A 230,686-nucleotide genomic window follows, 5' to 3' on the forward strand; every position below is an offset into this window, starting at 1 on the left:
ATCTGTATGTTGATGTCAACGGGAGGCAATATTTAGTTTATATCAAATATATGAATGTTTATTTAGAAATTTCATATATTTTTTTAAAAATAATAGATTTTTATTGAAAATTGTGATTTTTATACCAGATAAAATAAATTATTTAATAAAATTATCTTGGATCAAAAAAATATGTCAGTATTTAATTTTGCCTCAATATATCGTGATGATAACCTTTTGCCGATAAAAGGAGTTAGATTATCTACTGCTTCTCTGGGAATACAGTATTCGGGGAGAGATGATGTATTCTTGATCATATTTGATAGGCCAGCATCTGTTGCAGGTGTTTTCACTCGTTCTAAATGTCCATCTGCGCCCGTAGATTTTTGTAAAGATAATTTATCACATGGAATTGCAAGGGCATTGGTCGTTAATTCTGGTAATGCTAATGCTTTTACGGGCAAAAAGGGACGCGATTCTGTTCATTATATTGTTAAATCCATAGCTGATCTTATATGCTGCAGAGAGGATGAAGTTTACGTTGCTTCTACTGGCATAATCGGCTCTTTTTTGGATATTTCTAAGTTCGATGGTGTATTTGATGATATGATTAAAAATGCTGTTGATAATTATTGGCTTGCTTCTGCTAAAGCAATGATGACAACAGATAGTTATGCTAAAACAGCTACTCGCACTGTTGATATTGATGGGATTAAGATTACTATCAATGGTATTGCAAAAGGTGCAGGGATGATTGCTCCTGATATGGCAACTACGCTTGCTTTTGTTGTTACAGATATTGATATTGCTCCTCCGATATTACAGTCTATCTTATCTGAAGGAGTTGAGCCTAGTTTTAATTCTATCACTGTTGATAGTGACACATCAACATCTGATACTCTTCTATTGTTTTCTACAGGTACCGCTGTCAATAATATGAAGCCGATTGTTTGTATGGATGACAAACGTTTATCTGTTTTTCGTCCTGTTCTTTTTGATCTTTTAAAGGATTTAGCGTTGCAGGTTGTTTGTGATGGAGAGGGGGCTTCTAAAATTCTTCAGGTTACTGTTAAAGGTGCTGAAAATTCTGTTTCTGCTAAAAGAGTAGCTCTATCAATTGCAAATTCTCCTTTGATTAAAACTGCTATTACTAGTGAAGGCTGTGGATGGTGGGGGCGCATAGTTATGGCTGTTGGTAAATCTGGTGAGATGGTTGATCGTGATAAGTTGTCATTATGGTTTAAAGATATATGTATTGCTGCTAATGGTGAGCCAGAAAAATGTTTTCCTAAAGAAGATGTTTTATCTATAATGAAACAAGATTGTATCCCAATAACTGTTGATCTTGGGATTGGCAGTGGTTTTCATACTGTTTGGACATGTAATTTTAGTGGAGAATATGTTAATTTTAATAGTAATTTTATTAGCTAATTTTATGATATTATGTCGTTTTATAGTTGTTTTATAAGCAAATTTTATTTTTATATTTTCTGTATTACTGTTGCTTTATTGAATAGTCCTATAACAGTTTATGTATTTTATTAAGCGTCATATAATTTTTTCTAAATACCTGAATTAATGGTTTTTATTGACCATCCGATGGATTCATTGTTATTTTATATAGGAAATCGATATTTTAAATGTATAGCTATAGTAACAATATTTTGCTGGTGGTTGCATGTGCGATTTTTAATTATGACGGAAAAGTTTTAATATCTAATCGTCCTAGCAATAAGTCTCATGCTGGATTTTGGGAGTTTCCTGGTGGAAAGATTGACAATGGAGAATCTCCTGAAGAGGCTTTGGTTCGTGAATTATTAGAAGAATTATCTATAGTTGTTGAGACTTCTGCCTTGCTTCCTATTACGTTTGCAAGTCATTCATATGAAAATTTTCACCTCTTGATGCCTTTATTTGCTTGTCATAATTTTGAGGGAAGTCCACGCGGATGTGAGGGGCAGCAAGTAAGATGGGTAGGAATTGATGAATTGGCAGATTATTCTATGTTACCAGCAGATTTGCCTCTTATAGATTACTTACATAAACATTATCCAGCCTATGTTTATATAAATTAATATTTAAAATATGTTTATATAAATTAATATTTAAAATGAATTTATTTTTATTTGTTAGTGAGTATTTAACCTTGATGTAATATCCATTTGTCTAAATTCGGCCTTAATTCTGAATTGGGAGGTGATATATGATGTTTATGGATAATGCAAGTTCTGTTTCGTTAAAAGAAAAAGACAATTTGTCAAAAACCAAATGGAGAGATGGAAGCATTCATCTCTTATTTATCGTGGTTATGGTTTATTTTTCTGTTTCTTTTTCGAGCCGCGTTGCTGATTATGTAGATAATTATTATTTTCATGTTAACTATAATGAATATGTTAATTAGTTCCTGTTGATTAGGTTTAACTAATTTATTAGTGGTGTTGCGTGATTATCTTATTTTGTTTTTTATATGCAAAATGATACGACTATCATGTGGGTTTATATTTATTAAAAGATTGTAATCTTGTTATACATGTGAACCTGTTAAATTTGTTTTTGCGATAGTTTTAATGTTTTAATCTGCAAAAATAGTAGATATTAATATGTATTATTTTATTTGATGTAGTTTTTACGTCTTGTAAATTGAAAAAATTATTTCTTATCTATTGATTGTTTTTTAGTAAAGTAATTCAATTTTTCTTATATAAATCAAGATAGTCTTTATTGATATTAATTCTGCAAAATGATTTGCAACAACTAAATGACATCTTATAACATAAGTATATTGTTATTTTATCTAAAAAATACCTATAATAGTATTGCTTTGAAAATATCTATTAATAGTATTGCTTTGAAAATATCTATGAATTGTAGATATAATTATTTGTCATGATATAGGCACTGATTTTCTTGTTTCATAAAATTCATGTGATTTATATTTCTGAAATTCTAAAGTGGAAAATTTTTTTTTAAACTATAAAATTATATTTTTTATATAAATTTATTTCATATGGACGAATCTAATAGGATTTGCTATTTAATTTTATCATTAAATATATAATTGTATTGATATACGAAAAACAATTTTTTTATTCTGCAATTACATTATTTTATTGCATGTGTTTATTGTTTAAATCTTTGTTTTACAGTTACAATTTCCCTTAATTATTACTGTTATATATTGATATTAAGTTCATTTATATCAAATTAATATAATTATTTATAAAATGGTATGGATATTTTATTTTAAATTTATTAAACTACTTTAGGTTTTAACTTCTTTGATAGGTTTTGTTGTGATATATTGTGAAAAAGTATTTAATTTTTTGTCGAGATTATGGACGGTGTTTTGTGATGTCAGAATGTCAGAAGCGAAGAAATTTATTCCTATGACTATTATGATGTTTCTTTTGCTCTTTAATTTTAGCACATTGAGGCCATTAAAGGATAGTCTGATAATTCCGAATATGGGGGCAGAAGTAATTAGTTTTGTTAAATTATGGTGTGTTTTGCCTTCTGCGGTTCTCTTTACAGTTTTATATATTAGATTGTCTAATATTTTGGATGCAGAAAAACTTTTTTATACAGTAACTTTATTATTTATATCCTTTTTTACAGCTTTTGCATTTATCATTTATCCAAATCGTGATTATATACATCTTTCTCCTCAAACAGTTGCTGATTTAGCAGCGTCCTTCACTTGTTTTAAATGGCTTATTTATCTCGCTGGTAAGTGGTCATTCGCTTTATTTTATGTCTTCGCAGAGTTGTGGGGAGCTGTGATGATTAATCTGATGTTTTGGCAGTTTGCAAATAGAATTACTAAGATTGAAGAGGCATCTCGATTTTATTCTACTTTTGGGTTGGTAGGTAATGTAGGTTTGGTATTTGCCGGTAATTTAATAATGAGCTTTTCAAAGCTTGAACATGACAGTTTAGTTGTTTATTCTATGCTTTCTCTTATTATTTCTAGTCTTTTAATGATGGGAATATATAGATGGATGCATCTTTATGTTTTAGTAGATCCAAAATATTATGCTCCTAAGGAAGGTAGTCTTAAAAAGAAATTGAAGCTATCTATAGGTGAGAGTGTTAAGATGGCACTTAACTCTAAATATTTAGGTTATATAGTTTTGATTGTTATCTGTTATGGAACTGCTATTAATTTGGTTGAAGGTCCTTGGAAAGCTAAAGTTCGCGAATTATATCCAACTCAAAATGAATATGCTCATTTTATGGGACAATTCGTTCAATGGACCGGTATTGTGACTATATTCTTTATGATACTTGGTAGTAATATTCTTAAAACATTCAAATGGTTCACTTCTGCTATTATAACTCCTATAATGATTTTGGTTACAGGTGGCGGTTTTTTTATGTTTGTTATATTTGAAAAGTCAATGTTGCCTTTGACTGAAAAATTTATAAAGATGTCTCCAATAGTATTAGCTGTGTTTTTAGGGGTATTACAAAATATTTTGAGTAAAGCTACCAAATATACCATGTTTGATGCTACTAAGGAAATGGCATTTATACCATTGGATGATGAGTTCAGAACCAAAGGTAAGGCGGTTGTAGACGTTGTAGGAGGAAGGCTTGCTAAGTCTGGTGGTGCTGTAATTCAGTCTTGTATATTTATGTTATTTCCTTTGGCAACATTCACAAGTATTCTCCCTATATTATTTGTAATTTTCCTATCTCTTATGTTAGTTTGGATGTTTGCTGTTTCTAAATTAAATAAGGAATATATTGATATTTCTAATAAAAATTAGAATAAAGATCTATTTTTTTGTAAAACCCTTCATGCTCATGTAGCTTGTAGGGTTTTCTTTATTAAGATATAACTATTTGTAGTCGGTGGATTTTTTTTGCGACGTTAAGCGTTGCTTTTTTGATATATGAAATAATACTATTGATATATCAAATAATACTATATTCTCTATTTGTTTTTTAATACTGCTATTATTTGTAGAGTTAGCTAAGTGATATTAGTTAATGTAAACTTTTTATATTTGAAATTACTGTTTTATTTAAATTGATTTAAGAGAAGTTCATAGCTTTTATTTTCAGTTCTAATATCAATTTAAATGATATAGTTTTATGATGTTTTTATCCAATAATTATATTATTTTTGTTTTTTTTCTGGTTTCCATCCTAAGGCATAAATAATGGAAAAACTAGCTGCTACTTGTCCTGTTTTATCAGAGTTTTCTTCTGCATAAATTTCTGCAGCTCGTATAAATAATGATTTGTTGTTAGGTTTTTTGCTTCTATGAATAAGAGGATTTGCCATTCCCATTTTGCGTAAGTCATGCATCAAATGAAACATTGATTTATAATATACGGTGTATTTATCTTGGTCTATTATAGGTGAGATAAATCCAGACCTTTGCATCAAATCTCCTACATTTTTTATATCCATAAATGGAATGACACGAGGGCTTGCTCCTCCTGTTAATTCTGTTTCTGCTATTAGCAATGCTTTCCTTAATTCGCGAAGTGTTCCTATTCCAGGGATTGCAGCCAAAAATAATCCTCCAGGCTCTAATTTTTTGTTGATTTTTAATAACATATCAAAGACATCATTTATGATATGCAAATGTAGAGGTGATATAATCAAGTCTATTGGTTTAGATATTGAGGGAATTTCTTCAAATGATGAAACTAGTATTTCATCATTATTATTTGCTAATTCTGTGGAAATTTCAGTTCGGATTAATTGAGCAATTTTTTTTTCTTTCATGCAAGAACGACCAACTATTCCAGTAGCTCCGTGTAATTCTATTGCATTTTTAAATTTTTTGTTGATAATTTTCATCCTAAAAGACATTTCCTTTGCTACTATATCTAATAGAAAGTACGCAGATGAATCTTTTTGTCTTGATGCTCTAAGGCGATTTGCACTAATTAATAGCATATCAAACAATGGTTTCATTTTTTATCTTTCATGATGTTGCCTATATTTGAAATATTATAACTTTCTATCTTTAGTAAAATTTTTATTCGTAAAAATAAGCAGGCGATTTATGTATCGCAGTTTTACATTGTTTTTATGTAGATTTTCTTTAATACTTGAATGTATTTCATTCGCCAAATAATATTTATGTTATTTTTATGTGAAAAACATTACATGAAGTTTTTAATTATTGGCTATTTTTATTAGTTTTTAGTATAATTATTCATCATTACTTTTCAGAATAGCAACGAATGCATTTTGAGGTATTTCTACTTTTCCAAATTGGCGCATGCGTTTTTTCCCTGCTTTTTGTTTTTCTAGAAGTTTGCGTTTACGTGTTATATCGCCTCCATAGCACTTTGCTGTTACATCTTTTCGACGTGCTTTCACTGTTTCTCTCGCAATAATACGACTTCCTATAGCTGCCTGAATTGCTATCTGAAACATTTGTTGTGGAATAAGATCTTTTAATTTTTCGCAAATTTTTCTTCCACGTTTTTCTGCTGCGGAACGATGAACTAATATAGATAATGCATCTACTGCCTCATTATTGACTAATATAGAAAGTTTTACCAGATCGCCGTTTCTATAGTCGATTAAATTATAATCAAATGATGCATATCCTTTAGTGACTGATTTAAGGCGATCGTAAAAATCGAAAACCACTTCATTGAGTGGTAATTCGTATATCAGCATTGCCCTTTTACCAATGTAACTAATCTCTATTTGCATTCCTCTTCTCTCTTGGCATAATTTGAGAATTGATCCTAGATATTCATCAGGTGTTATAATTGTTACTTTAATCCATGGCTCTCTAAAATCGGCAATTTTTGTAAGATCAGGCATTTCTGATGGATTGGCGATTTTTAATATGCTGCCATCGTTCATATGTAAGTTATATACAACAGAAGGTGCGGTTCCTATTAGATCTATTCCAAATTCTCTTTCAAGTCTTTCTTGGACTATCTCTAGATGAAGAAGGCCTAGAAATCCGCATCTAAATCCAAATCCAAGTGCAGTTGAGTTTTCTATTTCAAATGAAAAAGAGGCGTCATTAAGTCTTAATTTATTTATTGCCGTGCGTAAGTTTTCAAATTGAGAAGCGTCTACCGGGAATAATCCGCAGAAAACCACTGGTTGCACTGGTTTAAATCCAGGCAATGATGATGCTGTAGGTGAATTATCGTCGGTTATGGTGTCGCCAACGCGGGTATTTGAAACATCCTTTATAGATGCCATGATGACACCAATTTCTCCTGGATATAAAGTATCTATATCCACCATCTTGGGTGTAAGTATTCCAACCCTATCAACCCGATATTTTGCATTTGTACCCATCATAAGAATTGACTGGCCTTTAGTGATAGTTCCATTTATTATTCTGACTAAAACCATAACCCCAAGATAGCTATTATACCAACTATCAATCAGCAGAGCTTTAAGATTAGCATTTTCTCCTTCTGGGCTTACAGGATTAGGAAGTTTTTGAACTATGCTTTCCAAAAGCATAGGTACTCCTTCTCCTGTTTTTGCTGATACAAGCAAAGCATCGTCTGCGCTTATTCCTATTGTATCTTCGATTTGTTTTTTAATGCGATTTGGATCTGCTGATGGTAGATCTGCCTTGTTAAGGGCTATGATAATCTCATGATTATTGTCAATAGCTTGATAGACATTGGCAAGTGTTTGAGCTTCTACTCCTTGGCTTGCATCAACAACAAGAATAGATCCTTCACAAGATGATAATGATCGAGAAACTTCATAAGCAAAATCCACGTGTCCTGGTGTATCAATAAGGTTTAAAAGATAATTTTGGCCATCTTGGGCTTTATAATTTAATCTTACAGTTTGTGCCTTAATTGTTATACCTCGTTCACGCTCTATATCCATGTTATCAAGTACTTGTGAATGCATTTCGCGTTCAGTTAGCCCATTGCAATGCTGAATAAGACGATCGGCAAGCGTTGATTTACCATGGTCAATATGTGCTATGATGGAAAAATTACGTATTCTCAATATAGGTGCTGTAATGTTACTCATTCTATGATTATAGCAATAGATAATAATTATCGCAAAATAAAAAGATGTTTATATTATATTAATTTATCGAATGACATATCCTGTTTACATATATCAATATTATTTATTACAAGATCCATTTTTTATATTAAATTATATTGACTTGACTTGACTTAGTATTTGTAATTGATAGATTGACTTGCGGTTGTTTTTTATAAGGAGAATTTGACGATTAGTAAGATTTTTGGATCAGTTAGGCTAGGTGAGGGCAAAAAGGATAACAGCAATGTTATTCGTGAGATATTAAGCACCACACCTAAACTTATAAGAGTCGTTGATATAGGAGGTCAGAATCCAGAAGATATGAATACGTCTGATGCTTTACAAATAGCATTTGATAGACATCTTGATCTTGTTATTATTAATCCTGAGGTTACTCCTCCTATTTGCAAAATGATTGATTTGAAAAAGAGGAGTTATGCTCTACGCAAGAATGCATTAGAAGCTCGTAAAAAACAGAAAAGTGTTGATGTAAAAGAAGTAAAATTGCGTCCTGTAATTGATGAGCATGATTATCAAATCAAGGTAAAAGCTATAATTGGTTTTTTAAAGCAAGGATGCAAAGTGAAGATATCTCTCAAGTTTCGTGGGCGTGAGATTGCTCATCAAGATATTGGGTATGATCTTTTTAATAGGATAAAGGAGCAGGTAGTTGATTTTTCTAAGGTTGATTATGAGCCAAAGCTTGAAGGTAAGCAAATGACAATGATCTTATCTTCTAAGTGATAATTTTTTTTCTAGTTGTTATATCTTGAATATTTATTCACAGAATGTATATTGTCCATGTATTGGAATTGATGCGATATCTTTTTCTGATCATGTTGTTATCCCAGTTGATATTATTTTTTATTGATCATTCCTGCTAAATATGGAATGTTTTTTTATGCTTGAGGTGATGGGGTGAAAAATGCCTAAAATGAAAACGAATTCTTCTGCTAAGAAGCGTTTTAAAATTACTGCTGGGGGGAAAGTCTTGGCACAAGCTGCTGGTAAGCGTCATGGAATGATAAAGAGATCAAACAAGTTTATTAGAAATGCGCGTGGTACTATGGTTTTGGCTAGTCCTGATGCGAATAAGGTTGTGGCAAATTATCTTCCTAACGGAATGTGATGTTCGTGGATATAGTAGGTTTTCTTTCTTGAGGAGATACGGTAGTGACTCGTGTTAAAAGAGGTGTGGTTTCTAGCGCCAAGCACAAAAAGGTTTTAAAGTTAGCGAAAGGTTTTTATGGTCGTCGTAAAAATACCATACGTACTGCTAAGGCTGCTGTAGATCGTTCTAGACAGTATTCTTATCGTGATCGTAGAGTTAGAAAGAGAGATTTTAGATCACTATGGATTCAGCGTATTAATGCTGCAGTTCGCATGCGTGGTTTAACTTATTCTAGATTTATTGAGGGTTTGCGTAAGGCGAGTGTCTTTCTTGATCGTAAGGTTATTTCTGATATAGCTATAGAAAAGCCAGATTTTTTTGATAAAATTGTAGAAATTGCTAAGGGTAATTTGGCTTATCTGAATGATATTCAGTGTTTTAACAAGTAAATTATTACTTGTTTTTTTGATGATATATAGTGTTTTATGCAAAGATATTCTGTGTTTTGCATTCTGTTGTTGTCTTAAATAGTTTTATATCGTATCGCGGTTATTATGGTTATATGGTTATATGGTTATTAGGTGTATTTTAGATGATTAATGGTAATGTTTTTGATGATAAATTAAAAGCATTGAACTGTTCTATAATAGATTCTATTGATTCTGCTTCCAGTACTGATCAGATCGATTCAATACGGGTTTCTGCTCTCGGGAAAAAGGGTAGTATCACTAGCCTTTTAAAAGAATTAAAATACTTAGATCCAGATCTTAAATGTTCTAGAGGGGCTATTCTAAATAGAATTAAGGATGAGTTATCCAAGAGGATTTCTTCTCGTAGAGAATCGTTAAAGAGTAGTTCTATTTGTTTTAAAATATCATCTGATATCGTAGATGTTACTTTGCCTGTTCATTCTTCTCCATGTAATAGAGGGCGTATTCATCCTATTACTCATGTTATTGATGAAGTTACTTGTATTTTTACAGATATGGGATTTATTGTAGAAGAAGGGCCTGATATTGAAACCGATTATTATAATTTCGGAGCATTAAATTTCCCAGATGGTCATCCTGCTCGTCAGATGCATGACACTTTCTTTGTTTCTGCAGTTGAAGGTGAAAAGAATAAGCTTTTACGTACACATACATCTCCGGTGCAGATTAGAATTATGGAATCTCAGGATTTACCTATAAAAGCTATTATGCCTGGCAAGACCTACCGTCGTGACTCAGATTCAAGTCATTCTCCAATGTTTCATCAAATTGAAGGATTAGTTGTTAGTAAGTCTGCTACAGTTGCAAATCTTCGTTGGCTTTTAGATTTTTTTTGTAAATCGTTTTTTGAAGTTGACAGTCTTAAAATGCGATTTCGTCCCTCATTTTTCCCTTTTACTGAGCCTTCTTTTGAAGTTGATATTAGGTGCAGTCGCTCTAATAATGTTATAAGGTTTGACGAAGGTACAGAGTGGATGGAAGTTTTAGGGTGTGGTATGGTTGATCCTAGAGTACTGCGTGGTGTTGGCATTGATCCAAATGTGTATCAAGGATTTGCATGGGGTGTAGGGCTTGATCGTTTAGCTATGTTGAAATACGGCATCCCTGATATACGTGATTTTTTTGCCGCTGATGTTTCTTGGATTAATCATTATGGTTTTTCTCCATTAGAAACTCCTCCTTTATTTGTCTCATTTTAATAAGGATAAATTTCATTGAAGTTTACTTTGTCTTGGTTAAAAGAGCATCTTATTCTAGATTCTAGTCTTCAAGAAATATGTGATAGATTAACTTCTATTGGTCTTGAGGTTGAAAAAGTTGATGATAGAAGTTCTATGTCATTTTTTAAGATAGCTAAGGTAATCTCCGTAGATTGTCATCCTAATTCAAGTAGTCTTAAGATATTAAAGATTGATGCTGGTAGAGAAGAGCTTTTACAAGTTGTTTGTGGAGCTCCTAATGTCAGGCCTGGCTTATTAGGTGTTTGGGCTCCTCCTGGAAGTTTTATTCCTGCTACTAATATGAAAATTGGTAAGAGTAAAATTAGAGGTGTTGAAAGCTATGGTATGATGTGTTCAGAACAAGAGTTAGTTTTGTCTGATAATCATGATGGCATTATGGAATTAGATTATGATGCTCCTATAGGAGGTACTTTTATCGATTATTTTGGATTATCTGATCCAATTATTGAAATTTCTTTGACCCCAAATAGATCAGATTGCGCTGGCGTGCGTGGTATTGCAAGGGATTTATATGCATCTGGTTTGGGTACATTAAAAGAAATTGATTATCCTGCCTTCGATGTTTGTGGATCAATTCCATTAGATATTATGATTAATTTAGATGATTCTAGTTTATGTAATGGATTTTCAATGTGTTACGTTAAGGGAGTGCGTAATGGTACTTCACCTGTTTGGATGCGTCGCAGATTGGAAGCTGTTGGTTTACGATCTATTAGTATTATTGTAGATATTACAAACTATATTGCCTTAGATTTAGGATATCCTTTGCATGTTTTTGATGCTTCTAAAATATCAGGAAATATTGTAATCCGTAATGCGCGAGATGGTGAAAAAATTATCGCTTTAAATGATAAAGAGTATAATCTATCAAGAAATAATGTTGTAGTTGCATCCGATAATGTTGTCGAATCTATTGCGGGGATTATTGGAGGTAAAAGCTCTTGTTGTGATGATAATACGGTAGATATTTTGATTGAATCAGCTTTGTGGGATCCTCTTAATATATCTAGATCTGGTCAGAATTTAGGAATAATAACCGATGCTCGGTATCGTTTTGAGCGCGGAGTAGATTTGCAGGGGATGATACCTGCTCTCAAATATGCCGTATCGTTAATTATATCTTTATGTGGAGGAACTCCTTCCGAAATTCATGTTGTAAGGAATGAAAAATATAAACATCGTATAATTGATTTTGATAATGCGGAGGTAAAAAGATCAACAGGTGTTGATGTTCCTATTGATTATAGCTTGGATATTTTGCGAAAACTTGGTTTTGATGTAGATGATTTAAATGGAAGATTAATTGTTTATACTCCTTCTTGGCGCAATGATGTTGAAGAGCAGGCTGATTTAGTAGAAGAGATTCTGAGAATTTATGGAGTTGATAAGATTGAACCTGATCCACTTTTTTTAAGTAAAGGAAACTATAAATGTGGTTTATCAGTTCAACAAAAGAGAACTCGTTTGTCAAAACGAGTTCTTGCTACTCGTGCTATGATGGAGGTAATAACTTGGTCTTTCATTTCAAAAGAACAATCAGTTTTTTTTGGAGGTGGTCAGCCTGAATTAGAGATTTTAAATCCAATTTCTTCAGATATGTCTGATATGAGAACATCTCTTTTACCTGGATTATTAGCAGCTGCTAAGCGTAATGTTGACCGTGCAATTTTCGATCTATCCATATTTGAAGTCTCTCATGTTTATGATAATGATATGCCTTCATCTCAAAAGTGTATGGCAGCAGGAATTAGAAAGGGCTCTTCTAGAATGAATGGAGCTGGAAGATTTTGGTCAGATAGTTCTGAAAAATGCAAATATGTAGATTTATTTGATGCTAAGGCTGATGCATTATCTGTTATAGAAACTTTTGTTCCTATTGATAAAATTATAATTGAAGCTGATGCTCCTTCTTGGTATCATCCAGGTCGTTCTGGGGTAATTAAGATGGGTAAAGATATTATCTTGGGTTGTTTTGGAGAATTTCATCCTAAGATTTTAGATTTTTTTGGATTATCAGGAGCTATATGCGGTTTTGAAATTTGTATTGATTCAATACCTGTTTATAAAAATAAACGTAGTCCTACTAAAAAAGTTATGCGTGTTTCATCATTGCATCCAATTAAACGTGATTTTTCTTTTGTGGTAGACAAGTCAGTTCCTGCCGGTAAAATTGTTGATCTAGTTAGAAAAGTAGACCGAGATCTTATAGTTGATGTGGTAGTTTTTGATGTTTTTGAAGGTTCATCAGTAGGGGATAATAAAAAATCTATTGCTATTGAAGTTTTGATTCAGCCTTTGAAAAGTACTCTTTGTGATTATGATTTGCAAAAATTGACAGATAGTATTGTAAAAGTAGTTGTGAAAAACACAGATGCTGTGTTGCGTTCTTAGTAGATTATCACTTATTTTAATTGAAATTATGTGTTCTAATCTTCTATTATATTTTGTTTAGTCAATTGTTTAACGATAATATAGTTGTATTTTTCTGTTAATTCTGTAATTTTTATGCTATTATTTATCAAAAATTTATTGAATTTTATGAAGAACATTATCACTAATTATTTTTTTATTGTCGATTGTTTTATTTAAATATGATCTTTAGTAAAATATTTTATATTTATAATTATCAGTCTTTTCCTTATATTTATATATCATAACTTTTTTATATAAGGCTTTTTTTTTAGTTATTAAGTTTACTTTAAATATACGATATTGTTGTTGGTTCTTCTTAAGAAGATCAGATTTTTATCTTTGAACTTAAATATTTCTTAATTTAAATTAGTCATTTAATCCTAATGCAATTTATATTAAATAAAAATTTTTCGTAACAATATTTTTTGATGTTTATCATTATCGTGCTTTTTATAGTAAAATTTTAGTTAATAATATGAAAAATATTTATTAACTGTATTGTAATTTATGATTTCATTGTTTATAACCTATGGTTAATTTGGATGGAATTATGTAACCTGATTTCCATGTTTGCATTTTTCAATTGACGATTTCATTAATTGAAGCCGTTTGTTGTTTTTCTAGTAGAAAAGAATAGGGATTAACTATGAGATTAAAAAGTTTTTATCTAGGATCTGTTGCTGTATTTGCGATGTATTCTTATGCTGGTGCTGCTTATGTAGCTAATAAAAAGAATGTTGCTTATTCTGGTTTAAAGCTTGAATGGTTTGTTGCATCTAAATTAGTTGCTGATTATACAAATAAAGATAGTAAAATTTCGCAATTTGCTTCATCTACGTCTGAACTTACTTTAAGTTCTACTCGTCGTACTAGATTAGGTGTTGTTAATGGATCTGCAACTATTGTTGCTGCTACGAAACCTTCTAATTCAGTATCATTAGGTGATGTTTATATGAGTTTAGGTGGTTTTAAGTTAGGTTATTATGATCCTTGGAAGATTGAAGGTCTTTCTTATAAAGGAATTTCTTTAAAAAATAAAGAGCCTAGGTTACATTCTATTTCTTATGAAAATACTCATAAGCTGTTTAAGTATGGTCTTTCTGTTGATTATTTTGATTTGGGATCTAATGATGTGAAATCATTGGGAGTAGGTTATTTAGCTTCAGTTGTTTTAGGTAAGGCTAAAGCTGCAGTTAGTGGTGGATATGATAATAAGACTGATGCATTTGCTGTGCGGGGTGTTTTAACCTCTAATATTGGTCGTGGTACATTAGATTTAGCTGGTCTGTTTGCAAGTGGTGCTAATTCTTACTATGATGCCTCTAAATATTCTGTTGCTGCTTCGTATAAATTTAATTTAAATGATAAGTTTAGCATTGCTCCAGGAGTTCAGTATTTATTTGATACGAAAAAGACAGATGGTAGTTTCGCAGGCGATTGCATTGTAGCAGGTGCTGATGTTGGTTATAAAGTATCAGATGCTTTATCGGCAAATGTTTCTGCAACTATGAGAGGTCTTAATAAAGATGAATCTAAGATGGAATTATCTTTTTCTTTAAAACACTCTCTGTAGAAAAAACAGGTCATTTTATTCTCTAAATTAAAGGTAGTCACTTTGTGGCTGCTTTTAATTTTTGCTTAACTGGTTTGATAAATTATACCTACGAGCTAGTTTGATAAATTATGTCTATACGTGCTATTTAATTGGATTATTCTTTATATTATGATTACTTTTATAAAGATATCCCAATCATCCATAATAATATTATAATCAGCGTTATGTATTTTTTTTAATTGGCTGGGGAACTTGGATTCGAACCAAGATTAACGGTGTCAGAGACCGTCGTTCTGCCATTGAACTATTCCCCAATACAGTTAGATATATTAATCACAAAACTTCACACTATCAATATAATATAGTAATATGTTGCGTATATGAATTTAATATAATTATCAATAATGATAAAGCAATGCTTTAGAATATATATTGTTATTTGATATTTTTTAATATGGCATATTATGCTTTTATAAATTATATATCAAATAATTTATAATTGTATAGTTGGCAATTTAGATATTTTATTTTTATATTATTTTCTTGATGCAATTAATTTTATTAATTGTAATACATCTTTACGGTCTATTACTTTATTTTATAAAAAATTTGCTCTATCTTTTGATAATTATTTTTACGATTAGACAAAGTTATAATAATTATTAGTTAAATATATCTTTTATAGATAGAAGGTAAGAATAAACTATGGATAAGTTATTAAGCGGCTATTCTAGGCGAGATTTAACTAATAAAGTAAAGAAGTCTTCTCTGCATAAGTCATCTCGTGATTGGTTATACAGGCATATCAATGATCATTATGTGCAACAATCAAAATTAGATGGATGGCGTGCTCGTTCTGCATATAAATTGCTTCAAATTAATGAAAAACACGGAATACTTATTCCTAATAGACGTATTGTTGATCTTGGATCAGCTCCAGGAAGTTGGTCACAAGTGGCAGCACATGTAATTGGTGCAAAATCTGATGATATCCGTATTGCTGCTATAGATATATTAGATATGAAACCAATTGAAGGTGTTGATTTTTTCAAATTTGATTTTTTAGATTTAGAATCTTGGGATTTTATATGTAAGGCAATAGGTGGAAAGCCAGATCTTGTTCTTTCTGATATGGCTTATCCGACTACTGGTCACCGTAAAACTGACCATTTGCGTACTATGAGCTTATGCAAAGCTGCTTCATTTTTTGCTTTGGAAATGTTAAATGAGAATGGTGATTTCCTTGTAAAAACATTTCAGGGAGGAACAATTAGTGATATATTGTCTATTCTTAAAAAACATTTTCAAAAAGTAATTCATATTAAACCGATGGCATCGCGCTCAGAATCAGTGGAAATGTTTTTATTAGCAAAAGGATTTCGAAAGTAAACATAAATTAGAGTTTGCTAAAAACTTATTATGAACTTAACAAGTATTTTATTAATTAATTATCTATCGATAGCAAATTATAATAATTTTTATCGTAAAGAAGATTTCCCAAAGATAGTTATTGTCAAATCAGTATTGCAATAGTATGGGATGGATGAAACGATATTTTTTAAAAATTAAATGTTCTTTGTAGGAGTATATAGAAAAAATAAATGATTTAAAAAAGATTTTCTTTGTAAATTACAGTGGTAAATATGCAATTATACTCTCAATTATCTGATAGCAGTTATTATAAAGATTGATTGAATTACATGTAGAATTGGATAATGTTATTATCAATTTAAGTTCTTTTAATTATAAGGCAGAAATAACAAAAAAAATTTTCTAACATAAATCGAACAAATAAATCTGTCTTATATAGCCTACAAATCTATTTTCTATATCATATAAGAATAATATAATAATAATACTATATTTTGATGGTAGGCATGGCAAGAATTGAACTTGCGACCCCTACGATGTCAACGTAGTGTTCTACCACTGAACTACATGCCCATTTACAAAGTGATTTAGTTATTGTTTATGTATATAACATAATATCGTCAACTTATTTTTATATTTTTTCTATTAAATATTACAATGTTAGCAATCTGTTTACTTCATTTACTAGATCTTTTAAATGAAAAGGCTTGGAAAGAACTTTTGCGTTTTTTGGCGCACTAGAGCCAGGGTTTAATGCTACAGCGGCAAAACCAGTAATGAACATTACTTTTAAGTCAGGATCTATTTCAGTTGCTTTACGTGCTAGCTCGATACCATCCATTTCTGGCATTACAATATCTGTCAACAACAAAGAGAAAGGCTCTTCGCATATTTTTTTGTACGCTATCGCTCCATTACTACAAGGTGTAACTTCATAACCGGCTTTTCCTAATGCCTTAATTAAAAAATTTCGCATGTCATTATCATCTTCTGCTAGGATAATTTTTTGATTCATTTTGGAGAACTGCTATGTATAAAAAAATAGTTGCGATCTTATGTTGATGTGTATTGTGATTTTATGTGATGATAAAATCATTGGCTATTTATAATAATTGTCATTCTTGATTATAACCCTTTCTTTAAATATTTAATACATATCTATTCTATATTTTATACCTAAATTTATTACATCATTACCTTCATATTGTTGCACTATTATAAATATATTTTTTATTTAATTACAAATTATTTTGTTTAAAATAACACAGAAAATAAACATTTAAATGTTACCTTAATATTATCAATAAATACTATTTACCATGTTGGAATGATGAATGAACTATCTTTAGGGAAAAGATCTTTAATATATTGCTTAACTTCTTCGTTACGATATGATTCTACTAAAGTTTTTACCCAAGGTTTATCTTTATTCTTAGATTGCACTACAATCAGATTTGCATAAGGATTATTGATATTATCCTCTGAAAAAATAGCGTTTTCAGGCTTGATTTTTGCTAATATAGCATAGTTTGTGTTAATTACTGCTGCATTAACATCATTAAGTGTGCGAGAAACTTGTGCTGCATCAATCTCAATGAATTGCGCATTTTTAGGATTTTCTGCTATATCAGAAATACTTTTAATATCTTGTTTCTTTTTTAATTTTATAAGTTTGCATTTTTCTAGAAGCAAAAGCGCTCTTTCGAAATTTGTTGGATCGTTTGGGAGAGAAATAATTGCATTTTTAGGTATATCTGCAATTTTTTGTACTTTATTAGAATATATTTTCATAGGAGTTATTATTGTAGTTGCTACTGATTCAATTTTATATCCTTTGGCGTTAATCTGATTATTAAGATATTTTTCGTGTTGAAAAGCATTAGCATCTATATCTCCGTTATCAAGGGCTATATTTGGTGTCATGAAATCAGAGAATTCTATAATTTCTATGTTAACACCGCTTCTAGCTGCTATTTCTTTAACTTTTTTCATGATATCAGCATTTTCACCTGGATTTACTCCAATTTTTATGGAGTTTTTTTGAGTTCCTGCTGAATAATTATTGTTTATCTTTATTACAATTACAGTAGATATAATTATAAATATCATAGTATATATAATACGCATATATTTCCTCATTCTATTTTAATGATGTCTATTGATTTGCTTTTCTACTGACTTACCAATTATTTGTATAATTTGTACAAGAGCTATTATCGTTAATATTACGAAGAATGTGACTTCTGGCATAAATCTTTGGTATCCATATCTAATGGCAAGATCTCCTAATCCACCACCACCAATAGTTCCTGCCAGGAATGAGTAATTTATTAATCCTATAAAAGATGTAGTAACGTTTCTTACTATGCTAGTTTTTGACTCAGCAATCAAAATTTTAAATACAATTTGTAATGGTGAAGCGCCCATGGCAATCCCCATCTCAATAAGATCATTGCTTACTTCGCGGATAGATCCTTCTATCAGTCTTGCTATAAAAGATATAACAACAATAGATAATGGAATAATCGCTGCTTTAGTACCAATAGATGTTCCTATAATATACCTTGTTATAGGTATCATAGCTATAACAAGAATTATGAACGGTATAGAGCGTAAAATATTTATTATAAAACCAATCAATGCGCTTATTATTGGGGCAGGGAAGAGCCCATTTTTATCACTTGTTGCTAGGAATAATCCAACAATAATTCCTAATATAGATCCAATAATCCCAGAAATACTGGTCATATAAATTGTTTCGAAAAGCCCTTGAATAATATGATTCAACAAATCAATCGACATAACCTAAAACCTCTGCAGATAGTTGATTTTTGCTGAAAAAATTATTTACATTAACGTTATAGATATGAGGATATGAAATTATCAAAATACCTACTGATGTTCCAGCTACTTGATCAATTCCTCCTCCTATAATGTTAATATTTATATCTAACTCTTTAACAAGTCTTGATAGAATGGATTCTTTTGATTTGTCCCCTAAAAAAGAAACTCGTGTTATTGTATAGCTGTTGTTATTAGGAATTTTATAAATACGTTGATTTAATTCTTCTGGCATCTTGCAAGTTGATAATGTTGAAAGAATAGATTTGGTAACATTGTGTGATGCTTTTTGAAAAATACCTATAGTTTGTCCGCTCTCAATAATCTTTCCATTGTGCATAACTATCATATTTGATGCTATATGTTTGATAACTTCCATTTCATGAGTAATTAGCAAGATGCTAATACCCAAATTCATATTAATTTTCTTGAGAATATTCAAGCAAGATATGGTTGTTTCAGGATCAAGTGCAGATGTTGCTTCATCAGCAAGTAATATATCAGGATTTGTAGCGAGAGCTCTAGCAATCCCGACAAGCTGTTTTTGTCCACCTGAAAGCCTTGAAGGATAAAAATCTTTTTTATCAATAAGATCCATAAGCTCTATGATTGGCATGACTACAGAAGCAATAGTTTGTCTATCTTGTCCAATAATTTCAAGTGGTAAAGCAATATTGTCATATACTGTACGTGAGGATAGAAGATTAAAATTCTGGAATATCATTCCTATTCGACGACGCATCAAGCGTAAATCATTAATATTCAAGGATCCAATATCAACTCCATCTACTTCTATTTTTCCAGAAGTAGGCGTTTCTAGTTTATTGATCATGCGCATTAACGTGGACTTTCCTGCTCCAGAATGTCCTATAATTCCTGTTATTTCCCCCTTAGAAATGGCAAAACTAACATTATTCAGTATATTCTTTGTATTGTTGATTGAAGTTACTTTTTTGTTTACTCCTGAAAATTTTACTACGGGATTAGGAATACTTTCGCCAATCAAGCTATGAATTATGGAGTCGCACATAATTGTTTACCCCCTCTTTATATAAATAACGACATAGCAAAAAATACTAGAAATATCGAATTAAATGTGTTGTAAGGGAAAAATATTTATTGATCTATACTGAGTGATATAATTAAATGATTGTTATAAATAACAATGTGGATAACTTAGCCAAACAGCTACCGATTATATTACTATTATCTAAAAAGTAAATAGTATATTAAATGTTGTATATTTATTAAAAAACATTGAGTTGTGTTATCTATTTATGTTACACTCAACCATGTTGAATTTAATATATTTTTATGCAACACATGCATTTTTTGGGAGGATATGATAAATGATTGGTTTAAAATTACCTCAAGTGATTTTTCATACTAGGGTTCAAGAATTAGGATCAGATGGATCTAAATCCTTTAAATGGGTGGATGTAACTACTACAGATTATTTCTCTGGTAAAAGGGTAGTTATTTTCGCACTCCCAGGCGCTTTTACTCCTACTTGTTCAACATATCAGCTTCCTGGATTTGAAAAAATGTATGATCAGTTTCGTTGTGAAGGAATAGATGAAATATATTGTCTTTCTGTAAATGATGCATTTGTTATGAATTCTTGGGGTAAAAGTTTAGGAATATCTAATGTTAAATTATTGCCTGATGGTTCAGGTGAATTTACACGTAAAATGGGTATGCTAGTTTATAAAGATAATATCGGATTTGGATTGCGTTCTTGGCGTTATGCAGCCATTGTGAATGATATGATAGTTCAACATTGGTTTGAAGAAAAAGGTTTTTCTGATAATTGCACTACTGATCCTTATGAAATTTCTTCTCCAGAAAATGTTTTGAAAAGTTTGCAAGCAGATAATAAATAATTAATAGTTATGTAACGTAATGGTGTATCTTTTTATCTAATTTGTTCTTTAAGAATCTTGTTTTGATATTAGGATACACACTGATTGTTTTCAATATGTAAAGATTATTTTACTTGTATTCTTTGTTTTATCTAAGTTCCTATTTTAGGGCAGGATGCAGTTATAATTTTATTGATAATTAGTATATATATGTGGCATTAAATTTTATCAAAATCTGGTATAATATATCGCATATGGGGATTAAATACTTTGTTTTTTAATTCTTCATATTTTATGATTTGATTGATTTATGAATTTAAGATATAATATAGTATAATATAATATATTGCTATTTCAATAGTTGCTAATACCTTTATAATTAAAGTAAAAAGATTTTTAGTAATAATTAGCAAAGATTTGCATTGTTTAAAGATAATAACTGATAGTTTCATCCCTCATTATTTTAGTTTTTAACGGATCTTACAATAGTATTTGAAAGCATTAAGTATGACAATATCAAGAGTGTTGTTAGGTTGATTTATATTGTTGGCTCTATTATAACTATTTCTTTATATCGTTATTTCATAATATAATGTATTTGCTAAATTTATTCTTTGAAAAATATCAAATATAAATAGCTAGAATGCATAATAATATTGATTTATTTATTCGTAATAGGTCTAAATTGCTGAAATATATCTAGAATCTTTACTATTTACACTACAATGATATTAATTTTTATATCTTGCTTGTTATGTGGTTATTATATATTGCAAGCTTGTGATATGCTTTTTGTATCTTCTGAAGTTTTTTTATTACAGCTGCTATCTCTTTTATCTTTTCTGCATTCTCTGAAAAATTTTATCTCATTTTCTATTTTAATTTATCATCATGCAATAAATCACAGCTTAAAAAGTATTGAAAACGATCATAAGTTAGTTAATGCAATCTTTTTCGTATTTTTAATATTAATTTTAGAAGATATTTATATGAAAATTGCGGAAAGGGTTATGACAGCATTACCCTTTCCGCTAAATTATTATTAAGTTAACAAAGACTATATATTAATTTCGTCTAATTTAAATTTTATATTTGTTGAATAATTATCTTGATAGTTATTATTAATATTGATTATTCTCATTATTTCCTTATGTGTTGTTTGCAGCTTTTGATTTTTCCTCTTCTGCATCTTTTGCTATTTTTTCTGTTTCTGCAACTTTATCTTTTGCTGCGGTTGCATTTTCTTCAGCTTTTGATTTTGTAGATTCTGCATCTTTTGCTATTTTTTCTGTTTCTGCAACTTTATCTTTTGCTGCGGCTGCATTTTCTTCAGCTTTTGATTTTGCCTTAACTGCATCTTCTGCATTACTTGCAGATGCTTTAGCTGTTTCTGTTGCTTTTGTTAGTTCTTCGTCAGCTTTTGATTTTGCATCTTTTGCATTACTTGCAGCTGCTTTAGCTGTTTCTGCTGCTTTTGATAATGCTTCTGCATTTTTTGATTTTTCATCAACTTTATTAGCTGCTACTTCTTGTGTATCTTTTGCGCCTTTTTCAGTTTCTGTATCTTTTGCGCCTTTTTCAGTTTCTGACTGTCCTTTTGTACCTGCGCCTTCACCTGATTTGTTAGAATTTTCTTGACCTTTTATTTCATCTGCTGAATTTACATCTGCTTTTCCGGTATTGAATTTGATTCCTAAAAAATCACAGCCTGATAGAAGTGTTGAAGATGATAACAAGGCAGTTAATACAATTTTTTTTGTGTTTTTTAAATTCATTTTAAACTCCTGCATATAAATTTTAGTCAAATAGATGGTTCCAGCTTAATATAATCTCATTGGTTGTGTCAATAGTTTAATCTGGAATAGATTATAATTTTAATAATTATGTGTTGTTTTTAGCTTTTAAGTTTGCCTCTCTCTTCTGTATCTTTTGCTGTTTCTGAAACTTTCGATTACGCTACAACGTATAAACCGTATTCAGATTTTTCTAGCAAGTCAACTGCAACTTTTGCGTCTTTTTGTTTTTTAGTGGTTTCATCTTCTGCTTTTTTTGCTGCTTCTGATCCTGGATGCTTTGATGATTCCCTATCATATTTATAACCTGCAAGCGCTGAATCTGACTCAGCTTGTGAAACTTTTTCTTTTGTTTTTGATACTTCTTCTTCAGCTCTTGATTTTTCATCAGCTGCAGCTTTTTCATTATTTTCAGCTTCTAAAACTTCTTTGTTTGTTTTTGATACTTCTTCTTCAGCTATTGATTTTTCATTAATTGCAGCTTTTTCATTATTTGCATCTTCTGATTTTGCCTCTTTTACATCTTTTAATTCTCTATCTGATGCTCCTTTATCTTTTCCTTCAGTTTTTGACTGTTTATCTGTATTTGAGCCTGCACCTGATTTATCAGGTCCATTATTTCTTTTGGATCTTTTTGGCCTGCACTTGATTGATCATTTCTATTGTCATTTGTTGATTTTTCTTCGACTTTTGCTGCTTTTTCAGTTTCTCCCTGTGCTTTTGTACCTGCGCCTTCACCTGATTTGTTAGAATTTTCTTGACCTTTTATTTCATCTGCTGAATTTACATCTGCTTTTCCAGTAGGGAAACTGATTCCTAGAAAATTACAGCCTGATAGAAGTGTTGAAGATGATAACAAGGCAGTTAATATAATTTTTTTTGTATTTTTTAAATTCACTTTAGGTTCCGTATATAAATTTTATTCAAATAAATTGTCCCCCAGCGCAACACAATCTCATTGGTTGTGTCAATAATTTAATCTGGAGTAGATTATAATTTTAATAATATTGGCTTTTAGGAAGGTATAATTCTTCTCTATTACCTTTTAAAAAGTCGTGCTATCATTATTAAAAAATACTGTCAAACAAATGATTTATATAAATTATTTATATATTTAATGGTGCCCAGAAGAGGATTCGAACCTCCACGCCTTGCGGCACAGATACCTGAAACCTGCGCGTATACCATTCCGCCATCTGGGCTAGTTATTTAACTTAAGGACTTGATTCTAAGTAATCTAGATTTATTGTCAAATTGTTTGACAATTTTTTTGTTTTATTTTATAAGATAATGCTATATTTAGTAAAATTATAAAATAATTGCTATCTTGATATAAAAATTTCCTAAATAACTAGTATTAATCAGTTTTTGACTAATATTTTTAGATAAATTACAATATATTTTAATATAACTTATTTATTTATATTTTTTATGAGATGGATTCGGTCATTACTAGTAATGATTATTCCTATCTAAAATGCTATTTTTATGTCTTATATTGATAAAATATTGTATTTATTAAAAACTGGTATATCAATTTTATTATAATTTATTCATTTTTAAATTATAATTTACTCTTAAGATAATCTTATTTATTTGATTAGACGAGGAAAATTATCAATTGTTTTTTTATTTATATATAAATGATAATACAAAATATAAAATTTATTTTTGAAAGATTAATTAATTATATATATCCAAAAATATGTCCTGTTTGCAAAATTACTATAGATCGTGATTTTTGTTTATGTGCTTGTTGTTGGTCAGAAGTATATTTTATATCTACTAATATGTATAATTCAGCAAATACAAAAGATATTAGTATTAATAAAAATTCTTTATTTGCACACGATATGCAATTAGAACAAATAAGTTCTGTTGCTTTATATTGCGGGATATCTTGTATTTTAGTTCGCCTTTTAAAATATCATGATAGGATAGACTTGTCTGTTATGATGGCCAAGTGGATGTTTCGTGTTGGAAGAGTGTTGATTGAGGAATCTGATTTGATTATTGCTATTCCACTTCATTACTTTCGCTTGATGAGTCGTAAATATAATCAATCAGCTGAACTTGCACGATTAATTGCCAAATATGGGAATAAACCATTCATTTCAGGAGCCTTGATCCGTTCTCATTATACTAAGCAACAAGTAGAATTATCTTTTTCTGCGCGCAAGAAAAATATTTATAACGCATTTACTGTTACAGATGATTTTACACAATACTTGTCTGGATCAAAGGTTCTCCTTATAGATGAATGTATACACAACCGGTGCAACAGCACGAGCAGCTGCTATTGCTATCAAAAAATCAGGTGCAAAAAGTGTAAGCATCCTAACTTTTGCTAGGTCAGCACTTAATAGATAAGAATATTTATCTATTGAACATTCAAAAATCTTAAAAGACATATATTATTCATATACATCTTTTATCTTTAATCCATCAATGTTGGCTGCTATATACGCTACTGTTTTTTTGTATACCATAGAAGCATTCCAGCGGTTAAGGATTTTAAAGTTTGGTTCTTGTGGTTGATATCCATACATAGCATTCCATCCACTTTTCTTTAAAAAATTTGCAGCTGATTCAATAGCGTCTAGATTAGAGTTTACAACATCAGCTTTACCGTCTCCATCCGCATCTACTGCAAATCTTTCTACATTGGTTGGCAGAAACTGAAATTGACCTATTTCACCATGAGGAGCTCCAATGGAATCAATGCTTATAGTCCCATTATTTACCAAAGAAACAGCAGTAAAAAACTGTTCAGTGAATAGCTTGGAACGTCGACAATCATACGATAAGGTTGCGAGTGCTGAAAGTGTATTAATTGTTCCTTTTTTTGTTCCAAACTTGCTTTCTAATCCCCATAGAGCCATCAATACGCCAGGAGAAACACCATAATTCTTTTCTACTTTTTTAAGAAAATCAGAATATTTTCTTTTCATAGATTTGCCATTTTCAATAACACTAGCAGCAGATACTTTTTTGAGAAATTCGTCAAAAGATAATTTGAATATAGTTTGTTTGCGATCAAGTTCGATTGTTTTGAAACTGTATTCAAGATTCGAAAATATATCATTTACAATCTTTATATTAATGCCTTTTTTTATAGCTTCATTACGTGCTTCTGATATCCACTCCTTAAAATTATCAGGGTTATCACTGCATATAGACACGGTAGATACAGGTGAAACCTTTCTATTAATTCCTTTTTTTTCTGAGATCCACTCCTTAAAACTATCAAGGTTATCACTGCATATGGTCATGGTAGATACAAAATAAAGCGCTATTAAAAGAACTATCTTCTGAATTATAAATCTTTTTGAAAACACAGTATTAATACTCTCTGTTGTAATGATATGAAGGTTATATTAAATTTTGTTTTCCACTAGAATTTCTGCAATCTGTACAGCATTTAACGCGGCTCCTTTTCTTAAATTATTGGAAACAATCCATAAATTAATGCCATTTTTTATCGTGTCATCCTCTCTAATTCGTGACACAAAGACATGGTCTTTTTCATTGCATTCAGAAGGAGTCATATATCCTCCATCTTTAGGTTCATCTATGACTATACAGCCTGATGATTTGCTTAAGATAGATCGAGCTTTTTCTGCCGTAATGCAATTATTGAATTCTATATTAACAGATTCCGAATGCCCAATTAAAACTGGCACTCTAGCAGCCGTACAATTAATTTTTATATTTGGATCCAATATCTTATTTGTTTCGACAGCAACTTTCCATTCTTCTTTTGTGTAACTATCGTTCATGAAAACATCTATATGCGGTATTATATTAAATGCTATATTTTTGGTGAATATTTCTGGTGTATTTGTTTGTGATTTAAGGAAAGATTTTGTTTGCTCAATGAGTTCATCCATACCCTTTTTTCCTGCTCCAGAGACTGATTGATATGTCGATAAAACAACTCGTTTTATGTTAGCATAGTCGTGTAGAGGCTTTAGGGCTACAACTAGTTGAATAGTAGAACAATTAGGATTTGCTATAATATTCTTTTGATATGCTAAAGAAATTGCTTCTGGATTGACTTCTGGGACTATTAAAGGAACTTCATCATCATATCGCCAAGCTGAAGAGTTGTCTATAACTATACAACCAGTTTCGGCTATTTTAGGTGATATATTCTTGGATATTTCGCTTCCAGCTGACATAAGACAAATATCAGTTCCAGAAAAATCATATGAATCAAGATCTATAACTTCGAGGCTTTGATTTCTAAATGGAATTTTCTTTCCAACTGACTTCTTAGAGGCTAAAGCTGTAATTTCACGTATTTGTAAACAACGTTCAGAGAGGATTTTAATCATCTCCCTGCCGACATTTCCTGTTGCTCCAACAATTGCGATTTTAAAAGCCATAATTACTTCTTCTTGCGTAATTGAGATGTTATTATAAGTATTATGCGCAGTACAAACGAATTAAACAGTTCATCTTTATTCTAAATTTAATATTTTTTTAATATTAGTCAATAGCTTCTTAGATTTGATATTAATTCAATTTAATTTAACTTAATTTGTGTTTTGGACTTAAGATGCTTTCTGAGATGAGTATAAAAAGGCAATTATTCATTACTAAAATTACCTCTATATAATTCAAAATATCATTTTTTTTATTTTTTTTATTTCCAGTTTTTTATTAATAATCTGTAAAGCTTCATCAAGGCTAATTTCTTCTGGGTTTATGTTTTTAGGAATACTTGCGTTAATTTTTTGCCACTTGATATAAAAACCATAACGTCCATCATGAAGAGTAATTTTCTCTCCATTTGGATGAATTCCTATAGTACGTTTAGTATCTTTAGATTTATTTCTTGATTGTTTATTATCTTTTTCTTTTTCATTTATTTTAGAAACTGCTTGATCTATATTTATTTCAAGAACTTCTTCAATTGATTCCAACTTGGTATAACGATCATTATGATTTAGATAACACCCATATTTACCAATTCCGGCTACTATTCTTTGACCGGTTTCTGTATGGGTTCCTATTTCTCTAGGTAATGATAGTAAAGAAATTGTTTTTTGAAGATCTATCTCTTCATTTTGCCAATTTTTTGGTATTGCACAGCGTTTAGCATTTTTCCCATCTCCCCTTTGTACATATAATCCAAAACGTCCAGATCTCAGAGTTATAGGTTCATTAGTTAATGGATCTGTTCCAAGTAATGATTGTTCTGGAATTTCTATTGTATCTTTTTGGTTTGATGTTAATTGTCTAGTATAGTTGCAATCTGGATAGTTTCTGCATCCAACAAAAGCTCCATATTTGCTAAGTTTTATTGATAATTGATGCTTTTTACAGGCAGGGCAGTCGCGACTTTCTTCGTTGTTTTCCATCTTAGGGAATATGACTGATGATAATGTGTTATTGAGAACATCCAATACGCTAGAAATTCTTAGTTCTTTTGTATTGTCAATTTTTTGAATAAAATCTTTCCAAAATTCGCTTAGAACCTCTTCCCAATTAAGTTTTCCAGCTGATATTTCGTCAAGTTTTTCTTCAAGTTCTGCTGTAAAATCATATTCTACATATTTTATAAAGAAATTTTCCAAAAATGCTATAACTATTCTACCAGTATTTTGAGGTAAAAGTTTTCTTTTTTCATATGTAACATATTGTCTTTTAGATAGTGTTTCTAAAATTGACGCGTAAGTAGAAGGTCTGCCAATTCCTAGATCTTCCATTTTTTTAATCAAAGAGGATTCAGAGTAGCGAGGAGGGGGATCAGTAAAATGTTGATATGCCTCGGCCTTTTTTGCTAATAGTTTCTCGTTTTTTTTAATATAAGGGAGTAATTTATCATCATCATTGGCTTTATCTTGATCATTTTGAAGGTCCCAAACTTTTAGAAAACCATCAAAACGTAAGTAAGATCCAGTTGATCTCATATTTGCACTTTTATTTTCATAAATTGCTTCAATATTAACAGTTGTTCTCTCGAATTCAGCAGATGACATTTGACTGGCGACGCTGCGCTTCCATATGAGATCATAAAGCTTAAATTGATTTTCAGTAAGAAATTTTTTAATTTGTGAGGGTAAAAACCTAAAATTATTAGGTCTTATTGCTTCATGTGCTTCTTGGGCGTTTTTAGCTTTGGCGGAGTATACCCTAGATTTCTCTGGAAGATAACTACTTCCGAAATTTTCAACTATAGAAAGGCGCACTTCTTCAAGAGCTTCAGATGACATATGCACACCATCTGTTCTCATATATGTGATTAATCCCACATCTTCTCCGTTTATGCTGATTCCTTCATATAATTTTTGTGCTATTTTCATAGTATCTGTAGCAGAGAAACCTAAGTTGGACGACGCAGCTTGTTGAAGAGTTGATGTGGTAAATGCTGGCCAAGGATTACGTTTAACGGATTTAGTTTCTAATGTTTTGACAACGTAATTTGCTTTTTCTAAGAAAAAGACGATCTCATCTGCTTCTTTTTTATTCTTGATAGATTTTTTCTCAATACGTTTCCCATTAAATTCTATGAGACGTGCTATAAAACTTTTTCCTTCTTCTGTTTCTAATAATACAGATAACAACCAATATTCTTCAGATACAAAGCTTTCAATTTGAGATTCACGATTACAGATTAAGCGAAGCGCTACTGATTGTACCCTGCCTGCTGATCGTGCGCCTGGAAGTTTACGCCATAAAATTGGAGAAAGATTAAATCCTACCAGATAATCTAATGCACGTCGTGCTAGGTAGGCATTTACTAGATCTGAATTGATATCGCGAGGATTATTCATAGCATTAAGCACTACTTGTTTTGTTATCGCATTAAAAGATACTCGTTGAATATTTATAATCCCTAGTAAATTCCTTTTTTTAATAATATCTAGGACGTGCCAGGATATGGCTTCTCCTTCTCTATCAGGATCTGTAGCTAGAATTAGTGTTTTGGCGGATTTAACAGCTTCTATAATATTTTCTAAGTGTTTTTTAGAAGATTTATCAATTTCCCAGATCATTGCAAAATTTTTTTCAGGTATAACTGATCCTTGCTTAGCTGGTAAATCACGTATGTGACCGAAAGAAGATAATACTTTGTAGTTCGGCCCGAGATATTTACTTATTGTCTTTGCTTTTGCAGGTGACTCTACTACTATTACATCCATTATCTAAATCTCTAAATGTCAACACACTCACAATAGTCTTTCTCTGAAAGTATTACTTCCTAACAATATTGCAATAATTTAATTTATTACATATAGATATATTTTTTTATTTGAATAATTTAGCATATAATATGCGATAGATTTTAAAATTATATTTTTATTATTTAGTTATGAGGATAATAATATCTATTATTCCTAAAATAAGTTTTTTCTAGATAGATTATGATGATAAAATCGTTTTTTTTCTTAATTTGAAGTATTATTTTAATATGTAACTAGCAGGTTATTCCTCCTTTAATGACACCATTCCACCTGGATGATGGCAAATACGTCCAGCTAAATCTAGTTCTAAAATCGCAAGATAAACTATTGGAGCTTCTATCCCCGTATGTTGAATAATATCATTTATATAGATTGGCACGCTATTTAAAGATTGTGATATTCTTATTCGGTCATTTTGATCACCCTCTGGATTATTTGTGATATTTATTCCTTCCATTTGATTTGAATAGCGTGGTGATGAGAAAAAGTTTTTTTCTATTTGTGGAGATAATATTTGGATTACATCAGAAGAAGATGTTATAAGAGTCGCTCCTTCTTTAATGAGTTGATTTGTTCCTTCACAACGGGGATCTAGTGGAGATCCGGGGACTGCGAATACTAATCTTCCGTATTCTCCCGCGAGCCTTGCTGTAATTAGAGAGCCTGATTTCTTAGCAGCTTCAACTACTATTAATCCTAATCCTATACCGGCAATAAGTCTATTACGTCGTGGAAAATTATGCGATCTAGGTTCTAATCCAAAAGGCATTTCACTAATTGCTACACCTTCATTATCACAAATTTCTTCTAATAAACTTAAGTTTTCAGGAGGGTATATGCAATCTAATCCTCCCGCCATTGCAGCTATTGTTCCTGTTTTAATAGTAGCACGGTGAGCAGCAGTATCTATGCCAAGAGCTAAGCCAGAAATGATTGTATATCCTTCTATTCCAATTTCATGTGCGATTTTTTCGGTAAATTTTATTCCACTTATTGATGCATAACGAGCACCTACTATTCCTATAGAAGGTTTTTCGCTAGTTATTTGTGTATTCCCTTTGACGGCTAATATGGGAGGAGGATTATCTATATAACGTAGAGCTGGAGGATAACTTGGTTCACTAATAAAAACAAAACTTGCTCCAAATGATTCTGCTGTTTGTAATTCTTTTTCTGCTTCTTCTCTTGAATAAATGTGAGTTTTTTTGCTTTTCCCGCCTCTCCGGGAAAGCTCAGGAAGCATCTCAATGGCTTGTTCTGCTGATCCAAAATAATTGATCATATCTCTAAAAGTTGCGGGTCCTACATTATCGCTTCTAATCAGACGTAACCAAGAAATTTTTTGTTCATACGTTAATAGAACTCCTCTTTTTTTATGATTGCTTTTCATTAGAATTACTTTTTTTTAAAATAATTTTTGTTTCTACTCCAGCAATCAAACGTTTTATATTATCTATATGTTTCCAATATGATATTACTGTCATTATAGTAAATATTAATGTAATACTTATTTCTTGTGATGTTATCCAGAGTACTATTGGTATTGTAGATGTTGCAGCAAGAGATGATAATGATGAGTAGTGGGCTATTAAAATAAATATAATCCATATTATTGCAAAAAATAAAGCTATTTTGGGATTGAAAGCAATCAGAAATCCAACGTATGTAGATATTCCTTTACCTCCTTTAAATTTCAGCCAAATAGGGAATATATGCCCTAAAAATGCTGAAAATCCTGCTATATTGCCTGCATCACTGTTAAACAGTTTTGAAGCAATTATAACAGCAATAGTTGCCTTTATTGCGTCAAAGATAAGAGTAATTAAAGCAAGTTTTCGATTGCCTGTTCTTAAAACATTGGTAGCGCCTATATTGCCAGAGCCAATGTTACGTATATCTATGGAACCATTTATGCTTGTAAGTAATAACCCAAAAGGTATAGAACCAATAGAGTAACCTATGATAATTGAAGCTATATTTATAACCAGTTCATATGATAAAAGTGCTGATAATTCCATAGACTAACTTTCTAGTGAGTAAACAAGATTTCCTGATACATATGTTGCGACTACTCTTCCTGAAAAAGATTCATTTTCAAAAGCCATGTTACTATAGCACGATATATCATTATCTAATTTTGCAATCCACTGATGATTTAAATCTATTAAAGTTATGTCTGCTTTCTCCCCGGGTTTTAATGTTCCTCCAGGAATATTAAATATTTGTGCGGGATTTGTCGACATAGATTTTATTAGTTTGTTAAGTGATATTTGCTTTTCATGAAATAGACGTAATGCTGCTGACAACATTGTCTTCAATCCTATTGAGCCGAAACTAGCTTCAGAAAAAGGTAATTTTTTTGTATCATCTTGTCGAGGAGTATGATCTGATACGATTATATCTATATTTCCTTTCGCTAGTGCATCAATCATATCAATACGATCTTTTTCAGATCTCAATGGAGGCAATACTTTTCGAAAAGTATTATACATTTCAGCATCATTTTCATTCAATATAATATTGTTGATTGAAATACCACAAGTTGCGTTGACGTTGTTTTCTCTGGCCTGATTTAATATAGAAACTGATTTAGGGATAGAAACAGCAGATGCATGATATCGTCCTCCGACATGTTGTGCTATAAGTAAATCACGTGCGAGAGGAATGGTTTCAGATATATCAGGAATGCAAGGCAGCCCTAGCCAACTAGCTATCATTCCATCATTCATAGTGCCATTCGATCCAATAAAGTAATCATGTATATCAAGAGCGACTATAGAGTTAAGCATATGGGCATACTTCATAGAATTATAAAGAAGTTGTGTGTCGTATATGCTCAATGGCCCATGCGTAAAATGATTAGCTCCTTGTTCTTTAAGAAGGTGAAGTTCGTTGATTTTCTTCCCCTCCATTTTACAGGTTAAGCTTGCTGTTGGATATATATTGATCAATGAATTTTGTTTTATATCTTTGAAGGCAAATTTCATGAAAGTATATTCATCTAAAAATGAATATATAAAAGGCATCATAATCAAAGATGTTATGCCTCCAGCTGCCGCTTCTTTAGAGGCTGCAGCTATGTTTTCAGAATATTTTTCTGGAGGTCCGCTAATGTTTACACGTGCATCAATGATTCCAGGAATTGCAATAAGATGTTTGCAATCACGTACCTTTGCTGATTCTGGATGTCCTTGATTGATAGCATTAGAGCCGGATGCGATGATTATGCCATTTTCAACAATTATTGTGCCAATTTCATTAAGGTCTCGGCTTGGATCAATGATATGTACGTTATTTAGAACAAATGATGTCATGATTTTTTCTTTTTAAGGTTATTATGATTTTTAATAAGAGCTTTTATAACTGCCATACGAACTGGTACACCCATTTCTACTTGATTTTTAATAATACTTTGCGAACTGTCTGCGACTTCAGAAGAAATCTCAAAATTGCGATTGATAGGTCCAGGATGCATAACAATTGCATCTTTTTTTGCATATTTAATGGTCTTTTCATTGATTGAATACATATGTGTGTATTCTCTAATTGAAGGGATTAATTTTTCAGACATTCTTTCATGTTGAATACGTAATACCATAATAACATCTACATCTCTTAAACCTTCTTTTAAATCGTGGAAAACCTCGACGCCCATATTAGATATTCCAGTTGGAATTAATGTCGTGGGAGCAATTACTCTTACTCGTGCTCCCATTGTATTAAGCAGCATAATATTGGATCTTGCTACGCGTGAATGTAGGATATCTCCACAAATAGCAATGCGAATATTAGATATTGTTCCTTTAAAATTACGTATAGCAAGAGCATCAATCAGTGCTTGAGTAGGATGTTCATGAGTACCATCTCCAGCATTGATGATTGCAGGGCCATCTATTTTATCGATCAGTGAATGAATAGCACCTGAACATGGATGACGTATGATGATAATATTGGAACGCATAGCATTTAATGTTGTAATTGTATCAATTAAACTTTCTCCTTTTTTCATAGAAGAATTGCTTGTTGTGATGTTTATAACATTAATTCCGAGTTTTTTCCCCGCTATTTCAAAAGATGTGCGAGTACGAGTGGATGGTTCAAAAAAAATGTTTATTTGTGTTAAATCACTCAGTTTTTCTCTTGTTTCTTTACCTTTTAAATACTCGTTTGCACGATCTAACAAATAATTTATATCTTGTGCTACTAGGTCTTTAATACTAACAAGATGGCGAAGGTGGAAGAAATACATAACATTCTCTCCAAAAAGATGTTATTCTGTTTAAGAAAATTGAAATAAATGGGCGTAAATAAAAAATATAAATGCTTGTTGTAAAAAAAACTTCAGTGTACTTTAATCTAAGAAAATAGTTGATGTTTGTAAAGATTTTACGTTGATAATAAATTAAACTAGATGATAGTATATGACATGTTATCGTGTTATTTTATAATAATTTTACTAGAGATTAGACATGAATCAGGTAGATCCACGATTAGATTCCCTTGCTGCATTGAATCAGCCGCCTCTTTTTATAGGAATTAATGCATATAGCAGTGATTCATTGGTTGTTGATATTACTGCAAAATTTCCGCGTGTCGTGCGTAAAGAGCTTGAGTTATTAGGAGGGCATATTTTTTCCTGTAATGCACAAGAATTGGCACGAATGGCTAATAGTAATTTGCCTCATCTACATTCTTATGGGCCAGGCGGAGAGCGTCGTGATATAGTTGAATTTCATCCGGCCTGGCATTCTCTTATCCGGCTTTCAATAAAAGATGGTTTGCATTGCTCTGTTTGGGATCGAAGTGTTGATCCGGAAATACGTAAACAGGCTCATAAAATTAGAGCGGCTCGTTTGTATTTGATGGCTCAATTGGAAGCAGGGCATCTTACTGTCCCTTGTATTACTAGTGCATCAGTAGTTGCTCTTATGGCTTCTCCAAAAATACAAAAAGATTGGGTGCGAAAGATATTGTCTCGTGAATATGATCCGACCAATAAATCTATTATGCATAAATCATTTGCTACAATTGGACTTGGATTGACCGAAAAAAAAGGAGGAACTGATGCCGATTCTATTACTTCTTCAGGTCAAAAAATAAGTGATGGTATTTACTGTTTGTCAGGTCATAAGTGGTTTATATCTGCTCCAATGAGCGATGCTTTTATAATGCTTGCTCGAGTTGAAAAAAATGTTTCATGTTTTTTGGTTCCTAGGTTGCTTGAAGATAATTCTTCAAATGGCCTTTTTTATCAGAGACTAAAGAATAAGGTCGGGAATCGATCAAATGCAACTGTCGAAATAGAATTTTCTAATACTTTTGGATTTTTATTGGGTGATCTTTCTTCTGGGACAAGTCCTGTAGATGACATGAAAATATTATTGTACTTGGATTATGCTATCATTTCATCTGCAGAGATGCGGGCATCTCTTGCAGAGACGGTTCATTACTTACGCAGGCGTTCTGTATTTGGCAGGAATTTAATTGATCAGCCGTTAATGAGTAGGGTTATAGCAGATATGTCTTTGGATGTTGCTGCTGCTACAGCTCTTTCCTTTCGATTGGCAAATGTATTTGACGATGCTAAATATAACTCTATAGACGCTTCTTATGCTAGGATTATGGCTCCTGTTACGAAATACTGGTGTTGTAAAATTGCACCTAATATTATTGCTGAAGCGATTGAATGTATTGGTGGATCTGGTTATGTAGAAGATCGTCCTATCGCTCGTCAATACATGGAAGCTCCAGTTAATTCTATTTTGGCAGGTTCTAGTAACTCTGCTGTATTGGATTTGCTCAATCTTTTAGAAAAAAGCAATAATTTATTTGAACAAGTATTTGCTTATTTAGAAAATGATCTTGGTTCATATGGTAAAAGGGCTGTAGATCTTCTTAAGGAGACTGTTGGTTTGTGCCAAGAAGATATGGGATTATCACGACTTTTAATCGAGAGAATGGCATTAGTTGCTGCTGCTGCTGCACTATATCGATTAGGTGCGGTTAATATAGCTGATGCTTTTTTAGAGACTAGGGTTTTTGGCAATTATCGTTCAACATATGGCTCATTGCCCAGTCGGTTTAATGCTTCTAACATAGTAGATTCTCTATATCCAGATATGGGATGATCTATTCATTCCATTTGTCATTCCATTTGGTTTTTTCCTCATTTTTATGTGAAAATATTTGATATCCAATTAACAAAAATGGAATCTTTAGCAATAATATTATTATTATAAATTGATTTATCATAGATTTTTTAATCTATGATTATTCGATTACAGATTAAATGTTATTTTTTATTTCACATAATTTTGATAAAATAGGTTGTGTTAAGGATGGGACAAGCTTGTTCGCTATTTTAGATAGTAATGCACTTACTGAAATATAGATTATTATATGTAAAGTGCTTGGTTTATTATTTCTGGTAAGACCGAAATTTTATTAATTTATCATTTTTCTTTTTTAAGGATTTACTTAAATATGACTAGTATTTTAACGAATATTCCTGCTATGTCTGCTAGCCAAAAGTTACGGGATATTAATCATAATCTTGATGTCGTGCAAGGTCGTGTTTCTTCTGGATTGAGAGTTGCTGATGCTGCTGATAACGCAGCTTATTGGTCTATTGCCAAAGGGATGAAATCAGATAGTGCTGCTTTGTCTGCTATTTCTGATGCTATAGGTCTTGGTGCTTCAAAAGTAGATATTGCTAAAGCTGGAATGGAGAAAACTGTTGAAGTTTTATCTAATATGAAAAGTAAGTTAGTTGCGTCTATTGAACATGGAACAGATGCACATTCTGTTCAAGAAGAAATCACTCAATTACAAGATCAGTTAAAAGGTATTGCAAGTGGAGCTTCTTTTAACGGCGAAAATTGGTTACAAGCTAATCTTGGCTCATCCACTGCTGTAGTTAATAAAAGTGTTGTGAGTTCTTTTGTTCGTGAGGATAATGGAGATATTTATGTAACTAATATTGAATATAAGCTTGATTCTGATTCTGTGTTATTTGATAAATCGAATAATTCTGATCGTTATGGTATACTTGACAAAAAAGCTGAAGTTAAAAATGTAGCTCAATCAGTTAAAAATGTATCATTTAATATTCTTGATAAAGATGGTAATATCAAAAAGATTGATAAGCAACTTGCAACTGCAAGCGGTGCTTGGTTGAAAGGTGCTAAGGCTACTTTTGATCAAAATAAGGGTGTTGCGGTTGTAGATCCAGATTCTACTTCTACTGCTGTTTCAGGATCAGGCTCAACATCATCAGCCAAAAAAAGTGATGTAGATAAAGTATATCTACTTGTCGGAGAAGATACATGGGTTCTAGCTACCAAAAATAAGGATCATATTAAACTTGATAATGGCAATCTCCTTGTAGCTATGACTAAATATAAAGGAGATGACTACTATGTTGATATTAGTGAAACATCAGTAAAAGATAAAACAACTTATAATGTTTCTTTGAATTATTCTGTAACTGATTTTGATATCACTTCTTTCTCTAATACAGATATGTATAATCAGACCACTTCTATCCAGAAAATGCTTGATTTTGTTGATAAGCAATTAAAAAATGTAACTGCTGCAGCTGGTAAGATTGGATCAATTAGCTCCCGCATACATTTGCAAGAAGATTTTGTACAATTCATGCGTGATTCTATTGAAAAAGGGATAGGACGTTTGGTAGATGCTGATATGGCTTCTGAATCAAGTAAGCTTTCTGCACTACAGACTCAACAGCAATTAGCAATTCAATCTTTATCTATTGCTAATAGCACTTCACAGAGGATTCTCTCTTTATTTAGATAACGTTATTTTTATTAATTGACAATTTGGTTTTTTGAAGAGCCGCTTATTAATAACATGCGGTTCTTCAGATATCTTTTGTATTTTCATTCCTACTATAATTTTATCAAATAATAGATATTTACTCTACAATGTTCCCTTTTAACAAAGCACTGTTTTATAGTTTTGTTGTTTGGAGTTTGCGTGATGAATACGATATTATCTCGTCTTGAAGATTTTAGTAAAGATAATTCATCATCTGATGATGTTTTTAATTCTTATCAAATTAATTCTATAAGAACTGATACCGTTGATTCTACCCTAAATACTCAATTAGAACTTGAAAATGCTTATCAAAAAGGATACGAGGCAGCTGTCAATGAACAAAAAATATATTGGGAACGTAAAATTGAAGATTTGAATATGGCTAATTGTGATGAGATTGCCAAACAGAAAGAACTGTTCGAAGTACGTATAAGCGAATATGTATCTTTATCTTTCAAAGATTCTATCAAGCTTATTTTGGATCCATTGGAAAATTATTTAGTTTGTATTTTAAGCACTATTTTGGAGAAAGGTATTGCACGTAAGGTTGCAGTTGATTTAGTAGAATTTGTTGATGATATGTTTAAGAGAGGAGAATGTGGTGTAATTACCATTCATTGTCCTAAAAATTTGCATTCAATTATTCAGCAATCTTTAGAAGAATATTCTTCTATGATTCTTTATAAAGATTCTGAATCAGTCGAATTATCTGCTCAAATTTCTGGAAATGTGATTACAACGAGACTTGAATCTTTGTTTAATGATGTAAAAAAGATTTTAGATTGAAGAAAGTTATTCTAAATGAATCATCATGAGGGTGATAAGAATCATGTTACAAAATATATTATTATTAGAAAAAAAAAATCTTCAGATTATCCAAAGAACTTTCATACTTGGAAAATTGCATATGCTGATTTTATGACGGCACTTATGTCTTTTTTTTTGTTAATGTGGATTACACATTCTATAGACGATAAAACTAAGATATCAATAGAAAGCTATTTCAATCCATTTAAAACAGCAACCTTATCTACTTATCCTCAAGGATTACATGACAACATAAAAGTTTTCAATCATCCTCCCGATGATCAATTTAATAGAATTATAAGAGAGGATTTGCCCTTTCATAATCATTCTGATTATTCTATTAAAAATCATATAAGTAAAAAAAATTCTATAACTAAAAGTTATAAAAAAACCAATAAGTTGGAGATTAGTTCAGATCAAATTATCAATGATGCTCATCAGGATAATAAACTCCATCATACTTATAATAAGTATGATTTATTAGCTGGTTTTAATTATAGCGGAGAAATAAGAGATGAAATAGCTGAAATAACAGAAGGGGCTTTGCAATTACCAAAAAACAAAGAAGCATTACTTCGTTATAAAATAAAAAAACGTGCACAAGATTTAGAAAAACAAATCAAATTGAAGCTTAAGGGATTAACTACAGGTGATCTTTTAGCGCGAATAGCATTTCAATACACGAAACAAGGTGTGATTATTACGATCGCTGATCAAGTAAATTATCCTATGTTTGAGAAAGGTTCATCTATACCTCTTAGTTCAACAATTATTCTTATTAAAAAAATTGGTGAAATCATTTCTCAAGGAAATGAAAAAATTTCCATTCAAGGACATACAGACGCTTATAAATATAGTAACTCTATAAAAGATAATTGGAAGTTGTCATTTGATCGTGCATATACTGCCTATAAGATTTTAAGAGAGGTTGGCATTAGTGAAAATCGTATATTAAAAATTTCTGGTTTTGCTGATCATCATCTTAAAATATTATCTGATCCTATGAATGAATCTAATCGGCGTATAGAGATTTTACTGCAAGAGGAATAAGGATAATATTATATGAAATTTAAATTTTTTATTTTCACATTTATAATGTTCATAGAGATATTTCCGAGTTTTTCAATGGATATGGATTTAAAAAGTTATTTAATTCCATATTATTTAACAAGATCTTTGCAACTATCATTAGATCAGGCTGTCAAGGGAGATTATTCTTCTGACAAGCCAATTTCTGAATTGTTAGAAAAAGTTGGCAAGCAATTACAATCAACGAATATGGATGCTTTTATAGATTCACGTAATGTGGATGCAATTCTAATTTATACTATTATTTCAGGTAATATTTCTACTTTAGAATCCTTGATTGCGAATGATAGCAAGGGTTATTTTAATAATCCTGTTGTGCACGCTTTGAGACAATACCATTTAGGCAATTTTGAATCTGCTGTCAAAGAATTAGAGATTATAAAGGATAAATATAATACAAAAGACATTAATCCATATATTTATATCGTCATGGCTAATGCAAAAATGCAATACTCTTCCAAAGAAGCAATACATTATTTTGATCAAGTACGCCTTTTATCTCCTGGTACAATGCTTGAAGAAATTGCGTTGCGTAGTTCATTGCAAATAACATTAAATCAAGGGATGAACGATAAATCCTTTATGTATATTAATGATTATAGTCGTAAATTTAGTCATTCTATTTATAAAGATCAGTTTATAAAATTATTATTTCTTTTTTTTGAATCTGATCACGTTAAATTACAAGACTATGATATATTTTTTGCAGTTTCATTTTTTGATTTAAATGATCAGCGTAATATTTATTTACAAATCACTAGAAGTTCTGTGATTTCTGGAAATATTAAATTAGGATCATTAACAATTGAAAAATTAAAGAGCATGTACAATATTCTTAACTGTAATGATATCGCTACAGTATGGCTTTATACAGATCTTATTAATATTCCTTTTGTAGATATTATTCCCTTACAATATAGTTTATATAATATTCCTGAAGATCTTTTAATTCCACAGGATATTGTTTTAAAGCATGCATCTGAAGTTATTATTTCAGATATTAATTTGTCAATGCTAGGTGATGATGTTGTTGATTTAGTTGATAAAAAATTAGTTTTAGAAACAGAGCAAATTTTAAATAGTGATTTGGATATAGAACCTTTTATTAGTAAAATTCGTCAAAAAATTAAAGAAGTAGATTCTATTATTGATGAGAAAGAGTAAATAATGAGAGATATTACTATCTCGTATCAAGATCATCTTGATATTGAAACAGAACCTTTAAAGAAGAGAGAATATAAGTTAACTTATATTAACTATAAAAAGAAAAATGATATTACGCATAATTTAAGTAAAAATGATAATAATAGCGAGGTAAACTCTAAATTTTTATCTCCATTTGAAAAAATTTTTTTAAAAACACCTAAATCAAATAATAATATTCTATATAATTCTTCTTCAGAAGAATTATATAGAAATGGAATTGCACTAGTTATGGCTATGTCGCAAAAAATGTTTTCTGATCCAAATAATAGTTCTTTATTAATCGAAAAACATCTAGACCCTACAATATGTAAAATTCATATTATTGACGATAATAAAGACTTTCCAGATAATTTGCCTGTTATTCAAGATAATATAATTCATAAAGGAAAAGCTGATAGGCCATTGAAAGAGACGATTTCTCTTTTGCAATTGAAATCAGATGTTGATTTAAAGTCATATGATAAAAAAGATGATTTAGAATTATTATCGAATGGCATTACTAATGAAGTAGTAGAATTTAGCACCCAAGATCAGCCAGCATCTGATATTGTATCAAATGACAATAAAATGCAAACTACGGGATTATTTGGGAATATTAGTAAATCTTATGTTGACGATAGTGTGTATATTTTGGGGTCAGCAACAGATCATAACAATCATCATCAACTATCTGATAATTCTATCAGTGAACATATACAATATATGCAAAAAGGTATGATTAACATACTCAAAATCCAAATGAAGCCGGATAGTCATGATAACGTTATTGCCACACTACGTTTATCAGATAACAAGCTATTTGTTAAGCTTCAAGTAGAATCCAGCTATATTTATAAAAAAATAGAGAATGAACGCAAAGGTATTTTAGATGCATTAAATTATTCAGGTTATACAATAGATAGTTTAGATGTAGATTTTGTACAGAAAGAAACCGTTAATATTTATCAAGATTCAGCAGATTTAGATAGTAGGCAGAATTCTTTTTCACAATCAGGGAACTTTGAAAGGGGAAAAACATACTGTTCTAAGAGAGAAACCGTCGGTGGAAAGCTTTCATTAATAGAAAAGAAAAGTAATAATATTTACCAAGAGGGAGAGGATATAGGGAGCTATTCTTGCTGTATTTATGTCTAAATTTAAATGATACTGGCACATATTATCTGATACGTATTTTTATCTTCTATCATATATTAATATAAATATAATGTGATTACATATACATTCACATTATTGCTAACTGTGTTATTTAAATTGCTTTTATAATTAGTTATTTATTTAAAAAAATGAAAATAGATTTTTAAAAGTATTTTTTAATGAATACAATTTTTTTTAAACAGCTACATAATACGGCATTAGTTGTTTATCATTACTTTTTAATTAAATACACTAATTAGCTATATTATTTAATGGATTTTTTATATCTTAAAATATTTATGGTTATGATATTATAAATTTCTTGATTTCATATTAATTCTCATAAAACTTATTAAGTCATTCAAATAGTTTTTTCATGCGTTTTTTATTTAAATTTAGATTTTTATCGTTCTGATAGATAATTAATAAATGTAATTTTATTTTTCGTAATATTATATTTATCATTACGATGATAAGAATTTTCCATAGTTAAAATATCTCTTTTTGATTGAATATAACATATCATATTTATGGTAATCATTTTTAAAAATAACCTTTTATCTTATAGCAAATATTGCAATTCATAGAATACATTTCGAATAATTTTAATTATAATTTATTAATATTTGTATTAATTATGTAATATATAAAGTAATTATATTATTTTATTATTATTTGATTTTTTTATAAGCAAATTAAAATAGTATTTTACAGTAAAGTTAATATTTAAAATAAATTCAATTATTAAATTATCTCGGTTACTTTCTGCAATTGAACATAATTTCTTTGATTCGTACCGATTAACCTTAAAAAACATGGTGTGATTCGGGAGAAAAAAAATGCTCGTTTTGATTGATGATCGTATCTTAGTAAGAGATGGTTATATTGCTCTTTTTGATGATGAAGGAGTTTCTTTAGAGGGATTCCATTCCTGTGAATTTGAAGGATGGTTTCAATCTTTAGCTCATGAAGATGTTTCTGCAATTGAAGCTTTTCTTATAGGTGAAGGAGAAAAGGTAATGGAAACTCCTAAGATTATTAGAGCTCAATCACATGTTCCATTAATTGCAATTAATGATTATCCATCTCTGCAAACGACGTTAGAGTTTTTTGATTGTGGAGTAGATGATGTTGTTCATAAGCCAATTCATCATCGTGAAATATTGGCAAGGGTAGCAGCTATTCATAGGCGATTAAAAAATAATAACAAACGTTCTGAGATTAGTCCAATCCGTGTATTTTCAGATGGACGTGATCCAGAGGTGCAAGGAGAGGTTTTTCCTTTGCCTAGGCGTGAGCGTCGAATTTTAGAATATCTTATTGCTAATAGAGGTAAAAGAGTTGCTAAAACACAGATCTTCAGCGCTATTTATGGTTTGTTCGACGATGATGTTGAAGAAAATGTTGTGGAAAGTCATATCAGTAAGTTGCGTAAGAAATTGCGCAATAAATTAGGATTTGATCCTGTCGATTCTAAGCGTTTTTTAGGATATTCCATCGATTGGAATTAAATAAATAATATGTTTTTTGTTTATTAACTTTTTTTTAATGATAATCAGTTCCGCACAAGGCGTGTATAATAATTTTCTATCAATTAAAAGCATGTGGAGTAAATAGTTAAATGGGCATTTTAGGTACTATGAAGACTGCTATGTCTGGTATGGATGCGCAATCTAATCGCGTGTCTGCTGTTAGTGATAACATAGCAAATGTTAACACGATAGGATATAAGCGTACAGCTATTTCATTTTCATCTCTTGTGTTTCCGCAAGCAGGAGGAGTGCATGTTTCTGGTGGTGTAGAAGCTATTGAAAAAGACATGATATCTGAACAAGGATCTCTAATTCATACGGGATCTAACACCGACATGGCTATTCAGGGAAATGGTTTTTTTGTTGTAAAGGATATGCTTAATAATCCATATCTTACGCGATCTGGTGATTTTCATGTTAATAATGATGGTTACTTACAGAATACGGCAGGTTACGTTTTGCAAGGTTATCCGATAGATAAATCAGCTTCTGCTTTGGTTCTGAATGGCTTTCAAGGATTGGAAAAGGTTAACGTCCAAAATTTTGAATTACACCCTACGCCAACTACTGAGGGATTTATTTCAGCTAATCTTGATAGAGATGCTAAATTGATAAGTTCATCAGCGAATACTCCAAAAAGCAATAAAGAAGCTGAGTACACAAATAAGAATTCTTTTGTCGCTTATGATAATCTTGGATCTCAAGTTATATATGACTTATATTATACAAAAACTGGACCTGAATTATGGGAAGTTTCCGTATTTCGACAAGATCAGTCTACTGATAATGGTTTCCCTTATAAAGGAAATAAATCATTATTATCAACAGTTAATTTGTCTTTTGATCCTATTACAGGACGCTTAAAAAGCTCTTCTCCTAAGGAGATATCTTTTGATGATAATACTTCAGGTGTTAATCATCCTATAAAAATTGATATATCAAAAATGACACAGATGGCAGGTGGATTTATTCCACAAAAAACTGAGATGAATGGTCATTCTACGGGAAAAATAAAAGATTTTTCCGTATCAAAAGATGGTATTGTAGATGTTATTTATGAAGGTAATGTTAGAGTTCCGGTTTGTCGTTTAGCTATTGCGACTGTACCAAGTGTAGATAAATTAAGGCCATGTGATGGTAATGCATATCTACCAACCAGAGATTCAGGTAATGTTAGTATAGGCTTCCCAGGTGATAATAATCGTGGTGAGATTTTTTCTGGCGCTCTTGAAACTTCTAATATTGATTTGGCCAATGAACTTACAGAGCTTATAGAATCTCAACGAAATTATGCTGCAAATTCTAAGGTTTTTCAAACTAGCTCTGATTTTATGGATATCCTAATTGGCCTGAAAAGATAATTTTTTTACGTGGAAGGATTAGTAAATGTCTCTTTCAACTGCATTTAATATGGCTCATAATATTTTCATCAATGCTGGTGAACAACTTTCAGTTCTTGTAAAAAATATAGAAAATTCAGGTAACAAAAATTATTCACGTAGAGAAGTTGGGACAGCAAGTATTTCTCATGGAATGACTGTTGTTACTAGACAGCGTGTACAAGATCAGCATATGTTTCAAAAAATTTTGGACACTAGTTCTTCTTTTTTAGGACAAAAGAGGCTTTTAGAGGGCTTTGAGTCTTTAAAAGAAATTATGGGATACGAAAATGACTATGATAATTCTCCTTCGCATTATGTTTCAAAATTAAAAAATTCTCTTCAACAATATTCTAATGATAGCTCCAATGATGCTTTGGGAACACAAGTTATTGAAAATGCTTTGGGCGTTGCAAATAATCTTAATAGATTTGCTAGTGATATTCAGAAAATTCGTGCAAATTTAGATAAGGAGATAGATTTAGAAATATATAATTTGAGAGGATACTTATCAGAATTGACATTTGTAAACAATGCTATAAAGTCAAGTCCTTCATCTAAAGATACTACAAATGAATTATTTGATAAGCGTGATTTATTATTACAAAAAATTTCTGAAATAATTAGTATTTCAACGGTTAAACGAAACAATGATGATATAGTAATATATTCTTCAGGTAGTGTTGCTTTATTTGAAACTGTGCCTAGAGATATAACTTTTCAACGTACAGAAACATATAGTGCTAATATTGAAGGCAAATCTGTTTTTATTGATGGTGTTGTTGTCCCGTATAATATTAATTCTATTCCCAAGGGGAAAATAGAGGCCCTTTTACAGATCCGTGATGGTTTTTCTCCAATTTTACAAAATCAACTTGATGAGATGGCTAGGGGACTTATTAGTATATTTTCTGAAAAAGATATATCTGGTAGTTTGAAGGATGTCCCTGGCTTATTTGTCTCTGCTGGATCAATATCTTCTAGTGATAAGTTGCAAAAGGGATTATCTGATTTAATTAGAGTTAATCCGAAATATCAAGATAATCCACATTTTTTGCGTGATGGAGGATCTATTTCTAAAGATTATAAATGGAATCATAAGGGTTTTTCTGGATATTCAGATCTTATTGCACATTATAATTCATCACTAAATAAAAATTTTTCATTTGATCCTATTTCTCAAATAGGTGCCAATACTAGTTTAATTGAATATGCTCGTAATTCTATAGGATGGTTGGAAGAAAGGCGATCTAATAGTCATGATGTTTATATGAGAAGTGAAGTATCCTTTAATCATATATCTAATTCTTATTCAAATTTAACGGGTGTTAATCTGCAAGAAGAGTTAAATTTTCTTATGCAAGTAGAGCAATCTTATAATATTTCTAACAAGCTTATGAATTCGATTAATGAGATGATGAGAGCACTATTAGAAGGAGTTAAGTGAATATGAGAGCAAATGGTGTTTCAACATCTTCCATAATATATTGTATGAATTTTTATAATAAAAAATTAGAAAGTAATCTTACTCAATTAAGAAAAGAAACAGTCACTGGTCAATATTCAGATTTTGGTGTTAATTTTGGATCAAAAGTATCTGATATTTTAGGATTAAGCCAAGAAAATCAACATATTAAGAACATGCGTGATAGCAATAATTTGGCCAAGGTGCGTTTGTCTGTATCTCAGGAAAGTCTTAAACTTATTGATAAAACATATCAAAATATTCGCGAAAGTATAATCATTTCTAATGAAGCTGGCGAAAAATTTGATATTAATTTTTCTGAAAAAAGCAAAGAATATTTAAAATACATGACAGATTTAGTCAACACAACTTTAAATGGATCTTATTTGTTTGCTGGAAATAATACTTCTGAGAAGCCTTTGCAGGATTATTTTGCAAAGGATTCTCCTGCTAAAAAATCTTTTGATAAAATCTTAGATGATTTTCTCACTAACAATTCTAAAGATAAGAAGCTAAATATTGCTGATATGAATTCTAATCAAATGGCTGAATTCATCGATAAATTAGAACAATTTTTTTTGGATAACGATTATTGGGATAAAAATTGGTCAAATGCTTCTTATCAAAATATCAAGCAAAATATTAATGGTTCTGATGTAATCGATGTTTCTGTTAATGCCAATATAGATGGAATTAGAAGATTGGCGCTTTGTTCTGTTATTGGCATAGAACTTATCGGTAAAGATATTAGTCCTGAATCTAGGGAGGTTATCAGTACAAAAATGTTTAATCATATATCTAAAGGATTAGAAGATATTAATAAGCATCATTCTTTGCTAGGTATATCTGAAAAAAGTATAGATGAAGTCAATCTGTTTCTTGAAAAAAAAGAAACGATAATTGAAACTTATGTTACAAAAACAATTGGCATAGATAAATATAAAACAATTATGACATTAGAGGATATCATTAATAAGATAGATATATCTTATGCGATTACTGCTAAAATAAATAAACTTAGTTTTTTAAAAGTACTTTGATATTGATTATATTTAGTATGGGAATGTATTTATAGATGCGTCAATATTATAATGAAATTGTACAGGGATCATCAGAAGAAGCTAGAAAACGTGAATTATGGATTATAAATGAATCTATTTCTTTGCTATCAAATGCTAAAGAATGTGAAAAAAATAGCATCGAAATAGTTAAAGCATTATTTTATACTACTCGTGTATGGACTATTTTTGTTCAAGATTTAATTTCTGAAAATAATCAGTTGCCCAATGATTTAAAACTAAATTTAATTTCAATTGGTTTATGGATTTTGGAAGAGTGTGCGCTGATTAGACGTAATAAATCAGATAATTATCAAGGGATAATTGATATTAGCGCTCAGATTAGGGATGGGCTAAAGTGAATTAATTCATCGTCATATTAATCGTTTGTATATTTAAATAAGATGTAAACTATATCTAATAGTGTTGTTTTTTTAGATTGATTTTTAATATATTTTTAGGAGATTTTATTATGGAAATAAATGCTGGAATGAATTCTATAAATAATAAATCATTAAAATCAGAACCTGGTTCCGTTCTTAAGCATGATGCATTCCTAAAGCTCTTAATATCTCAAATGAAGTATCAAGATCCAACAGAACCTATGAAAGCGAGTGAACAAGTTGCACAATTAGCTGTTTTTTCTCAGATGGAACAATCTGTTAAGATGAATTCTACTCTGCAGGAGTTACTAAGTAGTAATAATCTTGCTCAAGCTAGTAGTTATATTGGAAAAAATATAGTTAGTCCTGATGGAGATTTAAGCGGTGAAATTGCAACTGTTAAAGTATCACCAAAAGGTTTAACAGCTATTACTATTGATAATACAGAGATTCCAATCAATACAGGTATTAGTTTATCCAGTCAAAAAAAATGATTGAATAAGATGGCTCTAATATTTTTAGAATGATATCAGAATGAATGAAGCAGATATTTTGGAGATTGCTAGAGCAGCAATGAAGACTATTTTAATGGTAAGTGCTCCTGCATTATTATCTGCAATGTTTTTTGGTATTTTGGTATCATTTTTACAAGCTATTACCCAGATACAAGAAGTGACTCTTACTTTTGTGCCTAAAATTGTAGCTGTTTTTATTGCTCTGATTATTTCTGCACCGTTTATAGGTTCTCAAATGTCCATTTTCTTTAATTTAATTTTGTCGCGGATTCAATTTAGCTTTTGAAAAAAGACAATCTTCACACAATTATTATCTGTTAAATCTTATCTGTTAAAAATTAATATAAATGCAAGGATATTGTATTTGTAGGATTATGAAGAGATTAGGATATGCTACAATCTTTGAGAGCGACATCTGTTTTTAATGGTAGAAATCATGCACATGATGTTGTTTTAGCTTTATGTATAATTTTTGTTATATGTATTATTTTCTTACCTATACCTACACTACTTCTTGATATAGGTTTAGCTTCATCTATAGCTCTATCAATATTAATTTTGATGGTTGCATTATGGATTGAGAAACCTATGGAATTTTCTTCATTTCCAACTGTCCTTCTTATCTCTACAATTATTCGTTTGTCATTAAATGTTGCTACTACTCGCGCAATTCTTTCGTTTGGTAATGAAGGATATGGTGCTGCAGGAGGTATTATTGCTGGTTTTTCATCTTTAGTAATGGCAGGAGATTTTGTAATAGGCTTGGTTGTATTTATGATTTTAATTACAATTAATTTTATAGTTATTACTAAAGGAGCAACGCGAATTGCTGAAGTTGGAGCTCGTTTTACTTTAGATGCTATTCCTGGGAAACAGATGGCAATTGATGCAGATCTTGCTTCTGGTCTGATAGGTGAAGATGAAGCAAAAATTCGTCGTAAAGAGCTTGAAAAAGAGAGTTCTTTTTTTGGAGCAATGGACGGTGCATCAAAATTTGTACGTGGAGATGCAGTAGCAAGTATTATCATCACAGCTATTAATATTATGGGCGGTATTATTATAGGATGTTTTCGACATGATATGTCGGTTAGTCATGCTGCTGATGTTTTTGTTAGATTATCAGTAGGAGATGGGCTTGTAACACAAGTGCCAGCTCTTCTTATATCTTTGGCAGCAGGTCTCCTTGTATCTAGAACTACTTCTAGTGGTTCAACCAATACTGCTATTGTTGGCCAATTATCAAGTTATCCACGGGCATTACTTATTTCTGCATTTTTCATGAGTATTTTGTCTTTTATTCCTAGTTTGCCATCATTTCCTTTTTTGATGTTAGGTAGTTTATTTGCTTTTGGAGGATGGTATGTTCCATATCAAATCTTTAGGGAAAATATTGAAATAGCATCGAAGGAGAAAGAAATACTTGAACAAAGCCAAGATACAGAGCAGTTAGATTTCAATATTTCGGGTATTGAATTGGTTCTTGGTAGTTTGGTATCGAATTATTTGCTTACTTCTAAAAATGAGATTTTTATTCGCGTATCTAGGATACGCAAAAAATTTGCTCAACAATATGGCTTCATATTTCCAGAGATAAAAATTACAACTGATATTTCCCTTCCGGAAAAAGGATATCATATTAGAATTTATGATACAACGGTTGCTACAAGTGAACTTCGTATTGGAGAAGTTTTGGTTATAGTTGGATCGTCTGAGAATAAACCAAGTTTTCCAGGGGATGAAGTTATAGAACCTGCTTTTGGAATGCGATCTATTTCTATAATGGAAAATTTCACAGATGATTTAAAGCGTGAAGGATTTCAGCCTATTGATAATTTATCTGTTATATTAACACATTTGAGTGAGGTAATTCGAAATAACTTATCTCAACTTCTTTCTTATAAAGATGTAAAAATGCTTATTGGTAGGCTTGATAACGAATATAAAAAGCTTGCAGATGAAATATGCTCATCTCATATATCTTATTCAGGAATACAAGCAGTTTTGAAATTGTTGTTGGCAGAACGTGTTTCTATTCGCAATTTGCATCTAATTATAGAATCTATAGCTGAGGTAGCTCCATATTTTAATAAAACAGTTCATATAGTGGAGCAGGTACGTATTAGAATAGCACAACAGATTTGTGGAGATTTATCAGACGAAGGTATATTGAACGTTATTAAGTTGGGCAATCGTTGGGATATGGTATTTTATCAAGCAATACAAAGAGATTCTAAAGGTGATGTAATAGAATTCAATATTGAACCTCGTGCAGTTGAAGAGTTTGCAGATGAGGCTAGTAATGTGATTATTAAATATGCTGATCAAGGGATTCCATTAGTTATAGTTACTCTTCCAGAAATTCGTTCTTATATACGTATGATACTTGAAAGAAATTTTCCATCTCTTGCTGTTCTTTCTCATATGGAGATATCAAAGGGATTGAAAATAAATATTTTGGGCTCGATCTCATGACAATAACTCCAGAAATTATTGCCATGTCTATATTTTTGATTTTTTGCCGTATTGGTGGATGTATTACGATTTTGCCCGGTTTTTCAACATCTTATGTTCCTATAAGGATTCGTTTATGGATAGCGATATCTTTTTCCATAGTTTTATTTCCGTTTCTTTGGGACATGATTTATCCTAAAGTTTTTGCAGAAAAATCAGATTATTTGAAGTTGATAATGATGGAGTCGCTTCTTGGATTTTTGTATGGCTTTATCGTTCATATGTATACACTTGGTCTGCAATTTTTAGGTAATACTATATCAACGGCTATTGGTTTAAACTTACAGATGAGCATGGGGATCTCTGAAACTACTCCAGAAACTTCATTTGGCTCATTTATTGGAGTTATGGGTTTGTTAGTATTATGGGTAACTGACTTCCATCATCATATTTTTTATGAAATGGTTAAATCATATGAAATAACTCCTATTGGGAATTATCAGTATATACGCTTTGATAATATTTTGTTTTATATAACTAATTTATTGCAAAAAATATTTATTATTATGACCAGATTATCTGGTCCTTTCCTGTTTTTTTGTGTGGTTTTTAATTTTTCAATTGGATTACTTAATAAGTTAGTTCCTCAGATTCCTGTTTATTTTGTTTCTGCTCCTTATATGATTGGATTGGGATGTTTAATTTTTTATTCCTTAGTTGAAATGATTATTTATCAGATTTCGCACTCTTTTAAGCTAGTATTTTAAAAAATATATTGTGTTTTATTTAAATTATGTCGTGATGATACTGAACTATTTTATTTGTAAAGTATAACTTATAAAAATATAGAGGATTTAATTATGAGGTTTTGTAACTCAAAAAGGTTATATAATCTTATTTATATGCAAAAATGTCTCCGAAGAATTGCAGAAATAAATCTTGCAGATACAGTTTATAAACGTAATGAAATAAATATTTTAAGAAAAGAGTTGATGGATTCAATTCTTTCTATATCATTGCAAAATCCTCATTTAGCTTGTTATTATTCAAAATTTTATCAATTTTTGAGTCAAAATGAAAAAAAAATGGAAGATTTGCAGGTTGTTCAAGAAAATAAGCTCTTGTTTGAGGAAACAAAGTTTAATCGATTGACGGAGATTAAAGATGATATTGTTATTTTGGAAGAACGTGAACTTGATGATGAAAACAATCAAGATAACATAAATCAACGAATCCTTTTAAATTCAGTTTCCCACAAGTTTATATCTTCATAATCATATTATTTTAGTTATTACTTATTAGTAAAGTTTGGTTTTATCATGGAAATACCATTTGTTAATATAAATATTGATCGATTGAAAAATATCGATAATGATTTTTCTCATATATCGCGAGATAAATTGTCTTATGGTTCTTTTCAATCAGTGCTTAATGATAATCATACTAATGAATCCTCTAAAGATTTAACTCCTGTTGCAGGAGCAATGCAAAAATTACAAGGTATTATGTTTCAGTATTTTATTAAATCTATTTTACCAGAAGAAACCGTTAAGTCATTGGGAGGTGGATTTGATGGAGATTTTTGGAAAGAAATTTTGGCGGGAAACATCAGTGACACGATAATAAAACAGCATAAAATACATTTTAATTTACATGCTGATAAAATTAACCAAAATACCAATTTTCCTTAATATTAACAAAAAATAGGGTTAATAATGCAACTAATTAGGAAAGTAGCATAGTGCCTGTACTTGAAGATTATCGCATTAAAACTGTTTTAACAAGAGCCATTGAGATTATAGATGATGAAAATAAGAATTTAAGAGGAAATATAGAATTTGATATTAGTGCATCAAACGATAACAAAGGCCGTTGTTTGCATGAATTATATGTATTGCTACATTCGCTTGGAGAAATATCATCTGATCATTCGGAACAGATACGTATATTGCGCAAGAAATTAGAACTTAATGCGTATCTTTTGGAATCGTATTTGGCGGCAGCTCGAGTGGTGGCTGATTTATTTAAGAAGAAGATACAGGATATAGATGCCGATGGTACTTATTCTGCTGGATAATGTCTGGATGTTTTTTAATATATGTTGAAAATTTTTTTGTATGGATCATGGTTATTGGTTGTAACTCTATTATCGTTTTATATACTATTTATACTTCCTGCATACAATAATACGAATACTAATGTAGAAAACTATACGCAAATTACCAAAGATAATTCTAATTACGTTATTAGAGGGGATTTGATCACTATTCCTGTAATTTCTAACGGAATTATATCTTATTTTTTCTTAAAATTATCTTTTGTTGTAGATATATCGAATAAACCTGAATACTATAATCATTTTACAGATATATCTACTGACTATATTTATACATTATTAGCTGGTTCTCAAATGGGTGATTTGACCAAAATTAAATCATTTGGTCTTGATAATTTGCGTCAAAAAATTAAAGATGATCTCAATTTGAAATTAGGAACTAAATTCTTGTTAGAGGTTCTAGTCAATCAATTTAATTATATTTCTCTAGATGGTAAGCAGATGAGTTGTGTTAGTGAGGTATATCAAGTTCCTGACTTAAGATTGGGTGTTGATCCTGATTATGTTAATAAAATAGATAATCGTAATTAGTATTTGCTGTTTAATTTGTCCAATGGAAATAAATATTCTCTTTTATACTTGAATTTCGTGCATGTTGTGGATCAATTAAAAATTGAAGAAAGTGGCTTTATAGTTTGGTAGTTTGCTGAATTTACGTGTTGTTTTTATATTAAAATATCTTGTATAAACTGATTATATTTTTTAGCTTCTCTATAACATGATGGCATGAAAGGTAATCTCTAATGGGATCTTTGATAGATGGAAAAGTTATATCTTCTGAAATTACTAAAAAAGTTGCAGATTATGTAGAGTTTTTGAAAGAAAATACGGGGATTAAAGTAGGATTAGCTGTAATTATTGTTGGTAATGATCCTGCAAGCTGTTCTTATGTAACCGCTAAGACAAATATGGCCAAGAAATGTGGTTTCCATTCAATACAATATAATTTTCCTATAAATATTTCGCAAGTTGATTTAGAAAGATCAATTGTAGAATTGAATCAAGACAATTCAATTCATGGAATATTGGTACAGCTTCCATTGCCTTCCACCTTATGTTCTAATTCTGTTATTCAATCTATTCTTCCAGAAAAAGATGTAGATGGTCTTCATATATTAAATGCTGGAAAGATATTAGTAGGTGATTTTGCTACAGGTATTATCCCATGTACTCCAGCAGGATCTATGTTTTTAATTCATAGGTTAAAGGGATATGATTTATCTGGTCAACACGCTGTAGTAATAGGTCGCTCTAATTTATTTGGTAAGCCAGTAGCTCAGTTGTTGCTTGCAAAAAATGCAACGGTTACTATAGCACATTCAAAGACTAATAACTTGTCGGAAATTTGTAGATCTGCTGATATTTTAATAGTAGCTGTTGGTAAACCTTATATGGTTAAATCTGATTGGGTAAAAGAGGGAGCTCTTATTATAGATGTTGGCATTAATAGGATAAATTCTTCTGAACTTGGGAAAAGTATATTAGTGGGAGATGTAGATCCCGAATGTCGAGAGATTGCAGGGGCTATAACTCCTGTTCCTGGCGGGGTTGGACCAATGACAATAGCTATGTTGATGTTTAATACAGTTATTTCTGCTTATCGATCTGCTGGCATGGAGCCACCAAATTTTGATATCTAATCTATAATATATATTTACTGTATTATACTAATAATAATCATACTATTTCATCCGTTATTGTCTATCTTAAGCAGCGGGGGTCCAATATATTTCTACATGAGACTTTGAATTCAATAATATGGCTCTAATTGGCATTGCTGCTATGTTATCTCCTGAAAGGGCTTTTTCTAAAGTATTCTTTTTTTGCATTCCTTCAATATGCAAAGATAAAAATTTAGCATCACATAAAGCAGAAAGAGAAAAAGTTACTCTTTGTTCATTGTTAGATTTATTTTTTATAGCTATTACAGATCTTGGAGTATTAGAATCAATAGCTATACTAAGTGTATCTCCTTTGGGAAAAAAAGATGCTGTATGTCCATCTGTTCCCATTCCCAAAACTACAGCATCAAATGGAAAACCAATAGATCTAATAATATTGTTATTTGCTATTTTAATAGATTCTTTTAAAGTTTTATCCGGATAGTAAATATCAATAAATGATGATTTTTTAGCTTTATTTTTGAGAAAATATTTTGAAATAAGTGTTTTATTTGAACGAGGATCTCCAAAAGGGACTGATCTTTCATCAACTAAATTAACTAATATTTTAGACCAATCAATATCTATAACTGAAAGCTCTTCTAAAAATATTTTGGGTGTTAATCCACCGGATAATGCAAGATTTGCTGATCCTTTTTTATCTATTCCTATAGATAGTTGATTTGCTACATTTTTTGCTAATTCTTTTGCTAATGATTGCTTGTTTTCAAATGTATGCAATTTATATTTCAACATTAAAAATCTCCCAAAGTGTCTTCATACCACTTTCGTCCATCTTTTTTTATTAATTCTTTAGATCTTTTGGGACCCCATGTACCTGCAATATAATTTTCAACTTTTTGTCCAGTATTCTCCCAATTTTTCAATATGGAATCAGTCCACTTCCATGCTTCATCAACTTCATTATATCCCATAAAAAGTGTTTGATTATTAATTATAATGTCCATAATAAGACGTTCATATCCATCAGAATAGATTATGCAATCTTTATTATAACATATATCAAGAGCAGTTTTTTTGATTTTTAGTTTATTTGTCGCATGATCTTTTGTTATTAGCAGTTTTTTAATGCTTCCATTAGGTTGAAGACGAATTATCAATTTATTATCATCTATATTAGATAAGTTATTGTCGTAAATTGAATTAATAGCAGGTTTAAAAGAAATAATAATTTCGGATACGTATTTGATGAGACGTTTGCCTGTCCGTAGATAAAATGGAACATTAGACCAACGCTTGTTTGCAATTTTTGCTTTTATAGCAACGAAAGTTTCCGTATCAGATATATCTTGAGATATTTCTTCAAGATATCCTTTAACATTCAAGCCATTTATAATACCAGCTACGTACTGTCCTCTTACAGTTGATAATTGGATATTTTCCTTTGTAATAAGTTCTAGTGATTTTAGAATTTTTATTTTTTCATTACGAATAGATTCTACATCTGTACAAGAAATAGGAGGTTCCATGGCAATAATGCACATAATCTGCAAAATATGATTCTGGATCATATCTCTTAGTGCACCAGTTGCATCATAATAATCCTTGCGATTTTCTATGCCAATATTTTCTGCTGTTGTAATTTGAATATGATCTATATAATTAGAATTCCAAATTGGTTCATAAACCATATTGGCAAATCTAAGACTAATCAATCCTTGCACTGTTTCTTTCCCAAGATAGTGGTCAATGCGAAAAATTTGGTTTTCTTTGAATATGTTGCCAATAGTTTTATTAATTTTTTTTGCGGAAATTTGACTATTACCGATAGGCTTTTCTATTACGATTCGAGTACGAGATGTTATAATCTGATATTCATTTATTTTATGAGCAATTATTCCATAAAATATAGATGATACTGCTAAATAGAAAATTCTAGTGCTTTTGTTATTTGATTCTATTATTTTTTTAAGATCTGTCCATCCATGGTTATTTTCGATATCTAATGAGATGTAAAAAATAAAAGATAGAAATTTTTTTGCTTTTAATGGGTTATATTGGTCATTTTTTAGATATTTTTTAAGTTCTTGATGAATGAATTCACGGTATAAATCAGTCGTCATCTTTACTTTGGAAACCCCAATAATACGACTTTTTTTTTGAAAATTTTCTTTTTCCATACAATTATATAGAGCTGGTAGAAGTTTTCGTTTTACAAGATCTCCTGTTCCACCAAATATAATGCAATCAAAGTTTTCAGTGTTATTAATTTGATCTTGCATTCTAAATATGGCCTGTATGTATTGGTATTAAAAAATTTATTTTTTATATAATGTGATTGCCTTTTATATATTAAAATTTTTGATTATATAATTATCATATATAGTGTATGTGTAAATAAATATATATATATAGATAATATATCTTTTTTTGACAAAATTTCAGACGTTTAATAGTAGAAATTCTCTTTCCCAAGGGCTTATAACTTGCATAAATGTTTCGAATTCATTTCTTTTTAAAGTAGTATATATATCAATGAATTTTGATCCAAATATTTCTTTAAACTGAGGAGTTTTTTCTAGAAGAGTGACTGCTTCTAATAATCCACGTGCTAATTTGATTGATCTTTGACTTGTAGAATTTAAAGTAGGCTTTGTTGGTTCTATTTTTTCCAAAATTCCTAATAATCCACATGCTAATGATGCTGCAATAGCTAAATATGGATTTGTATCTGATGAAGGAAGTCTATTTTCTACTCTTCTTGTTTCATAATCAGAGAAAGGTATACGGAATGCTGTTGTTCTATTATCATATCCCCAATCATTATTTACAGGGCATCCCATATCAAGAACTAGTCTACGATAAGAGTTGCCGTATGGAGCAAGCATTACTAATGCATTAGGTATGTATTTTTGTAGTCCTCCTATAAAATATCTAAATGAATCAGTTTCACTTCCATCTTCAGAATTAGAAAAAATATTTTTGTTATTTTTAATATTCAACACAGATTGATGAATATGCATAGCTGATCCAGGATAATTTTGCATTGGTTTTGCCATAAAAGTAGCATATATACCATGTTTAAAAGCCGCTTCACGTATGGTTCTTTTGAATAAGAAAACTTGGTCTGCGAGTGTCAGAGGATCGCCATGTCGTAAATTTATTTCGAACTGAGCAGGACCTTCTTCATGTATTAGAGTATCTATTTCTAATCCTTGTTTTTCAGAAAAATCCCAGATATCGTCAATTATTTCGTCAAATTCATTTATTCCCATAATAGAATAGCTTTGTCCACCAAGTATTGATCTTCCAGAACGTCCTTTGGGTGGTTTTAATGGATAATCAGGGTCATCATTTTTAGCTATAAGATAAAATTCCATCTCTGGTGCAATTATTGGCTTTAAGCCATGTTGAAAATATAAATCTAAAACCCTTTTAAGAACATTACGTGGTGTATAGATGACTTCTTCCCCTTCATAGTTGACTACATCACATACCACTTGTGCTGTTGGATCTGTTTCCCAAGGAACAACGCTTAGGGTTGAAAGATCAGGAGATAACCTCAAATCGCCATCTCCTTGTTCGTGACGTAAACTAGAAGGGGATTTTATAGATTCGCCAGATATAGTATGGCGATAAATTGCTGAAGGAACAGCCAAATTTATGTTAGAAATAAATTTTGATGATGGCATCATCTTTCCACGAGGGATACCAGCTAAGTCAGATGTAATACATTCTATATCTTCAATGCCACGGATTTTGAGCCATTTTTCTGCTTGAAGCCAATTATCCACACCTCTTACAGTATGATATGTGTTCTTATCTTTCATATCAACACTCACTCTATTTTTTGCAACATAATAAATAAATCTCACTTATGGACTGCATAAATAATTTGCTAATAAAGAGCTATTTCTATTAAAATAATATTATTTTAATGTTAACATTAAAAATTATAAATCAAATCATTAATTTATTTATCAGTTGATTAAATCGTATTTATTTTGATTATTATTTTTTTACTATTAAATTACTAAAATAATTCTATACATAATTAGTATGGGAAATATTTATGAACTAAATTTTTTAAAATTATAGGTTTACAGATAATCATTAAATATTATTAATCCCATTCTAAACTTCCACCATGTTGATATTCTGTGACTCGTGTTTCAAAAAAATTCTTCTCTTTTTTTAGATCCATTATTTCACTCATCCATGGGAAAGGATTATCTGTTTTTTCAAAAATAGGATTTAATCCAATTTGGATACAACGACGATTGGCAATAAAACACATATATTTTTCACATAAATCAGCATTAATACCAAGAAATGCTTGAGGCATGGTATCTCTTCCATATGATATCTCAAGTTTTGTTGCTTCTTCTAGCATTTTTCGCACTTCTTCCTGAAATTGACTTGTCCATAAATGTGGATTTTCAATTTTTATTTGATTAATTACGTCAATTCCAAAATTAAGATGTATCGATTCATCGCGCATTATATATTGATATTGTTCTGCTATTCCGACCATTTTATTATTTCTGCCCAAAGACAATATTTGCGCAAATCCGGTGTAGAACCACATTCCTTCGAAAATAACATAGAATGCTATGAGATCACGCAAAAAAGCTTGATCACTTTCTTTTGTCCCAGTAGAAAATGATGCAGATCCAAGATTATTAGTATATTTTAGAGCCCAGCTTGCTTTGTCTGTAATAGATGGGACCTCTCTGTACATGTTAAATAACTCACCTTCATCGAGACCTAGGCTTTCTACAATATACTGAAATGTATGTGAGTGAACAGCTTCTTCAAAAGCTTGTCTTAGAAGATATTGTCTGCATTCTGGATTAGAGAGATGTCGGTATATTGCAAGAACAATATTATTAGCAATAAGACTTTCAGATGATGCGAAAAATCCCAGATTACGTTTAATCATGTGACGCTCGCAGTCAGTCAATCCGTTTTCTGATTTCCACAGAGCAATATCTGCTTGCATTGATACTTCTGTTGGCATCCAATGATTGTTACAAGCCCATAAGTATTTTTCCCAAGCCCATTTATATTTTAAAGGCAATAGTTGATTTACATCAGAGCGTGCATTTATCATCTGCTTTTCATCTACTCTAACTCGTGCACTACCTATTTTAATAGGGCCAAGACCAGCATTGTTCATTGGATGATCTTGATGGTACGAATTACTTATATCGCTGTTGTATAACGGATTTTTGATATTCATTTTTAATGACCCTTTATCTATTGACAAACTTCACATGCAGATTCGTTATCTCCACAAGTAAAAGCAGTATTTTTAGGTATATCTGAAGAAGGATTATTTTCCATAACAGGTACAGCATTTAGTTTACCATCAACTTCTTTTAATGTTGATTTTTCAACATGGGTAGCTGATCTAGAACGTAGATAATAAGTCGTCTTCAATCCTTTAATCCAACATTGACGATAAATAAAATCAATCTTTTTACCACTCGGTTCTGCTATATATAAATTTAATGATTGAGACTGATCGATCCATTTTTGTCTTCTTGAAGCTGCTTCAATAAGCCATATTGGATCAATTTCAAAGGCAGTAGCGTGGAGTTTCTTCAAGTCTTCTGGGATAAGCTCTATATTACCGATACTGCCATCATAATATTTTAAGTCAGAAATCATAGCTTCATCCCAAAGATCTATCTTTTTCAGATCATTTACTAGAATAGAATTTACTACTGTAAAATCTCCAGACATGTTGGATTTTACAAAAAGATTCTGATATGACGGTTCTATAGACTGTGATACGCCGCATATATTTGCAATAGTTGCAGTCGGTGCAATTGCCATACAATTTGAATTTCGCATTCCAACTTTCATTATTCTTTTACGAAGAGATTCCCAATCTAAGTTATAAGATCTATCCATTTCTAATTCATAACGGCATTCTTCTAATATCTTAATGGAATCAATAGGTAAGATACCCTTAGACCATAAAGATCCTTCAAAACTAGGATATTTATTACGCTCCTCTGCCAGATTAGCGGAAGCAGATATGGCCTGGTAAGAAATGAATTCCATGCTTTGATCTGCAAAAATTACAGCTTCTTCACTTGCATAAGGGATACGCATTTCTTGCAATATACTTTGGAAACCCATTAATCCAAGACCAATAGGTCGGTGTTTATAATTAGCATTCTTGGTTTTATCAATAGTATACCAGTTTAGGTCTATAACATTATCAAGCATTCGCACTGCTGTACTGATTGTTTGTTTTAGCTTATCATAGTTAAGTTTTCCTTTAGCATCTAGATGAGCGACTAGATTCAATGATCCAAGATTGCATACAGCTACTTCATCTTTTGATGTATTCAATGTAATTTCTGTACAGAGATTTGAAGAATGTACTACACCAACATGCTGTTGAGGAGATCTGATATTACAAGGATCTTTAAATGTTATCCAAGGATGTCCCGTTTCATATAGCATTGTAATCATTTTACGCCATAAGGTGACGGCAGGAATCTTGCGGAATATTTTTATTTCACCTTGTTCTGCTTTTTTTTCGTAATCTACATAGGCTTTTTCAAAAGGCAATCCATATAAACTATGTAGATTATTAACTTCATCTGGAGAAAATAATGTCCAATTTTCATTATTTTCTACTCTTTTCATAAATAGATCTGGAACCCAGTTAGCGGTATTCATGTCATGAGTACGCCTACGGTCATCTCCGGTATTTTTTCTTAGATCTAGAAATTCTTCGATATCAATATGCCAAGTTTCTAAATATGCACATACTGCACCTTTACGTTTTCCTCCTTGATTAACTGCGACAGCTGTGTCATTTGCAACCTTTAGAAATGGTACTAATCCTTGACTTTTGCCATTAGTACCGTGGATATGCGCTCCGAGAGCACGTACTTGTGTCCAATCGTTGCCAATGCCGCCAGAATATTTAGCAAGGAGAGCATTTTCCTTTATCGATTCAAAAATTCCATCTAAATCATCAGGAACTGTTGTAAGAAAACAGGAAGAAAGTTGTGGCCTATTTGTCCCCGCATTAAAAAGTGTTGGGGTAGAGCACATAAAATAAAAGGAAGAAAGAAGATCGTAGAATTCTATTGCTCTTTTTTCTTTTTCAGCTTCATTTAATGAAAGTCCCATAGCAACACGCATAAAAAACGCCTGAGGCATTTCAAAACGACATCCTTCTGTATGAAGAAAATATCGGTCATAAAGTGTTTGCAATCCAAGATAATCAAAAAAAAGATCTCTTTCAGGGCAAATAGCGTTTGCCAACTTAACCAGATTAAATTGTTCCATGGAAGGATGTAGTAGATCAGAATTAATTCCCTTTTTTATATAATCAACGAAATAATCTTTATATATAAGTTTCATTTCATGATGGGTGGCTTTTTTAGCTATTCCGCAAACAGCTGTTAAAGCCTCACGGCGCAACTTATCTAAAAGCAATCGCGCACTTACCTTGGCGTAGTTTGGCTCTTTTTCAATAAGGACACGTGATGCCATAATAGACGCAAGTTCTATTTCGCTTTCACTAATTCCTTCATATAAATCTTTGTAAATTGCATTTAGCACTTCTTTTGAAGAAACGTCATTTAATCCTTCACAAGCTTCTGTGACTATAGATTCTAATCTGCTAGAATCAAACACTGAAATCGTTCCGTCGTCCATCTTTATTTTTAGATTCAGTGAAAGCGACGCATCACTATTTTCATGCATTCCTGTTCTAATATCAGACCGTTTTTTACGATATAAAACATATGCTCTTGCAATTTTTAGATGATCACTACGCATTAGTGATAATTCTACTTGATCCTGAATCGCTTCAATATGAACAATAGAATTTGAGCTATAGTGGCGTAATAGCCTTGCTACAGTTTGTTTTGTTAGATCCCTTATAATACTTTTAACGCGACTTGAAACAGCTGCCCCTTTTCCTTCCACAGCCACAAATGCTTTCATGATTGCTAAACCGATTTTTAAAGGATCAAATGGTGTTACGGTTCCATTGCGACGAATAACCCGAAATGATGAAATTTCTGGAGGGAAAGAATCATCCAAAAACAGAGAAAAAATCTCGTTTTTAGATTTATCATCGTCATTTGAGATCATGCTTATTCCTCCATCTTTTATTATATTTTTATTTATTAAAATCCAAAAATAATAGGTTTAGGTTACTCCATGTCCTTTCTGGAATCAGAAAGTTTTTGAAAGAAACCTACCTTTTTACTTATTGGTACTTGCGTTAAATTAATAGAAGGGTGCAATTCTCTTGCTTCTTCAATGCTTATTTTTTTAATCTCAGACACTCGATCATCCTTTCCAAATGAAATTTTTAGAATCATTCGTTCAACAACTTTTTCTTTTAAAAAGTTGAGAGGTAGGAGTCGTTCTTTTTTCTGTGATACGTAGTAGAATGTTTGAGGCTCATCTTTTTGTTCAATAGAAACAAAAGATGGTCTTCCTAAAGTTTTGAAAACATGTGTACGAGATGATCCTATTGATATAAGCATGACACGTTTTTCGTCTATTAAAAGGCCGCTAGCCCTTCTGTTTCCAGATATATAATAACAACTAGACAAAAAATTTGCGCATAATATGGCGTATAGAATAATAACAATAACAGAAGTTGATTTTAGTGATCTTAAAAAAGAAACCCAGAAATTAAAAAAATTATCTTTCACTGCTATCTTTAACCTGATTCTACTATTAATCATTCAATTGAATTTATGAATTCATATGCTGATAATTTGATTTATTGAATTATAATCTATAGGCGGATTATGTAGTTTCGTCAACAAAAATACTTATATATCAAGCATTCTATTGTTAAATCCGCTAGTCCTGTTGATATATCCCAGATATAGAAGCAACTAGATATAAAATTTAGGAACAGTATAGTGTATAAAATAATAATAAAAACAACATAAGTTGATTTGAGGGGGCTCAAAAAAGGAACAAAGAAATTAAAAATTATCTTTCACTATTGTCTTTAACCTGATACTTTATTTTTTTATTAACTAATAAGTTGAATTTATGAATTTATCTGATGATAACTTGATGTATTAAATTCTAATTTATAGGCGGATTATGTAGGTCTAATTCTTTCTATCTAATTGCTAATTTATGTTGCTAATAAGGAAATACTATGGGGAAATCTTTAGATATAACCGAAAAATTTTCACGAATTATTAATGTTAAATCGGTTTTTTCTTCTCCAATGAAGATTAAAATAGAAGCTAATAGATTTGATTGTGAGAATTTGGCAAAACAGTGGGAAGTATCTGCAGTAGAGAGTTTGTATGCCGATATTAAGCTTTCTAAGTGGAAAAGAATTGGAGTTCGTGTTGAAGGAACTGTATATGCTAAGATTATACAGGTTTGCGTAATTACATTAGAGCCTTTAACTTCTTATATAGAAGAGTCTTTGGGATGTGTTCTTGTTCCAAATTCTTCAAAATTATTGCTTTCAAATTATAATTGTTCTGGTAAAAATGAGTTTGAGATTAAAGGGGTAGATATTATTGGTTTTGCAGAAGATGGAACAATTGATATTGGTTTTCTTGTTTCTGATTTTGCGGCTTTAGCTATTAATCCATATCCTAAAAAAGAGGGTTCTGTATTTTCGGATATATATAATTGTTATGATAAGTAAAATTAGGATTATTTATTTCAATATCTACCAAATAGATAAAAAATGTTAAAAAATGTTAGCAATAAGTGTCTTACATGATTTAAGATGTTTAAGTGTTTATATTAAATCTGATTAAAAAATCTGATTAAAATAAGGGATATATTTGTAATGCAACGAGATAATACAATTGCTCTTGATCTTATGGGTGGTGATTTAGGTACGCAGGAGCTTGTGTTGGGAGCGTCTAGATTTATTGAGAATAATCCTAATGTAAATTTTATGTTATATGGAGACGAAAAGGTTTGTTTGCCAATATTAAATTCTCATAGAAACTTACAAGAAAAGAGTATTTTTAATCACTGTGATATATCAATTGCCATGGATGAAAGACCAGCAGATGCTTTGCGTAGAGGTCGTAATGTATCTAGTATGTGGCGTGCTATAGAAGCGGTCAAAAAAAATAAAGCAGCATCTATTGTTACAGCTGGTAATACTGGTGCTTTAATTGCTATGTCAAGGTTATGTTTGAGTAAGATCAGTGGTATTGATCGTCCATCTCTTGCTGCATTTTGGCCAACTATTCGAGGTAAATGTGTTATATTAGATGTTGGTGCTAGTATTGGAGCTGTTACTGTGGATCATATGATCCAACTTTCAATTTTAGGGGGAATGTTTGCTCGATCTGTGTTGGGCATAAAAAGGCCTTCTATAGGATTGCTCAATGTTGGAATAGAAGAAATAAAGGGTCATGATGTATTGAAAGAAACATCAAGATTGTTGCGAGATGATAAGTTTGATTCTTTTGAATACAAAGGTTTTATTGAAGCTAATGATATATCTAATGGATTAGTTGATGTTGTTGTGACAGATGGGTTTTCTGGGAATATTGCGATTAAAGCTGCAGAAGGTGCAGCTAAACGTGTAGTAGAAGTTTTTAAGGAGGCTTTGAATAGGAATTTGTGGTCACGAATTGGTTGTTTTTTTATTAATGGTGCTTTGCGAGATGTTAAAGAAGGATTTGATCCACGTAATTTTAATGGGGGAGTTCTTCTAGGGGTTGATGGTCTTGTAGTAAAAGGTCATGGAAGTAGTGATGCTAAGTCTATTTTTAATGTTTTAGATATTGCCATTAACATGTCTAAAAATGATTTTATAAGTATGGTAAAAGTTGATATACAGAAATTTAAGGATAATTCACCTGATATAAGTGACAAAGATATTATCTCTGATAATGGTAATAGATGAAAATGATTCGTTCTATAATAAAAGGATTTGGATCATGTCTTCCAAAGAGGGCATTTTTAAATTCAGAATTAGAAATGCTTACTGATACTTATGACGATTGGATTAAGCGTCGTGTAGGAATAAATCAGCGTTATATTGCGGGTAAAGACGAGACAACTGCTTCTCTCGGAGAGATTGCGGCTCGTGATGCTTTGTCTCATGCAAAGATGGATGTAGCTGATATTGATTTAGTTATTGTGGCTACAACTACTCCTAATCAGACTTTTCCTTCTACAGCTGTTAATATTCAAAATCGTTTGGGAATGAATAATGGTTTTGCATTTGATATTCAGGCTGTTTGCTCTGGTTTTGTTTATGCAATGGTTACGGCGGATTCTTATATACGTTCGGGAGTTGTTCAGCGTGTTATGGTTATAGGGAGTGATACTTTTTCGCGCATAGTTGATTGGTCTGATCGGTCCACTTGTATTTTGTTTGGTGATGGTGCAGGGGCTGTAATACTAGAATCTATGAAGGTTGAAAATGATTATGATGTTGGAATTTTGTCAACGTGTTTACGATCTGATGGTTCACATGGTGATAAGCTGTATGTTGATGGTGGACCTTCTACTTCTGGAACCGTTGGTCATGTGCGTATGAAGGGGAAAGAGGTTTTTAAATATGCGATAGAATCTGCTGTTTCATTGATTGATGATGTTTTTTCATTATCTAATCTAACAATTAAAGATATTGATTGGTTCGTACCTCATCAGGCTAATAGTCGAATTATACATAGCATAGCAGAAAAGGTTAATATCCCTATTAGTAAGGTTATTATTACAGTGGATATGCATGGAAATACTTCTGCTGCTTCTATTCCCCTTGCTCTAGATGTTGCGGTTAAAGATGGGCGTATTAAAAAAGGTGATTGTATTTTATTGCAAGCTATGGGTGGCGGATTTACTTCAGGTGCTGTATTGATACGTTGGTAAATTGATTGTATTAATATTAATGTGTGTGTTATTTGTTTATGTTTTTAAAATTTGTATTTGTGCGAAATATATGGAAATTTTGTTATGAATAAAGCTTTGACCAGAGCGGATTTGGTGAAATCTATCTCAAAAAAATTTGATATTACAATGAAAGATTCTTCTAGTTTTGTTAATATGGTATTTGATGAGATTTGCGATTCTGCTATTCGTGGAGAAAAAGTAAAAATTTCTTCTTTTGCTACTTTTAATGTAAGGGATAAAAAAGCACGTATAGGCAGAGATCCAAAGAGCGGTCAATCATTTGAAATAACTCCTCGTAGAGTTATAACTTTTAAGGCTTCTAATGTTTTAAAAAAAAAAATTATGGATGCATTTGATAAAGATAAACTAAGAGAGTAATGCGTGTTTTGTTAATTATCAAATAAGTAATTAATTAGTTTTTATTTATATTGTTATATGAATTTGTAAATGTTTAATAAGTATTATTTCATCTTTATAATAAGTATTATTTCATCTTTAATTGAAAAATAATATTTTATATGGTCAATTCTTTAGCATTGTCTACTTTATTAGAAAATTTGTGATAGTTTTACATTGGTATTTTCATGATTTGATTTTTCAAAAATAAAAATACATTTTTTTGATATTATTGTTACATATTTTATCGAAAATAATCAATAAAGTTTTCCTAATTAATAGGATGTATAATATTATTTATCTTTCTTAGTAGATATTTTTTATTGTGAAATATTAACTTTTATTGAGTAACTCTACTGATTGTTGTAACAATCATCGTTCGTTTTTTTATAAATTTATATATCAAGAAAACATACTAGTTGTATTTGTATCTGGAAATATATTTTTCCTTTGATTAATTATCGATAATATATTCTTTTAAATAGGGGATATAATAACGTTTCAACTATCTTGATAAAATTATTATTATAAAAAATATTATTGATTATTAAAAAGACAAAAATATACTTCCAGTTGCATACAGATTTTATATTGTATCGCAATTTTAAAGAATATTTTGCAAAACATCCATACAGCAATCCTATCTTTTTAAGGCTGTTATATAATGTTGCAAATGAATACTATCTTTTATTTATAAATAATATTTTTTGGATTATGTGCTCGCTTTTTGAGATGATAAAGCTTCTTGATAGCGTTCAAGAACATAATCCCAGTTAATAAGATTAGAAACAAAACACTCTAGATAATTTCCGCGCTTATTACGGAAATCAAGATAGTAAGCATGCTCCCAAATATCAACGCAGAGTATTGGTATTGCTCCATTTATAAGTGGATTCTCAGCATTTTGGGTTTTTGATATTTCTAACTTATCATTCTTAACTGACAACCATCCCCAGCCAGAACCGAATTGTTTAGAAGCGGCTTCGATAAAATCTGACTTAAATTTTTCATAGCTTCCGAAGTTATCATTAATTACATTACTAAGGGCTTGAGGTAATTTTTCACCTCCGCCATTTTTTTTCATACATAGCCAGAGAAGATTATGATTATAATACTGAGCTGCATTGTTAAAAAGAGATACATTAGATCCATACGACTTTAGTATTATTTCTTCAATTGATAAATCTGACATGTCTGCATCAGATGCGAGCTTTGATGTATTTTCAGCATAAGACTTATGGTGTACGTCATGATGATATTCAAGAGTCTCTCTCGACATATATGGGGATAGATCATCATAACCATATGGTAGATTTGGTAATTTGAAATTCATTTATTATTCTCCAGTTTAATCTCATCCAATTTTAAGAACATTGAGTATACGGACGAACCAAGTTTTAAGCTGTTTTCTTCCTAATTAAATCGATCGTTTTGATAATTTGGTTTATTTTAAATTTGATGATATCATCAATCTATACCATAAATTATAGTATAGGATTAATAGATGCAGGATTATAAATCAAGGTCAAATTCAGAAGAATGGTTGTTGAAACTATCCATTATCTTCACTATATTAATTGCCTCAACTGATTTAATAGTTGGCCTTTTTTCAGGTTCTTTTACCATTGTTTTTGATGGTTTTTACTCATATCTAGATGCGATTATTACATTTCTTTCTTTGTTTGTATCAAAGCTAATATCTAAAGATGCTTTAGAGTCAAATATCAATGGAAGAAGATATTTTCAATTCGGTTTTTGGCATTTAGAGCCTATGGTTTTAGCTTTTAATGCCTTGATGCTTACTTTTGGTATATTATATGCATTGATTAAATCTATTTTTACCATCATGTCAGAAGGTCATGATGTTATTTTTGTTCAAGCTGTAATTTATTCTATGATTGCATCGGTTTTATGTTTCGCGATGGGTATTTATGAAAACAGATGTAATTATGTAATAAAATCTGATTTTATAGCATTGGATGCAAAGTTTTGGATTGCTTCAGGTGTTAATTTAGCAGCTGTTTTCTTTGTTTTTTTATTCGGCATGTTGTTGAAGGATAGTGATTACAATTGGATTACTCCTTATATTGATACTTTTGTATTAATCTCTACTTGTTTATTTATTTTGCCTTCAACGATACGTACAATTAAGCGATCATTATTTGAGGTATTTCAAGTTGCGCCGCTAGATCTTGATCTAGAGGTTAGAAATGCCCTATATCCGATAGTTGATCGGCATGGATTTCTTGATGCTTATACATACGTTACCAAGACAGGTCGTTCTCGTATTATAGAGATACATATTATCGTTCCTTTGAATTATCCTATTAAAGGCGTAGAGTCTCTTGATGCTATAAGAGAGGAAATAGGTGACGTTGTTGGCGGCATTAAAGAGGAGAGATGGCTTACTATTTCATTTACAACGCAAAAGAAATGGGCATTTTAGCATTCAAATGTATTTAATATTAAATATATATTTTATTGTAAATGTTATTGGTTTTGTTCTTTATGAATGTTATTTAGTAAAATAAATCACAGTCAATTGTTGATTTTAAAACTTATTTTATTATATAACTTAATTAAGTTCAATTGCCGTTTTTCCTATGTATCATTTCGTTCTTAATCTCTTTTAGTATTTGTAGATTTAGTAAGCATATATACGTTGACTGTTGCCGTTCCTTGTTCATTTTTATCTACTTTTGCTGGATTTTGCACTAAAATATCGTATTTTAATACATGCTCTGTCTCAAAAGAAAAATCGTGTGTTATTTTTGTTCTATTATAAGTATATGAAAGATATCGAGAAATGTTTATGTCAATTTTTTAAGATTTCTCCAATTCTTCTGAATCTTCATGAAAGTAGAATATCATCTCTTGAATATTTCACATTTCATCTCGGTATTGTTATCTTAATATATTTTTTAGACTAAAGTTGGATAAATAAGATTGGGAAGAAGCATCTAAATCTAAAGAATGTATAAGATGTGCTCATTCATGAGGGGAAAATTTAAAAGTAATAGTAATCGAAATAAGTTAAAGCAGAGCTACTGAAGCTATGAAAATATTCGGCTTGGTCTTACCTTTTTAAAGGATGAGATAAATTATATAAAAATACAGTAAAATCAATATCTTATAATTATACTGGCTCCCCGGGCCGGATTCGAACCGGCGACCTGTCGATTAACAGTCGAATGCTCTACCGCTGAGCTACCAGGGAAAATATCAATAATAACATACAATATAAAATCAACTAATACGAAAGATGAATGTATTTTAGAAAAACAATAACTGCCCTCTAGAATTGCAATAAACATATCATAGTGTCAATAGTTATAATATCATATTTATATGCTTTTGTGTGGATTACATTGTTATTTTTAAGCCTATAATTATTTAATGGTTATAGATGTCATAGAACAAATACTAAAGATCATAATCCATCTTTGTATTAATTATCTTTAAAATAAATTATTTAAACAATTACTTTTTGGCAATTTATTGTTTTAACTTTAGCAGTTTTATATTATGGGCTTCTTATTAATGCCTTTATATATGTGTATCTATATTTGTCTCTTTTTGATACAATAATACAAATGTCAGATAATGATAAAGGTTATACAATTTGTCTGGATGCATTATCCGTAATGATATAGAATAAATCGTAAGAATAAATTAAAAGCATAGATATAAAACATAAAATTTTTTAATACTTCAATATTATATATTGATGAATTCTGTAATTTAATTTTGCTTCTGGGCTTCAAGGATGGTGTGATAAGGCATACTTGTCTTAGATATGCTTGATAGTTAAAGATAACTAAATTGCCCTATGGCATAGAAGTAAATGTTGATAATGAACCTTCATATACATATATATCCCATACAATTAACATATATAGATAGCCTATACAATTAACAATTATGATCAAGGTTTTGGTATAAAAATAAAGTTCCTAGAATATTATGAAAAAATTAAAAAGTGAAAAACTATTTAATTTATGTTATTGACGGTAAATTGGAAATTGGATGTTGATTAATGCATATAACAGTTTTGCCCATATGTTGTTATGGATCTTAATAATATCTTATCCATTGACAATTGAATAAATCTCAAGAGGTTAGATGGATGTAATTATCTATAAACTAAAGTATCATAACTTTAGTTTACAGAACAAACTACGTTGCCTTTAAAACTTATATTAGGATCTCTTGAGCCTAGAATAAAAGATATTTATCTTCTGAAAAATAATTTTAATTAATTTAGTGATTTGATTTGAAGCAAAGCGACACCAATAAGCCTCCTGTAATTAAAAAAGATAAAAATATTGCTTAAATGTTTTTGTGTGAAAAATAATTTTTGTAGGTTCGATTAAAGAAAATGATAAAATTGACCTATTTATTAAAATTGAGAATGATATCGGATTTAGTGTTAATTGCCAAACCATTGCATAAATATCAATAAATGAGATGCAAGAATTCACTTGTGTATTTGCAGTAATTTTAGATAATAGACTTTATAACGTTAATAAAGAAATACCATGAATATAGTATATAATCTTGGATATATCATTTTGAAAATATTATGGGCATATGATCGCAAGCCCAGAAGTATATAATGCCTTTATCAAACCATTTTCGGAAGATGAATCAAAAATTTGGCTTATTATTAGTAAATATCTTTAGGATAAATTCGCCTCTTTAGCAGATATAATTTATTGGTTACAAGAGTTTATAAACTAGTGCCTAAGAAAAATATATGTCTTATCATAGAAGTTATCATCTCTTTAAATCTTTGTAATTGAAAGTCAAAAATACATATCTAAATAGCAACATAGTGTTAGAAAATATGTCTTAAAAATTCAATCTGTTTTTGGTAAATAATTGATTTTATATCAAAGTATCTAACCTTTTTCTTTTATTTTGGCCTTTCAAGTGATTAACATTTTCGAGAACAACAATTTTTTATTTTTTTATAGTATAAAATGCATTTAATGTCTAAAAATAAAGATCTTCTCTTATCAGTATCATAAAAGTCGTTCTTTAGTCCCATTTTAGCACAATGCACTGCCATCCTGCCAATAAAATTTATTTATCTGGAATATCTTGTTCATTAATTTTGATTATATCTATAAAAATAGGATTATCGGAAAAATTTTCCTGATAGGTAATTTAAAATTATTAATTTCATAAAAAAACACGAATTGTAGTTTCTTATTACCATTATTAAATGTTTGTTCTAGATATAATATAATCACTCCATACCATAAAATGAATCAATTTTTTTTAGCATTATTTGTCCAGTAATTAAATATCCCTGGAATAACTACGGAAAAATATTATTCAAAACTAATTAGATTTAGTTATGAATAATCATATACTTATAATTGGTTTAGTTGGGGTATTTTGAATGGTCTATTTTAGAATTGGGATGTAATTAAAGGATTAGTGATAATTAGAGTACTAAAAGCTATATAATATCAAGATATAATATATATTAGATACTAAAATATTCTCAAGCCAAAACAAGTCGTGAGAATATTTTAAAATACGGTATTAGCAATTGCTTATAAATTTAGATATATTAAGAAATATTATCGCCTATTTTTAGAAGAAGAACTTTCTCCACGTTCGCTTAATTTTTGTCTTAATCTTTCATTTTCTAGCTCTAATTCTCTTATAGCTCTCTGCCGTATTTGTATTGCTTCTATCATTCTTCTGTTCTCTTCAGCTATTCTAATTCTTCGCTCTTCATTTCTTCTTGCATTAATTATCTCTTGCCTCATCTCTTCTTCTGCTCGTGATATTTCTGAATTTTGTCTATTTGTATTACCCATATCAGCTAATGAATATGGAACAACCGCTATCAAATTTAAAATAATATATGATATAATTCTACGCATCTTTTGCTACCTAAATTTATATTGTTTCGCTAAATTTGTATTATCATTAAATATTACATACATCTAATAACTGTATCAATACTATTTTTCTCTTATTTTAATCAATATTTTAAATCTTAATTTGTTAAAATTAATTATGTATATGTCTAAAGTTCCACAACTTTTAATATCTATCATTAAACGATTTGAAGGTTTTATTTTAATTTAATATCGTTGTTCTGATGAGTTTTTGGGCTATAGTTTATTTTGAAATGATCATGTGGATACTCAATGGTGCGCTATATACACTTATTATGATATTTTTATCGGGAGTTTTTATAATTTAGAAAGTTTTAAAGGTGGTTTGAATTTAGGACTATTTTTTATGAAAAAATTAGTTACTGATGGACAATAATAGGAGGCGAATGATATAGACTTTTTCTAGTAAATAAAGTTCTTATTAGACTTGTTTTTTCTAAAATGCCAAATATATGAACAACTTCAATATAAAATAAATTTTATTGCTGCATCTCTCACAAGGGTAAATTATGAAAAGGGATTTATCACCTTTGCTCCTTCCAATAAATTGAAGATAAATATTTAGGTCTTGCGTGTTCTTTGATTAGGTGATCTTTAGCGCGTGATAGTTTTTATTCAGATGACTCAACTGTTTTTTCTGCACAATATTCTATATCTTCAGAGTTAAGAGGATTGCTATTTTCATCTTTTGGAATCTCTTTAGAAACTTTAATTAATAGATATTTTAGGACTTCTTTAGATTAAAAGATTTGTTGATTTGCTTCAAATGTTTTTATTTCTGCATATGCTAGCATTATTTATTCTAACGTATCATCTTCCAATTGTTAGTATTCTCTGATCTTCTAATGATTTTGATTTTGTTTCAGTATCTATAACTTTTAGTTGTTGTTGATTATTATCTTTTTTAAAAATATTTTCCCAGCTCATCTAGAAAGTTTTTCTCAAAATCTTCTTTTTATTTCCAAAATATTTTTTAAAGTCCTCTATCAGTAATTCCTTAGCCTTATTTTCTTTTCCATCATATAAATAAAGCGATTTTTACATCTTTAGATTTTTAAAAATATTTTTTCAACTTATCTAGAATAGCTTTATCAAACTAATCTTCATTTTTTCCAGAGGCTTTTTAAGACCTATATCAGTCATGCCTCAGATTTATGTGCTTTTTCATCATCTAAATACTAGTTTTTACATCTTCCGAGATATCACATCTGAATAAAAACTCTGTAGATACAATAGGGCGATTAATGATATTTTCTTAAATATTTGCAATATCAGTTATTTGCACTTTATTATAGAATATTTAACTAAAAAATATCACCTATCTTCTAAAAATAGACTATTAATTGTGGAAACAATTCAATATATTTTAGTATATTTTTAATAATATTGATTGTTTAGAAAACTATGGCTTAATCTTACCTTTCAAAAGGTAGGAGTAAAATTATGAAAAGATTGTAAGATCAATGAGTTGTAATTTATCTGGAGGCCTCGCCCGGAATCGAACCGGGTTAGAAGGATTTGCAGTCCTCTGCGTAACCAGTCTGCCACGAGGCCAATAATACTAGCAAGTATATTCATAATTTATATGTTAATTTGCAAAAAATATGTTTTTACAAATAACTTATATAAAGACCTGAAAAGACAGTAACAGCAAATATTTTTTCTAGCAAGAAAAAATTTGTTAATTATATTATAGTCAATATTATCAAGTTGTGATTTCAATTATCAAATAATTACAACTAAATATCTCAAATATTAAATTAAAATCAGATTATCATAAAAACACAAATTTGTAATAATTGGCATCTTTGAACTGATCATTTATACTAATTTTAATTGATTTTTATAAATTTTAATCATCTTTTTATTGTTTTTATGTATAAAAATTGTGCTATTATGATTTTTTGTTAAGATATTGTTAATATTTAGGTTTATTTTTGAAATTAATTTTTATATAAAGGATGTAGCTTCGTGTGTGATTAATACCTTATAAGGTGGTATTAAAATGTTTTTGTTCTTTGCGTATGGATATAGTATTTAAACGAAATTATTTATAAATTTCTAATTGATGAGGTTTCCTTTAATTGCTGATGTTTTATATGTTTTTTCGTCATGTAGTTTCATGCTCTTTGATATTCGGGATAAAAGTTTGAGCTAAGAGTGCATATTAGATTTTAAAGAAAAGGGGGAAAAATGGCCCATTCAAATGCTGTATACGAACCTTCTATGGAAGAAATAGTTGCTTCCATTCGTCGTATAATTGAGAATAATGATCAAGATATAGATGTTTCTGATAGTGTTAATACTAAATCTCAAGAGTTAAGAGAAAATGCTGATGAAAGAGATTATATCTCTAAAGATAGCAAAAATTCATCGAATTTATTTTCTGAAAAAGGTTATCTCCTTGGTGATTCTAATACAGATAATACTAAAGAAGTACTTTCTTTATCTGATGTTGCCGCTCGTGTTCGTTCTGAGGTGCAAAATAATAATTTTTATGGTAGACAGCCTGCTTCTGCTGATGCTTCGAAGATAGATATGAAGCCTTTCTCTGATGATTTAGTTGAGCATAATAAGGTTAATGATACATCATTAGGTGATTTTATTCCCTCTGATTCTGATTTATTAGCTACTCGTGCAGATGGTTCTTTGGCTGATAATATTGGATTATCTAATAATCGTAACGATAAAGAAGAAAACATGCTGATTTCTCCTGATACAGATAATCGTGTGTCTTATTCTTTTGATCAATTAGTTAAGGCTCTGAGGGAATCAGATAGTCATTCTCTTGATCAAATCTCTGCTGATTTATTACGCCCGATGTTGCGTGAGTGGTTAGATGATAATTTGCCAAGTATGGTTGAAAAGCTTATAAGAGAGGAAATAGCAAGAATAGCTCGAGGTTCTACTCGTCGTTGATATTTAATTATTGTTATTTTATGTAGACTTTTTATATGATGGATAAAACTTACGACTTCTCATCTGTCGAGAAAAAGAGTTCTGCAAAGTGGGATTCTATTGAAGCTTTTCGTATGGGTGCTAATGCGAGCCTTAATGCGGAAAGTTTTTGTATAGTTATGCCTCCTCCTAATGTAACTGGTTCGTTGCATATGGGGCATGCTTTTAATAGTACTTTGCAAGATATCATGATTAGATTCGAGCGTATGAGAGGCAAAAATGTTCTTTGGCAATCTGGAACAGATCATGCAGGTATCGCGACGCAAGTTGTTGTGGAGCGTGATTTATTAAATAATTATTCTATTACAAAAAAAGAATTAGGTCGCGAAGATTTTATTAAAAAAATTTGGAATTGGAAGTCAAAATCAGGCGGTTCTATCATAAGTCAGTTGAAGAGGCTAGGTGCATCTTGTGACTGGTCACGTGAGCGCTTCACTATGGATAAGGGCATGTCTGATGCTGTTATGCACGCTTTTGTTAGCCTTTATAAACAAGGTTTGATTTATAAAGATAAAAGAATTGTTAATTGGGATCCACACCTTGAAACATCAGTTTCTGATCTTGAGGTAATTCAGAATGAGGTTGAAGGCAATCTCTGGTATATACGTTATCAATTAGCAGATGGTATATCTTATCGTCATCCTACTGAGTTTAATGATGAATCAAAGCCAATAAATTGGGAGATACGTGACTATATTATAATTGCGACTACGCGTCCAGAAACTATGTTTGGTGATACTGGGATAGCTGTTCATCCAGATGATTGCCGTTATCAAGAACTCATAGGAAAGCATGCTGTTCTTCCTATAATAGGTCGTAAGCTTAAAATCGTATCAGATAATTATCCTGATCCTAGTTTTGGTGCAGGGGCGGTGAAATTAACTCCAGCTCATGATTTTAATGATTTTGAAATTGCAAAGCGTGCTGGATTAGATTTTATTGATGTTTTAAATTCTCAGTCGAAGCTTTCCCTTTTAAATAATGAAAATTTCTTACGAGATATTTTCATTTCAGATGAGATAAAGAATGTTTTATGTGAATTTGAATCTTTAAATTGTAGTATTGCTCGCGAAAAAATTGTTGCTTTGCTTGAACATCATGGCTTTATTAATAAAATTGTTTCTTATAAACATGTAGTCCCTTATTGTGAACGTAGTGGTGTTCCTGTTGAGCCTAGGATAACAGATCAGTGGTATCTCAATGTTAAAGTTTTAGCAGAGCCAGCGATAAGTTCAGTAGAAAATTCACTTACTTCTTTTATTCCTAAATCTTGGGATAAAAGTTACTATGAATGGATGAAAAACATTCAGCCTTGGTGTATTTCAAGGCAGATTTGGTGGGGCCATCAGATTCCTGCTTGGTATGGCCCTGATGGAAAGTTTTTTGTTGAGAATAACGAATGTGCTGCCCTAGATTCTGCAATTAAACACTATATTGCAGAGGGTGGGGAAATGGCTGCCCATGTTCGTAATTTGACCAAAAATGGTAATATATCTGCTCTTTTAAAACGTGATGATGATGTGCTTGATACTTGGTTTTCTTCTGCTCTTTGGCCTTTTGCATCTTTAGGTTGGCCAGAAAAAACAGTTGAATTAAAAACTTATTATCCAACTAATATTTTAGTAACTGGTTTTGATATTTTGTTTTTCTGGGTTGCCCGCATGATGATGATGGGTATGAATTTTATGAAGGATTCTGATAATAAAGGAATTGAGCCTTTCAATTATGTTTATATGCATGCATTAGTCAGAGATAAACATGGCCAGAAAATGTCTAAATCGAAAGGTAATATTATTGATCCAATTGATTTGATAGATCAGTATGGTGCTGATGCTTTAAGATTTTATTTTGCTGTTATGGCTGTTCAAGGTCGTGATATTAAGTTGGATTTATCGCGTGTGGTTGGTTATCGTAATTTTATAACTAAATTTTGGAATGCAGTTAGATTTTCTCAGATAAATAATGCAAAGCATAGCGATGATTTTAACCCGCAAAATGTGAGTTTTGTAATTAATAAATGGATTATTTCTCGGCTTTCTATCGTTATCAAAGAAGTTACTTCAGGAATAGAAGATCGTCGTTTCAACGATGTATCTGCTGTTTTATATCGTTTTGTATGGAATGAACTATGTGATTGGTATGTAGAATTTATTAAGCCTATCATCAATCAAAGGAATGATAAGTTAACCTTAGAAACTTTATCTTGTTTTTCTTATGTATTGCACAATGTTTGCAAGTTATTGCATCCTATTATACCTTTTGTGACAGAAGAGATATACTCTAATATTATTGTTGACGGGATGAATGATAAGGCTGTTCTATGCCATGCTAAATGGCCTTCTATGGTATTTGATGATACTGAATCTGTAGAAGAAGTAGATTTTATTATTCGTTTGATTTCCGAAATAAGATCTGTGCGTAAATCGATGAATGTTCCATTAAAAGCAGTTATACCACTAGTTTTTATTGATACAACACCTGTTATTAAGGAAAGATTGTTATCTCATCAAGCTGTTATTAATAGCTTATCTTCTGGCAATATTGTATTTGCAGAATCTTTTCCTTCTAGTTCTGTGCAAATTGTTCTTGATGAAGTGGTATTCTTTTTACATATAGGTGATTTTATTGACTTTCATCTTGAAAGATCTCGTATTGAAAAATCTATTGAAAAAGTTAGTAATGAGTTATTATCTATAAAGGCTAGATTAGCAAATAGTAATTTTTTGGAAAAAGCTCATCCTAGTATATTGCAATTAGAAAGAGAAAAACTTGATAAAGCTGAAAAGAAAAAAACATCACTTGATATTTCTCTTGCACGAATAAAAGTCTTTTAGACATTATCTGACATAATATTAATTAACTATTTATTGCGTCGGGTATGTATGGTTTTTTATTGAATTTATATTATTTATATATCTAATATTATACGTGATAATTACATTATTAATGACAATAAATTTCCATTATCATGGTTTCAGTAATTGATGATTTAAATAGATTTTTTTATGCATTTTTCTTTTTTAGTACATTGTTTAAAAATTTTCCAGTGGATGATAAATTATTTAGAGCAATTTCTTCTGGTGTCCCATATGCTATTATTTTACCTCCTTCATCTCCTCCTTCTGGTCCAAAATCTAAAATCCAATCTGCTGTTTTTATAACTTCTAAATTATGTTCAATGACAACAATTGTGTTTCCTTTCTCAACCAGTTTATGCAAAATTTCTAATAGTTTAGCAATATCATGGTAGTGTAGGCCAGTCGTAGGTTCATCTAAAATATAAAGGGTATTACCTGTGGCTTGTTTTGAAAGTTCTTTGGCGAGTTTAACTCTTTGTGATTCTCCTCCCGATAAAGTGTTTGCAGATTGTCCAATTTTAATATACCCGAGTCCGACTTCTTTAAGAAGTTTTAATTTATTATATATTGATGGGATATTAGAAAAAAAAACCAAGCTTTCTTCAACGGTCATATCGAGTACATCCGCTATTGATTTGTCTTTAAAGTGTATATTTAAAGTTTCAGATGTATATCTTTTTCCATTACATGTATCACAAGTGATATATATATCTGGCAGAAAATGCATTTCAATCTTGATTATTCCATTCCCTTCACAATTTTCGCATCTTCCTCCTTTTACATTGAAAGAAAAGCAGCCAGGTTTATATCCAAGGACTTTTGATGCTGGTAGGCTGCTGAAGTGATCTCGGATTGGTGTAAATGCCCCAACATAAGTTGCTGGATTTGATCGAGGAGTATGGCCAATAGGTGACTGATTTATATTAACAACCTTATCGATATATTCTAAACCATTGATACTATCATATATTCCTGATACATTTCTTGATCCCATGACTATTTTTGAGGCTGCTTTATATAAAGTATATATAAGAAAAGTAGATTTTCCTCCTCCTGATACTCCAGTTACTGCAGTAAATAATCCAAGAGGTATAGATGCTGTAATATTTTTTAAGTTATTGCTTCGTGCATTAATAACCTTAATTATACGATCTTGATTATAATCACGTCTTTTTTCAGGGATTGATATATTTTTTTTACCAGATAGATAATTGCCTGTAAGAGAATTAGGATTTTCCATAATTTGTTTAGGTGAGCCTTCTGCTATTACTTTTCCGCCATTAGCGCCTGCTTCAGGACCTATATCTACAATATGGTCTGCGGATAGCATGGTTTCTTCATCATGTTCGACAACAATAACTGTGTTATCTAAATCACGAAGATGTTTAAGTATGTTGATGAGCTTGGTATTATCACGCTGGTGTAATCCTATAGAAGGCTCATCTAATATATAAATCACTCCTGTTAATCCAGATCCTATTTGAGATGCAAGGCGTATACGTTGGTTTTCTCCGTTTGAAAGCATACTTGTGTTGCGTGATAGGGTTAAATAATTAAGTCCTATTTCTGTAAGGAAATGTATCCTTTTTTTTATTTCCTTAAGAATGGGTTCTGCAATCTTATTTTGCTTTTTGTTGATTGTTCCCTGAATTTCATCAAGCCAAATTTTTGTTCTTTTTATGGACATATCGGCGATTTCGCCGATATGTTTCCCTGCAATTTTTATAGATAGAGATTCTTGTTTTAGCCGATATCCATCGCATTTTGCGCAAACAGATGATGACATATATCGCTGGATCATTTCTTGAATGCTTGATGAATCTGTTTCATACCAACGCTGATTTAATGTAGGGATAATTCCTTTAAAAGAAAAATTTATGAATTTATTATTATTATTTATATTATGTTTATTTCTGTTTATTCCATAGAGTATTATGTTTTGATTATCTTTGGATATATCGCACCAGCGATCATTAATAGAAAATCCTAGCTCTTCACTTAGATAATTAATAATTTTGATATAATATTGCGATAGGGGATTAGGCCAAGGTGCAATTGCTCCACTATTTATTGTTAACATAGGATCTGGTATTACGAGCTTTTCATCTATTTTTTGGCTAAAACCTAAACCATCACAACTATTGCATGCTCCTGATGGATTGTTAAAAGAAAAAAGCCGTGGTTCTATTTCTGCTATGCTAAATCCCGATACAGGACATGCAAATCTTTCAGAAAAAATTATGTATTGATTGTCTAATTTATGAGAATTTCTTTTTAAATCTTGTTCTGAATTACTCGAAGGTTTAATAATTTCAGCGGCAGCTAGGCCATTGGTCAATTGCAAACAAGTTTTAAGGCTATTAATTACTCTAGATCTAATATTTTCACTAATAACGATGCGGTCTACAACTACCTCTATATTGTGTTTATATTTTTTATCAATATCTGGTATTTCTGATATTTGATATAATTTCCCATCGATTTTTATTCTTTGAAAACCTTGTTTTGATATTTCTGTCAGCTCTTTTTTGTATTCTCCTTTCTTATTTTGCACTATAGGAGCAAGAAGATACATTCGAGTTCCTTTTTCGAATGATATAATACGATCAGCCATTTGTTCGACAGTTTGGCTTTCTATGGGAAGGCCTGTCTCGGGAGAATGTGGAATTCCTATTCTGGCAAACAACAATCGCAGATGATCGTGAATTTCGGTCATTGTGCCGACTGTAGACCTAGGATTATGAGATGTGTTTTTTTGTTCAATAGATATGGTAGGAGATAATCCATCGATTCGATCTACAGCTGGCTTTTTTATGTTGCCTAAAAACTGTCTTGCATACGTAGAAAGGCTTTCTATATAACGCCTTTGTCCTTCGGCGTGGATTGTATCAAAAGATAGAGAAGTTTTCCCTGATCCAGAAACTCCTGTAATAACGATTAACTTACCTCGTGGTAGCTTTAAGCTGATGTTTTGAAGATTATGTTCACGTGCTCCGTGAATAGAAATGTTCTTTATTTCTCTCATATTTAATTGATCACTTTTGTTTAAAAAACGAGATATGAACCATTATATTATATCATATATATAATTTATATTTTAATATACAAAATGGAATAGGGAAGTAGATTTATTCTAATAAAGTGAAGTATAATAATATTTAAAAATTATATTGTATATCTATCAAGTTCGTGTAACTTTACTTATTGATTTGTTTTTATTTATTATAAATTGCGTTGATGGGGTGTTTAGAAGTGTCTTCTAGTGTTAATAAAGTTATTTTAGTAGGAAATCTTGGATCTGATCCTGAAGTTCGTCATACACAGGATGGACGTAAAATTGTCAATATTCGCATTGCTACTTCTGATACTTGGAAAGATCGTAATACAAGTGAGCGTCGTGAAAAAACAGAATGGCATTCTATAGTAGTATTTGCTGAAGAACTTTGTAAGATAATTGAACAATATCTGCGTAAAGGTTCTAAGATTTACTTGGAAGGTTCTCTTCAAACTAGAAAATGGCAAGACCAATCTGGTAATAACAGATATACAACTGAGGTTATTATGAGAAGCATGGTTATGCTCGGTGGGCGTAAAGATTATCCTAATGAAGATAAGCAAAGTAGTGAAAATTTAAATGATAATGTTTTTGAAAGCCGTTATTCACAAAACAAAGATAGCAGTACATTGTCTGAAGATCTTGACGATGATATACCATTTTAGTATTCCTATGAAAGTTAGTTTCAAATTAATGGTGGATTAGTTTTTATTTAATTTTTCCATATTTTACAGTTGTTTTGGTATATTTAATACGATAATTGCCAGGAATTAGATTAATTTAAGTTTAAATAAGGATAGTTTAATCCGTTGACAGATCATGTTATATTAAATGATGAAGAGGATGAAGAAGGCATAGCTTCAATTTCAATAGTAAGTGAAATGCAGAATTCTTACCTCTCTTATGCATTAAATGTTATTGCTGGTCGTGCATTGCCTGATGTGCGTGATGGCTTGAAGACAGTTCATAGACGCATACTATATGGTATGATGCAGATGGGAGTGGATTATAATAAGAAATATGTGAAGTGTGCGCGTATTTCAGGTGAGGTCATGGGTAAGTTTCACCCTCATGGCAATGCTGCTATTTATGATGCTTTGGCTCGTATGGCGCAAGATTGGTCGTTGCGTTTATTGTTGATTGATGGTCAGGGTAATTTTGGATCAATAGATGGTGATCCCCCGGCTGCAGAGAGATATACTGAGTGTCGTCTGCAAAAATCTTCTCATTTTTTATTAGATGACCTTGATAAGAATACAGTTGATTTTCGTCCTAATTATGATGGCTCATTTCAAGAGCCTGTTGTTCTTTCTGCTAAATTTCCTAATTTGCTTGTAAATGGTGCTGGTGGTATTGCCGTTGGTATGGCTACTAATATTCCTTCTCATAATTTAGGAGAAGTTGTAGATGGTTGTATAGCTGTTATCGACAATCCAGATATTGATTTAAATGATTTGATGAATATAGTTACTGGCCCTGATTTCCCTACAGGAGCAATGATTTTAGGTAGATCTGGGATTAGGAGCGCTTATGCAACTGGACGCGGATCTATTGTAATAAGAGGTGTCACTCACGTAGAAAAAATATCATCAGATCGTGAGCAAATTATCGTTACAGAGATTCCATATCAAGTTAATAAAGCAGCAATGCTTGAAAAAACAGCAGAATTAGTTAGAGAAAAACGTATAGTTGATATATCTGATCTTCGTGATGAATCAGATCGTCAAGGTTATAGGGTTGTTATTGAATTAAAACGTGGTGCATCTGCTGATGTAGTATTGAATCAGTTGTATAGATATACTCCTTTACAGAGCTTGTTCAGTGTCAATATGGTAGCTTTGAATGGAAGCAAGCCTGAACGTTTTACTTTAATAGGAATAATTAAGTCTTTTATTGCTTTTCGCGAGGAAGTTGTGATAAGACGTACTAAGTATCTGTTAGGCAGAGCTCGTGATAGAGCTCATGTATTGGTTGGTCTTGCTGTTGCTGTAGCTAATTTGGATGAGATGGTTCGTATCATTCGTTTTGCGCCAAATCCAGAATCTGCTTGTCGTGAGTTAATGCAAAGAAGTTGGCGAGCAGTTGAAATAAAAGATTTAATGGATTTGATCGATGATTATAGTTATAGCATCGGTGATGACGGTAAAATGCGTCTATCAGAAGTTCAGACACGGTCTATTTTAGAGCTTCGTCTAGCGCGATTAACTGGATTAGGTCGTGATGATATTCATGATGAATTAGATAAGCTTGGTGAAGAAATCAAAAATTGCTTAGGTATTTTGTCTTCTCGGTTGCGCGTTTTAAATATTATCAAAGAAGAGCTTTTGCATATTAAAAATGATATTGGGACACCTCGTCGTACTGAAATTGTGGAAGGTTTATTGAATATGGAAGATGAAGACTGCATTGTTAGTGAAGATATGGTTGTCACTGTTTCGCATTTGGGATACGTAAAACGTGTTCCTCTATCTGTATATCGCGCTCAGCGTCGCGGTGGAAAAGGTCGTTCTGGTATGGCAACTCGTGATGAAGATTTTGTGAATCGTTTGTTTATTTTAAATACACATACGCCGGTTCTATTCTTTTCATCTTTAGGATTTGTCTATAAAGAAAAAGTTTGGAGATTACCTGCAGGCTCTCCACAATCTCGTGGTAAGGCCTTAATTAATATCCTTTCTTTAAAACAAGGAGAGCGTATTACAACTATTATGCCTTTGCCAGATGATGAATCTAGTTATGATGATTTATATGTGGTATTTGCTACTAAGCTTGGAAATGTACGCCGTAATAAGTTATCAGATTTTATTCAGGTGAATAGAAGTGGCAAGATTGCTATGAAATTAGAAGGAGATGATGAGATCCTTTCTGTTGAAACCTGTAAAGATGATAATGATATATTACTCAATACTAAATTGGGACAGTGTATTAGGTTCCCGGTTTCTGATATACGTGTGTTTTCAGGGCGTAATTCGGTTGGTGTGAAAGGTATATCGCTTGCTGCTGGTGATCAAGTTATCTCTATGGCTATTGTCTTACATTCTAAAGCTAATTATGAAGAACGTATTCTTTATATTAAATATATGATCGCTAAGCGTCGTCTTATTGCAGATGATGTTAATGAAGAAGATTGTGTTGATAGTGATGAGGCTATTAGTGGCAAAATATCTGAAGAACGTTGTGCAGAATTGCAATCACGTGAGCAATTTATCCTGACTGTATCGGAAAAAGGTTTTGGAAAGAGGACATCTTCATATGATTTCCGTGTATCTGCCCGTGGTGGTAAGGGTATTCGTTCTACTGATATTACGAAAACAAGTGAAATAGGTAATCTTGTAGCGGCATTTCCAATTGAGGAAAATGATCATATTATACTGGTATCTAATAAAGGAACTTTGATTAGAGTGCCGGTTAATGATATTAGGATTGCTAGTCGTGCAACAAAAGGAGTCGTTATCTTTTCTACTGCCAAAGATGAAAGAGTGGTTTCAGTTGAGCGTGTTAGTGATCGTGAGATTGATCAAGTGCAGTCGGAATGTGAGCATGAACAAATGTCGTCAGATGAATAGGATATATTTCCCTTTTTCCATTTAAAGATTATTTGAATTTTTTAGTTCTTACCTAATTAGTAAAGTACTTTTTATGGAAAAAGGATTCGTATATTTTTATCGCTATTGTGTAGAGTTTTTATTTAAATGTTCATTTAATTTTTGTTATTTTGATTTTATTATCTAAAATGAATTAGCATCTGTTTTTAAATAAAAATTTAACTAAAAGGATGATGACCTCCATGACAAAAAAAGCTGTTTATACAGGATCATTCAATCCTATTACTAATGGTCATATGGATATAATAAGACAGTCTCTTTCTTTTGTTGATGAGCTTGTTATTGCTATGGGCTATCACTCTTATAAGGATATTAATTTTATTTCAATTCAAGATCGCTCTGAATTGATTATGCAATCTATTAATGATTTGCTTCCAGAGCATTTGACTAAGATTTCTGTATTTCCTTTTAAAGGATTAGCTGTTGATTGTGTAAGAAATATTTCTGCTAAAGTTATAATACGTGGTTTGAGAAATGTGACAGATTTTGATTATGAAATGGGTATGGCATTTATTAATCGTAGTCTTTTGCCGGAAGTACCAACTATTACACTTTTTGCTAATGAATCTTCTCACTATATTAGTTCTACGCTTGTTCGTCATTTGTTTTTAATAGGTGAAGATATCACGCCTTTTGTCCCATATCCCGTGGCTTGTTTTTTAAAAGATAACTATAAGAAAATAAAAGAAGGTTCGGTATAAAAATTTTTCTGTCTTTTGTATAGGATTTTTGATTTTTTTTATGGATAAGATTTTCCTTATAAGTGTTGATTTTTGTTTTTAGTAATACATTTGCCATTTTTATCTTATTAAAAACCAATAAATTGACCTTATTAAAACCCAATAAAAAAGAGGATCTGGCACAGATGACTATACAATTATGATGGTTAAAGAGTTTGATTTTTATCTTCCTCCGTCTAAAATTGCTCTTAGACCAGTCTCACCAAGAGATAAAGCGCGTCTTTTGGTAGCTAATTCTGATATATCTTTGCGTATTTCCGATCATTTAGTACGTGATTTACCGATGTTTTTGAAGCCTAATGATGCTATTGTTTTCAACGATACCAAAGTTATTACAGCTCAATTGAGAGGAATACGGTTGCGTCATAAAAATGATACTGAGGTTCGTATATCTTGTAATTTACATATGCGTGTCTCTGATAATAGTTGGCGTGCTTATATCCGTCCGGCTAAGATGGTTAGGAAAGGTGATAAAATATATTTTTTTTCAAAAGATGGCCAATCTAAATTAGATGCAATTATTGATGAAAAGTGGGATCAAGGTGAAATTTTATTGGTTTTTTCTGTATCAGGTCTAGAATTAGATAGAAATATTTCTGTTGTAGGTAGTATTCCGTTGCCTCCTTATATTGCAAGGAAACGTTCTATAGATGAGCGTGATTATATTGATTATCAAACTACATATGCTAAGATTATGGGATCAGTTGCAGCTCCTACGGCTGGTCTTCACTTTACATCTGATTTATTATCTGAAATTATTTCTATTGGTATTGAAACGCACTTTATCACCCTTCATGTTGGTGCTGCTACTTTTATGCCAGTAAAAGTAGAAAATACCGATGATCATTTAATGCATAGTGAAATAGGATTTTTAGATACGAAAACAGCACAAGCTTTAAATGCTGTTAAATCAAGGGGAGGTCGTATTATTGCCGTTGGAACTACTTCATTACGTTTGCTAGAAACCGCGACGACTGATGATGGAGTTATAATTCCATGGTCTGGATCTACTAATATCTTTATAACTCCAGGATATCGTTTTCGTGCTGTAGATATATTAATTAGTAATTTTCATTTGCCTAAATCTACTTTGTTAATGTTGGTATCAGCATTTTGTGGAATAGAGGAAACAAAAGATATTTATCAACATGCTATAGCTAATGATTATCGTTTTTATTCATACGGTGATGCAAGTTTGCTTTTTAAGAACAAATCTATGGCGTGATATTTATCGTTATTTCTTAATGGGAAATAAGATTGTTATGCTAGAATATATTTTATATTTCGGCTTTTTACCTTAAGTTTTTTTATTGCTATTCAGCAAATTACTTTTATCTTTAGTATAATTTTGTTGCACCATGGAGTGATATTATTGTGCATTGTAAAAATATTGATTTGTATAAAAAATTTGGTTTCAAGATAAAATCTATAAGCGATAATGCTCGGTTGGGAGAGATTACGACTCTTAGAGGAGTTATTAGAACTCCAGCATTTATGCCGGTTGGTACTTATGGAGCGGTTAAGGCTATGTATTTTGATCAAGTATGTGATTTAGGTGCAGACGTAATTTTAGGCAATGCATATCATTTAATGCTGCGGCCAGGTGCAGAGCGTATTGCTCGTTTAGGTGGTTTACATAATTTTATAGGTTGGTCCAAGCCTATATTGACAGATTCAGGTGGTTTTCAGGTTATGTCTCTTTCAAAATTATGTTCTGTAAAAGAAGAATGTATTAGTTTTAGAAGTCATATTGATGGTAGTTTACATCATCTATCTCCAGAAAGATCAATTGAAGTTCAGAATCTTCTTGGATCTGATATACAGATGCAGCTTGATGAATGTTTGGCATTACCAACTAGCTATAAAGAAATAAAGCGTGCGATGGAATTATCATTGATATGGGCAGAAAGATCTCTTGTTGCATTTGGAGATCAGCCAGGAAAAGCTATGTTTGGTATTGTTCAGGGTGGTGATAATATTGAACTTAGGACTTTTTCTGCTGAAAGACTGAAAGAATTAGATCTTAAAGGTTATGCAATTGGTGGTTTAGCAGTTGGAGAGCCACAAGAGGTTATGTTACATGTTTTATCTAATACCTTGCCCATTTTGCCTGTTGAAAAGCCGCGTTATTTAATGGGAGTGGGAACTCCAGATGATATTTTACAGTCTGTTAGCAAAGGTGTGGACATGTTTGATTGTGTTATGCCTACTCGTGCAGGAAGACATGGATTATCTTTTACTCGTTTTGGCAGAATAAATTTGCGAAATGCAAGGCATGCTGATGATATGCGGCCTTTAGATGATGAATCTAATTGTCCGGCATTACGTGATTATTCTCGTGCATATCTTCATCATCTTTTACGTGTTAATGAATCTTTGGCTGGAATGATTCTTTCCTGGGCTAATCTTGCTTATTATCAATATTTAATGGAGCAGATAAGAAATGCTATTGCTGAAGATTGTTTTGCAGACTTTATGATGAATACAAAAGAGGAGTGGAAAAAAGGCGATATTGCTCCCCTTACGTGAGAGATAAATTAGACATTTATTCTTCTTAGATATATTTATAAATATATAAAAAATAATATTTTTACTTTTATATACTTATCTTATTTAATAAGTAATGGAAAATATTAAAAAATCATTTGTATTAGTGTATTTGGATTAATTTTTTATAAGAATGTATAGTGCTAAATATATTGAATGTAATCTTATTTTTTATATTCTCTTAATTGTGTAGGGCCAAATATTGTTTCGAATGATTCTCTAATTAGAGAATCAATATGTTTGTTTGAATAGCAGCGCCCAAGTTTTTTTAGGCTTGTAACTCCAAATTGATTAATTCCACATGGAATAATTCCTTCATAATGGCTTAGATCTGGATCAATATTCATAGAGAAGCCATGAAATGTTACCCATTTGCGTATTTTTATGCCTATAGAAGCAATTTTTTCTTCAATATATTTTTCTTTTACTGTTTGATTTGGATGAGAAATCCAAATGCCTACGCGATCATCTCGTCTTTCTCCATTTATTCCTAATTTTTTTAAAGTTTGAATGATAACTTCTTCAAGAGAGGCGACAAAGCAACGTACATCTTGATTACGTTTTTTGAGATTGAGCATCACATAAACAATTCGTTGCCCTGGACCATGATAAGTATATCCTCCGCCGCGTCTTATATGATAAACGGGAAAACGTTTAGGAGAGAGTAGATCAGAAGAGTTGGAGCTGGCTCCAGCTGTATAAATTGGGGGATATTCAAGTAGCCATACTAGCTCTTCTTTATCGCCAGTGGAGATGAGTTGAGCTTCATGTTCCATTATTTGATGAGATTCTTCATAAGAAACAAGGTGATTTGTAACCCACCAACGAATAGGTGGAAGATCTTCCTTAGGGAACATCTTTATTTTTATATCGTTTCTTGACAAGCTCATTGTATAGAAAAAACCAATTTTGGTGCGGTCGAGAAGACTCGAACTTCCACAGGTTGCCCTACAGCGACCTCAACGCTGCGCGTATACCATTCCGCCACGACCGCTTTTATAACCCCATAATCTACTAACAGAAGCTAGTTATATAATAAACAAGTTAATATCATTTACAAGATAGTAACCTTATTATGCGGACATAAAGATTATTTTGACATCATAAAGTGAGCACATAATATTAAAATAAAGTGAGTACATAATATTGAAATAATGCATAATGTATTTATAGATAAAATAATATAAATATTACGCCAATAAAAACACTAAATATTACTGATTGAATTATTCTATTGCTCAAAATAGGAGTAATAGCCGTTGCTATTTTATATTATAATCAATTTATTGTATTTATAGTGTGAATACGTTAGATCAATATAATCATCTATCGTATAATAAATGGCATTATATAATTAATTCATTCATTTTAATTATTTAAAATATTTCTTCTTAAATAATTATAGTGAGAATAATTGCGCTATTTATATAGATTTTTCAAATAGTTCAACACTTCATTCGCATGACCTTTGACTTTTACATTATTCCATATTTTAGAAACAATCCCATTTTTATCAATTAATACAGTTGTCCTTTCCACACCCATATATTTTTTTCCAAACATGCTTTTTTCTTTCCAAACACCATATGCGTTTAAAGATATTTTGGATTCATCTGAAAGCAGTTTAATGGAAAGATCATGTTTTTTACAGAATTTATCATGACTTGTAATTGTATCTGGAGATATACCAATTACTACAGCAGATTCTTTTTTAAATTCATTATTTAATTTGCTAAAATCTATAGCCTCAGTGGTGCATCCAATCGTATCATCTTTAGGATAGAAATATAGCACTATTGTTGATCCTCTTAGTTCAGATAGTGTTATTTCTTTTCCACAAGTGCTTGGAAGAGTGAAATCAGGAGCATTATTGCCTAAGGATAAGTTTGTCATTGATCTTTCCCTTTGATTTAAATTTCATATATATTGCCATCATATTTATTTTTGCTAATGTATAAGTATAAGATATATCATAATTAAATTTTAGATTATATCCTATTTTACAAATATAACTATAAATATTGATATAAAATTGAGCACATAAACATAAAAATCTACATACATAGTATTTATAGCATGTGAATAAATAAATTAAAATAAGCATTTTTATATTAATAATAAAACCAAAGATATTCTGATTAATTAATAAAATTTCAAATTTTTAACAAAAAAATCCTTGCATGATATTAATATAAAATACATGTAATTTCATTTTTTGATATTTATAGATGATTGTTATATTAAAATATCAAATAAAAAAGATTTTAATTCAAAATATTTTTAGCTATCTAATTCCATTGTTTAATTGGAGTTTTGTTTATTTAGGGAGGATATTATTATGGGTTGTTTTAAATTGAGCGTTCATAATTAATTTTGTTATATAATTTTTATTTGCTGATATTTTTTATGGATTCATGTCATATATTTGAGTTATATTGATATTAATTCCTGATGTTTTATCAATATCATTTTCCATTTACACTACCATTTATTTTTTTTTCATCTTTGCTAGATTCATCTTTTATATTATTTATATTATCCTGTTTATTTCCTGTGTATAAAACATCACTTTTGATGAACGTTTCTTCTTCTCCAGTCAAATTATCAGTCGTTATAACAATAGGCTTATCTTTAATAATACTTTTCTCAATAGTATTAATTACTTTATGTCTGTTTTTATTTTTTTAGAATTTGAAATGGATTTTTCTTCTTTAATTATTATAATGGAATTGCTCTTTTTTACATTAGAATCAATCACTATCAATGAAGAAGCTTTTGCTGTATTCACGTTTGCTAGAACGCAAAGTACTACAGATAGATATAAATAACGCATATAAATTTCACATATATAAAAATATTTTTAATTTAAAAATTTAATTTACTAAATTTTACTTTACTAAATTTTACTTTACTAATTTTTACTTTACTAATTATTTTTTAAATTTTTATTAATAGCACTCAAGCCTATATCAGTGCGCCAGAAACCATTTTCCCACTTGATATCATTTATCATTTTATAGGCATTTTCTCTTGCTTCTTGAATAGTTTTACCTAGTGTGGTTGCTCCCAGTACTCTTCCTCCGTTGGCTACTAAACAATTATCAATTATTTTTGTTCCTGCATGAAATAATTTACTGTTTGCTTTTTCTTTTGGGATCGCTTCTATCTTTGATCCTTTAACATAATTATCGGGATATCCATTGGCTGCGACAACAACTGTCAGGGCATATTCTTTTAACCAATCTATTTCGGTATCTTCTAATTTTCCTTTTATACATGAAATAAAAATTTGCAATATATCACTTTTTAATCTCATCATCATTACTTGGCATTCAGGATCGCCGAAACGAACATTGTATTCAATTAGATATGGGCCTTTATCAGTGATCATAAGACCAGCAAATAGCACTCCCTTGAAAGGTGTACCTTCCTTTTTCATTCCATCAATTGTTGGATCTATAATTGATTTTATAATTTGAGAATATAATTCCTTTGATATTCCTGATGCAGGAGAATAAGCTCCCATTCCGCCAGTATTTTTCCCTTTATCACCATCTCCAACTCTTTTATGATCTCTAGCTGTTGCAAAAGGTATCGCAGTGTTACCATCACAGATTGCAAAAAAACTAATTTCAAATCCTTCTAGATATTCTTCTATTACTATTGTTGAATTGATTTGATTAAAGCATCTATCAATTGCAGCTAAGGCTTCATCTAAATTTGTTGCAACAACCACTCCTTTGCCGGCAAAAAGTCCATCAGCTTTTATAACAATAGGCATCTTTTGTTTTTTTACATAATCATTTGCCATTTTTTTATCTGAAAAATGACGATATTTTGCAGTAGGGATATCATATTTTTCACAGAAATTTTTGGTGAATGCTTTGGAAGCTTCAAGTTGAGCTGCTGCTTTTGAAGGTCCAAAAACATCAAATCCAGCAGCATTTAACTCGTCAGATATTCCATTTACTAATGGTAGTTCTGGACCTACAACTATTAGATCAATTCTTTTTTCCTGGCAAAACTTAACAATTGCAGCATTATCTTGTAAATCAATTGAAGCACATTGAGCGTGTTCTGCAATACCTGGATTGCCTGGTATAGACCATATCTCTGATAATAAAGGAGACTTAGATATCTTCCAAGCAAGAGCATGTTCTCTTCCACCAGAACCAATTAATAGAACTTTCAATATTTTATAAACCTCTTCCAAAAAAATAAATATTACTAACTGACATTTGTTAAGAACTCAAATATATTTTTAAACAATTTTTATCTTATAAATAACTATAACTTTATTGTAAATAATCATTCCGTAATATGCATTTAAAATCAATGTTCTTACATTAAAATCTACAATTAATGATTATTAATTTATCAGTTTTAATATTATTATTGTTGTTACAAGATTTAATTTTTTATTTATTGACATAAAATCGATACTAGTTATATAGTTTGTCAGGTAATGTGATAACATTTTTTAATTTCACCTAATGTATTCTTTTCGTGATAATCTTCGTCGTTTTATTATAAGTCATCCTGTTTATCCGTATGTTCAGTTAGCTCGTTGGGATCGACCAGTGGGCTGGCATTTATTGGCATGGCCATGTATTTGGTCTCTATTGCTTGCTGCTCATTCTCTTAAAGAGATAGAAATTTTTTCTTGGTTTGAGCTTATTAAGTATGTATTCCTTTGTATTATTGGTGCGATTGCTATGCGAGGAGCAGGATGTACTTGGAATGATATTGTAGATCAAGATATTGATTCAAAAGTTTTCCGAACAAAATCAAGGCCTTTGCCATCAGGAAAATGTAGTCGTTTTCAGGCATTTATTTTCTTATTATTACAGCTTTTAATTGGATTTTTTATATTAATTCAATTTAATTATTTTACAATTTTTTTAGGATGTATCTTATTATCTATCGTTGTATTATATCCTTTTAGCAAACGTTTTATGAAATGTCCTCAAATCGTCTTAAGCCTTTGTTTCTCAGGTGGAATTATTATAGGATGGTCGTCTATTTATGATTCTATATCTTTTGTTACTATTTTTCTTTATATAGGGGTAATGTTTTGGGTTATAGGATATGATACGATATATGCATATCAAGATATAGAAGATGATGAATTAATAGGGCTAGGTTCTACAGCTAGAGTTTTTGCTAATAATAGCAAATTATGGCTGTTTTTTTTATATGGACTGTTCATTTTCTCGTTGGTTGTTTCCTTTTATCTTATCAATGTGAATATTTTTGCTTGGATTGCGTTGTTAATTGTTTTTTGCGGTCTTATGAAACAAATTATTACTCTTGATATTTCTTGTCCAGATAGCTGTCTTATATCTTTTAAAGATAATGATATTTATGGTATGTGGCTTTGTTTTGGGTTGATTATTTCTTTAATTACTTGCTGATAAGTTTCAAGTTTTATTATTTAAAAAACGATACTTTTTATTTAATATACAATCAATTATGATCGAAAAAATAGATTATTATCTATTAATACTATAAGTACAACAAATTAATGAAATTAGGTTTTGATTTTTATATATATTTGAATATAAGGCAGGTTATTGGATAAATGAAATTTTATTCCGTAAAAGAAATTTTTTTGACTATTCAGGGAGAGGGCGCTCATGCAGGGCGTGTTTCTGTTTTTTGTCGATTTACTGGTTGTAATCTTTGGTCAGGAAGAGAAAAAGATCGATCTTCTGCAAAATGTCGATTTTGTGATACTGATTTTGTATCTATAGATGGAACTAAGGGAGGCAGTTATACCTCTGAAACTTTAGCTAATGCTATTTTATCAGAGTGGATTGGCGGCAAAGATAATCGTTATTGTGTTTTGACTGGCGGAGAGCCATTATTGCAGGTAGATACTCCATTGATTGATGCTTTGCATAAGCGTGATTTTAAAATTGCTATTGAAACTAATGGTACTATCAAAGCTCCTGAAGGAATTGATTGGATATGTGTTAGCCCTAAAGAAGGGTGTGATCTAAAAATTAAGACAGGGAATGAGTTAAAATTAGTATTTCCGCAGATAAATGCTCATCCAGATAATTATAGTATGTTTGATTTTGATAGATATTCATTGCAGCCGATGGATGGTTCGGATCTTGCAAAAAATACCAATCTAACAATAGAGTACTGTTCTAAAAATCCCAAATGGCGTGTCAGTATACAGATGCATAAACTTATAGGAGTGCGTTAGGTTATGTACTAAAAATAGTTTGATTTATTATTATGTTAAGATCGTCAATATTTGTTATGAATAATTTTTAAAAAATTATTAATTTAAAAACTTTTAATAGTTATGATTTATCATATTGTGTAATTTTATTATGCCAAATATCTGCATTATTATGTGATTTTTAGTGTGATTTCTTACTATTTAAGGTTTATTTTGGCTGATAGTAATTTTTATACCCAGCCTTTTAATTCATTGCGGATTATTTTTTCTAAAAGATCTATGCTTGTATCACTACTATTAAGGCATGGGATATATGTAAATTTTTCACCGCCATTATTCATAAAAATTTCTTTTACTTCATGTGCAATTTCAAACTTTGTTTCTAGACAATCAGAAGAAAAACCAGGAGTAATGATAGCAATTCTTTTTATTCCATTACGAGCTAATTGTTCCACTGTTTTATCGGTATAAGGTTGAAGCCATTCAGATGGTCCAAAACGTGATTGAAAGCTGAATCTAAAATTTTCATCTGATAATGATAAAGATTCTTTTAGAAGACGTGCTGTTTTACGACAGTGACAGCTATATGGATCTCCTTTTAGAAAATAAGAAATTGGCATGCCGTGGAATGATGTTATTAGTATTTCTGGTTGCCATTCAATAGATTCCAAGTGTTCTCTTACTGATTTATTCAATGCGGCAATATAATATGGATTATCATAATATGGAGGAATAGCTCTTATGCTTGGAATCCAACGCATATGCATCATTTTTTTAAAAACTTTATCTTGTGCAGTTGCTGTTGTAGCCGCTGAATATTGTGGATAAAGCGGGAATATAACAATTCGATCGCAACCTTGCTTTTTTAGATTATCAATAGTGTTATCTATTGATGGTTTTCCATATCTCATTGCCCATTCAACTACTGCATAAGGTATATCTTTTAATCTTTTAGATAATCCGATTGCCTGATTGCGAGTATGTGTTTTAAGTATGCTTTCATTCTCCTTTTTATTCCAAATTTTAGCATAATAATATTTTATTTTATGTGGTCTTATGTTAAGAATTATGCCAAATAGAATTGGCAGCCATTGCCATCTTGGTAATTCAATTACTCGTTTGTCTAGTAGAAATTCTTTTAGATATCGACGTAATGAAAAAAAGTCATATCCATCTGGTGTTCCTAGATTGAGTATTAAAACTCCAATTTTCCCAAATTTAACGTCATAATTAGCGTGAGGATTATAATCTTCAGGTTCGCTCATATGATAAAATCCAAATTTGTAGTTTTTTCAATTTAATCATTAAATAATAATTTCTTTTCTAATGTTATCTTTTAAAGATGGCAAAAATAGTTTTTGAAACATATTCTCATTAAAAGAATATTTTATGATTTAGATGTTTAATCTCTACCAAGATGTTTCTTGAGTATCAAGTTTAATATCTATCATATTTTTATATGATGGAATTTATTTGCAATAAATTACTAGATATATTGTATTTGATATTAGAAAATCATAAATGAAATAAATAATTTAAAAGCTATATCTATCAGAATTACTCGTAAAATATAATTGATGTAGGAGGGGCACTAGGATCATCGGGCAAAGATGGAAGATCTTCATGTGATTTATCAGGATGCATTGGTTGTTCAGTTAAATGTGTTCTTTCAAGATAAAATTGTCCTTTGGTTTGAGAAATGCACCACATCATGTATTTTTTTGTCAATTTGCATTTAATCTTTTCAGAAGTTTTTCGTATCAAAGAAGTTAGGCTTATTTCTATATTTTGAGCAGAGTTATAATTATAAAATCCTGTCGCCAAAACCGTATTAGATCCATCTGTAGAGATAGTTTTGAATGTGCCATCATTTTGAAAATATGATACAATGCCTTTTCTATCTTCCCAATAACCTGTTATTTCATGTCTAGATAATTCTTTATCCTCATTTATGTTGATTATACTGCATGATCCTATAATAAATATAATAGGCATAAGCTGTAAAAATAACCTTGTTTTCATTATTAACCACATCTCCTGAGAATAAAATGATATTTTTATCATTTTAAACATGTAAAAACGATACTTACATTAATATAAGCATATATTAATATATTGATTCTATTCAAAATCACAACTATATTATATAAACAATAGTCAGTATATCGTATTTATACTATTATATAGTTAAATACACTAAGCAATATGAGGAATATAATTCGAAAATATTATTGGGAATGGAAAAAACACAAAAAATACTACGAAATTATTAAGATAGGCGATATGAATTATCATAACGCTAATCAGGCAAAAAGGTATAAATACTTTAATCCACCATGAAAACTGTTCGTCCATAAAAAAACATGTTATTAGCGTTGCTATTATAACAAACACATCAATTGCAATACAAAAATATTTAATCATTCTATCATATATTCTCCATCTAATAACTACTATATACTATATTGTTCTAACAATTTGGTATTATAATGCAATGTTTATTGACTATAATACAATATTATTTGAAATAATGTATATTTGTTTAACTATAAGTTTTTATCTGATTTTATTACAAATAATATACAAGATATGATAATCAAATATTTGTAACTTTATAGATATAAGATCATATAAGATATTCTGCCAAATTTCATATAGCAAATCTACTTTTAAGAAGGCATTCTTCATATTCTGCTTCAGCATTAGATTCGTAAGTTACTGCTCCTCCTACATTAAGGATTGCTCTATTGTCTGGAAAAAGAGTTATAGTACGAATAGCAACAGAAAAACGCATTGTCGATGTTGGAGAAATAAAACCTATCGCTCCACAATAGATGCCACGAGGTGTTTCTTCTAGCTGTTGGAGAACTTGCATTGATTTTATTTTTGGAACTCCTGTAATTGATCCGCATGGAAATAATGCAGAGAAAATATCCTTTATCTTCAAATTAGGAGATATTTTGCCGCAAACACCGCTTATCATTTGGTGTAGAGTATTATAACTTTCTATTTCAAATAAAGAGTGAGTATTTACTGTTCCTGGAATGCAAATACGTGCTATATCATTACGCAGTAAGTCAATAATCATTATATTTTCAGATAAATTTTTATTTTCTTTTTTAAAATTATCAATTATTTTTTGATCTTCTTCAAAATTTTTTCCACGAGGCGCTGTTCCTTTCATGGGCCTTGTTTCAATTATTCCTTTATCGTTTATATAGAAAAATAATTCTGGTGAACGAGATAATATAATTGGCTCTTGCAAAGATACTAAACTACCATAACGAACAGGTTGTTTTTCAATTAGTGAACAGAAGGCTATTAAAGGATCTCCTAACCATTCTGCTGTGATTGGAAAAGTTATATTTCCTTGATAACAGTTACCACATCGTAAATTTTGATAGAATTGTTCAAATTTTCTTTTATATAGTTTATAATCCCAAGATATCTGCGGATTATGCAAAAAATATTTTTGCTTCTTATAAATATGAGGCAAAAGAATGTCTTCTTTAGAAGGTGGAGAATTAAACACTCCAAAGCAAATCAATGGAATATCTTGTCTAGGTTTGAAAAGATGTTTTAGGCTCTTATTTAATAGAAAGCCGGCTTCGTAAGATATATAACCTGCTAACCATTTTCCTTTTATGCGAGCTTCTTCCATCTTAGCAAAAGATGGATAAAACTCTCTTTCATTGCGTGCACATATGATGTCTACGGGATCAGAAAAAAGCAGTAAATCTTTTTTCCAATCATCCCGAAATAGTATAAACGGTGAACCATTTTTCATTTAAGATAACATAATCTAATATTGAATAATCACATCTTTTCAATATCATCAATCATTCGTTCAACCGCATGTAATCCTCTATCCCAAAAATCTGTATCATTTAGATTAATATTAAAAGGACGTAGAAGTTCTGAATGATGTTTTGAATTTCCTGCACGCAAAATATCAAGATATTTTTCTTGAAATTGATTTACTGTATTTTCTTTATATATCTCGTATAACGAATTCACTAAACAATTACCAAATGCATATGAATAAACATAAAAAGGTACATTGATAAAGTGTGGAATCATCATCCATGAATTCTCAAATCCTGTATCATCAAGCTCAAAGTCAGGTCCAAGTGCTTCTTTTTGGGTTTCAAGCCATATCGCATTAATTTGCGCAGTAGGCAAACTTCCAGTTGCACGACGAGCTTTATGTAATCTGAGTTCAAAATCGTAAAGAGCAATCTGACGTATAATAGTACTAATTGAATCTTCAACTTTTTTTGCAAGTAAAGTCTTAACTTCTTTTTTATCAGATATAGATCTCATTAAAAAATCAAAAGTCAATGTTTCTCCAAAAACAGAAGCAGTTTCTGACAATACTAAAGAAGAATCAGACATTAAAGCCCCTTGATGCTGTGCAGCAAGTACTTGATGAATAGCATGACCTGTCTCATGAGATAATGTCATTACATCTCTTAATTTCCCAGCATAATTTAATAAAACATATGGATGAGATGATGGAACTGTAGGATGAGAAAACGCTCCAGATGCTTTCCCTTCATATTGTGGTGCATCAATCCATTTATTAACAAACATTTTCTCTGCAATTTCAGACATCTTAGGAGAAAAATTAGAATACGCTTTAAGAGAGATTTCTTTTGCTTTATCGAAGCTGATAATCGTTTCTTTTTCTTCTGGAATAGGGGCGTAACGATCCCAAAAATTTAGCTTATCTAATTTAAGCCATTTCTTTTTCATAGCATAATATCTATGAGATATTTTGGGATAATAGTTCTTTACAGATTTAACGAGTGAGTCTATCACAGCTGGTTCAATATTATTTTCTAGATGACGACTATCCGCAATATTATCGTATTTTCTCCACTTATCTTGTATCTCGTCTTCTTTTGCAATGCTATTGGTAATGAACGTAAAAATGTAGCCACTTTTATTAAAAGTTTTTGATATGGCTTTCCCTGATTTTTCGCGAATACTTCTATCTGGACTGAGAAGCAAATTTAATGCTTTTTCAAGTGGTAATTTTTGGTCATCCACTTTAAATCTGAGAGATTCAATTGTTTCAGAAAAAAACATTTTTATGGGATTTAGTCCTGTTTGCGACATATCTGACATTAGACATTCTAAATCATTTGATAATAAGTGTTTTTTGAGTTTTCTGACATTTTTTATCCAAGGAGAATATTTAAGTGCCAAACTATCATTTGAATATGATTTTTCTAGATTATTATCATCTATATTGTTAATTTCTAATGCAAAAAAAATCAGTTGATTATTTACAAGGGAAAGTTTTGCTATGGTATCTGTATAAAATTTACTGATTTCTGGATTAGACATATTGCAACTATGCAGTAGATAAGCATATGAAATAACGCGTCCAATAATATCATATAATCTTTCATATTCGGCAATTGCAGCTCCAAGTCCATTGCATTCATTTAGATTTGTGGCATTTAATAGATTATTTTCCCAGCGTGTCTTAAAAGCTAAACTCTCTTGATCAATGCGCTTAATATCGTTTAAAATTTCTTGGCTATCGTGAGATGGATAAAGATCATTTAAATTCCATCTGGGTAATTCCCCTAATTTTTTTTTGCAGTCATTTTTATTATCAATTGATAATTTTGGGTTTAAAAATAAATTATAAGCAATATATTGTCGCCGAAAATCTATCATTTTTTATATCCTCTTGATTTTTTAAAATAATATTTACGAGAATAAATATTATATAAGTTGTGGCAACCTAATTAAAATTATATATAATTGCAATACTATTCCTAGAATAGACTAATGATATCTGATTTTAATAAAATTATATCATAAAATCCAATAAGATTTTCAGCTCTATTTAGTAAACTACATTTATTGTTTACTAAATAGAGAAAATGCTAAAGAATGCCTAAGAAAGAAATTATAGATTATCGCAAGCGTTTATTGATTATAGATAAAGATTATGAACAGTATAATTTATTCAGAAGTCGTATAGAAGATTGTGGATATGATATTAGTGTATTAGGTTCGTTACGAGCATGTTATGATGTTTCAAATTATGCTGATATAAATACTATTTTTTTTAGTCTTATGAACTTTGGAGAAAATGCTACACTTATTTTAAAATACATTTTGGGAATTGATCTTGATGTTCCAATAATTATTCAAACAGATTATAATTGCCTTAAATTGCTTATAAATTCTTCCCAAAGTAATATTTATAATTTTTTTTCTAATCCAGTTTCATCAGATCAAATTGTTGATTCCATACTATCTGTTTTGGATTGGTACAGATTATCTTATATAAATGAAATAGAAAATGAATCTCTATCCTTGGATTCATTGATTGCTGTCAATCCTGCCATGATTAGAGTAATTAATTTAGCACGTATGGCTGCAGAATGCAAAACACCGATTATGATAGAAGGGGAATTTGGTGTTGGGAAAAAAACTTTAGCACGTTCTATTCATATATCGAGTTCACGTTCTGATTATCCTTTTATAATTGTTAATTGTAGGGTGATTGATGAAAATAAAATTGAAAAATTTTTATTCGGTGACATTGATTGTAAACTTCATAATCCTGGGAAATTTATTGAAGCTAATGGTGGGACGATTTTTTTTGATGAAGTGCAAGCATTGCCTATAAAAACACAAGAGAAGATTTGTAATTTTATCAATACAGGTAGAATTGACTGCAGTTATTATCAAAATAAAACCAAGTTAAATGTTCGCCTTATTTTTTCAATAAATAAAAAATTGTTGTCAGAAGTTACTATTGATCCATTTTTTAAAGACTTTTATTACAAGATTAGCTCTTTTATTATAAAGGTTCCTGCATTATGCAATCGTCGTGAAGATATTCCATGGTTAGCACGATTTTTTTTAAAACGTTTTTGTATACAGCATAAAATAAATAGCATTAATTTTACAAATGAGGCATTGTCCACATTAATATCTTATGATTGGCCTGATAATGTCAAAGAACTTGAGCATATTGTATTTCAATCCGTAATTTCTAGTGAAAGTTTACAAATTACAGAAGATAATTTATCTAAGTTAATGTTATTGTATGATAATGAAAAAGCTAAAGATAACTTAAAAACTTTAAATAATTCTAACATAATATCCTCTCAGAATAGCACTAATTTTTCAAATGATGCTATATTAACTTCTCAATATAGCATTATGGTAATTAATAAAGAAGGAGAAATTCGTAGCATATCTGATATTGAAAAAGAAGTAATTCAGTTGGCAATGAAATTATATCAAGAACATATGAGCGAAGTTGCGAGGAGGCTTGGTATAGGAAGATCTACACTTTATCGTAAGATTAGAGAGTATGGTATTTAATTCTATAATATTTCTTCTTAAATATAATTTTTATAATAATTACAACATTTGTTTACTGTATAAATACAGTAAACAAATGTTCATAGTATTGCAGGAATTTAGATGATGCAATGTTCATAAATTACTATGAACTTGGCTTATTGGGAATAATTAGCAATAAATGTTAGTATTGCTAATTATCTTTGATTGAATTTATATGCCAAAATTAGTTCCATATATCATATATTTTAAATAATATAAAAATACTGGTTGAGAAAATTTACGTAAATTTTAAATTTAACTAGGATAAAGCATATTTTCAGGTTTAACAATTAGATCGTACTCTGCATCAGAGACTAGTCCACTAGCTATAGCTTCTTCTTTTAATGTTGTTCCGTTAACATGAGCTTTTTTGGCTATCATAGCAGATTTATCATATCCTATTTTAGATGTTAATGCAGTAACTAGCATCAATGATTTATTTAGAGAATTTTTGATGTTTTCTGTGCGTGCTTGGAGACCAGATATGCAGTTATTATCAAAAGATTCCACTGAGTCGCTTAAAAGTTGTATTGATTGCAGCGCATTATAAGCAATCATTGGCTTATAAACATTGAGTTCGAAATGTCCTTGAGTGTTAGCAAAGGTAATCGCTGCATGATTCCCAAAAATATGTGCACAAACTTGTGTTAAAGCTTCACACTGAGTTGGATTAACTTTTCCTGGCATGATAGATGATCCAGGTTCATTTTCAGGAAGTGCTAGCTCCCCAAGTCCAGAACGTGGGCCTGATCCTAGAAAACGAATATCATTTGCTATTTTAAAAATAGATGTAGCTGCTGTATTTATTGCTCCATGACAAAAAGTAATGGCATCATGAGTGGCTAGTGCTTCAAATTTATTTGGTGCTGTGACGAATGGTAATCCTGTAATTTTTCTTATATTTTTAGCAATTTTTTCAGCAAAGCCAACAGGAGAGTTAAGGCCAGTTCCTACTGCTGTGCCTCCTTGTGCTAGTTCATATAGACCACTTAAAGTCATTTCGATGCGTTTAATTGAGTTTTTTACTTGTGTAGCATAGCCTGAAAACTCTTGGCCTAAAGTTAAAGGAGTGGCGTCTTGAGTATGAGTTCTTCCTATTTTGATAATATCTTGAAATTCAAATACTTTTTTTTGTAGAGACTCGTGTAATTTGCGAAGAGTTGGCAATAATCGATGATTTATTCGTTCTGCACATGCTATGTGTATTGCTGTTGGATACGTATCGTTTGATGATTGTGATAAATTAACATGATCATTGGGATGGACTGGGTCTTTTGAACCAATAATTCCTCCTAGTATTTCTATGGCGCGATTAGATATTACCTCGTTAACATTCATATTAGATTGGGTTCCGGAACCTGTCTGCCAAACAACCAAAGGAAAATGCTCATCCAATTTGCCGCTTATAACTTCTTCTGATGCTTTTATTATTGCTTTTCCAATTTTTGGATCAAGCTTTCCTAATTCCATATTAACATGTGCTGCTGCTTTTTTTATAATACCGAGTGCGCGTATTATTGCGATTGGTTGTCTTTCATCTCCAATTTTAAAATTTTCTAAAGAACGTTGAGCTTGAGCTCCCCAGTAGCGACTTTCTTCCACTTCAATAGTGCCAAAGCTATCTTTTTCAGTTCTAATATTGATCATTTTTATTATTTTCTTTCATGGATATTAGTTAACAAATTGCATAACGAATAAGATTTATTATAAGCTTTGATTGAGGTGAATTCAATTAATTTGATATTATCAATATTTGATTATTATAAGAATAATTTTGACCTTATTTATATAAATTAGCTTGCATTCACTAAATTGGAATTATTATTTTTGATAAAAGCATAAATACAAATATTAACTAATATTTGTATTATAAAATTTATTATAATATCTTTTATGAAGAGTTGGTATATTAATAATATATAATTTATATCATTAATGATCATTTCATAACTATATTATTGTCTTGTTGATTAGTTGTGTTATTGTATAAATTATTGATTATAATGCTATTATATGGTTTATTATTATAATAACTTATCCATTCTTCCTTGGCGCATTATGATTTCTACTAACATTTTCTTCCCAGATACTACTGAAAATTCTCGGTAGTAATTCCTATCTTTATTCCTAGCAACTGCAATATAATCTCCTTCTGCTAGGATCATTGATGGGGAAGCTTTAATACTTTCTCCGACCGTATCTCCGCTATCTGTTGATATTAGCCATGCTGTATCGGCAATTGCTTCTCCTTTTTCTTCTGCAACAAGTTTAAATTCTACTTTAGCCGCTTTATTTTGAATGCTGACATCAATAATTTTTCCAGCCTCTAATTTAATAACAGTGCTAACTAATGCATTATAATTTCCGTATTTAGAAGTTATTTGATAGTTACCTGCGCTTAATCTTATTAGTGTTTTAGATTTTATTTTATCGGCGATAATTATAGGTTTTTTATTGGGATTTGCATAAATAGAGAATGTGAGATCATCATCTGTAATAAATGAATTTGCTTCGTATACGCTGTGAAGACGCAATCCTCCTGCATTGAGTACAAAAACGTGATTTCGTTGTTTTTCTTTTGGATTTATTTTTACTCTTTTGACCACTCCAGAATGGCCAAAAGAGGCGCTAATTAGGTACTCTCCTGGAAAAAGTTCAAACGATTCTTTTCCTCCTACTGATTTTTTTATCAATGATATTAAGCCGTCTTTATTGAGAGAAGGATCAAAGACATGCCAAGAAACTCCCGTATTTATAGGTTGGCTATTTTCTGTTAATCTTGCTTCAAGAGTGACTTCTTGCAATGGTAATATTCTTTTGCCTCTAGATGCATCCTTATAAATTATAGATGTTTTATGCGTTGTATTAGTATTGTCTTCTTTTGCATATGATGGGAAAGAATATATTGATATTAGAATAATGCTTATAATCTGATTATATAAAGATAAGCTGTTTCTTATTATTTTAGATGATGAATGTAATATCATTTACTGTATCAATTTAAGTTTGAATTATCCGATGCTTTTCAATTATACTATACATTCTATAAAATATATACACCATTATACTGCATCTGCATACTGCTTTCTTCGGTAATTTTTGATGTATTTGTTTCTGAAAATATATCTTAATTAATTTAATTTTTATCTGTTTTTTATAGATCGTTCCTTTAAGTGATTAGATACTATGGAACATATGAGCATAATGATAATGGTTAATAATAATATTTCAAATATTTTTAATATTTAAATTGCAAATATATCTACATAAAATTTTATTTTTATATAAATATATTTTTTTCAATTATAGGGTATAAGATATATACATCTAGTATATATAAATATAATATATCTTGGTATTGTCTATATTATTTGGTATATTTATGAGAAGACTAGTTATAAATCTTGAATTATTTTTTAGTATGGAATTAATTGACTATTAGACACAGTTTTTTTACCCATTCATTGGGTTTTATTTGTAATCATTGTTGTATTATTTTTTATATTAATAATGTTACTATATGTAATATTATATATATATGGCTTTTAATAATATGGTAATTATATTATATTTATCGAGAATAGGGGCTATTTTTTAATCTATTTAGCGATTATTGTTTATATAAATCATTTACTATTTTTATAGTTTGATTGTTATTTAATTATTACAAATTAAAAATTGTATTAATTGTTTTTAATGAGATTTTATGATTAATGTTTGATTTTATCTTAAGGAAAATAGAGTTTTCTTTTCATAGCATTTCTGAGAATTTGCCGACAATCGGTTTTTTGAGTTTTATTTTAATATACGCTCTTGTTTATTCACTGATTATAGCAACTTGGAAATACAGGGTTAACAAACATCCTAAGTTGGATTTGCTAGCTTCTATGATTTGTGGATTACTAATGTCAGTACTGATTTTTCTATCTTTTATAATCATACAAAACAAATCAGTTAATAGAAAAACACCTTATCTGCCTACAAATATTTCTACTCATAAATAATTATATTTTCCAAATAAAACCATGAAAATTAACATATAATATTTATACTTTTATCGGATTTATCCTCAAAAGATACAAATAGCTAACAAAGCATAATCAGTATAATAAATTTATATAAAAAGTAATTACGACACCATCATATAGTTTTAACTAATCGCAGAACAATCTTTAGATGTCATTTAATAGTTTTAAAAATCACATCAAATTTCATAGACTTGATTTAATTCATCTTATGGCCTGTGTATAAATTTATATTTATCATTGTTACAATCCAACAAACGATAATCTTGCCAATTGTTTTATATAATATAACACGTAAAAACTAGTAAGTCATAAAAAATAAATTTGACCATCGTTTATCGCATATTATTTAAATAACTATCCTTGTCTAACTTTGTAACGCGGATTAAGCTTATTAATAACATAAATTTTATTTTTGCGACGCACTAATCTGTTTTCACGATGACGCGTCTTAAGCACTCGCAAAGAGTTTCTTATTTTCACAATTACCACTCCAGAGAAACAACTAATCAATAGGCAACATAACTATCTTTTTTTTGTTTTTAAGTCAATAGATTTAAGTCAACTATAATATATTTTATAAGTTATGTAATAGAATAATTTATAGTTAATTTTTAGGTAATATCTGTGTGACATGGCCCATTTTTCTTTTCGGCAATGCTTTTGATTTTCCGTAAATATGGATTAAGCTTGCATTACATTTAAGCCATTTATCTATTTGTGTTATCTCAAATCCTAGCAAATTATGCATTACACAGTTTGAGTGTCGATAGGGATTGATAATGGGAAGATGTGAAATGCTACGAATGTGTTGTTCAAATTGAGAAATAGTACAAGCTGCTTCCGTCCAATGTCCAGAATTGTGTACTCTGGGCGCCATTTCATTCACAATAATTTGTTCATCATGTGTGACAAAAAACTCAACACAAAGAACTCCAATATAATTTAGTAAATTTAAAATCTTTTCTGTTGCATTTTGAGCTAGATCTGATGTTTTTATGCTAATATTAGCTGGAACTATAGATTTATGTAATATTCCATCAATATGTTGGTTCTCTATTGGATCATAAATGCATATAGATCCATCAGTTGCACGTGCTGCAATAATTGAAATTTCTTTTTCAAATTTTATAAAATTTTCAAAGATAAGATGATTATTGCCTAGAAGAGAGTAAAGGTTATCAATAGGGTCACCTGGATTATATGTTTTTTGTCCTTTGCCGTCATATCCCATGCGCCGAGTTTTTAGTATTCCTTTTTCTGTAGTTTTAGATATAACATTTGATAGTTCTTTTTGGGAATTAATTTCATAAAAAGTTGCTGTATTAAGTCCGGCATCTTGAAAAAATCTCTTTTCATATAAACGATCTTGCGCAATCATAATCGCATTTGATGATGGATATACAGGTCGTATCTTAGAGAGATATTCAATTGATTCTATCGGAATATTCTCAGATTCATATGTTATATAATCGCAAAGGCTGGCAATATCATTTAATGCTTCTATATTATTGTGGTTCTCTATAATTTGCCTTTTGGCAACCTGATTTGCTGGGCATTTATTGTTAGGATCTAGAATAATTACGTTAAAACCTAGTCTAGCAGCAGCCATAGATAACATGCGTGCTAACTGTCCTCCTCCTATGATCCCAATAGTTTTTTGTTTCATATTGAAAAATCCTTGGGATAATTGGAAACAGATGATGTTTGTTGATTTCTCCAATCGTCTAAGCGTTCAGTAAGATTTTCATCGCTTAGTGCAAGTATTGCAATTGCTAGTAGGGCGGCATTAATTGCTCCAGATTTTCCAATAGCCATAGTTCCTACTGGGATGCCTGTAGGCATTTGCACTATCGATAAAAGACTATCTAATCCTCTTAGAGCCTGCGACATTATTGGGACACCTAAAACAGGAATAGATGTCATAGACGCCAACATGCCAGGGAGATGTGCGGCTCCACCAGCTCCTGCAATTATCAACTTAAATCCTTCAAAGCGTGCATTATTAGAAAATTCTATTAATCTATTAGGAGTACGATGGGCTGAGATAATGCGTGCTTCATAATCAACTCCTATTGTATCCAACATGTCTGCTGTATGTTTCATGATTTTCCAGTCAGATTGGCTTCCCATAATAATGGCAATAGGTGGTGCTATACTCATAAAATTGCTCCTTTTATGTGATTATTTAAGCAATAACTTGCTATTTTTAAACAGACAAGCGTCAGTAAATATTTCATTTTATTGATGTGTGACGGATATTAGTGTTTTAAAATACAATGTTAAGTCTTTTCAGAAGATATTTCCATGTCAAATATGGAATAGATTAAATGCTACTAGTTTATTGTTAATGTATATCTGCTGATTGAATTGATTGTTATGATTATTTTTAACTCTCATGTTTTTCTTTTATATTACAATTTTAGACCATAGTATTTTAAATTTGGATTATTTTTTAACAATTATTAAAAAATAATGTAGATTATTAATATATTGATTAATACAGGATTATTTTTAATTATTAATGATTCAATTATCCGTATTTGTGCAACATTCTATTATAATATATTTGATAGTGCATTATATATCATCTTAACAATAGATAATACTGTTAAAAGTTATGTTTTTGATTGTTATATACGAAATTTTTCCTTATATATTATGCCTTGGACTTAAATAATTAGATAAAAAAGAGAATAAAACATGCCTAGATCTGCGCTTCTTAATGTTATGGTAGAAGCTGCTTTAAAAGCAGGAAGGTCCTTATTACGTGATTTTGGCGATGTTCAGAATTTACAGATATCTCTTAAAGGTCCAGCTGATTTTGTAACTCAAGCTGATTTAAAGTCTCAAGAGATCATTTATCAACAGCTGTCTCATGCTCGTCCTAACTATGGATTTTGTGGCGAGGAAGGGGAATATATTCGGGGGAAAGATAGTAATGTTCGTTGGATTGTTGATCCGTTAGATGGAACAACTAATTTTCTTCATGCTATCCCGCATTTTTGTGTTTCCATTGCTTTAGAGCGTAATAATGAAATAGTAGCTAGTGTTATTTTTAGCCCTATAACAGATGAATTATACACTGCAGAACGTGGGAGTGGAGCTTTTTTAAATGACCGTCGGATACGTGTTGCTTCTCGCCGTATGCTATCTAAATCTGTGATTTGTTGTGGCATCCCGCATCTAGGTTTTGATAAAAAAGATGATTTTATCGTTATATTGCGTCGTATTATGGATAGGGTTGCTGGCGTTCGTCGTTTTGGTGCAGCAGCTCTTGATTTGGCTTATATTGCGGCAGGTAGGTTCGATGGTTTTTGGGAGGTTGGATTGTCTCCTTGGGATATGGCAGCAGGAATTATGCTTATTCGTGAAGCAGGTGGGTTAGCCACTGATTTTTCGGGTGGAAATATGATGTTTGAAACTAAGAGCATAGTAGCCGGAAACAGCTATATACATAAAGAGATATTGAGAATAGTTGGCAATTAATAAAGTTATAAATTGTTTTATATTTCGTATATTGAGTCTCATTTTCTCTCAAATACTACGATAATATAGTTATTATCATAATATAATTAAGGGTGTATTATGGTCGTATTTTGGCTATAAATAGCTTGTAGATATGACTTATCTAATTATTATATGATTATTGCTAAGATTAAATATCGATCTTGTCTTAGATAATAGGTATTATGAGATTTAGGATGATTTTAGTTCATAAATTAATTACATATGAGTATACTTTTTAGTATTTCAAAGCTATTTGTTTTATATTTTCCTTTGAATGTCGTGTAGAGTATATCCCCGTCTACTTTAACAAATTTTTAGATGTTGAGGAAATTTTATTTTCTATATTTAAAGCTGTTATTTAGTTTTATACTGCTGTTATTGTTGGAGATGCAGAACAACAATATTCGCCTTTACATCCTTTGCTTGATTGGTTGCACTATAACGGGTTCAAAGTCGTCGCAAAAAATGCAAAAGAATTTACGGATTCTACAGGACGAAAAAAAATTAAAACAAGTATGGAAATTGAATTAGCAGTTGATGCTTTTGAAAAATCTCAGGGAGTTGATAGTCTTGTAATATTTTCAGGGGATAATGTTGTTATTTAGTTTTATACTAATGAAATAAAGCAATATATCGTTTGTTGATATGTTGTATACTCTATATATGAATCAATGCTTTATTATTATCTTAATATTATAATTTGCCCTTTATTAAATTAATTTAAAAAATTTTATGCGCGTAAGACGCGTAATAACATGGTGGTGAAAAAATTAAGTTGATCGTTAATCTAAATCAAATTCATAAATATGAAGCTTGATTATTATTCTTATATGAATGATAATGCGGCAGCTTTTGGTGTATAAATTTAATTATTCATTGTTTGATTTTCTTTTAAGCATTGTTTGATTTGCTTTTAAGTATGTAGTTAATTGTTAATATGTATTATGCGTTGACGTATTATGTTAGATGTATTTAAGCCACAATCTAAGCCTGTTCGTCCTTTTTTTTCTTCTGGTCCTTGCGCGAAGCGTCCGGGATGGTCTATTGGCGATTTAAAAGGAGCGTTGCTTAACCGATCTCACAGATCTGCTCTAGGAAAAGACAAGATTAGGCGTGCAATAGAGTTTACGCGTGATGTTTTATCTGTCCCATCAGATTATCGTATTGCTATAGTTCCTGCTTCTGATACTGGAGCTGTTGAAATGGCTTTGTGGTCTTTGCTTGGTCCTCGTGGAGTTGATGTTCTTGCGTGGGAAAGTTTTGGAGCTGGTTGGATTGCAGATATTCGGATGTTAGAGATTGATGATGTGCGAGAATTTACTGCTCCTTACGGCCATCTACCAGACTTTTCTAAAGTAAACTTTAATAGAGATGTGGTTTTTGTTTGGAATGGCACAACTTCTGGTGTATGCGTGCCTGATGCTGAATTTATTCCAGAATCCAGAGATGGTTTGGTGATATGTGATGCTACTTCTGCAGTTTTTGCGCAAAAAGTTGATTTAAAAAAATTGGATGTTACTACTTTTTCTGCACAGAAAGTTTTGGGTGGAGAAGCTGGATTTGGTGTTATTATATTATCCCCGCGTTCTGTTGAACGTCTTGAAAATTATATCCCTGCTAGGCCATTGCCCAAAATTTTTCGCATGACTAAGGATGGTAGGATTAATGAGGAGCTATTCTCAGGGCACACAATAAATACTCCTTCGTTGCTATGTATAGAAGATTATATTGATGCGTTGCTTTGGGTTAAAAAAATAGGTGGAGTTGATGCTACGATTGAACGATGCAATGAAAATTCTGCTGTGTTATTTGATTTTATACATAAAAATGATTGGATTGATAATTTAGCAGTTGATTTGAAGACTCGTTCTAATACCTCTGTTTGTATGAAAATTATTGATCCTGATATTTTGTCTCTTGGCATAGATTCTCAAACAGCTTTTGCTAAATCTATAGTTTCTGTTTTGGAAAATGAAGAGGTTGCATATGATATTGGCTCATATCGCGATGCTCCTTCAGGATTACGTATTTGGGTAGGAGCTACTATCTCTAAAGAAGATCTTATATTGCTTTGTGATTGGCTAAAGTGGGCATTCTATTTTCAGAAAAGTGCTTTTTTGCGAGCTTTTTCTTGAATTTGTTATAAATATAGATGATGATCTTGCCAAATTTTATTGTTTATTATTATTTAAGTCTATTAAGTTTGTACTTATTGCATTGTTATTTTTAATTTAAACTAGATTTTGATTTAAAAATTTGAGAATATGTGTTGATTGTCTTTTTTGTTATTAGTTGCATCTATAAGTTATTGAGTTTGTTTTGTAATGAATAAAAGATGCTAGGTAGGTATAGATAAATATGAATAACTTAGATTTGGATAAGGATCGCAAAGATATACGCGTTGTTGTTGCCATGTCAGGAGGAGTTGATTCTTCTGTTGTAGCTGGAATGCTAAAACGAGATGGATATGAGACTATAGGCGTCACGTTACAGCTGTATCCTAGAGATAATATGGCAAAAAAATCTGGTTCATGTTGTTCGGGCCAGGATGTTTATGATGCGCGTCGCGTTTGTGAATCTATTGGTATACCGCATTATGTTTTTGATTATAAGGAGCGTTTTTATAATTCTGTTATAGTTCCTTTTGCAGATTCATATATTGCTGGAGAAACTCCTTTGCCTTGCGTTGAGTGTAATAGAACTGTTAAATTTTCGGATTTATTGTCTTTTACACGTCAATTAGGAGCTGATATTTTAGCTACAGGTCATTACATACGTTCTAGTATTCATGTTGGAGAAGATGGGGTTCGTCGGCGTATAATGTGTCGACCTATGGATTCTGCAAAAGATCAAAGTTATTTTTTATTCGCAACTACTAAGCAGCAGTTATGCGATCTACGTTTTCCTCTTGGAGATATGAAAAAAGAAGATGTTAGAAAAATTGCAAAAGAGATGGGATTGAAAGTTGCTGATAAATCAGATAGTCAAGACATTTGTTTTGTTCAGAACGGAAGATATTCTGACTTAGTGAAAAATTTGCATAAGAATTCTTCATTAGAAGGAGATATTATACATCTAGATGGAACAGTATTAGGTCGGCATAAAGGCATTGTTGATTATACTATAGGTCAAAGGCGTGGTCTTGGTGTTTCGACTGGTGAGCCGCTTTTTGTGGTTCATATGGATGCAGATAGCGCTAAAGTAATCGTTGGTCCTAGAGAAGCATTAGAGGTTAATAGTATTTATTTGCGTGATATAAATTGGTTAGGAGATGGTTTTTTTGAAGATGTAGCAACTGTTGGCTTTAAATGTTTTGCTAAAATTCGTTCTTCACAAGATCCTGTTCCTGTATTTGTTGGGAAGGATATTAATGGATTTTATGTAGAATTTGAAAATGGTGAGGAAGGTGTTTCTGCAGGTCAGGCATGTGTATTCTATAGCTCTGATTCAATGGAGGCAATTGTTCTAGGAGGCGGATTTATTAGTTACTCTAAGCGTTCTAATGAGGTAGAGCAAATGCTGTTTTCTATAACTGGCAAAGATACTTTTAGTCATCGGACTAGATAAATTTAATGTAATTAGTTTGGTTTTAAATCAATTAGTGTTCTTATTCAGTTTTTTTGTTGACAGTTTGATGTTGATAATCGTAATCAATGTGTTTTAGATATAGTAAAATTTGGCGGGGTAGCTCAGTTGGTTAGAGCAGAGGAATCATAATCCTTGTGTCGGGGGTTCGAATCCCTCCTTCGCTACCATTTAGATTGTTATAAATTTAATATTTCTCATGCATTTATGAGTTTATATTTTGTTTGTTGCTTTACCGCTTTATGTTATGTTCATGATTATTTTTAATTATTATGGATAACGAGGGATAAGGGGAAATTATAGGATGGCTAAGGTAAGTTTTGTTCGAGACAGAGAGAATATAGGTGTTTGTTCTATAGGTCACGTTGATCATGGTAAGACGACACTTACATCTGCTATTACGAAGTATTACGGTGATTTTACTGCGTATGATCAGATTGATAGGGCTCCGGAAGAGCGTTCGCGAGGTATTACTATTTCTACGGCGCATGTTTCCTATAAGACAGATAGCAGGTCTTATTGTCATGTTGACTGTCCTGGTCATGCTGATTATGTGAAGAATATGATAACTGGTGCTGCGCAGGTTGATGGTGCGATACTTGTTTGCTCTGCCAATGATGGTGCTATGCCTCAGACTAAGGAGCATATTCTTCTTGCTCGTCAGGTTGGTGTTCCGTCTATTGTTGTTTACATTAACAAGGTTGATATGATTAGCGATGCTGACAAAGAGGTTATCGAGATTGTTGAGATGGAGCTTCGCGAGATTTTGACCGAGAATGGTTTTCCCGGTAATGAGATACCTTTCATTAGAGGTTCTGCATTTTGTGCGATGGAGGGGAAGAATAAGGAGATAGGAGAAGATTCTATTCATGAATTGATGAAAGCGGTTGATAGTTATATTCCTACTCCTGTTAGAGATGTTGACGGACCTTTTTTGATGAATGTAGAAGATGTATTTTCTATTGGTGGTCGTGGTACTGTTGCGACTGGGCGTATTAGTAGAGGATCTGTTAAGGTAGGTAATCCCCTTGAGATAGTAGGTATTCGTCCGACGGCTAGTACGACATGTACTGGTGTTGAGATGTTTCAACAAGTGATGGATAGTGGTATTGCTGGTGATAATGTTGGGATATTGCTTAGGGGTATACAACGTTCAGATGTTGTTAGAGGGCAAGTTCTTTGTGCTCCTGGTTCTATTAAGCCGCATCATAAGTTTAGATGTAAGGTTTATGTTTTGAAGAAGTCTGAAGGTGGTCGTCATACTGCTTTTTTTGACAATTATCGTCCGCAGTTTTATATTGGTACATCTGATGTTACTGGTAAGGTTATATTGGATGGTGATACTAAGATGGTAATGCCTGGGGATAACGTTTCTATAACTGTAGAGCTTATTTATCCTATAGCTATTGAAAAAGGTCGTCGTTTTGCTATTCGTGAAGGTGGTAGAACTGTTGGTGCTGGTATTGTGACTGATATTATTGAGTGATTTAATATTTAAATATAATGTTTTTAGTATTGGCGATATATAAATCAGTTTTTTAGAAGAAAAGGGGTATAGCTCAGTTGGTAGAGCGGCGGTCTCCAAAACCGCAGGCCGTGGGTTCGAGTCCCTCTGCCCCTGCCATTTTGTTTCTATTTAATTAGTTGTTGTGTCATAATTGTGTAGATCTGCGGTTTATCTCTTGATTTTATAATAAGCGCGTGTTCTAAAGATATTCTGAGATATCTATTTAAAAATAATTGGTGGTTTTAATGGCTTTGCTAGACTTTTTAAAAAATGTTAAAATTGAAGTAAAAAAAATTATTTGGCCGTCTCGCAACGAGGTTGTTGTTTCGGCTATTCTTGTAATGATTATGTTAGTTGTTTCTTCAGTTTTTTTTTTGATGGTTGACCATTTTATAGGATCAATTATGAGTTTTATTCTATATGTGAGGTGATTAGTTGTCGGGTGATAGGATGGTGTCTCGTTGGTTTATAATCCAAGTATATTCTAATTGTGAAAAGAGTGCTGTTAAATCTATTTGTGAGAGATTGAATAGGACTGGATTGAGAAATTTTTTGGAAGAAATCATAGTGCCTTCTGAAAAAGTTGTTGTTGTTCGTAAAGGAAGGAAAGTAGATTCTGAACGTAGGTTTTTCCCAGGTTATGTATTAGCAAAAGCTGTTATGAATGATGAAGTATATCATGCTATTAAATCAGCTCCGAAAGTAATAGGTTTTCTTGGATCTGACAATAATCCTTCTCCTGTTTCAGATGAGGAAATAAATCGTATTATGGGTCAAGTTGAAGCATCCGAATATGGGCCTGTTTCTTCTATTATGTTTGAGATCGGTGAACAGGTTTATGTTTCTGATGGTCCATTTGCTTCTTTTAATGGTATTGTTAAGGATGTTGATGAAGACAAGTCTCGCCTTAAAGTAGAAGTTTTAATTTTTGGTAGAGCTACTCCTGTGGAGCTTTCTTATAATCAGGTTGAAAAGATCGTTTAATTTTTTTTCATAAATTTATTTACTTGTTTGAAAATGTTTGCTTTATGTGTATGTATTGCGTATAGCTTATGTTTTTTGATTTGTTTTCAAATTTGTTGTTGTAATATATAAATTATTATTTATGAAGGACTAGGTATGGCTAAAAAGATTGTTCGTCGTGTCAGATTGCAGATAGATTCTGGTTCTGCAAAACCTTCTCCTCCAGTTGGTCCTGCTATTGGTCAAACTGGTGTTCCTATTATGGAATTTTGTAAGGCTTTTAATGCGGCGACTAAAGATATGGAAAAGGGTATTCCTGTTCCAACTACAGTGATTTGTTATAATGATAAATCATTTACTTTTACTATGAGTCAGCCTCCAGTCAGTTTTTTCCTTAAAAGTGAGGTGGGCATTAAGTCAGGATCTAAGCTTCCTGGTAAGGAATCTTGTGGATCTATATCTCGTGTAAAAATTCGTGAAATTGCTGAAAAGAAATTATGTGATATGGGTGATGTTAATATTAAGGGAGCTATGCGCATGGTAGAGGGTTCTGCTATTTCAATGGGTATAGATGTGGTGGATTAAGAGTATGGTTTCTAAAATTTCAAAACGTATGCAGCGTATTTCTCAAGGAATTGATCCTTATGCTTTTTACAGTTTAAGAGATGCAATTTCGATGATAAAGGAGCGTGCTATAGCTAAATTCGATGAAACTGTCGAGATTGCGATGAATTTAGGAGTTGATCCTCGTCATGCTGATCAGATGGTTCGTGGTGTTGTTAGTATGCCTAATGGTACAGGTGTTGCTGTTCGAGTGGCTGTTTTTGCTACTTCTGTGAAAGCTGATGAGGCTAGAGATGCGGGTGCTGATATTGTTGGAGGGGAAGACCTTTTTGAAATAGTGAAGAATGGTAATATAGATTTTGATCGCTGTATAGCAACTCCTGATATGATGCCTTTTGTTGGTAGATTAGGTAGGGTTTTAGGGCCTCGTGGTATTATGCCTAATCCTAAGCTTGGTACTGTGACTATGGATGTTGCTGATGCTGTTCATTCTTTGAAAAGAGGCGCCGTTAATTTTCGTGTTGAAAAAGCTGGTATAGTCCATGCTGGTATAAGCAAAGTTTCTTTTGAAAATAAAAAAATAGAAGAGAATGTTTTGGCTTTTGTAGATGCGGTTATTAAGGCCAAGCCTTCTTCCTCTAAAGGTGAATATATGAGGCGAGTTACTTTATCATCTACTATGGGGCGTGGTGTAAGGGTTGACCTTTCCTCATTAACTGTTTAGTGTTTTTTTTATTAAAAATCCTTGATTTTTATTATTATTTATCAAGAATTATATTCTAGGTATTTCCTTGCTTGTTATAGAGTTGTTAATAATTTGGCTGTGGAATTTTTGATTTCGGATGTGAATAAAAAAGGTTTGTATATGTTTATATGTTTGTCATCTGGAGATAAGAGTTGAAAAGGCAGGAAAAAATCTTAGAGGTTGCGGAGTTAGGTAAGATTTTTTCTTCTTATAACTCAGTAGTTGTTGCTCATTATAAAGGAATAAATGTTGCGCAAATCGGTAGTCTTAGAAAAAAGATGAAAGAAGCGGGAGGATTTGCTAAGGTTGTAAAGAACCGTCTTGTTAAGGTTGCTATCAAAGACACCGATTTTCAGGGTATGTCTGATTTTTTTTCTGGGCAATCTTTGATAGTTTGTTCCAAAGATCCTGTTGCTGCACCCCAAATTTCTGTTGATTTTGCAAAAGAGAATGATCAATTTAAGATTATTGGTGGCATTTTGGACAAGGGGATATTGGATAATGATGCCATAAAAGAGATAGCCTCTCTTCCGAGCATTGATGTACTTCGTGCTAGGATTTTAGGCTGTATTCAGCATAATTCTGTCAGGTTGCTTAGAACTCTTAATGCGCCTCATGCTCGTTTTTTTCATATTATATCTGCTTGTATGGAAGAAAATAAGCAAGATTAGTTTTGTTAATTATAAAGAAAATAAAAGGAAATACGTAAATGTCCAATGTTAATCTTGACTCAATTGTTGATCAATTATGCTCTCTTACACTTATGCAGTCTTCAGAGCTTTCGAAGAAGCTGGAGGAGAAATTAGGTATTTCAGCTGCTTCTTTCTTATCTGCTGCTCCTGCTGCTCAGTCTGCTCCTGCGGATGATGCTGTTTCTAAGGCTGCGGAACAAACTGATTTTAATGTTGTATTGTCTGGATTTGCTGATAATAGCAAAATTGCTGTTATTAAGGAAGTTAGAACAATTACCTCGCTTGGATTAAAAGAGGCTAAAGCGCTTGTAGAATCCTGTCCTAAGACTATAAAAGAAGCTGTTTCTAAGGCTGAAGCAGAAGAAATTAAGGAAAAGCTTGTTGCTGTTGGAGCGAAAATTGATCTGGAATAGTTGATTTATTTTTTTTTTGATGTTTTTAAGGGATTATATCGCTTTTGGAAGTGATTTCTATAGTTTCCTATTATTTTTATTTTTCGTGATTTGATGATGAGGAGAAGCAATGGCTAAAGGTATTGTGTTCAATGGTCTCGGGCGTGAGCGCAAGTTTTTTGGAAGAATACCTGAGATAATTGACATACCTGATCTCGTTGAAGTTCAGAGAGCGTCTTATGATAAATTTTTGATGATTGACCATCCTAGTGATTCTCGTCCTAATGAGGGTTTGCAGGATGCTTTTCGTTCGGTATTTCCTGTCACTGCATTTTCTGGAGCTGCGATGCTTGAGTTTGTATCATACGAATTTGAGCCTCCAAAGTTTGATGTTGAAGATTGTCTTAGACGTAATTTGACATATTCTGCTCCATTAAAGATTATATTGCGTTTGATTGTATTTGATATAGATGAGTTTACTGGTGCTAAATCTATTAAAGATATAAAAGAGCAAAGCGTCTATATGGGTGATATACCTTTGATGACAGAGGATGGAACCTTTGTTATTAACGGTACTCCTAGAGTTGTTGTTTCTCAAGTACATCGTTCTCCTGGTATACTTTTTGATCACGATAAAGGAAGAGCTAGTTTGTCTGGCAAATTGCTATATGCATGCCGTATAATCCCTAATATGGGTTTATGGCTTGATATAGAATTTGATACCAAAGATATTATCCATATGCGGGTGGATAGACGTCGTAAAATTCCTGTAACTTCTTTTTTGATGGCTTTGGGAATGGATCATGAGGAGATTTTATCTACTTTTTATTCTAAGGTTAGTTATACTAAAAAAGGTGATTATTGGTCTTTTCCATTAAGTTCTGCTGAGATAATGATAGGTTCGAAATTATCTTATAACTTGATTGATATAAATACAGGTGAAGTTGTAGTTGATAGCGGGCGTAAGCTTAGTCCGTTGTTATTTAAGGGATTTAAGGATAAAGGGATAGAATGCTTAGGAATAGAGCGTGATGCTTTATATGGTTTTTATGTGGCGGAAGATATAGTCAACACGGAGACTGGTGAAATATATCTTGAGGCTGGTAATGAGATTGATGAGGATAGTTTAGATAAAATTATATCTGCTGGCATTTATGATATTCCTACCCTTTATGTAGATTCTGCAAGTAGTAATGCGTATCTACGTAATACCTTAGCTGCTGATAAGAATGAAAATCGTCAAGATGCGCTTTTAGATATATATCGTGTTATGCGTCCCGGTGATGTTCCTACCGTCTCTGCTGCTGAGTCAATGTTTAATTATCTTTTTTCTGATCCTGATAAATATGATCTTTCGGCTGTTGGTCGTGTTAAGATGAATATGCGTCTTAACCTTGATGCTCCTGATACTGTTCGTCATATTAGAAAGGAAGATGCCATAGCTATCATTAAGGTGTTGATAGATCTACGTGATGGTAAAGGCAAGATTGATGATATTGATAATTTAGGTAATCGTCGAGTTCGTTCTGTTGGTGAGATGTTAAAGAATCAATATCGACTCGGGCTATTGCGTATGGAACGATCTATTAAGGAAAGAATTTCCTTGGTTGATATTGATACGGTTATGCCGCAGGATTTGATTAATGCTAAACCTGTTGTGTCTGCTGTGCGTGATTTTTTCTGTTCTTCGCAATTATCACAGCTTGAGGAACATGTTAATTCTCTATCTCGTATTACGCACACCCGTCGTTTGTCTGCTTTGGGTCAAGGTGGTATTACAAGGGCAAGAGCGGGTTTTGAGGTTCGTGATGTTCATCCTACACATTATGGACGTATTTGTCCTGCTGAGACCTCTGAAGGTCATAACATAGGTCTTGTAAGTTCGCTTGCGTCTTTTGCTCGTGTTAATGAATATGGTTTTATTGAGACTCCTTATCGTAAAGTTGAAGATGGTAGGGTCACAAATGAGGTTGTATATTTATCTGCATCTGAAGAAGAAAATTGTTATATAGCTCAAGCTAATTCTGCTATTAATGAAGATGGTTTGTTCGTAGATGATTTAGTATTTTGTAGATGTGCTGGAGAAGAAGTTCTTGTACCTCAAAAAAACATACATTTTATAGATGCCTCTCCAAAACAGGTTGTTTCTATTGCAGCATCTCTTATTCCTTTCTTGGAAAACGATGATTCAAACCGTGTTCTTATGGGTTGTAATATGCAGCGTCAGGCTGTCCCATTGTTGAAAGCTGAAGCCCCTTTTGTTGGTACTGGTATGGAGCAGATAGTCGCCAAGAGTTCAGGTGCTGCTATTGTCGCAAAACATGCTGGGATTGTAGAACAAGTTGATGCGATGCGTATAGTAATTCGTGTTGTAGAAGAAAATCTTGATCCTTCTGATTCCGGAGTAGATATTTACCGTTTGACGAAGTTTCAACGCTCTAATCAAAATACTTGTGTTAATCAGCGTCCGTTAGTAAAAGTTGGAGATACAGTTCGCAAGAATGACATTATAGCTGATGGTCCATCTACAGATTCTGGAGATTTAGCGCTTGGTCGTAATATCGTAGTTGCTTTTATGCCTTGGCGTGGATACAACTTTGAGGATTCCATGCTTGTTTCTGAGCGCATGGTTTCTGATGATGTCTTTACTTCTATTCATATAGGAGAATTTGAGGTGATGGCACGTGATACCAAGCTAGGTCCGGAGGAGATAACACGCGATATTCCTAATATCTCAGAGGAAGGTTTAAAGAATATTGATGAATGTGGCGTTATTTGTGTTGGTGCTGAAATTAATCCAGGTGATATTTTAGTAGGTAAAATCACTCCTAAGAGTGAGAGTCCTATGACGCCTGAAGAGAAGCTGTTGCGAGCTATTTTTGGTGAGAAGGCTTCAGATGTACGTGATACTTCATTGCGTGTTCCACCAGGTATTTCTGGTACGGTTGTTGATGTGCGTATTTTTAATCGACACGGGATTGAAAAGAGCGAGCGTTCTTTGTCTGTTGAAAGAGAGCAAATTGAGATTCTCGATCGAGATAGAGATGATGAGCAGGCAATTCTAGATCGTAATACTTATAGTAGATTGATGGAGTTTTTATGTGGTCAGACTATTGTTTCTGGGCCTAAAGGATTTAAAAAGAATACAGTTCTTTCGAGTGATTTAATGACAGAGTATCCTCGCTCTCAGTGGTGGATGTTTGCAGTTAAAGACGAAAAAGTTCAACGTAATATTGAATCTTTAAAAGCAAGATATGATTCTTCTAAATCTGTTCTTGAAAATCGTTTTAAAAATAAGGTTGAGAAGATTAAATGGGGCGATGATATGCCTCCAGGTGTTTTAAGGGTTGTCAAAATTTTTGTTGCTATGAAGCGTAAACTGCAGCCCGGAGATAAGATGGCTGGGCGTCATGGTAATAAAGGAATTGTTTCTCGTATACTTCCTTGTGAGGATATGCCTTTTCTTGAAGACGGCACTCCGGTTGATATTGTGCTTAATCCGTTAGGTGTTCCATCTCGTATGAATGTTGGTCAAATTTTTGAGACTCATCTTGGTTGGGCTTGCGTTGGTCTTGGAAAGAAAATCAAAAGTCTTATAAATGATTATAAGGCAAATGGTGATATACTTCCTTTGCGGACTTTTGTTCAAAATATCGTTGGTAAAGGTTCTCAATATGATAAATTATCTCAATATGATGATAAGTCTGTATTGAGTTTTGCAGATCAGTGGAAGTCGGGTGTATTTGTTTCAACTCCTGTTTTTGACGGTGCCAGCGAAGATGATATAAGTTTTATGATTGGTATGGCTGGATTGGATAAAAGCGGACAATCTATCCTTTATGATGGCCTTACAGGAGAGAAATTTGACCGTCCAGTAACTGTTGGTTATATTTATATGTTAAAGCTTAACCATATGGTTGATGATAAGATTCATGCTCGCTCTATCGGTAGTTATTCTCTTGTATCACAGCAGCCTGTAGGAAGAAAATCATTGTGCGGAGGGCAACGCTTGGGAGAAATGGAAGTTGCTTGTATACAAGCTTATGGTGCTGCGTATATCTTGCAAGAAATGCTTACTATTAAATCTGATGATATTGTGGGACGTACTAAGGTTTATGAATCTATCGTTTCAGGAGATCATTCTTTTGAAACAGGAGTTCCAGAAAGTTTCAATGTGTTGATAAAAGAAATACAAGGTTTAGGCTTGAGTATTGATTTAGAAAATTCTCGTGTAGTAAATAATGTAAATATGGAAGAAATTCCTGATTTGAGTAAGTAATATAGGCTATAAATATTATTTATTCTTTTGTTTTTATTTAAAAAATTTTACCTTTAAATAGCTTTTGGGTATAAATTACGTTTGGAGATGGCATATGCAACAAGGGATCATGAGATTTTTTAATCCATGGACAGATGATAAAGATTTCGATTCTATTAGGATTTCAATTGCTTCTCCGGAGAAGATATTATCTTTATCTTATGGTGAGATAAAGAAGCCAGAAACAATTAATTATCGTACTTTTAAGCCTGAGAGAGATGGTTTATTCTGTGCTAGGATTTTTGGCCCTATGGCTGATTATGAGTGTTTATGCGGAAAGTATAAACGCATGAAGTATAAGGGTGTTGTTTGTGAGAAGTGTGGTGTTGAGGTAACATTATCGTCTGTTCGTCGAGATCGTATGGCTCATATTCGCCTTGCTGCCCCAGTTGCTCATCCTTGGTTTCTTAAGTCTTTACCATCGCGTATATCAATATTACTTGATATGTCCTTGAAAAACATAGAGCGAGTTCTTTATTTTGAAAGTTATGTTGTTGTTGATCCTGGTTTGTCCCCATTGGAAAAATATCAGCTTTTAACAGAAGAAGAGTATTTGCAGGCTTTAAATGATTATAGTGAAGATCAGTTTATAGCTATGATGGGAGCTGATGCAATACGTGAGCTTTTGATTTCATTGGATCTTGAGAAATTGGCTGCTGATTTGCGCTCTAGTTTGATTAAAGACGTTTCTATTTTTAGGCGAAAGAAAACAATGAAACGTCTGAAGATAGTTGATAATTTTTTAAATTCTGGGAATCGTCCTGAATGGATGATTATGACTGTTATTCCTGTTATTCCACCAGATTTGCGTCCATTAGTTGCTCTTGATTTTGGTCGTTTTGCTGCTTCTGATCTTAATGATTTGTATAGACGTGTTATTGGTAGAAACAATCGTTTGATTAGGTTAAACGGCTTGCATGCTCCAGACATTATCGTAAGAAATGAAAAAAGGATGCTTCAAGAAGCAGTTGATGCATTGTTTGATAATGGTCGTCATAAGCGTGTGATAACTGGTGCAAATAGGCGTCCTCTGAAATCTCTATCTGATATGTTAAAGGGTAAGCAGGGTCGTTTTAGAACAAATCTTCTCGGGAAAAGAGTTGATTATTCTGGTCGTTCTGTCATCGTTGCAGGTCCAGAATTGTTGTTGCATCAATGTGGTTTGCCGAAGTTAATGGCGCTTGAGTTGTTTAAGCCTTTCTTATATGCTCAATTAGAGAAAAAAGGTTGTGTTTCTACTGTTAAACAGGCCAAAAAATTTGTTGAAAAGAAAAAGCCTGAAGTTTGGGATGCTCTTGAAGAAGTGGTCTCTCAGAGCCTTATTTTGCTTAATCGTGCACCGAGTTTGCATCGTTTGAGTATGCAAGCTTTCGAGCCTAAAATTATAAGCGGGAAAGCTATCCAGCTCCATCCTTTGGTTTGTGAAGGGTATAATGCTGACTTTGATGGTGATCAAATGGCTGTACACGTGTTGCTTTCACTTGAAGCGCAGTTAGAAGCGCGTGTATTGATGATGTCCACTAATAATATTTTACATCCAGCTAGTGGTGTGCCAGTTGTGGTTCCTTCACAAGACATGGTTTTGGGTTTATATTATTTGTCTATTTCACATAAAGGTGACCCTGGTGAGGGGATGTCTTTTGCTGATGTAGGCGAGGTCTATCATGCTCTTGAAAATAAAGTAGTTACTTTACATTCCAGGATACTTGGAAGATACACTAGTGTTGATGCAGATGGTAATAAGGTATCAAAAGTTTATGATACAACTCCAGGCCGTATGATAATAGGCGAAATATTGCCTTGTCATTATAAAATCTCATTTGATATTTGTAATCAAGAAATGACTAAGAAAAACATTTCATCTATGGTTGATACAGTTTATCGTAATTGTGGTCAGGAAAATACGGTTGTTTTTTGTGATCGTCTTATGCGCTTAGGTTTTTCTTATGCTTGTTCTTCTGGTATTTCCTTCGGTAAAGATGATATAATTGTTCCTGAATCTAAGGAAAAGATTATTGCAGAAGCTGATAAGATGGTAAAAGATTATGAGCAGGAATATAATGATGGTCTCATTACTCGGGGAGAAAAATATAATAAGGTTGTTGAACTTTGGGGTAAGGCAACTGATAAAGTGACCGAAGAGATGATGGCTCGGATGAAAGAGGTTGAATTCGATCCAGAAACTGGTCGTCAAAAGCCTATGAATTCTATATTTATGATGTCTCGTTCTGGTGCACGTGGTTCTATACATCAGATGCGTCAGCTTGGTGGTATGAGAGGATTGATAGCAAAACCATCTGGAGAAATTATTGAAACACCTATTCGTTCTCACTTTAAAGGTGGCCTTGATGTTTTTGAGTTCTTTAAATCAAATATTGGTGGTCGTAAAGGATTGCTTGACGTTGTTATGAGAACCGCTAGCTCTGGTTATTTGAGCAGGAGACTTGTCGATGTTAATCAGAATTGTGTTATCACTCAAGTTGATTGTGGAACTGATAGAGGTTTGACTGTTAGATCAATTGTTGATTCTGGACAGGTTGTCTCTTCTTTGGGTAGTAGAATTTTAGGGCGTACTACTATTGAGAATATTATTAATCCATTAACAAATGAGTGTATTATTGAAGCTGGTAAATTGATACTTGAATCTCATGTCGCTGATATTGAGGAGCTTGGTATTAGATCTGTCAGGATTCGTTCACCTTTGACTTGTGAATCTAGTAAAGGTATTTGTGCCTTTTGTTATGGTCGTGATCTATCTAGAGGAAAGATTATTAATGTTGGTGAAGCTATTGGTATTATTGCTGCTCAGTCTATCGGAGAGCCTGGTACTCAGTTAACTATGCGTACCTTTCACCTTGGAGGGGCGGCAACCGTTGTTGACAGGTCTTTCATAGAGTCTTCTTGTGACGGGAAAGTAAAAATTAAAAATTGTACTGTATGTTTGAATTCTGAACAAGATCTCATATCAATGGGGCGCAATACCACACTTCAGGTTTTGGATTCTTCTGGTGAAGAACAATCTTCGTATCGTATTATGTATGGTGCAAAGCTTTTTGTTAATAATGGTGATTCTGTCAAGTGTGGACAACGTATCTCAGAATGGGATCCGCATACTTCTCCAATAATAACAGAAGTTTCTGGAACAGTAGAATTTGAAGATCTTGTAGATGGACTATCTGTAATTGAGAGTATTGGTGAATCTACAGGTATAGCTAAGCGTAAAGTTATAGATTGGCGTTTTAGCACTCATGGTCAGAACTTAAAACCTGCAATTGTTGTAAAAGATGAAAATGGTGATGTTATAAAATTTGCTCGTGGTTCTGATGCTAGATGGTTTTTGCCAGTAGATGCAATCCTTTCAGTTACACCTGGACAAAAAGTTTCTGTAGGCGATGTGCTTGCTCGTTCACCAATTTCTAGTGCTAAGACAAAAGATATTACAAGCGGATTGCCACGTGTGGCTGAGCTTTTTGAGGCACGTCGTCCGAAAGATAATGCTATGTTAGCAGAAATTAGTGGTACTATCAGGATCAAGCGTAATTATAAAAATAAATCTCGAGTATTAATTGAGCCTTTTGATGAAAGCCTTGAACCAGTTGAATATTTTATTCCAAAAAACAAGCATTTTTATCTGCAAGATGGCGATACTGTTGAAAAAGGTGATTATATAGTTGAAGGTAATCCTGCACCTCATGATATTTTACGTATTAAAGGTGTAGAAGCTTTGGCTTCTTATTTGCTTAATGAAATTCAAGAGGTTTATCGTCTTGAGGGAGTTGTAATTAACGATAAGCATATAGAAGTAGTTATTCGTCAGATGTTGCAAAAAGTTGAGATTATTGATGTAGGTGATAGTGAATATGTCTTAGGTGATAATATAGATCGGGTTGAAGTAGAAGCGATTAATAAAGAACTTATTCATCATAAAAAGAAACCTGTCGTTTTTTCTCCAGTGTTACAGGGAATTACTAAGGCTGCTCTGCAAACAAAATCCTTTATATCTGCTGCTTCATTCCAAGAAACAACAAAGGTTCTTACAGAAGCAGCTATTGCAGGAAAAGTTGATATGCTAGAGGGACTGAAGGAAAATGTTATAGTTGGTCGTTTAATTCCTGCTGGAACAGGAGCTCTCTTAAGAGAAAAACGTCGTATTGCTATGCATAGAGATCAGATGATTGTCAAAGAAAAAAATAATTCTTCGAATAATACTGAATCAAATGATAAATATGTTAAAATATGATATTAGAATAATGTGAATAGCATTATTCTCTTTTATCTTAATAACATAATGTATTATATTAAGGTTATAAATTTTCTATTTCTTCATTTGATTTAGTTGATCTAAGATTAACAGCAGTATTTTTATATCGATTTGATTATATGATAATGTATAGATATATGTATTTGTATATCTTTAAATACTGTTTATTTATCCTATAAAATTATTATTTTATACAATATGTGATTACTTTGTCATTATCCGATTTTTATTATCTTAGTAATTTGCTTATTATAGTATGATTTTTAGCATATAGATTAAAACTATTTGATAATCTAATTATTTTATTTATATAAGTTTTTATTTTATGTATTTCTGTGATTTTGATTTGTTAATCTAATTTAGACATAGATAAATATAATTCTAAATGCTATTTATCGACTAAAAATCAATATAATCAATATTATAGCTTTTTGATAACATATATTATTTTTAATTATTGATATAGACAAATCATATTCTATATAGAGAATGTATATTCATAAATATTATTTATAAGTTATATATAATTATCTATATATAAAATATTTTGGCTATTAAAATTACTTAAATTAAATGTTTTTTGCTTATCTTTTATTTTAATAACTCACCATTCTATTTAGTTATAGGCATTTGCGATAATATGGATGAAAGTGTCCATTTTACAATTTCTGTAGACATACGATTAAATGCAATATCAAGAGATTGCACGAAGTACAGTTTATTATCTTTTAGAAAAGGTTCTTCAGCATGAAATACCTTTTGTGCCACGATATCGCCTGTATTTAAATTTATGATTTTTATAGACATTAAAATTACAGCTTGATTTTGATCAATATTAATTTCAAATGATTGGATATTGGAAGATAGTTGATATCCTGAATATATTCCTTGATTTGTTCTAGATACAGTTAATATTTTCTGATTATTTTCAAACTTTGAAATGAGTTTTGATTGTATCATGCGTGGCAGTCTATCGCTCCATTGAGAATCTATTAAATATCTCATTTCAATAGGAGAGGAACGAATAATTATATTTTCGCTATTTAATATTTTAAGAGAAATTGGCTCGTTGATAATAATTTTAATATTATCTTTAATATCTCTATTTTCGCCTGTACTAAAATTACTGTTTGAAAGCTCAAATGTATCTTTAGTTATATTTCCAAAACAGGAAGAAAGTAACATGCATGATAATGTGATTACACTGTAAGGTATAATTTTTTTATAAAGATTACTCAATTTATTATCCATAAGTTAGATTACACATTGTTCTAAAGCATTATTAATTAACAAGCTATTTTATTAATGCTTAGGTTTATATGATTTTATCGTTTCTGTTCCCCAAATTATCCTTTGCGGATTATGTCTGAAATTATCAATAAATTCATTAAAATGATCGACGCTTTCTTGCATATTTCCGATTAGATTTTGTAAATCGTTCAATCCATTATTTGAGAATTTTTCTACATTATTTGCTATAGGAGGAATATACTTGTTTAGTTGATTGGCGGCATTACTTAAAGAATTCATTGTGATATTTGCTTCTTCAATTAGTGATTTGTTTTCTTTATTGCCTGATAAATTTTTCATTTTCGTCATAATATCTTTCAATTGATCCATAATATTACGTATAGCAGCTGTACTTTCACGCATGTTATCAGTTGTTTTAAACACATTATTTAAAGAAGCAGCCATTTCTTTACTATTTATTGTTTCTTTAACATTAGAAATAATTCCATCTGCTTTTTTTCCAACTGTCTGGAAAGTTTTATTAGTTTCATTTAACCCATTAATGGTATTATCAAAATTATTTGATGTGTTTACAAAATTATCACTGGCAATTTGAATATTGCCTATTATTCTATTGATTTTTGTAGTATCAACTACATCAATCATTTTATCAATCTTTTTAAGAATATTCGTAAAATTATCTATTAGATCTGATGTTTTTTCAGATAAATTATTATCGCCATTAGTCATATTATCGATACTAGAAATATTTTCTGCGATTACTGTCGATATATTTTCAATATTATTAATAGTGTTGTTTATAGGTTTTTCTATCCTATTTAAAATATTATTCACTTTCCCGGATAATAAATTGACATTATGCAGTGTTTCTTCTGTTTTGAGTAAAAAATTATTTAACCCTGATGGAATTGCATCAATTATTGCAAGTTTATTTGATTCTTTTGCAATTTGGAAAACAGTCTTATTTCCTTTGTTTTTATTAGATAACTCAATATGTGTTATTCCAGTTATCCCTTGGGATATAATCATTGCTCTAGTTGAAGGATATATAGGCATATCAGATCTGATATTAACTTTAGCGATTGAGTAAGATGGATTTTCGGAATCAATATATAATCCCGTGATATCTCCGATTTTAATACCATTAAAACGAACAGCTGAGTTAACTGATAATCCATCGACTGATCCTGGTATACGTACAATTAATTCATCCGTTGGTCCATCATATTTATCAGAGTGTAATAACCAGTATATAGCAAAGAATGCCAAAACTATTATTGTAATTGTAAATATTCCTATTGATATATAATAATTTTTATTTTCCATTTATAAATCAACGTCCTTATTTAATCTAGTTAAATATGATTTCACCCATGGATAATCAGAAGAAAGCATGTCTTTAACATTTCCGTTGTATATGATGCCATTTTTGACCATTACTATTACTCTATTGCAAGTAGACATTAAACTATTAATGTCATGTGTTATCATATACACTGTTAATCCTAAAGAATTACGTAATTTAACTAATAATTTATCAAATTCTGATGCACCTATAGGATCTAATCCAGAGGTTGGTTCATCTAGAAAAATAAGTTCAGGATCAATTGCCAATGATCTTGCCAATGCAACTCTTTTTATCATTCCTCCTGATAATTGATAAGGGCTTAAACTAGCTGTTTCAATAGGAAGACCTACCATAGACATTTTAAGCTTAACTATATCACTGATAATGCTTTCCGGCAAACTGTTATTTTGTCGAATTGGAACACTGATGTTATCATGAACGCTCATAGATGAAAATAATGCACCATGCTGGAATAGAACTCCTAATTTAGTTCCTAGATAAAAATCTATCTTTTCTTTAGAATTTAAAAACTCTTCTTTTAATATTTTAATAGTTCCAGATACATGTGGTATAAGGCCAATAATCGCTCTCATCAATATGGATTTTCCAACTCCAGATGGTCCTATGATTCCAACTATATCACCGCGGTAAATATCCAAATTAACTTTGTTAAGTATAACTTCATTGTTCAACACAACAGTTAGGTCTTGGACGGATAGTACTTTTTCTTTTGTAGACGTATCGTTTAATTGCATAAGGTATTCTTTCCTATAGATCATATACCAATTGCGAAATAAAATACAGCGAAAAGAGAATCTATTATTAGAACCATTGAAATTGATTTAACAACGCAAGCTGTTACTGTATTACCTATCGAATTAGCGTCGTATTTTACTTTTAATCCTTCTTTAAATGCAATAATGCCAATAGCAGCTGCCATAAAAGGTGCTTTTAATAGTCCTGCGCAAATATTTAATAATGTTTGTGTCGAGTGAAGACGAGTAAAAAAAACGTTAAACGGCATGTTATAATATTTCCAGATAATAACAGAAGCTCCTATAATAGACGAAATATTAGCTAGAATAGTTAGAAGCGGCAATGAAATAATGAGAGCGAAAATACGTGGCGACATTATAACACTAACTATGTCTATACCCATTACTTTTATTGCATCAAGCTCTGAATTTATTTTCATAGCTCCGATTTCAGCAGCAATGGCACTTCCAGATCGTCCAGCAATCATTACGGCCGTTAGTAAAACTCCAATTTCTCGTAGCTGTAAAACACTAATTAAATCAATTGAAAAAATTTCTGCGCCAAAATTAGCAAGTTGAAATGCGGCTTGTTGTGCTATCACTGCGCCAGTTATAAGAGAAATTAGAATAATAACCGGAGCACCTTTTACACCAATATGATGTAAATGTGTAGTAAAAGCAGGTATAAACTCTTTTATTTTACGTTTACTAGCAATCAACTCGCAGAGATTATTAGTCATCAATCCCAAAATATGCATCTGGTCTAAAAAACTATACGATAATGTTGAAATGCTTTCCCCTATATATGAATATATCCTTGAGATTGTATTAGGTGATTTTCTTAATTCTGTATAATTATTATCTGTATCATTATATAAGCCTGCAAAAGATACAATTGAAATCATTTGATTAACTGAAGCAGATGCTCCTTTAAACTCAATATTACCTTGATATTTTTCTCTAAGTCTAACTATAATTACAGCACCTATGGTATCAATTGATTTTATCCCTGATAAATCTACTATAGCAATATCATCTTTCTTGGATTTTTCTAAAATTGTAATTATATCCTTGGCCATTTTAGATGAATCTATAGCCTTCCATGTTCCTATAAATTTTAAAAGTAGGGTACCATCTTCCGAGATAGACATAATTATGTTATTAGAAGTGATATGCCTTGATTTTATTGGCATTTATTATTAATTCCATATGGTGATTTGACAGACATAGTTCTGATTTTGTTCATTTTTTTTACAATGAACAAAGCATCTTGCTTAATATATTAGTAGTTTTATATTAAATATGTTCCTAAATAGTAAATGCTTGATAATATAAATGGCAATAGTCTATGTCAGTTAATTAAATAAACATTATATGATTGCATATTGCGTATTGTATGTTGTTATTTTCTAAAAAGGATATTTTTGTTATGAGAAATAAATCGTCAAAAAAGATAAATCATCCTGAACTTCAATTAGAAGAACATTTATCTGTAAACGCTCTCGCATATCATCAATATCCTATCTCTGGCAAATTGGAAATTAATGCTACTAAAGATCTTAATAATCAAAGAGATCTTTCTTTTGCATATTCTCCCGGTGTTGGATTTCCATGTATGGCTATTCATGAAGATCCTGATAAGGCTTCAATATATACGATTCGATCTAATCTTGTTGCTGTTATTTCTAATGGTTCTGCTGTTCTTGGTTTGGGTAATATTGGCCCCTTGGCTTCTAAACCTGTTATGGAAGGGAAGGCAGTGCTATTTAAAAAATTTGCAGGGATTAATGTATTTGATATAGAAATTGATGCAAAAGATATCGAAACTATGGTATCGACCATCTCTTCATTAGAGCCAACATTTGGTGGAATAAATCTAGAGGATATTAAATCTCCTGAATGTTTTGAAGTAGAAAGAATTTTATCTGAAAAGATGGATATCCCGGTTTTTCATGATGATCAACATGGAACTGCAATTACTGTCGCTGCAGCAATTTTGAATGGAATGGAATTAGCCAAAAAATCTTTTTCGGATATTAAAATTGTCACTTTGGGTGCAGGTGCAGCTGCATTAGCTTGTTTGAACTTATTGGTTAAAATGGGAGTTAAACGCGAAAATATTTGGATTCATGATCTCGAGGGTCTTGTTTATAAAGGACGTAAAAAAAAGGTAGATAAATGGAAGTCAGCCTACGCTCAGGATTCAGGTTCAAAGACACTTGCTGAAACAATGGAAAACGCTGATGTGTTTTTAGGCTTATCCGTAGCTAATGCTCTTGATCCAGTTGTATTAAAAAATATGGCTAAAAATCCATTGATTATGCCTTTAGCAAATCCTATTCCTGAAGTTATGCCAGATGTGGTAAAAAAAATTAGACCAGATGCAATGGTTTGTACAGGACGTTCTGATTTTCCCAATCAGGTGAATAATGTATTATGTTTCCCTTATATTTTTAGAGGCGCGCTTGATTGTGGAGCTAGTGATATTAATGAAGAAATGAAAATAGCAGTAGTTCGTGCTATGGCTAAATTAGCAAGAGATGTCCCTCATGATGTAGTTATTCAGAATTTTTCAGATAAACATCCTGTTTTTGGTCCTGATTATCTTATACCTTCGCCTTTTGATCCAAATTTAATTTTGCATATTGCTCCAGCGGTTGCTATTGCTGCTGAAAAAACAGGTGTAGCTAAATATCCTATCAAAGATTATGATGCTTATCGAGATTCATTGAAGCGTTTTGCTTTTCCAATCAGTTCTTTGATGAATCCGGTTTTTGAAGTTGCAAAAAAAACAGCTTGTAAACGAGTATTGTTTTGCCAAGGAGAAAGTGAAAGAGTGTTGCGTGCAGCACAAACTTTGGCAAAAGCAAATATTGCTAGGCCAGTTCTTATTGGCGATCCATTGAAAATTCAGTCAGCTATTCTTAGTTATGCTTTGAAAATAGTTGCTGGAAAAGATTTTGATATTATTGATCCGCATAGTGAAGATTCTTTCCAAGAATTTGTTGATTTATATCGTTCATTAAATGCTGCAAAGGGTATTTCTATGGATTTTGATCATAATATTATTCGTTCTAATAATATTTTGATGGGTTCTTTGGCGCTTAGACTTGTTAAAGCTGATGCTATGATCTCTATATGTGAAATTGATTCGCAATATGAAAGTCATTTAGAATATATCGATAATATTATAGGCAAAAGAAATGATATAAGTAATTATTCTGCAATGAGTATATTATTTACTAAAAATAAAACTTTATTCTTTGCCGATACTCATATATCTCTTGATCCTTCTGCAAAAGAAATAGCAGAAAGTATAAAAATGGCAGCAAAAGCTTTAAATCCTCTTGGAATTGTCCCGCGTATTTCTTTATTATCGCATTTAAATTGCAGCTCACATGATACGGATAGCTATTTGAAAATGTGTGAATCTTTAAAAATTATACGTGATATGTCTACAGATTTGGTAATTGATAGTGAGGTTCAGCAAGATATTGATCTTTCTAATATGATGAGTGATGATGTTATGCCAAATCAAGCTATTTCTAATAATGCTAATCTATTGATTTTTCCGAATATTGATTCTGCAAATATTGCTTTGGCAATTGCAAAATCAATCGCAAATGGAACATTTATCGGACCAGTTTTATTAGGAGCAAAATTGCCTGCGCATATTTTGCCTTCATCGGTTTCTGCAGAGGGTATTGTCAATATGGCTGCATTAGCTGTAGCAAGTAATTTTGAAAATTGCCAATAAGATTATATTGTTAAAGCATGAAATATGTAAATATCTTTGATATAAAACTATTTTGACAATTATTAGGCTTGTTACTTTCAAGAAAAAGCCTAATTTTATTTGTTTCGTTCTAAAACATAGAATGTATACAAATTTCTTATTTTTAATTGTTTATATATTTTTGTTCCTAGTAGATGATTTTAACTGAAACAGTTTAAGTTATTTATAAAATTATTTATATTTATTCATGTATATGTTTTAATATATACTTATCATACTTTTGTTTAATATTATTGTTGTTTGATGTATATATTATAGATATTTAATAAATCATCTAATAATGATGTTTTTATGCTTATATCATCAATTAATTGATTTAGTTAGTCTTTTTATATATTATATTTATACAGATCATACTTATAATAGTATTGTCTTAAACATTGATGAGATTTGCAGTATTAATCATAAAATTTGGTCATTTATGGGATGATTTGTTGTGATTGTATATTTGGCTTTGAAATATGATTTAATCATCTAGTTAATTACACTAATTATATCTTCATTAAAGTATTTTTACGAGAATAAATAGATATTATAATTTTAAGTTTTATATTTATTTCCTTTAAAAACGATAAATATTATTTTATGTTTTTTACAGCTTTATCCTAATATTATTCTAATAATGATGTTTTTTATTCTTTTATTCCTTTTTTAGGAATTATTTATCGTAAAAAATACGTTTTTTATATTTTTAAAGTAAAATCGATGTTCTTCGATAAACTATTATTTATTTAGCAAAGGTATAATTTCTTTTCTTTTTACATATAGTTAATAATTATCCCATTGACGCCCAATTTTTCCCATGTTATCCCATATGGCTACATAAAAAAAAATAAACTATTTTTAACGCTTGTGTTGAGGCGTGGTGTGAATGAAACGTTTTTTATCTAATGCAACTAAAAGTATAGATTCAAAAGGGCGCGTTTCTGTCCCTTCGGTTTTTCGGTCTATTTTAATAGATCGTTGTATTAAAGAACTATATTGTTTCCAGGATTTTTTTTTCCCAGCAATAAGCGTTGGAGATAGTAATTTACTTGAAAAGTTTGAACAAAGAATAGAGGGAAATGATCCTCTTTCAACAAAGGCAAATCAGTTATCACTTCTCATTCATGGAGGTGGAGTTTTTTTGAAAATGGATTCTGAAGGAAGGATCATGGTAACAGATTTTATTCGTGAGTTTACTGGGATTGTAAATGAAGTAACTTTTGTTGGTAGGGGTAATTACTTTCAATTGTGGAATCCTAAAAACTTTAAAACCATTCAAGCAGAATCTAGGAAAAAATACTCACTCCAAGATTGTGATAAATAGGTTATGCGGAGTCTTTTATGAAGTTTATTTGTTCTAGCGAAATGCCTTTCATAGGATCTAAGGAATTATCTAATGATATAATTCATCATGATCACGATGACCATATTCCTGTTATGTTATCAGAAGTTATTTCCTTTATTAATCCTACTCCTGATAAGATTATTTTAGATGCGACGTTTGGGGCGGGGGGTTATAGCCTTTCTTTTTGTAAACTAGGGGCAAAGGTTATTGCTTTGGATTGTGATCCTTTGTCTGTTTCAAAAGGACAAAAAACCATGAAAGAATATAAAGATAATTTTTCTCTCTTTAATGATAATTTTTCTCAATTAGAAAAGTATGCTCCAGATGATGGATTTGATGGGATTGTCTTTGATTTAGGCGTTTCATCTATGCAGATTGATTATGCTGATCGTGGTTTTTCTTTTCAAAAAGATGGTCCTTTAGATATGAGGATGTCATCTTCTGGAGTATCGGCAGCTGATGTCGTTAATAATGTAGATGTTAAAGATCTTATTCGTATTTTGGGAATTTTAGGCGAGGAAAAACAGGCTTCTCGTATCGCTCATGCTATTGTTAAACGTCGTCAATATGATCCCTTTAAAACAACTAATGATTTATCCTCTTTTATTAGCAAGACAGCATATATCATCAAAAAAAATCGCATTCATCCAGCAACACGTTCATTCCAAGCATTGCGTATCTTTGTAAATGATGAATTGGGAGAATTAGTTAAAGGATTATTTTCCGCAGAAAAAGTATTGAAGTGTGGAGGGGTTCTTGTAGTTGTCTCCTTTCATTCCTTGGAAGATCGTATTGTTAAAAATTTTTTTGCTAGTCGTTCAGGAAGGGGGACATTTATTCGTAACATGGCTGTAACTAATACAACGCCTGTGGTTTTTAAAACTTTATGCAAAAAGGTCATGGTGCCAACTGAAAGTGATATTGGGAAAAATAAACGTGCTCGTTCTGCCAAATTACGTGCTGGAATGAGAACTGAATCTCCGCCTATAGGTAAGAGCATTCCATTTGCTAAGTTGCCTAGATTGCCTGAACTTTCTCTATTTGGAGATAGAAATGTTGAAAACAGTTGATTTGGTAATTTTCGCCTTAGTTATTATTTCTATTACAGCAACGTATTACATCAAACATCAATCAGATTTGAAGACAGATCACTTAAAGGTTTTGAAACATAAAATAGTAGAAGAACAACATTATATTGAATTACTCAAAGCTCAATTGGCGCTATTAGTTCAGCCTCAACGAATTAAGAGCCTTGTTTCTTTTTATCAAAAAGAGCTGCAATTATATCAAACTGACACCTTACAGTTGATATCAATTGATGATTTATCAAAAATAAAATTTAGAGATTTTTCGCGAAATGCAAAAGTTTTTTCTTCAGATACAAGTGGTATGCGAGAAGATAAAAACTCAAAAGAACCTTAAAAACAGTAAATTAGTGACCTTTAGTACAACAAAATATATTTTTGATATAGGAGTTTTTAGTTTTAAATGGTATTTCCTTTTGTTATAACATCGCGATTTAATACTTGGTTTTCTATGAATTTGGTTAACTACCTTGTTAATAAACGCATTACATTTCAAGGTCCTAATAAGGAATACTTCATTCATAATAATCGTAAAAAAATTGTAATAAAAATTAATAATCGTATTTTTATGGTAATTGTTTTTTTTTTAGGAATATATTCTATTCTTGCAATACGATTAGTTCAATATGGTAATATTAAGCATGAAAATGTTAATCGTTTTTCTAAACTTCCTTCTGAATTATATATAACTTCACGTCCTGATATATTTGATAAAAATGGTTATATTCTTGCTACAGATATACGAACTTTTTCTTTATATGCCGAACCACATAAGGTTATTAATATTGATGAGATAGTAGAAAAACTGCAGACTGTATTACCAGATATTGATGTAGAAAAAATTCGTAAAAAGTTGACTTCTAATTCTAAATTTCAATGGTTAAGTCGACAACTTACTCCACAACAGCAAAAAAGCATCTTGAATTTAGGCCTTCCAGGATTAGGATTTCGTACTGAAAAAACGCGTTTATATCCTGCTGCATCTAGTGCATTACATGTTGTGGGTTATGTTGATATTGATAATCATGGCGTAACAGGAATTGAAAAATTTATTGATATGCAAGGGTTATCAATCTTATCAACGTCGTTTATGGAAGAAAAATCTATCAAGCCCATTAGATTATCTATTGATTTACGTGTGCAGGATATTGTTCGTCAGTCTTTAATTGAAAATAAAAAAAAATATAATGCAGAAGCAGCTGGAACCGTCATTCTGAATGCTAATACAGGAGAAGTCGTTGCTATGGTATCGATACCTGATCATGATCCACATGAGCATAAAAATTCTTTAAAGGAAGGATGGCTTAATCGTATTTCTTATGGAATATTTGAGATGGGTTCGATTTTTAAGGCATTTACTATTGCGATGGCTATTGATAGTGGTTTGTTTACCCTGGAAGATAAAATTGATACTAGCTATCCTATTAAGGAGGGAAAATTTTTAATCAGAGATTCTCATCCACAAATGCGAAAATTAAGCCTTAAAGAGATTTTTCAATATTCTTCTAATATTGGAGCTGCTAAAATTGCTGATGCTTTAGGCGTTGAGATGCACAGGGATTTTTTATATAAACTAGGTTTATTAACAAAATTAGAAACAGAATTACCTGAAAATAAGGAGCCTTCTTATCCTTATAATTGGAATAGAATTCATTCTTTGACGATTGCTTTTGGGCATGGTATAGCGACTACACCTTTACAAACAGCAGTAGCTGCTGCTTCTCTGGTTAATGGTGGAAAATTAATACCGCCTACTTTTATGCATAGAACTCGTGAGGAAGCAGACAAACTATCTAGTATAGTTATTAAAAAAAGCACTGTAGATGCAATGCGTAGTTTGTTTTATCATGGTGTTGTTGGTGGTTCAGGGAGGAGGGCATTTGTGCCTGGATTTGAAGTTGGTGGTAAGACCGGAACAGCTCGAAAAGTTGTTGATGGATATTATGCAAATGATTTAAATTTTAACTCTTTTATTGCAGTTTTTCCTATAAGTAATCCTCAGTATGTTGTTTTGAGCTTTATTGATTCACCAAAAATAAAAGTATACAATAAGCTTACTGCTGGTGTTAATGTTGCTCCTATGGTGGGAGAGATTATTAGTAAGTCAGCAAATATGCTTGGTGTAAAACCTGTTTTAAGATGATATAACTTTTATACTATTGTATCATAAAACAATTGATTAAAATCCTTAAATTTTATTTTTAAAGGAGGCCGTTTTTGAAATTAAAGGACCTAATATGTAGTGATTTTCCAGAATTAACTCAACAGTTATTGAGTTTTTCTGCAGATTGCTTAGAACGTGATATTTGTCATATCAGTTCAGATAGTCGTGCTATCAAAAAAGGTTGGATGTTTGTTGCTATTGCTGGCAACAAATTAAATGGTCATGATTTTATTTCACAGGCATTGCAACTAGGCGCTACAGCTGTTGTTATTGATTCTTGTAATTTGTATTGTTATCCAGATAACTTGAAATTTGATGTGCCCATTATTGTGGTTGATAATACGAGAAGGTTTTTAGCAATTATATCTACAAGATTATATGGGGCTCATCCTGAAAAAATATTCGCTGTTACAGGAACTGCTGGGAAAACTTCAGTTGCTTTTTTTGTGCGTCAGATTTTTCAATATTTAGGATTATCTGCTAGTCAGATTGGAACAGAAGGACTAATTCCATTCCTTCAACATAATGAAAGTCGATTAACTACTCCTAGTCCTGTTTATCTTTCACGATTGCTACCTTTGCTAGTTTCTAAAGGGGTAACGCATTTATCTATTGAGGCTTCAAGTCATGGATTGGATCAACATAGATTAGATGGTATAAAATTTTTCGCAGGAGCTTTTACTAATCTTGGTCGTGATCATCTTGATTACCATAAAACAATAGATGCGTATTTTGATGCAAAAATGTTACTTTTTGAAAGATTATTACCTAAAGGCGCTCCTGCAGTTATTTTTGCAGATAATGAATTTTCAGAAAAAGTAATAATGCGTGCTAAAACAGCAGGATGCCATGTGCTATCAGTAGGAAATAATGGACAATTTATTCGCATAAAACAATTGATTTCAATAAATGGAAAACAAAGAGTGAAATTCTCAATTGATGGTAAAAATTATGATATTATTTTTCCTGTTCATGGAGAATTTCAAGTATATAACGCTTTTGTTGCCGCAGGATTATGCCTATCAACGGGAATTAATGTTGATGATGTGATTAAGTCTTTAGAGCAATTAAGTCTTGTTCCTGGACGATTTGAATATATTGGAGATAATTCAAGAGGAGGAAAAATTTATGTAGATTATGCCCATACTCCTGATTCTTTAAAGACTATGTTAAAAAGTATTAGAAATATTTTTTCTGGTAAAATTATTTTAGTATTTGGATGTGGTGGTGATCGTGATGTTGGCAAGCGAAGAATTATGGGACAAATTGCTTTGAAGATGTCAGATGTTGCCATTGTAACAGATGATAATCCGCGGACTGAAGATCCTGTATCAATTCGCTCTGATATTATTGATGGCTGTTCTGGTTTTATTGAGGAGGGTAGCCGCCAAGATGCTATACGTATGGCTATTTCTATGTTGAATGCAGATGATGTGTTGGTAGTTGCGGGGAAAGGACAAGAAAAAGTACAAATTATTAAAGATGGAGAGAAGATGTTATCAGTTGATTGTGAAATAATACGTGAAATTTTGTTAGGATCTTTGTGAATCAACTTTGGAGTTTTCATGATTTATTGGATGCTATACAGGGTGAAGCTGTTGATAAATTCCCCGCAGGTTTTGTGAGTGGAATATCAATAGATAGTCGTTCTATTGTTGCGGGAGATGTATTTTTTGCACTAAAAGGGGAACGTTATGATGGTCATGATTATGTCTTGGATGCTGTAAACAAAGGTGCATCTATCGTAGTCATAGATGCGAGTATGATTTCCTCAATAGGACAGTTATCTGTTCCAATATTTTTGGTAAAAGATGTTTTATTAGCTCTTAACAACCTTGCTATTGCATCTCGTCTTCGTTCTAATGCTAAAATTATTGCTGTTACTGGATCGGTTGGTAAAACTACTACTAAAGAAATGCTAAAATTGGCTTTATCATCTGTAGGGAAAACTCATGCTAGTATAAATTCCTATAATAATCGTATAGGTGTTCCATTAACTTTGGCATGTATGCCACATGATGCAGAATTTGGTTTTTTTGAATTAGGAATGAGCGCTCCTAATGAAATCAGATTTTTGACTCGATTAGTTCGTCCTCATATGTCTATCATTACTACAATTGCTCCAGCTCATATAGGGAACTTTTCAAATTTGAATGAAATTGCTGCTGCAAAAGCCGAAATCTTTGAAGAATTAGAAAATGACGGTTCTGTTCTTTTAAATCATGATAATCCATATTTTGATTTTCTTGCTAATAAGGCAAGGGATTTGGGTATTAACAAAATTTATTCATTTGGAAAATCAGTTGATGCTGATTTTAGACTTATCAAGTTTCAGCAATTATCAGAAAAATCTTTGATAAAATTCCAAATAAATGATCATATCTTAGAAGTGATTATTGCTACTTCAGGAAAACATATGGCATATAATGTTGTTGCAACATTAGGTATTGTTGCGATGCTTGATGTTGACGTTGCTAAATCAATTAATGCTCTTGCTACTTTTAAGCCTCAAAAAGGTAGAGGTAAGCGTTATCACCTTGCATTAAAAAAAGGATATTTCACACTGATTGATGAAAGTTACAATGCCAATCCTGCTTCTATGAAAGCAGCAATATCTGTTTTATCTAAAACTTCTCCATATGGAACAGGTCGTCGAATTGCGGTGCTTGGAGATATGTGTGAAATGGGAAAAATGTCGAAATTATTTCATATTAATCTTGCAAAAGTACTATGTTCACATAACATATCGCATGTATGGTTGACTGGGGTTCATATGGTGCACTTAAAAAATGCTTTGTCAATAGATATTAATGTGAAGTATTTTACAGAAATAGTTGATCTATTTGCATTTATTAAAACTTCAGTAATTCAAGGTGATGTCATGGTTGTTAAATCTTCTAATATGTGTGGATTGCATCAACTTGTTCAGTTGATGCTTAAAGAATTTATAATTGTTAATTATAATGACTAAATTATTATTTTAATTATGATTGACTATTATCCATATAATCATATTTAAATAAATATCATCTAATCAATACTTATGTGGATTATTATATTAATAATGCATTTATATTTTAATCTATTTGTAATAGTGATATTAAATAATTTTTATTTTACAACTAATCGTATAATAATAAATGCTGTAATTTTGGATCTACGTTCATTTACTAAATTATATATGTTTAATTGGTAAAAATATTACTAAAATGATTATTTTAATTTATATAATTTATATAATTGATTAAATTGATGCTCTAAAATATAGTTTTATGAACCACATTAATTCTGTTGAATTTATACTATAATTTATAAATTTATTACACACTGTATAATAATTATTGCATTCAGTTGTCGATATAATATTAATTATATTTATATTTCACATACTATTATATTTTTAACCTATAAAAGAGGATTGAATGTTTGCTGGATTAGCTGATTTTTCAGAATATATATTATTATTAAACCTTTTTAAATATATTACATTTAGATCAATCGCGGCATTTTTAAGCTCTTCTTTTATGATTTTGGCCTTTGGAGATAAGATGATATCTCTGCTTAGAGCCTATCAAGGAGATAAGGGCCAGCCTATTCGTATTGATAATTTACCAATTCATTCTAAAAAAATTGGCACTCCAACTATGGGTGGATTGATGATCTTATTCGGGATCATAACATCATCTCTTTTATGGGCTGATTTTTCTTCTCCACATGTTATTATTGTTTTATTTTTAGCTTTTGGTTTTGGTATTGTTGGTTTTTGTGATGATTATTTGAAAATTATTAGTAAAAACCACAGAGGTTTATCGTGGTATATTAGGATTATTATAGAGATTATCATTGCTACTATTGCTATGTGTGCATTTTTATTTTTTTCAAAATCAAAGCTTTTGGGTATAGATACTACTACTGCTATTTCATTTCCTTTTATGAAGAATTTTATATTGGATATAGGAATATTTTTCATTCCATTTGGTGCTATTGTCATTGTAGCAGTAGCTAATGCTGTTAATTTAACAGATGGTCTTGATGGATTAGCTATTGTTCCGATTATGATTGCATCTGTTGCATTTGCTCTTATTGCTTATGCTTCTGGAAATGTTATTTTTGCTCATTATCTTCAAATAAACTTTGTACCAGGTGTCGGTGAATTGGCAGTTATTGTTGGGGCTTTAATAGGTTCAGGACTTGGTTTTTTATGGTTTAATGCACCTCCAGCTGCTATATTTATGGGAGATACAGGTTCTCTTGCTCTTGGTGCATTGCTTGGAGGAATTGCAGTAGCAACAAAACATGAGATTATAATGATAATTATCGGGGGTGTATTTGTCGTTGAAACTTTATCTGTTATTGTTCAGGTATTATATTTTAAAATAATTGGGAAACGTATCTTGTTAATGGCTCCTATTCACCATCATTTTGAGAAAAAAGGATGGAGTGAAAGCCAAATAGTAATTCGTTTCTGGATAATTTCTTTTATATTAGCCGTTGTTGGTCTATTAACTTTGAAGATAAGGTAACTTTTGTGCTTGTAAGTTATTTGAAAGGTCAATCGGTTGCTGTTCTTGGATTGGGTAATTCTGGTTTAGCTGTTGCAAATGCTTTGATGGCTTCAGGGGCACATGTTATTGCTTGGGATGATAATCCTAAATCTGTTCTTAATGCTAAGAATATTGGGATTAAAGTTGAAGATTTTCGCAATATAAGGTGGTCAAATATTTCTTCTTTGGTTGTCTCTCCAGGTATCGCAATTACAGGAAGTAAAGCTCATTGGTGTATTAAATTAGCGCTTAAATTTAATATTGAGGTTATCGGTGATATTGAATTGTTCGTTCGGGAAAGACGTTTTACTTGTGTAAATTCTCATTTTATCGCAGTGACAGGGACCAATGGAAAGTCAACCACTGTGGCATTGATTGCACATATTTTAAAAAGAAATGGTCTTGATGTTCAATTAGGTGGTAATATTGGTAAGCCTATTATGAATCTTGCAGATTTATCTGAAGATCGTTTTTATGTGATAGAATGTTCCTCTTATCAAATAGACATTTCGCCAACAATAAATCCTTCAATTGGAGTTCTTGTTAGCTTTTATCCTGATCATCTTGATAGACATCATACTGTGGAGAATTATGCACGTATTAAGCAACATCTTGTAAATAATAGCGAAAGTGCAATTATTTGCATAAATGATATCGTATGTGAAAAAATTGCATCTGATATGGTTGATAATGGTTATAAAACTACTAGAATCTATCCTATGCCAGTTACATCAGCAGGTGATATTTATATCGAAAAATTATGTATTAAATTATCCCCCACATCAGAGGTATTGCTAGATCTTTCCAATCAAAATGATGAATATAATATTCATAATATGGCTGCAGCTGTTACAGTTTGTATGCAATTGGGACTAAAAAAAGAAGATATAAAATCTGCTATATCTTCTTTTAGAGGATTACCACATCGTAGGCAAAAAATAGCAAAATTAGGAAACACTGTTTTTATTAATGATTCTAAGGCAACAAATATTCATTCTGTGCTTAATGCTTTTTTGGATGAAAAAAGAGTAATTCATTGGATAGTTGGTGGTTTGGCTAAATCAAACGATATTTCATGTATTTTAGCTTTTTTATCAAAAGTCACTAAAGCATATCTTATTGGTGATTCAGCAGATAGTTTTGCTATTCAGCTGGATGGTAAAGTAGATTATGAGATCTCTGAAACTCTTGAAAAAGCGGTAATAAGTGCTACTAGTTATGTTGTTAATTCTACTGTTCCTACTGTTGTATTGTTTTCTCCAGGATGTGCAAGTTTTGATCAATATAAGAATTTTAGAGAAAGAGGTTTTTCTTTTATGTCTCATGTTGCTAAAATAGATGGGATAGATATGCTAGTTGATATAGAAAAAGAAAGACAATCATCATGGTAAAACGCACTGAAAAGGGAATTTTAGCAGATTGGTTTTGGACTGTAGACTGGTTTATGTTGATCTCTTTCCTATCTTTAATAGCAATAGGTTTTATGTTGTCTTTTGCTGCTTCTATAACAGTAGCTGAAAAACTTAGATTTTCTAGCTTTTATTTTGTCAAAAGACATGCTTTTTTTCTTTTTCCTTCAATATTTTTAATGATAATCTTTTCATTTTTATTTCAAAAACAGGTTAAAAGTACGGCTGTAATTATACTTTGTTTGTCTTTGATAGCTATGATATTAGTGCTGTTCTACGGAGTAGAAATTAAAGGAGCTAGGCGTTGGTTATATTTTTCAGAAATCTCATTACAGCCTTCTGAATTTATGAAGCCTTCTTTTATCGTTGTATGTGCTTGGCTATTTTCTGAACAAATTCGTCAGCCAGATATCCCAGGAAATATTTTTTCTCTTATTTTATTTGGAATCGTAATAGCATTATTAATTGCACAGCCTGATTTTGGACAAAGTATTTTGGTGTCTGTAATATGGGGATGTATGTTGTTCATCACTGGCATTTCTTGGATATGGATTATATTATTAGGTATTTTGGGGATAATTAGTTTGACCTTAGCATATAATATGATGCCACATGTCACAGTGCGTATTAATAACTTTTTTACTGGAATCGGAGATTCTTTTCAGTCTAATAGTTCACGTGATGCTATTATAAATGGAGGATGGATTGGTAGGGGACCCGGTGAAGGTACTATTAAACGGTTGATACCTGATAGTCATACTGATTTTGTCTTTTCTGTAGCAGCTGAGGAGTTTGGAATTATATTTTGTATATTCATAATATGCATATTCGCCTTTATTACTATACGTTCTTTAATATACGCAATGAGAGAATTAGATGATTTTACCCGTATGGCTATATTTGGACTTGCATTGCAGATAGGTTTGCAGGCAGTTATTAGCATTGGTGTTAATGTGCATCTTTTGCCAACAAAAGGTATGACAATGCCTGCAATTTCCTATGGAGGATCTTCAATGTTGGGGATGTGTATCACAATGGGGTATATACTATCATTGACACGTTTTATCCCTGAGAAACGTTCCTATAAGTGAAGTATTTCTCGCAGAAGGATTATCTATGTTGATAAAAAATGATGTCGTATTATTAGTTGCAGGAGGGACAGGAGGACATGTCTTGCCTGCAGTCTCATTATCGCATGAGTTACAAAAAAAAGGATATAACATCTGCTTAGCAACAGATGAACGTGCTAAAAACTTAGCTCAAAAACAATTTGCGGGGACTATATATGTAATTTCTGCTGCTCAAATAAATTTCTCAAGTTTATTTGTTTTATTTCGTTCTATTATTAGCTTATTGAAGGGATTGAAAGAATCCTTTGTTCTTATAAGGAAAATTAAGCCGAAGGTAATTGTTGGCTTTGGAGGTTATCCAACGTTATCTCCTATGTTGGCTGCTATAATTTTGAGAATACCTACTGTAATTCACGAACAAAATGTCATTATGGGAAGAGCAAATCGTATTTTATCTTTAGGGGTTAAAGTTGTTGCAGGTGGTCTTTTTTGTCCAAAAAATGGTTTTTTATATGACAAAGTAGTGGTTACAGGTAATCCTATACGTTCTTCTATTATAAAAAGATCAAATCTGCCTTATAAAGCTAGTACTAAATTAGAGCCTTTCCATTTGTTTATATTTGGTGGGAGCCAAGGTGCAGCAATATTGTCGGATGTTGTGCCAAAAAGTATCGCTCTGCTTACTTTAAAACAGCGTCAAAGATTGATTATTACTCAACAGGTAAGGGAAAACGAACAAAACAAAGTGCAAAAACAATACGATTTGCTAGGATTAAAAGTTAAGATCGCACCGTTTTTCTATGATATTGATGAGCATATTGTTAATGCTAATTTGTTGATATGTCGATCAGGAGCTTTGACAGTATCTGAAATAGCTGTTATAGGACGCCCTTCAATCCTTATTCCTTATCCTAATTCAGGAAGTAATGATCAGTTGTTAAATGCAATATTTTTGCAAAATGGAGGTGGGGCGGAAGTAATAACACAAGATTGCCTTTCGCCAGAAATATTAGCGAAATCTATCTCTTATTGTATAGATAACCCAGATTATTTAGTTAATATGGCTAATTCAGCATTATCAAAAGGTAGGCCTGATGCTGTTTTATCACTTGTAAATTTAATTGAAAAAATTGCTGGAAACAATTAATTTTAAAAATATTTTTTGTATAATTTGGATAAAAGTTGATATTAGTGACAATATCTAGTTTTTAATAATTATTTTTATTTCTTTAATAAAAGCATGTAAAAAATATCTTTTATTATTATCTATTTGTAATTTATTCATATAGAAAGATACCTATAATCTTTTCTGTTTTTAATTTTGGTTGATAAGATCGCTTATAAAAAAGGTTTGTCTAATTTAAAGAGGATAATATTATTATGCTACCAGAAGGTATAGGTCTCATACACTTTATAGGTATAGGCGGAATAGGTATGAGTGGTATAGCTGAGGTTTTGCATAATACTGGTTATAAGGTACAAGGATCAGATATATACTTAGGTGCAAACGTAGTTAGACTTAGGGAAAAAGGAATCGAGGTTTTTATTGGTCATAAATCAGAAAATATAGGGGATGCTTCAGTCATTGTTGTATCTACAGCTATTGATAGCAATAATCTTGAATGTATTTCTGCTCGCGAAAGAAATATACCTATAATAAGCCGTGCTGAAATGTTGGCAGCAATTATGAATTTACGTAGATCTATTGCTATTTCTGGAACTAATGGTAAAACAACAACCACTTCAATTATTGCTACATTGCTTGATATGGGTAATCTCGATCCAACAGTTATTAATGGAGGGATTATTAATTCTTATGGAACAAATTCAAAAATAGGCAAAGGGGAATGGATAGTAGCTGAAGCAGATGAATCAGATGCTAGTTTTTTAAAATTGCCTGCAGATATTGCTGTAGTTACCAATATATATCCAGAACATTTAGATTATTACGGTAATTTTGATGCTGTTCGTTCTGCTTTTAGTCAGTTTATTAATAATATTCCTTTTTATGGTTTTGGGGTGCTTTATTTCGATAATCCAGATGTGCGCAATCTTATCCCTAATATTAAAAATCGTCAGATTATTACTTATGGCAATAATCCTCAAGCTGATGTTTATTATTATAACATCAGAAAATTCTCAGATCATACTGTCTTTGATATCGCTATTCGTGGAAAGGCAATAAGTAATCATGTAGAGATTAAAGATTGTGTTTTATATATGATTGGAAAACATAATGTTGCAAATGCGTCTGCTGCTATTACTATTGCTTATAAATTAGGCGTATCATTAGAAAATATTACCAAAGGTCTTGCCGCTTTTGCTGGAGTTAAAAGACGTTTTACTCCTGTAGGAGTATGGAAAAATATACATTTTTTCGATGATTATGGTCATCATCCTATAGAAATATCATCAGTTCTTACTGCGGCTCGTGATGTCTGTAATAGAAAAGTAATAGCTATACATCAACCACATCGTTATTCACGACTTGAATCATTATTTGATCAATTTATCACCTGTTTTGATGTTGCTGATGTTTTATTTGTTACTCCTGTTTATGAAGCTGGAGAAAAAAAAATTAAGGGAATTACTTCTCAACAATTAGTCAAAAGGATCAGTAAAAATGGCCATAATGCAGCTTATTACGTGGATTCTTTAGATTTTCTTGTTAAAAAAATATCAGAAATTGTAAAGTCAGGGGATTTCGTAATATTCTTCGGTGCAGGAAGTATTTCCCAATGGGCTTCTGTTTTTGTTTCTAAAATACAAAATATTCAATAGGTAATTTGTGAAAGATAATCTTATCTCTTATACAAAAAAATTAAGATGAAAATCTCAAGAAAATTTTCCAATGCGTAAAATCATTTGCTTTCGTACTGGTGAAAATGCCGATCTTATGTTCTATCCACAAGATATTGATGATTTTGCCTTAATATTTATCCTGTAACTGTTGTGGGTTTAGGTTCAAATATTTTAGTGTTTGATGCAGATATTAAAAGTATAACGATATGCTTATCTCAATCTTGATTTTGTAAGTTAAAAGTAAAAAATGATTTTAAAATTATTTCTGGTGCTAGCTGTTTTGGTAAAATAGTCTCTAATTTAGCTTTACAGCATGGTAGGGATCATTGGCGGTTTCCACTTTTTGTCTGGGATACCTGGATCTATTGGAGGAGCAGCATTTATGAATTCTGTAGCTAATTATTGTGATATATCTGAACTTATTATATAAATTAACGCTGTAGATCGTAGGGGAAATCACCATGTCATTTCGAAATGACATGCAATATTGATATCGTTCTTCGAGCATTCCAAAATATCTTATTATAACAAGTGTTGTATTTCAGGATTTTCAAGAAAATAAAAATATTATAAGTTATGCTATTGCTGATGTCTTGAAACATCGTGCATCTGTACAATCTAAAAGAGAAAAATAGGAGGATATACCTTTAAAAATCCTGTGGGATATTACGCATGGAAATTGCTAGATGATGCAAAATTTCCTGGATTGACTTTTGGTGTATCTAAAATTTCGGAATTACATTGTAATTTTATGTTTAATACGGGTAATGATACAGGATATGATATTGAATATCTTGGTGAACTTGTATGTAAAAAATTTCTTTTTAAAGTAGGAATACTATTAGAATGGAAAATAAATCGTATAGGAGAATTTGATGATGAGTATCAAATTTTTCTTTAGATTAAATTCAATTATATTTTATTTATTAGTGTTTTGCATATAAAAAAATTATAGATAATAAAACTACTTGTTAGCGATTTAAGTAGATATTATATTTTCATATTGTTGCTTATAATATATAATTTAACCTAATAAAATAAAATATTATCTCTATAATATGGGGATAAACGGGATATATAGCATTTTTGATATATAATATTTTGAAAAACGATATTATTTATATTATAACAAGGTTAGTTGTTTTATAATTAATTTGCTATTACTGCTCAGTAATAATTCCTATAAATTTTTTAAAAACTTCTCATATCGTTTTTGTATATATCTTATAAAAATAAGGCCTTATTGATCCTATATGATAAAAGGTAATCATCCTAATTTTGAATTTGAGTTGAAATTACATCAAAAAAACTTATGGCCTATAGCTGGAATAGATGAAGTTGGACGTGGTGCTTTAGCAGGTCCTATCGTAGTGGCTGCTGTTATTCTTAATCCAGATAAAATTCCTTTGGGAATTAATGATTCAAAAATGTTAACACAAAAAAAACGAGAAAAAATATACGAAGAAATAATTGATAGTTCTATTATATCAATTGATTATGCAGATAATATTTACATTGATAATAATAATATACACAAAGCAACACTTGATATTATGTGTACTGCTGTCAAAAAATTATATATATTGCCTAAATCAGTTCTTATTGATGGACGTAGTGTGCCTAAAAATCTACCATGTCAGTCTTTTGCTATTGTTAAGGGAGATAAAATTTCTCTATCTATTGCGGCTGCATCTATAGTTGCGAAAGTAACACGTGATCGTATTATGAGAGAAGCTCATAAAATATACCCTAAATATGGTTTTGATTCTCATGTAGGGTATCCTACTGCAAAACATTTACAAGCTATAAAAGAAAATGGACCAAGTACTATTCATAGAATGAGTTTTCGTCCTTTAAAATACTTTAATTTGTGATTATTTATAATATAATTATTTGATTTTGTTATGAATTTAAGTGAAATTTGCCATTAAATTTATAAAAAAGTTTTCAAACTTAAGAGTAAATTCGGTTGAAATAGTTATTTTATAAATTATTTTTATTGAAATTAATCTATATCTACAATCTGAATAGTAGACTACTATTATTAATATGTAGATAATTAGTTTATAAAATTAAAAATAATTTTTTATCTTCAAAAAAAGTTATAATTATGACTTTTGCTAAAAAAATAAACTTTCTCATTATAAAAAATATAAGGAATTAATTTAATACCAATAATAAACATTCCTATGCGAATGTTAAAAAAAATCGCATAGGAGATAAATCATATTTTCTAAGTTAAATTGCTCATATTAAGAAAGACATTGATTATAAATATCAATAATAATACGAATTATACTTATAATTTATTCTAATATAATAATTGCAATAATTTATATTTAAAACATGTATTATTAATAGTGATATCTAATATTCATAGAGAACCTATGTTTATCAAGATTGGCATCAATATCATCGGTAATAACATCAACTTTAGGATCAGCACTACTGTTACCTTTGTTTGTTAACTCAAATTTACCAGTAGTATAATGATACGATCCTCCTACAGAAATATTATCATCTATCCTGACCTGTGTACCAATTCCTATCACAGGAGCAAATAAAATTTTATCTGTGAATTTCAACTTTTTAAAAACATCAGTTTTACCATTCGCTTCTACTGCTTCTGAAGATTTGTCAAGTATTCCTGATACAGATAATCCACCTTCTCCATAGATTAGAATGGATTCAAATGAATATCCAGCGCGCAACATAGATCTACTCTCAATGGTGTAAGTATTTTTACTATTTTTTTCGGTTCCACTGGTTTTTAATTCGGAAGATACTTCTTTTTGTAGCAATCCAGCTGTTAAATCAGCATTAAAACCAGCAACAAAATCGCCCATTTGATAATCATATCCGGAGCCTAATCCAATGTAATAAACTTTGCTATTATTTGATTTTGAGCCTAAGATATCAACTTTATTATACTGCATAGCAAGATTGAGAGATGTGCTATATCCGGTCCATAATCCGCGCTCATCGAATTGATATCTATTTCCTATAGAAAAGATTGAATCTGATGTTGAGCTCACAGACGATTTACTGAGAGAAGGTTTTTTCGATACATCTACAGCTAAAGACTGACTTGGTAAAATACCAAAAGCAGCTGCTAAAAGACATGCACTATACTTGTTAGACTTCATATAAAATTCTCCGAAATATAATCAATAAATAAAAATATAAAATAAAATAAATTACCAAAGTAATCCTATGATTATCTTCTCTAGCAATATATACAATGTCAAGGAGATAATTAATTAAATATTATTTTTTTTTAATAAATTTGATTCTATTATTATTGTGATTGATTATGAATTTTAGCATTACTGTTGGGATTTGTTTGCCTAATCACTATGATAGATTTGTATTAAAATACAATTATATTTTTTTATTATTTGAACTAATAAATTTTAATTTAGATTTTTAATACGCTTATATTATTTATATCATTTAATTTTATAATAAATTGTTTTTCTTTTAAATTTGAATTCAAGTTAAATATGATAAATTGTTATATCAAAATATGGTGCATAATAATCCTTTTATGATAATTTATTATAAATTAAATCAACTTTGAACCCATATATATTTTTGCTTATTACATCATGAAAAATATCAAGAAAACATTAGATGAAAAATGTTTTGATATGTAGCATGTAATATTTTTTTATGCTTAATCATTTAAATTTATCCTTTATATTGGGAATCCCATAATGAGAAATTAATGCATCGGTTGCATGACATAAATTAACGATTAAATTTAATGGTGTAGGGGACATTATCCCATCATCTCTGCTAATAAAATAGTTTAAAGATTTCCATAGGTTGCAGTATGTTTTAACTTGTGCTTCTTCTATAGATTTTTTTAGAGATAGCCAATGTTTTTTAATTGATAAACGTCGTTTTGTATCTTCTTCTTCGCTATATGACTGGCTCTTAAATTCACCTGATCTTTTTAAACTATCTGGAGCTTGGATCATTTGCATATATTGATTATATTGATTAGCAAAACACACAAAAGCTTGGTATTGCTCAGGAGATATTTTTCCAGTAATTCTTAGACGGCCTATGCGGCTTCCTCCTTCTGCTTGAGCTGATTGAAGAGCAGTTAGTCCAAAAAGACGCATTCTAGCTTCTTGTACAACTGTTATAGGCGATAAATTGATCTTTTTTGATCGAGAGATTCTGCCGCTATTAGTACGTGATACTCCTTCTTTGCAGGGACGGCCTTTAGACTTTTTCTTATGACATTTTTCGCCTTGCTTAGTCATTAGCAATCTCCTATCATTTATAAAAAAATTGTAAATTTATTGCTGTGTCTAATTTATTATATTCCTTAAATAATTAGATAAATTGAAAGCATATCATTGAAAATTTTGTTTAATAAAAATAAATTCCTTCGATTTTTTAAATTAATTATCACTGTCTTTTAGTAATTTATTTGGGACTAAACAGCCTTGTTCATCTGGAGAAGGCCCCCATTCTGATGGCCAAACGTCATAACGACGAGACCATGTTAAACGTTTTAACCATTGTGCTTCATCTGTTGAATTATCGCTTGATAATATATTTGTATCAGTGAAAGAAGTTGGATCTGTCGAAGAGTTTTTGTGTTTTATAGGAACATGATAATTTGATTCTTGATTAATATATTCTAATCTCTGGGACACGGGCGTGGGCTCAAGCCTCGCTTCAGAATAATCTAGTATTATTCTTGTTAGCAAAAATACGTATTTGAGCAGATTTTATGCCACCTTTCCTACCATTTTTACTACATTCTTCTGTAGCTTTTATCGCTTTTATAATTTCTTTTTCAACTCTAGCATTATAAATATAGCCATCTTTAAAAAAAATCTTATTTTCCTTTTTTAGACATAATCTAATATTGCGCCATTTTCTCGTTGAGCAGCCGCAAACACCAGCAATATATTTTTCATCATCAGGAATTGAACCTCCGTGATCATACATTAAATCTAATAAAATGCTATATACTCCTTTCTGTTCAAGGGTTAATCTAAAGACACCAGAAAGAAAATCAGCAGGATAACGTTTATACCATGGACGATAGTTCATTATTTTTTCACATCTCTTATAACGGAATATGGCATGTTTGCAAATAATGGTATTGATTCAATTGGACCATTGCGTTGCTTTGCTATAATAAAGTCTAGTTTATTTTCAAATGCAGATAGATCTTGTCTTTCAAATCTTTCATCTGATGTGCCTCCTTTTTCGCGTGCTAGGTAGTATACGTATCGATATAAAAAAGCTATGGTGTCCGCATCTTGTTCAATAGAGCCAGAATCGCGCAAATCTGATAGTCTTGGGATTCTATGCGTCCTGCTTTCAACAGAACGATTTAGCTGTGATAGCAGAATAATGGCTACATTTAATTCACGTGCCAGCGCTTTGAGCCCTGCTGTTATTTCTCCGATCTCATATGTACGATTTCCTTGATAGCGATTAGATGGGCGTATAAGACTTAGATGATCAATAATAATCGCTCGTAAATTATTGCCAGATTTGCAAAAAATTTGCGATATGCGTTCACTACGGATGCGGATTTCTGTTATACTAGCTGAAGGGCGATCATCAATTATTAGGGGAATATCTTGTAATTCTTGGCAAACTGTTTCAAATATGCTTTGTTGTGATTGATTGATATCTCCTCGTATAATGTCAATATATGGAATACGCGATTGGCGATCGTATAAGAGATCAGAAATTGCTCTTGCTCCTAGTTTTTCTCTATCCATTTCAAGACTGAAAAATGCAACTCCATGTCCGCACATCGCCATTCTCAAACCAGCTGAAAGTGCAAATGTAGTCTTGCCCATAGAAGGGCGAGCTCCTATTAATATGAGTTCACTCGGTTGTACTCCGCCAGTTAAATGGTCAATGCTTTTTAGTCCCCATTTGAGATTTAAAACTCCATCCTTCATTCTTTGCTTCTCGGCTGTTTTAATTGATTTTATAGCTGCTTCTGAAATAAAAATGGCAGATGGTCCGCTTAATTGATTATTTGCAAGTTGGACTTCTGTCATTATATCTTCAAATCTTTGCATTGATTTTTTTATCAATGATGTAGCGTCACAACCGGGATCAGAGGTTTTTATTGACAGTTCTTGCGCTTCTTGAGAAATTTTTATCCTAGACCATTAATTTATAACTCGACGTGCAGAGTTAACTCCATGCGTACTAATTGAAGATGTGTTTGCTAATAAATTTGCAAGATATGTAGATAATGATATATTTGTCTTACTTTCAAAACTATCTACAACATCTGATGACATAATTCGTTTTACAATTAATGGATTTATCTTTCCAAATCTATCATGCGCTAATAAAATAGCTTTAAACATCTCTTGGTGTATTGGATCTATGAAATGTTTTTCTTTTAAAAATATGCTAATTTGTTTTAAATCGCCACCAAATAACATATATCCTAGTATTTCTTGTTCAAATTCAATAAAAAAATCTTTTTCAATTTTTTTCATAAAATTATCCTGTTAAAATAATAATTTTTATTAAAATAAAAAATAAGATGAGCTGTTTTTTTGACAGATATTACGGGAGTAAAATATGGGAAAAATAATAAGATGAAAAATTTTATAAATATTGTTGATGTTAGATTACGCTATTTTTGATACATGAAATTAATTTAAAAATACTTATCACCTTTCTTTCAATAATTATGTGCTTTGGCATTATTTAAAATTGATATATTCTTAATAAATAAACGTTGAAGTTTATTAATTTAGGTAAAAAACTAACAGTTGCGTCATGCTCATAATTTGTTAAAAAAATAATTAATAGTAAAATTTGTATTGTATTCAGTTTTTTATTAAAACAAAATTATAGAGTTATATTTTTTAAATTGTGATAAAATAATAATAAGAGAATTTATTCCTTAATTATAATATATTTTTATTTAAAAATCTATATATAAAGATAATAATTAGTGAATATATTGTTATTACTTTTTGAGTTTTAATATTCAATCTGTTATAGTTTACGGCATGCATCAAGTCTTTATATAAAGTAAACTCACAAGCCAAACTTTGTTGCGTCCCTTAATCCCAAAATTTTTGTAATTTTTCTATTTTTTCAAGTTTTAAATTTATCTGTTTTTTATTTCATGGCAGGTATTTTTTTTAATATATTTTTTTTACATGCTCTTTTGAATAACGAAAGCATAGATTTTTATATTTAAAATTTCCTGATTTTTTGCATAACTTGATAAAAATAATATAATAGTAAAGCACATACTCAATTCATTATTTTTAAAGACATGTGAGTTACATAATGAGAGATCAATAACAGCATGTTATACAGATAGCATTGAGCATCTTGATACATCAAGCATAAGTTATTAAGTCTAATGTTGTTATTTTCTATTTTATATATCAACTAAAAAATGGTTTAAGTCATGATAATATCTTTTTTAGCATGATGTATATTTAGGTTTTTACTTCTTTTTATCTTCTCTATTTTTAATATAATATTAGATTTTATTATCAGAATATATGACGCACAAGCATTATATATAATATGATAAGATAAAGTTATAATTGGCATAAATAAATGATTATACATCAATTGATCTTGCAGAGATTAAATACGATATTTAAAAACTTAAAGCAGATAAGCTTATAAGATTGTCTAAGATTGACGTTCAATAATCCAAAAGAGGTTGACGATTTATCATTTTAATACGACCTTTAACAACGTTATTTTGGATTATTATTTATCTGTTATTGGTTTGGTGTAGTTTGAAATAAGACTATTTTGATAAAAGCCTGCTTGCTATTTTAACATATTTTGAATAACAAATTATCTCTTGTATACTTGAATTTTAGCATAATTATACGATTGTGAAAAAAAGAAGGGGGAGATATAAAAAAGATTATTTGCGTCTAATAGCTCTATATATTTTTAAATATACTATGGATAGAAGTGTATTTTCTAAACATAGCATTAAAAGTTTTATTATTGTTGAAATATCACCATAGCTCTTATATATGTCATACGTCATTCTACCCGTATGTGGTGTGATTATACATAGACAAAAGAATAAAAAGGCTATAAAAAACGGTTCTTTTATTTTATGGGAATATTCTTGCATATACTTTTTGAATTTATAGGATGTTATAATCCTACATCCGAAGTAGAAACTTAATAAACAAAAAAGGACAAGGAATATTCCGAAAACTGTGTAGTCAATATAGTCCCAATTCCATCTATCTTTTGTGAACGTCAAAGGTATAGCCCAAGCAATAAACCAAGTAATAAGATTTATCATGAAAAAGTCAGATTTATCTCTATTCATATTTACAGACATCCCTAGCATATTTAAACATATTTTTTATACGTTGATCTAAATCAGCAAAAACATACCAAGTCAATAATAAACATAGTATACTAGGCTATAGATAATATATCCCTTGATAAACAGTATTCTCTTTTCCCAGGAGAATGGTAAGCGCCTATAAATTAACGCTACATCGTTAGCTTGATAGACTGCTTTCTTTTACATTTTTCTTTTATATAATAGTAATAGGGATTGCCAATATTAATAAAGATTGGATTTTCAAGTTTTTCGTGTCCATGACAGTTTAACCTGTTTTTATGTTCTTAAGTATGCTATCTTCTAAATAAGAGCATAAAACAATTACATTTTTCCTATCTAAAATAATAGTTGTCTACATCACTGTATTCTTTTTTGAAATACCTTTTTGTCTGGCTATGATATCTTAAATAGCTTTTTGGTGATCTGCGATAATAGCTGTTAATATAAGTTCCATCTCTTCTAAAACATCCTCTCACGTGGACATTTTTACAAGATCGTCTTCCCCGTATCTATGTCAATAATAAATTTTATATGCGAAAGCGGTGTATCTCGCTAAACAAGAAAGCATAACATAACCTTAATAATAATATAACTATAACATTAATCTTTAATACAGTTAATTAAATAAATAGTTGTATCTTTAAAAATAATTTACCTATTAAAGTAAATAATTTAGAGTTTAATTAGTTAAAAAGATTGTATTTATGTTTAATGCTAAAATGATTAGTTATTAGAAGATAATCAGAATCGGAGTTATTGTTGATGTAAAAGGCCCGGGATTGCTACGTGAAAATCACGTTTAATCAACGAACATAAGATTTTGGATATATTTGTATAATATATTGATTTTATTGGATTTTTTATCAATAATTATTCATTATAAAGGATATTAGTTTTAAACAGTTAGATACATAACAGGTTAATAGTCCTATTGGTGTTTTTTATAAGGAAGAATTTTTTTTAAGATTATTAAAAAAAAGATGTTTTTTCTAGATTATATTTTTATGTAAAGATTGATGTATGGAGCTTGACCTTTAGTAAATTTATTATCTTTTAATAAAAAATATTTTACATTTTAGATGATTGTTAAACATAAAAATACTACCACAGTCTATGATATAATCGGATAATGAGAAACAGTGGTAGTACTCAAAAATCAATAGTTAAATTTCTTATGGTTTAAGAAGCTTCCATAAAGGTGTTTTTAATGTATGAGCTAGAATAATCATATTATCTATATTTATAGTAGATTTACCTGTCTCTAGTTCGCTTATCCATGATTGGGCAAAGCCAGTTAGGTCTCTTATTCCTTTTTGTGTAATCTTGTATTCTTTTCGCATATTTCGAAAATTATTTACAAAAACCATCCTCTCACGCAAGATATCGTCTGACAAATGAGAATTATATTTTTTACGCCGTGTCATATTATATCATCACTTTCTATCTGTTTATCTATCTATCTATTTAATACGAAATACACATTATATTTATATTATATAGATATATCTGTATCAATATATTTTATATTAAAGATACATTTGTATCAATTATATACAATAGCAGAAAATAGTTCCTAAAATATAGTAATGATTTATTATTATGTTTCATAATTTGCGCACCATATGTATAGACTAAAAAATACTTATATTAATCAAAAATATTTTTGATAGTCATAGTCAACTGTATTAAAAATATAAAATTACATGATAGAGAAATACAAATTATTTTATATTAGCGAATATCTAATATATTATTTGATTTGACGATTGATTATTATTTATGAAAGAATAACTAAAAAATAATGGCATTGTTTTTTTATTTAATTTTTTAGTTATTGTTATTGGCTACAATTTGATTCGATATTTAATTGTTAAAATATGTGATTATAAATTATACTATTTTAATTCTTTATTTATATATTATGAGATATTGTAGATATCGTTAATATTGTTTTTTATTTAGTGAATTTATTTATTAATGGGATTAAAATTACTTTTTAAATTGCTTTATTTTTTACAATATTTCATTGTAAAGAGACTGTGCTATTTGGTTTTAGTATGTTTTTTTTCTTGGAGAAATTTATTATGAATATCCATATGTTGCAACTTCATATTTTATCAATGAGTTGTTTACTATTATTTTCAGCATTAGATGCTATTATTAATATTCAAATCCCAAAATTAGCTATAGTTCCTGTGACTAATGATACCAAACGTGGTATTAAACGTTTAAATAGTGAATATTAAATATTTGTTTGTTATGATGCGTATTTTATTTTAATTCGATTGTTATCTTTTTTTAATAAGTATGCACTTAATGAAAGATATGCTATGCTTGAGATATCTTATCTCTAGGCACATGCAGTTCAGCACGGCTTATTTGTTTCTATGTGTTATTGTGTATATAGTTTTATTACAGATAAGTACGTGAGGCATGTAATTAATATAATATAATTAAATGCATTATAACATGTAATATATTGCTATGATTTATTCTATAATAAAAATAATTTGACATTTATATTAAATATGGTATATTCATCCCTAATGGATATGGCTAAGTTCTTATCTAGACGGTTTTCAGTCTATTCTTCTATTCTTCTATTCTTCTATTCTTCTATTCTTCTATTCTTATATTCTTTTTCAATTTGTTATGCATTAGATGCATATCTATAAATTAGCTATGTTCGATATGTCTCTGTACTTTATCTAATGTTTATCTTTTAGTTTTTTTAGTTATCTTTTATGAGCTTGTAGATATTTTTATAAGCTATTTTTTATTTTTGTCCTTCTTATTAATTTTTTGATCTTAATTAGAATTGTTCTTTGATATCACGATATTTTTGAAAAAACTATATACCGTAAAATCTTATTCAGGAAAATATCTATGAACATCGCTATTCCTTTTGGGAGATTGTGATCGGTGTCTATTATCAAATTTTATTCTTTAAACAAAAGATATTCAAAAAAAAATAAATTTTCTGGACCAGAAGTATCTTTGCAGGATGTGTATAGAGATATTTTTACCATAGATTTTTTAAAATATGGACGAAAAGTTATTAAAACTTTGCGAATGGAAAAACCTGAACAATATCTGCGTATGGTGTTTCAAATCCTATCAATGGAACAGGGGGATAAAGAAGAAGCAAGCAACGGAGATCAGCTTACAGATGCAGAATTATATGAAATCATCAGATCTCTTGAAGAAGAATTGCAACTTTTCGCAGATTCTCAAAGAAAAGATGTTGATTCTTCAACAGTTGAAAAAGCGTCGTAACTTTAGGCGTCTTGATTTTTATAAGCCATATGAACAGCAAAAAATATTTCACAATGCTGGTAAAATTGCTAGAGAACGTTTATTTATGGCTGGCAACCAATTGGGAAAAACTTTGGCAGGAGCTGCTGAGGCTGCAATTCACCTTACTGGCTCTTATCCTGAATGGTGGCAAGGGCATCGCTTTAAGTGCCCAATTATTATGATAGCAGGATCTATATCTTATGAATTAACTAGTGATGGTATTCAGCGTCTTTTGTTGGGCGAACCGATGTCTTTGGATAAGCATGGTAGTGGAATGATACCTGCAAATGCAATAATAAATGTTACTCGTCGTGCTAGTATTGCAGGTGCTTATAATACGGTGACAGTTAAACATATAACTGGAGGAACATCTATTGTATTATTTAAAGCTTATGAACAAGGAAGGGAAAAATGGCAGGCCAATACAGCAGATTATGTATGGTTTGATGAAGAACCTCCAGAAGACGTCTATTTTGAAGGATTGACAAGAATTAATGCAAAACAAGGCATGGTTGTTTTAACTTTAACACCATTAAAAGGTATTACCAGTATTATTGATCATTATCTTTCTTCTATATCAAATGATCGTCAAGTTATTAGAATGACCCTTGATGATAGTTTACACTATACACCACAAGATAAAATACGGATTATCAATAGTTATCCATTGCATGAGAGAAAAGCTCGTATAAAAGGAGAGCCTATGCTTGGATCAGGACGAATTTTCCCGATTATAGAAGAAGATATTATCGTTGCTTCTTTTAATATCCCTTCTCATTGGTTACAAATTGGAGGAATGGATTTTGGTTGGCATCATCCTTTTGCGGCAGTGCATATGGCATGGAATCGTGATTCAGATGTTATATATATTGTTAAAAATTATCGATGTAGGGAACAAACACCGATTTTTCACTCTGCAGCATTGAAGAATTGGGGGGAATGGCTTCCTTGGGCTTGGCCACATGATGGTTTGCAACATGATAAGGGTTCGGGAGAACAATTAGCTTCTCAATATCGGAAACAGGGATTAAAAATATTGGGAGAGCGTGCTACCTTTGATGATGGCAGTAGTGGGGTCGAAGCAGGATTATCTGATATGCTAGATAGAATGAGATCTGGGCGTTGGAAAGTATTTTCTGAATGTCAGGATTGGCTCGAGGAATTTCGCCAATATCATCGCTGTGGAGGTCGTATCATTAAAGAAAAAGATGATTTAATTTGTGCTAGCCGTTATGCCTTGATGATGAAGCGTTTTGCTATCCAGAAAGAATCTAGCGCTTATTGGAAATATATTCCCAGACAGGTGATATGAGCTCTATTAATTATGAAACTTTTTACAAGTTAGAAATCTTCTAATCCTTAAAATATATTTCAAAGATATAATTGTATATCATCCTTTAACAAAAGATGTATTCTACATGACAACTGATTATACAAAAAGCAATTTTGCTAGTACAATAACGCGTCTTATTTCAGATGCTGAAGTAATGCTATCAGAGAGACAACAAACTTATATATATGCACGAGAATATTATAACGGGATTATGCATGATGTTCCATCTGTTGATGGTCATTCCTCTGTTGTTTCTTGTGATTTGCGTTCTGCAATTCGTAAAATAATGCCATCCATTTGTAGAATACTTTTATCTGGACATAAATTCGTTGAATATTGTCCAGTAAATCAAGGCGATGAAAAAATGGCAACGGCTGCTAGCGATTATATAAATAATATTATTTTCCCAGAAGGAAAAGGGGTTGAAGCTGTTGAAAGTTCTATATATGACGCATTATTATCTGGTATTGGTATTTTAACATGGCGGTATGAACTGAAATATAATTGTATGACAAGCTTACATACTGGACTTGATGAACATTCCTTTATTACTCTTGTCAAAGATACTGATGTTGAAGTACTTGAGCATACACAAAGGAATGATTCTGATAATATAATTCATGACGTGCGTATTAAACGAAAATATTATCAGGGGAAAGTCTATATAGACGCTGTGCCACCAGATGAATTCCTTATTCATCCTGATGCAACTGATATTGATAAAAGTCCTATTGTTGGAAGAAAATTATATCTAACACGCTCAGAGTTAATTTCTATGGGTTATGATCGTGAACATATAAATCAATTACCTATTGCCAATGATGTTAATAAAAGAGAAAATCATTGGCAATTTCATAAAGATAATAATCTTCAGCCTTCTCTTGAAACAATAGAATATTATGAATTATATGTAACCATTGATTATGATGAAGATGGAATTGCAGAATTGCGTCGTGTTGTTATGGCAGGCGGCACAAGTTATGATAATATACTAGTTAATGAAGAATGGGATGAGCTACCTTTTACATGTTTGCGTGCTATTCGTGCTCCTCATTGTTTCGTTGGTGAAAGCTTAGCAACATCTATTATTGAAATTCAAAGAATAAAAACTGTGTTGCTGCGTCAAACTTTAGATAATCTTTATTGGCAAAATCAGCCACAAACAGTTGTCCAAGAAGGATCTATCTTGGATCCAGATAGCGTGTTAAATCCTAAATTTGGTCAGCCAATTCGTGTTTCTGCGGGAATGGATGTGCGTGGAGTATTGGGAATACATAGCGTTCCTATGATTGCCGATAAATCTTTTGCAATGTTGCATTATTTAGATCAGGAAATCGTAGATCGTACAGGCATTTCTGATCAATCTGCCGGAATTTCTCCTGAGATTTTACAAAATATGACCGCTACGGCAACATCTTTAATTGAACAGAGTGGTATAGGACAGGTAGAACTGATTATCAGAACTTTAGCAAAAGGATTAGAAAGGTTATTTCGAGGATTATTGCGCTTGATTATTCAGCATCAAGATAAAGTACGCATGGTAAGATTGCGTGATAAATGGGTCAAATTTGATCCACGATATTGGAATGCTGATATGGATGCTAAAGTCAATATTGGTTTAGGATCTGGAAGTCGTGAACGAGATATTATGATGATGTCACAGCTTCTTTCTATTCAAAAAGAGATTATAATGGCATTTGGTTTTGATAATCCATTTGTATCATCTAGTAATTTATACGATGGTATAGCTCGTCTTGCTGAATCTACGGGGATTCAAAACGTTAATGAATATTTTACAAGACCAAACTTAAGCTCTGATAAATCTTTGAAAAATAATTCTTATATGAGTGAAAAGATTCAACGTTTGCAATTTGAACAATCTCTAGATTATGCCAGATTACAAGCAGAAATAGCTATAAAACGTGAAAAAATACAAGCTGAAATTGATTTGAAAAAACATCAGATAGATGCAGAATCCTTAATCAAAGAAAAATTAGCATTAAATAAAAATAATATAAATATTTGATTTAAAAATTACTGCTTTTAATCTTTTAACAAGAGGTATTATATGATTATGTCTGACGATTTGTTGAATAATGAAACTATGCCTGACAACTCATCAAAACAGAAGCCATGGCAATTTTCGAATAAAAGATCTTTAGAACATCGCCACCAAAATTTAAACGTAAGTCGTGAACCAAAAATTGATCATTCTATGCCTAAATATTATTCTTTAGATGAAATAGATCTTCCAAATTTAGAAAACATAAACCCTAATCAATTGAATAAAAAATTGCATAATAATTTGAATATGCGACACGAAAACAGCATTTTAACTGAAGATTATTATTGTCATAATCAAAGAGAACAAAATGATTTAGATCAAGATGAATCTATAGAAACGATATCGCATAATTCAGAAGATGAAATTAAAAATCTACCTGATACGCACGAAATAATACTTGATAATGGTGAAAAAATTACCATTGCTAAACTAAAAAAATAATATTATCGCCGTGAAAATTTTATATCAAATCAACAAAAAATTTCCGAACAAAAAGGAGATTTACAAAATAAAGCAAGAATTATAGCGCAATCTGCTGATGCATTGGCACAAATGATCAATACTCACATTCCAGCAGAGCCAAATCCTTTGCTTGCTGAAACAGATCCAGCTACTTATCAGTATATGAATGACTTGCGACAAAAAGCATTGAATATAGTTGAGAGTTTTATAGAGATTGGGCGTCATCCTAATAATATTGCTATTGAATATGAAAATGAATCTATTGCAAAAAAGCTTGAGTCTGAAAATGAAAAATTAGAAAGTATGTTTCCACAAACAAAAGATCCAATCCAAAGAGAAACATTTTTTCAAAATATCTTTGCAATAGGAAAAAAATTTGGCTTTCAAGAAGAAGAAATTAAAGACATCATCGATCACCGTTTGCTTGCTCTTGCATATTATGCTCAATTGGGAATGAAATCTCAAAAAATATCAAATGAGGTTTATAATAAAACTCTATTAAAGCCTGCAGTTACTATCTCATCTAAGGGTAAAAAATACCACAATCAACATCAAACGATATCGCAAGAACAAGCTATTAGGAAACTACATAAAACTGGGTCTTTATATGATGCTTTGAAGGTTGATTTTGTATAAATATATATACGTTAATTATATTAATTTCAATTATATGAAAATATTTGGTTTATATTTACAATTTTACTTTATTTAAAATGGTTGAATAAAGGTTACTTTATGTTGGTTAATAATCAATAAGACGCTGTCTATATTATTCTGTATCTACTAGAAGTTACAATAAAATAACTACAATTCATAATCAAAAGTATGTATTAAATTATTGAGTTTCTTATCTATCTTTAATTGATATTTTTCATTCTTATAATCAGTAATATATACTCAATCACTTATATAATAATCTATCTTGAGCTGTAATAGCTAATAAATTTTTTTATTAAAAAATATAATAAATTTACATTAATTAAGGGAATATTTTCAATCATGGCTGCAGTTAACAATACATTTATGAGTACATCATCTAACTCTAATAAAGAATCGCTTTCAGATGTTGTATCACGAATTACTCCTGAAGACACTCCTATCTATTCTATGATTAAAAAAGGTGTAACAAAATCTATTCATCCAGAGTGGATTGTTGATGAATTAGCCGCTCCTGGACCCAATGCTCAGTTGGAAGGGGATGAATATAGCTTTGAATCAATAAAATCTCCTGAAAGATTAGGGAATTATACACAAATTATGATTAAAAGTTGGGTATTATCTGGTACTCAAGAATCAGTTGAAGATGCGGGAAATTTATTAAAGCACAAAGAGCAAAAGCTTAAAAAAGCTCTTGAAATTCGTAAAGATGTTGAATTTGCTCTTGTGAGTTCACAAGCATCGGAAAAGGCATCCCCGCGTAAACTTGCTTCTTTGAGTACTTGGATTAAAACAAATGTAAGTAGAGGTAAAGAAGGAAGTTCAGGAGGTTATGATTATACGACTGGGATGACTAAAGCTGCAAAAGACGGGGAACAAAGAGCTTTTACAAAGCAACTTCTTGATGATGTGATGCAAGCTGGTTATCAGAATGGTGCTAACTTTCGTCATATTGTTGTTTCTCCATACGTTAAAAGTGAATTTGTTAGGTTTATGTCGGACTCAAATGTAGCATCCTTTAGATATGCTGTATCTGGTAATGAGGGAAATAATACTATTGTTGCAACAGCTGATATTTATGATGGACCATTTGGAAAAGTTATGGTCCATCCTAATCGTATTATGGCCAATAAAGCTGAGACCGCTAGAAATGCCTTTCTTATTGATGCTGATATGTTAGAATTTTTATGGTTGCGTAAAATTCAAGAAGATAAAAATATTTCAAAGACTGGCTATTCAAATAAAGGAATACTTATCGGAGAGGGAACCTTAAAAGTAAAAAATGAAAAAGCAATAGGGGTTGTTGCAGATCTCTTTGGACTATCGAAAACAACTTAAGAAAGTAAAATAAGATGGATATATATGATGGTTCCTGGAGATTGATCAGTTATGACATGTCAACAGGAAGAACAATTTGGTTTTTATCAGACGGTCAAAATGATGTTTATCGTATTGATTATCCTGTTACAAATATCATCGAGAATAATAAGATTGCTCGCGAGCAATCTTCTGGCAAAATAGTAGGTGATTGGCAGAGAATAGCAAGTATACCTTTAGATATTGTTAGAAATTCTCACCTCTTACAGGCGCATTCTGAGGGTGATGATGTTTGGATTAGAAATTGGCTAAATAATATGGACAATTCTGTTTGGCGCACTTCGGAGGGACATGTGTGATGGCAAAGGATTATGCTTCTTTATTAATTGATGCAAGTCATTATGCTGAAAAAAACGGATTCACTTTTTTGTTTAAAGATTTCCTTCATAATGTTGAAGTAAAAATTAATCGTGAATTGCGTTTGCGAGAAATGGAAAAAAAGGTTGTACTTTCGCTTGTTGATGGATCTGTGACATTGCCAGATGATTATATTGAAATTCGTTATTTACATGATGCTCGTGGAAATAAATTAGATCATCTTCCTTTAAGTATTTCTTTGAAAAAAAATACCGGATATATCATAACAGCTGATTCAATTTGCGTTTTGCCGGCAGTTTCTGAGGATGTTTGTCTTTATTATTATGGATGTATTCCACCGCTGACAGAAGAAATCCCTGTAAATTGGTTGCTTCACAGAGCTCCAGATATTTATATTTATGGCTTGGTTGAAGAAATAGCTTTATGGGAGCAAAAGCTTGATAAGGCATCTACAGCTAGTGCATTATTCCAAAACGTTATAAAACAATTGCAGAAAAAAGATATGAGTATGCGTTGGTCTGACAGAAATATAAGTCGTTCTGGATTAACTCCATGAAGGTGATAGAAATACTGAATACGGTTTGCGATCTAGTCGGTCTATCACGATTTGAAAATATCTATGGAAATCATAGTGATAATTCTGCTCTCATGTTATCTTTATTACAACAATCGGGTCAAGAAATAAGTTGCCGTGTTGATTGGCCACAGTTGTTACGAACAATAAAAGTAGAAAGTTCACCTTTTAATATTCCAAATGATTTTCACAGGCCATTATTTGGTGGAGCGGTTATTATTGATAATAATCGTTTTGCTAGACCAGTTAATACAGCTTTTGATTGGGAAATAGTTAAGAATATCTCTGATTATCCTTGGTATTGGATTGATAATAAAGTTTTACATATATCTGTTTCTGCTATGGCGACTCTTAGATATTTTTCTAAAAATTGGCTTATTGATGCTAATAATAATCCCAATATAACGATTACATCAGATGATGATATTACTGTTTTGCCATCGCATCTTTTAATAAAAGACATTATTTGGAGATGGCGTCGTGCACAAGGATTGAATTTTATTGATCAATTACGGGAATTCGATGCCTCTATCGATTCAGAAATGTTATTGGTGCTTGGAGGATGAAATGCCTAGGTTTTTTAGGGAAAAATATCCTTTGTCCTCAATGAATGAACAAGAACTTTCTAGTTCAGAATTTCATAATTATTTACACTTTCCGTATGGAAACGTAAAATTAGCAGGAAGTGAATGCGGTTTTTTACGTAATTTTTGGCCTTCATCTCGAAATCCAATTGTAAGAGGAGGATGCAAAAAAGTATGTAATATTAACAATAATAGTAATATTGTAACGGCATTTTCGTATCAAAGTGGTTTTAAGAAGAGAGTGTTTATTGCTAATGATCGGGCAATATATGATGTTAGCTATCCTGAATTAGGAGAAGCTGTAAAACCGTGTGTTTATAATATGCATTCAGGTGATTGGTCTACATTTCAGTTTTCAACCCCAGAAAAAACATTCTTAATTGCAGTTAATGGTAAGGATGAACGTCAGATTTATGATGGTAATCAGTGGATATCTGATCATCCAAAAATTATCTTTGAGGGAAATAATAATAAAGATTATATACGTTTTTTATATGGATGGATGTTTAAAAATCGTCAATGGTATATTGCTTCATATAGCATGGATGCTTGGTATCTACCTATTAGATCTTTAGGTGGAGTAGCAAAAGTTTTTCCTCTAGGAGGGATCATGCAATCAGGTGGATCGTTGATAGCAGGATTTTCTTGGTCTACGGAAAGTGGTGATGGTTTATCAGCATTATGTGTCTTTATATCAACTGTTGGTGAAGTTGCTGTATATGGTGGTGATGATCCGGATAATGCTTCTTCTTTTGCTCTTAAGGCTATTTATCATATTGGTCGTCCATTAGGGAAAAATGCAATTGCTTTTGTTAGAAACGATGTATTGATTGCTACAATCAATGGTTTGATTTCTATGAAAAATATTCTCGTCATGGAGGGAAAAGAAAGTTTGCCTTTATCTTGGAGTATCCAAGAAGAGTGGGATCAATCGGTTGTCGCTTCACCAGTAGGATGGAGTTTGACTGTTTGGGAAAAACGCAACATGCTTTTGGTTACTTTCCCAAGAAATTCTATATTGTCTGATAAAACATTTGTGATGAATATTTCAAATAATAATTGGTCAAGTTTTCATAATTGGTTGGCACAGGCATATGTAATTTCAAATGAAAATGTTTTTTTTGGAGATTATGAAGGATCTTTTTGGCAAGGTGATATTACGGGATCAGATAATGGCAAACCTTTTTCAGCTGTTTATCTTTCTTATTTTCAAGCTGGTAATTCTTATTTGAGTAAGAAAAAAAGGGCTTGTTTTGCTAATATGACTATTAGTGCTTATGAACGTCCATATGTAAAACTATTTGCTCGTTCTGATTATGATAAAAGCTATCCTAATTTTTCAAAGGCAACCATTAATAATCATCCAGATATTGGTGGGATATGGGATAATTCTGCATGGGATTATTCTTCATGGAGAGATGATTTTTTTGTACGAAAGAAAATTATTTTTAATTTTTGCCAGAATGTGACAGCATATGGAGATTTTTTAGCTATTGGTTGTATCATCACATCTGCTGGGATGGATATCAATGATATTCAAATTAATAATGCAAAACTTTTAATTGAATAAATATAGGATGTACATAATGGATATTATTTGGGGTGGAGTTAAAACACCTGCAATTAATCAAGCTATAGCAAATTTTGTAGGAAAACGTATTAAAAATTGTGCTGAAGGATGGAATAATTTTGTTAGCATTGGTTTTTTAGAAAATAACCTTTTATTGGCTGGAGTTATATATCATAATTATTGTCCTATAGCTAATGTTATAGAGTTATCAGGAGCTTCTGACACTAAACATTGGCTTACTAGGAAATCATTGAAGGAGATATATAACTATCCTTGGAATGAATTAAATTGCCAAGCTGTTGTTCAGCGTGTTCCGGATGAAGATTTTGCACAGCATCGTATGTTAGCTTTTTTAGGTGCTATTCGTTATCATATCCCGCGTTTGAGGGGGCGAGATGCTGCAGAAAATATATATGTTATGACGCATGAATCGTGGATGAATAATAAAATTAATAAATAATTTTTTTAGTATCGAAGTATAAAATTGATCAATTTTTAGCTAAAAGGCAATCAGTATTTTTTGTATAATAAATTTATATTTTTCTTATATGAAATATTTATAAAAATATAATTATTACTATACAACCTGAAACATTATTATATTTTTAGATTTAATATAGTGATTTTTATTAAAAACAATAACCGACAATCAGATAATTTTATCAAATAATATTTTTACTGCCGATTTTTTTATTTTTTATTTTAAGAATATTAAAACGATTAATATCTGAAAATATTTATTATATTATTGTGATAATTTTATAATCACGAGGATTATATTATGGGAAAAAGACAACCTCCTACTCCGCCATATCCTAAATCTATCGCTTCTATGCAGTTAGCTGGCAATATTGGATCTTCTATTGCTAATATATCTAGGGATAATATCAATCAGATAACACCAGATGGAACTTTGCACTATAATCAGATTGGTACAAATAAAATCACCGATCCTTATACAGGATCTGAAATATCTATTCCTCAGTATGCACGGACATATTCACTTAACCCTTTATCACAAGAAATACATGATAAATATAATCTCAATAAGCGATATTTATCTGATATTTTAACACAGCATCTCAATACTTTTGCACAAAAAAATAATAATCATGTCAATAACACTCAATCTTTTGATATTCCTAAGTTTCAAGCAGATCTTTCGCAAGAAAAAAAAGATGATCTTTTACATAAAAATGCGAATATTATTTATGACTATGGGAATTCTGGAGGAGAAAACTATGAAAAAACGCTTTTTTCTCGTTTAGAGCCACATCTTCAACAAGATCGTCAGTCTTTATAGGCAAAATTAGCAAATCAAGGGTTTTTACCAGGATCTATTGCTTGGGATAGATCGGTGGATGAAATTAATAGAAAAGCTAATGACGCACGACTAGCAGCTATATTAAAATCATCTGATGAGAAAGAACGTATAGAGAATATGAAGGCAAAAAGAGCATATTTTCATAATCTTGCACAAGCACAAGATTATGAACAAAAAATGGCTAATCAACAAAACTCATTGCATGAGTTATTATCTCTTATGCAGGCTATTGCTCCTTCAAAAATTGTTATGCCAGATCATAAAAGTACTCCTATTTCACCAGTTGATTATAAAGATATTGTTCAAAATGATTATCAAAATCGTTTTGTTGATTGGAAAGAAAGGCAAAAAAATATTTTGAATTACATTAATATGGGTTCAAAGTTAATTGATCCTCTTGTTTCTGATCGTCGAATGAAACGTGATATAAAACCTGTAGCTGGCCTTTATAAATATCGATATCACTCAGATCCATCTGATATTCAGCGTATTGGCGTAATGGCACAGGAAATAGGAAAGATTCGTCCAGATGCGGTTATTACAAATCATCAAGGAATTAAATCAGTAGATTATGGTCGTCTTTTCCATTTTCCAAAACATTTGCGTAAAAGAAGAAAATGAGTTTTAAATAATTTTTTCGCAAAAATTTCATCATTAATTTCTTAGTGAGATCGATTATCTCACTAAATATATATTCGCACATTAATTTTTGATCATTAGATGGTTTATAAATTATCAAATTTATAGATTATTTCTAATTTTTATTTTGATATTTATATTTTTAGAAGGATATTTTATGCCACGTATAAAAGACGTTTATGTTCTTCCATCTGGAACAAAAGCCTATCCAAATAGTAGTATTAGTAGTAGTTCCTATAATAATTTATTAGAAGATTTGGCATTTGATAATAATTATCCTAGACCTATTTCTGCGGGAGGAACTGACGCTACAAATATTGATCAAGCTCGTATTAACCTAGGTGCTGATGATGCGAGCAATCTTAAAAAGGGATTTATCTCTGAAAAATTATTGCCTTTTCAACCAGTTCAACAAGGAGGAGGTATTCATCAGGCAAATAATAAGATATATTTGGGATGGAATGGACGAAATTTATTGCTACAAGTTGATTCATTACAGCTTGAAGATGTTTGGACATCTAAACTTGCACCTATTGCCTTACAAAATTTAGTTAATCATGCAAATACGGCAGATCGTATTGTTTATACTTCTTCAGATAAGAAATATTTAAGTTCGCCTTTATCTTCATTCATGCGAAAATTGCTTGATTGTAAAGATCATGAAAAGTTACAAATGGATATTTTTAAAGATGGTATCAAAATTTATAAAGATTCCATTGTGATTTTTGAACTAACAAATACTGGTGATATTATTTGTGATAAACGATCTAAAACAGTATGGCAGGGGATCGATTCTGCTAAAAGTATAGCGGATGATATGACCAAAACATGGAAAGATGCTTGGATTAGTAATACAAATATTATCAACATAATGCGGGCTCCTGGATATATTCACTTTGATACCGATAAGGGGCCTGTGGGTTGTGCTTATTTTTCATCTGATGAAAGACTAAAACAAGTTCATGGATATTCAACTGATTCTGCTCTTGATATTTTTGATAAATTAGAATTTATTGATTTTAATTATCTTCCTTCCAGCTGTATGGATTCTTCATCGAGACATCCTATTGGCTTCTCAGCCAATAATTTGCAAAAAGCTAATCCACTGTTTGTTGATCAAATAGGGGATTATTTATCTCCTAATATTTCTGTGATTGTCACTTATCTAGCTAAATCAGTGCAAGAATTATCTCAGCAAGTGCAAGAATTATCTCAGCAAGTGCAAGAATTACGAAGCCTTATTAATAAGAAATCTGATTTTCCTTAATATTTAGATTAGATAAAATTTATTAATATAAAAAATAAAAATAAATCTATTATTTTTTATGAAAATTATTAATAAAGTCTAACAACTAAAAATAGTAGAATTATTAATGGGATATCAAATTTTAATTCTAATTTTATCTTATTCAATTTAATCCAATTCTATTCGTAAAATTATACTTTTTTATTTCTAAATTAGATAATTACTAAAATATTCACCAAAGAAGTTTTATGGGACAGATTGCTCAAACTTTTAATTATATGTTCCATAATCAACAAATACAATATTTCCTATTTTTTTCAAATATTAAAATATTATATAATTATAGAGGTCATAAAATGATTGATACTATTCTAAGCTTAATTGAAATATTTCAACCTATAGTAACATTATCAGTTTCTGTTTTTGCTCCTATATTATTTAAATCCATTGCAAAACCATTGATATGTTTATTGAATCTAACAGAAGATTCAAAACAACTGGAGATAGAGTCAAGACTACGTGATAGTTTGCATCAATCTGCCTCTAATGCTCTTAGATTTGCTATGTCAAAGTTAAAATCTTCTGATATTAGCCCTGCAGTTATAGAATTAGCACGTAGTTATGTCTATGAAAATAATCCTGAGACGATTAAGCAGCTTAAAATAGATGCAAATACAATCAAAAATATTATTTATTCTAAAACAGATATCGTAAAACAGTAAATTAAAATAATAATCAAAAAAACATTCATTTTGGTAATATATATTTAATAAAAATTGTTTATTGTTACATACGTTTTATATGTTGGGATAAATTTTTAAACTTTGAAAAAATATTTTACTTAATTATAGATTTTACTTAATTATAATTTGTATTTACGCTTATGCAAAAGACCTTAATGATTAGTATTTTTTTTAATTTTTTATATTAATAATTATTTATCGTTACATTTTCTTCTTTTCTATTTTATTGAATTTTAAAGGTGTTTAATAAAAAATCCCCTCTCTTAAAAGGAGAGGGGAGGATTCAGATTAATAGATGAATGAATAAATAAGCTTGTAATTTTTAGCTTTTAGATGGATAAGATCTGCTTATTTGCAATTATAAGAAGCCATTGGCTTGTATGGTATTTATCCATTTTTAGCCGGTATGATTGCTGAAGTAAGAATATTCAATATACTTTCTTCATTATCTAAAGATTATAATATTTATCGTTTGAACAAACTATATTTGTGTCTGTTATATTTGATATTTTAGATAAGATTTATTTTATTTTCAAATTTATGAAATGCTTTATAGGATAATAAATATAATCAATGCTATTTTTCCTTAGCGATGATTGCTTATTGTGAGACCAGCTGGCATTACGATTTTTTTTCGTGATTCTTAATAAATTATCTAGCAAATGTGGTTTTTCCAACTCCATAAATTAACATTAAAACAAATATATACTACATTTATTTTCATTCTATATACTAATTATTAGGTCCTTCTATGATCACCATTTCTCCGTTTATCTATATTCATATAGTTGGCAAAACCTGGAAAAAATTTCTATAAAATTAGCAATTTCATATCTTCAATATACATAAATACTTTTGATAGGCCATGCATAGTTAATTTATAATCTTGATGGCTATAAAACGTTTTTATGTATCCTTGTGGTATCATCAAATTTACTATTATTTTTATTGTATTTTCTCTACCAAGTTTTCTTTTTTATCATCAAACGATTTTCTAAATTGAGAATCAGTATATATTCTATATTTTTAAGATTCGTCTTTAATGATATCTAAAATTATATTTATTTTACTGTTACGTTATTCATCAAATTTATTATTATATTACTTTATTGCCAAACCTATGTTTTATTATGTATGCTCAAGTCATATACCCATGAAAATATCTAGATAAATGCTTTTCAGTTTATTTTTTATTCTATGACAGCATATCATGATAGGTATTTTATAATTTTATTTTAATTATTTCCAATAGGTAATATCTGGTGATTATCAAAATGATATCCCAGCAGATAAATTAATTATTAAAGAAATAAAAAAATATCTTTTCCCTGCATTAGGTATTCATGCTAAAATAATCGTTTCAGCTTGACTAGCTATAAGATTGTGAGCAACTATATCATTGCTTTAAATAATATCCATCATCTCTAAGATAATAATTAGTACCAAGAGAGATTTATTATCTTAAAATATTATTTTGGGCATTATCGGATAAATCTAAATACATCAATTCTATAGAATTCAGCGTCATATGCCTCCTATGTTTTATTATCACTGGCGATGATTAAAACAGTGATAGATTTATGGATATTTTTTAGTGATTTGATCATCCTTGAAGTCAAATACATCATTGCTAAAATCAATCATATACAATTTTATGTTTTCCATATTATTTTTTCTAGTATTAATAAATATAAACCAATATTTATAACAAATGATATTGTTTTTTGTAACTAATCTATTAGTTCAATCTATAATTTAATTATAAATTAGTTAATCATTTTATTAATATTAATGTAATTAATGGCGGATCAATTATAATATTTAATTGCTAAAAGATGGGCTGAAATATAAATATTTTATTTATTTAAAAAGTATGTATACTTAGAAGTATTTATATTTATAAATTTGAAATTGCTTATAATAAATGATCTTATATTTTTGCTAATAAAGTGCAAACTGTTGATTTTACGACTTTTTATTTTTAATTTATTAATATTTTAAATTAGTGGAACGTTATTTTCAATAACTTTAATATTTTATGATAGGTGTTTATGCTTGCTATTATAACTTATTTTCATTTCGCTAAATATTTATATTGTATATTATAACTAAAGATGATATGGGTTTCGCATTTGATTATGTTAATTATTTATATTTGATTATGTTAACTATTTATATAAAATTTTATTATATTTATTTAGGAAGAAATTATGCGAATATTTTATTTTAGTTTTATTTTAATTATTTCTATTTTGCCTTCAGCGGTCTTTGCAAAAGAGTATCCTCTTGGTAGTCCCGTTATAAAAAATGGAATGGAAATCCAAGGTGTTTACCTTCAGCCTATAACTATGGATATTGATCATAGCAAGCGACGTTCTTCTCATCTTGGCTTAGATAAGTATGATATACATTTAGAGGCTGATATACGCTCTGTTCAAGATAATCCGAATGGTTTCGCTCAAGGTGATTGGCTTCCTTATCTACATGTTGAATATATTATATCCAAAATTGGAGATGATGCTTATGTTCAGTCAGGATCATTTATGCCAATGGTTGCAAGTGATGGTCCTCATTATGGGAAAAATATAAAATTAAACGGATATGGTAAGTATAATGTTACCTATAAAATTTATCCACCTTCTCATAATAAAAAACAGAAATTTGCTCGTCATACAGATAAAGAAACAGGTGTGGCGCCTTGGTTTGCTCCTTTTGAAGTTAATTGGGAGTTTGATTACGCTGGTATAGGTATAAAGGGTAATTATTAATAACAAAGATTTTCAATCTTTTGAAGGTGTGTGTTTTATCTTCTATTAAATAGTTATTTTTTAGGCAGTCCTGATGAAAAATACAATTTTATTATTTATATTATTAATATTCATTCCAATTAGTGTTTTGGCTGTTGAAAAGAAAACTGTTGAATTAGAAATGAAAAATGGTGATTTGATTCCCAGAATTTTAAAAGTTCCTTCAAATACTATTATTTTAGTTAAAATTACTAATACAGGTACTGAGCCTTCTGAATTTGAAATCCTTTCGTTGCGAAAAGAAAAAGTATTAGCACCAGGTGCTAGTTCTGTATTAGTAATTGCTCCACTTAAGCCAGGTAATTATACTTTTTTTGATGATTTTCATCCTTTTGATTCAAAAGGTGAAATAATAGCTGTGGAATAAAACAATGGGTCAGGTTTTATTTGTTTTTTGGCGTGAAGTATTTGAAGCTCTATTGGTTGTTAGCATCATTCATCATTATATCAAATGTCATCCCGATTCACGTAGAGGAATTAAATTTCTTTTTTGGGGAGTTTTTTCTGGCATAGTACTATCGATCTTATTAGCTTTGCAAATATACTGGATATCCAGTGTTCTTGATGACCTTACAAAGTCGCTATTTATGATTTTTATGGAGATTTTTGCCTCTATATTGATTGTTCAGATGGTTTACTGGATGAATCAGGACGTATTTCTGTTAAAATCAGTGATAGAATCAAATATTAGGTCTGGTGTCAAAAATAATAATTGGTGGGGTGTAACATTAGTTTTAATAATTGCAATCGTTAGAGAGGGTAGCGAAATTATAGTTTTCCTTTCAGGTTTTATTATGTCACTTTCAGTAGATAATGCTTCAAGTTTTTTTATGGAGATGGCAGGTGGTATAATAATGTCGATTTTTACTTTTTATGTTTTATCGTTAACTAACAGTTTTATGCCTTTGCGTGTTTATCTTAAAGTTACTGGCGTTATTTTGCTTTTTTTCGCTTTATCAATGTTACTAAAAGGTGCTGAGGATATTTTTAGTTTATTGATTTTGTATTTTGATATCCCTGACTTTTTGGTTTTCCCTCTATGGGATAGTAGTTCATTGATTGATGATTCAGGAATAATAGGGAGAATATTTAGTTCGTTTTTAGCTTATCGTTCACAGCCTATTGTAATAAGCGTAGTTATTTTTGTTTTTTACTGGATTTTGATATTTAAGTTGTTTTTTTCTAAAGGTAAGCATGCATAATTTGATTATTCGAATGCTTAAACCTGTATTTGTAGTAATGTTATTTTCTGTTATTGCATTATTTGCATGTTTCAGTGGATTTTTTGCACCGTTGCAGTATAAAAATAAAATTATTATTGCCAAAGGTGATATACCAACTCCTTCAAAATATCATGGTGCAATTAAATCTTATTTGGAATTTGTTGTTTTGAAATCTAGTGAAATTATTTTTCAGCTAGAAATTGTTAAAAAAGAACTAAAGGCATCTGATCTTGAAAAAGCTCAACAGGCCTTTATTAAAGCTCATCAACTCTATGAATCAATACAGGCAATTGTTAACCTGTTTGGTAATGTTGGTCGTATAATTAATTCACAAGAAGATTATTTTATAGATGGTGTTAAGGACCATCGATTCAAAGGTTTTTATTTATTAGAATATCAATTATTTAATATTAAAGACATAGAAGCTTCATTAGATTCTACAAATTATTTATTGATTCAGGCATATGACCTTAAAGAACGTATATCTATTTCCAATCTTAATATTTTAGATTTGTTGCGAGCTTCTTCTGATTTTATTGAAATTATTCTTGAGACGAAATTGCTCAAGCAGGACAATATTCATAGTTTCAATAATCTAAATTATATTGATTCTAACTTGAATGGATCTAAGGCGATTATTACACATTTATCATCTTTTATCCCTAAAAAAACGCTGTTCGAAATTTTGGATAATTATCGTAGTATAGAAGATGTTCTTTTTCATTATAAACTTATTAATTCTAGATATGTTTCATATAATAAATTCAAAGATAAAGATAAAATGCTTATTTATTCATTATTTTCACGACAAGCTGAATTGCTTGCTACTCTTAGATCATTGCTAGATGTAGATGTATATTATAAATATTTAGAGGAAAATCAGTGATAATTAAATATACTAAAAAATATATTCCATTAGTATGGAGTATTGTAAAGTTATTGATTTTTTCTCTTATTATTTTTTCTTTATCAATTTTATCGCTAAAATGGTATAGGTATGGTTTTAATTCCAATGATTATAAATATGTAGTCTTTGAAGGTGATCATCAGTCAGGAGTTTTAACTCCTGCACAAAAGAATTCATCATTTATAGCATTTAATATTACTGCAAAAACATTGGATGAGTTAAAAAATCTGTTTAAGATATTAACTCATCGCATTGCTTATTTAACTAAATTAAGAGCATCACAACTTATTCATAATGATAAGAGGCCTCCTATTGAATCAGGTATGCTTGGTTCTTATTTAAAACCAGATTCATTAACAATCACTGTTTCTGTGGGCAATAGTTTATTTGATTCAAGATTTGGGCTTGAAAAAATTAAGCCAAATTTGTTGACAGATATGACCAGTTTTCCCAATGATCGACTAGAGAAAGAATGGTATAGCGGTGATTTAATGTTGCAAATTTGTGCTAATACTCAAGAAAACGTAATTTATGCATTACGTGATATTTTAAGTCATGCCTCGGCATACCTATATCCATTATGGAAAATAGATGGTTTTATTTCTGCTATAGATATTGATAATAATTCAACGCCTATAAATCTATTTGGTTTTAAAGATGGAACAGGTAATGCGCCAACTACTGATTCAAGATTAATGGATGAGTTAGTTTGGGTGACAGAAAATGATCTTGAACCATCTTGGTCTGTAGGTGGTTCATATCAAGTGATACGTCTAATTCGATTTAATCTTGCTTTTTGGGATAGAACTCCGTTGGAAGATCAAGAAAACGATTTTGGGCGTCATAAAGCAACTGGCGCTCCTATTGGCAAGAAACATGAAATAGATTCTCCTGATTTTGAAAAAGATCCACATGGTGATCGTATACTTTTCAATTCTCATATGCGGAGGGCTGAGCCACGTGATCATGCACGTTATACTGCAAAATTAATACGTCGTAGCTATAACTATTCATTAGGTATCAATACTAATGGTTCTCTTAATATGGGATTGATATTTGTTTCTTATCAAAAGAACTTAAAAACAGGATTTATCGATACCCAAAAACGTCTAAATGGTGAGCCGCTTGAGCGTTATATAAAAACATTTGGTGGAGGATATTATTTCGTATTGCCTGGTGTAAAAAAGGTTGGTCAAAATTTTTTGGCGCAGCAGATGTTTGAAGCATTGAGTGATCTTTCAAAAGTTTCGTCTTGAATTAATTACTGACTTTGTATAGTTATTTAAAAAAATCTTTGATTTTTTATATATCGAGATCACATATTTTATATAGGATATGTTTAATTTTATATAGGAGATGTTTAATTTTATATAATAACTAGAAGTAGAAATCAGATATTCTAAGGTATAGATTTTTCCATATAAAATTTACGATAAGAAATTAATTATTATATAAAAAAGATCCATAACGTGATGTGTGATATTTTTGAAATTGTAAGTAAAAACCAATTGATATATGAAAAATTATCATTGTCTATAATATTCTATATATGAATGATAACTTATTGATATTAATTAATAGATATAATCGATTACTGAACTTAGTGGCATAATGTGTTATTGTATTAATCATTTCAATGCTTTTTAATTTATAGTAATATGTAAATCACTGCTGTAATATAATTGCTTTCATTTATATTAAAATAGTTTATATAATTATTTAGCTAAAACATAGATAATATGTTGCTAATTTCTATTTTTCTTTACCATGGTTAATAGCTACTTTTTATTTTTAAACAATCATCAGCTATTATATAAATCTTGGAAAAAATCAAAATATCACCTATAATCAGTATGATATCATACTTATTAATTATTTTTAAATTTCTCATATTAGTATTTAATTATTATAATACATCACTAAACTATATAAAATAATAAATATCATCTATAATTTGTTTTGGTAAAAAATAAGTTTTATATATATAATAATCTTGGTTAATAGTAACTTGATATTTTTTTAAAGTTACTATTATCTCGACATTTTTTTGGATTTATCCCCACTATTTAAGAGTGAATTAATCCTTTTTGTTTCCATAGTAAATCGATTTAGCGTTTCACCTTTTAAGGATTCTCCTTCAGGAATTCTAATTTTCATACAATCTACTTTTATACCATTTACGATTAATTCATAATGTAAGTGCGGACCTGTGGAAAGTCCAGTTGTCCCAATCCATCCTATTATCTGTCCTTGTTTAATTATTTCGCCACTTTTGATGTTTTTCGCAATACCATCTTGATGATTATAAGAAGAAACATATCCATTTTTATGGCGTATAATGGTTTGTTTGCCGTATCCTCCTGCCCATCCAGCTTTTTCTACCTTTCCATCACTAACAGCTATGATAGGAGTTCCTATAGGCGCTGCCCAATCAGTTCCTGTATGTACTCGTGTATATCCCAATATTGGATGGTGTCTCATACCAAATCCAGAAGTTATACGTCCAGATGGAACAGGGCTGCGCAGTAGAAAAGGTTTAGCACTTTTGCCATATTCATTAAAATATTCTATTGATCCATCATGATTTTGAAAACGATAAAGTCGAATTTTATTTTCGCCGAAACGAGCATTAACGTAAAGTAATTCAGAATCGTTTTTAGATTGGCCATTATCTGGATTGATGGAAAAGAAAGTTTCAATAAAATCAGTTGGTTTAAGATTTGATTGCAAATCTACACTACTTGTTAAAAGCCTTATAATCAACTGTATAAGGTTTTGATTCATTCCATAAGAATATCCTCCGCGCCAAATTCCGTCATAAATTGTTGGCAAATATTTATATATTTGGGTGTAGTTAATGTAATCATTAAGATCAATTTTAACAGGTTCGGCGCCCAGTATGTAATCATTCTTATCGTTTAAAGCAATAGTTAATATATGTTTTGCTTTACGATAAATGCTTGCTCTAACTATTATTAATTTTTCATTTTCTTGCAGTATTCCAATTCTGAGAATATCTCCTTTTTTAATTTCATCGAAATGTAAATTGTCTTTTATTTTTTTTTCTATATTATTGCTTTCAGTACGTGAATAACCAGATTTTATCATTGATTTAATAATTGTATTATTTTGTTGTATAGGAATTAAATCATCTGCGAATTCAGGAGGTTCCTTTTCTGACAATTTTAGTTCGGCAGTACTGCTATTCTCTTCAAGTATTTTAGCTGTTGTATTATTCAATGATTTATTAGTATTTTTTATAGATGATGTTTTTGGATCAGTATAATAAAGTATAGAATAAAGATCTTTTGGATTATTTAAAATAGATGTTTGATCTATAATTGCTCTTTTTATTTCAAAATCGTTTGCTGTTGTATCAATTTTGATATTTTTAATATCTTCTGGAAAATTAGATTTTTTGCTTGTTATTTCTAATTTTGATTCAGCGCCATAAGGCGCATCTATATCATTAATTGTGTCCATTAGAATTTGTGAAGTCGATTCTGATTTTGAGTTAGAAAAAATTTTTAAAGGATTAAATTTAGGATAATCTTTCACATTTTGATATGTATTAGAGAATGGTATTCTTGCGTATACAAACGGAATTTTTTTTATTATGTCTTTGTTTTTTTCTTTGATAATAGTGGGAACATCGATAATAGTTCTTTCAGATATTTTAGAGATTGTATTTTGATTCAATAAACGTGCTTTTCTAATAATCGGATCTTTATCATTTAATTTATTATAATTACTTTCTGATATTTTATTATAAAATTTGGCAGATATTGCGACTTTCTGGCGTCCTTCTAGAGCTGTCAAAAGTGCTGCGCCCATGAATACTCCGGATGCTATCCCTGCTAAAAATGTGCTAGATAACCATTTAATAGATGTTTTATTTCTGTTAAAGATATTCTTTCCCTCGCTCAGAATATGAGCATGGTCGTCGAATGAGAACTGTGAATATCTTTTATCTGATGTATTATATAGTGGCATATTGCTTTAATAATTGCTACAAGTTTAAATTTACGTTTCTAGGGGATATAGTTTTTATTTGATAGAGTCAAATAAGGTTTAAAAAAAGATATAAGAGATATGTTATAAGATTAAGTGATATAAAAATATATATGTATTTGTATTTTTGTTGACTAAAGTAGAATGATCTGTTTAATATTGCGGGTTGGTATTTGACAAAGGAATAAGGAGAAGGAAGGGAGACATGGACGGCGATTTTTAATATTTGTAATATTATTTATTAATATTATGGATTTAGGAACGTTTAAGATGTTTTTCTAACTAGTTGATGCGTTTATATACGTTATTAGCGGAAGGATTTGAGCATGTTTGCGTTTTTAGCAATAACATGAGAGTTTGATCCTGGCTCAGAACGAACGCTGGCGGCAGGCTTAACACATGCAAGTCGAGCGAGTACGCAAGTACTAGCGGCAGACGGGTGAGTAACGCGTGGGGATCTACCTTTTTCTACGGGATAACGCACGGAAACGTGTGCTAATACCGTATACGCCTTTAGAGGGAAAGATTTTATTGGAGAAAGATGAACCCGCGTTAGATTAGCTAGTTGGTGGGGTAAAGGCCTACCAAGGCGATGATCTATAGCTGGTCTGAGAGGACGATCAGCCACACTGGGACTGAGACACGGCCCAGACTCCTACGGGAGGCAGCAGTGGGGAATATTGGACAATGGGGGCAACCCTGATCCAGCCATGCCGCGTGAGTGAAGAAGGCCTTAGGGTTGTAAAGCTCTTTCGCCGGAGAAGATAATGACGGTAACCGGAGAAGAAGCCCCGGCTAACTTCGTGCCAGCAGCCGCGGTAATACGAAGGGGGCGAGCGTTGTTCGGAATAACTGGGCGTAAAGGGTGCGTAGGCGGGCGATTAAGTTAGAGGTGAAATCCCAAGGCTCAACCTTGGAACTGCCTTTAATACTGTTTGTCTAGAGTTCAGGAGAGGTGAGCGGAATTCCGAGTGGAGAGGTGAAATTCGTTGATATTCGGAGGAACACCAGTGGCGAAGGCGGCTCACTGGCCTGATACTGACGCTGAGGCACGAAAGCGTGGGGAGCAAACAGGATTAGATACCCTGGTAGTCCACGCTGTAAACGATGAGTGCTAGCTGTTGGGTGGTTTACCATTCAGTGGCGCAGCTAACGCGTTAAGCACTCCGCCTGGGGAGTACGGTCGCAAGATTAAAACTCAAAGGAATTGACGGGGGCCCGCACAAGCGGTGGAGCATGTGGTTTAATTCGATGCAACGCGCAGAACCTTACCAGCCCTTGACATGGTGGGACGATATCAGAGATGATATTTTCTTTTCGGAGACCCACACACAGGTGCTGCATGGCTGTCGTCAGCTCGTGTCGTGAGATGTTGGGTTAAGTCCCGCAACGAGCGCAACCCCTGCCTATATTTGCCATCATTAAGTTGGGAACTTTATAGGGACTGCCGGTGATAAGCCGGAGGAAGGTGGGGATGACGTCAAGTCCTCATGGCCCTTATGGGCTGGGCTACACACGTGCTACAATGGTGGTGACAGAGGGTTGCAAAGTCGCGAGGCGGAGCTAATCCCTAAAAGCCATCTCAGTTCGGATTGCACTCTGCAACTCGAGTGCATGAAGTTGGAATCGCTAGTAATCGCGGATCAGCATGCCGCGGTGAATACGTTCTCGGGCCTTGTACACACCGCCCGTCACACCATGGGAGTTGGTTTTGCCTGAAGACGGTGAGCTAACCGTAAGGAGGCAGCCGGCCACGGTAGGGTCAGCGACTGGGGTGAAGTCGTAACAAGGTAGCCGTAGGGGAACCTGCGGCTGGATCACCTCCTTTCTAAGGAAGATGTTTATTATTATTAGATTAATTTGATGATATTAGCATTTTTTAAAGATAGAGCGTTAAGCTCAAGATATGATCTGTTATTTATTAATGACAGTTTTTTATGTCGCCGTCCAAGTTTCTCTTTCTTTTCCCATGTTTTTGCGAATGATGGGGTCGTTTATTATTAAATAGGGCCCATAGCTCAGGCGGTTAGAGTGCACCCCTGATAAGGGTGAGGTCGGTAGTTCGAGTCTACCTGGGCCCACCACCCATTTTTAGGGGCCGTAGCTCAGCTGGTAGAGCGCCTGCTTTGCAAGCAGGATGTCAGCGGTTCGATTCCGCTCGGCTCCACCATTTGCAATTATTAATATTTTTTTGTTTTAATACATAAGATATATTAAAATTGAATAGAAGATAGATTTTTTTGTATTATAGATGATTGCATTGTATGCGAGCATTTATATTACCGACGTTAGATAACCGGACGTTGATAATTTATCTCAGGAATAGGTCTTGAAGAAGCATTGTTATAGAGATGATGTTTTTTTGATTGATTTTAAGTTATAATGATAATTATGACTATTGACAATGAGAGTGATCAAGCGCAAAAGGGCATTTGGTGGATGCCTTGGTATGCACAGGCGATGAAGGACGTGATATGCTGCGATAAGCTAAGGGGAGCTGCTAATAAGCTTTGATCCGTAGATTTCCGAATGGGGGAACCCACCTTAAGATGTCTAGGAAAGTGAACTGTAAGGTTTAATTTTTTAGGTATTTTTGGGTATCTTTACTTGAATAAAATAGGGTAAAAGAAGCGAACGCAGGGAACTGAAACATCTAAGTACCTGTAGGAAAGGACATCAATTGAGACTCCGTTAGTAGTGGCGAGCGAACGCGGACCAGGCCAGTGATAGATATATTTTAAGTAGAAATACCTGGGAAGGTATGCCATAGTAGGTGATAGCCCTGTACACGTAATGGATATATTTATACTTGAGTAGGGCGGGACACGAGGAATCCTGTCTGAATATGGGGCGACCACGCTCCAAGCCTAAGTACTCGTGCATAACCGATAGTGAACTAGTACCGTGAGGGAAAGGCGAAAAGAACCCCTACTAGGGGAGTGAAATAGACCCTGAAACCGAATGCCTACAAACAGTCGAAGGCCGCGAGGCTGACGGCGTACCTTTTGTATAATGGGTCAACGACTTAGTGTGACAAGCGAGCTTAAGCCGATAGGTGTAGGCGTAGCGAAAGCGAGTCTTAATAGGGCGATTAGTTTGTTGCATTAGACCCGAAACCGAGTGATCTATCCATGAGCAGGTTGAAGATTGGGTAACACCAATTGGAGGACCGAACCCGTATCTGTTGCAATAGATTGGGATGACTTGTGGATAGGGGTGAAAGGCCAATCAAACTCGGAGATAGCTGGTTCTCCGCGAAATCTATTTAGGTAGAGCGTTAACTGAATACCCTCGGGGGTAGAGCACTGGATAGGCTATGGGGGCTTACCGCCTTACTGATCCTAGCCAAACTCCGAATACCGAGGAGTAATAGTTGGCAGACACACAGTGGGTGCTAACGTCCATTGTGGAGAGGGAAACAACCCTGACCTCCATCTAAGGTCCCGAAGTCATGGCTAAGTGGGAAAGGAAGTAGAGATCCCAAAACAACCAGGATGTTGGCTTAGAAGCAGCCATCATTTAAAGAAAGCGTAACAGCTCACTGGTCTAGATAAGGTTTTCTGCGCCGAAAATGTAACGGGGCTAAAGCCATGCACCGAAGATGAGGACTTGTTTTATAACGAGTGGTAGCGGAGCGTTCCGTAAGCTGATGAAGGAGGATCTGTGAGGACCTCTGGAGGTATCGGAAGTGAGAATGTTGACATGAGTAACGATAAAGAGGGTGAGAGACCCTCTCGCCGAAAGACCAAGGGTTCCTGCTTAAAGTTAATCTGAGCAGGGTTAGCCGGCCCCTAAGGTGAGGCGGAGACGCGTAGCTGATGGGAACCACATTAATATTTGTGGGCCTGGTGGAAGTGACGGATTAAGTAAGTTGTACATTTTATTGGATTAGATGTGCTTTGAATTAGTTCCAGGAAATAGCTCCACCGTATAGACCGTACCCTAAACCGACACAGGTGGTTAGGTAGAGAATACTAAGGCGCTTGAGAGAACTGCGTTGAAGGAACTCGGCAAATTGCACGCGTAACTTAGGGATAAGCGTGACCTTTATTTGGGCAACCAGATAGAGGTGTCACAAACTAGGGGGTAGCGACTGTTTACCAAAAACACAGGGCTCTGCGAAGTCGTAAGACGAAGTATAGGGCCTGACGCCTGCCCGGTGCTGGAAGGTTAATAGGAGGGGTGAGAGCTCTGAATTGAAGCCCCAGTAAACGGCGGCCGTAACTATAACGGTCCTAAGGTAGCGAAATTCCTTGTCGGGTAAGTTCCGACCTGCACGAATGGCGTAACGACTTCCCCACTGTCTCCAACGCAGACTCAGTGAAATTGAATTCCCCGTGAAGATGCGGGGTTCCTGCGGTTAGACGGAAAGACCCCGTGCACCTTTACTATAGCTTTACATTGGCATTTGTATTGACATGTGTAGGATAGGTGGTAGGCATTGAAGCAGAGGCGCTAGTTTTTGTGGAGCCATCCTTGAAATACCACCCTTATTGATGTGGATGTCTAACCGCGCACCGTTATCCGGTGCCGGGACATTGTATGGTGGGTAGTTTGACTGGGGCGGTCGCCTCCGAAAGAGTAACGGAGGCGCGCGATGGTAGGCTCAGAGCGGTCGGAAATCGCTTGTTGAGTGCAATGGCATAAGCCTGCCTGACTGTGAGACTGACAAGTCGAGCAGAGACGAAAGTCGGTCATAGTGATCCGGTGGTTCCGAGTGGAAGGGCCATCGCTCAACGGATAAAAGGTACGCCGGGGATAACAGGCTGATGACCCCCAAGAGTCCATATCGACGGGGTTGTTTGGCACCTCGATGTCGGCTCATCGCATCCTGGGGCTGGAGAAGGTCCCAAGGGTTTGGCTGTTCGCCAATTAAAGCGGTACGTGAGCTGGGTTCAGAACGTCGTGAGACAGTTCGGTCCCTATCTGCCGTGGGTGTAGGAATATTGACAGGATCTTTCCCTAGTACGAGAGGACCGGGATGGACGTATCTCTGGTGGACCTGTTGTTTTTCCAAGAGCATAGCAGGGTAGCTAAATACGGAAAGGATAACCGCTGAAAGCATCTAAGTGGGAAGCCCACCTGAAAACTAGTATTCCCTATCAGAGCCGTGGTAGACTACCACGTTGATAGGCTGGATGTGGAAGCTGGGTAACCAGTGTAGCTTACCAGTACTAATAGCTCGATTGGCTTGATTGCTCTTATTGTCAATAGTCATATATATAATATATAGTATAAAGATATCCGTTTTTTATAGACTTGGTGGCTTTTGCGGGGTTACTGCACCCGTTCTCATTCCGAACACGGCCGTTAAATGCCCCAGCGCCTATGGTACTTCATCTTAAGATGCGGGAGAGTTGGTCGTTGCCAGGTCTATAAAGCACGGATTTTATTTTATCGCGGGGTGGAGCAGTATGGTAGCTCGTCAGGCTCATAACCTGAAGGTCGTGGGTTCAAATCCTACCCCCGCAACCATATTAATCGTGGGTTTTTTGATAATGATTAAAGATATAAAGGACCGAATAATATCTTCTTTGAAGATATTGCATATATCAGGTGATGAACATAACATTGTTGATATGGGTCGTGTTTCTGATATCTGTATAGTTAAGGATAAGGCCTATCTTTCGATAAGAGTAGATATAGATGAAGCATCAGGATTAGATTCATTACGTTTACGAGCTGAAGAATTAGTTAAAGATGTTCCTGAGATAGGAAGTGCTGTTGTAACTTTGACAGATGATAAGGTATTTAAAGTTTCTTCTAAGAATAGTTTTGTTAAAGGTATTGTAAGTTTTATAGCTGTTGCCTCTGGTAAAGGAGGTGTTGGCAAATCGACGACAGCAGTTAATATAGCGTGTTCTTTGAGTTCTATTGGAAATAGAGTTGCGATTTTGGATGCGGATGTCCATGGTCCTTCGATCCCAAAACTACTAGACATTGATTGTAAAGCAGAAATATTGGGAAAAAATAAACTTAAACCTATCGAAAAATATGGCATTAAAATTATGTCAATAGCTGCTCTAGTCGATAATAAATCTGCTATGATTTGGAGAGGACCTATGGTCCAGTCCGCTGTGATTAATATGTTAAAATATGTTACATGGGGAAATATCGATGTTATGTTAAGTAATTTTGGTATAATTAGATCATAAATACAACAGATCCTCCGGTCATTCCTGCTCCTACAGCTGATAGTAAGATTATCTCACCGCATCGAAATGATCGACGCTTATTCTCTAATGATAATGAAAGGGGGATTTATCATAAATTTATACTATCTTCTATTGTCAATCTTATAGTAATTATACTTAATCGTCTTTGCTATTTTCCATATTAAAAATAGGGTGTGTTTTATCATAAATTTCTAATATTTTCTTACTGTCAATATTTGTATATATTTGTGTTGTTGATAATTTTTCATGCCCTAAAATTTTTTGAATGGAACTTAAATCTGCACCATTAGATAAAAGATGAGTTGCAAAGCTATGACGTAAAGTATGTGGTGTAGTACTTTCAGGTAGACCTATCTGTTGACGTATATCTCTAATATTACGTTGAAAAACACCTTGGTTTAAAGTTTTTCCACGTGTTCCTCTGAATAATGGTGTATCCTTATCTAGATTAAATGGGCACATCATAATGTATTTTGTCAGAGCCTTTTTAACTGATGGAAGCATCGGTATAATTCTTTTTTTATTTCCTTTACCTTTAATTAGTAGAGAAGATTGATCATTGATTATGCTTTTTGGTTTAATGGACAATGCTTCAGAAATCCTTAATCCGCATCCATATAACAAGTATAAGATAGCTGAATTGCGAGCTTTTAGCCAGCAATGACTATTTAAATTATAATTCATAAGTTTTATAGCTTGTTTTTCGCTTAGTGGTTTTGGCAGGCGAATTGATTTTTTAAGGCTTTTCATATCAATAATATTTGTTAAATCAGCAATATTATTTTTTTTAAGATATTTGAAAAATGATTTAATTCCAGAAATACTTCTTTGTATAGATTGATTTTCTATATTATTCTGACGACGTTTGGCAATAAAAGCTCGAATATCTGCATAAATCAATTTACGTATGGTTTGAAAATCAACTGCATTCCCATTGTTATAAAATGAGATAAAGGCAAAAAACTGTCTAGTATCACGTTCATATGCATTTAATGTTGTTTTTGATAGGCCTTTTTCGATTCTTAAGTATTCAAGCCAATTTTTATGTTTGTCTAATAGATTAGGCTTTATAATCTTATCTAATTTATCTTTTGCCATTACTCTACCTTATTGAATTACTTTTCCTCAACTTATAAAAATAAATAACAATAAAGAAGATATATAAAAATCTAATAGGTTAAGCTTCATTAGCCATCTTCACAGATCTAATATAATTTGTGATTAAAAGTAAAAAACATATTTTTTAACTTTTACAAAGTGGTCTTATTGTTGTTTTTTAGGTATATCATTTGGAACAGGATCAAACCCATGTGATCCTAAAGGATTACATCTTATGAATCGAAAAAAGGTTAGCCATCCTCCAATCCATAGTCCATAACGTGCGATAGCTTCATAACCATACTCGGAACAAGTGGGTAAATATCTACAAGAATTTCCAAAAATATTGGAAAAAGTCAGTTGATAAATTCGTATTATACTTATACCTATCAAACGTCCAGGAGTTTTATCAAACTTTCCATTCCAATTTCGACGTTTTGAATTTTTTTTTGTTAATGATATACTGTATTTCTTATTATCTAATATCTTGTGCAATACTAAGCGAATATAATGCATAATAGCATCTCCATAAATAAATCGCACTATCAAGAGATGCATATTGCCATAATATATTTATTTTGCAAATATCTTATTTTATAAAATATTATTTTTCACTACTTTTATCAAAAATGCAGACTACTACATATATAATATTATTTTCTTTTTATATCATCATTAAATATTTATTTTGTTTACTGAGTTGTTTTTATAATTGCAAATCTAGTATAATTATTGGAAAGTTATTGCATACTAAATTATAATTTCTAGGATGTAAAATTTTAATGACCGGAGTTACGTTTTAGCATGAAGTCGAAAAATCCAACTATTGAAGAGGCAAAGGAAGCTGTAAGGGTTCTTTTGCGTTGGATTGGCGAGGATTCAGAGAGAGAAGGACTTAAAGATACGCCTAAGCGTGTTATTGATTCTTATAAAGAGTTGTTTTCTGGATATGACAGCAAATCTTATTTAGAAAATACGTCTAATTTTTCCTTTGGAGAAGTTTCCAATTATAGAGATATGGTTATGATAAAAGACATATCTTTTTTTTCATATTGCGAGCACCATGTTTTGCCTATTTCTGGTAAGATACATATTGCTTATATACCTGTTGAACGTGTTATTGGTCTGTCAAAGATAATACGTGTACTCGATATTTATTCACGTCGTTTGCAAATACAAGAACGATTAACTATGCAAATTGCTGATGGAATTGCTGAAATTGCTTCTTCTAAAGGGGTTGCGGTTTTGATTGAAGGTCAACATATGTGTATGTCTATGCGTGGAGTTAAAAGAGAAGGATTAACAACTGTTACAACTGCATTTACAGGGGAATTTAATGATAAAAAAGAAAATAGAGATTTTTTTATAAAAATGGTTAGCAATCGATAGTAATATAATTTCAATCAATTTTATTGTTAGTAAAGTATATTGCTTATTATCATATTAAAAAAATAGTTTATAAGTTATTTGATAATATGATCAAAGTGCAGTTTTATAAATTTTTTAATGCTGATTTAAATTCAATATTACTATTGAGATGATATATATCATATCTATAGTAATTTATTTTATAGATGATTTTGTTAATATAATAATGTTATTAGTGTTGTGAATATAATATATCTCAAATAAAATGCTATTAATTCTATTGCACTTATTTTAGTTTTAGTTTACACCGTGTCGGAATATATTTTATTTTTAGTTGTAATATCTTATTAAAGATTTATTGATGTTTTCTTGTTTTTGTTGTTTTATTGGTTAATATATAATATAGATTTGGTGTTTATTATGTAGATTTAGCGCTGGTGTTAAATCTTATATTTATTTGTGGAACCTGTTTTATAACAGGTAGATTTGTTATTAATTATTATTTTGGATTGATAGGTTGATTTTGTTGGTCCAACTTTTTGATGTTTTTTAAGAATAAGGGTGGTTTGTGTCTAAATCTCCAATGGGTCAATTCGTTGTACATAAGATTGTTCCGATAGATATCGGCGGCACTGATTTGTCTTTTACGAATTCTTCATTGTCTATGCTTATTAGTTCAATGGTTTTTATTGTTTTCTCCTATATTGCGGTTCGTAACTGCCGTGTTGTTCCTACACGAATGCAATCTTTGATAGAGATACTTTATCAGTTTGTTGAATCTGTTTTGATTTCTTCTGCTGGTCCTCGATCTAAGGGATTTTTATCGTTTATTTTTTCTCTTTTTACATTTCAGTTAGCTGCTAACGTTTTGGGTTTATTTCCATATCTTTTTTCGTTTACGAGTCAGATTGTTGTAACAACAGTTTTTGCTTTGATTGTTATATTGACAGTTTTGATATCTGGTTTATCTGTGAATGGTTTGGCGTTTTTTAGATTATTTATGCCTTCAGGTATTCCTTTGATGGTGAAGCCATTAGTTTGTTTTGTAGAGGTTTCTTCATTTTTATCTCGTCCTATTAGTTTATCATTGCGATTATTCGCTAACATGTTAGCAGGACATATAATGTTGAAAGTATTTGCTGGATTTATCTCTTCTGCGGCTGCTTTTGGTATGTTGGGATTGTTTTTTTCATTTTTGCCATTGTTTCTAAATGTTGCTATAATTGGACTTGAATTTTTTGTTGCCATTATGCAAGCGTATATTTTCATGATGTTAACATGTTTATACATAAGTGATATATATCAAGACGGTAATCATTAATGTTGTAGCAATATTTTATTTGGTGGTGCAATTTTATATTTTTATTTTTGAAGAATAACTTTATTATGAGGAGTTTATGATGGGAACAGAGGCTTTTATTGCAATGGCTTATTATTCTACTGCGGCTAAATATATTGCTGTTGGTATGGCTTGTTTAGGTATGGGGTTTGTTGCTATTGCTGTTGGTAATATTTTTTCTACTTATTTATCAGGAGCTTTGCGTAATCCTTCTGCGGCAGCTGATCAACAGGCGCGTGTTTTAGTCTTTGCTGCAGTTGCTGAGTCTTTAGGTATATTTTTGCTATTGATAGCAATATTACTTATCTTTGTGGTTTAAGAAAAAGTTGATAATAATCAATATATGATATCTTATGACTGTAATTAGGGGAGGGTGAGATTCGTGAGCGTCAACGTGCGACTACTTGCTAAAGATAATAAGGAAGTGCAAGATTCTCTTATTAAGAGTGAAGCTGTTGCAGAATCTGATTTATCTAGCAAGTTTCCTCCTTTTAATACAGATACTTTTGTATCTCAGTTGTTCTGGTTGTTGATTTTTTTTTCCATTTTTTATTTTATAATGCACCGATTGGTTGTTCCTCGTATAAGCTCTATAATAAAGTTGCGTAGCGATCGTATATTGAATGATCGTGATAGAGTGGATTGCATTAAAAAACAATTAGATACAATTGTTTCGTCATATGAGATGGAATTAGAAGCTGCCCGTGCAAAATCTAAAGAAATGATTAGTATCGCGGTTGAAAATTCGTTAAAAAAACTTGATGAGGCTAGTAAAAATGCCGAGATAGATTATATTAATAAACTAAATGATTACCAGTCAAAAATTTATGATATGCAAGAAAAAAAGTCAAAAGAAATATATTCTTCTGCTGATGAAGTAATAAAAGAATTACTGCTAAAAGTAGCTGGTCTATCTGTATCTGATAAGAAACTACAATCTGTAATAAATATTATGCAAAACAAGGATTAGAAGATGTATATTAGTGATACTTTTTTAGTTTTTATTTCTCTTGTTATTTTTGTTTTTATACTAATATATATCCGTGTTCCTTATATAGTATTTTCATTTCTGGATGCTCGTGCTGACAGTATTAGAAATGATATTTTTGTAGCACGTCGTTTACGTGAAGAAACAGAAGCTGTTTTGATTGAACACCAAAGGCGGTTTGCTCAGGTTAAACAGGAGGCAAGTGATATTATTTTGTCCGCTGAGCGCAGAGTTAAGATAATTGAGGAAGAAAATCAAAAAAAGATAGAAAAAATTCTTTATTTACGTCTTTTGGATTTAAAAAGAAGAATGCATTTAATGGAATTAGATGCATTTCGTTTTTTATATGATAAGCTTTCTGTTTTTTCGATTGAAATTTCTAAAGGAATCATTTCTGATAACATCAATGATGATTTAAATAATGATATTTTTGATAAAGCAATACGTGATATTGATTCACGATTTAACTAGTTTTATATAATAATTATTGACTTTATCTATATATAAAATAATTATTGACTTTATCTATATATAATATGGATATGTTATTATAATTGTATTATTGATTTGAGTTATATATAGTATATGTATGTATTGTAAGCATCATCTTAATTATAATATTATGTGATAATGTAAATAATATTATTATTTTTTATAATATATTTAAATTTTTTTATTAGTGGTGAAATTAATTCTTATAAAAAAAATTAGATTGTAACATCCTGTTAAATATTCTATTTTAATTGTTATTTTATCTTTAATTTTTAAATTTTCCAAAAGTTCATAGTTACGATATGATTTTTTAATTATTATACTGATTGATTAAAATCAGTTTATTTTTTTTAATGCTTATTTATGTGCAAGGTTGTTGTTTTATAGTTTATAAAGTGAAAACTGAGTTAATTTTTTTCAAAATTAGCGCCATATATTTCTTTTCTATAATTATAAGTTTGTTTTTTTAATATTTAATTCCTTTTATTTGATGTATATTATAGTATAAATATAAAAAATAGTTCTATTAATTTAATAATTTGCATTTATTAATTTGTTTAAATTAATATTTATTGCCTATAGAGTTATAATTTTATATTTTTTATAGTTTGTAACTATAATTATTCGAATATATATTATAATTATAAATAAAAACAATAATTACAATAAATATATAAGTATATATATGTATATAATATATATTAATAATAATTTACATTTAATAAATTTTTTTTCAATTTGATAAAGCGCTATTTATAGTTATAAAATACATATATAATATAATATATTAAAAATAATCTATATAAATATTATTTTTAATATATTATATTACATTTGGGGTTCTTTTATATGTATTATATAAAAATTATGCGGAATAAATTAGGTTCTTTTGCTATAATATCTGCCATTTTATTGCCCTTGATATTTGTTTTATCCGGTTTCTTATTTGATTTGTCTCGTATGATTTATATAAAAGTAGAATTAGGTGAAATTATAGACAGTGTACTTCTAAGAACATATTCAAGTATTATAAGTATAGATAAAGATATTCCAGACAGTCAAATTATATCTATTGCAAAAAATAATCTTAGAAATGAGCTAAAAAATCACTTTAGCGATGAAGATACTAATCAGATAGAAAAACATGCGAAAATTGCCCTTTCTGGTTACAGCTATGAGCGTCATCTTTTAATGGATCTTCATTATCAAATGCATAAAAATTTTATCAATATGATTGTAAGTGGAGGTAATGATTTAGTTGAAGTGGATAACGTTGCTGTTGTTCGGATGAATTTGTCTTCTAATTATAAAATAGATATTATATTCATTATGGATGTTTCTGGTTCAATGAAAACATGTGCTGATTATGATGTATATAATATATTATCTTACTTTTGCTCTTTTTCTGGAACAAGAATGGGTGTTATGCTCTCTGCTGTTATTAAATTTTTAGATGTAGCACAGCATTATTACAAATCTTTACGAGTAGGAGGTGTGGAATTTAATGAAGTGCCTGTCAATATTTTTGATCTGACATTTGACGTTAATGAATTCAGAAAAAATATAAATGATATTTATAAGGCGTATGCTGGTACTATTATTAGTAGTGGCCTGTCAAAAGGATATGAGATGTTTGCGAAGGATCACCCTGATCACCGTAAAAGGGTTATGATATTGATTACAGATGGTATGTTTACACATGAAGATGATATTAAAAATAGCATCAATATCTGCAAAAAATCAATTAGAGAGGGAACAGAACATTTTGTAGTAGGTATTAATAATGATGACAGCTATAATAATATAATTTTAAGAAATTGCTCTTCTAACAATCATTTATATTTTGCCAATGATGCTAGTAGCATTAGGTCTGCATTAATTGATATTGCCAAAGTAATTGCGAATAAAAAATATGTTGTAATTTCTAAATAAAAAAACTTTAATTTAATTTTTCTATTTGCTTAATAAGAATTATCCTCCATGGTACAATTTTTTAAGATAAACAATATAAATTAAATTGATTTATAATTAAATATGTGCATATCGTGTTTGTTGTATTTAATATAAAATTTATCTATTGGATTGATAATTATGAATAACACACAGAAAGCATTGCTATCAGGAATAATCTGCAACATTGTTATATGGTATGAGGTAACTTTGTTTGGGTCGTTAACATACATAACTAAAAGTGTTTTCTTTTATTCAGAAAGTTATTATGCAGACACAATCAAGTTTCTTTTAGTTTTTGCAATTGGCTTTTTTTTTAGGCCGGTTGGTGCATTTATTTTTGGTTATATAGCAGATAGATTTGGCAGAAGAAAATCCTTGCTTATATCTATATCAATTGCAACGTTAGTATCAACTTCAATTGCTTTTATCCCAGGTGTTAAGGAGATAGGTATTCTTTCTTCGCTATTAATGCTTTTTTGTAGGATAATGCAAGGAATATCTGCTGGTGGAGAGACAGGTGTAAACTCAGCTTTTTTAATAGAAAATTCTGTGGATAAAAAAGATCTAGGATTTTTAGGTAGTATGAAGCCTTTTAGTGGTTCTATTGGCTCTATTTCTTGTTTTATAATGATATATTTATGTCAAAAATTAACCGGCGATAATTATGAGATTTGGGGATGGCGAATACTTTTATCTTTCTGTTTTATTATTGGCTTAATAGGTTTTTTAATGAGATATAGTATAGATGATAGTCTAGCATATAAAGTTCAATCTAAAAACAATAACTTATCTCTAGCTCCATTTTCAGAGTTAATAAGTGATTATAAAAGCGTATTTTTTCTAGCTACTGGATTGGGGATAGCACAAAACGCCATTGTTTATTCATTAGTAATGTTTTACAATACTTCTGTCATTTCAGTTTTTATATCTGGTTTTGATATGAAAAGTATAATTAGAATTGTTGTAGATGTTGTATTTGGAATATCTGCAATTATGTTCGCGATATTATCTGATAAAATTGGCAGAAATCGTATTATTATTCCTGTATTAATATTATTTTCAAGTGCTTCTGGTTTAATATTTTATTTAATGTCGTTTAATAGCTTATATGTTGTATCAATAGCCTTTTTATTGACAAGCATACCTTTGGGTGCGTCTTTTGGAGTATACAATTCTATTGTATGCGAATTATTACCAACTAGAGTTAGATGTATCGGCTTTAGTTTAGCACATAATATATCTGCGGGAATATTTGGTGGAATATCTCCATCAGTATGTATATATCTTATTGAAAAAACTGGGACAAAGATTGCTTCAGGTGTTTATCTGTCTATTTGTGCACTTGTTAGCCTGATTTGCATGCTTAAAATCAATTCAAAAGATAAAAAAATTGATTGGTAGAATATTTATATTTAAGGGTATGATCTTTAAAAAGATAAATATACTAAAAGTAATGTTTTTGAATACTATCTTTTTTCTTATATTTAAGATTAATGAGGGAGGCAATGGAAGCCTTTTCAATAGATGAATATGAATAAATCATAATCAATCTAATAAACGTTTTATGTTGTATTGTATGATTTTAAAATTAACTATGGGGGGAATTGATTTAAAAATCGTCTTAAATTTCTTCTGTTTATGTGGCTTTTATAAGTGTTAATTTTTATTATATAGTTACAGAATTTGAAAAATATTTCCAATTTTTTATATAAAATATATCCTTTTCAAGATATTATATTATGCCACTAGATGCTAAAAGAAGATCTCTTATATATAAATTGATTTTTTATTATTCATGATTTGAGTGATTTTAGAAAGATATAGCCGTAATTGATTATTAATAAATAAAGTATAAAACTTTAGGATATTAAATATATTAGAGATTTTTTGTTATGTACTTAGGAATTAATAATTTACAATTTGTAGATCAGCGTGCTTTTCAACGCGTAAAATTAGATCTTAATGGCCGCTTTTTATTGTTATGTGATAAAGAATATAAGTGTATTATACATGAGATGTCTCCAGGAGGCCTTTATATTATAATAGAGGCTTTTGATGACGTTATAATTGGGAATAATTATACTATTATTATTGATGAAATAGGACATATAGAAGCTAAAATTATAAGATTTGACAGTAAAAGAAGGGGGTATGCTCTTAAAATACTAGCTTCTGAAAATACTAAAAGAAAAATAGCTGCTAATATTACTTGGATTTCTAATAAAGATTATATTAGAGTATAATATCTAATATTATTGTTGTAATTATATTATATAATTTTTCTACTTAGATATATATAAGATGTATTTACTTCTCAAAGAGTATTTTCTATATTTTTAATTGGGATTGATTATTATTTCATTCTTTGATTACGTTGATAACAATAGTTTTTATTAGTATTTATTTTTTGGACGTTATTTTTAAATAATTATTATTGTTTTATAATGTTTGTTTTACTTGATTTATTTCTATCTTATATTTTAATTTGATAAATATGTTATTTTTTTGATTTAATTTTTGAAAAATATTTATAATCCATTGATTATTTTTAGAAATATTAATAAAATACCTATCTATTTAAGATAAGGCGTTGATTTTCAGTGGGAGTTTTTAGTGGCAAGAATTAATGAAACAAATATAGGATGTGTTGCATTAACATTTGATGATGTGTTGTTACAGCCAGCTTTTTCTGATGTTTTGCCAGATGATATAGATATATCCACGAAAATAGCTGAGGATTTTAGTCTGAATTTACCTATTATATCAGCAGCTATGGATAAAGTTACTGATTATCGCTTAGCAATAGCGATGGCACAGGCGGGTGGTTTAGGTGTAATACATAGAAATTTATCTCCTGCTGAACAGGTTGCACAAGTCCATCAAGTTAAAAAGTTTGAAAGTGGTATGGTTGTTAATCCTGTAACCATATCACCACGTGCTACTTTAGCAGAGGCTTTGTCTCTGATGAAAAATAATAGTATATCTGGAATTCCTGTAGTTGATAGTGATTCACTTAATTTAGGAAAGTTAGTAGGTATATTGACTAATCGCGATGTGCGTTTTGCTTCTAATCCCAGCCAAATCGTTGGTGAGTTAATGACACGAGATTTAATCACTGTTAAGAAAACAGTTGATCTTGAAACAGCAAAGTCTTTGCTACATAAACATCGAATTGAAAAATTACTAGTTGTAGATGATGAAGATTGTTGTATAGGTCTAATTACTGTTAAAGATATAGAAAAATCACATCTTAATCCGCATGCAACAAAAGATAGTAAGGGTCGTCTGAGGGTTGCAGCGGCTGTATCTGTTGCAAAAGATGTGGAGGAAAGGGCAGGTCCACTAGTTGAAGTAGGCGTTGATCTATTAGTGGTTGATACCGCTCATGGTCACTCTAGGAAAGTATTGGATGCAGTAAAGTTAATTAAGAAAAATTTCCCATCTGTATTAGTTATGGCTGGAAATATAGCTACTGCTGAAGGAGCTTCGGCATTGATTGATGCTGGTGCTGATATTATAAAAGTTGGTATAGGTCCTGGATCTATTTGTACCACTAGGATAGTTACAGGAGTTGGATATCCACAGCTTTCTGCTATTATGTCGGTTTATGATGTAGCTAAAAAGGCGGGAGTTTCGGTTATTGCTGATGGAGGAATTAGGTTTTCTGGTGATATTGCTAAAGCAATTGCTGCGGGAGCATCATCTGTTATGATAGGTTCTTTACTTGCTGGTACAGATGAAAGTCCTGGAGAAATAGTTCTGTTTCAAGGGAGATCCTTCAAATCTTATAGGGGAATGGGATCTGTCGCTGCTATGGCTCATGGATCTGCATCTCGGTATTCTCAAGATTGTGTAACTGATAAATCTAAATTAGTACCTGAGGGGATAGAAGGTAGGGTTCCTTATAAAGGGCCGTTAGCTTCTGTATTGCATCAGATGTCGGGAGGTATTAGATCTTCTATGGGTTATGTTGGGGCCTCAAATATCATTGATTTTCAGGAAAAAGCAAATTTTATTCGTATATCTCCAGCTGGGTTGAGAGAATCTCATGTTCACGATGTTATGATTACTACTGAGAGCCCTAATTATTCTGGAACAACATAGAAATAATCTATTATCTATATCTTATTAATAATATTGATAGATTTTTTCTTCCAAGATTTATTGTTTTCTCAGAAGGTTTATTTCATTTATTGTTATTTTTGTAAGCTGGCTAATTTTCTTTTTGTTTTTTGAAAAAATATGCAAAATACGAGATTTCTTTCCTTCGCGTAGAGCCGCTAAAGCTATCATTTTAGCGGCAACGATATACATTAGTTCGCGAATTTCATTTTCTGAAATAGCATTCGATCCTTCAGATAATAATATTCTAGATATGTTTTGTATTCTGATATGTATATTTTTTACAATATCTTTTTTTAAACTATCTTCTATTTTTTTATCATAGGACAATATTTAAGCTCAACTAAATAATTTATTGGTTACCTTCCATTTAAGGTATCAATGATTTTATAAATATACAAATCATATTTTTATAGATTTTATAATTTTTAATATCTATCATAGGTAATATATTATTTTTATCATAAAATAATTAATATAACAATTTAGTATTATAATTGTTATATTTAAGGTTGTTTTTATATCGTATATTATTTTTATATATGTATATAATGTTATCATACTAGTTATAGTAGAATTATATTGTAATATCATATTACTTTCTAATAAGATTGATAAAAATTTTAGAAAATAAATGTGATATTAATTTTTTAGGAAAAATGACCTGTGATAAAAAATATTTGTTTTAATCATTCTGCAGCAGATCTTTCTGCATTGCTTTGTAGCCGTATTTGTCATGATTTAATTTCTCCAATAGGTGCAATTAGTAACGGTTTGGAATTACTAGATGATGCTGGGATTGAAGAGGAGGCAATGCAATTAATTCGCATGAGTTCTAAACATGCTATAAGTCGTCTTAAGTTTGCTAGATTGGCTTTTGGACATCCTGGTTATACTAGCTCTAACTTTAATCTAACTGAAATAAAAGATATTATAAAAGATTTTGTTTCTATTGATAATAAGGTGGATATATCTTGGATAAGTAGTCAAGTTAGCATTTCCAAACAAAATGCTAAGCTATTATTAAACCTTTTTATGATAGCGTATGTTTCTCTTCCTAAGACTGGTAATATAAGAATATACATAGAACATTCAGCTAAAGAGGATGTTTTTTCTTTGGAAATAAGCGGTGTTTTGGTTCAATTCCCTGAAAAATTTATTAAAATTATATCAGGAAATATGGATTATGAAATTGATTCATACGATGTGCAATTTTATTACACTGCGTTATTAGCTTATGAAAGTAATGTAGAGTTATTTCATCATATTATAGATGATAAAAAAAATAGATTTTCTGCAGTAATAAAAAAACAAGTTTGATATATAATTATTTCAATTAAATCTTTATTAGTAGTGATAGTTTAGGAATTATATGAGATAATATAATTATTGCGATTATATAAGGAGCTAATTTGATGCCAAGACTTCTTCTGATTGATCCTTCTAATATTATTAGGAAGGTTGGTAGGAAGCTTTTTAGTGATTTTGGTTTTATTGCTTTTGATTTTTCTAATTTATATGATGCCAGAAAGTTCTTTATTGAAGAGCCATTGCCAGACTATATAATTATTGATGAATCTATAGAAGGTGTTTTGGAATTTATTGCAGATGTAAGGAAAATGCCTTTGGGAGCTAATGTTTTCATTTATTATTTGCTTGTTGAAGTTGACTTTGAAAAGATGATAGCAGGAGCTAAAGCTGGTGCAAATAGCTTTCTATTAAAGCCATTTAATCGAGAAACCCTCAAATTTGCTATGAAGACTATTCCTCAGATGCAGCAATTATAAATATCATTAAAATTCATATTTTAATATCTAATATATTAAAAACTAAAATAGTTAGTTCGTACCTTCAAAGTATTAAGCATTGTATTAAATTGAGGGAAACAAATGATCTTGCCCCCCCCCCATTTTATTTTTATGCATGTATCTCAGGCTATTTGTTCTAGATATTCTGGTGACTGGCTATTTACTTCATATTCCCGTAATACATAGCCTCTACCCCATACAGTTTCTATGTGGTTTTTACCATCTGCAGCACTGCTTAGTTTCTTACGCAGTTTGCATATAAACACATCAATAATCTTCACTTCTGGCTCATCCATACCATCATACAAATAATTTAGGAACATTTCCTTTGTCAATGTAGTGTTCTTGCGTAAGGAGAGTAATTCCATCATTTGATATTCTTTTCCTGTAAGATGGATTCTATGTCCTTTAACTTCTACATTTTTGGTATCAAGATTAACTACTAAATCACCTGTAACAATTACTGATTGAGCATGTCCGCGAGATCTACGTACGATAGCATGTATTCTTGCTACTAACTCACTTTTATTAAGAGGTTTCCCTATGTAATCATCTGCTCCTGACTCTAGTCCTCTTACTTTATCATCTATACTGGACATACCAGATAGTATGCAAACAGGAGTAGTAATTTTTGCTGCTCTTAATGTTCTTAGTACTTCGTACCCGGATATATCTGGAAGATTGATATCAAGAAGGATTATATCGTAATCGTAAATCTTGCCCAAATCAACGCCTTCTTCACCTAGATTGGTTACATAGACATTAAAATTTTCTGATTTCAGCATCAGTTCTATACTGTGTGCTAAGGCGCTATCATCTTCTATAATTAGAACCCGCATTAACAATCTCCCTCTTTATTTTACCACCTTAATTGCAACCTAGTTACACTGTCAACTTTATTATATTATATTATATTATAGCGTAACTGACATTTTTGTCATCGGCTGACTAATTCGCTCAATGATTGAAAAACTAGCAAGGAAGAATAACTATTTTATAACCTATAATCTGTCTTCATATCTTTTTGCAAAACAGAAAAACTCATATCTTCACAACCGATAATTATTTTTTAGTATTGTTTATCCACTCATAGTATAAATTATATCCTTTATTTTCATTAAAAATAGTTTTATTTACCACCTTTTAATTTTGTAACCCTATTATTAACCATGCTCGTAAATGAAAGGTTACTATTTATGCATTTATATGAGATTAGTGTTAATTTTTTTTAATATTTATAAATATTTATAATTCTATACCTGATTGAAAAAATATTTATCGTATATTGGAGTATATATAATGGAATCGCAAGAGCAAAAAGAGCGTTTGAAAGATTTTCATCTAAAGGATAAGCAACGTCAATTGCAACAATTGCGTGCTACCATTTCGTCGTTTAAGTGTATAGTAAATGATTTGGAAAAACAAATTGCTATAGAAGAAAGAAAATCAGGAATTTATGATAAAGATCATTTTACATATCCTATTTTTGCTAAATCTGCACGTCAAAGAGTAGATAACCTCTTAATTTCTATAAGAGATCTGTTGTCGAAGCAAGAAAGTTTGGAAGATGACTTGCAAAATATTAAATCCAACAGTGAACCTCATATTGCATCTGTATAGATTGTTAAATATTTTTCAAGTGACACCATATTAGCTTTATTTTACAAGTGCTATTTTGAAATTACTACTTTATCAACTGATAATTTATAAGTATATTATTACCTTTTGGAATTGAGTAATATATTAAATGTAATTTATCTATATTTTTGTATTCTAGTTGTGCGTAGTCCATCTAGTCCGTATTGTGTAACAGATGATTGCCATGAAAGGAATTCTTCCACAGTAAGGTTATAAATCTGACATGCTTCTTCAAGGCTTAATAGTCCGCCCTGTACTGCTGCTACTACTTCTGCCTTTCTTCTTACAACCCAACGTCTTGTGTTGGGCGGAGGAAGATTCGCTATAGTAAGAGGGCTACCATCTGGTCCAATTACATATTTTATACAAGATTGTAATCTTTCAGTCATCATACTCTCTAAATCAACTCTAAATACCTATTACTTCTTTATTTATATACATATTATAATATTAAGTTTAATGAAGAACTAATTTATTTATATAAAAATTTATAAAATTATGAAAAATCACATGTTTTATTAGATGTATTAAATTTTTTACAATATATGACTTATTTTATTATAATTGACAAAAAATATTTTTTTGATTGATAATTGACATTTTTCCATTTCGTTTATACTCATATTTAGAGATGATTGACTTAATTCTTATTAATTCTAGATAATAATTTATAATAGTGTAATTAAACAAATTAATGTATGATTTGGCTTTTAGATATCTAGAATAAGTGTATCACTGTTTAGTATGTTTCTTACATTGTATTATGCATCTTACATCTACTTATATTTACTATAGATAACCTTTTAATATTAGTTGTGATAATAAAATAATATGTGTTATTCATTTGTTTTATGAAAAAAACCAACCTAAAGAGTATATTAATTCTCGTTATACTGGTATATAAATATAAGGATGCCATAAACAAGTGATTCAATTTGCAATATTATTAGTTTTAAATAAAAATTGTGCTTGTTTTTTATATAAGATATCTATGGATGTTTTATATACTATATACTAGGGAGTGGAATAAAATATTATGTCGTTATTTATACCTAAAGTAAGATTTTTGAAAAAAAACATTAATAATATTTGGTATTCATTATTTGCGATATATCCTATTGCCGTTGTATCTTTTTTCAACTCTAGTAAAGCTTATCGATATATTGATGGTGTTGGGATTAATATTCTAATATATGTAATTCTTGCATGGGGGCTGAGTATTTTGGTTGGCACTACTGGGTTACTAAGCCTTAATTATATTATTGCATATGCTGTAGGTGCATATTCTTATACTATATTAGGCATTTGGTATGATATTTCTCCATTATTGTTGTTGCCTATATCTGCATTAATTGCAGGTCTATCTGGGGTGATTTTAGGGCTTCCTTCTCTCATATTACGGGGTGATTTATTTGCTTTGATCACATTTACTATGACTGAAATTTTTCAAACCTTTCTGACACAAAAGAAAGTATTGACTGGTGGTAAAAGCGGTATTTATCTTCCTGATCATTTGATGTTTCTAGGACTAAAGATTAAGAGAGTTATGGGCTTTTTAAATTTGCCATACTCATCGTTGTATTTTAAGATATTTTTATATTACATATTGTTGGCCTTATGTTTTTTATCAGTATGGATTATATCTAAATTTCGATCTTCCTATACTGGAAGTATTTTGAGAAATATTAGAGATAATCACAAGTCATTTTTCAAATTTAATACAAATGTTGTTTCTGCAAAATTATCTGCCTTTATTGTCAGTTCTATATTAGCAGGTGCTTGTGGTGCCTTATTCGCAACTACTCATGGATTTATTGCTCCAAAGTTTTTTAATAATTCTGAATCTTTGATTGTTTTATCTTTTGTTATTCTTGGAGGTATGACTTCGTTTTATAGAATAGCAGGAGTGGTTATCGTTTTGATATGTAGTATAGAAATTTTTTGTGGAGTTAATTTGTTAGGGACTTTATTGAAATTTGATTGTTCTGTTGATGTACGCCATAGAACTTTAATGATTGTTTCATTGTTTTTAGTCGTAATTGTTAGATCTTATTCTTTAAGCAGATTAAGACATCCTTCTCCTTTTTTAGAATCAAAAAGATGAATTTATATTAAAGTATTATTTTGAAAGATAGGAGGAGATGATTTTAGTTTATTTGTGACTTTTAATCGAACTAAACATTAATTAATGTTTAACAACTTCTATATCTTTATAAAACGGTATATGTCTTTATGAATAATTGATGTTTTTATATGGATATCTTTGTTGCTTTCCTCTTAATAAGTTTTTACTATTAGATAGTTCTATCTTATTATTCTGAAAAATAATAAAATGTAATTTTATTTTTGCATATAAGTGTAACATTTGATTTTTTATTCATAATGTATTTGGAGTATTATAAACCATAGTTATAGCTTATGTAATTTTTTTAATATATACTTTGGAGGTTATTTTACTATACTTTTGCAAATTATAAATGTTGTTTTTTGATCGCATTTTAGAGACTTATTTAAATTATTTGTTTTTATAGGCGATATGGTTGATAGTTTGATTGGGGATTGGATTAAATATGCAGGTTATTGAAAATGTTTCAGATGGTCTAAAAAGAGAATTAGATATAATTTTATCATCAGATCAATTGATTGATAGTTTTAATGAACGTCTTGAAGATATAAAGAGTAAGGCTAATATTAAAGGTTTTAGACCAGGGAAAGTTCCTCTTTCCCATATTAAATCCATGTATGGAAAATCTATTCTATCTGAAATAGTTGATGAAACAATTAAAGAAAAAGTCCCTGATATCCTATCAAAAAGAAATGATAGAGCTGCAATGCAGCCTAATATTGTGATTAATGACGGCCAAGAAGATGTATTATCGCTTTTATTACAGGGATCTGTTGATTTAAAATTAAGTTTATCTTATGAAGTTATGCCTGAAATTGAGATACAGCCTTTTGATGATTTAGTAATAACTCGTGAAATTTGTGATATTGATCAGAGTGAAATTAATAAACATGCTCTTGAAATTGCAGAAAATAATAGATCATTTGAGGTAAAAGATGGAGTTTCTTCTGTCGGTGATAGGATTACTATAGACTATAATATTGCAGTGGATGATATGGTTTTAAAAGATCATTCCAAAGAAAATTTTCAATTTATTTTAGGATCTGACGATATTTTCTCTATATCAACTGATTCTTTTGTCGGGACAAAAGTTGGTGATAGTAAAAAAATTGATTTTTCTTTCCCTGATGATTATTACGTTGAGAGCTTGGCTGGGAAAAATGCTATCTTTAGCTTTTCTATAAAGAAAATCGAATTTGCTGATCCTGCTGTCGTTAATGATGATTTGGCAATTAGACTAGGTTTGGAATCAGAAAGTAAGATGATAGAGATGGTATCTAAGCAACTTAATCATCGAATTGAAATGATCTCTCGACAAAAAATCAAACGTCAGATCCTAGATTATTTAGACAATAAGTATCAGTTTGATGTTCCTGAATCTCTAGTAAATGCTGAATATAATAGTATTTTGCAACATGTTAAGTCTGAAATTAGTGCTTCTGGGCAAAATATTGAAGATAATGATGTGTTGAAAGAGGAGGATTTGCGAGATTATAAAATATTAGCAAATCGTCGTGTTCGTTCTGGTATCGTTTTGGGAACAATTGGCTCAAAGCAAAGTATACAAGTTACAGATGATGAAATGAAGTCAGCTATATCTCAACATCTTCGTCGTTTTCCAGGAAGAGAAAAACAAATGATTGAGTATTTTCAGAAAAATAGTAGTGCCATAGATTCTATTCGTGCTCCAATATTTGAGGAGAAGGTCATTGATTATTTTATATCTGAAGTAAAAATAGTAGATAATAAATTAAGTATGAAGCAGTTTTTATCTAATCCTCATGGAATAAGCGATTATTTTTCTCAAGATGAAGATTCAAATAAGTCATCTTGATTGAAATATGCCCCCTGATATTACTTATAATAATCGATGATATTTATGATTATCCTTATTAATAAAAACTAATTTCTATATAGAAATTAGTTTTTATTATCTATATTTACTTCTGTGTTTCTGATAGAGCGGGGATATAGTTTAGTTTTATATTCTTGCTTATTTCCAAAGCATCGTCTATTTTGCGGGTTTTGAAATATGGTATATGGCCGTAAAATATTGAAAGTTGTTTATCGGCATTTGCTTTTTGATCTTTTGATATAAAGTATAGGTAGAGATAGGATGCCAATCCTGCTCGGTCTGCTCCGGATTTGCAATGTATTAGAAGGGGTTTAGGAGTTTCTTTTAGTAATGTAATAAGTTTTATTATCTCATTTTCATTCAATCCTTTAGGTATTGAGATAGGGAAGTTTATCAATTTTATTCCTAGTTTTTTAGAAATAGTTTCTTCCTCTTTATATAGTATATTATCATTTAAATTGCGAAGATTTATGATAGATTTTATGCCATATTCATCCCAAAGGTGCTTTATAAATTTAGCATCTGGTTGTGCAGAACGGTATACAACTCCAGGCTCTACTACATGGAAATTTTGTGAGTGATTGAGCCTTATATATAAAAATATTCCTAATGATATAAGAGATATAACCAATATGGCTAATATACCCATCAATATCTTTTTAATTGTGATTGTATTTTTCATGATATGCTAAACCTTTTTAATGTTAGTTTTGCTTATAATTAAAGTATTGTATATAACTATAAATTAATTTAAGTAGCTAATCAAATTATTCGTAATCCTTTAAAGCTTATAGTATTATTTTTCCCGACAATTATATGATCATGAACTTCAATATTGAGATGATTAAGTGCTGATATAATGTTTTGAGTCATTCCAATATCAGCGCTAGAAGGTGTTGGATTGCCGCTTGGATGGTTATGAACAAGGATTATAGCGGTTGCAGAAAGTTCTAAGCAGCGACGTACAATTTCACGTATGTATACAGGTGTATGATCAACTGTTCCTTTGGTTTGTAACTCGTCTGCGATTAATATATTACGCTTATTTAAGAACAATATGCGAAACTGTTCGCGCTCTTCATGGGCTAGTGTCACTTTGCAATAATCAATCAGAGTTGGCCAAGAATCAAGGACTTTTCCATTGATGATTTTTTCTTTTAAAATTCTTTGAGATGCTATTGATATTAAATTGAGATCAAGTGCAACATTTTTGCCAATTCCTTGAATTTCTTGCAAAAGATTTATTGGAGCTCCAAATACACCTCCTAATATATTAAAGCGTTTTAGAAGTGCTTTAGCTACCGATTTAGTATCTCTGCGTGGAATAAGTCTAAAAAGTATTAATTCCAATATCTCATAATCTGCTAATGAAGCTTCTCCTACTTTAAAGAAACGATCTCTTAGACGCTTACGGTGTCCAATATGATCTATTTTAGTCATATTTGAATGATTTGCGTTAGAATTTATCATCATTAAAACTTTTAATTATAAAATATTTTTATTAAATAGAGTATGGATTATGGCTTACCTAATCCATTTAGAGATGATGTAAAAATTTCACATCCTGTTTTTGTAACCCCGACTGTATGTTCATATTGTGCTGATAAAGATTTATCTCGAGTGACAGCAGTCCATCCATCTGATAATACTTTGACATTGTGAGATCCCAAATTTAGCATTGGCTCTATCGTAAAAACCATACCTTCTTGAAAACTAATATCATTAAGGCAATATTGATCATAGTAGTGAAGAATTTCTGGTTTTTCATGAAATGATTTACCTATTCCATGTCCACAAAAATCTTTGACAACAGAGCAACGTTGACTATGTGCATATTCCTGTATTGCTTTTCCTATATCTGAAATTTTTCCGTTTGGCTTTACTGCTTCTATTCCCTTATAAAGAGATTCATAAGTTGCTTGTAGAATCCTTTCTGCTGCTCGTTTTATTTTCCCAACAGGGTACATTCGGCTAGTATCACCGTGCCATCCGTTTAGAATATAGGTTACGTCAACATTAATAATATCTCCCTCAAGTAAAGATTTATTTGAAGGTATTCCGTGGCATACAACGTGATTAATGGAAGTGCAACACGATTTTCTATAACCTTTATAATTGAGTGATGCAGGTATTGCATTGTTCTCTATGCCGAAATTGAAAACAAAATCATCAATTTCTTCAGTAGTTGTTCCTGGTTTGATTATGGTTGTCACAATATCGAGACATCTTGCTGCCAATTTACAGGCTTCGCGTATTCCCTGAATTTCTTCTTCTTTGTAAATATTAATGGCTTCTGTTTTTTGCAATAAAAAAGATGATAACATAAAATATTTTACTCGTTATAAAAGACTGTTAAAAGATAATTAATAAACACATATTGATTTCTGTCTCTTTTAACTTATATAAATCAACATCTATGAACACTTAAAAACATAGTTTAATCTTCTTTATAATTTATCTACATAGGATTTATTGATAGATTATATAATAATACATATCATCCATTATTATATATATCTTTATGTATAATGGAAGAATTTTCTTTTCATTTTTATTGTTATATATTGATCAAATATAAATTTAATTATTGAAAATAACAGATATCAAGTGTTTATATATGTCAAATATATTAGATGTTTATTGAGTTTCTTTGTAGATAATAAGTTATATTATTAATGATTAAATCAGCAAAAATTAACAGATGTATCAAATTAATTTGCTGATTTAATTTTTTGATAGATATTCTTTATAAGCCATTATTTTATTATATTAGATCCAAAGAGGATCGACTTTTTACATAAGTAATTATGGATTTTAATTTTTTTTTGAATTTGAATAAGTGATAATTTCTTGTATTTTACGATTATGATGTAATTGTAATATATTGCATAATATTAGGATATTTTAGATTTAATTAAATATATGATTGGATATAATTGGAGTATGATAATCCTATAAATTGCATAAAAATAGTATTTTTTCCATATTAATGAAATATTAGTGTATAATTTAGGTTAATATTTTAAAATCAAGAGTTTTACTTATTATTTTTATTGTCATAAAAGTTTGTTTCTATTAGGGAAATATGCTGGTAATTTAAATAAATATTTTTTACACTAATGTGATTTTTAATTTTTATGTCAGATTAATATTGATGCTGTTTTTTTTTAATTTTATCATTTTGTATTCGTTTAATTGCCTAATAATGACCTAAATACTGAGTTAATTATATGAAAGACGTTTTAAAAATTGGAGTTGCAGGTCTTGGTACAGTAGGATCTTCATTAATAAAGCTGATCCGAAGTAATGTTGATCGTCTTAGGATCTCATGTGGTTCTTTAATTGTTATTTCTGCTGTTAGTGCGCGTAATAGAAATATTGATAGGGGGGTAGATATAGTCAATATCGAATGGTTTGACGATCCTTTAGATATGGCAGAAAAAGCAGAAATCGATGTTTTTGTGGAGTTAATTGGTGGAGATGATTATTTTTCTTACGATTCTGTGCGGGCCGCTTTATCTCGAGGAATCCATGTTGTGACCGCCAACAAGGCCTTATTGGCTACTTATGGTACAGATTTGGCTTTGATAGCTAAAAATAATGGTGCTATTTTAAATTTTGAAGCATCAGTTGCTGGTGGTATTCCTGTAATCAAGGTTTTAAAAGATTGTTTAGCATGCAATGAAGTTACACGTATTTATGGAATACTGAATGGAACCTGTAATTATATTCTTTCACATATGGAAAAAACGGGATTAAATTTTATCGATTGTTTGCATGAGGCCAAAGTATGTGGTTATGCTGAAGATAATTCAAAATTTGATATAAATGGGGCTGATTCAGCGCATAAATTATCAATTTTATCTGCAATAGCTTTTGGCTTAAATACATCTATTGATGGCATAGATTATGAAGGAATTTCTGATATTACTATTGATGATATTGATGCCGCTTCCAATTTTGGTTATCGTATCAAACTTTTGGCGAGTGTCCAGCGCATAGGTAGTAGTATCATAAGAAGAGTATACCCTGTTATGTTGAAGTCAGATACCGATATTGCTTTGGTTGATGGAATAACTAATGCAGTGGTAATTGAAACGGATATTTTGGGAAAATTGGTAATGATTGGTTCTGGAGCGGGGGGTAATCCAACTGCTTCTGCAGTATTAAGTGATATTTGTGATATTGCTAAATTTAATCTAAGAAGTTCTTCATCATTGTTTTTAGAAAGATCTATGTCTTCTTCCGATAATTTACAATTAAGTAATATGCATGAACAGGAAAAGGAATATTTTATTCGTCTTAAGATACTTAATGCTGATGGTGTTTTAGATAAAGTTATTGCAAGAATAACTGAAAAGAATGTTTCTTGGCGTATATTAACTTGTCCACATGATGATAGAGATCCCCAACAGTGTTCTGTTTTTATTATAACACATCCCATGTTGGAATTATTTGTTCGGAATGCAGTAAAACATGTTAGTGAAAGCAGTGATGTGATATGTTCTAAAGTGATTTGTATTGAAAATTTTTAATATAAATATCCTATATATTATCTAAAAAAAATTACAGCAGGATTATGTGATAGTTTTTAATTGAAAACAAAGGTTAATTTTGTCTGTTATTATAAAATATTAAAGAATATTGACACAGTATTTATATCTTAATGTGTGGTGATTTCTATTATGTATTAATTGTTATATTTTTATTTTTTAATAAATAGCTTGTTTCTTATTGTATTGCTTTTCTATATTAATATTTTATAACTGCTATAATTTTTTTAATATATATCATACTGGTGAAGCATCTAATACATGTATTTGAGCATATTTTTTTCCTTTATAGTAATTAACACATAAACGACCTGCTATATGCATTAATTCTCCGCAAGATTTAATTAAGAAATCTCCAAGAGGGGTGCCATATACGCGAAAAGCAATCCCTTTAATAGTCGATGAATCTTGTGATTCAAAGATCATTTGGATGTGATCTAATTTAACAATGCGAACATTCTTTAGCCTGTGAAAGGGAAATGCAAAAACAGGATTAGGATTGCTAGATCCATAAGGTCCTGCTGTTTCTAACATATCAATTAGTTCTACATTTACTGCGGATGCATTAAGAGCGCCATCTATTTTTAAAATTGGAGTTGCTATTAAATTGGGTATAATATCTTCTGCAAATTTATGAAAGAAATTTTTCAATCGGTTTAAATTTGTTCGTTCTACGGTTAATCCTGCTGCCATAGCATGTCCGCCGCCTTTTATTAAAAGTCCTTGTTCAACTGCTAGTGAAACCATTTTCCCGATATCAAATCCATCTATAGATCTTCCTGAGCCGATTCCATTGCCATTAGGACTAAATGAAATTGCAAAGGTTGGTCTATTGAACTTTTCTTTCAATCGTGCTGCAATTAAACCAACAATGCCAGGATGCCAACCATCTCCTGTTACAACTATGATAGAAGCGCCTGAAATATCTTTATATTCCTCCATAACTTCGGATTCTGCCTGTTCGAGCATTGCAGATTCCATAATACGACGGTTCTGATTAAGAACATCTAATTTCATAGCAAGTGCTTCAAGTTCTTTCTGATCATTTGATATCAACAAACGGCTTCCAAGATTTGCTTCTCCGATTCTTCCTCCAGCATTGATACGTGGACCTATCATAAATCCCAAATGTTCAGCTGTTATAGGCTCAGAAATATTGATACATTCAATTAATGCTTTAAGTCCTGGATTGCATTTTTTACGAGCAACTATCAATCCTTTTTTTACATATGCTCTATTTAATCCAATTAAAGGTACAACGTCACATATTGTTGCAAGTGCGACAAGATCTAATAGAGACAATAAATCAACGTGTTCCATTGGTATTTTTTTATCTTGTCGCAGAATGCGACAAATAAACACAAGAACTAGGAATACGACCCCAGCTGCACATAAATGTCCTTGATTAGATAAATCGTCCCAGCGGTTTGGATTTACTAAAGCATAAGCAAATGATGTTTTTGTTTCCATTTGATGATGATCAATAACTATGACATCAATCCCTTTATTGGCAGCAAATTGAATAGCATCTTGACTGGTAGAGCCACAATCTACTGTAATTATAAGCGTTGCTCCTTCTGATATTAGCTTTTCAATTAATTTAGGAGTAGGGCCATATCCATCTAAGATACGATCTGGAATATAATTATTAGAATTAATTCCAAGATATGAGAAAAATCTAGACATTAAGGCGACTGAGACAGCTCCGTCTACATCATAGTCACCAAAGATTGCTATATTTTCAGAATCATAAATCGCTTTAACAATACGATATGATGCTTTTTCACAATCTGTTAGCCTTTTTGGATCTGGCATCAACATTCGCATGCTAGGATTAAGAAAATCTTTAGCTAAATCGCTAGTAACATGGCGGGCAGATAGCACACGAGCGATAATATCGGGAATTTCGTGAACTTGAGCAATTTTTAGAGCCTGATTAATTTCATCTTGCCCTAATAAAGATAGCCAACGTAATCCAGAAATAGAACAGTCTACACTTAAAAAAGACCGACAAGCCATCATTTTCCCTATAATAACATACTATTAGAATATGCTATAAATCTAATCAAAATAATATCGATAAATCGTATATAGTTAGATCTATATCTGCAAGATTATAAAACTATGGAGAGGTATTTTATATATATTATGAACATGAAAGTACATATTTTTCTTGAGTTATAAGTAATATAATTATTAAATATAGATTATTTTACAGTTTTTTATATAATATTTATCTGGAATTTTGATTATACTGATACTTGTATCTTCCAAATGATTAAATATCAGGGAAATAGAATACAGGAAAGCTGTTAATTTCAAAGATATTTAGGGATGCTCAAATCAAATTCAAATATTCTTTTAGTTTATAATGAAAATTTATATAAGCGGTTGTAGATTTGATTTTAAATCTTATTATTATCAGATATCGCAGTATGCTTTTAGAATAATCATATATGAATAATATTATGAATATCTTATCAATATTTTATTATTTGATTTATGTAAGGTGAAGAAGTTGAAGGCATCATTGTAAAAATAAAATGCAGGTTTTTTTAGTTTATAGTGTGCAACTTTAGTATTATATATTACCAATTTGCTATCATATTTATAAAAGAAAATTAAAATAAATATTTGCATTTACGATGGTACGCCCTAGGGGAATCGAACCCCTCTTTCCAGAATGAAAATCTGACGTCCTAACCGATAGACGAAGGGCGCTTAACATTAGATATCATCTAATAGATAATAACGTATAATGCAAAGATACATCTCTTGTATATTAAAAAAATAATTTAATTACAAGAATTCTCTGTTATTTCACAGATATTTTATATTTTTTTAAAAATAGTGGTTTAATTATTATATAAAAAAATATTTGTATCTATATATTTACTGAATAAACTGCTGTTAATTTAGTGAGATACAATGTCTGCTTAATATTAGATTGCGTAAATAACACGCTTTTCATTGTTTAGTATTAGTTTTATATCTAGTAAAATAATCCATTTACATTAAATTATTCTCACAATAGGCATTATTAATTATGAAAATAAAATATGATTTTATAATGTTTAGTCATTACTTATAGTATATGAATATTAATTTATTATTTTTGATGTAAAGGTTGTAAAGGTTTTCAATCTAAACTATACTATGGCAGTTTAGTGCAACTTAATTGGATATAATTCAGGTGCTGTTTTGCTGTTATTGATTAGTTTCTTATATGTAATTAGTGATGTTTATAGCTGTTTTTAGCATGATTTCCATATTATGAGAGATTATTGCTGGTTAAAATGCGGTTTGGTTTATACATTTTATGTCTTAGTAATCATAACCAGGCTTTTTTTATTACATGGTAATCATATAACTGAAGGTTAGTGAATGGTTCTTTATTATTCGCGTATTCCTTTTGGTATGCTAGCGTTCCTGAAATATTAGATAATTTTATTTGAATTAATCTGATAGAGAGAAGGAGATCGGATAATAGTGGCTACTAAAGATAGTGTGAACATTACTTCCGAATTAACTGAGATCAGTGGTGTTGTAAAGTGGTTTGATATCATCAGAGGCTTTGGTTTTATTTCTCCTAGTGATAGTCATAAACATATAGGTGATATCTTATTGCATGTAACTTGTCTTCGTCGAGATGGATATCATACTATTTCAGCAGGTGATATTATAACTTCTATGGTTCAAAAAGGTGAGTGCGGTTATCAAGTTTTTAAAATTTTATCTATGGCAAAATCTGTATCTCGTAACGTTTTAATGTCCCCTGATGGTGAAATTAGTAATGAAACCTTGCATATGCGAGGCATTCTCCCTGCAGTTGTTAAATGGTTTGATCGTTCAAAAAAATTTGGTTTTTTGGCTGTAAAAGGGATTGAAAAAGATGTTTTTATTCATATAGAAACTGTCCGCAAGTGCTCATTGTCGGGGATATATCCCAAACAAGCCGTGTTTATCAGATTAGATAACGGAGCAAAGGGACCAACTGCTGTTGAGATATATCTTAATACATCTCAATCCTATGCTTAAACATAAAATTAGCGAATATTTTAATATTCTTATAAGTGTTCCAAGTTATAATTTGATACTCTACTACTACTGTGCTAATCTATTACTATATTAGTCTATAATGGTATTTAACGCTGATTATAGAATAATTATTCTATTGGTAAACCAAAAAACGTTTTTTGAATTTTGATACTTGTCCCCCACGGTCAGTAATTTTCTGTTTTCCTCCAGTCCAAGCTGAATGTGAGATGGAATCAATATCAAGTTTCATAACAGATCCTTCTTTTTTCCAAGTGGAATGAGTTTGGTATTCTGTTCCATCAGTCATTACGACCGTTATTAAATGAGAATCTGGATGGATATTTGGCTTCATATTTTTTCCTAAATATTATTGCAATAAAATGTAGTTTCATATCACATATTGTGTTCACGTAAATATCATTTACTATACACTTGATGTAGTAATGACTATAAAAAATAGTTTTAACTTGCTGGTATATATAATATAAAAAACAATACTCGTAAAGATGAAATTTTATTATTCAAATTTCAATTATCTTATTTTAGAAGTTATTGGTATTGGTTAGGATATCTATAATATTATCTGTGATATTTACTTTGATGATTCCATTTGCGACTGCTTATGTAACTAAAGATTACGGCTTAATTCTATTTATATCGTGTATATTATTGGCTTTTATAAGTGCTATTCGCTATTATTGTACTGCAATACTCGGCGATAATATGGTTTCTCTTATAGAAAAAGATTTTATAAAAAACTAGTTAAATTGTCTCTTTTTTTTTGATTCAAGATCGGTCGGAGATAAATTTTCGATATTAATAAAAGATATCGATAGAATTAAAATAATGGTAGTGTTTGCTTTGAGTAATATTTTTCGCAACTTCTTTATGTTCTTTGGTGGACTATTGATTATGATTATCATTGATCCAACTGCGAATTTAATTATTTTATTACTTGTATTTACCGTATTTTATTACAACATCAATTATTATAAAATCATATGATAAAAAAGCAGCTCTTATTCAAAAATATAATGAAAATATTTTGTTAAGATCTAAATATGATATAATTCAATCCTTTTTTGTGATGCAGTATTTTGATGCTGGAAAAAATAATTTGTGGAACGATATATTGACAGAACTGTAGAATTATCTAAATCGAATCTTACATATATATTGAAACGTACATATGGAATATTTTCTCTGATATTTATTCCATATATAGAGTATCTCCATTGCAATATTTATTTTTATTAAGAATTTTGATTTTATGCAATGTATTAAGATGAAAACCTTTTATTCTCCAGAAGATTAATTTAGTATTGCTAGATATGTTTATTATGAGCTTACTGTTTTAGGATCGATAAGAGCTTGTACCAAGATTTTTTGATGGCATATTTATAACAGCAAATTATATTAAGCGTTTTCATGATTTTCTAACTTATAAAGTAGAGGTGAATTATATATAACCTTTGGTAAATTTGCCTTCTGTATTATCTGGAAAAATTGCTTTTCGTAAAGTTTCTTTTAACTTTAATAATGGATTAGGGAAAAAACATATTTTAAAAAATATATATCTTACTATTTCACCTGGAGAAACAGTTGTTTTGTTTGGATTATCTGTCGTGGGAAAAACAATCTTTCTTTCTTTAATGTTACGTCATCATAATACTTGTTCTGGAATTATAGAGTTTGATGATGTCAATGTCCTTCAGCTTCAACAACATGAAATTCGCAAAAATATTCTCTTAATCCCTCAAAAATCTGTTATCATGAGTGAAACTGTACATGATAAATTGCTATAGGGAAGACCGAAGAAACTCGTGAAGAAGTTCAGCGTGCTGCAATGATTGTTCAAGCTCATGAATCTATCGATTTATTTGACAAAGGGTATGATACAATTTTGGGAGATTGTGGTTTAATTTTATCTGCAGGTCATATGCAGCGTATTTCTCTTGCTCGTGCAATTTTGATAGATCCTCCTATTTTGTTGTTAGATGAATTTTGCTCATCTGTTGATATTGCAACTGAATCTAAAATATGGAAAGCATTACGTGAAATTATGAGAGAGGGTGTACTACGAATTGTATCTTATAGATTATAATCTATAAATGAAATGGATACTGTTATTGTGTTATATGATGCTATTATATTGGAGAATGGGACGCATAATGAGCTTATTAATAAATCGGTATTTTATTCTAGTCTGATAGGATTTAAGTAGCTTCAAATTGCAAATTAATTTTTTTGCAAAGATACGTTCTGGATATATCAATTGATATTAGTTTTTATATGATGTTTTTTATTTAGATGAAGATATTTTAAGTAGATTACACTAAGTAAATTTTGGTTTACATTCTTAATATTAGAAGTAACTTAATATTAAGAAGTAAATTTGATTTTATGGTGTTTCTCCTTATCGTACTAGCGATGTTAAAACCTTCAATAATATATTTTGAACTAAAGTAAGGAAATTAATTTAATGGATAAGAATAAGGCTTTAGATGCTGCATTATCTCAGATAGAGCGTTCTTTTGGCAAAGGATCTATAATGAAACTTGGCTCTCAAGGTTCTCTTTCTGAGGGAGTTGAGGTTGTTTCTAGTGGTTCATTAGGCCTAGATATTGCTTTAGGAATTGGTGGCTTCCCAAAAGGTCGTATTGTTGAAATTTATGGCCCAGAAAGTTCTGGAAAGACAACGCTAGCGCTTCATACCATTGCTCAAGCTCAGAAAAAGGGAGGAGTATGTGCTTTTGTTGATGCGGAGCATGCATTAGATTCCATATATGCTAGAAAGTTAGAAGTTGATCTTAAAAATTTGCTTGTATCTCAGCCAGATACAGGGGAGCAGGCATTAGAAATAACAGATATGTTAGTGCGATCAGGAGCTGTTGATGTGATAGTAGTTGATTCTGTTGCAGCATTGACTCCACGTGCTGAAATTGAGGGGGATATGGGTGAAAGTTTGCCAGGAATGCAAGCCCGTTTAATGAGTCAAGCGCTTCGTAAGTTGACAGCTTCTATTTCACGATCTAATTGTATACTTATTTTTATCAATCAAATGCGAATGAAAATAGGTGTTATGTTTGGTTCTCCTGAAACAACTACAGGAGGTAATGCTCTTAAGTTTTACGCTTCTGTTCGTTTGGATATTCGTCGTGTAGGCGCTATTAAGGAAAAAGATGAGATTGTTGGGAATCAAACTAGAGTTAAGGTTGTAAAAAATAAAATGGCTTCTCCATTTAAGCAAGTAGATTTTGATATTATGTATGGAAATGGAATTTCTCGTTTTGGTGAATTAATTGATTTAGGTGTCAAGGCTTCTATTGTTGAGAAAGCTGGAGCATGGTTTTCATACAAGGATCATCGTCTTGGACAAGGACGTGAAAATGCAAAGACATTTTTAAAAGAGAATATTGATATTGCTAATGATATTGAAGCTATATTGCGACAAAATGCCGGACTTGTTTCGGAAGCTCTTTTACAAGATCCTGCAATCAATGTGAAGGATGTTGATAGTTAATAAATTGATGTAATTTTTATATTTTTTATAATTATTAAGTATTGATTATAATAGTTGCCACACATTATGTATGACGTAGATATGTCGTATTATTTCTCTTTATATATTAGGGGCTAAATACTTTTCAATGAGCAATTTGAATAGCATTCGATCCACATTTATTGAATTTTTTAAAAAAAATGGACATCAATTTATAGATTCTTCTCCGCTTGTTCCTAAGAATGATCCAACATTAATGTTTACCAATGCGGGGATGGTTCAATTTAAAAATATTTTTACAGGACAAGAATTTAGTAAATATAAAAAGGTTACAACCGTACAGAAATGTGTTCGTGCTGGCGGGAAACATAATGATCTTGATAATGTTGGACGTACTACTCGACATCATACTTTTTTTGAAATGTTGGGTAATTTTTCTTTTGGTGATTATTTCAAAGAAATGGCTATTAAGCTTGCATGGGATCTTCTTACTAAAGAATTTGATATTGATCATAATCGAATATTGATAACTGTTTATGAAAGTGATCATGATTCATTTAATCTATGGAAAATAATTTCAGGTTTATCTTCTGATAAAATTATCCGTATTTCTGGTAGTGATAACTTCTGGTCAATGGCTGATATAGGTCCATGTGGACCTTGTTCTGAAATTTTTTTTGATCGTGGTGATAAAATTTCAGGGGGATTGCCGGGATCTGGACTGGATGGTGATCGTTATATTGAGATGTGGAACCTTGTTTTCATGCAGTTTGATCAGAAAAGCAAAGATGAACGTATTGTTTTGCCTAATCCATCGATAGATACAGGTATGGGATTAGAGCGTATGGCTGCTGTTTTACAGGGCAAAGTAGATAATTATGATATAGATATTTTTAAAGCACTTATTTCAGCTTCTGAGCAAATAACTGGGAAAAAATATTGTGGTGATAACATAATCAATCATCGTGTTATTGTTGATCATCTTCGATCTTCTGCTTTTTTAATTGCAGAAGGGGTATTGCCAACAAACGAAGGTCGTGGATATGTGTTGCGACGTATTATACGTCGTGCCATGTGCTATGCTAGATTAATGGGATTTATGGATCCGGTTATGAATCATCTTTTGCCTACGCTTTATTCTGAAATGGGAGATGTGTATCCTGAATTAATTCAAGCGCAAGCATTGATTTCATCTACACTTGAATTTGAATATGTGAGATTTAATAAGACATTAGATCGTGGAATTGCTTTACTTGATGAAGTATCTTCTAATTTGGAAAAGAATGCAGTACTTGCTGGCGATATCGCATTTAAATTATATGATACACACGGACTTCCTTTAGATATTATGCAAGATATATTATGGTCTCGTGGATGTAATGGCGTAGATATTTTATCTTTTAATAAAGCATTGGAAGCCCAAAGAATAAAAGCAAGGGGTCATTCTTTAGGATTAAAAGGCGAGAGAGTAGAAAGCATTTGGTTGTCTCTTAATGAAAAATACGGTGCTACACAATTTTTAGGTTATGACATTAACTCTAATCCTAGGGTTAATATAGATGATAAAAAAAGAAGCGTTAATACTTATCATGATAATTATTTAAGAAATAATCTAGATGATCATGGTATTAAATCTATAGTACTTGCAATTGTTCATGAAAATAAAATAATTGATAAAGCAGAGTCAGGACAAACTATTGAAATAGTTTTTAACCGTACTCCTTTTTATGCTGAATCTGGTGGTCAAATAGGAGATATTGGTTTAGCTATTGCTGAAGATGTTCATATAGAAATTATTGATGTGCAAAAACAAAAGGGTGGAATATTAATTCATCATGCTATTGTTAAAAAAGGTGTATTGCGAACATCAATGCCTGTTTTGCTAATAATAAATGTTCGAAATCGTTATCATCTTAGCCTAAATCATTCTGCGACACATTTGTTGAATTGGGCATTGCGTACGGTTATTGGCCCTCATGTTGCGCAGAAAGGATCACTTATTACTCCAGATAGATTGCGTTTTGATATTACGCATCCACAACCAATAACCAATGCAGAAATAAAATCTATTGAAAATAAGGTTAATTGTGTTATTGCTCAGAATTTATCTATTGTAACTAGAGTTATGGATATAAATGACGCTATAGCGTCTGGAGCTTCTACATTATTTGGGAAGACATATGGTGATAAAGTAAGAGTTGTGTCTATAGAAGATAATGAGGGTAATATTCATTCTTCTGAACTATGCGGAGGAACTCATGTTTATTCTACAGGAGAAATTATGCTTATGCATATTATTTCTGAAAGTTCTAGCAGTTCAGGTATTCGTCGTATTGAGGCTATTACTGAACAAAAAGCACGTGAATATCTTGTTGAACAAGACGATAGATTAAAATCAGTTGCTAATTTTCTTAAAGTGCAGCCAAGCAATGTATTAAGACGTGTAGAAGAAATTTGGGAAGATCGTCGTCAGCTTCAGCTTATGGATTCTAAACGAAAGTTGACATTGAATATCGATAATTTATCGTTACACAAGATTGCAGATATCAATTTTATGAGTCATGTTATTCCAGATGTGAGTTCTAAAGAACTTAGAGGATTAATTGACATAGTTCAGAAAAAAATAAAATCTGGGATAGTTATGCTTATTGGTATAGATAAAGCTAAAAAAGCATCTGTAGTTATTTCAGTTAGTAGCGATTTGATTAATCGATTTAATGCAGTAGATCTTGTTTGTTTGCCTTCAAAAATATTGGGAGGTAAAAAGGGAGGAGGGCGACCTAATATTGCTCAATCCGGTGGGCCAGACGGAAAAAATGCAGGAAAAGCTATTGAATCTGTTATATCTTTTTTAAAAAGCAAAACTAATATATAGCACATGCTTTTTATAATAAGTATATGCAGTTTAATTTCATATCTAGTATTTATACATTGTTTATCTAATTATACAACTAATATAAAACACTCAATTTCTGAATAACTAAAAAATGTGATTTATTTTAAGACTTTTTTCATTAATAACAAATGATAATTTTCATTTACTACTTTAAATATTATTATTTTATTATGAGATATGGATTAGGTCATTACTTTTGCACAATAAAGTATTACATCAAGTTGATAAACGAATAAACAAGTTGGATAGACAAGGAGATCAATCACCAGGGTTTGTTCATTTGCGAGTACATTCTTCTTATTCATTATTAGAAGGTGCTATTCATTTAAAAGATATTATTAAAAAGGCAATAGAAGATCAGCAACCAACTATTGCTATTACAGACACAAATAATCTTTTTGGCGCATTAGAATTTTCTCAGGAGGCTATTTATGCTGGTATTCAGCCTATTATTGGCTGCCAATTAGATATTGATATGCAAGATAGTTTTAAGATAAGCAATCAAAGTCAGTCAACTTCGTCACGTCAATCCATAGTTCTTTTGGCGGCAAATGATAAAGGATACAGTAGCCTTATTGATCTTGTAAGCCGTATGTATCTTTTAGATAATGGGCCAAAATCAGTTTGTATCTATTTATCTTGGTTAAAGGAAATGGAAACAGATGGTCTAATTATGTTAACAGGTGCAGCTAATGGTCCTATAGATAGAGCAGTTTATGCTGATAATTATAAAATGGCTGAATCTCGTCTTCTTTTTTTAAAGAAAATTTTTGGTAATCGTCTTTATGTCGAATTACAACGTCATGAAGGTTATAATAGGTATATTGAGAGCCAAATAATAAAATTAGCTTATGATAATGAATTGCCGCTGGTTGCTACAAATAATTCATTTTTTCTTTCTAAAGAAGATTATGTTGCTCATGATGTTTTAATGGCAATTTCTCATTCAACTTTCGTATCTCAAGAAGATCGTCCACGGGTAACTAATGATCACTATTTAAAGAGCCGTTCTGAGATGATATCTATGTTTAGTGATTTACCAGAGGCTTTAGAGAATACATTAGAAATTGCCAAGAGATGTTCTTTTTTATTAAAAGTACAAAACCCTATTTTGCCTCATTTTATCATAGAAAAATGTGAAGATATTGATAAAAAAGAAGTATATGACTTGCGTCTAAAATCCAAAGAAGGCTTAGAAAATCGTCTAAATCATGGTTATCTAGCTCCTGGATATTGCAAAAAAGATTATATAGAGCGTCTTGATTTTGAGTTAGATGTGATAGAACGCATGAATTTTGCCGGTTATTTTTTGATTGTCGCTGATTTTATACAATGGGCAAAATCACAAAATATTCCGGTAGGCCCTGGACGTGGATCTGGAGCAGGTTCTGTTACCGCATATGCTTTGTCAATTACTGATATTGATCCTCTGCGATTTTCGCTTTTATTTGAGAGATTTTTGAATCCGGATCGTGTTTCCATGCCTGATTTTGATATTGATTTTTGTCAGGATAGACGTGATGAAGTTATTAAATATGTACAGAATAAATATGGATATGAACGTGTTGCTCAGATTATTACTTTTGGTTCTTTACAGGCCAAGGGAGCATTGCGTGATGTCGGAAGAGCCTTACAGATGTCTTATTCTCAGGTTGAACGTATCTGTAAGTTAGTGCCTAACAATCCCGCTCATCCTATATCTCTTAGACAAACTATTGCAGACGATAAGCGCTTTCAAACAGCTATTCAACAAGCTATTGAAGATGATCCTTTAGTTGATCATCTTATTGATATTGCTGTGAAATTAGAGGGATTATATAGGCATACATCTACTCATGCTGCAGGTATTGTGATTGGCGATCGATCGTTATCAAAATTAGTCCCTATGTATCGTGATACACGATCTGATATGCCAATTACACAGTTTAATATGAAATGGATTGAAAAAGCTGGATTGGTTAAATTTGATTTTTTAGGTCTTAAAACTCTTACTGTTTTACAAAAAAGCATAGATTTATTAGCCAATAAGGGAAAAAAAATTGATTTATCAACCATTACTTTTAATGATGATGAAGTCTATGACAGTTTAAAAGAAAAAGGTACATTGGGAATTTTCCAATTGGAAAGTTCTGGAATGCGCCAAGCTCTCGAGGGAATGAATGCAGATCGTATTGAAGATATAATTGCTTTGGTATCTTTATATCGTCCAGGTCCAATTGACAATATTGCTGTTTATAATCGTCGCAAAAAAGGTGAAGAGAAAATAGCTTATATTCATCCGTTAATTGATCCTATTCTAAAAGAAACTCAAGGAGTTATTATCTATCAAGAGCAAGTAATGCAAATAGCTAAATTGCTAGCAGGATATTCTCTCAGTGAAGCAGATATTTTACGTCGTGCTATGGGTAAAAAAATAGAAAAAGAAATGAATAAACAGAGAACAAGATTTGTTGATGGCGCAAAGGAAAAAGGCTTAACTAATAAAGAGGCTGTTGATATTTTTGAATTACTAGCTAAGTTTGCAAACTATGGCTTTAATAAATCTCATGCTACAGCTTATGCTGTTATTTCCTATCAAACTGCTTGGATGAAAACATTTTATACTGCTGAGTTTTTAGCTGCTTCAATGACTTTAGATATGGATAATACAGATAGGATTAAAAAATTTTTTCTTGAAGCTAAAAAGTTTAATATCGAAGTTATTATTCCAGATATTAATACTTCTTGTGTGGATTTTGAGGTAAAAAACAATAAAATTTATTACTCTTTGGCGGCTATTAAAGGAGTTGGTATCACAACAGCTCGTCATATTGTGGAAGCAAGGGCAGACGAGACTTTTGAGAGTTTGGAAGATTTTTGTCTTAGAATTGATTTAAAACAGTTAAATCGCCGAGTATTAGAAGGTTTGATTTTTGCAGGTGCCTTAGATTGCTTTGGTTATAGCCGTTCACAATTATTTGAATCTATTGATAATATTCAAAAATATGCACAGTTTATTCAAAAAAATCATAATGATAATAATCAAGTAAGTATTTTTTCAGATGTAAATTCTGAAAAAATTTGTTTTGCAAAATCCGCGGTTAAAAATTGTTCTACACGATTTGAAAATGAACGAAAAGTATTGGGTTTTTATCTTTCGGGACATCCTATTGATGTCTATAAAGAAGTATTGGATTTTTTAAATAAAAAAAATAAAAAAAGGACTAAAAATATTGAGTTTGCAGCTATCGTTATATCTAAGACTGAGAAGTTAAGCCGTAATAGATATAGGATAGGATCGGTGGATTTTTCCGCTAAAGACTGTGAATATAATGCTATTTTATTCTCAAATAGATCAAGTAAATATAAATCATATGATGAAAAACTGGTTATTGATGATTGTTATGATCATATAATAGAATATAAGTTGAAAGAAGTAGATGAGGGTAAAAGTAATCTATCAACTATTGAGATAAAAGGGCTAATAAAAAATCGCCCTTGTCTATTAATGCCATTAAAACCATATCTTATAAATGCATCTATTGATTTTTCCTCTGGCTATGAAAATAATAAATCCAAATGGAATAAACAAATAACCGATGATAAAGATATCGGTAATAAAGATGATAAAGATATCGGTAATAACGATGAATATGATAAAAATAAAATTCAATTATTATATGTTCGATCTTTAGAAAAAATTTCTATGGAAATATTATATTGTTTGGACATACGTATTAAAAATATTAATTCTATTACAGAGATTGTAGAATATTTTGAAGATTTTAAATCTAAATGGAATGATAGCCTCGGAGAAATAAATGTGATTTTTGTGAATTCGAAAGAAAATATTGAAGTAGATATAAAGACTTATAAGAAGTATCCTATATCTCCAGAAATAGCATTTGATTTAAAACATATTGAGGGTGTAATTGAGGTTGTTCAGAAAATGAAGAATAATAGTAATAGTAGTTAGTCTTTATATTGAATATTTTATTTTCGATATTCTATTCATTTTTTTGAATGAATATGAAATACCAATTCATATTAGCAGATTGGATATGGATATGTACTATAATAATGATTTCATAAAAGAATTACTTGTTCAAATCCCTCTTTCCAATTTGATAGGTCAGTATGTTAATTGGGATAGTAAAAAGACAAATTATGCAAAAGGTGATTATTGGGCGTGTTGTCCTTTTCATGATGAAAAAACACCAAGCTTTCACTGTTATGATCAAAAGGGTTTTTATTATTGTTTTAGTTGTCAAGCAAAAGGTGATCACTTTAGTTTTTTATCTGCATTATTAGGATGTTCTTTTGTTGAATCTGTGCAAAAATTAGCTAATATTTCGGGAATTGCATTACCAACCAATAATCCTAATCTTGTAAAAAAAGAAAAAGAACGCTCCGGATTATTAGATATTATAGAGGCTGCAACTCAATTTTACCAAGAATCTTTAAAAAAACATATTTATGGACGTTTGCGTAATTATTTAGATGAGCGTGGTATAAATAATAGCTCTATAGAGAAATTTAGATTGGGATATGCTCCATATAGTCGTAATGCTTTAATAGAACATCTTCGGCAAAAAAGTTTTTCTCAAGAAAAAATAGCTGAAGTAGGACTATTATCTCAAGGTGATAGTGGTGCATATGATAGATTTCGCGATAGGCTTATCTTCCCTATTTTATCATCCAGAGGGAAGGTGATTGCTTTTGGAGGTCGTTCCATTTCGGCAAAAGAAAATACCAAATATCTTAATTCACCAGAAACTACTTTTTTTTACAAAGGGAAAAATCTCTATAATTTTTTTGGAGCCTTTAATCATAATCAACAATTTATAGTGCGGGATACTTCAAAAGGAAGTGATTCTTCAGTTATTCTTGTTGAAGGATATATTGATGTTATCTCTTTATATCAAGCAGGTATACAAAATGTAGTTTCATCTCTTGGTACTGCTTTGACAGAACATCAATTAAATCTCCTATGGAAATTATCTCATCGTGTGTTTTTATGTTTTGATGGTGATGATCCTGGTTTGCGTGCTGCATATAAAGCGATTGATCTTTTATTATTTAATTTGACGCCTGGAAAGCGTGTGAATTTCATTTTATTGCCGGATGGTGATGATCCTGATAGCTTCATAAGACGATGTGGTAAAGATGCTTTTGATCAGCTTATTGTGGAATCTCTGCCATTGATAGACTTAATTTGGAAACGTGAGACAGATAACTATTCCTTTAAAACTCCTGATGATCGTGCTGAACTAGAGATACGTCTTAAAAATGTCATTAGTAGTATCAAAGATAAGCAGTTACAATACTATTATTCCAAAGATATAAAAGATCGTCTTAACCAGTTATTTCGACGTCCTATAAATCACTATAGAAGTTGGAATAATAATTCAAAAAATAAGTATAAAAACTCTCCTTCGAAAAGATTGATTCAATCTTTTCTTGTAAAAGGTAAATTGTCACAAAAGCCATCTTTGAGAGAAGCCACTTTGCTAATGACTATTATAAATCATCCACAATTATTAAAAGATCAATATGATGATTTGACTGATATTAGTTATGAAAACATTGAATTGCAAAAAATATGGTCTTTTTTATTCAGCGAATTTATTATCCAAAAAGATTTATCATATGAATCAATATATCAAAAACTTTGTGATCGAGGTTTCGGTTCATTGTTGAAGAATCTTGATAAACAAGTCCGTGATGCAGGGCTTTGGAGTGTGACGGTTGCTGCAAATATTGTAGATGTTCGTGAAGGTTATAAACAGGCATTGGATTTATATAAAAGATTTAGATTATTATCTAGGCAAAAGGATGATCTTGAAAATCAAATCGCTAAAGTTACTGAAGAGGGAGATGAAAATAAGGCAACTATTCTTATTTCTATCCTGCATGATATTCATGTTGAGATTGATAAAATTGAACATCAAGACGCAATTATCGAAGGATTTGGCAAAATGTCTGGGAGAAATAATAGTTAAACTTTCTACTAAACTATCTCCTTGCATATTTAATTTTCAAAAATATAACTACTTTTAAATATGAAATACTGACATATTCTCGTAGATAGTTATCTTGAATTTGGCTGGGGCGCCTGGATTCGAACCAGGGATCGCGGTACCAAAAACCACTGCCTTGCCGCTTGGCTACGCCCCAATAATCGACTTCACTATAAATAATCACATTAAAAGTTTTATATGACTACAATCTTAAAAGTTTGATTGCCTATGTATTTATATACACTATATAAATCAATGATCAAATCTTTTTGGATAATTTTTCAACATATGTAATAATAATTTTTTGAAATTATGCCTAATTATCATTTTTATAATTACATATAACGCCATTTATACTGTGCTAATAATTATTTTTTGCATTTAATATAAGACAATGTACTGCTAACTTTTAAAGATTATTATAAAGTTTAATAGCTATATGAGTGTGATGTTATAATCAACACACATATTCTAGAAAATATATGATCTATTTTCATTACAAATTATGAACATTTTTTATAATAGGTAAATTATTAAAAAAATGATTATAACTAATATTTACGATATATGATAATTTTTAATGCCTATATAAAGATATATTAGCAAATATATTAAAACTATTGATTATTATTATTTTAATCGCAATAGCTGTCATTTATATTATTATATAAAATATTTTTTATCCTGCAATTTCAAATTATATCATATGTTAAAGCATATTTTGCTCAATAATCTTAAAATTTATTGGTTAAAATTAAATATCTATTATAACGACACAATTAACTGTTTCAATGCAATAAGCTAAAAAGCTTTTAATCAAATATATTGATAAATCTTTAAGTCAATCTTTTAAATATTTATCTTATCCAGTAAAAAGAAATTTAAATTAATATTTTTTTTGAAATATTTATAGATATATTATTATATATATCGCTAATTATATTGTTTAATAAAGCTTATTTTCAGCCATTAATAGTCATAGATATGCATTCAACAAATCATTGATGATAATCAGTTATTTTAATTTAGATATCATAATCAATCAAGCATTATTCATTTTTTCTTAAATTTAGAAAAAAGCTGTAATACAGCTCCTATACTATATAAATAAATTCCACATATGCTAAAAGCAATGTAGAACCAAGATGGCATCTTAAAACTCAACATTAGTGCATAAAAACTCAATAAACACCAGCATAAGAAAACAAATACATTTATAGGTCTTAACTGCACAACTCTTATTGGATGTAAAAAATTTATTGGGACAAATGTTAAAATAACGGATGCTACAATAATTATCATTGCAACTGTTGTTTTAACACCAGTTGCAAATATAAAAAAAACAACCATGTTCCATACTACAGGAAATCCTGAAAAGAAATGATCTTCAGTTTTCATATTGTTATACGCATAATAAATTGCACTTGAAACTACAATCATTCCAGATGCAATAGATGACCAATTGCTTCCAAGTAAATTGCTTTGATAAAGTGCGAATGTAGGAATAATCACGTATGTTAGATAGTCGATTATTTTATCTAGAGTATCTCCAGACCAATTTGGAAGGACCTCTTTAACTCGCATTTTTCTTGCAATTGGGCCATCAAATCCATCTATGATAAGCGCCAATCCTAGCCACCAGAACATATCGATGAAACGATATTGTGACGCAGCTGCAACGCCAAGAAAAGCTAAAAAAGATCCAGAAGCTGTTAAAATATGTACGAAAAAGGCACTAAATTGCGTGCATGTACAGTTTTTCAAATTAATTTTTCCAATCATGTGGAAGCTATAATAATATTTTTACTCATTTTAAATCAATACCATATCTATATATTTTTTGAAAGATATAAAAATTAATTTGATAACTTATGTTATCATATACTTGATGGCAAGGCAATTATTTTATTATATAATTTATATACTTATAATAATCTAAGTATTATATTTTTTATAAAAGTTATATGTATATTCAATATGTGTTTGCGAATAAAGGTTTAGATTACATGAATCGATTTGATGTAGTTGTTGTGGGTAGTGGTCTTGTAGGTTCTATTTTTGCTCTATGTGTTGCGAATGAGGGTTTTTCCACGGCGATTATTTCTCCGTCATCTTGTCCAAAAGATTTTAGAACAACTATGCTTATGGATGAAGCTATTTCATTTTTAAATAGAATAGGAATATGGGATTCTCTTAAAAAAGAGGCCTCTCCTGTATCTGCAATTAGACTTATTGATATTACAGATAGTTTAATTACTGCTCCTGATTCTACATTTTTCTCTTATGAAATTGGTTTAGACGCGTTTGGTTATAATGTCCCCAATCATATGTTAATGGATATTGTACAAAAGGAAATCTCTAAAAATTCTCTTATACGACGTTTTGATACCTTAGCTGATGAGATCAAAATGGAGGATACAGGTATAACAGTTAATCTTGCTACAGGAGATAAAATTACTGGTAATTTATTGGTGGGCAGTGATGGACGTAATTCATATGTTCGCCAACAACTTAATTTTGGGGAAAAAAAATTTTCTTATCCTCAGACTGCTCTTGTCCTTAATTTTAAGCATTCTAAGCCACATTATGGTCTATGTACAGAATATCATCGTTTTCCTGGTACTATAACTCAGGTTCCATTAAATGATAATTGCTCTAGTCTTGTATGGATAGTTGAGCCTCAAGAAGCCGAATTTTATATGAAACTTCCATCGATAGAATTATCTAATAAAATAGAACAATATCTTCACTCTGATCTTGGAAATATTGAGATTATTACAGAAGTTCAGAGTTTTCCGTTGTCGGGGATGATATCGCGTCGTTTTGGTCAAAATATGGCTGTTCTTATTGGAGAGGCTGCACACTCTCTTCCTCCAATATGTGCACAGGGACTTAATTTATCAATGCGAGATATTATTATTTTATTGGATTTGATTCATAAAAATAAATGCTCTTTCAATAACATAGGTAATCTTTTTCATGATATGCGTCGTATAGATATTACTAGTAGAATAATATGTACAGATTTGTTTAATCGATCATTATTCTCAAAATATCCATTTCTTCAAATTATGCGTGCAGGAGCTTTTAAAATATTAGATAGGATAACACCTCTTCGTCACCAAGTTATGC

General features: G+C 31.0%; 182 protein-coding genes, 13 tRNA genes, 3 rRNA genes and 3 pseudogenes (1 of these 201 running past the window's edge). 133 read left to right on the forward strand and 68 right to left on the reverse strand.

Annotated features, from left to right (window positions below; translation table 11 throughout):
* Window positions 1-171: 171 nt before the first annotated feature.
* The 4 genes from argJ (at window position 172) to LAM_RS01735 (ending at window position 4,748) form a co-directional block, all read left to right on the forward strand.
* On the forward strand, window positions 172-1,410 hold the full coding sequence (gene argJ / locus LAM_RS01720) for a bifunctional glutamate N-acetyltransferase/amino-acid acetyltransferase ArgJ (RefSeq protein ID WP_007556982.1): 1,239 nt from the start codon (window positions 172-174) through the stop codon (window positions 1,408-1,410).
* A gap of 209 nt (window positions 1,411-1,619) precedes the next feature.
* Window positions 1,620-2,054, forward strand: coding sequence for a (deoxy)nucleoside triphosphate pyrophosphohydrolase (locus LAM_RS01725; protein WP_007556984.1), 435 nt, complete (start codon window positions 1,620-1,622; stop codon window positions 2,052-2,054).
* Window positions 2,055-2,182: 128 nt separating this feature from the next.
* Window positions 2,183-2,380: a hypothetical protein gene (locus LAM_RS01730; protein ID WP_007556986.1), complete on the forward strand. Its 198-nt coding sequence runs from the start codon at window positions 2,183-2,185 to the stop codon at window positions 2,378-2,380.
* 877 nt (window positions 2,381-3,257) lie between these two features.
* Window positions 3,258-4,748, forward strand: coding sequence for an Npt1/Npt2 family nucleotide transporter (locus LAM_RS01735; RefSeq protein ID WP_240532030.1), 1,491 nt, complete (start codon window positions 3,258-3,260; stop codon window positions 4,746-4,748).
* 353 nt (window positions 4,749-5,101) lie between these two features.
* On the opposite strand, the gene LAM_RS01740 is transcribed toward LAM_RS01735, so the two are convergent.
* Window positions 5,102-5,911, reverse strand: a complete 810-nt coding sequence (locus tag LAM_RS01740; protein ID WP_007556990.1) for a methyltransferase domain-containing protein — start codon at window positions 5,909-5,911, stop codon at window positions 5,102-5,104.
* Window positions 5,912-6,151: 240 nt separating this feature from the next.
* On the reverse strand, window positions 6,152-7,972 hold the full coding sequence (gene lepA, locus LAM_RS01745) for a translation elongation factor 4 (protein WP_023466218.1): 1,821 nt from the start codon (window positions 7,970-7,972) through the stop codon (window positions 6,152-6,154).
* A 204-nt stretch (window positions 7,973-8,176) separates the two neighbouring features.
* Here lepA and infC point away from each other — a divergent pair, with 204 nt between their 5' ends.
* From infC to LAM_RS01775, 6 genes are all read left to right on the forward strand, one after another.
* The gene (gene infC / locus LAM_RS01750; protein WP_007556992.1) at window positions 8,177-8,737 is read left to right on the forward strand and encodes a translation initiation factor IF-3; all 561 of its coding nucleotides are present in this window, start codon (window positions 8,177-8,179) and stop codon (window positions 8,735-8,737) included.
* A gap of 181 nt (window positions 8,738-8,918) precedes the next feature.
* Window positions 8,919-9,122 (forward strand): 50S ribosomal protein L35, encoded by a 204-nt coding sequence (gene rpmI, locus LAM_RS01755; protein ID WP_007556993.1) that lies wholly within the window; start codon window positions 8,919-8,921, stop codon window positions 9,120-9,122.
* Window positions 9,123-9,166: 44 nt separating this feature from the next.
* Window positions 9,167-9,553: a 50S ribosomal protein L20 gene (gene rplT / locus LAM_RS01760; RefSeq protein WP_007556994.1), complete on the forward strand. Its 387-nt coding sequence runs from the start codon at window positions 9,167-9,169 to the stop codon at window positions 9,551-9,553.
* Between the two features lie 143 nt (window positions 9,554-9,696).
* On the forward strand, window positions 9,697-10,794 hold the full coding sequence (gene pheS, locus LAM_RS01765) for a phenylalanine--tRNA ligase subunit alpha (protein WP_007556996.1): 1,098 nt from the start codon (window positions 9,697-9,699) through the stop codon (window positions 10,792-10,794).
* Window positions 10,795-10,809: 15 nt separating this feature from the next.
* Complete coding sequence (gene pheT, locus LAM_RS01770) at window positions 10,810-13,227, forward strand: phenylalanine--tRNA ligase subunit beta (RefSeq protein ID WP_007556997.1); 2,418 nt, start codon at window positions 10,810-10,812, stop codon at window positions 13,225-13,227.
* A gap of 667 nt (window positions 13,228-13,894) precedes the next feature.
* Window positions 13,895-14,821, forward strand: coding sequence for a porin (locus LAM_RS01775; RefSeq protein ID WP_007556998.1), 927 nt, complete (start codon window positions 13,895-13,897; stop codon window positions 14,819-14,821).
* A 222-nt stretch (window positions 14,822-15,043) separates the two neighbouring features.
* Here LAM_RS01775 and LAM_RS01780 read toward each other — a convergent pair.
* Window positions 15,044-15,117: transfer RNA gene (locus LAM_RS01780), tRNA-Gln, on the reverse strand.
* 391 nt (window positions 15,118-15,508) lie between these two features.
* Here LAM_RS01780 and LAM_RS01785 point away from each other — a divergent pair.
* Window positions 15,509-16,192 (forward strand): RlmE family RNA methyltransferase, encoded by a 684-nt coding sequence (locus tag LAM_RS01785; protein ID WP_007556999.1) that lies wholly within the window; start codon window positions 15,509-15,511, stop codon window positions 16,190-16,192.
* A gap of 480 nt (window positions 16,193-16,672) precedes the next feature.
* Here LAM_RS01785 and LAM_RS01790 read toward each other — a convergent pair.
* From LAM_RS01790 to LAM_RS01810, 5 genes are all read right to left on the reverse strand, one after another.
* Window positions 16,673-16,747 (reverse strand) — tRNA-Val (locus LAM_RS01790).
* A 79-nt stretch (window positions 16,748-16,826) separates the two neighbouring features.
* Window positions 16,827-17,189, reverse strand: coding sequence for a cell cycle two-component system response regulator CpdR (gene cpdR / locus LAM_RS01795; RefSeq protein WP_007557000.1), 363 nt, complete (start codon window positions 17,187-17,189; stop codon window positions 16,827-16,829).
* A 299-nt stretch (window positions 17,190-17,488) separates the two neighbouring features.
* A complete protein-coding gene (locus tag LAM_RS01800) occupies window positions 17,489-18,283 on the reverse strand; it encodes a MetQ/NlpA family ABC transporter substrate-binding protein (RefSeq protein WP_040055860.1) in 795 nt (264 codons plus the stop codon).
* A gap of 36 nt (window positions 18,284-18,319) precedes the next feature.
* A complete protein-coding gene (locus LAM_RS01805) occupies window positions 18,320-18,976 on the reverse strand; it encodes a methionine ABC transporter permease (RefSeq protein ID WP_007557002.1) in 657 nt (218 codons plus the stop codon).
* A complete protein-coding gene (locus LAM_RS01810; RefSeq protein ID WP_007557003.1) occupies window positions 18,966-20,045 on the reverse strand; it encodes a methionine ABC transporter ATP-binding protein in 1,080 nt (359 codons plus the stop codon). Before LAM_RS01810 ends, LAM_RS01805 begins: the two co-directional genes overlap by 11 nt.
* 319 nt (window positions 20,046-20,364) lie before the next feature.
* On the opposite strand from LAM_RS01810, the gene LAM_RS01815 reads away from it, so the two are divergent.
* Entirely contained in the window at window positions 20,365-20,898 is a 534-nt protein-coding gene (locus tag LAM_RS01815; protein ID WP_007557004.1) for a peroxiredoxin, read from the forward strand.
* Window positions 20,899-22,025: 1,127 nt separating this feature from the next.
* Here LAM_RS01815 and LAM_RS01825 read toward each other — a convergent pair.
* Window positions 22,026-22,652: a prolipoprotein diacylglyceryl transferase gene (locus LAM_RS01825; RefSeq protein WP_023466220.1), complete on the reverse strand. Its 627-nt coding sequence runs from the start codon at window positions 22,650-22,652 to the stop codon at window positions 22,026-22,028.
* A 132-nt stretch (window positions 22,653-22,784) separates the two neighbouring features.
* On the opposite strand from LAM_RS01825, the gene LAM_RS05265 reads away from it, so the two are divergent.
* Window positions 22,785-22,976 carry a hypothetical protein gene (locus LAM_RS05265; protein ID WP_144079398.1) on the forward strand — a complete coding sequence of 64 codons (192 nt, stop codon included), beginning with the start codon at window positions 22,785-22,787 and terminating at the stop codon, window positions 22,974-22,976.
* 220 nt (window positions 22,977-23,196) lie between these two features.
* Here LAM_RS05265 and LAM_RS01835 read toward each other — a convergent pair whose 3' ends face one another.
* On the reverse strand, window positions 23,197-23,529 hold the full coding sequence (locus LAM_RS01835; RefSeq protein WP_144079399.1) for a hypothetical protein: 333 nt from the start codon (window positions 23,527-23,529) through the stop codon (window positions 23,197-23,199).
* 259 nt (window positions 23,530-23,788) lie between these two features.
* Window positions 23,789-23,872: transfer RNA gene (locus LAM_RS01840), tRNA-Leu, on the reverse strand.
* Window positions 23,873-24,313: 441 nt separating this feature from the next.
* Between LAM_RS01840 and LAM_RS05465 the strand changes: the two genes are divergently transcribed.
* On the forward strand, window positions 24,314-25,021 hold the full coding sequence (locus tag LAM_RS05465; RefSeq protein WP_007557132.1) for a ComF family protein: 708 nt from the start codon (window positions 24,314-24,316) through the stop codon (window positions 25,019-25,021).
* A gap of 63 nt (window positions 25,022-25,084) precedes the next feature.
* Here LAM_RS05465 and LAM_RS01850 read toward each other — a convergent pair whose 3' ends face one another.
* From LAM_RS01850 to LAM_RS01880, 7 genes are all read right to left on the reverse strand, one after another.
* The gene (locus LAM_RS01850; RefSeq protein WP_007557134.1) at window positions 25,085-26,008 is read right to left on the reverse strand and encodes a lytic murein transglycosylase; all 924 of its coding nucleotides are present in this window, start codon (window positions 26,006-26,008) and stop codon (window positions 25,085-25,087) included.
* A 39-nt stretch (window positions 26,009-26,047) separates the two neighbouring features.
* Entirely contained in the window at window positions 26,048-27,058 is a 1,011-nt protein-coding gene (locus tag LAM_RS01855; protein WP_007557135.1) for an aspartate-semialdehyde dehydrogenase, read from the reverse strand.
* A gap of 234 nt (window positions 27,059-27,292) precedes the next feature.
* Window positions 27,293-29,821 (reverse strand): type I DNA topoisomerase, encoded by a 2,529-nt coding sequence (gene topA / locus LAM_RS01860; RefSeq protein ID WP_023466223.1) that lies wholly within the window; start codon window positions 29,819-29,821, stop codon window positions 27,293-27,295.
* A 283-nt stretch (window positions 29,822-30,104) separates the two neighbouring features.
* Window positions 30,105-31,253 carry a DNA-processing protein DprA gene (gene dprA, locus LAM_RS01865; RefSeq protein ID WP_007557137.1) on the reverse strand — a complete coding sequence of 383 codons (1,149 nt, stop codon included), beginning with the start codon at window positions 31,251-31,253 and terminating at the stop codon, window positions 30,105-30,107.
* On the reverse strand, window positions 31,237-31,881 hold the full coding sequence (plsY, locus tag LAM_RS01870; RefSeq protein ID WP_007557138.1) for a glycerol-3-phosphate 1-O-acyltransferase PlsY: 645 nt from the start codon (window positions 31,879-31,881) through the stop codon (window positions 31,237-31,239). Before plsY ends, dprA begins: the two co-directional genes overlap by 17 nt.
* A 3-nt stretch (window positions 31,882-31,884) precedes the next feature.
* Window positions 31,885-33,177, reverse strand: coding sequence for an amidohydrolase family protein (locus LAM_RS01875; protein ID WP_007557139.1), 1,293 nt, complete (start codon window positions 33,175-33,177; stop codon window positions 31,885-31,887).
* Window positions 33,174-34,112 carry an aspartate carbamoyltransferase catalytic subunit gene (locus LAM_RS01880; protein WP_007557140.1) on the reverse strand — a complete coding sequence of 313 codons (939 nt, stop codon included), beginning with the start codon at window positions 34,110-34,112 and terminating at the stop codon, window positions 33,174-33,176. Before LAM_RS01880 ends, LAM_RS01875 begins: the two co-directional genes overlap by 4 nt.
* Before the next feature lie 220 nt (window positions 34,113-34,332).
* Here LAM_RS01880 and LAM_RS01885 point away from each other — a divergent pair, with 220 nt between their 5' ends.
* The 20 genes from LAM_RS01885 to folD all read left to right on the forward strand — a co-directional run bounded on the left by LAM_RS01885 (window position 34,333) and on the right by folD (window position 54,477).
* Window positions 34,333-35,991 (forward strand): acyl-CoA dehydrogenase family protein, encoded by a 1,659-nt coding sequence (locus LAM_RS01885; RefSeq protein WP_007557141.1) that lies wholly within the window; start codon window positions 34,333-34,335, stop codon window positions 35,989-35,991.
* Between the two features lie 355 nt (window positions 35,992-36,346).
* Window positions 36,347-37,681: a flagellin N-terminal helical domain-containing protein gene (locus LAM_RS05560; RefSeq protein ID WP_007557143.1), complete on the forward strand. Its 1,335-nt coding sequence runs from the start codon at window positions 36,347-36,349 to the stop codon at window positions 37,679-37,681.
* A 180-nt stretch (window positions 37,682-37,861) separates the two neighbouring features.
* Complete coding sequence (locus LAM_RS01895) at window positions 37,862-38,488, forward strand: hypothetical protein (protein ID WP_040055879.1); 627 nt, start codon at window positions 37,862-37,864, stop codon at window positions 38,486-38,488.
* A 15-nt stretch (window positions 38,489-38,503) separates the two neighbouring features.
* Window positions 38,504-39,559, forward strand: a complete 1,056-nt coding sequence (locus tag LAM_RS01900; RefSeq protein WP_007557145.1) for a flagellar motor protein MotB — start codon at window positions 38,504-38,506, stop codon at window positions 39,557-39,559.
* Between the two features lie 12 nt (window positions 39,560-39,571).
* Entirely contained in the window at window positions 39,572-40,762 is a 1,191-nt protein-coding gene (locus tag LAM_RS01905) for a hypothetical protein (RefSeq protein WP_007557147.1), read from the forward strand.
* A gap of 3 nt (window positions 40,763-40,765) precedes the next feature.
* Window positions 40,766-41,938 (forward strand): flagellar hook-length control protein FliK, encoded by a 1,173-nt coding sequence (gene fliK / locus LAM_RS01910; RefSeq protein ID WP_007557148.1) that lies wholly within the window; start codon window positions 40,766-40,768, stop codon window positions 41,936-41,938.
* Between the two features lie 839 nt (window positions 41,939-42,777).
* Window positions 42,778-43,449 carry a response regulator transcription factor gene (locus tag LAM_RS01915; RefSeq protein ID WP_007557149.1) on the forward strand — a complete coding sequence of 224 codons (672 nt, stop codon included), beginning with the start codon at window positions 42,778-42,780 and terminating at the stop codon, window positions 43,447-43,449.
* Between the two features lie 110 nt (window positions 43,450-43,559).
* Window positions 43,560-44,831, forward strand: a complete 1,272-nt coding sequence (locus LAM_RS01920; RefSeq protein WP_007557150.1) for a flagellar hook protein FlgE — start codon at window positions 43,560-43,562, stop codon at window positions 44,829-44,831.
* 25 nt (window positions 44,832-44,856) lie between these two features.
* Complete coding sequence (gene flgK / locus LAM_RS01925) at window positions 44,857-46,296, forward strand: flagellar hook-associated protein FlgK (RefSeq protein WP_007557151.1); 1,440 nt, start codon at window positions 44,857-44,859, stop codon at window positions 46,294-46,296.
* Between the two features lie 2 nt (window positions 46,297-46,298).
* Window positions 46,299-47,354, forward strand: coding sequence for a flagellar hook-associated family protein (locus LAM_RS01930; protein ID WP_007557152.1), 1,056 nt, complete (start codon window positions 46,299-46,301; stop codon window positions 47,352-47,354).
* 35 nt (window positions 47,355-47,389) lie between these two features.
* Window positions 47,390-47,734: a flagellar biosynthesis regulator FlaF gene (flaF, locus tag LAM_RS01935; protein WP_007557153.1), complete on the forward strand. Its 345-nt coding sequence runs from the start codon at window positions 47,390-47,392 to the stop codon at window positions 47,732-47,734.
* Between the two features lie 110 nt (window positions 47,735-47,844).
* Complete coding sequence (flgD, locus tag LAM_RS01940) at window positions 47,845-48,249, forward strand: flagellar hook assembly protein FlgD (RefSeq protein WP_007557154.1); 405 nt, start codon at window positions 47,845-47,847, stop codon at window positions 48,247-48,249.
* Window positions 48,250-48,289: 40 nt separating this feature from the next.
* The gene (fliQ, locus tag LAM_RS01945) at window positions 48,290-48,556 is read left to right on the forward strand and encodes a flagellar biosynthesis protein FliQ (protein ID WP_007557155.1); all 267 of its coding nucleotides are present in this window, start codon (window positions 48,290-48,292) and stop codon (window positions 48,554-48,556) included.
* A 104-nt stretch (window positions 48,557-48,660) separates the two neighbouring features.
* On the forward strand, window positions 48,661-50,742 hold the full coding sequence (flhA, locus tag LAM_RS01950; protein WP_007557156.1) for a flagellar biosynthesis protein FlhA: 2,082 nt from the start codon (window positions 48,661-48,663) through the stop codon (window positions 50,740-50,742).
* Complete coding sequence (locus LAM_RS01955; protein ID WP_007557157.1) at window positions 50,739-51,488, forward strand: flagellar biosynthetic protein FliR; 750 nt, start codon at window positions 50,739-50,741, stop codon at window positions 51,486-51,488. Before flhA ends, LAM_RS01955 begins: the two co-directional genes overlap by 4 nt.
* A gap of 93 nt (window positions 51,489-51,581) precedes the next feature.
* Complete coding sequence (locus tag LAM_RS01960; protein WP_007557158.1) at window positions 51,582-51,995, forward strand: hypothetical protein; 414 nt, start codon at window positions 51,582-51,584, stop codon at window positions 51,993-51,995.
* A gap of 45 nt (window positions 51,996-52,040) precedes the next feature.
* Window positions 52,041-52,412, forward strand: coding sequence for a hypothetical protein (locus tag LAM_RS01965; RefSeq protein ID WP_007557159.1), 372 nt, complete (start codon window positions 52,041-52,043; stop codon window positions 52,410-52,412).
* 50 nt (window positions 52,413-52,462) lie between these two features.
* Window positions 52,463-52,798, forward strand: coding sequence for a hypothetical protein (locus LAM_RS01970; protein WP_007557160.1), 336 nt, complete (start codon window positions 52,463-52,465; stop codon window positions 52,796-52,798).
* Window positions 52,799-52,819: 21 nt separating this feature from the next.
* Window positions 52,820-53,368, forward strand: a complete 549-nt coding sequence (locus LAM_RS01975) for a hypothetical protein (protein ID WP_007557161.1) — start codon at window positions 52,820-52,822, stop codon at window positions 53,366-53,368.
* Between the two features lie 212 nt (window positions 53,369-53,580).
* On the forward strand, window positions 53,581-54,477 hold the full coding sequence (folD, locus tag LAM_RS01980) for a bifunctional methylenetetrahydrofolate dehydrogenase/methenyltetrahydrofolate cyclohydrolase FolD (protein ID WP_007557162.1): 897 nt from the start codon (window positions 53,581-53,583) through the stop codon (window positions 54,475-54,477).
* 66 nt (window positions 54,478-54,543) lie between these two features.
* Here the strand turns inward: folD and pgl are convergent, their stop codons facing one another.
* The 6 genes from pgl to bamE form a co-directional block, all read right to left on the reverse strand.
* On the reverse strand, window positions 54,544-55,254 hold the full coding sequence (gene pgl / locus LAM_RS01985; protein WP_007557163.1) for a 6-phosphogluconolactonase: 711 nt from the start codon (window positions 55,252-55,254) through the stop codon (window positions 54,544-54,546).
* Window positions 55,254-56,741 (reverse strand): glucose-6-phosphate dehydrogenase, encoded by a 1,488-nt coding sequence (zwf, locus tag LAM_RS01990; protein ID WP_007557164.1) that lies wholly within the window; start codon window positions 56,739-56,741, stop codon window positions 55,254-55,256. Before zwf ends, pgl begins: the two co-directional genes overlap by 1 nt.
* Before the next feature lie 159 nt (window positions 56,742-56,900).
* Entirely contained in the window at window positions 56,901-58,289 is a 1,389-nt protein-coding gene (locus LAM_RS01995; protein ID WP_023466225.1) for a glutamine synthetase family protein, read from the reverse strand.
* 293 nt (window positions 58,290-58,582) lie between these two features.
* Entirely contained in the window at window positions 58,583-59,638 is a 1,056-nt protein-coding gene (locus LAM_RS02000) for a ribonucleotide-diphosphate reductase subunit beta (RefSeq protein ID WP_040055882.1), read from the reverse strand.
* Window positions 59,639-59,718: 80 nt separating this feature from the next.
* Window positions 59,719-62,589 carry a ribonucleoside-diphosphate reductase subunit alpha gene (locus LAM_RS02005; RefSeq protein ID WP_007557167.1) on the reverse strand — a complete coding sequence of 957 codons (2,871 nt, stop codon included), beginning with the start codon at window positions 62,587-62,589 and terminating at the stop codon, window positions 59,719-59,721.
* A 62-nt stretch (window positions 62,590-62,651) separates the two neighbouring features.
* Entirely contained in the window at window positions 62,652-63,161 is a 510-nt protein-coding gene (bamE, locus tag LAM_RS02010) for an outer membrane protein assembly factor BamE domain-containing protein (protein ID WP_007557168.1), read from the reverse strand.
* A 464-nt stretch (window positions 63,162-63,625) separates the two neighbouring features.
* On the opposite strand from bamE, the gene LAM_RS02015 reads away from it, so the two are divergent.
* The 4 genes from LAM_RS02015 (at window position 63,626) to LAM_RS02030 (ending at window position 66,726) form a co-directional block, all read left to right on the forward strand.
* Entirely contained in the window at window positions 63,626-64,132 is a 507-nt protein-coding gene (locus tag LAM_RS02015; protein ID WP_007557169.1) for a DUF177 domain-containing protein, read from the forward strand.
* Between the two features lie 147 nt (window positions 64,133-64,279).
* On the forward strand, window positions 64,280-65,356 hold the full coding sequence (plsX, locus tag LAM_RS02020; protein WP_007557170.1) for a phosphate acyltransferase PlsX: 1,077 nt from the start codon (window positions 64,280-64,282) through the stop codon (window positions 65,354-65,356).
* A 2-nt stretch (window positions 65,357-65,358) separates the two neighbouring features.
* On the forward strand, window positions 65,359-66,327 hold the full coding sequence (locus LAM_RS02025) for a beta-ketoacyl-ACP synthase III (protein ID WP_007557171.1): 969 nt from the start codon (window positions 65,359-65,361) through the stop codon (window positions 66,325-66,327).
* 84 nt (window positions 66,328-66,411) lie between these two features.
* On the forward strand, window positions 66,412-66,726 hold the full coding sequence (locus tag LAM_RS02030) for an integration host factor subunit alpha (protein WP_007557172.1): 315 nt from the start codon (window positions 66,412-66,414) through the stop codon (window positions 66,724-66,726).
* 730 nt (window positions 66,727-67,456) lie between these two features.
* Here the strand turns inward: LAM_RS02030 and LAM_RS02035 are convergent.
* Window positions 67,457-68,077, reverse strand: a complete 621-nt coding sequence (locus LAM_RS02035) for a superoxide dismutase (protein ID WP_007557173.1) — start codon at window positions 68,075-68,077, stop codon at window positions 67,457-67,459.
* Window positions 68,078-68,248: 171 nt separating this feature from the next.
* On the opposite strand from LAM_RS02035, the gene LAM_RS02040 reads away from it, so the two are divergent.
* Window positions 68,249-69,190, forward strand: a complete 942-nt coding sequence (locus LAM_RS02040; protein ID WP_007557174.1) for a cation diffusion facilitator family transporter — start codon at window positions 68,249-68,251, stop codon at window positions 69,188-69,190.
* 696 nt (window positions 69,191-69,886) lie between these two features.
* On the opposite strand, the gene LAM_RS02045 is transcribed toward LAM_RS02040, so the two are convergent.
* The 3 genes from LAM_RS02045 to LAM_RS02055 all read right to left on the reverse strand — a co-directional run bounded on the left by LAM_RS02045 (window position 69,887) and on the right by LAM_RS02055 (window position 74,216).
* A tRNA-Asn gene (locus tag LAM_RS02045) sits at window positions 69,887-69,961 on the reverse strand.
* Window positions 69,962-72,335: 2,374 nt separating this feature from the next.
* Window positions 72,336-72,644 (reverse strand): hypothetical protein, encoded by a 309-nt coding sequence (locus tag LAM_RS02050; RefSeq protein ID WP_007557175.1) that lies wholly within the window; start codon window positions 72,642-72,644, stop codon window positions 72,336-72,338.
* Between the two features lie 1,498 nt (window positions 72,645-74,142).
* Window positions 74,143-74,216 (reverse strand) — tRNA-Cys (locus LAM_RS02055).
* A gap of 639 nt (window positions 74,217-74,855) precedes the next feature.
* Between LAM_RS02055 and LAM_RS05565 the strand changes: the two genes are divergently transcribed.
* Window positions 74,856-75,581, forward strand: a complete 726-nt coding sequence (locus LAM_RS05565; protein ID WP_007557176.1) for a PopZ family protein — start codon at window positions 74,856-74,858, stop codon at window positions 75,579-75,581.
* Window positions 75,582-75,616: 35 nt separating this feature from the next.
* Entirely contained in the window at window positions 75,617-78,454 is a 2,838-nt protein-coding gene (locus LAM_RS02065; RefSeq protein WP_007557178.1) for a valine--tRNA ligase, read from the forward strand.
* 169 nt (window positions 78,455-78,623) lie between these two features.
* On the opposite strand, the gene uvrA is transcribed toward LAM_RS02065, so the two are convergent.
* Window positions 78,624-81,503 carry an excinuclease ABC subunit UvrA gene (gene uvrA / locus LAM_RS02070; RefSeq protein WP_007557179.1) on the reverse strand — a complete coding sequence of 960 codons (2,880 nt, stop codon included), beginning with the start codon at window positions 81,501-81,503 and terminating at the stop codon, window positions 78,624-78,626.
* A gap of 227 nt (window positions 81,504-81,730) precedes the next feature.
* On the opposite strand from uvrA, the gene ssb reads away from it, so the two are divergent.
* The 5 genes from ssb to tgt all read left to right on the forward strand — a co-directional run bounded on the left by ssb (window position 81,731) and on the right by tgt (window position 88,407).
* Window positions 81,731-82,198 carry a single-stranded DNA-binding protein gene (gene ssb, locus LAM_RS02075; protein ID WP_007557180.1) on the forward strand — a complete coding sequence of 156 codons (468 nt, stop codon included), beginning with the start codon at window positions 81,731-81,733 and terminating at the stop codon, window positions 82,196-82,198.
* Window positions 82,199-82,342: 144 nt separating this feature from the next.
* Complete coding sequence (gene gyrA, locus LAM_RS02080) at window positions 82,343-85,099, forward strand: DNA gyrase subunit A (protein ID WP_023466233.1); 2,757 nt, start codon at window positions 82,343-82,345, stop codon at window positions 85,097-85,099.
* Window positions 85,100-85,320: 221 nt separating this feature from the next.
* A complete protein-coding gene (coaD, locus tag LAM_RS02085) occupies window positions 85,321-85,839 on the forward strand; it encodes a pantetheine-phosphate adenylyltransferase (RefSeq protein WP_007557184.1) in 519 nt (172 codons plus the stop codon).
* Window positions 85,840-86,017: 178 nt separating this feature from the next.
* Window positions 86,018-87,103 (forward strand): tRNA preQ1(34) S-adenosylmethionine ribosyltransferase-isomerase QueA, encoded by a 1,086-nt coding sequence (gene queA, locus LAM_RS02090; protein WP_007557185.1) that lies wholly within the window; start codon window positions 86,018-86,020, stop codon window positions 87,101-87,103.
* A 170-nt stretch (window positions 87,104-87,273) separates the two neighbouring features.
* Window positions 87,274-88,407 (forward strand): tRNA guanosine(34) transglycosylase Tgt, encoded by a 1,134-nt coding sequence (gene tgt / locus LAM_RS02095; protein ID WP_007557187.1) that lies wholly within the window; start codon window positions 87,274-87,276, stop codon window positions 88,405-88,407.
* Window positions 88,408-88,589: 182 nt separating this feature from the next.
* Here the strand turns inward: tgt and lipB are convergent, their stop codons facing one another.
* The 3 genes from lipB to bcp all read right to left on the reverse strand — a co-directional run bounded on the left by lipB (window position 88,590) and on the right by bcp (window position 90,318).
* Window positions 88,590-89,315, reverse strand: a complete 726-nt coding sequence (gene lipB / locus LAM_RS02100) for a lipoyl(octanoyl) transferase LipB (protein ID WP_040055884.1) — start codon at window positions 89,313-89,315, stop codon at window positions 88,590-88,592.
* A 20-nt stretch (window positions 89,316-89,335) separates the two neighbouring features.
* A tRNA-Leu gene (locus LAM_RS02105) sits at window positions 89,336-89,419 on the reverse strand.
* A gap of 425 nt (window positions 89,420-89,844) precedes the next feature.
* Window positions 89,845-90,318 (reverse strand): thioredoxin-dependent thiol peroxidase, encoded by a 474-nt coding sequence (gene bcp / locus LAM_RS02110; protein WP_007557189.1) that lies wholly within the window; start codon window positions 90,316-90,318, stop codon window positions 89,845-89,847.
* A 773-nt stretch (window positions 90,319-91,091) separates the two neighbouring features.
* Between bcp and LAM_RS05350 the strand changes: the two genes are divergently transcribed.
* Window positions 91,092-91,253 carry a hypothetical protein gene (locus tag LAM_RS05350; RefSeq protein ID WP_187287998.1) on the forward strand — a complete coding sequence of 54 codons (162 nt, stop codon included), beginning with the start codon at window positions 91,092-91,094 and terminating at the stop codon, window positions 91,251-91,253.
* 98 nt (window positions 91,254-91,351) lie between these two features.
* Here LAM_RS05350 and purD read toward each other — a convergent pair whose 3' ends face one another.
* Complete coding sequence (purD, locus tag LAM_RS02115) at window positions 91,352-92,617, reverse strand: phosphoribosylamine--glycine ligase (protein WP_007557191.1); 1,266 nt, start codon at window positions 92,615-92,617, stop codon at window positions 91,352-91,354.
* Window positions 92,618-92,918: 301 nt separating this feature from the next.
* Between purD and ubiA the strand changes: the two genes are divergently transcribed.
* On the forward strand, window positions 92,919-93,839 hold the full coding sequence (gene ubiA, locus LAM_RS02120; protein WP_007557192.1) for a 4-hydroxybenzoate octaprenyltransferase: 921 nt from the start codon (window positions 92,919-92,921) through the stop codon (window positions 93,837-93,839).
* Between the two features lie 167 nt (window positions 93,840-94,006).
* Complete coding sequence (gene queE / locus LAM_RS02125; protein WP_007557193.1) at window positions 94,007-94,639, forward strand: 7-carboxy-7-deazaguanine synthase; 633 nt, start codon at window positions 94,007-94,009, stop codon at window positions 94,637-94,639.
* A 209-nt stretch (window positions 94,640-94,848) separates the two neighbouring features.
* Here the strand turns inward: queE and hemH are convergent, their stop codons facing one another.
* The 4 genes from hemH to LAM_RS02150 all read right to left on the reverse strand — a co-directional run bounded on the left by hemH (window position 94,849) and on the right by LAM_RS02150 (window position 100,309).
* Window positions 94,849-95,883, reverse strand: coding sequence for a ferrochelatase (hemH, locus tag LAM_RS02130; RefSeq protein ID WP_007557194.1), 1,035 nt, complete (start codon window positions 95,881-95,883; stop codon window positions 94,849-94,851).
* A 292-nt stretch (window positions 95,884-96,175) separates the two neighbouring features.
* Window positions 96,176-96,640, reverse strand: coding sequence for an Omp10 family outer membrane lipoprotein (locus tag LAM_RS02135; RefSeq protein ID WP_007557195.1), 465 nt, complete (start codon window positions 96,638-96,640; stop codon window positions 96,176-96,178).
* Window positions 96,641-97,268: 628 nt separating this feature from the next.
* Entirely contained in the window at window positions 97,269-98,405 is a 1,137-nt protein-coding gene (locus LAM_RS02145) for an aminodeoxychorismate synthase component I (RefSeq protein WP_007557197.1), read from the reverse strand.
* 29 nt (window positions 98,406-98,434) lie between these two features.
* Window positions 98,435-100,309, reverse strand: coding sequence for a M3 family oligoendopeptidase (locus LAM_RS02150; RefSeq protein WP_007557198.1), 1,875 nt, complete (start codon window positions 100,307-100,309; stop codon window positions 98,435-98,437).
* Between the two features lie 219 nt (window positions 100,310-100,528).
* On the opposite strand from LAM_RS02150, the gene LAM_RS02155 reads away from it, so the two are divergent.
* Complete coding sequence (locus LAM_RS02155; RefSeq protein WP_007557199.1) at window positions 100,529-101,977, forward strand: sigma-54-dependent transcriptional regulator; 1,449 nt, start codon at window positions 100,529-100,531, stop codon at window positions 101,975-101,977.
* A 276-nt stretch (window positions 101,978-102,253) separates the two neighbouring features.
* Here the strand turns inward: LAM_RS02155 and fumC are convergent, their stop codons facing one another.
* Window positions 102,254-103,645, reverse strand: coding sequence for a class II fumarate hydratase (gene fumC, locus LAM_RS02160; protein WP_007557200.1), 1,392 nt, complete (start codon window positions 103,643-103,645; stop codon window positions 102,254-102,256).
* A 377-nt stretch (window positions 103,646-104,022) separates the two neighbouring features.
* Window positions 104,023-104,985: a hypothetical protein gene (locus LAM_RS02165; RefSeq protein ID WP_007557201.1), complete on the reverse strand. Its 963-nt coding sequence runs from the start codon at window positions 104,983-104,985 to the stop codon at window positions 104,023-104,025.
* A 726-nt stretch (window positions 104,986-105,711) separates the two neighbouring features.
* Here LAM_RS02165 and LAM_RS02170 point away from each other — a divergent pair.
* Window positions 105,712-106,002, forward strand: a complete 291-nt coding sequence (locus LAM_RS02170; RefSeq protein WP_007557202.1) for a hypothetical protein — start codon at window positions 105,712-105,714, stop codon at window positions 106,000-106,002.
* Between the two features lie 378 nt (window positions 106,003-106,380).
* Here LAM_RS02170 and LAM_RS02175 read toward each other — a convergent pair whose 3' ends face one another.
* The 3 genes from LAM_RS02175 to purE all read right to left on the reverse strand — a co-directional run bounded on the left by LAM_RS02175 (window position 106,381) and on the right by purE (window position 108,186).
* Window positions 106,381-106,506, reverse strand: a complete 126-nt coding sequence (locus tag LAM_RS02175) for a ribosomal protein bL36 (protein WP_007557203.1) — start codon at window positions 106,504-106,506, stop codon at window positions 106,381-106,383.
* 124 nt (window positions 106,507-106,630) lie between these two features.
* Window positions 106,631-107,692 (reverse strand): 5-(carboxyamino)imidazole ribonucleotide synthase, encoded by a 1,062-nt coding sequence (locus tag LAM_RS02180; RefSeq protein WP_007557204.1) that lies wholly within the window; start codon window positions 107,690-107,692, stop codon window positions 106,631-106,633.
* Complete coding sequence (purE, locus tag LAM_RS02185; RefSeq protein WP_007557205.1) at window positions 107,689-108,186, reverse strand: 5-(carboxyamino)imidazole ribonucleotide mutase; 498 nt, start codon at window positions 108,184-108,186, stop codon at window positions 107,689-107,691. Before purE ends, LAM_RS02180 begins: the two co-directional genes overlap by 4 nt.
* A gap of 540 nt (window positions 108,187-108,726) precedes the next feature.
* Here purE and LAM_RS02190 point away from each other — a divergent pair.
* The 15 genes and pseudogenes from LAM_RS02190 to rpoC all read left to right on the forward strand — a co-directional run bounded on the left by LAM_RS02190 (window position 108,727) and on the right by rpoC (window position 126,539).
* Window positions 108,727-109,512 carry an inositol monophosphatase family protein gene (locus tag LAM_RS02190; protein WP_007557206.1) on the forward strand — a complete coding sequence of 262 codons (786 nt, stop codon included), beginning with the start codon at window positions 108,727-108,729 and terminating at the stop codon, window positions 109,510-109,512.
* A 383-nt stretch (window positions 109,513-109,895) separates the two neighbouring features.
* Window positions 109,896-110,123, forward strand: a pseudogene (locus LAM_RS05275) (NYN domain-containing protein); the annotation flags it as partial.
* A 369-nt stretch (window positions 110,124-110,492) separates the two neighbouring features.
* Window positions 110,493-111,668 (forward strand): phosphoserine transaminase, encoded by a 1,176-nt coding sequence (locus LAM_RS02200; RefSeq protein ID WP_007557207.1) that lies wholly within the window; start codon window positions 110,493-110,495, stop codon window positions 111,666-111,668.
* A 223-nt stretch (window positions 111,669-111,891) separates the two neighbouring features.
* A complete protein-coding gene (gene mnmA, locus LAM_RS02205) occupies window positions 111,892-113,100 on the forward strand; it encodes a tRNA 2-thiouridine(34) synthase MnmA (RefSeq protein WP_007557208.1) in 1,209 nt (402 codons plus the stop codon).
* Between the two features lie 111 nt (window positions 113,101-113,211).
* Window positions 113,212-113,288 (forward strand) — tRNA-Met (locus tag LAM_RS02210).
* A gap of 134 nt (window positions 113,289-113,422) precedes the next feature.
* Window positions 113,423-114,604, forward strand: a complete 1,182-nt coding sequence (gene tuf / locus LAM_RS02215) for an elongation factor Tu (protein ID WP_007557022.1) — start codon at window positions 113,423-113,425, stop codon at window positions 114,602-114,604.
* A 62-nt stretch (window positions 114,605-114,666) separates the two neighbouring features.
* A tRNA-Trp gene (locus tag LAM_RS02220) sits at window positions 114,667-114,742 on the forward strand.
* Window positions 114,743-114,870: 128 nt separating this feature from the next.
* Window positions 114,871-115,056: a preprotein translocase subunit SecE gene (gene secE, locus LAM_RS02225; protein ID WP_007557339.1), complete on the forward strand. Its 186-nt coding sequence runs from the start codon at window positions 114,871-114,873 to the stop codon at window positions 115,054-115,056.
* 19 nt (window positions 115,057-115,075) lie between these two features.
* Complete coding sequence (gene nusG, locus LAM_RS02230) at window positions 115,076-115,609, forward strand: transcription termination/antitermination protein NusG (RefSeq protein WP_007557340.1); 534 nt, start codon at window positions 115,076-115,078, stop codon at window positions 115,607-115,609.
* Window positions 115,610-115,744: 135 nt separating this feature from the next.
* Window positions 115,745-116,173: a 50S ribosomal protein L11 gene (gene rplK / locus LAM_RS02235; protein ID WP_007557341.1), complete on the forward strand. Its 429-nt coding sequence runs from the start codon at window positions 115,745-115,747 to the stop codon at window positions 116,171-116,173.
* 4 nt (window positions 116,174-116,177) lie between these two features.
* Complete coding sequence (rplA, locus tag LAM_RS02240; protein ID WP_007557342.1) at window positions 116,178-116,876, forward strand: 50S ribosomal protein L1; 699 nt, start codon at window positions 116,178-116,180, stop codon at window positions 116,874-116,876.
* A 173-nt stretch (window positions 116,877-117,049) separates the two neighbouring features.
* On the forward strand, window positions 117,050-117,568 hold the full coding sequence (gene rplJ, locus LAM_RS02245) for a 50S ribosomal protein L10 (RefSeq protein WP_007557343.1): 519 nt from the start codon (window positions 117,050-117,052) through the stop codon (window positions 117,566-117,568).
* A 38-nt stretch (window positions 117,569-117,606) separates the two neighbouring features.
* The gene (gene rplL, locus LAM_RS02250) at window positions 117,607-118,002 is read left to right on the forward strand and encodes a 50S ribosomal protein L7/L12 (RefSeq protein ID WP_007557344.1); all 396 of its coding nucleotides are present in this window, start codon (window positions 117,607-117,609) and stop codon (window positions 118,000-118,002) included.
* Between the two features lie 109 nt (window positions 118,003-118,111).
* Window positions 118,112-122,260 (forward strand): DNA-directed RNA polymerase subunit beta, encoded by a 4,149-nt coding sequence (gene rpoB / locus LAM_RS02255; protein ID WP_007557345.1) that lies wholly within the window; start codon window positions 118,112-118,114, stop codon window positions 122,258-122,260.
* 94 nt (window positions 122,261-122,354) lie between these two features.
* Window positions 122,355-126,539: a DNA-directed RNA polymerase subunit beta' gene (rpoC, locus tag LAM_RS02260; protein ID WP_007557346.1), complete on the forward strand. Its 4,185-nt coding sequence runs from the start codon at window positions 122,355-122,357 to the stop codon at window positions 126,537-126,539.
* Between the two features lie 633 nt (window positions 126,540-127,172).
* On the opposite strand, the gene LAM_RS02265 is transcribed toward rpoC, so the two are convergent.
* The 4 genes from LAM_RS02265 to LAM_RS02280 all read right to left on the reverse strand — a co-directional run bounded on the left by LAM_RS02265 (window position 127,173) and on the right by LAM_RS02280 (window position 131,107).
* Window positions 127,173-127,799: an ABC-type transport auxiliary lipoprotein family protein gene (locus tag LAM_RS02265; RefSeq protein WP_240532042.1), complete on the reverse strand. Its 627-nt coding sequence runs from the start codon at window positions 127,797-127,799 to the stop codon at window positions 127,173-127,175.
* 63 nt (window positions 127,800-127,862) lie between these two features.
* On the reverse strand, window positions 127,863-129,137 hold the full coding sequence (locus LAM_RS02270) for an MlaD family protein (protein WP_007557348.1): 1,275 nt from the start codon (window positions 129,135-129,137) through the stop codon (window positions 127,863-127,865).
* Window positions 129,138-129,914 carry an ABC transporter ATP-binding protein gene (locus LAM_RS02275; protein ID WP_007557349.1) on the reverse strand — a complete coding sequence of 259 codons (777 nt, stop codon included), beginning with the start codon at window positions 129,912-129,914 and terminating at the stop codon, window positions 129,138-129,140.
* A gap of 20 nt (window positions 129,915-129,934) precedes the next feature.
* Window positions 129,935-131,107, reverse strand: a complete 1,173-nt coding sequence (locus LAM_RS02280) for an MlaE family ABC transporter permease (protein ID WP_007557350.1) — start codon at window positions 131,105-131,107, stop codon at window positions 129,935-129,937.
* 236 nt (window positions 131,108-131,343) lie between these two features.
* On the opposite strand from LAM_RS02280, the gene LAM_RS02285 reads away from it, so the two are divergent.
* From LAM_RS02285 to LAM_RS02350, 14 genes are all read left to right on the forward strand, one after another.
* Entirely contained in the window at window positions 131,344-133,671 is a 2,328-nt protein-coding gene (locus tag LAM_RS02285) for a phosphate acyltransferase (protein ID WP_007557351.1), read from the forward strand.
* Between the two features lie 910 nt (window positions 133,672-134,581).
* Window positions 134,582-135,019, forward strand: coding sequence for a division/cell wall cluster transcriptional repressor MraZ (mraZ, locus tag LAM_RS02290; RefSeq protein ID WP_007557352.1), 438 nt, complete (start codon window positions 134,582-134,584; stop codon window positions 135,017-135,019).
* Window positions 135,020-135,060: 41 nt separating this feature from the next.
* A complete protein-coding gene (gene rsmH / locus LAM_RS02295) occupies window positions 135,061-136,110 on the forward strand; it encodes a 16S rRNA (cytosine(1402)-N(4))-methyltransferase RsmH (RefSeq protein ID WP_051050884.1) in 1,050 nt (349 codons plus the stop codon).
* The gene (gene ftsL / locus LAM_RS02300) at window positions 136,094-136,462 is read left to right on the forward strand and encodes a cell division protein FtsL (RefSeq protein WP_007557354.1); all 369 of its coding nucleotides are present in this window, start codon (window positions 136,094-136,096) and stop codon (window positions 136,460-136,462) included. The genes rsmH and ftsL overlap by 17 nt, the downstream gene beginning before the upstream one ends.
* A gap of 66 nt (window positions 136,463-136,528) precedes the next feature.
* Window positions 136,529-138,268 carry a peptidoglycan D,D-transpeptidase FtsI family protein gene (locus LAM_RS02305; protein ID WP_007557355.1) on the forward strand — a complete coding sequence of 580 codons (1,740 nt, stop codon included), beginning with the start codon at window positions 136,529-136,531 and terminating at the stop codon, window positions 138,266-138,268.
* Window positions 138,269-138,342: 74 nt separating this feature from the next.
* Window positions 138,343-139,836, forward strand: a complete 1,494-nt coding sequence (locus tag LAM_RS02310) for a UDP-N-acetylmuramoyl-L-alanyl-D-glutamate--2,6-diaminopimelate ligase (protein WP_007557356.1) — start codon at window positions 138,343-138,345, stop codon at window positions 139,834-139,836.
* Entirely contained in the window at window positions 139,833-141,260 is a 1,428-nt protein-coding gene (locus tag LAM_RS02315; protein WP_007557357.1) for a UDP-N-acetylmuramoyl-tripeptide--D-alanyl-D-alanine ligase, read from the forward strand. The genes LAM_RS02310 and LAM_RS02315 overlap by 4 nt, the downstream gene beginning before the upstream one ends.
* Window positions 141,261-141,711: 451 nt before the next feature.
* Window positions 141,712-142,812 carry a phospho-N-acetylmuramoyl-pentapeptide-transferase gene (mraY, locus tag LAM_RS02320; protein ID WP_007557358.1) on the forward strand — a complete coding sequence of 367 codons (1,101 nt, stop codon included), beginning with the start codon at window positions 141,712-141,714 and terminating at the stop codon, window positions 142,810-142,812.
* A 5-nt stretch (window positions 142,813-142,817) separates the two neighbouring features.
* Complete coding sequence (murD, locus tag LAM_RS02325; RefSeq protein ID WP_007557359.1) at window positions 142,818-144,224, forward strand: UDP-N-acetylmuramoyl-L-alanine--D-glutamate ligase; 1,407 nt, start codon at window positions 142,818-142,820, stop codon at window positions 144,222-144,224.
* A complete protein-coding gene (locus LAM_RS02330) occupies window positions 144,218-145,333 on the forward strand; it encodes an FtsW/RodA/SpoVE family cell cycle protein (protein ID WP_007557360.1) in 1,116 nt (371 codons plus the stop codon). The genes murD and LAM_RS02330 overlap by 7 nt, the downstream gene beginning before the upstream one ends.
* A 25-nt stretch (window positions 145,334-145,358) precedes the next feature.
* Complete coding sequence (gene murG, locus LAM_RS02335) at window positions 145,359-146,459, forward strand: undecaprenyldiphospho-muramoylpentapeptide beta-N-acetylglucosaminyltransferase (RefSeq protein WP_007557361.1); 1,101 nt, start codon at window positions 145,359-145,361, stop codon at window positions 146,457-146,459.
* Between the two features lie 230 nt (window positions 146,460-146,689).
* Window positions 146,690-148,093 carry a UDP-N-acetylmuramate--L-alanine ligase gene (gene murC, locus LAM_RS02340; RefSeq protein ID WP_040055905.1) on the forward strand — a complete coding sequence of 468 codons (1,404 nt, stop codon included), beginning with the start codon at window positions 146,690-146,692 and terminating at the stop codon, window positions 148,091-148,093.
* 652 nt (window positions 148,094-148,745) lie between these two features.
* Window positions 148,746-149,015, forward strand: a complete 270-nt coding sequence (locus LAM_RS05485; RefSeq protein ID WP_276224802.1) for a UDP-N-acetylmuramate dehydrogenase — start codon at window positions 148,746-148,748, stop codon at window positions 149,013-149,015.
* Window positions 149,016-149,367: 352 nt separating this feature from the next.
* Window positions 149,368-149,988 (forward strand): ribonuclease HII, encoded by a 621-nt coding sequence (locus tag LAM_RS02350; RefSeq protein ID WP_007557365.1) that lies wholly within the window; start codon window positions 149,368-149,370, stop codon window positions 149,986-149,988.
* A gap of 480 nt (window positions 149,989-150,468) precedes the next feature.
* On the opposite strand, the gene LAM_RS02355 is transcribed toward LAM_RS02350, so the two are convergent.
* The 7 genes from LAM_RS02355 to LAM_RS02385 all read right to left on the reverse strand — a co-directional run bounded on the left by LAM_RS02355 (window position 150,469) and on the right by LAM_RS02385 (window position 157,891).
* The gene (locus LAM_RS02355) at window positions 150,469-151,260 is read right to left on the reverse strand and encodes an outer membrane protein (protein WP_007557366.1); all 792 of its coding nucleotides are present in this window, start codon (window positions 151,258-151,260) and stop codon (window positions 150,469-150,471) included.
* Between the two features lie 534 nt (window positions 151,261-151,794).
* The gene (locus LAM_RS02360; RefSeq protein ID WP_007557367.1) at window positions 151,795-152,388 is read right to left on the reverse strand and encodes a hypothetical protein; all 594 of its coding nucleotides are present in this window, start codon (window positions 152,386-152,388) and stop codon (window positions 151,795-151,797) included.
* Between the two features lie 141 nt (window positions 152,389-152,529).
* The gene (locus LAM_RS05490; protein WP_240532044.1) at window positions 152,530-152,787 is read right to left on the reverse strand and encodes a hypothetical protein; all 258 of its coding nucleotides are present in this window, start codon (window positions 152,785-152,787) and stop codon (window positions 152,530-152,532) included.
* Window positions 152,788-152,809: 22 nt separating this feature from the next.
* Window positions 152,810-153,190 (reverse strand): YdaU family protein, encoded by a 381-nt coding sequence (locus LAM_RS05495; RefSeq protein ID WP_023466246.1) that lies wholly within the window; start codon window positions 153,188-153,190, stop codon window positions 152,810-152,812.
* Window positions 153,190-154,161, reverse strand: a complete 972-nt coding sequence (locus LAM_RS02375; RefSeq protein ID WP_240532045.1) for a replicative DNA helicase — start codon at window positions 154,159-154,161, stop codon at window positions 153,190-153,192. Before LAM_RS02375 ends, LAM_RS05495 begins: the two co-directional genes overlap by 1 nt.
* A 114-nt stretch (window positions 154,162-154,275) precedes the next feature.
* Window positions 154,276-154,614, reverse strand: coding sequence for a DnaB-like helicase N-terminal domain-containing protein (locus tag LAM_RS05500; protein ID WP_023466248.1), 339 nt, complete (start codon window positions 154,612-154,614; stop codon window positions 154,276-154,278).
* 3,025 nt (window positions 154,615-157,639) lie between these two features.
* Window positions 157,640-157,891, reverse strand: a complete 252-nt coding sequence (locus tag LAM_RS02385; protein WP_007557623.1) for a helix-turn-helix domain-containing protein — start codon at window positions 157,889-157,891, stop codon at window positions 157,640-157,642.
* A gap of 660 nt (window positions 157,892-158,551) precedes the next feature.
* Between LAM_RS02385 and LAM_RS05355 the strand changes: the two genes are divergently transcribed.
* From LAM_RS05355 to efeB, 21 genes are all read left to right on the forward strand, one after another.
* Complete coding sequence (locus LAM_RS05355; RefSeq protein WP_023466250.1) at window positions 158,552-158,713, forward strand: hypothetical protein; 162 nt, start codon at window positions 158,552-158,554, stop codon at window positions 158,711-158,713.
* A 676-nt stretch (window positions 158,714-159,389) separates the two neighbouring features.
* Window positions 159,390-159,743: a hypothetical protein gene (locus tag LAM_RS02390; protein WP_007557439.1), complete on the forward strand. Its 354-nt coding sequence runs from the start codon at window positions 159,390-159,392 to the stop codon at window positions 159,741-159,743.
* Entirely contained in the window at window positions 159,649-161,076 is a 1,428-nt protein-coding gene (locus LAM_RS02395; RefSeq protein WP_051050888.1) for a terminase large subunit domain-containing protein, read from the forward strand. The genes LAM_RS02390 and LAM_RS02395 overlap by 95 nt, the downstream gene beginning before the upstream one ends.
* A 106-nt stretch (window positions 161,077-161,182) precedes the next feature.
* Window positions 161,183-163,123, forward strand: coding sequence for a portal protein (locus tag LAM_RS02400; RefSeq protein ID WP_007557442.1), 1,941 nt, complete (start codon window positions 161,183-161,185; stop codon window positions 163,121-163,123).
* Between the two features lie 48 nt (window positions 163,124-163,171).
* On the forward strand, window positions 163,172-163,603 hold the full coding sequence (locus LAM_RS02405; protein WP_040055922.1) for a hypothetical protein: 432 nt from the start codon (window positions 163,172-163,174) through the stop codon (window positions 163,601-163,603).
* Between the two features lie 111 nt (window positions 163,604-163,714).
* Window positions 163,715-164,260 carry a hypothetical protein gene (locus LAM_RS02410; RefSeq protein ID WP_007557444.1) on the forward strand — a complete coding sequence of 182 codons (546 nt, stop codon included), beginning with the start codon at window positions 163,715-163,717 and terminating at the stop codon, window positions 164,258-164,260.
* Between the two features lie 363 nt (window positions 164,261-164,623).
* A complete protein-coding gene (locus LAM_RS02415; RefSeq protein ID WP_007557445.1) occupies window positions 164,624-165,619 on the forward strand; it encodes a DUF5309 domain-containing protein in 996 nt (331 codons plus the stop codon).
* Window positions 165,620-165,633: 14 nt separating this feature from the next.
* Window positions 165,634-165,957, forward strand: a complete 324-nt coding sequence (locus LAM_RS05280; RefSeq protein WP_007557446.1) for a hypothetical protein — start codon at window positions 165,634-165,636, stop codon at window positions 165,955-165,957.
* Window positions 165,957-166,532: a phage adaptor protein gene (locus LAM_RS02425; RefSeq protein ID WP_007557447.1), complete on the forward strand. Its 576-nt coding sequence runs from the start codon at window positions 165,957-165,959 to the stop codon at window positions 166,530-166,532. Before LAM_RS05280 ends, LAM_RS02425 begins: the two co-directional genes overlap by 1 nt.
* Window positions 166,529-167,116: a hypothetical protein gene (locus tag LAM_RS02430; RefSeq protein WP_007557448.1), complete on the forward strand. Its 588-nt coding sequence runs from the start codon at window positions 166,529-166,531 to the stop codon at window positions 167,114-167,116. The genes LAM_RS02425 and LAM_RS02430 overlap by 4 nt, the downstream gene beginning before the upstream one ends.
* Window positions 167,073-168,704, forward strand: coding sequence for a hypothetical protein (locus LAM_RS02435; protein ID WP_144079403.1), 1,632 nt, complete (start codon window positions 167,073-167,075; stop codon window positions 168,702-168,704). Before LAM_RS02430 ends, LAM_RS02435 begins: the two co-directional genes overlap by 44 nt.
* A 16-nt stretch (window positions 168,705-168,720) precedes the next feature.
* Window positions 168,721-169,164, forward strand: coding sequence for a hypothetical protein (locus LAM_RS02440; RefSeq protein WP_007557450.1), 444 nt, complete (start codon window positions 168,721-168,723; stop codon window positions 169,162-169,164).
* Between the two features lie 321 nt (window positions 169,165-169,485).
* A complete protein-coding gene (locus LAM_RS02445; RefSeq protein WP_023466254.1) occupies window positions 169,486-170,007 on the forward strand; it encodes a hypothetical protein in 522 nt (173 codons plus the stop codon).
* Between the two features lie 54 nt (window positions 170,008-170,061).
* Window positions 170,062-170,649 (forward strand): tail fiber domain-containing protein, encoded by a 588-nt coding sequence (locus LAM_RS02450; protein ID WP_040055924.1) that lies wholly within the window; start codon window positions 170,062-170,064, stop codon window positions 170,647-170,649.
* Between the two features lie 175 nt (window positions 170,650-170,824).
* Window positions 170,825-171,934 carry a tail fiber domain-containing protein gene (locus LAM_RS02455; protein ID WP_007557451.1) on the forward strand — a complete coding sequence of 370 codons (1,110 nt, stop codon included), beginning with the start codon at window positions 170,825-170,827 and terminating at the stop codon, window positions 171,932-171,934.
* 335 nt (window positions 171,935-172,269) lie between these two features.
* Window positions 172,270-172,635, forward strand: a complete 366-nt coding sequence (locus LAM_RS05140; RefSeq protein WP_023466258.1) for a hypothetical protein — start codon at window positions 172,270-172,272, stop codon at window positions 172,633-172,635.
* Window positions 172,636-174,866: 2,231 nt separating this feature from the next.
* A complete protein-coding gene (locus LAM_RS02465) occupies window positions 174,867-175,424 on the forward strand; it encodes an iron transporter (RefSeq protein WP_007557453.1) in 558 nt (185 codons plus the stop codon).
* A 73-nt stretch (window positions 175,425-175,497) separates the two neighbouring features.
* Window positions 175,498-175,830, forward strand: coding sequence for a cupredoxin domain-containing protein (locus tag LAM_RS02470; RefSeq protein ID WP_007557454.1), 333 nt, complete (start codon window positions 175,498-175,500; stop codon window positions 175,828-175,830).
* A 4-nt stretch (window positions 175,831-175,834) separates the two neighbouring features.
* Window positions 175,835-176,665 (forward strand): FTR1 family iron permease, encoded by an 831-nt coding sequence (locus LAM_RS02475; protein WP_007557455.1) that lies wholly within the window; start codon window positions 175,835-175,837, stop codon window positions 176,663-176,665.
* A complete protein-coding gene (locus LAM_RS02480) occupies window positions 176,658-177,572 on the forward strand; it encodes an EfeM/EfeO family lipoprotein (protein WP_007557456.1) in 915 nt (304 codons plus the stop codon). The genes LAM_RS02475 and LAM_RS02480 overlap by 8 nt, the downstream gene beginning before the upstream one ends.
* Complete coding sequence (gene efeB, locus LAM_RS02485; RefSeq protein WP_007557457.1) at window positions 177,569-178,849, forward strand: iron uptake transporter deferrochelatase/peroxidase subunit; 1,281 nt, start codon at window positions 177,569-177,571, stop codon at window positions 178,847-178,849. The genes LAM_RS02480 and efeB overlap by 4 nt, the downstream gene beginning before the upstream one ends.
* Window positions 178,850-179,624: 775 nt before the next feature.
* Here efeB and LAM_RS02490 read toward each other — a convergent pair.
* Window positions 179,625-181,586: a M23 family metallopeptidase gene (locus LAM_RS02490; RefSeq protein WP_023466260.1), complete on the reverse strand. Its 1,962-nt coding sequence runs from the start codon at window positions 181,584-181,586 to the stop codon at window positions 179,625-179,627.
* A 363-nt stretch (window positions 181,587-181,949) separates the two neighbouring features.
* Between LAM_RS02490 and LAM_RS02495 the strand changes: the two genes are divergently transcribed.
* From LAM_RS02495 to LAM_RS02525, 7 genes are all read left to right on the forward strand, one after another.
* Window positions 181,950-183,432, forward strand: a 16S ribosomal RNA gene (locus LAM_RS02495).
* Between the two features lie 179 nt (window positions 183,433-183,611).
* Window positions 183,612-183,688: transfer RNA gene (locus tag LAM_RS02500), tRNA-Ile, on the forward strand.
* Between the two features lie 10 nt (window positions 183,689-183,698).
* Window positions 183,699-183,774, forward strand: a tRNA-Ala gene (locus tag LAM_RS02505).
* A gap of 242 nt (window positions 183,775-184,016) precedes the next feature.
* Window positions 184,017-186,803: ribosomal RNA gene (locus LAM_RS02510) — 23S ribosomal RNA — on the forward strand.
* A gap of 59 nt (window positions 186,804-186,862) precedes the next feature.
* Window positions 186,863-186,977: ribosomal RNA gene (gene rrf, locus LAM_RS02515) — 5S ribosomal RNA — on the forward strand.
* Together the 16S, 23S and 5S rRNA genes with 3 tRNA genes alongside form the textbook arrangement of a ribosomal RNA operon.
* Window positions 186,978-187,002: 25 nt before the next feature.
* Window positions 187,003-187,079: transfer RNA gene (locus LAM_RS02520), tRNA-Met, on the forward strand.
* Window positions 187,080-187,102: 23 nt separating this feature from the next.
* Window positions 187,103-187,759, forward strand: coding sequence for a P-loop NTPase (locus tag LAM_RS02525; RefSeq protein WP_023466262.1), 657 nt, complete (start codon window positions 187,103-187,105; stop codon window positions 187,757-187,759).
* Here the strand turns inward: LAM_RS02525 and LAM_RS05510 are convergent.
* The 3 genes and pseudogenes from LAM_RS05510 to yidD form a co-directional block, all read right to left on the reverse strand.
* A pseudogene (locus LAM_RS05510) lies at window positions 187,749-187,865 on the reverse strand (beta-ketoacyl-ACP synthase III); the annotation flags it as partial. The gene LAM_RS02525 and the pseudogene LAM_RS05510 overlap by 11 nt on opposite strands.
* A 50-nt stretch (window positions 187,866-187,915) precedes the next feature.
* Window positions 187,916-188,878: a tyrosine recombinase XerC gene (locus LAM_RS02530; RefSeq protein WP_007557459.1), complete on the reverse strand. Its 963-nt coding sequence runs from the start codon at window positions 188,876-188,878 to the stop codon at window positions 187,916-187,918.
* A 165-nt stretch (window positions 188,879-189,043) separates the two neighbouring features.
* Entirely contained in the window at window positions 189,044-189,394 is a 351-nt protein-coding gene (gene yidD / locus LAM_RS02535; RefSeq protein WP_007557460.1) for a membrane protein insertion efficiency factor YidD, read from the reverse strand.
* A 288-nt stretch (window positions 189,395-189,682) separates the two neighbouring features.
* On the opposite strand from yidD, the gene folE reads away from it, so the two are divergent.
* From folE to guaB, 9 genes are all read left to right on the forward strand, one after another.
* Window positions 189,683-190,267: a GTP cyclohydrolase I FolE gene (folE, locus tag LAM_RS02540; protein ID WP_007557461.1), complete on the forward strand. Its 585-nt coding sequence runs from the start codon at window positions 189,683-189,685 to the stop codon at window positions 190,265-190,267.
* A gap of 547 nt (window positions 190,268-190,814) precedes the next feature.
* Entirely contained in the window at window positions 190,815-191,567 is a 753-nt protein-coding gene (locus LAM_RS02545) for a F0F1 ATP synthase subunit A (RefSeq protein ID WP_007557462.1), read from the forward strand.
* A gap of 79 nt (window positions 191,568-191,646) precedes the next feature.
* A complete protein-coding gene (locus LAM_RS02550; protein WP_007557463.1) occupies window positions 191,647-191,904 on the forward strand; it encodes a F0F1 ATP synthase subunit C in 258 nt (85 codons plus the stop codon).
* Window positions 191,905-191,958: 54 nt separating this feature from the next.
* Window positions 191,959-192,555 carry a F0F1 ATP synthase subunit B family protein gene (locus LAM_RS02555; protein ID WP_081604699.1) on the forward strand — a complete coding sequence of 199 codons (597 nt, stop codon included), beginning with the start codon at window positions 191,959-191,961 and terminating at the stop codon, window positions 192,553-192,555.
* Window positions 192,556-192,558: 3 nt separating this feature from the next.
* On the forward strand, window positions 192,559-193,044 hold the full coding sequence (locus tag LAM_RS02560) for a F0F1 ATP synthase subunit B family protein (protein WP_007557465.1): 486 nt from the start codon (window positions 192,559-192,561) through the stop codon (window positions 193,042-193,044).
* Between the two features lie 870 nt (window positions 193,045-193,914).
* Window positions 193,915-194,997 carry a vWA domain-containing protein gene (locus LAM_RS02565; RefSeq protein WP_007557274.1) on the forward strand — a complete coding sequence of 361 codons (1,083 nt, stop codon included), beginning with the start codon at window positions 193,915-193,917 and terminating at the stop codon, window positions 194,995-194,997.
* A gap of 159 nt (window positions 194,998-195,156) precedes the next feature.
* Complete coding sequence (locus LAM_RS02570; RefSeq protein ID WP_007557273.1) at window positions 195,157-196,419, forward strand: MFS transporter; 1,263 nt, start codon at window positions 195,157-195,159, stop codon at window positions 196,417-196,419.
* Window positions 196,420-196,910: 491 nt separating this feature from the next.
* Window positions 196,911-197,261, forward strand: a complete 351-nt coding sequence (locus LAM_RS02575; protein WP_007557272.1) for a PilZ domain-containing protein — start codon at window positions 196,911-196,913, stop codon at window positions 197,259-197,261.
* Between the two features lie 370 nt (window positions 197,262-197,631).
* Window positions 197,632-199,122 carry an IMP dehydrogenase gene (gene guaB, locus LAM_RS02580; RefSeq protein WP_007557271.1) on the forward strand — a complete coding sequence of 497 codons (1,491 nt, stop codon included), beginning with the start codon at window positions 197,632-197,634 and terminating at the stop codon, window positions 199,120-199,122.
* Window positions 199,123-199,179: 57 nt separating this feature from the next.
* On the opposite strand, the gene LAM_RS02585 is transcribed toward guaB, so the two are convergent.
* Window positions 199,180-199,470 carry a hypothetical protein gene (locus LAM_RS02585; protein WP_007557270.1) on the reverse strand — a complete coding sequence of 97 codons (291 nt, stop codon included), beginning with the start codon at window positions 199,468-199,470 and terminating at the stop codon, window positions 199,180-199,182.
* Between the two features lie 336 nt (window positions 199,471-199,806).
* On the opposite strand from LAM_RS02585, the gene LAM_RS02590 reads away from it, so the two are divergent.
* Both LAM_RS02590 and LAM_RS02595 read left to right on the forward strand, forming a co-directional pair.
* Window positions 199,807-200,460: a histidine phosphotransferase family protein gene (locus LAM_RS02590; protein WP_007557269.1), complete on the forward strand. Its 654-nt coding sequence runs from the start codon at window positions 199,807-199,809 to the stop codon at window positions 200,458-200,460.
* 95 nt (window positions 200,461-200,555) lie between these two features.
* Complete coding sequence (locus LAM_RS02595; RefSeq protein ID WP_007557268.1) at window positions 200,556-200,927, forward strand: response regulator; 372 nt, start codon at window positions 200,556-200,558, stop codon at window positions 200,925-200,927.
* Between the two features lie 143 nt (window positions 200,928-201,070).
* Here LAM_RS02595 and ctrA read toward each other — a convergent pair whose 3' ends face one another.
* Window positions 201,071-201,787: a response regulator transcription factor CtrA gene (gene ctrA, locus LAM_RS02600; RefSeq protein WP_007557267.1), complete on the reverse strand. Its 717-nt coding sequence runs from the start codon at window positions 201,785-201,787 to the stop codon at window positions 201,071-201,073.
* 460 nt (window positions 201,788-202,247) lie between these two features.
* Here ctrA and LAM_RS02605 point away from each other — a divergent pair, with 460 nt between their 5' ends.
* A complete protein-coding gene (locus LAM_RS02605; RefSeq protein WP_007557266.1) occupies window positions 202,248-202,568 on the forward strand; it encodes a hypothetical protein in 321 nt (106 codons plus the stop codon).
* A 134-nt stretch (window positions 202,569-202,702) separates the two neighbouring features.
* Here the strand turns inward: LAM_RS02605 and sciP are convergent, their stop codons facing one another.
* Window positions 202,703-202,975, reverse strand: coding sequence for a CtrA inhibitor SciP (gene sciP / locus LAM_RS02610; protein ID WP_007557265.1), 273 nt, complete (start codon window positions 202,973-202,975; stop codon window positions 202,703-202,705).
* A gap of 647 nt (window positions 202,976-203,622) precedes the next feature.
* Between sciP and LAM_RS02615 the strand changes: the two genes are divergently transcribed.
* The gene (locus LAM_RS02615; protein ID WP_007557264.1) at window positions 203,623-204,690 is read left to right on the forward strand and encodes a branched-chain amino acid ABC transporter permease; all 1,068 of its coding nucleotides are present in this window, start codon (window positions 203,623-203,625) and stop codon (window positions 204,688-204,690) included.
* A 466-nt stretch (window positions 204,691-205,156) separates the two neighbouring features.
* Window positions 205,157-206,545: a trigger factor gene (gene tig / locus LAM_RS02620; protein ID WP_023466270.1), complete on the forward strand. Its 1,389-nt coding sequence runs from the start codon at window positions 205,157-205,159 to the stop codon at window positions 206,543-206,545.
* A gap of 106 nt (window positions 206,546-206,651) precedes the next feature.
* On the opposite strand, the gene LAM_RS02625 is transcribed toward tig, so the two are convergent.
* The 3 genes from LAM_RS02625 to map all read right to left on the reverse strand — a co-directional run bounded on the left by LAM_RS02625 (window position 206,652) and on the right by map (window position 208,890).
* Window positions 206,652-207,248, reverse strand: coding sequence for a dual specificity protein phosphatase family protein (locus tag LAM_RS02625; RefSeq protein WP_007557262.1), 597 nt, complete (start codon window positions 207,246-207,248; stop codon window positions 206,652-206,654).
* An 80-nt stretch (window positions 207,249-207,328) separates the two neighbouring features.
* Window positions 207,329-208,036 (reverse strand): RadC family protein, encoded by a 708-nt coding sequence (radC, locus tag LAM_RS02630; protein ID WP_007557261.1) that lies wholly within the window; start codon window positions 208,034-208,036, stop codon window positions 207,329-207,331.
* 47 nt (window positions 208,037-208,083) lie between these two features.
* A complete protein-coding gene (map, locus tag LAM_RS02635) occupies window positions 208,084-208,890 on the reverse strand; it encodes a type I methionyl aminopeptidase (protein ID WP_007557260.1) in 807 nt (268 codons plus the stop codon).
* A 906-nt stretch (window positions 208,891-209,796) separates the two neighbouring features.
* Here map and LAM_RS02640 point away from each other — a divergent pair.
* On the forward strand, window positions 209,797-211,101 hold the full coding sequence (locus tag LAM_RS02640; RefSeq protein WP_007557259.1) for a homoserine dehydrogenase: 1,305 nt from the start codon (window positions 209,797-209,799) through the stop codon (window positions 211,099-211,101).
* Window positions 211,102-211,356: 255 nt separating this feature from the next.
* On the opposite strand, the gene recJ is transcribed toward LAM_RS02640, so the two are convergent.
* Both recJ and LAM_RS02650 read right to left on the reverse strand, forming a co-directional pair.
* Entirely contained in the window at window positions 211,357-213,138 is a 1,782-nt protein-coding gene (gene recJ / locus LAM_RS02645) for a single-stranded-DNA-specific exonuclease RecJ (protein WP_007557258.1), read from the reverse strand.
* Window positions 213,139-213,765: 627 nt separating this feature from the next.
* Window positions 213,766-213,840, reverse strand: a tRNA-Glu gene (locus LAM_RS02650).
* A gap of 768 nt (window positions 213,841-214,608) precedes the next feature.
* Between LAM_RS02650 and LAM_RS02655 the strand changes: the two genes are divergently transcribed.
* The gene (locus tag LAM_RS02655; protein ID WP_007557257.1) at window positions 214,609-215,157 is read left to right on the forward strand and encodes a cold-shock protein; all 549 of its coding nucleotides are present in this window, start codon (window positions 214,609-214,611) and stop codon (window positions 215,155-215,157) included.
* 133 nt (window positions 215,158-215,290) lie between these two features.
* On the opposite strand, the gene rpmE is transcribed toward LAM_RS02655, so the two are convergent.
* Entirely contained in the window at window positions 215,291-215,509 is a 219-nt protein-coding gene (gene rpmE / locus LAM_RS02660) for a 50S ribosomal protein L31 (RefSeq protein WP_023466271.1), read from the reverse strand.
* Between the two features lie 248 nt (window positions 215,510-215,757).
* Here rpmE and LAM_RS05360 point away from each other — a divergent pair, with 248 nt between their 5' ends.
* From LAM_RS05360 to dnaG, 8 genes and pseudogenes are all read left to right on the forward strand, one after another.
* Window positions 215,758-215,919: a hypothetical protein gene (locus LAM_RS05360; RefSeq protein ID WP_023466272.1), complete on the forward strand. Its 162-nt coding sequence runs from the start codon at window positions 215,758-215,760 to the stop codon at window positions 215,917-215,919.
* 27 nt (window positions 215,920-215,946) lie between these two features.
* Window positions 215,947-216,162, forward strand: a pseudogene (locus tag LAM_RS05620) (hypothetical protein); the annotation flags it as partial.
* 467 nt (window positions 216,163-216,629) lie between these two features.
* Entirely contained in the window at window positions 216,630-216,962 is a 333-nt protein-coding gene (locus LAM_RS05570; RefSeq protein WP_007557254.1) for an ATP-binding cassette domain-containing protein, read from the forward strand.
* Window positions 216,963-217,003: 41 nt separating this feature from the next.
* Window positions 217,004-217,261, forward strand: coding sequence for an ATP-binding cassette domain-containing protein (locus LAM_RS05575; RefSeq protein ID WP_007557253.1), 258 nt, complete (start codon window positions 217,004-217,006; stop codon window positions 217,259-217,261).
* 378 nt (window positions 217,262-217,639) lie between these two features.
* Window positions 217,640-218,680 carry a recombinase RecA gene (gene recA, locus LAM_RS02670; RefSeq protein WP_007557252.1) on the forward strand — a complete coding sequence of 347 codons (1,041 nt, stop codon included), beginning with the start codon at window positions 217,640-217,642 and terminating at the stop codon, window positions 218,678-218,680.
* A 127-nt stretch (window positions 218,681-218,807) separates the two neighbouring features.
* On the forward strand, window positions 218,808-221,534 hold the full coding sequence (alaS, locus tag LAM_RS02675; RefSeq protein ID WP_007557251.1) for an alanine--tRNA ligase: 2,727 nt from the start codon (window positions 218,808-218,810) through the stop codon (window positions 221,532-221,534).
* 217 nt (window positions 221,535-221,751) lie between these two features.
* A complete protein-coding gene (dnaE, locus tag LAM_RS02680) occupies window positions 221,752-225,510 on the forward strand; it encodes a DNA polymerase III subunit alpha (protein WP_007557250.1) in 3,759 nt (1,252 codons plus the stop codon).
* A gap of 91 nt (window positions 225,511-225,601) precedes the next feature.
* A complete protein-coding gene (gene dnaG, locus LAM_RS02685) occupies window positions 225,602-227,536 on the forward strand; it encodes a DNA primase (RefSeq protein WP_040055896.1) in 1,935 nt (644 codons plus the stop codon).
* 101 nt (window positions 227,537-227,637) lie between these two features.
* On the opposite strand, the gene LAM_RS02690 is transcribed toward dnaG, so the two are convergent.
* Window positions 227,638-227,711, reverse strand: a tRNA-Gln gene (locus LAM_RS02690).
* Between the two features lie 896 nt (window positions 227,712-228,607).
* Window positions 228,608-229,336, reverse strand: a complete 729-nt coding sequence (pcsA, locus tag LAM_RS02695; RefSeq protein WP_023466274.1) for a phosphatidylcholine synthase — start codon at window positions 229,334-229,336, stop codon at window positions 228,608-228,610.
* A 224-nt stretch (window positions 229,337-229,560) separates the two neighbouring features.
* Here pcsA and LAM_RS02700 point away from each other — a divergent pair, with 224 nt between their 5' ends.
* On the forward strand, window positions 229,561-230,686 hold the 5' portion of the coding sequence (locus LAM_RS02700; RefSeq protein ID WP_007557247.1) for an FAD-dependent monooxygenase. 29 nt of this gene lie beyond the right edge of the window; the window shows 1,126 of its 1,155 coding nt (coding positions 1-1,126); it begins with the start codon at window positions 229,561-229,563; the stop codon falls past the right edge of the window.

Origin of the sequence: Candidatus Liberibacter americanus str. Sao Paulo (assembly GCF_000496595.1) — a bacterium.
Lineage (GTDB): Bacteria > Pseudomonadota > Alphaproteobacteria > Rhizobiales > Rhizobiaceae > Liberibacter > Liberibacter americanus.

What these genes read in the sequence shown, in the direction of transcription:
- LAM_RS01930 (WP_007557152.1), top strand. Translation starts at nt 46,299, where the DNA reads ATGAGAGCAAATGGTGTTTCAACATCTTCCATAATATATTGTATGAAT.
- LAM_RS02030 (WP_007557172.1), top strand. Translation starts at nt 66,412, where the DNA reads ATGAATAAAGCTTTGACCAGAGCGGATTTGGTGAAATCTATCTCAAAA.
- LAM_RS02640 (WP_007557259.1), top strand. Translation starts at nt 209,797, where the DNA reads ATGAAAGACGTTTTAAAAATTGGAGTTGCAGGTCTTGGTACAGTAGGA.
- ftsL (WP_007557354.1), top strand. Translation starts at nt 136,094, where the DNA reads ATGTTGAAAACAGTTGATTTGGTAATTTTCGCCTTAGTTATTATTTCT.
- LAM_RS02455 (WP_007557451.1), top strand. Translation starts at nt 170,825, where the DNA reads ATGCCACGTATAAAAGACGTTTATGTTCTTCCATCTGGAACAAAAGCC.
- LAM_RS02475 (WP_007557455.1), top strand. Translation starts at nt 175,835, where the DNA reads ATGGGTCAGGTTTTATTTGTTTTTTGGCGTGAAGTATTTGAAGCTCTA.
- LAM_RS02350 (WP_007557365.1), top strand. Translation starts at nt 149,368, where the DNA reads ATGATAAAAGGTAATCATCCTAATTTTGAATTTGAGTTGAAATTACAT.
- LAM_RS01800 (WP_040055860.1), bottom strand. Translation starts at nt 18,283, where the DNA reads ATGATATTTATAATTATATCTACTGTAATTGTAATAAAGATAAACAAT.
- LAM_RS01775 (WP_007556998.1), top strand. Translation starts at nt 13,895, where the DNA reads ATGAGATTAAAAAGTTTTTATCTAGGATCTGTTGCTGTATTTGCGATG.
- tig (WP_023466270.1), top strand. Translation starts at nt 205,157, where the DNA reads ATGCAGGTTATTGAAAATGTTTCAGATGGTCTAAAAAGAGAATTAGAT.
- LAM_RS02575 (WP_007557272.1), top strand. Translation starts at nt 196,911, where the DNA reads ATGTACTTAGGAATTAATAATTTACAATTTGTAGATCAGCGTGCTTTT.
- LAM_RS02035 (WP_007557173.1), bottom strand. Translation starts at nt 68,077, where the DNA reads ATGAATTTCAAATTACCAAATCTACCATATGGTTATGATGATCTATCC.
- pgl (WP_007557163.1), bottom strand. Translation starts at nt 55,254, where the DNA reads ATGTTGAAATATAAATTGCATACATTTGAAAACAAGCAATCATTAGCA.
- LAM_RS01785 (WP_007556999.1), top strand. Translation starts at nt 15,509, where the DNA reads ATGGATAAGTTATTAAGCGGCTATTCTAGGCGAGATTTAACTAATAAA.
- LAM_RS02385 (WP_007557623.1), bottom strand. Translation starts at nt 157,891, where the DNA reads ATGACACGGCGTAAAAAATATAATTCTCATTTGTCAGACGATATCTTG.
- LAM_RS02570 (WP_007557273.1), top strand. Translation starts at nt 195,157, where the DNA reads ATGAATAACACACAGAAAGCATTGCTATCAGGAATAATCTGCAACATT.
- recA (WP_007557252.1), top strand. Translation starts at nt 217,640, where the DNA reads ATGGATAAGAATAAGGCTTTAGATGCTGCATTATCTCAGATAGAGCGT.
- alaS (WP_007557251.1), top strand. Translation starts at nt 218,808, where the DNA reads ATGAGCAATTTGAATAGCATTCGATCCACATTTATTGAATTTTTTAAA.
- LAM_RS01885 (WP_007557141.1), top strand. Translation starts at nt 34,333, where the DNA reads ATGAATCAGGTAGATCCACGATTAGATTCCCTTGCTGCATTGAATCAG.
- LAM_RS02625 (WP_007557262.1), bottom strand. Translation starts at nt 207,248, where the DNA reads ATGAAAAATACAATCACAATTAAAAAGATATTGATGGGTATATTAGCC.
- LAM_RS02170 (WP_007557202.1), top strand. Translation starts at nt 105,712, where the DNA reads ATGTTTGATTTTATCTTAAGGAAAATAGAGTTTTCTTTTCATAGCATT.
- LAM_RS02180 (WP_007557204.1), bottom strand. Translation starts at nt 107,692, where the DNA reads ATGAAACAAAAAACTATTGGGATCATAGGAGGAGGACAGTTAGCACGC.
- LAM_RS02360 (WP_007557367.1), bottom strand. Translation starts at nt 152,388, where the DNA reads ATGACTAAGCAAGGCGAAAAATGTCATAAGAAAAAGTCTAAAGGCCGT.
- flgK (WP_007557151.1), top strand. Translation starts at nt 44,857, where the DNA reads ATGTCTCTTTCAACTGCATTTAATATGGCTCATAATATTTTCATCAAT.
- mnmA (WP_007557208.1), top strand. Translation starts at nt 111,892, where the DNA reads ATGAATAACTTAGATTTGGATAAGGATCGCAAAGATATACGCGTTGTT.
- LAM_RS05140 (WP_023466258.1), top strand. Translation starts at nt 172,270, where the DNA reads ATGATTGATACTATTCTAAGCTTAATTGAAATATTTCAACCTATAGTA.
- flaF (WP_007557153.1), top strand. Translation starts at nt 47,390, where the DNA reads ATGCGTCAATATTATAATGAAATTGTACAGGGATCATCAGAAGAAGCT.
- LAM_RS01960 (WP_007557158.1), top strand. Translation starts at nt 51,582, where the DNA reads ATGAGGTTTTGTAACTCAAAAAGGTTATATAATCTTATTTATATGCAA.
- LAM_RS02405 (WP_040055922.1), top strand. Translation starts at nt 163,172, where the DNA reads ATGTCTGACGATTTGTTGAATAATGAAACTATGCCTGACAACTCATCA.
- LAM_RS02305 (WP_007557355.1), top strand. Translation starts at nt 136,529, where the DNA reads ATGGTATTTCCTTTTGTTATAACATCGCGATTTAATACTTGGTTTTCT.
- radC (WP_007557261.1), bottom strand. Translation starts at nt 208,036, where the DNA reads ATGATAAATTCTAACGCAAATCATTCAAATATGACTAAAATAGATCAT.
- LAM_RS02605 (WP_007557266.1), top strand. Translation starts at nt 202,248, where the DNA reads ATGGAATCGCAAGAGCAAAAAGAGCGTTTGAAAGATTTTCATCTAAAG.
- fliK (WP_007557148.1), top strand. Translation starts at nt 40,766, where the DNA reads ATGAGAGATATTACTATCTCGTATCAAGATCATCTTGATATTGAAACA.
- LAM_RS05360 (WP_023466272.1), top strand. Translation starts at nt 215,758, where the DNA reads ATGATTCCATTTGCGACTGCTTATGTAACTAAAGATTACGGCTTAATT.
- bcp (WP_007557189.1), bottom strand. Translation starts at nt 90,318, where the DNA reads ATGACAAACTTATCCTTAGGCAATAATGCTCCTGATTTCACTCTTCCA.
- lipB (WP_040055884.1), bottom strand. Translation starts at nt 89,315, where the DNA reads ATGAGCTTGTCAAGAAACGATATAAAAATAAAGATGTTCCCTAAGGAA.
- LAM_RS01955 (WP_007557157.1), top strand. Translation starts at nt 50,739, where the DNA reads ATGACAATAACTCCAGAAATTATTGCCATGTCTATATTTTTGATTTTT.
- LAM_RS02200 (WP_007557207.1), top strand. Translation starts at nt 110,493, where the DNA reads ATGTTAGATGTATTTAAGCCACAATCTAAGCCTGTTCGTCCTTTTTTT.
- LAM_RS02430 (WP_007557448.1), top strand. Translation starts at nt 166,529, where the DNA reads ATGAAGGTGATAGAAATACTGAATACGGTTTGCGATCTAGTCGGTCTA.
- LAM_RS01730 (WP_007556986.1), top strand. Translation starts at nt 2,183, where the DNA reads ATGATGTTTATGGATAATGCAAGTTCTGTTTCGTTAAAAGAAAAAGAC.
- LAM_RS05355 (WP_023466250.1), top strand. Translation starts at nt 158,552, where the DNA reads ATGAATATCCATATGTTGCAACTTCATATTTTATCAATGAGTTGTTTA.
- LAM_RS02445 (WP_023466254.1), top strand. Translation starts at nt 169,486, where the DNA reads ATGGGAAAAAGACAACCTCCTACTCCGCCATATCCTAAATCTATCGCT.
- LAM_RS02005 (WP_007557167.1), bottom strand. Translation starts at nt 62,589, where the DNA reads ATGATCTCAAATGACGATGATAAATCTAAAAACGAGATTTTTTCTCTG.
- LAM_RS02425 (WP_007557447.1), top strand. Translation starts at nt 165,957, where the DNA reads ATGGCAAAGGATTATGCTTCTTTATTAATTGATGCAAGTCATTATGCT.
- LAM_RS01815 (WP_007557004.1), top strand. Translation starts at nt 20,365, where the DNA reads ATGATTGGTTTAAAATTACCTCAAGTGATTTTTCATACTAGGGTTCAA.
- LAM_RS02415 (WP_007557445.1), top strand. Translation starts at nt 164,624, where the DNA reads ATGGCTGCAGTTAACAATACATTTATGAGTACATCATCTAACTCTAAT.
- LAM_RS05575 (WP_007557253.1), top strand. Translation starts at nt 217,004, where the DNA reads ATGATTGTTCAAGCTCATGAATCTATCGATTTATTTGACAAAGGGTAT.
- LAM_RS02565 (WP_007557274.1), top strand. Translation starts at nt 193,915, where the DNA reads ATGTATTATATAAAAATTATGCGGAATAAATTAGGTTCTTTTGCTATA.
- folD (WP_007557162.1), top strand. Translation starts at nt 53,581, where the DNA reads ATGGGATCTTTGATAGATGGAAAAGTTATATCTTCTGAAATTACTAAA.
- ubiA (WP_007557192.1), top strand. Translation starts at nt 92,919, where the DNA reads ATGTATTCTTTTCGTGATAATCTTCGTCGTTTTATTATAAGTCATCCT.
- LAM_RS05500 (WP_023466248.1), bottom strand. Translation starts at nt 154,614, where the DNA reads ATGAAAAAAATTGAAAAAGATTTTTTTATTGAATTTGAACAAGAAATA.
- LAM_RS01900 (WP_007557145.1), top strand. Translation starts at nt 38,504, where the DNA reads ATGAATCATCATGAGGGTGATAAGAATCATGTTACAAAATATATTATT.
- LAM_RS02435 (WP_144079403.1), top strand. Translation starts at nt 167,073, where the DNA reads ATGCCTCTATCGATTCAGAAATGTTATTGGTGCTTGGAGGATGAAATG.
- mraY (WP_007557358.1), top strand. Translation starts at nt 141,712, where the DNA reads ATGTTTGCTGGATTAGCTGATTTTTCAGAATATATATTATTATTAAAC.
- LAM_RS01915 (WP_007557149.1), top strand. Translation starts at nt 42,778, where the DNA reads ATGCTCGTTTTGATTGATGATCGTATCTTAGTAAGAGATGGTTATATT.
- LAM_RS01825 (WP_023466220.1), bottom strand. Translation starts at nt 22,652, where the DNA reads ATGAATTTAAAAAACACAAAAAAAATTGTATTAACTGCCTTGTTATCA.
- tuf (WP_007557022.1), top strand. Translation starts at nt 113,423, where the DNA reads ATGGCTAAGGTAAGTTTTGTTCGAGACAGAGAGAATATAGGTGTTTGT.
- LAM_RS01920 (WP_007557150.1), top strand. Translation starts at nt 43,560, where the DNA reads ATGGGCATTTTAGGTACTATGAAGACTGCTATGTCTGGTATGGATGCG.
- LAM_RS02050 (WP_007557175.1), bottom strand. Translation starts at nt 72,644, where the DNA reads ATGCGTAGAATTATATCATATATTATTTTAAATTTGATAGCGGTTGTT.
- LAM_RS02165 (WP_007557201.1), bottom strand. Translation starts at nt 104,985, where the DNA reads ATGATATTACATTCATCATCTAAAATAATAAGAAACAGCTTATCTTTA.
- dnaG (WP_040055896.1), top strand. Translation starts at nt 225,602, where the DNA reads ATGTACTATAATAATGATTTCATAAAAGAATTACTTGTTCAAATCCCT.
- LAM_RS02470 (WP_007557454.1), top strand. Translation starts at nt 175,498, where the DNA reads ATGAAAAATACAATTTTATTATTTATATTATTAATATTCATTCCAATT.
- LAM_RS02000 (WP_040055882.1), bottom strand. Translation starts at nt 59,638, where the DNA reads ATGAACAATGCTGGTCTTGGCCCTATTAAAATAGGTAGTGCACGAGTT.
- coaD (WP_007557184.1), top strand. Translation starts at nt 85,321, where the DNA reads ATGACAAAAAAAGCTGTTTATACAGGATCATTCAATCCTATTACTAAT.
- LAM_RS02550 (WP_007557463.1), top strand. Translation starts at nt 191,647, where the DNA reads ATGGGAACAGAGGCTTTTATTGCAATGGCTTATTATTCTACTGCGGCT.
- LAM_RS02190 (WP_007557206.1), top strand. Translation starts at nt 108,727, where the DNA reads ATGCCTAGATCTGCGCTTCTTAATGTTATGGTAGAAGCTGCTTTAAAA.
- LAM_RS01875 (WP_007557139.1), bottom strand. Translation starts at nt 33,177, where the DNA reads ATGACATCATTTGTTCTAAATAACGTACATATCATTGATCCAAGCCGA.
- LAM_RS02150 (WP_007557198.1), bottom strand. Translation starts at nt 100,309, where the DNA reads ATGATAGATTTTCGGCGACAATATATTGCTTATAATTTATTTTTAAAC.
- LAM_RS02410 (WP_007557444.1), top strand. Translation starts at nt 163,715, where the DNA reads ATGATCAATACTCACATTCCAGCAGAGCCAAATCCTTTGCTTGCTGAA.
- LAM_RS02275 (WP_007557349.1), bottom strand. Translation starts at nt 129,914, where the DNA reads ATGCAATTAAACGATACGTCTACAAAAGAAAAAGTACTATCCGTCCAA.
- LAM_RS02355 (WP_007557366.1), bottom strand. Translation starts at nt 151,260, where the DNA reads ATGAAGTCTAACAAGTATAGTGCATGTCTTTTAGCAGCTGCTTTTGGT.
- fliQ (WP_007557155.1), top strand. Translation starts at nt 48,290, where the DNA reads ATGAATGAAGCAGATATTTTGGAGATTGCTAGAGCAGCAATGAAGACT.
- nusG (WP_007557340.1), top strand. Translation starts at nt 115,076, where the DNA reads ATGGTGTCTCGTTGGTTTATAATCCAAGTATATTCTAATTGTGAAAAG.
- LAM_RS02135 (WP_007557195.1), bottom strand. Translation starts at nt 96,640, where the DNA reads ATGAAAACAAGGTTATTTTTACAGCTTATGCCTATTATATTTATTATA.
- lepA (WP_023466218.1), bottom strand. Translation starts at nt 7,972, where the DNA reads ATGAGTAACATTACAGCACCTATATTGAGAATACGTAATTTTTCCATC.
- LAM_RS02065 (WP_007557178.1), top strand. Translation starts at nt 75,617, where the DNA reads ATGATGGATAAAACTTACGACTTCTCATCTGTCGAGAAAAAGAGTTCT.
- flhA (WP_007557156.1), top strand. Translation starts at nt 48,661, where the DNA reads ATGCTACAATCTTTGAGAGCGACATCTGTTTTTAATGGTAGAAATCAT.
- LAM_RS05280 (WP_007557446.1), top strand. Translation starts at nt 165,634, where the DNA reads ATGGATATATATGATGGTTCCTGGAGATTGATCAGTTATGACATGTCA.
- LAM_RS01740 (WP_007556990.1), bottom strand. Translation starts at nt 5,911, where the DNA reads ATGAAACCATTGTTTGATATGCTATTAATTAGTGCAAATCGCCTTAGA.
- plsY (WP_007557138.1), bottom strand. Translation starts at nt 31,881, where the DNA reads ATGGAATTATCAGCACTTTTATCATATGAACTGGTTATAAATATAGCT.
- LAM_RS02040 (WP_007557174.1), top strand. Translation starts at nt 68,249, where the DNA reads ATGCAGGATTATAAATCAAGGTCAAATTCAGAAGAATGGTTGTTGAAA.
- LAM_RS01965 (WP_007557159.1), top strand. Translation starts at nt 52,041, where the DNA reads ATGGAAATACCATTTGTTAATATAAATATTGATCGATTGAAAAATATC.
- LAM_RS05350 (WP_187287998.1), top strand. Translation starts at nt 91,092, where the DNA reads ATGTCTGTTTTTATTTTTTTAGAATTTGAAATGGATTTTTCTTCTTTA.
- queE (WP_007557193.1), top strand. Translation starts at nt 94,007, where the DNA reads ATGAAATTTTATTCCGTAAAAGAAATTTTTTTGACTATTCAGGGAGAG.
- LAM_RS02595 (WP_007557268.1), top strand. Translation starts at nt 200,556, where the DNA reads ATGCCAAGACTTCTTCTGATTGATCCTTCTAATATTATTAGGAAGGTT.
- LAM_RS05495 (WP_023466246.1), bottom strand. Translation starts at nt 153,190, where the DNA reads ATGAACTATCGTCCATGGTATAAACGTTATCCTGCTGATTTTCTTTCT.
- ctrA (WP_007557267.1), bottom strand. Translation starts at nt 201,787, where the DNA reads ATGCGGGTTCTAATTATAGAAGATGATAGCGCCTTAGCACACAGTATA.
- rpoC (WP_007557346.1), top strand. Translation starts at nt 122,355, where the DNA reads ATGCAACAAGGGATCATGAGATTTTTTAATCCATGGACAGATGATAAA.
- fumC (WP_007557200.1), bottom strand. Translation starts at nt 103,645, where the DNA reads ATGATCAATATTAGAACTGAAAAAGATAGCTTTGGCACTATTGAAGTG.
- murG (WP_007557361.1), top strand. Translation starts at nt 145,359, where the DNA reads ATGTTGATAAAAAATGATGTCGTATTATTAGTTGCAGGAGGGACAGGA.
- rsmH (WP_051050884.1), top strand. Translation starts at nt 135,061, where the DNA reads ATGCCTTTCATAGGATCTAAGGAATTATCTAATGATATAATTCATCAT.
- hemH (WP_007557194.1), bottom strand. Translation starts at nt 95,883, where the DNA reads ATGAGCGAACCTGAAGATTATAATCCTCACGCTAATTATGACGTTAAA.
- LAM_RS02560 (WP_007557465.1), top strand. Translation starts at nt 192,559, where the DNA reads ATGTATATTAGTGATACTTTTTTAGTTTTTATTTCTCTTGTTATTTTT.
- LAM_RS01880 (WP_007557140.1), bottom strand. Translation starts at nt 34,112, where the DNA reads ATGTATTTCTTCCACCTTCGCCATCTTGTTAGTATTAAAGACCTAGTA.
- LAM_RS01810 (WP_007557003.1), bottom strand. Translation starts at nt 20,045, where the DNA reads ATGTGCGACTCCATAATTCATAGCTTGATTGGCGAAAGTATTCCTAAT.
- LAM_RS02395 (WP_051050888.1), top strand. Translation starts at nt 159,649, where the DNA reads ATGAAATCATCAGATCTCTTGAAGAAGAATTGCAACTTTTCGCAGATT.
- LAM_RS02285 (WP_007557351.1), top strand. Translation starts at nt 131,344, where the DNA reads ATGAGAAATAAATCGTCAAAAAAGATAAATCATCCTGAACTTCAATTA.
- dprA (WP_007557137.1), bottom strand. Translation starts at nt 31,253, where the DNA reads ATGAAAAGCAATCATAAAAAAAGAGGAGTTCTATTAACGTATGAACAA.
- folE (WP_007557461.1), top strand. Translation starts at nt 189,683, where the DNA reads ATGAAGTCGAAAAATCCAACTATTGAAGAGGCAAAGGAAGCTGTAAGG.
- LAM_RS02025 (WP_007557171.1), top strand. Translation starts at nt 65,359, where the DNA reads ATGATTCGTTCTATAATAAAAGGATTTGGATCATGTCTTCCAAAGAGG.
- LAM_RS01905 (WP_007557147.1), top strand. Translation starts at nt 39,572, where the DNA reads ATGAAATTTAAATTTTTTATTTTCACATTTATAATGTTCATAGAGATA.
- LAM_RS02525 (WP_023466262.1), top strand. Translation starts at nt 187,103, where the DNA reads ATGATTAAAGATATAAAGGACCGAATAATATCTTCTTTGAAGATATTG.
- rpmI (WP_007556993.1), top strand. Translation starts at nt 8,919, where the DNA reads ATGCCTAAAATGAAAACGAATTCTTCTGCTAAGAAGCGTTTTAAAATT.
- LAM_RS02530 (WP_007557459.1), bottom strand. Translation starts at nt 188,878, where the DNA reads ATGGCAAAAGATAAATTAGATAAGATTATAAAGCCTAATCTATTAGAC.
- zwf (WP_007557164.1), bottom strand. Translation starts at nt 56,741, where the DNA reads ATGCAAGATCAAATTAATAACACTGAAAACTTTGATTGCATTATATTT.
- LAM_RS01805 (WP_007557002.1), bottom strand. Translation starts at nt 18,976, where the DNA reads ATGTCGATTGATTTGTTGAATCATATTATTCAAGGGCTTTTCGAAACA.
- LAM_RS01855 (WP_007557135.1), bottom strand. Translation starts at nt 27,058, where the DNA reads ATGGCTTTTAAAATCGCAATTGTTGGAGCAACAGGAAATGTCGGCAGG.
- rplA (WP_007557342.1), top strand. Translation starts at nt 116,178, where the DNA reads ATGGTTTCTAAAATTTCAAAACGTATGCAGCGTATTTCTCAAGGAATT.
- purE (WP_007557205.1), bottom strand. Translation starts at nt 108,186, where the DNA reads ATGAGTATAGCACCACCTATTGCCATTATTATGGGAAGCCAATCTGAC.
- rplK (WP_007557341.1), top strand. Translation starts at nt 115,745, where the DNA reads ATGGCTAAAAAGATTGTTCGTCGTGTCAGATTGCAGATAGATTCTGGT.
- pheS (WP_007556996.1), top strand. Translation starts at nt 9,697, where the DNA reads ATGATTAATGGTAATGTTTTTGATGATAAATTAAAAGCATTGAACTGT.
- LAM_RS01995 (WP_023466225.1), bottom strand. Translation starts at nt 58,289, where the DNA reads ATGAAAGATAAGAACACATATCATACTGTAAGAGGTGTGGATAATTGG.
- LAM_RS02280 (WP_007557350.1), bottom strand. Translation starts at nt 131,107, where the DNA reads ATGCCAATAAAATCAAGGCATATCACTTCTAATAACATAATTATGTCT.
- LAM_RS02270 (WP_007557348.1), bottom strand. Translation starts at nt 129,137, where the DNA reads ATGGAAAATAAAAATTATTATATATCAATAGGAATATTTACAATTACA.
- rplL (WP_007557344.1), top strand. Translation starts at nt 117,607, where the DNA reads ATGTCCAATGTTAATCTTGACTCAATTGTTGATCAATTATGCTCTCTT.
- LAM_RS02375 (WP_240532045.1), bottom strand. Translation starts at nt 154,161, where the DNA reads ATGACAGAAGTCCAACTTGCAAATAATCAATTAAGCGGACCATCTGCC.
- LAM_RS01975 (WP_007557161.1), top strand. Translation starts at nt 52,820, where the DNA reads ATGTTGAAAATTTTTTTGTATGGATCATGGTTATTGGTTGTAACTCTA.
- cpdR (WP_007557000.1), bottom strand. Translation starts at nt 17,189, where the DNA reads ATGAATCAAAAAATTATCCTAGCAGAAGATGATAATGACATGCGAAAT.
- topA (WP_023466223.1), bottom strand. Translation starts at nt 29,821, where the DNA reads ATGGATGTAATAGTAGTAGAGTCACCTGCAAAAGCAAAGACAATAAGT.
- LAM_RS02440 (WP_007557450.1), top strand. Translation starts at nt 168,721, where the DNA reads ATGGATATTATTTGGGGTGGAGTTAAAACACCTGCAATTAATCAAGCT.
- LAM_RS02400 (WP_007557442.1), top strand. Translation starts at nt 161,183, where the DNA reads ATGACAACTGATTATACAAAAAGCAATTTTGCTAGTACAATAACGCGT.
- LAM_RS05465 (WP_007557132.1), top strand. Translation starts at nt 24,314, where the DNA reads ATGATAATACAAAATATAAAATTTATTTTTGAAAGATTAATTAATTAT.
- queA (WP_007557185.1), top strand. Translation starts at nt 86,018, where the DNA reads ATGATGGTTAAAGAGTTTGATTTTTATCTTCCTCCGTCTAAAATTGCT.
- LAM_RS02015 (WP_007557169.1), top strand. Translation starts at nt 63,626, where the DNA reads ATGGGGAAATCTTTAGATATAACCGAAAAATTTTCACGAATTATTAAT.
- LAM_RS01725 (WP_007556984.1), top strand. Translation starts at nt 1,620, where the DNA reads ATGTATAGCTATAGTAACAATATTTTGCTGGTGGTTGCATGTGCGATT.
- argJ (WP_007556982.1), top strand. Translation starts at nt 172, where the DNA reads ATGTCAGTATTTAATTTTGCCTCAATATATCGTGATGATAACCTTTTG.
- LAM_RS05560 (WP_007557143.1), top strand. Translation starts at nt 36,347, where the DNA reads ATGACTAGTATTTTAACGAATATTCCTGCTATGTCTGCTAGCCAAAAG.
- LAM_RS02480 (WP_007557456.1), top strand. Translation starts at nt 176,658, where the DNA reads ATGCATAATTTGATTATTCGAATGCTTAAACCTGTATTTGTAGTAATG.
- flgD (WP_007557154.1), top strand. Translation starts at nt 47,845, where the DNA reads ATGGAAATAAATGCTGGAATGAATTCTATAAATAATAAATCATTAAAA.
- LAM_RS02465 (WP_007557453.1), top strand. Translation starts at nt 174,867, where the DNA reads ATGCGAATATTTTATTTTAGTTTTATTTTAATTATTTCTATTTTGCCT.
- LAM_RS02145 (WP_007557197.1), bottom strand. Translation starts at nt 98,405, where the DNA reads ATGAAAAATGGTTCACCGTTTATACTATTTCGGGATGATTGGAAAAAA.
- map (WP_007557260.1), bottom strand. Translation starts at nt 208,890, where the DNA reads ATGTTATCATCTTTTTTATTGCAAAAAACAGAAGCCATTAATATTTAC.
- LAM_RS02615 (WP_007557264.1), top strand. Translation starts at nt 203,623, where the DNA reads ATGTCGTTATTTATACCTAAAGTAAGATTTTTGAAAAAAAACATTAAT.
- mraZ (WP_007557352.1), top strand. Translation starts at nt 134,582, where the DNA reads ATGAAACGTTTTTTATCTAATGCAACTAAAAGTATAGATTCAAAAGGG.
- LAM_RS02155 (WP_007557199.1), top strand. Translation starts at nt 100,529, where the DNA reads ATGCCTAAGAAAGAAATTATAGATTATCGCAAGCGTTTATTGATTATA.
- yidD (WP_007557460.1), bottom strand. Translation starts at nt 189,394, where the DNA reads ATGCATTATATTCGCTTAGTATTGCACAAGATATTAGATAATAAGAAA.
- LAM_RS02490 (WP_023466260.1), bottom strand. Translation starts at nt 181,586, where the DNA reads ATGCCACTATATAATACATCAGATAAAAGATATTCACAGTTCTCATTC.
- plsX (WP_007557170.1), top strand. Translation starts at nt 64,280, where the DNA reads ATGCAACGAGATAATACAATTGCTCTTGATCTTATGGGTGGTGATTTA.
- recJ (WP_007557258.1), bottom strand. Translation starts at nt 213,138, where the DNA reads ATGGCTTGTCGGTCTTTTTTAAGTGTAGACTGTTCTATTTCTGGATTA.
- LAM_RS05565 (WP_007557176.1), top strand. Translation starts at nt 74,856, where the DNA reads ATGGCCCATTCAAATGCTGTATACGAACCTTCTATGGAAGAAATAGTT.
- rpmE (WP_023466271.1), bottom strand. Translation starts at nt 215,509, where the DNA reads ATGAAGCCAAATATCCATCCAGATTCTCATTTAATAACGGTCGTAATG.
- uvrA (WP_007557179.1), bottom strand. Translation starts at nt 81,503, where the DNA reads ATGAGAGAAATAAAGAACATTTCTATTCACGGAGCACGTGAACATAAT.
- sciP (WP_007557265.1), bottom strand. Translation starts at nt 202,975, where the DNA reads ATGACTGAAAGATTACAATCTTGTATAAAATATGTAATTGGACCAGAT.
- secE (WP_007557339.1), top strand. Translation starts at nt 114,871, where the DNA reads ATGGCTTTGCTAGACTTTTTAAAAAATGTTAAAATTGAAGTAAAAAAA.
- rpoB (WP_007557345.1), top strand. Translation starts at nt 118,112, where the DNA reads ATGGCTAAAGGTATTGTGTTCAATGGTCTCGGGCGTGAGCGCAAGTTT.
- LAM_RS02330 (WP_007557360.1), top strand. Translation starts at nt 144,218, where the DNA reads ATGGTAAAACGCACTGAAAAGGGAATTTTAGCAGATTGGTTTTGGACT.
- pcsA (WP_023466274.1), bottom strand. Translation starts at nt 229,336, where the DNA reads ATGATTGGAAAAATTAATTTGAAAAACTGTACATGCACGCAATTTAGT.